We start from the raw sequence: 230,686 nt of genomic DNA, 5'->3' as shown, positions 1-230,686 counted from the left end.
ATGCCAAATGTTGTAATTGAGGACAATGTATATATAGAAAGAGCAATAATAGGCGAAGGTGCAGTAATAAAATCTGGAACAAAGGTTTATGACGAATCGGGTGAAATTTCACTTATTGAGCAAGGAACTGTAATTAGTCCTGCTAGAGAAGACAAGCAAAAACCAAAGGACGACCTATCACTTAGCTTTGAGGAAGAAGGTGCTATAAATGCTTAAGAATTGCCAAGGAATTATCAATCTTAGTGAAAATGAGTACAATATAAAAAAACTGGTAAATGACAGACCCATAGCATCTATTCCTATAGCAGGAAGATATAGAGTTATAGATTTCGTACTTTCTAACATGGTAAATGCGGGTATTCAAAATGTTGGGATATTCACTGATTATAATCATAGATCCTTGTTGGATCACACAAATAACGGAAAAGCTTGGGATTTAGATAGAAAAATCGATGGACTTTTTATTTTTTCACCGAATTTTAATCCTTTGACATCTAGTGTGCCAAGAGGAGACATTCATAACTTCTATTCGAATTTAGATTATATTAGACTGAGCAAACAAGAGTATGTTTTGATTTCATGTAGCTATATGATTGCAAATATCGATTTTAGGGCTATGTATCAAAATCATATTAAGGATGGAGCAGATATAAGCATAGCCTATACTAGTGTCCATAATGCTGATACAGATTTCGAAAGATGTTATTTATTAAACCTTGGAAAGACAGGTAGGGTAGTGTCTGTAGGAGTAAATATGGGTCACAGAAAATCTGCTGATGTTTCTATGGAAGTTTACCTTATGAAAAAAGAATTACTTTTAGATATTATTATGGATTCCATAGCAAAGGGGGAGAATTTTTATCTTAATGATGCAATAAATCAATGTATAAATACGCTTAAAATTACTGCATATAATCATAAGGGCTATGTAAAATGTATAAACAGCATAGAAAAATATTTTGAAGCAAATATGGATTTTTTAAATACAGAAATATCTGAGGAAATATTTTACTCTGAAAGAAAAATCTACACTAAAGTGAAAGATGAGTCGCCAACCTTCTATTCTAAAGATGCTAAAATTGATAATTCTCTTATTGCAAATGGATGCATAATTGAAGGAGAAATAAAAAATTCTGTAATTTTTAGAAGAGTTCATGTGGAGAAAGGTGCAAAAATTGAAAACTCAATTATAATGCAAAATGGACTGATAAAATCAAATGCAAATCTACAAAATGTGATTTTAGACAAAGGTGTTGTAATATCAGAAAATAAAGAACTAAAAGGGGATAAAAAAGTACCACTGGTGATTGATAAAAATAGAACTATTTAATATAGAGGAGGACGATTATGAAAGTTTTGTTTGTAAGTGCAGAGAGCTATCCCTTTATAAAAACTGGGGGGCTGGGAGATGTGGCTTTTGCACTTCCAAAGGCTTTGAAAAGCCTAGGAGTAGATGTGAGAATTATGCTTCCTAAATATTTACAAATACCAGAATTTTATAAAGATAAGATGGAGCAAGTAGATGTTTTTTCAGTTCCAGTTGGCTGGAGAAATCAGTACTGTGGAGTACAGCATTTAGAATTTGAAGGCTTAGATTTTTATTTTGTAGACAATGAGTATTACTTTAAAAGAGAAAATGCTTATGGATATTTTGATGATGCTGAAAGATTTTCTTTCTTTTCAAGAGCGACAGTTGAATTTGTAAAGCGCATGAATTTTATTCCTGATATCATCCATCTTAATGATTGGCATACTGCACTTATTCCTGCTTATTTAAAAATGGAAAATTACCAGCATCTAGGGAAAACTAATATCAAAACTGTATTTACAATACACAATCTTCAATATCAGGGGGTGTTCTCCAAAGAAGTTTTACATGATGTGGCTGGACTTCCAGAACATATGATGGTTGAAGATGGCTTAGAATTCTACGGTGATGTAAATTTTATGAAATCCGCAATTAATTTTTCTGATTATATAACAACAGTTAGTCCTAGCTATGCTGATGAGATAAGGACACCATATTTTGGAGAAAAACTAGATGGGCTGTTAAATAAAAAATCAAACAAACTTGAGGGAATATTAAACGGTATAGATTACCATATATATTCTCCAACTACTGATACTCACATATTTGAAAATTACGACATCAACACTACTGAGAAAAAACTTGAAAATAAGCTCAAGCTCCAAAAAATATTAGGACTTCCTCAGGATAAAGACGTTATGATGATAGGTATGGTTACTAGGCTTGTTTCTCAAAAAGGTCTAGATTTAGTTACTCATGTTATGAGAGAGATACTAGACAAAGATATTCAATTTGTACTGCTTGGTACAGGAGATGAAAAATACCATAGTGTTTTTCATTATTATTCAATGACTTACCCTCAAAAATGTAGCGCTAAATTGGTATTTGACAATACACTTGCTCAGAGGATTTATGCAGGAGCGGATATGCTGCTCATGCCTTCTCAGTTTGAGCCTTGTGGAATAGGTCAGCTTATAGCCCTTAGATATGGCACTTTGCCACTGGTTAGAGAAACTGGAGGACTAAAGGATACGGTAATACCATATGATAAAACTACAGTAAAAGGAAATGGGTTTTCCTTTAGAAACTACAATGCTCATGAGATGCTACATGTATTAGAGTATGCCTTGGATGTTTATAAAGATAAGAAAGTATGGAGTCAATTAATTAAAAATGCTATGAACTCTGATTTTAGCTGGGAGCACTCAGCTAAGGAATATCTTAGGGTATATGATAGTGTTTTAGAGGAGAAGTAGAATATGTATTTGACAAAAGAACAGGTAAAGAAAGATATCGAAGCTAAAATACTGAGCTTATTTGCAGTGGACATAACGGATGCTACTGGACAGCAGGTATTTGTAGCACTAGGTAATCTTATAAGAGATTACTGTGCAAGAGGCTGGGTTGATACAAACAAAACTTATGAAAAATATAAAGAAAAACAGGTATATTATTTTTCTATAGAGTTTTTACTGGGGAAAATGCTAAAAGCAAATCTATTGAATTTAGGGATATTAGATGTCTGTGATGATGCGATTTCTGAGATGGGCTTTGATTTAGATGAAATTCAAAGCTACGAACCAGAACCTGGGCTTGGGAATGGTGGACTTGGAAGATTAGCAGCTTGCTTTTTAGACTCAATGGCTGCTCTAGCAATCCCAGGACATGGCTGTGGAATTAGATATAAGTATGGACTTTTTGAGCAAAAATTTATAGATGGCTATCAAGTAGAAGTTCCTGAAAATTGGCTTAGAGAAGGTAATGTATGGGAAGTGAGAAAACCAGACAAAGCGGTTCTTGTTAAATTTAAGGGTGAGCTTGATATAAAAGAAGAAGAAGGAAAATTCAAAGTAACTCATAAAAATTATGAACCTGTTCTTGCAGTTCCATACGATACTCCAGTTATTGGATTTGATAATAACACGGTAAATAATCTTAGATTATTTAGTGCTGAAATGCCATCAGACGATTTTGATCTTGCTCAGATTAGTCACGGTGATTATAAAAAAGCGCTTGACTATAAGTACTCTGTTGAGTCCATATCACAGGTCCTATATCCAGATGATTCTAGCGAAGAAGGTAAGACGTTAAGGCTAAAACAGGAATACTTTATGGTATCAGCTGGAGTGCAGAGCATAATAAGAAGATATAAGAAGTTAAATTTACCGATAGAAGAGTTTAATGAAAAGGTGTCTATTCATATAAATGATACTCATCCTGCTCTTTGTATACCAGAGCTTATGCGCATACTTTTAGACGAATATTATTTGTCTTGGGATAAAGCATGGGAAATCACTACTTTAACTATGTCATACACTAATCACACAATACTTAGCGAGGCTTTAGAAACATGGTCATCTGATTTAATGAGGAATTTACTTCCAAGAATCTATATGATAATAGAAGAAATTAACAGAAGATTTTGCGAGCAGCTCATAAAACTAAACCCAGATAACCAAGATAAAATTAACGCTATGGCAATTATAGCTCATTCTAGTGTTAGAATGGCAAATCTTGCTATAGTTGGAAGCCATAGTACAAATGGAGTAGCAAAGCTTCATACTGAAATCTTGAAAAATAGAGAGCTAAATAATTTCTATCAGATGTATCCTGCTAGATTTAATAATAAAACTAATGGGATAACTCATAGAAGATGGCTTATGCTTGCAAATCCAAATCTTAGCAATCTAGTGACGGAAACTATAGGTGATATATGGAAGAGAGTTCCTACCGATTTGATTAAGCTTAAAGAATATAATGAGAACTCAGCTTTTTTATCAAAAATAGAGCAGATAAAATATGATAATAAAGTTAAGCTAGCGGATGTGATTCTTAAAAATAACGATATAATTGTAGATCCAAGCTCGATATTTGATGTCCAAGTTAAACGGCTTCATGCATATAAAAGGCAGCTGATGAATGCTCTTCATATACTTCATCTGTACCATAGAATAATTGAAGATTCTAGCTTTGACATGCATCCTAGAACATTTATATTTGGGGCTAAAGCAGCACCGGGATATTATCTAGCAAAAAAAATTATTAAGTTTATAAACTCTATAGCAAACATGATTAATAATGATCCTAGAGTCAAGGGAAGATTAAAGGTAGTATTTATGGAGAATTACTCTGTTACTCTAGCTCAAAGCATAATTCCTGCTGCAGATGTAAGTGAGCAGATTTCTACTGCTTCAAAAGAAGCTTCTGGAACAGGAAATATGAAATTCATGATGAATGGAGCAGTTACTTTAGCAACTATGGATGGAGCTAATGTAGAAATATTTAATGAAGTAGGAAATGATAATATAGTTATTTTTGGACTTACTGCCAAAGAGGTTTTATCTCATGAGATGAACAATGATTATAAATCTGTAGATATATATCATAGAGATTACGCCCTAAGAAGGGTTATTGATGATTTAATCAATGGATTTATACCAGGCTTTAGTGTGGATGATGGCTTAGATATATATCACCATCTTATAACACACAATGATTCCTTTTTTGTATTAAGAGATTTTAAGGAATACTCTCTAGCTCACCAGAAAATAGATTCTCTTTATAAGAAAAAAGATACCTGGAATAAAATGTGTGTAGATAACATAGCTTCATCAGGTCAATTTACAAGTGATAGAACAATAACCTCATATGCTAATGGTATTTGGAGCACTAGAATAGGTGAACATTTCTAGGAGGGAGTGATTAATATGAAGCCCGCCTCTGACATAGGACTTTATTTTGATTCATGGGACGAAACTTTTAAAAAACCTTTTGGTGCAATTGAAAGAAATTCAAAAGTAGATTTTAAAATATCCTTTGAACCTACAATTTCGAGCAAAATAAATAGAATAGACATGGAGCTTTTTTATGAAGATAAGAAAATGTTCATAGAAATGAACCATGACAGTGAGTTTTATTATATAAGCTGGAAGTTTGAACATATTGGCCTTTATTTTTATAGATTTGTAATTTATATAGACCACCATAGATACTTTCTTGCACCAGAATATTTGGCCACTGGTGGGCTTGCTTTACTATATGAAGATGAAAAGGCTCCATCATACCAGCTTACTGTTCATGGGAAAATAGAAAAGGTTCCAGAATTTTATAGCGAAGGGACAGTTTATCAGATTTTTGTAGATAGATTTGCAAATGGAAATGAAAACGGTCAGCTATTAGATATAAAGCCGAATAGCTATATATATTCATCTTGGGAGGATACTCCTTCCTACATAAAAGGGCCAAATGGAGAGATACTAAGATGGGATTTTTATGGAGGCAATCTAAAAGGAGTAATAGATAAGCTAGATTATCTGAAGCAGCTTGGTGTAACTTGTATTTATCTTAATCCAATTTTTTTAGCAAGAAGCTGCCACAAATACGATACAGCAGATTATTCAAAAATTGATTCAATGTTTGGTGATGAAGAGATTTTTAAAGAGCTAATAGAAAAAGCTAAAAATAAGAATATGTATATTATTTTAGATGGAGTATTTAGCCATACTGGTAGTGATAGCATTTATTTTAATAAATATGGTAATTATTCTAGTATAGGAGCCTATCAATCAAAAGAATCAAAATACTTCAGCTGGTTTAAATTTAAAAATCATCCAGAAAGCTATGATTCGTGGTGGGGGATAGGTGATTTGCCAAATGTAAATGAAATGGAGCCTTCATATCTTGAGTTTATAACAGGTGAAGAAGGAATAGTAGCCAAGTGGATGAAAATGGGCATTAAGGGTTTCAGACTAGATGTAGCAGATGAACTTCCAGAGGAATTTATTAAGATTCTTAGAAAAAGAATGAAATCAATAGATAAGGATAGTGTCCTTTTAGGAGAAGTTTGGGAAGATGCCACTAATAAAATATCATATGGAGAAAGAAGGCAGTATATGTTAGGAGAGTCACTAGATTCTGTAACTGCTTATCCATATAGAAGAACTTTGTTTAATTTTATAAATAGAGAAATAAGTGCTCAGACATTTTATAATATTTGTACTATGTTCAAAGAAAACTATCCTAAGGAATACTACAAATCTTCCTTAAAAATGATAGGAAGCCATGATGTCCAAAGGGCAATGACTGAACTTGGAAGTGAAAGGAAATTTTTACTTGCAGTTACAATGCAGCTACTTTTTTTAGGCCCTGTGCTTATTTATTACGGAGATGAAGTTGGGCTCACTGGAGGAAAAGACCCTGAAAACAGAGCTACCTATCCATGGGATTCATATGAACACCTAGGATTTAAATATGAAGCTAAGACCAATCCTAGAAAAAATCTTAATGTTTTTAACCATTATAAAAAAATTCTTGAAATTAGAACAAATGAGCCTGTTATAAAAAAAGGCAATGTTAGCTATTTGGTTCTTTCAAAAAGATCTATAGCGTATAGAAGATTTGATGATAAAAACGAAATCTATGTAATTGCAAACAGCTCGGAGCTTTCAGAGGAAGTTATTATCGAGACAAATTCTAAAAAATTTATTGATTTATTAACAGGTGAAGAGCTTTTTGTAACTGGGGATAGGTTAGAACTTATTATCGATGGAGAATCTTCAAGAATCATAAAAAGAATGTAATAAAAATTAGGCATATAATAACCATTAGGGTAACTTAACTTTGCTTTATTAACAATAAAAAGGCACAAATAGGAAACTATTAGTGCCTTTAAGTCTTATTTATGTTATAATATAAAGTCATGATAATAGAAGGAGAAAAATATAATATGAGAACATTTTACGATTTAGGTATTAATACAGATAATATAGATAAACTGAGAAATATGTATATTACGAAACCAACAAAAATTCAAGAGCAGGCTATTCCTCTAATTCTTAAAGGAAAAGATATTATTGGAAAAGCTCAAACAGGAACAGGAAAAACCTTGGCATTTGTGTTACCTTTAATTCAGATGCTGGATGAAAATATATCTACACCTCAAGTACTTATATTAACACCGACAAGAGAATTAGCACTTCAGATTACTACTGTTGTTGAAGAATTGCTTAAGGACTCAGCTTTTGACGTGGTATCAGTTTACGGAGGCCATGATGTTGAAAAGCAAAAGAACCAATTAAAAAATAATGCACAATTTGTAGTAGGTACGCCAGGTAGAATTTTGGATCACATAAGAGAAGGCAGCATAAACTTCAAAAATCTAAAGCATGTAGTAATAGATGAAGCTGACCAGATGATGGCATTTGGATTTATGGAGGATCTTGATTTACTTTTTGATAAGACTCCAGAAAAAATGCAAAAGATGATTTTCTCTGCTACTATTCCTGATATGATAAGAAAGCTAGCAAGAAAAATAATGAATAATGCTATTAATATAGATATAGACCCAGAGAGCGTAGTAATTGACAATATCAGACAAGTTGTAGTCAGAACAACGGAAGAAAGAAGACTTCAATCATTAGAAATGGCATTAAAAGAATTTAAACCGTTTATGGCTATGATATTTTGTAAATCAAAAGAAAGAGCCAATGAGCTTTATGACAATATGGTAAATCTTAGATACGATGTAGAAATCTTACATGGAGATTTTTCACAAAACAAGCGTGAAAATATAATGAAACGATTTAGAGAACTGAAATTTCCTTTTCTTGTAACTACAGATATTTCAGCTAGAGGAATGGATATAGATGGAATAACTCATGTTTTCAATTACGATATTCCAAGACAAATAGAATACTATATTCATAGAGTAGGAAGAACAGGTAGAGCAGGAGAAAAAGGGATTGCCGTTTCATTTGTATCTGATAAAGAAGTAGAGCAAATGAAAAAAATTCAAAAAACAGTTGGAATTTCTATTCCTGAAGTATATGATAGAAGTTCTGATGAAAGAAAGAGAATGAATATAGAAACCTTATTAGAAGGAAAAGTTAAAACTAAAGAAGTAAGATATAGAAAAACTACTAAATCTAAGCCTTCACTTGTAAATGCAAGAAAAAGCGGGAAAAAAAGAACAAACCCAAGAAAAGGCTCATCTAAATAAAAAGTATTAGGTTACAAATAAGAATTTAGCCTAATTAAGCAATATAGATTGCTAGTTGGTTCTAGAAGCCTTATTATATAAAACAATAAAAATCTCGATAACCAAATAAGGGCTATCGAGATTTTTTAGTTATTACGAATCTAACAAGATTTCTTGGATTCATTAGAAATATTTAATTGCAAAATTTTGAAGCTTCTATTGCTTTTGAACTTCTGCATACTCATTTATTATGAGTGCTAAATTATCAGCCAATCCTACAAACTCACATCCGTAGTTATAGCCATCTTCTAAATCTGTTTTTCTAACTATTCGAAGAACTGTCAAAAAATGTCTGTTTTCATCAAAAGAAATTTCAGCATCGAAATAAAAATCGATAGGCAAATCTGCTTTTGAGTAAAAACCAACACCTCTAGGAGATATATCGTAAACAGTTATTTCAGCATCCAAATTCTCAATTTTAGTATTGTTTTGTTTGAAAAGGGAATCTACTACTAAACTTACTTTAAATGGTATACGATTATGTTTTCTTCTATCTTCCATCTTTTTCACCCCTTACTAAAGACAATTGAATTGATATTAATTATAACCAAAATTGAATTTATATCAAGTATTAATTTTTATAGTATATTTTTACCCTTTTTTTACCTAAATAAAAACCCAAGGTGATATAATATAAGTCATAATTTAACATTAAATTAGCGATTAATTGTTAAAGCATAGAATTTAAGGAGTTTTTGTATGAAAAATAAATTAGATAAAAACCTCAGAGGAATGCTTTTCTTAGGACTTACGCTTGTTATGGCATCTTCGTTTACTCAAAAAATTTATTCCTTAGGAGTGAAGGAAAAAACAAGAGAATCAGTTGCACAGGCATTGTCTATTGCTGGAGAGAAGATTGGATATAGAAGAATAAATTTAGATCCTAGATTAGTAGCACTTACTGGAGAAGAATTGAAATATGTAAATCTCAATATAGATATTGCTCTAAAAACTATAATAAAACCAGAACATACAGATAGAGAAAAATTAAAAGTAATTTATGATTATGTAGTAGAAAACTTAACTTATGATTATTCTACGGTTAACAATTCTGCATATCAGGCATTAAAGCAAAGAAGAACCATGTGCGCAGGCTATTCTCAGTTGTTTTATTTGATGAGTAAAAAAGCTGGATTTGATGTAAGCTATGTAATTGGAGAAGCGGGGAACGATTTACACATTTGGAATAAAATTAAGCTAGGTGAGGACAATTACTATATAGATACAACATGGGCGAGTAAGGACAAAGCTAAAAGATACGAGTATTTTTTAATAGATGCAAATAGCCTTTCAAAAACTCACACATGGAAGTAAAGCATATAGACAATGAGGTAGTAGGTGGATAAATACAAATTTTAAAGAAAATAAAAAATAAATAGTATATATTAATTAAATATAGTATATATTATATATTCAAAAATATCTGAGCTTAGTGTATACTATATTATAAAATTATAGATGAAAGTAGGAATGACTATGGTGTTGGAATGTAAACTAAAAAACAACAATCATATCACAGTGTTATTAGAAAGAGTTAACATATATAAGTCATTAGAGAGCTTGCTTTTAGAAGAGCTTGATATAAAAAAAGGGATGCTTATTTTTAACTCGGATTCTGCGGATAATCTTGGATATAATGAGATAGGCTTCAAAAATCCACCTATAGAAATAAGATTCATAGACAAAAAAATTGAAATAGTTGCACTTAATTATAAGGGCATGCATATAATGGAGTTTCTATTTAACCAAATCAGCTCAAAATTTTCTTTTTTTACATTAGAAAGAAAAAAGCATAAAATTAGTTTTATTTTTCCAATAGAAATTCAAGATGATTACAAGGAAAAAAATAAAATAGCAAGAGAGATTTTAGCTTATATCAATAGCTTAATAACGCTAGATGAATGTCCTTTTTTCAGCCTATATGGGGTAGTTGAAAACCAAATACCTATTTACAGAGGAAAGATTGAATCTAAATTTGAATTAAATGATCATATGTACAATATGATTGCCTATATCCCAGATGAAATATATATATGCAACTCGCTTACAAAAGAAGTTGTTAGAATCAGCTATGAAATTAAACTAAAAGAAGTTTGTCATATAGATGTTCCTATGTATATAGAGGACTATAGCTTACCAGAGGTTATAAGCAAGCAGGATTTAGTAACAAAAGCAGTTTATAAGAGCTCAAATATTTTTAATACTTTGCTAAATAATGAAAAAATAGATGGATGCTTTATAATAAACACGGGTAGAGGAGTAATAACTGGAACATCTGACTACACTTATTTAAATACATTTTCTTTAAAAAGAACATAATTATAATCAAAACAGGAGGACATAATGAAAAATCAAGGCTTAATTCACGTTTATACTGGAGATGGAAAAGGTAAGACTACTGCATCTGTTGGACTAGGTATGAGGGCGGCAGGCAGAGATTTCAAAGTTGTTATGGTTCAGTTCTTAAAATCTTCTGATACAGGGGAGCTTAAAGTTATAGAAAAGCTTGATAATTTTGAGGTTCATAGATTTGAAAGGCCAAGAGGATTTTTTTGGACTCTAAATGATAAAGAAAAGCTTGAGCTTCAAGAAGATATTGATAAAGCAATGCAGTTTGTAAAGGATAGATTGGAATCAGGTGATTGCGATTTATTGATTTTAGATGAAGTTATGGGAAGCATAAAAAACAAGCTGATAGATGTTGATAAGCTAGTAAATATGCTAAAAAATAGAAAGCCTCATATGGAAGTTGTACTTACAGGAAGAAATGTTCCAGCTGAAATTGTTGAGATTGCAGATTACGTTTCAGAAATAAATCCAATCAAGCATCCTTTTGAAAAAGGAATTCCAGCGAGAAGAGGAATAGAGGATTAATAAAAAATTTCAAATTTAGATTTAAATTACAAAACAAGGACTATAGGGAAACGAATTTTATTTCCTTATAGTCCTTAATTATATTTTGAAAATAGCAAAGCTTAAGTTATATTTATTTACACATACCGTCAAGTAATATATCAAGATGTTTTTTCAAAGAAACTGCATTTTCTATATTTAAATTTGTTGAGCATATGATTTTATCAGGTATATCAATAACTTCTTTTTTTAAATCCAGCCCTTTTTTTGTCAAAGAAACGATTATTAGTCTTTCATCATCACTTGAGCGTACTCTCTCAATTAAATTCATGGCTTCTAGCTTCTTTAGCAAAGGAGTCAAGGTACCAGAATCTAAAAATAATCTTTGTCCTAATTCCTTAACAGAAATATCACTTTTTTCCCAAAGAGCAAGCAAGGTTATATATTGAGTGTAAGTCAATCCTAGTGGGTCCAGAAAAGGTTTGTATTGCTTTATTATTTCTTTGGATGCCACATATACTGCGAAGCATAGTTGATTATCTAGCTTTAATTTATCTTCAGGTTTCATAGTAATTTTCCTTTTTTATTATAATAAATTTTCTATAGTGGAAACCATATCCATAGGCTCTGTAGCAGGTTCAAATCTATTAACTACATTACCTTCTTTATCGATGATAAACTTTGTAAAGTTCCATTTTACAGCATCGCCTACAGCAAATTCAGGGAATTTATCCTTTAGCATAGCATCTAGCATTTTGTTTGTAGGATTTGACATATCAAAACCTTTAAATGGAGCTTCAGACACTAAATATTTAAATAATGGATGAGCAAATTTCCCATTTACATCTGTTTTTTCGAATAGTGGAAAGTTAACACCGTAGTTAAGAGAACAAAAAGATTTTGTTTCTTGGTTTGTTCCAGGTTCTTGATCCATAAATTGATTACATGGGAAACCTAAAATCTCTACCCCTTTGTCCTTGTAATTATCATATAGCTTTTGTAAATCCTCGTATTGGGGAGTAAAGCCACATTTGCTAGCCGTGTTTACAACTATAAGTACTTTACCTTTATAATCTTGAAGAGAAACTAAATTACCATCGATATCCTTAGCAGTAAAATCATAAATGTTCATAATAAATAACCTCCTAAATTAAATATAAATTGTTTACAATTGAATTGTACACAATTTATATTTAATAGTCAAGTAGAAATTATAATAAAGTGGTAATTTGGTCAGGAGTGAAAGAATAGATTACATCCTTTCTTTCAATTATAATTTCAGCTCTTTTTCTTAAGCCTTCATCATTTTTTATATCGTTTAGCAGCTCTTTAGCTGGATTTATAGCAATAGGATAGCCTACGCGCTTTAGCATTGAAAAATCTCCATGAGTATCACCATAAGCATAGGACTTAGAAAGGTCTAAATCATGTTTTTCAACAAAATAATCAATAGCTTTGTCTTTGCTTTTTGAGTCCCACATAGGAACTATTCTGCCAGTGAAAATATCATCCTTAAATATATACTCAGTAGCTTTGTATTCAGTTACATTGTATTTTTTTGCCATTCGTTTAACCAAGTAATCAGGGCTTCCGGAAATAAATATTACGGTATGACCACTTTCTTTATGCCACTTTATTCTTGAACGAGTGTATCTATATACTCGTTCTGATTTCTGGTCTATTACATTTTGACTTGTAAACTCAATACTTTCTCTAGGCACTCCAGTAAGAGTATCTATATAAACTCCAGCTAGCTCAAGAAGATAATCATCATAATTACCCTGACGCTTATCCCAGTCATTGAAAGCTTCCTTTGCGTGAGCATGCCACATTAGAGGATCTATGATATCGTATTTAATCAATTTCTTAAAATGCTCCGTCATTAGAGAATCCCTGTAAAAAGTACCATCTATATCAAAAAAAGCTGCAATTTTTTTCATGCAAGCACCTCCAGAATTATAATCACTTGGCTGTTTTTAATAGTATAATAGATATATGGGTATAAAACAAAAAGTATATAAAACTACTAAAAACTATTATACTAAGTATACCTTTAAAATGGAGGACTAAACCAATGAAATTTGAATTTGCAAAGATAACCAAGTCACGCCTAATGGGGAGTCTTGGGTTACATATAAAATGGCAGGATGAAAAAGAAACACTAAATCAATTCTTCTTATTGGATGCTGAAGAAGATGGAATAGCTGATTATGTAGGACTTCGTAATGCTAGTCTAAAGGATATATTTATTGAAGAAAATAGACTTATGGGTGGTCTGGGCTCTAGTATAATAAGAATAACAAAAAAAGAAGCGCTTAACTTACTGTATGAATATGCAAGAATTAATATTAAAAGCTCGCTGTCTTTTCCAGGAGATTTTTTAGAATATGAATATTTATTAAAAAGAGATACTACTGTGGACGAAGAAAAACTTTTTTTCAAAACCTGCGTAGCTATATCGGAGCCTATAGAGTTTATTAATTATATGACTATGAGACTAGTAGCTAAAGATAGCAAAGCTCTAAGATATTTTTCGTCTGAAAAAAAACCTCTTTATCCTGAGGTATCCTCAAAGGGAGCCGTGCTTTTAAAAAATACTGTTAGCAAAATGAATGATAATAGATACTACTCAAATGCGATAATTGAAGATGCTACAGGCTACTATAAGCTTAAGCTCGGATTTACTATAATAGATGAAAATCCATTTAAGCTTAGGTCCATATTAGCAGGAGAAAAACAGCCAGTTGACAGTGAAAGTGTTAGAAAAGAGATAAGTAGACCTGAGTATATAGCTCACTATAAAATTCAAGATGAAGAGCTAGTGCATAATTTAAAAAAGGCATATCCTACTTTATACAAAGTGCCTTTTGACAAAGGGGATATGTACACAAAGTTTAAGCCTCATAATGACCATGTTAAGGAAGAAGAATATAATATAAGCGACGATTTAGAGGCTGTTTTTTTTACGACAGAAAGCGAGCTTGTCTTTGCAGCACTTGATTCTAAAACGTATAAAGTTGGATTTAAGGTTTTAGAAACTATAGGTGGTTTAAGCTTAGTAAACGAATTTGTGTTTCCTTATCCAGTAATATATGATTATGCTGAATCAAAAGAGAACAGGTTTTCAGAATTTTTGGCATCGATTTAGCAGAAGTTTAATGCAAATCCATTGCAATAACTTGTATCTAAGCTTATAAAAATTCATTATATGATTGATTCTAGTTTTTCTTTATGGTATTATAAATGAGTAAATAAAATAATACGATGTTCAGGTGCTAGATAGCTTAATAGGGAAATGAGGTATTCCTCTGCAGCCCCCGCTACTGTAAAAGATGACGATTTCGTTGATGCCACTGCTTTTTTTAAAAGTGGGAAGGTACGAAAGAGGTTGATTCTTAGCCAGGAGACCTGCCTGTACATGCATGATACTTTCGGGGAGGAAGGATTCACACATATCTAGTTTTAAATTTAATTTACTTAGATATAGCATTAATTAGTAAATGAAAATTAAGTAAAGATATAATGTTGAACCAGGCCTTAGGTCTGGTTTTTTTATTGTAAATATAGCAGAACATACATGAGATATGAGCGATTTATATTGCTCTAATAGATTGAAATTTTGTGAAATTGGGAGGAAATTATGGATAGGATTATGATAGCTGCAACTCATAGTGGAGCAGGAAAAACTACAATCACAAGTGGATTGATGCGTGCGCTTAAGGATAAAGGTCTAAAAGTTCAGCCATATAAAGTAGGACCAGATTATATTGATACAAGCTACCATAAACAGGCCTCTGGATTAGATTCACATAATATAGACGAATTCATACTTCCAAAAGATGAAATAAGAAATATTTTTGCAGCCTATGCAAAGACATCGGATATATCAATAATAGAAGGAGTAATGGGCGTATATGATGGCTATCAATCAGACAGTGATTACTGTTCTAGTGCGTCTATGGCAAAAATTTTAAATTGCCCTGTTATTTTAGTAATAGATGCAAGGGCTATGGCAGGTTCAGCGGCTGCTTTAGTAAAAGGCTTCGTTGAGTTCGATAAAGACCTCGATATAGTGGGAGTAATTTTAAACAATGTTTCTAGCGAGAATCACTATGACATATTAAAGCAGGCAATAGAGAAAAATGTAAATGTGAAAGTATTAGGTAGGATACCTAAAAATTCAGATATATCATTACCATCTAGACATCTTGGACTAGTGATGCAATCAGAGCTGGATGATTCAGAGCAAAAATTGCAGACAATGGCAGACTTGGTTACTACATATTTGGATTTAGATGAAATTATAAAAATAAGCAAAGCAAAATCAACTTGGGAGTCTAAGCGAGCAATAAAAAGAAGTGATAAGAATCTAACGCTAGCTGTTGCTTTCGATAAAGCTTTCAACTTTTATTATCCAGATACGCTTAATATACTTAAGCTTGCAGGTATAAAGCTAGAATATTTTAGTCCGATAAGTGACAGTGAGCTTCCAGAATGTGATGGAATATATTTTGGAGGAGGATATCCTGAGATTTTTGCTAGAGAGCTATCTAATAACACTAAAATGAGAGCTAGTATTAAAGAGGCTTCTAATAATAACATGCCTATTTATGGAGAATGCGGCGGACTTATGTATTTAGGAGGTTATCTGATAGATAGTGATGGCAACAAATTTGATATGACTGGAATTCTATCTGGATACAGTAAGATGAGCGCAAAGCTCCAAAGATTCGGATATTGCCAAGGAAAACTTAATGAGTCAACCATAATAGGAGAAAAAGGGCAAATAGTAAGAGGGCATGAATTTCACCATTCAGAATTTATAACAGATTTAGAGCCTGTATATAGCATGGAAAAAGAAATGTCAGATTATAGTATAAAAACCTGGGCAGGAGGATATAAGTACAAAAATACATTTGGAACCTATCTTCATACTCATTTTGCTTCAGACTACAATCTTATATATAAATTTTGCTCAGCTTTGGAGGAATACAGTGAATCTAATTTATAGCATCCTAATAGCATTTATACTGGATTTGATATTTGGAGATCCCTATAGCTTTCCGCATCCGACTAGATTTATAGGAAAATACATAAATTTTATGGAAGCCAGCCTAAGAAAGAGCTTTAAATCTCAATCTCAGCTCAAATTTGCTGGATTTATCCTAATGCTAACTACAGTTGCTTTAACTTATGCAATTACATTCTCACTTGTAAAGCTATCTTTTGGAATAAATGAGTCTGTAGGTGTATTGATAGAAGGTTTTATACTTTACACTACTTTTTCAGTTAAGTGCCTTAAAGATGAAGCCGTAAAGATATATAAAGCCTTGGAAACTGGCGATATAGAAAAATCTAGGCTAGCACTTTCTTATATAGTAGGCAGAGATACTACAAGCCTAGAATTCAAGGAAATAATTAGAGCGGTAGTAGAAACTGTGGCGGAAAATACAGTTGATGGGTTTCTTTCACCACTGTTTTACGCAGCAATTGGTGGAGCACCTCTTGCTATGGCGTACAAAGCTATAAATACCCTTGATTCTATGGTTGGATATAAAAATGACAAGTATATAAATCTAGGTTATTTTTCTGCTAAAACAGACGATATTGCAAACCTTATTCCAGCTAGACTCAGCACTTTATTTATGAGTATAGGAAGCTTACTAGCCGGAGGAAATGCAAAAAAAGCTTTTATTATAAGCATCAGAGATAGAAAAAATCATAAAAGTCCTAATTGTGCTTTTGCTGAAGGAGCAGTAGCTGGAGCTTTAGGAATACAGCTTGGAGGAACAAACGTATATTTCGGCCAAGAAGTATATAAGCCAACAATAGGAGATAAGTTAAGAGAGATTAATAACGACGATATTTTGTCCACATGTAAGATTATGTATATGACAGCTACGTCTGCTGTAATTACAACTACAGCTTTATTAGCAATAAAGGAGTTTATGTAAATGAAAATACCAAAGCTAAGCTTAAAATACCTTGCGTTTTTAATAGTTTCTTACTTACTTTCGTTTTTATATATAGGAAATAGTACATTTTCATTCACAAGCTTGCCGTCTATTCTATATACATTAACAGGGTCCAATATTTCTGGTGCCAGTCTATCTTTTCTTGTATTTTTGATGACTGGAGTTTACAAAGGCTCTCCCCAAAATTTATTAGCTAGAGCAATAATTGCCGCTGGAGTAGGACTAGGAGTGTACCTATTTGGAGTAGCTAATAAGAAATATGAAAACTCCAATTTAGCTGCTGTAGCGATAACTGTAGTACCTAGTATAATAACCTTTTTTTCAATCAGAGCGTTTTATACTTATGAAGCAGCAATGGATATGTCAAAAACTGTTTTAATCATGCTTGCGATAAACACCTTCCTAGCTTTAATTATAGACAAGGTATCAAATATGCCAAATCAGAAGGGAGTAATAGCAAAATGGCTAAAGAGGTAAAGCTATCAGATAGAGTACATGGAGCTGATACAAAGGCTTCTTCAAAGATGCTCAATATAGATGAATCTGAAATAATAGATTTTAGTTCAAATGTTAATATTTTTACCTCACAAATAGATTTTCAGGCTATTTTTTCAAATATTACAACCACCCTAAATAAATATCCTGATATTAATTATGAAGAGCTTAGAAACACTTTATCAAATATTTACAATGTGAAATCATCTAATATAATACCTGGAAATGGAGCAACAGAATTAATTTATTTGATAATGAAGCTACCTCAAATTGAAAAAATAGGAATATTTCATCCAACCTTTTGTGAATATGAAAGAGCGGCAAAAATATCAGGCAAGAATCCAGTGGATTTAAGTTTTGACTTGTTAAAGCAAGAAAATGAAGCTTTACTTCAAAATGCTATTGAGGATTTGGATATGGTAGTAATATGCAATCCTAACAACCCAACTGGTGAGATAAAAAATCTTTCAAAGCTTATAGATATTGCAAATAAGAATAGTACACTCGTATTTGTAGATGAAACCTTTATCGATTTTACTGACAACAAAGAGTATTCGATGCTAGGTCAAATAAATAATTATAATAATGTAATTATCTTAAAAGCAATAACAAAGTTTTATGCTATGCCAGGAGCAAGATTAGGCTACATATTCACATCAAATGAAAAGCTTATTGATATGCTTTGGCAGTATAAAGAGCCTTGGACAATAAATGTGTTTGCAGAGCAGTTAGTAAAGCATTTACAAACAGAGATTATAACAAGTAAAACACATTATTATTATAAAGACGAAATTAAACGCTTGATTTCAATTTACGAAGATATGAATGTAAAGACAAAGCAATCAGTAACAAATTATTTGCTTTTAAGACTACCGACAGGCTTTAGTGGGACTGCTATAAAAGCAGTACTTCTCAAAAATTACAAATTGTTAATAAGAACATGTACGGACTTTAGAGGCTTAGACGATACCTATATAAGAATCGCAATTAAGGATTCAAAGTCCAATACACTTCTTGCTAATGCTATAAGACAAATACTTTGCATGGAGGTGATTTGATGCAATATTATGGAATTTGTCCAGCCTCCTGTGGAGAGCTGATTCAAGGGCAAATAGAGTCAGGAGAATATTTATCTTCTTACTGTGTTTCATTATATTCAAAAGCTATAATAACAGAGCAAACCTCTTCAAATACTAAATTAACTACATATCCAAAGTCGATTATGGCTATGAAAAAAACCTTTGAGTTTTTTAATGAGGAAAAAGCTTTAAAAAATCTTAGCCTAGAGATGGTTAGCAATATACCTAGAAGTAAAGGAATGGCTAGTTCTACTGCTGATATAGGAGCGGTTATTGGAGCTTCGTGCGCTTATCTTGGAATAGATATTTCGCCAGATGATGCTTCTAAGATAGCAGCAAAAATAGAACCGACAGATTCAATTTACTACAAAAGCTTGGTTGCCATGAATCCCCTAAATGGGAATCTAATAAAAAATATAGGTAATATTAGAGGCCTAAAAACTCTTATATTAGAGCCTAGAGCTAAGATAAAAACTAAAGATGTAAGAAATAAATTAGGTTATTCAGAGTTTAAAAAGTCAAATATTTTAAAATATAACGAAATCTTAGGAGATTTTGAATCAGCAATAAAATCAAATAATCTAAAGGAGCTTGGAAAAGCTGTAAATAAAAGCTCGTTATTAAATGAACACCTTCTTCCTAAGCCATATCTTAAGGAAGTGATGGATATAGCAATGAGTCTAGGGGCTTATGGTGTTAATATAGCTCATAGTGGAAGCGTTGTGGGAATATTACTCGATATAAATGATAGCTCTGCAAATTACAAAAGTGAGCTTATTAACAACAACTTGGCAAAATATTTTGGACGTATGTACTGCCTTCCAGTAATAGATGGCGGTATAAATTATGGGAGGATGAGCTAAATGGAATATATAAAGAATCCAATGAAAATTGAAGATGAGAGCTTTAAAATAATTCAAAGCATTATTGATGAACAAAGAGAAAACTATCAATTTAAAAATGAATTTGAAGAAGCAATAATTAAAAGATGCATTCATACATCAGCAGATTTTGATTATTTAGACAATCTTAAGATAAGTGAAGATTTTCAAGCTACAATAACAAAAGCACTTAAAAATAAAGCTGATATTTACACTGATACTAACATGGCATTATCTGGAATTAACAAATCAGCTCTTTCTAAGCTAGGGATTTCAGTTAAATGCTATGTAGCTGAGCCAAAAACAGCTGAAATAGCTAAAGAAAAAGGTATAACAAGATCAATGGCTTCAGTTCTTAGAATGATAGAAGAAAAAAAAGATAAGATTTTAGTTGTTGGAAATGCTCCTACTTATTTGTTTCAAGCTATTGAGGAAATCCAAAAGGGAGATACCTCTATTAAAGCAATAATTGGTGTTCCCGTTGGTTTTGTTGGTGCAGCTGAGTCCAAGGACTATCTAGCTAAATTTGATATTCCACATATAGCAGCACTAGGAAGAAAAGGTGGAAGTAATATAGCAGCAGCTATAGTAAATGCTGTTTTATATCAGATGGTTGAAAGGGATTAAAATGGAGTTTTATGAAAAACAGCTCGGTAGCGTAAGTGTTGATGGCAAGCTATTAAGAAGAGGGTTTACTACTGGAACAGCAGCAGCTGCTGCTGCAAAGGGAGCTTATTTACTACTTTCTACTGGAGAAGTCCCAGATATTGTAGATGTAAAGCTACCATCAGGTCTTATACTTAAAATAATTACAGATTTCTGTAGTTATGATTCTAATACTAATACAGCATTTTGCTCAGTAAAAAAATATGCTGGAGACGATATAGATGTAACTAACCAGCTTGAAATAGTAGCCAAGGTGAGCTATTCGAATGAAGCGAAAATAAAGCTGACTGCTGGCGAGGGCATAGGAATAATAACTAGAAATGGATTGCAGCTAGATATAAACGAGCCAGCAATAAATCCTAAACCAAGAGAGCTCATCTTCAGTCAATTTGAAAATGAGAGCGAAAATTTAGGTCTTAATATTGAAATTAGCGTGCCAAATGGAAAGGAAGTCGCCAAAAAAACCTTTAATCCAAGGCTTGGAATCGTAGGAGGAATATCTATACTAGGAACTACTGGTATAGTAGAGCCTATGAGTGAGGATGCTTTCAAAAGGTCTTTACTAGAAGAGTTAAAGCAAAAAAAATCAGAGGCTTTGTGCTTTACCTTTGGAAATATGGGAGAAAAAAATCTCATAGCAAGAGGGGTAGCTGAGGATAAAATTTGCATCTGCAGTAACTTTATAGGCTATATGCTAAGAGAAGCGAGTTCGCTTGGAGTAAAAAAAGTACTTTTATCTGGGCATCTAGGTAAGATGGTGAAGCTTTCTGGAGGTATATTCAATACCCATAGCCACATTGCTGATGCAAAAAACGAAATTATTTCAGCCAATTTAGCTTTACTAGGTGCACCTAAAGCGCTTATTGAAAAAGTTATGCAGTGTCTAACTGCAGAAGAGAGTATATCATCAATTAGAGAGTATGGATATAATGAAGTCTTTGATATATTGGCTCAAAAAGCTGCACAAAAATCTCATGTTCACACCTATAACGAAATTTTGGTTGAGACAATGATGTTTGACTTAAAAGGAAATCTCATATGCGAAAGCAATGGGGCAAATACTTTACTTGAGGAGCTGATAAGATGATAACAATCGTTGGACTAGGTCCTGGGCAGTCAAAATATTTAACAAATGAAGCAATAGCTATAATTGAGTCAGCTTCTGTAATTTACGGAGCTAAAAGACATATAGATATAATTAGTGATATAAAAACCAAGGCATCAAAATCCAGCTATGTGAAGCTTGGAGAACTATCAGCTATGATTAGCGAAAGTATCACCAAAGGATATGAAAATATTGCTGTTCTGGCATCGGGAGACCCATCACTTTATGGAATTGCAAAGTATCTTATGGATAAATTTGCAGGTGAAGATAAGAAGGAGGTTGAAATAATACCAGGAATAAGCTCAGTGGCTTATCTATTCTCAAAAATAAAGCAATCCATGAATGATATTTACATAACATCAACTCATGGCAAAGACTTAAGCTTTGATACAGTTATAAATATGGATAAGGTAGCATATGTTACAGACAGTAATAGAGGTCCAGTGTATATTGCAAATAGGTACCTTGATGCTGGGTTAGATCCCTATATTATAGTAGGAGAAAATTTGGCTTATGAGAATGAACGCATTACTCTTTCAAAGGCGTCAAAGCTAGATAAAGAGAAATATTATGATATGAATGTCGTAATAGTTATCAAGGAGGATGCTTATGAGAGATAGTGCATTCAAAAGAGAAGATAAGATTCCTATGACAAAAGAAGAAATAAGATATATATCGCTTGGATATTTAGAAATAAATAATGCAAAAAAAATGCTAGATATAGGAGCTGGAACTGGAAGTGTGAGTTTTGAAGCTTTGTTTTCAAATAAACATCTTCTACTTACCGCTATAGAGCAAAATAAAGCGGCTTATGATTTGTTTTTAGCCAATATGGACTTATTTAATCAGCAAGAAAAAAATATTTCAAATAGAATAAGACTCATAAACGATAAAGCTCCTACAGCTGAGATTGAAGGAAAGTTTGATAGGATTTTTATTGGAGGAACTGGAAGCAATGTAAAAGAAATAATCAACTGGTCTTACGATTTACTAGAAGAAAATGGAATCCTAGTGATGAACTTCATAACGATTGAAAATTTTTATGAATCACTATCATATATAAATGAGCATAGAGGATTTGCAAAAGCAGAAGGAGGGCTAGTCAGCATCAATAAATTTGCTGATATAGGACCTTATCAATATATGAAACCAAATAATCCAACATTTATTTTAAAAACAATAAAATTATAAGAGGTGTAAAATGGCAGTATTTTATGGAATCGGAGTAGGCGTAGGCGACTCAAAGGCAGTTACAGTAAAAGCAAAAGAAACACTTGGAATGTTAGATATACTTTATGTTCCTACAGCAAAAAAAGAATCAGCAAGCGTGGCACATAATATTGTAAAGCCATATATTTCTCAGTATCTGGAAATAAGAGAAAGACATTTTCCTATGAATTACAATCAAGATGATTTAAATAGTGCTTGGAACTCTATAGCAAGCGAGATAGAAGAGGAAGTAAAAAAAGGGAAGAATGTAGGCTTCGTAACTATAGGAGACCCTATGGTATACAGCACCTACATATATCTGCTTAAAATTCTAAAATCAAAAATAGATATAGTGACTTTACCTGGAATCACATCGTTTTTAGATATAGCTTCAAGTGAAAATTTCCCACTTGTAGAAGGAGAAAATCCTCTAGTAATCATACCTGCTACAATAGGAATAGAGAAATTAGAAACCTATATAAAAAATGAGACCTCTCTAGTGATAATGAAAGTCTACAAGAATTTTATTGAGGTTGTTGAGCTTATAAAGAAATACAATTTAGAAAAATGCTCTATAGTAGTTAGTAATTCATCGAAAGATAACAAAACAGTATATAGAAGCTTTGAAAATATTAATCCTGAAGACATATCATATTTTACAACTATACTTATAAACAAAGGATGGGAAAACTAATGAAAATTTGTTTTGTAGGAGCAGGGCCTGGGGATCCAGAACTTATAACCTTAAAAGGATACAATCGTTTATCAAATGCAGATATAGTAATATATGCTGGCTCGCTGGTAAATCCAAAGCTACTAGATTATTGCAAGCCAAGTTGTGAGATTCACAACAGTGCATATATGGATTTAGATGAGATTATAGCAGTAATGCACAGAGGAGTTAAAGAACAAAAAAACGTAGTAAGACTTCAAACTGGTGATTTCTCTATATACGGTTCGGTTAGAGAGCAAATTGAAGAGCTACATAAACTAAATCTTGAGTACGAGCTAGTTCCTGGAGTAAGCTCATTTTTAGGAGCAGCCTCAGCTTTAGAAGTAGAATACACAGTTCCTGAAATATCTCAAAGTGTTATTATAACAAGGATGGAAGGAAGAACTCCAGTGCCAGCAAAAGAAAGCATTAGATCTTTTGCTTCTCACAACACATCGATGGCAATATTTCTGTCAGTTCAGGCTATATCAGATGTAGTATCAGAGCTAACAGAAGGTGGCTATCCTCTTGATACACCTTGCTGTGTGATATACAAAGCTACATGGCCAGACCAGCAAGTAGTAAGAGGAATGTTAAGTGATATAGCTCAAAAGGTAGAAGAAGCTGGAATAAAGAAAACAGCATTGATACTGGTTGGAAAATTCTTAGGAGATACCTATTACAATTCTAAGCTGTATGACAAGGAGTTTGCTCATGAGTACAGGGATTCTAGTACTGACAAATAAAGCTCTAGCAAACGCTATTAAAATCGAGAGTTTGCTTGAGGATGCTATAATATACGCACCATCAAAGCTAAAAGCTGATAGTGAGTTTAAAGTGGATTTTTATGATGAAAAATTTTCATCTATAGTTGATAAAGCCTATAAACTTCATAGTAAGCTTATTTTTATAATGGCTACAGGCATAGTAGTAAGAAGCGTAGCTCATATGATTAAGGACAAAACTTTAGATCCGGCTATAGTAGTAATGGATGAGGAGGTAAAGTTTTGTATCAGCTTACTTGGGGGGCATATAGCAGGTGCAAATCAGCTTGCAAATCAGCTAGCTGACCTTATAGGCTGCATTCCTGTAATTACTACTGCTACTGATGTAAATAATAAAGGCGCCTTAGATATCATAGCTCATGAGCTAGGAGCTTATGATAATTCTCAAAGAGATATCTATAAAGCTATAAACTACAACCTAGCAACTGGCAAGAAAGTCTACTTGCTTTCTGATATTGATTTAAATCTTTTAAACTTAGATATTAGAGGCTTTGAAATTGTAACCCTTCAGGATGCACTTGACCTAGACAAAGACGAGTATGTAATTCATATTAGAGGGGCTTTTCATGGAGATAAAGCTATACTAAAAATAGTTAAAGAAAACACTAGCTACTATGAGATAAAACCTCAAAATCTTGTTTTAGGAATTGGCTGTAGAAGAAATACAAGCTATGAAAAAATCCAAGAGGGACTAAATGCTCTTTGTGATAAATATTTACTAGAAGAAAGCCAAATTAAAACAATAGCAAGTATAGAGCTTAAAAAAAATGAGTCTGGGATAATTGAATTAGCTAGTAAGCTCTCAGCTCCGTTTATAACCTATGATACGGCAACACTTGATAAGGCTATAAGTAGTACAGATACTATTGAAGCATCTGACTTTGTAAAGAGCATAGCTGGAGTTTCATCAGTAGCCGAAGCAAGTGCCTATAAGCTATCAATTGGAAAGATAATTCTTCCAAAACAAATTATTAATGGAGTTACTTTTTCACTGGGAATAATAACAAAATATAGAAAAGAGGAAGCATAGTGATAAATGTAGTTGGCATAGGACCTGGAGATTTAAAAATGATGACCTTCCAAGCAAAGGAAGCAATCGACAATTCTCAGGTTATCGTTGGATATAAAACCTATATTAATCTTATAAAACCTATTTTATCGGACAAAGAAATAGTTTCAAATGGAATGAAGCAGGAAATAGAGCGTTGCAAGGAAGCTATAGAAATTGCTAAAACTGGTAAGATAGTTGCAGTTATTAGCAGTGGAGATGCAGGCGTATATGGAATGGCAGGACTTATATTAGAGCTATTAGAAGCTGAAAAGCTAGATTTAAAAGTGAATATTATTCCAGGAGTAACTGCGAGCACTGCAGCAGCGGCGCTTCTTGGCTCACCTCTTATGCATGATTATTGCCATATCAGTCTAAGTGATTTGCTAACTCCTATGGACTTAATAGAAAAAAGAGTTGAATTAGCATCCCAAGGCGATTTTGTAATCTGTTTTTATAATCCTAGAAGCAAAGGCAGAGAGCATCATTTAGAAAGAGCATTTGAACTTATAAAAAAATATAAATCTGCTGATACTGTAGTTGGCATAGTAAAAAATGCAGCTAGAGAAGATGAAGAAAAGATAATTACTACCTTAGAAGCGATAGATTATACCTTAGTAGATATGACCTCTATAGTTATAGTAGGAAATAATTCTACCTATAAAGCTGATGATTTAATGATTACACCTAGGGGCTACAAAATATGATATTGGTGCTAGGTGGTACTAAAGAAGCGCATGAACTATGTGACTACCTAATTGCTGAAAAAATTGAGTTTTATCTTTCTGTTGCTACAGATTATGCCATTGATATATTTAAAGCTTATGATAAATATATGATAGTTGGCAAACTGGACAAAAATGGTATAATTAATTTCTGTGAAAAAAATAATGTTGATTTAATAGTAGATATAACTCATCCATATGCATTTATGGTGTCGCAAAATGCTATTGAGGCAGCAAGTGAGATGGGAATAAGTTACTTAAGATATGAAAGACAAAGCTCATCAGCATATTCTGATGAAAATATATATTACGTTGAAACTCATGAGGAAGCGATAAAGCTAGCCATGACTCTATCAGATAAAATATTTCTTACTGTGGGCAGCAACAATGCAGATATTTATGCTCCTTATAATCAAAGCGTAGATATATTTATAAGAATACTACCAAAAAGTGATCTTGTGAAAAAATGTGAGGATTTAGGATTTAAAAATAGCAATATTATTGCTATGCAAGGTCCTTTTTCTAAAGCTTTAAATAAAGCCATGCTTACATCTACAAACGCAGGGGTACTCATCACTAAGGAAAGTGGAAACCTTGGAGGCTTCATGGATAAGCTTGAAGCATGTATTGAACTAGATGTAAAATTAATAGTAGTACAAAGACCAATTGTAAATTATCCATTAATGTTTAACGATATAGAAGTGTTAAAAAGGGTTATTAGAGAAAAATAGAGGTGAAATCAGTGAATGTTGCTGTTATAGGTTTGTCTCACCAAGAGGCACCAATAGAAATAAGAGAAATGGCTTCCTTTTCAGAAGCAAAAAAAATTGAAGCTACATCGATGCTTCTTGACCTTGGGATAGAAGAAGTTATCATTTTGTCAACATGTAATAGAAGTGAGATTTATATAGCTTCTAGTACTTTAGATGAAGATATAAAGCTTGTTAAGGATTTTTATTCTAGGTATTTTAAAAGCGATAAAATATCAGATTATATTTTTATTAAGAAAAAAGATGAAGCAATCAATTATTTGTACAGGGTTTGCAGTGGGCTAGATTCTATAGTTATTGGAGAAGACCAAATTTTAGGTCAGGTTAAAGATGCACTTATGACAGCGATGGAATTAGATGCGAGTAAGAAGTTCATGAACAAGCTTTTTAGAGAAGCGATAACTACGGCTAAAAATATAAAATCCACATATAAAATTTCGGAAAATCCACTTTCTATTAGCTATATAGGTGTAAAATTTCTAAAAGAAAAAATAGGAGATTTATCTGATAAAAAAGCTTTTATAATCGGAGTAGGTAAAATGGGAAAACTTGCTCTTAATCATTTGCTTGATGAAGGAGTTACAAAGATTTACTGCTGTAATAGAAATCCTCAGAAAATCAAAGAGCTGAAAGAGGTATATCCATCTATAATTCAAGTTGAGTACGAAAATAGATATGACTATATTCCTCAAATGGATATTCTAGTAAGTGCTACAGCATCTACTCATACAGTAGTAAAAAAACTAGATCTTCCGCCTATAACCAAAAAACTCTATGCTCTTGATTTGGCACTTCCTAGAGATATAGACCCAGATATCGCACTAGATTCAAATATAGTGTTATTTGATATTGACAGCTTAAAAAAGACCTCAGAAGAAAATGAAAAGCTAAGAAACGAACTTTCTGAAAAAGCTCAAGGCTTAATAAGTGAAAGCATAACAGAGTTTCACAAATGGAAAAAGACAATAAAGGTAGACAATACTATTAAATCTCTAAATGAGAGATGCGAAGAAATACACAGAGATACAATTTCTTACATTTATAGAAAAATGGATTTGCCTTGCAGGGAGAAGAGAATAGTAGAAAAAATGCTGGACTCTGCACTTAAACGACTAATTAGAGAGCCGATAATAGCATTAAAACAAATAGATGAAGATAAAAAGCAGTCAGAATATATGAAAGTAATTGAGGAGCTTTTTGATCTTGGATAAAAAAAACTATTATCCTGTTATGCTGAATTTAACCACGAAATCTGCTCTTATAATCGGCTTAGGAGCAGTAGGCTTAAGGAAGCTAAAAGGTTTAGTAGATAAATCAGCAAATATTTACGTTATTTCAAAGGAAATTAAGCTTGAAACCAAGGAGCAGGTAAATAGATTAAAGACTCAGTCTAATACAAGTATCATGCTAATAGAAGAGGCTTTAGATTTAAACAAGCACTACGAATATCTTGAAAATTCTGACATTATATTTATTTGTACTGATAATATTTTATTAAATCAAGAAATTGAAACCTATGCAAAATCAAATAAGATATGGCATTTACGCTGTGACGATGCTACGCATTCAGATTTTATAAATCCTATTACTATACAAAAACAAGAGCTATTGCTTGCAATATCAACATCTGGAGCAAGTCCTATTTATTGCCAGTATTTAAAAAGTGAGATAGAAAAGGTATTAGAAACCCTTGATATAGACAAGCTTAAGCTGTTAGATTTAGCACGAAAAAAAATAAAATCCCAAAATGATTATGAAACCAAGGCGAAGCTTTTAGAAAAGCTAGTCCATATGAGCAAAGAAGAGTTAGAAGATATAATCGGCGAGGAGATATTATGAAAATAATAGTTGGAAGTAGAGGAAGTCAGCTAGCTTTGACTCAGACAAAGCTTATCGTCAATGAGCTAAGCAAACTAAACCCAAATGTTAATTTTGAGATTAAAGTAATAAAGACAAAAGGGGATAAAATTCAAGACATACCACTTGATAAAATGAATGATAAAGGTATTTTTGTAAAAGAGATAGAGGAGCAGCTTATATCTTACGAAATAGACATGGCAGTTCACTCTATGAAGGACATGCCTACTAAAATGGATGAGAGATTAGTATTTCCAGTCATTCCTAAAAGAGAAGACCCAAGAGATGCACTTATTTTAAAAAATAACCTTAAGCTAGAAGACCTCAGCATGCTCGAAACTATGATTATTGGAACAGGAAGTAAAAGAAGAAGCTATCAATTTAAAGCAGCCTATCCAAAAGCAGAATTTGAGCCTATACGTGGAAATATAGATACTAGAATAAATAAGCTTCATACACAAAATTTAGATGGGATTATTTTAGCAGCATCAGGGCTAAAGAGAATAAGTAGAGAAAACGAGATTTCTCATTATTTTGATGAGAAGACTATGATTCCAGCACCCTGTCAAGGAATCCTAGCACTTCAAACCAGAACGAATGACTACCAAGTAATTGCAGTACTTAGCAAAGTGGAGGATAGATGCTCTAGAATTCAGTACATAGCAGAAAGAGCGTACCTAGAAGAAATCGAAGGCGGATGCCATGCTCCAGTAGGAGCATACTGCGAAATAAACGAAGATAAAATTACTATCTATGCTGTTTATGGAGATGAGCAAGGTAGTAAATTAATCAGAGATAACATAACTGGAACAACAGATAATGCAGATGAACTAGGAAGAACCTTAGCTAAGAAAATGAAACGTGCATTGGAGGAAAGCTATGAAAAAAGGTAAAGTATATCTAGTAGGTGCAGGACCTGGTGATGCAGGACTTATAACAGTAAATGGTATGAATGCGATAAAGAAAGCTGATGTAATAGTTTACGATAGACTAGCTAATCCAAAGCTTCTTAAATACAATCAGAAATCTGCAAAACTAGTGTATGTTGGAAAAGCGTCTAAAGAGCATACAATGAAGCAGGAGGATATATCACAACTTCTTGTAGATGAAGCACTAGCAGGAAAAACAGTTGTTAGATTAAAAGGTGGAGATCCTTATGTTTTTGGAAGAGGGGGAGAGGAAGGCCAGCTTCTCTACCAAAACAATGTTGACTTTGAAATAATACCAGGAATTACTTCAGGAATAGGAGGACTAGCTTATGCGGGGATTCCTATAACGCATAGAGACCATGCATCATCACTTCATCTTATTACCGGGCATTTAAAATCTGAAGAAGATGAGCTAAATTATGATGCTTTAGCAAAGCTAGATGGAACTTTGGTGTTTTATATGGGAGTTGCAAATCTTAAAAATATTGCTAAAGGTCTATGTGATTCTGGTAAGGATTCTAAAACTCCTGTTGCACTTATTTCATGGGCGACTCACCCTAGCCAAAAAACTATTACTACTACTCTAGATGAAATAATAAATGACAGATTTACTGATGAAGTTAGGCCGCCTAGCTTGATTGCAGTAGGAACAGTAATAAATCTAAAAAATGAGCTTGATTTTTTTGAATCTAAACCACTTCATTCTAAAAGAGTTATAGTTACTAGAGCTAGAAATCAAGCAAGCTCTCTAGTAGAAACTCTTGAGGATTTAGGAGCTATGGTCATTGAATGTCCTTCAATTAAAATAGTTGAGAAAAATAATAACGAGCTAAAAGAAGCTATTGCTAAATTAGATTCCTATACTCACCTTGTATTTACAAGTCAAAATGGAGTAAGGATATTTATGGATGAGCTTTTAGAAAGCTTTGACGCAAGAAAATTAAGTCACTTAAAGATTGCTTCTATAGGAGAAGCAACCTCTAAAGAGCTGCTTAGCTATGGTATAAAGTATGATTTGATGCCGAAAAGATTTGTTGCAGAAGAGCTAGGAGCTCTATTACTGGAAGAAGTGACAAAAGATAGTAAAATTTTACTTCCAAGAGCAGAAGGGGCAAGAGATATATTAATAAAAATACTAGAAGATAAATGCACCATAGATGAAGTTAAAATATATAAATCTGAGATAGAAGAGCTTGATGAAGAAACTAGAAATGAGCTTCTTGATGGAGCAGATTATATTACATTTACAAGCTCGTCTACAGTTAGTAATTTTTATGAAATGATAGATGAAAATATATTAAAGAAACTTGAGGAAACTAAAATAATCTCTATTGGACCGATAACAAGTGAAACAATAAAGGAGCATGGGAAAAAAGTTCATGCTCAGGCTGAGTCCTACAGTATTGACGGAGTACTTGAGACAATTTTGATGGAGGCGCAAAAATAAAATGATTAAAAGACCTAGAAGACTTCGTAGTACAGCAAATGTAAGAGCTTTAGTAAGAGAAACTCATCTTAATAAGTCTGGACTTGTATATCCTATATTTGTAGTAGAAGGAGAGGGAATAAAACGTGAAATCTCCTCTCTTAAGGATTGCTATCATTACTCTGTGGATATGCTTGATGACGAAATAAAAGAGCTAAAGAGTCTTGGTATAAATTCAGTTATGCTCTTTGGTATACCTGAATTAAAAGATGAAGAAGCTACTAGTGCCTATGATGAAAATGGAATAGTTCAAAAGGCAATAAGAAGAATAAAGAGCTATGCTCCTGATTTTTATGTAATAACAGATGTATGCATGTGTCAATATACCACGCATGGACATTGTGGAATTATTTCTGAAGCTGGAGAAGTGCTAAATGATGTAACAATAAACTATATTGCTAAGATTGCTCTAAGTCATGTTAAAGCTGGAGCAGATATGGTTGCTCCCTCTGATATGATGGATGGAAGAATAGGGGCAATTAGAAGCCTACTGGATGAGAGCGGCTTTTATAACACTCCGATAATGGCATATAGTGCAAAATACGCTTCTGCATACTATGGACCATTTAGAGTAGCAGCTTCATCTGCACCTGGATTTGGAGACAGAAAAACCTACCAGATGGACTTTCATAACACTGATGAAGCCCTAAGAGAAGTTGAGCTGGATATAGAAGAAGGTGCAGACATAGTAATGGTAAAGCCTGCTATGTCTTATATGGATGTGATTAGTAGAGTAAAGAGCTCATACAACATACCAGTAGCTGCATACAATGTAAGCGGAGAATACGCTATGTTAAAGATGGCAGTAGAGCAAGGTATTATGAATGAATCTGTGATTTATGAAACAATGGTTAGTATAAAAAGAGCGGGAGCAGATATAATAATAACTTATTTTGCTAAAGATATTGCAAAAATGCTATAAAACAAGCTAAAGGAGACTTATTATGAATAGAGATAAATCAAATGCTTTGTATGATAAAGCTAAAAACTATATTCCAGGAGGAGTAAATAGTCCAGTAAGAGCCTTTGGCTCAGTAGACAAAGCTCCTATTTTTGTAGATAGAGCTGATGGAGCATATATTTACGATATAGATGGCAATAAATACTTAGACTATATTTCATCATGGGGACCACTTATTTTTGGGCATAATGATCCTGAAATGATAGAGACCTTTAAATCATCTCTTGAAAAAGGCATTACATACGGTGTTCCTTCATACATTGAAGTAGATATGGCTCAGGAAATAGTTAAAGCATATCCTGCTTGTGAGATGGTTAGAATGGTCAACTCAGGAACAGAGGCAACTATGAGTGCAATTCGTACAGCTAGGGGATACACTAGAAAAGACAAGCTGATTAAGTTTGAGGGGTGCTATCATGGTCATTCAGATTGCCTACTTGTAAAATCAGGCTCTGGAACGCTTACCTTTAATGCTCCTACAAGCCTTGGAGTGCCAGAGGATGTAATAAAAGACACAATAGTATGTACATTTAACGATATAGAATCAGTAAAATCCGCAATAAATCAAAACAAGGACCAAATAGCAGCAATAATAATAGAAGGAGTTCCAGGAAACATGGGAGTTGTGCCACCTTGTCCAGACTTCTTAAAACAACTTAGAAAGCTTACGAAGGATGAAGGGATACTTCTTATCCTAGATGAAGTAATAACAGGGTTTAGGATAGCTTATGGTGGTGTGAGCGAAGTGTATGGTATCGAGCCAGACATGGTATGCTTTGGAAAGATAATTGGTGGAGGACTTCCAGTAGGTGCTTATGGTGGGAAAAGAGAAATCATGCAGGTAGTTTCGCCTCTAGGTGGAGTATATCAGGCAGGAACCTTATCGGGAAATCCACTTGCTATGCATATGGGACTCAAAACTCTTCAAAGATTAAGAGAAAATCCAAGCATATATAGTGAACTCGAAGCAAAAGCTATAAAACTAGAGCAAGGCTTTAAGAAAAATTTATCTGACCTTGGACTTAATTACACAATAACTAGAGTGAAATCCATGATATCATTCTTCTTTGCAGAGGGAGAAATTGCAAATTATCAGGATGTCCAAAAATCTGATACTGATAAATATGGAGAGTTTTTCAGATTTATGCTAAACAAAGGAATCTTGCTTCCACCAGCACAATTTGAAGGCTTATTTGTAAACACTGCAATTACTGATGAAGAGCTTGAATATACTATTATTTGCCATAAAGAAGCACTTAAGGCTATTCATAACATATAATGCTAGATATAGATAGCAATTTAAAATAATCATCATTAATTATAAAATAATAAAAAATGCTACTTAGAAAAATTATTCTAGTAGCTTTTTTTATTATGGATAAAATAATCTTCCAGAAAACTTTAGCAATTTGTATTGTACTAATGAGTTGAGTTTTATTATTTAAATTTCTTTTTCATCCATTTAACATAGATTTTATCAAGAACAAAGCCATACTTAAGATATAAATTATAAGAAGGAGCGTTATTGTTAGCAACAATTAATTTAATGCTCTTATAGCCTTGAGTCTTTAGATTGCCACTTAAATACTTAAGGATTAATTTCCCATAGCCTTTTGAATGAAACTCAGGATTTACAGCTAGAGCATCGAGAAATATTTCTGAATCATCCTTAGCAAAAATCGATATGCCAATAGGAAGATTATTGTAGTAATAAATCAAATTAGAAGTAGTATCATCAACTGTAGTCATATATTCCTCGTATGAATCTGAATCCAATCTACCACCGTTTGGAATTGGGACAAAAGCTTTATCGTGAATATCTCTGAATATTTCCCAGGTTTCAACAGATAGGTTCTTATGACAAACTAAATTTTGAGCATCTTCAAAAGTAGAAGCTTTTGATAAATCATATTTTAGTTTTAGCATATCAAAATCATCTATAAAATTTTCATCTATGCTCCAGCTATAAATAAGACTACTTTTACCTCTTAGTCCTAGCTTGATATAAACCTCATCTAATATTGCTTGATCAAGTCGCTTACTCATAGAACTTAAAAGATTAGAATAAAGTAGCTCCCAGTACTTTTTATTATCTTCTGCAGAAAAAGCTTGAGTAATATAGATTTCATTTTTTTCTTTAGCCATCAAATCCACATATCCGCCGCATGCTTTAATATCATCATTTACCCATAGACTAAAGTGGTTTTCTCCTTTATTCAATACATTTGAGGAATAGTATTTTTTCATTTCATTTAAATCAGAATAAAAATCTTCTATTTGCTGAGAATTACAAAATTCATATAAGGCTGAGACTTCTTTCTCAGTTAAAGCTGAAAATGTTTTTATTCTATATTCTGCGCTCATATAATCCTCCTGAAAAATAATTCTATATAAAATTATTATACAATTTTATTTGAGAAAATAGCTATAATTAAAACACTATTTAAAAGGAATGTTTAAACTAAAAGTTTTAAGCAAATATTGGTTGGATGTAAAAACCCCGTATACAATTTGAATACGGGGTTTTATCTGATTATATTACTTCTTGTTTTTCTTGTCGAAAAGCTGCTTCCAAGCATGTAGTCCAAGGGATACCCCTATAACTCCATAAGCTACGAAAACCCTGAAATACTCACCGATTTGTGCATTTCCAAATAAGTTTTTACCAGCTTGAGGAGAAACTATAAATAGGGTATGAAATAGTGCTGTTCCTATGATAGCTTGTCCTATAGTTGCCTTTGTAACAGAAGCTCCACCTATTAGAAGAGCAGCAATTGCAAATGTACCAACCTGCTCATGACTTCCATAAGTATTAAGAGTTCCTATATTTTGCAGGAAGATAAGCTGACCCCAACCAGCAAGTACAGTAGAGATAAGGATAGCTCTTATACGAATCTTATCAACTGGAATACCAGATATTTTAGCAATATTCATATCCTGGCCAACACTTCTAAAATCTTGGCCTGCTTTTGTTTTTAGAATAAATACATTAAATACACATAAAAGCCCAACAACTACCACAGTAGCAAGAGGTACTGATATGTTGTTAATAAGAGATTTAATAGTACTTACATAGAATGAAATAATTAAAAGTGCTGCAAAGAGAACAGCTCTTATTATGAAACTATTTCTTTCCATCTTAAGTCTTTCATCTTTATTACTTTGAATTATTCTAAATACATAGTAGCCAGTACCTGCTAATGCAAAAACAATAGTTGATTTAATAAAAGGGATTTTGGCGAATGCATCAAGAGCATATTTTGTTCCTTGTGGACCAGATAAATCTATTGTGTTTTTAAGCCCTATCCCTGCACTTAAAACTAGAGTAGGGTTATCCATAGGAATTATAGTTCCAACTAAGAATAAGAATAAAAGCTGATATAAACCATTAGCAAAGAAACCTAGAATCATACCAGAAATCATTTCTTGACCTTTAGTTTTATTAAGTAATTTAGCAGTAAAATAACCAAATAATAAAGCAATTGGTATAGTAAGTAGAGCTGCTAATCCAAAACCAGCTATTCCACCTATTTTAAAGTGGGTTACGGCAATTATTGCTATTTGTCCAGCCATAGCGCCTAGTACTATACCGAAATTTAGACCCATACCAGCAAGTACAGGGATTATCAGTGAAAGTACTAGAAAAGAGTTTCTAGTGATACGCTGAATCAATTCATTCGCAATAAATGGGATAGGCTGTTTAGAAAGATAAACTCCAGCTAAACATAGAACGATAAAAATAAAAGTTACACTATTATCAAATAGTATTTTTTTAATGTTTGAACCCATACTTTCAGGTTTATTCTCTTCAAAAACTAATTTTTCTGCTTCCATATTCTAGTCACCCCCTGAAGATACTTTTGTAAGTGCATATAGAATTATACCATTTTGTACTATTATTCTTAGTACCTCTGACAGGTTACCTTCAGTTATTATTTTATTAGCAACTGGAAGGGAAATAGTAAGAAGTCCTTGGAATAAAAATGTACCAAGTATAACATGTAGCATGTTAGCACGTCTAGCAGATGCGCCACCTATAAGGATAGCAGCTACTGCAGCAAAGCCCATCATCAAAGGAGCAGTATATAGCTGGAAGAAACCAAAACTTTGTGCATAAACTACTATACCTACAGCACCAAGTATTGTTGATATCATAGTTCCCACAATTCTTTGCTTATCAACATTTATACCAGAAGCAACTGCGAACCTTGGATTATCACCAGCAGCTTTCATTGCCATTCCAGTTTTAGTTTTTAAGAAAAGAGCCATTAGAAAACAAGATAAGAAAAAGAACAACAATAATCCAGTAGGGATAGTAACGCCAAAAACATCAAAAGCAAGCGTGTGATCGAGTATCTTATCATATCTACCTGTAAGTGCTATAGTTGTTCTAAGACCTTCACCTATAGGCCATTTTACTTCTTCAGCTGTAAATGGCATGATAAGCCATGCAATACACATAAGAGATACAGCTGAAAATCCTACATAAGTGGCAACCATCATCTCAGAGCCCTTTACTCTATTAAGTAGATATCCATAAAGAGCGCCTACAACAGCTGACATTGGGATAGAGACTAGGATAGCTACGAAAAATGCCATGTATCCAGTTAAATCCATTTCTATACTGATAAGCCCTCCAACGAGACCACAAACTATACCTAAAGGAAGACCAAAATTAAGCCCAATTCCAGATAATATACCTGGCACCATAGCTAGAACCAATACTCCATTCATACCAGTTCTTATAAGAGTGTCAGACAGTAGGTCATTAAGTGGAAGTTTAAGGAAAACTGCCATAACGCATAATACAATCATAAAAGTAATTATTATAAGTCTAGGTATTCCGAGGGTAGATATAATTTTTTTAGTTGATATTTCCATATTAACCTACCTCCTTTCCATGAATTTTATGATAGTCACCAGACATCATTAATCCAAAATCTGCATCATTATCACTAGGAGATAGGATACCTTCAATTTTTCCTTCAGTTACAATAGCTATTCTATCACAAACTGATCTAAGCTCAGCTAGCTCACTTGATATTACAACTACGGTCATTCCAAGTCTTTTATTAAGCTCAACTAGTGTATCAAGAACCAGTTTTTTAGCTCCGATATCAATACCTCTTGTTGGTTCTGAAACAAATATAATTTCAGGATCAAGAGTAAGAGCCCTAGCTATACAAACCTTTTGCTGATTACCACCACTTAGCCTTCTTGTGAGCTGTTCTGGACCAGTACATCTTATATCTAGATTAGTTATCATTTCTAAAGCGTGAGCTCTAATTGCTTTTTTATCAATTTGAGTCATTATTCCATAATTTTTTATGAATTTATTTTGAATCTGCATAGAGGTAAGAACGATATTTTCTTCTATTGAGCAATCAAGCAGTAGACCAACGCCACGTCTATCTTCAGAAACAAAGGCAATTTTACTTTTCAAAGATTGAGCAGGGTTATTAAGAGGAATATTTTGACCATTAAATGTCACTGAACCTTTAGAAGGATAGATTCCCATAATTCCATTTGGTATACCTATTTTTCCTTGGCCAGCAAGTCCTCCAATACCTAAAATCTCACCTTTTTTAATTTCTAAATTAACGCCCTTTACTTCCTCGCCAGGCATATCTACAACTAAATTATCAATTTTCATAATTACTTCTTTAGAAGATTCATGTTCTTCCCTTTGAGCCATATTTTCGATTTTTCTTCCAACCATTATTTCAGCAAGCTCTATAACATTTGTATCCTTTGTGTTAAGACTTGCAACTTGTTCTCCATCTCTAAGTACAGTGATAGAATCTGAAACCTGCATAACTTCATCTAATCTGTGAGTTATAAATAGAATTGATATACCACTGTCTGCAATTCTTCTCATTGCCTTAAGTAAAGTATCTGCTTCACTTTCAGTAAGTACGGCTGTAGGCTCATCAAATACCATAAGCCTCATATTTTTTTTATCAATTTCCCTAGCAATCTCGATAAACTGCATGAATCCAACAGGAAGTCCTTCAACCTTGCTTTGGACTTTTAGATTAAGACCCAAAGTATCTAATGAAACCTGAGACTCTTGGTCCATTTTTTTAAAATCTAATGTTTTTGCTTGATCTCCAAGCATAGGACTAAAAATATTTGGCTTTAGAATTTCACGATTAAGCTTTATATTTTCAGTGATACTAAATCCAGGAATAAGCATAAACTCCTGATGGACCATTCCTATACCTAAATTCATAGCTGTATTTGGAGAATCGATAGTAGTAAGCTGACCATCAAAGGTAACTTCGCCTTGATATCCACCAGTTGAATGAATTACTGGCATTCCAAATAGGATATTCATAAGTGTAGATTTTCCTGCTCCATTTTCACCTAATAGAGCATGAATCTCACCTTTTTTTACATTTAGATTTACACCTTTTAAAACAGGATTGCCAAAGTATTCTTTGCGTATATCCTTCATCTGTATTATATATTCTTGATTTTGCATATTTTCCCCCTAAGCTGTAAATTGTCATTTTGGACTAAAATTAGGCTGCCACATAATGTGGCAGCACAGACAAAAATCGTTAGGTTTTTAGTTTAGAAAGTGATGTAATCAGAAAGGAACATAAAGAAGTTTTTAAATTCATTTCCAGTACTTTCATTTGTAAATGTAGTTAAGTCGATTGGGTTTCCAGCTAATTCTGTGAAGATTTCTTCTAATTTAGCTTCGTCAACTTTTTCAGTGATTTCGCCTTCTACATATGCTCTAGCATACTCAACTCCACCTTCAACAAATAGCATGTTTACTGGAACTGGCCATGTAGAGAATTTTCCTGTTCCACCTTTTTCAGCTATCTTAGCGCTGATTTGCTCTACAACATAATCAACATCACCTTTTTTGTCATCAGGAATCTCTATTCCAAGAGCTCCTGGATATCCGTGGTAAGGAGATGGACAACATTGCTGTGGATAAAGAGCACCTTGCTCTAATACAGATTTGATAAGTGGCTCTTGCATTGAGCAGTTAGTACTAAAGAACGCTGTTTCTGGTCCAAGCTCTTTAACTTTTCTAGGAACATCTTCTAAAATGAACTGCTGAGCACCTGGAACACCAGCGTCTCCTGTTGGGTCTGGAGCAGTTGCATCAATAAAGTTGATTCCTTTAGCTTCGCAAGTTTCTCTGAAGATATCTCTTCTCATTGCAAGAAGCTGATAAGACATATGTCTTGGGAATGAATAGTGAACAAAGTTTTTAGCGCCCATTTTTTCAGCTTGTTCGATAATTGATGTACCCATTCCAAGTTCATCTGCTTGGAATACAACATCGGCTTTACTAGCAATCATATCAGGGTCTTCACCAGGAACACCAGCGATAAATAAGATATCATCTCTCATCTCGCGAACTTTGTCGATTGCAGCAGAAGTACCAGGTATAGCTTGTACTACTATTATAGCTTTTACATCTGGGTCAGATGCCATACTCATAACGTTTGCTATAGTAGTTTCTTGCTCTTTCATGAAGTTATCAGGATAAGTTTGAAGAATAATTTGATCTCCATATTTTTCCTTCATCTTCTCAGCAGCACGGTACTCCTCTTCACCTTGAGATACTGTACCAGTCATGATACCGATTTTGTAGCTAGCAGCAGCATCTGCAGCTGGCTCAGCAGCAGGTTCTTCTGTAGCAGCTGGAGTATTACAACCAGCCATTGGAATTGCCATTAACATTGCTAAAGCTAATCCGATTAAACGTTTTTTCACAACATTTCCCCCTTTATTATGTAACTAAGTGTAAATACACTTATTAGCATTATAAGGGGTTTTGGTTAAAAATTCTATATATTTTGAAAATTTCATATAATCAAAAAATAATTTTGTCATAAAAATTTATTTGTAAATGTGTAAAATCAATATTTTAAATATTTATTTATGAATAAAAAAATAAACGCATGATAGCGTTTATAATTTTTATATGGAAATATATGGTTAAAGACTAGCTTTGCTGGACTTCAATATCTTTGAACTTAAAGCTTTTAACATCAAAATATCCTTTATCAGTTATCTTAAGCTCTGGAATAACAGGTAGAGCCATAAAACTAAGGGTCATAAACGGTTCTAGGGTGTGAGGAATATTAAGAATGCTCATAGCGACTTCTCTTAATTTTCTTAAATCCAAGCAAACCTCTTCCATTGATTTTTCGGACATTAACCCAGCAATAGGTAAGGCAAGAGATGCTTTTATTTCATTATTAGAGGTTATGACAATTCCACCTTGTAGGTCAATTAAAGTATTTACAGCAAGCGCCATATCTTCATCGTTGTCACCTATAACTATTATATTATGTGAATCATGAGAAATAGTAGTTGCAATCGCACCATTTTGAAGATGAGAGTTTTCTACTAAACCAATTCCAATATTTTTTGTATTTTTATGTCTTTCAACTACAGCAATTTTTACAACATCAAGAAGCTTATTAGATTTAAAATTGTTATCTTGGTCTAGATATACTCTTCTTGTTACAGATTCAGTGACTATACTGTTTGGTATAATTCTAATTACATTAACAATATCTGAATTCAAGAAGAGCTTGAACTTATCAGAAGTTATTTTATCAAGCTTAACAGTTTTAGTAACATTACTTGTATCTATACCTTGAGTTTCAAATAACGCAGTTTTATTTTCAGCTACTTTTATGCCTTTTTTATAAACGGTTTTTATTTCAAAAGTATTTAAATCATCAAACACTATTAAATCTGCATCGTATCCAGGCGCAATCGCACCTATATCCCTTAAATTATAGCATCTTGCGGGATTTATAGTAGCCATTTGAATAGCAGTAATAGGAGATACTCCTAGCTCTATAGCTCTTCTTACGTTATAGTCTATATGACCTTCCTTTAAGATGTCTTCTGGATTTTTATCATCTGTGCAGAACATACACATATGTTTATTATATTCGTCTACTCCTCTTATGAGAGTATCCAAATTTTTAGCAGCTGAACCTTCTCTTATTGCTATATACATTCCAAGACCAATACGTTCCTGCATTTCTTCTATTGTGCTGCATTCATGCTCTGTTCTAACTCCGTTAATCATATAGGCATTTAAATCTTTACCAGTTAGCTCTGGACCATGGCCATCTATAATTTTACTTTGAGCCATATTCATTTTTTCTAGCATATCAGTATCTCCAGCTATAACCCCTGGATAATTCATTAATTCACCAAGGCCTAAAACCTTTGGGTGATTAAATAGTTCAGAAAGCTTATCTGCATTTAGTTTTGCACCGGATGTTTCGAAGTCAGTAGAAGGAACACATGAAGGGAGCATAAAAAAACCATTTAAAGTAGTTTTTTCAGTGGCATCAAGCATAAATTCAACGCCTTCAATTCCTAAAACATTAGCAATTTCGTGGGGGTCAGCCACTACTGTAGTAGTTCCTCTTGGAACAATTATTCTAGCCATTTGACCAGGAGTGACTAAAGTAGATTCCATATGCATGTGCGCATCTATAAGACCTGGAGCTACGTATGCACCACCTAAATCAATTTTTTCTTTAGCTTCATATGGACCTATTCCTATTATTTTTCCACCATCTATAGCAATATTACCATGGATTATTTTTCCATTAAAAACATTTATAACCTTGCAATTTGTTAGAACCATATCTGGAAGAAGCTTTCCACTAGCAAGCTCAGCTCTTCTTTTTAATCTATCCATTCTATCATCGAAAATCACTACAAAATCCTCCTTAAAAGTTTTCAATTTATGCTATTTTACCACTTTAATAGGATTATAACTAGGGAAATCTGTATTAATTAATTATTAATAATAAAATGACAAATTTTGTATAAGTATATTTTCGAATGGGTATAAATAAAATAAGCTGATATAGCTTCAAATTTATTAGAGGGGGTAAGATTAATGCAAAAAATTTTATTACCAGTTGACATCGAAAAGCTCAGTGACAAAACCTTTAAAATCACTTGCGACTTAGTACAAAAGCTTGATGCATCCTTAGTTATCCTATCAGTAGTTCCTTTTTCTGATAAACATTCACACCCTCAATTATCTAATTTACTGGACATGAAAGATGAGCATTTTGTAGAATATGCCGAGAAGATTGTAAAGGACATTGCTGAAAGATTTAAACTTAAAGACATTGACGCTCAGACCGTTCTTTTGAAAGGAAATCCAGCTGATGAAATAATTAGATACTCTGAAGAAGAGCAGTTTGATTTAGTTATTATGAATACTCAAAACATCAATTCTACAAAAAGATTTTTCGTAGGAAGCGTAACTAATAAAGTTGTTCACAACTCAAATGTACCTGTTCTAATCATTAGCTAAAATAAATTGAAAATAAAGCTTTACAGCGCTTTAAGTGAAACACTTAAGGCGCTTTCTCTTGAAAAAAATAATTTTACATTATTTAAAATAATTTAATTCTGATACTTATATTTATTAAATTGTATAATTATTAACAAAAATATATTATTATATAAAGTAAGAAAATTAAAATAATTTATAAACAGGGGTGTAAGCTCATATAAATAAAATTTATATAAAAAGGGGAGATACTGATATTTAATCAGGAAAATTATGAATAGAGATTATATTATTAAACCAATGAGCAATCTGATTTCTAATGCAAATCAAGTTGATAGAATTCCTCTTTTATCTTTTAACAAAATGATTGGAAATCCAGAAAAAGTAGAAGACTTTCTTGAAATATTTTTTACAGCTGTAAATCAAAATACTTCTAAACAAACAATATGCTTTAAAATGATTGAGAAGTTTGCTTCACCTGAATTTTATTCAGAAGTAATTAAAATACTATCTGGCAAGTGTAACAACATACAGACTCAAACAATTTTTAAATCTACAGTTGCAATTCCAAATGATATAGAATTAGTTAAAGAATCTATACCTATTATTACTTCAAAGATAAGAGAAGTATTTGATGCAGAAGTTATGTATCATGGGGTGTGCTTATTATATAGAATTATTTCAAAATATCCTGAGCTAGAATTAGATTTAGAATCAAATTATATAATTTTAGGAAAAGAAGATTTAGATATATGCATAAAAAGATTTGAAGTTTTGTATATGTGGCAGACAAAAGAACATAGAGGGAAAACCAAGCCAGGATATATAGATAGCATAGAGGAATTTATGGATTTTACATTAAAGTTTATTAAATTTAAATAATATATATGAAAAATAATAGAAAAACAGAGATAATCAAAGAAAAAAAGAGCTTGGATTAGAACCAATGGGAGGAAATCGATATCCTTTAACATTTTCAGTATATATTAGTCTAATCCAAGCTTTAATCGATTTTGCTATTTAACTTGCATGAGAGTATACTTTCATTTGTTCATAAAGCAATTATAAATGGAGGTATCTTAAATGCAGACTCAAGCAATGATTATGACTAGTGAAATTTTAGTTATGTTTGTAATCTTAGTAATTACTGCTATGCTATTTGCCAGAATAAGTGAAGTAATAAAAGTACCAGATGTGGTGCTTTATTTATTGGCTGGAATTATCATAGGACCATCAGTATTAAATCTTGTAAGTATAGACCATTATCCACTTGGAAATCAGTTGATTTTAACCTTTGGTTCAGCTTTCATTTTGTATGAAGGGGGAAGAGAGGTTAAGCTAAGAGTATTAAATGATATAAAAACTTCAGTTTCCCTGCTGTCTACACTAGGAGTGGTTATTTCAGCGGCAGTAGTAGGTTTTGCAGCAATATATATTTTTAAAATTCCAATGATATATGGACTTTTACTTGGTGCTGTAGTAGCTTCAACTGATCCGGCAACCTTAGTTCCTGTATTTAAGAAGATAAAAATAAAAGAAAGAGTAAAGCAAACAGTTATAAGTGAGTCAGCATTTAATGATGCAGTAGGTGCAATCTTAGTTGTAGCTATACTTGCAGTAATAAACTCAGGAACATTTAGCCTAACAGCTAACCTAAAGACACTAGGAGTTATGATTTTTGGAGGAATAGCTGTAGGAGTAGCTGTAGGAGTTTTATTCTCAATTTTAATTTCAGACACAAAATATGGATACTTCCATGATTTTGCACCTATACTTTCACTAGTTACAGTAGCGACATCATTTGTACTAGCTGAAGAGCTAGGAGGAAGTGGCTACATGGCTACATTTGTTACGGGGCTTATTTGCGGAAATAAAAAAGTATTTAAGCTTTGGGTTCCAGAAACTGATTTCGTTTCCCAAATGCATTTTAGAGAAACAGTGGCACTTTTAATGAGAATGTCAATATTTGTACTTCTTGGAACACATGTTGATTTTGTAAGCCTTGCGAAATACTGGCAGCAGTCACTTGTATTTGTATTACTTCTTATGCTTGTAGCTAGACCTATATCAGTATTAATATGTACTTTACCTGATAGAAAAGTAAAATGGTCATCAAAAGAGCTTATGTTTATAATGTGGGTGAGAGAGACAGGCGTTATACCAGCTGCTTTATCATCAATAATCGTAGCTATGAAAATGCCATATAGTGATATCATTTCATCTGCAGTATTTATGACAATACTTGTAACGCTTCTAATACAAGCGAGCACTACAAAAATGTTTGCAGACAAACTAGGCTTATTGGAGCCAAATGAAGATTTTGAAAGAGAAAAGAAACTAAAGCCATTATTAGGCTAATATTATAAAATAAATAAAGCAGTTTTATTGTATAAAGCTCCTGTATTACTAAAAAATAGATTAACTCTATTTTAGTAACACAGGAGCTAACAATAGGCTGCTTTAATTTTTACACATAATAATGTGTCGAGCATATAACAATTTACTTTAGAGTCTCTGGCTCTTTTTTTGTGTAAACTCGTTTACTGTTTGCTTTTGTTTCCATTATAGTATCGTTCATTTCATCAACCTCTTTTAATAAAAGGCTAATTTGTTCTGCTGGTACATTATAATATAGAAACAAATCTTCAAATTTCTTAATAGTTTCATGTAGTTTGTTGCTTATTGTAATGAACTCACTTACATGAGATGAGTTAGCGGCATTTCTAAACTGCTCTACATCTATTTCTATTATATCAATTACGTCATCCTCATTATCATAAGCTTTGATAGGAAGTGGGTAGGGTTTTATTCTTTCTAAGAAATACTTGCCTTTAGCATTTATGTTATATACATATTCTAGTGTCATATAACCTAAATCAAACGATACGTAGCATAATTTGCCACTTACCTGTTTTACATTCGCACCCATTTGAGTTAACTTCATTGCATGCTGAGCAGCTTCTGTGCTAATTATGTATTTTTTCATATTAAGTCTCCCTTCTAGATACTATTTACAATATATATAAGAGCATAAGTTTTATCTTACAAAAAATTTTGTGTAAAAATTCATTTATATATATTTTATACATAAAAAAGTATTAGGTAAATAGTAGAAATTATAATCGAAACAATCATCATAGGGAAACCAATTCTCATAAAACTCATAAAACTTACAGGACGTCCTTCTCTTGCCATTATACCCGTAACAATAACATTTGCAGAGGCTCCGATTATAGTACCATTTCCACCCAAACACGCTCCTAGTGCAAGTGCCCACCATAAAGGATTTGCATCTAATTGTCCAGAAGCTGTCATTGCTTTAATAAGAGGTATCATAGTTGCTACGAAAGGAATATTGTCTAAAAATGCGGAGGCAATTGCTGATACCCACAAAATAGTAAGAGTAGTTACAAACAAATTACCTTTTGTAAGCTCTAGCATTTTTTTTGCAAGATTATCTATAACTCCGACCTCGACTAGACTGCCAACTAGAATAAATAATCCCATGAAGAAGAAAATTGTTGTCCATTCTACTTCGAACAATATTTCCTCGGGATCTATTTTACTTATAACCAGTAGCAGTGCAGCCCCTCCAAGAGCAATAGTTGCTGATTCTAAATGAAACTGAGAATGAACCATAAATCCTAGAATGGTGATAAATAATACTATTAAGCTCTTTTTTAAAAGTAGTGTATCCTTTATAGTTATTGTTTCGTCCATTTTCATTATTTTTTGCTTGTTTTCATCCTTTGCCTTTAAAAAATCCTTATAAATTAGCTTAAGTAAAAATAAAGTTGCTACTGAAATAACGATAACCACTGGGGCTAGATTGACGATAAAGTCCACAAAGCCAAGACCAGTTGCACTCCCTATCATTATATTTGGAGGGTCACCTATAAGAGTAGCAGTTCCTCCAATATTAGCTATTAGTATCTCAGTAAACATAAATGGAATAGGGTTCGTGTCAAGTGTATCAGTGATAACTAAGGTCACTGGTACAATTAATAAAATTGTAGTAACATTATCCAGAAATGCTGAAGAAAAAGCAGTTATAATTGCAAATAAAACAAGTATTTTCCATGGGTCGCCTTTAGCTTTTTTTGCGGCTCTTATTGCTAAGTACTCAAATACACCTGTTCGTTTTAAAATATTAACAATAATCATCATACCTACTAAAAGACCTATGGTATTAAAATCAATGTGCTCTATTGCCTGTTCCTGATTTAAGATACCTAGGATAATCATAACAATAGCCCCAAAGAGTGAGATAGCCGTACGATTGATTTTTTCCGAGATAATAATACCGTAAATAACTAAAAAAATAGTAATTGGTATTGCAGTTGCACTTGCAAACAACACATCACATCCTTATCTGTCAAATTTCAAATATGATGATACCTTCAAAAATGTGAAGTGTCAAATTAGATAAAAAAATAACATCTCTCAAAGTATGAAGTAGCCTATACTTCTTATACCTTATTAAATTTAATTAATGATTTTATATCTAAAGTAGAGAATATAAGTCCAAGCAGGATAATGAAGCCTCCAGTCCACTGAGAGGTTGATAGCTGTTCCTTTAAAATAATCTGGGAGCTAAGAAGTCCAGTTACAGGAACCATAAGTGAAAGAGGAGCTATTTTTGAAGCTGGATATTTTCCAAGAAGTACGCTCCAAGTTCCATAACCAAAAATAGTAGCTCCAAATGCCAAATAGAAAATAGAGAAAATAGAAATTGCGCTAAGAGAAGTTACTGTTTTTAGCATAACATCTGGGCCATCTAGTATAAATGAAAAAATATAAAGAGGGATAGGAGGGACTAAGCTAGTCCATACTACAACACCAAGCATATCGATTTTCTCACCTAATGCTTCAGCTTTGTTTGAAGCGAATTTAAGCACAATATTTGATAGAGCCCAGAAAAATGCAGCCGATAATGTAAGTAAAAGTGCAGGAAGAGGAACAGTAGTGATACTGCCAACATTGCTTGCAATAAAAGCTAGTCCAATAGCAGCTATAAAAAGCCCTATTATTTGTTTTGGCTTTATGGATTCATGTAGAAATAAAAAAGCAAGTAGTGGAGTCATAAATGCTGCTGATTGTAGAGTTATTGAAGATAATCCTGCAGGCATACCTATTTGCATTGCATAAAAAAGACATGAAAATTGACCAACACCTACAGATAATCCGTAGGCGATGGCGTATTTCATGTCTATCTTAGGACGCTTAACAAAAAAGAGAGCAGGTAGTACAAAGGTATATCTAAGTGCTGCCAATAGCATAGAAGGCACACCGTTTAACCCCAATCTAATAACAGTAAAGTTGACTCCCCATATGATGACAACCATTAAAGCCATTACTAAATCCTTCTTTTTCATAAAAACCTCCCAATATTCATTTTTTAATCTTTACTCATCTGTTGAATCAAATTCATCTAAAAAGGAAAAGCTTTCACCGTGTTGTTGCCAGCCTAGAACGCAGTCTAAATTCACATTTTCGGCAGCTTTAAAAATAGATTTATCTACATTATTAAAATTCTTTTTTAGATTAGCAATAAGCTCTTTCATTTCTTTACGTTTACTGCCAGTCTTCTTAGCAGCTACCATACAGGCACAGTTAAGGGGCCAGATTCCATTTGTTTGAGTGAATCTCTCAATAAATACCTCTTCCACATAGTAAAGAGGTCTAATGAGCTCTAAACCTTCAAAATTTGTAGACTTGAGTCTAGGTAGCATGGTTTTAAATGCTCCTGTATAGAGCATATTTAGCATAGTTGTTTCTATGACATCGTTAAAGTGATGTCCTAGAGCAAGCTTATTACAGCCTAGCTCCTTAGTTTTGTTATATAGAGCGCCTCTCCTCATTTTTGCGCACATATAGCAAGGATAGTCTTGGGCTATTTTATCGGCAATTTTAAATATATCAGTTTCAAATACCTTAATTGGTATATTAAGATAGTTAAAATTATCCATCATAAGCTCTCTTATGCTTGGATGATAACCTGGATCCATAGCTATATATTCAACCTCAAAAGGAATCTTGCTGAATTTTTGAAGCTCTTGAAATAATTTAGCCATAAGCATGCTGTCCTTGCCGCCTGATATAGCTACAGCAATTCTATCGCCTGGCTGAATCATTTCGTAGTCATTTAATGCCTTTAAAAATTTTGACCATATACCTTTTCTATAGGTTTTTATTATACTTCTTTCAATTACATCTAAGGGCCTTCTTTCATTAAAAGGCACCAAAACTTCACAACCATTTCCTGCTAGTTCTGACATTTTTACACCTCATCTTTCAACGAAATATTATATCATTATGTCGTATTTTTGTCCCTAAGAAAAATCAAAATTGAATATTCTAAAAACTTTTATAATGGTATAATATAATTCGTACAAAAATAACATTTTATATAAGCAAAACTATACATAGAAAAAGGGGAGCATAATATGGAGTACGAATTTAGGCTATTAACCCATGACGATTACGAGGAAGTAAAAGAAATGTGCAAAGACATATGGGATGGAACTGATTATATGCCATTGGTTTTTCATAACTGGGTTGATGATGAAAAAGGAGAATTTTTCTGTATAATAGACAAAGCTAAAAATAAAATAGCTGGAATTTCAAAGTTTTCTATACTTCCAGAGCATATGGGATGGCTTGAGGGACTTAGGGTACATGAGGAATATAGAGGTCAAAAATTAGCAAGAAGAATTCAAGAATATATGAGTGAATTGGCAAATAAATATCTTGAAGAAGGGAAAGTAAATAAATTAGGAGCCTGTACTCATCTTAATAATGCAGCTAGTCGAAAGATGCTTGAATCCTCAGGCTTTGAATTAGAGCAGCAGCATATGATAGTTATGAAGCCGTATGAAGAGAATAATGCAGTGATAACGACTAAGTCTTTTGTAGTTACTAGGTGGAAGCCTACACTAGAGGAGTTTATGAACTTAGATTATTTTAAATCAAGAGATATGGTATTTCACTGTGACTTCACTTTTATGGATGTAACAGAAGAATTGTACGATATACTTATAAAAAAAGATGCTTTTTGGGAAATAAACGGAAAGAAAGGCATTATCTACTATAAAGTGGAAACCTGCTTTGTGGCTATAGATGAAGATATAGATACTATAGAGATATTTAGCGATTATCTATATCAAAAAAATAAAACTGGATTTACACCATATACTACTGTAAATCTAAAAAAACCTCAGCTATTAGAAAATTTAAAGGCAAATGGATATATTACTTGGTCAGATTGGAAAATGGACTATTTCTATTATCTAAAAAAATAAACAAGTAGTTAATTTTAAACCAACCTAAATTTTGGATGAATTTATGATTTTAGGGTAAATTATCTAAAAAGGAGGTTGGTTTTTTATGTATAAAAACAATATTATTTTAGCTTTAGGCTTAATATTCATGCTGATATTTAGTGCTTGTACTCCCCAAAATACAGAGGATTTGTCTAAAGAGCTCGATTCACTAAAAGATGAGAATAAAATTTTGCAAGAAAAGATTAGTAGCTTAGAAGAGCAATTAAATGAGGACGCAAATAATGAGGCTGGTGCAATGACATCTTTATCTCTAGCTACTAAGGTAGTAAACATATTAAAAGCAAGAGATATGAATGAACTTAAAAACTATGCACATCCTCAAAAAGGAATAAGATTTTCACCATATGCATATATAGATGAAACAAATGATATAATAGTAACTGCCAATGACCTAGAGCCCTACATGAATTCTTCTGACATTTATACTTGGGGAAGCTATGACGGCTCAGGAGAACCAATAGACCTTATTTTTTCAGATTACTATGATAGATTCGTATATAATCAGGATTTTGCAAACCCTCATATTGTAGGAAATAATCAAATAGTTCAAACAGGAAACACTATAAATAATATTGAAGAGGTATATCCAAATGCTCAGTTTGTGGAGTTTCATTTTACAGGATTTGATCCACAGTATACGGGTATGGACTGGACTAGCTTAAGAATAGTGATGGAGGAATATAACTCTCAGCTTTATATCATAGGAATCATACACGATGAATGGACTATATAGTAAATATATGATTTTGACAGGAGAAAAATTACAATGCCATTTAAAATATTAATAATAGAAGATGAGAAAAATATCAGTGAAATAGTAGCAAAATATTTGGAAAAAGAAGGCTATACTACCCTAATTGCAAACGATGGGATAGAAGGTCTTGCCTTATTTAGAGATTCAAATCCTGATTTAGTCATATCCGATGTTATGATGCCTACAATCGATGGATTTGAAGTACTAAGAGAAATAAGACTTATATCAGACGTACCAGTTATTATGCTCACGGCAAAGCAAGAGGAAGTAGATAGACTAAAAGGCTTTGAAAATGGAGCAGATGATTATGTTACAAAGCCTTTTAGTCCCAAAGAATTAGTTAGAAGAGTAATGGTTATGCTAAAACGAACCTATAAAGCAATAGAAGATAAACAAGTGTTAATAGAGGGCGAATTAAAGCTCGACTTGAATAAACAAAAGCTATATAAAAATGAAGATGAAATTGATATAACATCAAAGGAATTTCAAATAATATATGCTTTTTTTAAAAATCCTAGGCAGATATTATCTAGAGAGCAGCTTATAGAGCTTGCATTTAGCAATGATTTTGATGGTTTTGATAGAACTATAGATGCTCATATTAAAAAAATACGTCACAAGATTGAAGAGGATACTAAAAACCCTAAATATTTAAAAACAAAATATGGAGCTGGATATATATTTGGAGGCTCAGATGAAGATTAAAAATCAACTCATTATTATTATAATAGCAATACTTTCCGTAGGGGTTTTAATACAGTCTTTTATTGCGAGTAAATATATAGATAACTACTTTAATAGCTATATAATGCAGGAGTATAATCAAAATATAGCTAGGATATCACTAATAGCTCAAGAGATAATAGCGGATAAAGAAAGCTCAAGTAGTTCAAGACCGATGATGTCACAGATGGCATATAGAAGGACTTTATCGTCGTATATGAGTGACCCTATAGTAGAGATAAATATATATTCGAATCAAGGCAGACTACTTTTCACCTCGAGTGGAGCGATGGGTCAGGGACATATGAACTCTGGAAATAACCAAGAGGATAGTTTGGAGCTTGAGGCAGATATATTTGATGTTTCAAATGATGAAAATCAAAAAATAGGAAATCTTGAAATAATTAGAAATAAAGATGTAAAAAACTGGCAAACCTCAGTGCTTTTTAATAAAGCACTATATAGTGGAGCAGCTATTGCTTTTATATCAGTTGCTATTATTGCGGGATTAATTATTTGGATAGTAAGTGCTAAGTTTTCAAAGCAGCTCATAGACACTGCCTATTATGCAAGTAAAATAGAGCAAGATGATCAGGTCGATATAGCACTTTCAGAAACAGTAGAAATCAAACAAATTCAGTTAACCTTACTAAACCTTGCATCTAGATTAAAACTTAAGACCAAAATAAGAAAAGAAAAAGCTGACAAGCTTTCTCACGAAACTAGAACACCTCTAACTATTTTAAAATCAAATATAGAAGCAGCTATAGATGAAGTGATAGTATTAGATGAGCAAAATCTAAATCTATGCCTAGAACAGATAGATACTTTGTCTGAAATGATGACAAATATTTCAGATATAATAACGGATGATAGTGATGATACATCTGTAGAATTATCTGAACTTGACTTAACAAAAGAAATAAAAAACATTATAAAAAGCCTTAGCTTACAATACTCTAAGAAAAATATTGCGCTTACATCGAGTCTTTCAAACGAACTAGTAATACATTCAGATAAAAATAAAATAAATCAATCAGTGTATAATTTACTCACAAATGCCTATAAATTTACTCCATATGGTGGTAAAGTAGATATTTCAGTAAAAAAACTAGATAATTCTGTTACAATTGAGGTAGCTGATAGTGGAATGGGAGTAAAGCAAGAAGAGTTAGATAAAATATTTACTGCCTACTATAGAAGCAATGAGCATAAAGAAACTCAAGGAGATGGGTTAGGACTTTATATCGTAAGCACAAACATGGTACTTTTAGGTGGGAGTGCTTCTGCTTATATAAATGAAAGCAAAGGGCTTACAGTAAAGCTAGAGATTCCATTAAAACATTGTTGAGAGAAGTAATACCAAGTGGTAAAATAAACTAAATTCAAATTGCAGGAGGAATGAATATGAGGCTTGTTACTCGTTCGGATTTTGATGGATTAATTTGTGGAATGCTATTGAAGGAAGCTGATATTATAGATAGCTGGACATTCGTACACCCAAAAGATTTACAAGATGGCTTATTTCAGCCTACGGAAAATGATGTACTTGCCAATGTTCCTTATGTTAAAGGGTGTGGAATGTGGTTTGACCATCATACATCTGAAAATGATCGTTTAGGATGGAATCAAGATGTCAAAGGAGAAAGTAGACTCGCACCTTCTGCAGCAAGAATCATATATGAATACTATGGCGGGGAATCAAAATTTCCGAACTATAAAGAAATGATTGAAGCAGTTGATAAAGTTGATTCTGGTCAAATTTCAAGAGAAGAAATTTTAAATCCAAATGGGTGGATACTGCTTGGTTTTATATCTGACCCAAGAACAGGCTTAGGAAGATTCAGAGATTTTAGAATTAGCAATTACCAGCTTATGGAAGAGCTGATTAATCTTTTTAGAAATATGAAAATAGAAGAAATTCTTGAGTTACCTGATGTAAAAGAACGAGTTGATATGTATTTTGATCAAACAGAAAAATTTAAAAGTATGGTAGAAAAACATACAGCAATTAAAAATAATGTAATAATAACAGACCTTAGAGATGTTGATACTATATACACAGGAAATAGATTTATGATATATAGCTTATATCCTGAGCAAAATGTTTCTATGTGGATAGTAGATGGAAAGCAAAAACAAAATGTTAGCATTGCTGTTGGTTATAGCATATTAAATAGAACATGCACTGCAGATATAGGAAAGCTAATGCTAAAACATGGCGGTGGAGGTCATAAGATGGTTGGTACTTGTCAGGTTCCATATGACTCAGCCAATGACGTTATAAATGAAATAACTGATTATCTTATGGACAAGTAAGCTCTTATAATATAATAAATCAAATATTAATAGAAATGGAAGGTAAGATTTAATGAATAAAATTACACTTGGCAAAAAAGACTGGACAGTAAAAATAGCAGAGGTATTACTAGATGGAATAGAGCTAGATGAAGTTCTGGGTTATTTAAAAAGTATAGAAGACGTAATAATAGGAATGAATAGTAATCAAGACTATATGTTAGTTGAAGAGAATAAATCAAGAACCTATATAATTAGGAAAAATGAAAAAGACTTAGAGCTAGCGATACTAAGTATAATGGATGCTAAGGATATACTAAAAAAATAATCTAAAGAATTTGAAATTTTTTAAAGCAGGGACTGGAGGGAATTTTATGGATGAGACAGCTATCTATGAACTATCAAAAATCATCCAAGCTAGTGAAAACATAGTGTTTTTTGGTGGAGCAGGAGTGTCAACTGAGAGCAATATCCCAGATTTTCGCTCAGAGGAAGGCATATACAACATAAAATCAAAATACAATTTCCCTCCAGAAACCATGCTCAGTCATAGCTTTTTTATGAATCAAACTTCGCTTTTTTATGACTTTTATAAGACCTCGATGATATTTCCAAATGCAAAACCAAATCTAGCACATCATACACTTGCAAAGCTTGAGCAAATGGGAAAGCTAAAGGCAGTAATAACTCAAAATATAGATGGACTTCATCAAGCAGCTGGCTCAAATAATGTACTAGAGCTTCATGGAAGTGTTCATAGAAATTACTGTATGGGCTGTCATAAGTTTTTTGACCTTGACTATGTATTAATCTCAGAGGATGTTCCTCTATGTGATGTATGCTCTGATATAATAAAACCAGATGTAGTTTTATATGAAGAGGGTCTTGATTACGAAGTGATAGAAAAATCAGTATCGGCAATTCAAAATGCAGATACCTTAATAATAGGGGGAACTTCCTTAAGTGTGTACCCTGCGGCAGGCCTTATTGATTACTATAGAGGAGATAATCTGATACTTATAAATAAGGGCGAAGTTTATAAAAAAAGCAAAGCAAGACTAGTATTTAGAGATAGCATAGGCGAAGTACTTGAACTGGCTATCAAATAAGGAGACAAAATGAAGGATCCATCACAAAATATAGGATTAGTTCTTAAAGAGATAAGATTTAAAAGGGGATTAACTCTTGATGAAGCTTCAAAGTTAACGGGTGTGAGCAAGGCAATGCTAGGACAAATTGAAAGAGGAGAATCCGTTCCTACGATATCAACTTTATGGAAAATATCTACTGGGCTAAAATTATCATTTTCTGAATTTCTAAGTAGTAAAAAACAAGACTCAGAAGTAATTGATATAAATGCTTTAGAAGCTATGTTTGAATCGGATGGTAAAATGATATTATATAATGTTTTTCCATTTAACCCATTTCTGGGATTTGAATATTTTTATATAAAGCTTCTTCCTGGAGCGTATCATCAAGCTTCACCTCACAATAGTTCTTGTGAAGAGTATATTACTGTTACAAAAGGAGTTTTAAAGCTTATTGTTGACGAAAATCAATATATACTAAAAGCACCTTCAGCAATTTCCTTTAGAGGTGATAAAGTCCACATATATTCTAACCCTTATGAAGAAGAGGTCATATTTCAAAATATAATAAAATACTAAGAACGAAGATAATTTCTTCGTTTATTTTTTTGTACTTGAATATGTTATAACGCACAATGTATAATATAGCATAATAATATAAATTTTGGGTTAAGTAGGAGGTATACAATGACTACTGCTAGAAATGAAAGCGCTAGGCTAAATTATATCAATTCAAAACCAGCTATATCATACCAAAGAGCCAAGCTGTGGACTCAGTCTCATAAAGAAACTGAGGGACAAAGCATAAGCCAACGAAGAGCAAAAGCTTTTAAATTCACCTGTGAGAATCTAGATGTTAAAATTTTTGATAATGAGCTTATAGTAGGAGCAATAGGAGAATTTAGAAAGTGCGGGATTCTTACACCTGAATTTTCGTGGACATGGGTAGACAAAGAAATGGATAATTTTAGCAATAGAGTTCAAGACCCTTATGAAATAACAGATGAACAAAAGAGCTACGTTAGAGAGGCTATATTCCCGTACTGGGAAGGAAAGTCTTTAGAAGAGGCATTCTTATCACGTCTACCTGAAAAAACTGCTAAAATAGCCGTAGATACTGGAATAATTGACAATGATTCGAAATGGAGACAAGCAGTAGGAGAAATCACTCCAGATTATCAGGATGTATTATTTAAAAAAGGGTTTAGCGGAATAATAAAAGATGCTAAAGCTAAGCTAGAAACTTTATCCCTTTATATTCCAGAGGATATCGGGAAAATAGATTTTTATGAATCAGTTATCCACACTTCAGAAGGGATAATAACTCTTGCGAAAAGATATTCAAAAGAAGCTGAAAACCTAGCATCAATAGAAATAAATTCAAATAGAAAAAATGAGCTTATAAAAATTGCCCAAATATGTAAAACAGTTCCAGAAAATCCACCAACTACATTTCATGAAGCAATTCAGTTCGTTTGGTTTACTCAACTAGGGGGAATATTATCTGAAAATCCACTGGCATTAAACATAGGTAGATTCGATCAGTTCATGTACCCTTATTATAAATCGGATATAGAAAGTGAAGAATCAAGCAAGGATGATATTCAAGAACTAATCGAAGCTTTTTGGATTAAAATATCGGAGTGGGTATGGACTATTTCTGCCAACACAGCAGAATTCTTTGCGGGCTATAATCAATTTCAAAATCTAACTGTAGGTGGTAAAACAAGAGATGGGAAAGATGCAACAAATGAGCTTTCATATATGTGTCTTAAAGCTACTAAAAATATTAAAACCCATCAGCCAGGCTTAAGCGTTAGAATTCATCAAGACTGCCCTACAGAATTTCTTGAGGCAGTAACTGATTTAGTAAGCATTGGAACAGGATTCCCAGCTATACATAATGATAGTGCAGGATATCAAATGCTCATAAACGCTGGATATGAGCCTGAGGATGCTAGAGATTGGAATAATTGCGGATGTGTTGTACCTCATTTTAGAAAAACAGGCGAGTGGACCTCTGCTGTAAATATAAACTTTGCTGCAGCGCTAGAATTTGCACTTAATAATGGTATAAGTAGAATATATAACGAGAAGCTTGGAATCACAGATAAATCAGCAGTTCATTTTAAATCATTTGATGAAGTAGAAAAAGCTTTCTATGATGAATTTGATAAATTAATAGAGCATTCAGTTATATCTACACTTGTAGCACAAAAGCTTCACAAAGAAATGGTTCCGAGACCTTTTTTGAGTTCATGTATAGAATCATGCTTAGATAAAGGTGTAGATTTGGTTGATGCAGGAGCTAAATATAATTTAGGTCCAGTTCTTACAGGAATTGGATTAGCAGTAGTTGCAAATTCATTAGCTGTTATAAAAAAATTAGTATTCGAAGATAAGCTAATTGAAATGAAAGATATTATTGAAGCTATGAATGCAAATTGGGAGGGCTTTGAAGAGCTAAGAAATATGGCAATAGAAGTGCCGAAATATGGCAATGATGATGACTATGTTGATAATATAGCCCGTGATATAGCAAATCATTACTATAAAGTAGGACATTCATACAAGGACATAAATGGAAAACCTTTTAATACAGCGTTTATGGGAATTTCAAATTATTTGCCTACTGGAAAGGTTATAGGAGCTACCCCTTGTGGAAGAAAATCAAAAGAACCACTATCGGAAGGAGTATCACCTTTTGTGGGCAGTGATAAAACTACACCTCTGGCAGCTATGAAATCAGCCGCAAAATTAAATCAAGATGTACATTCAGGAGGAACATTGCTAAATTTAAGACTAAATGAAAACCTCGTAAATACTAAAAGAGGGCAAAGTAATTTAGGAGCAATGATTCAATCCTTCTTTGCACTTGGAGCTTTTCATGTTCAGTTTAATACTATATCAAGTGAAATATTAAAAAAAGCTCAACAAACGCCAGAAGAATATAAGGATTTATTAGTACGTGTAGCAGGTTATAGCACTCAGTTTGTCAATCTTTCGAAATCAATGCAGGATGCCATAATTGCAAGGACTTCTCATGATGAATTTTAATATATCGAAAAAGGCTCTTAAAGGTTATTTTATGAAGCCTCAACATTTTTCAGTAAATGATGGTGAAGGAATTAGAACGCTTATATTTCTTGCAGGCTGTCCGCTTCGATGCATCTGGTGCTCAAATCCAGAAAGTCAGATTGAGCTATGTAATAATAGTCAAGTTTATAGCGAGTTTATTAAGGAATACAACATAAATGAAATTGTAGATGAGGTTATAAAATACAAAACCTTCTATAGATATTCTGGAGGTGGAGTTACATTTTCTGGAGGAGAGCCTACTCTTCAATTAGAAATGTTAAAATCACTTTCTGAAATTTTCTATGATAAAGCAATCGATATGGCAATTGAAACATGTGGCTATTTTGATTTTATAAAAGTAGAAGCAGTTTTAGATAAAATGTCAACTATTTTTGTGGATATTAAACATATGGATTCATCAAAGCATATTAAGCTGACAAGTAAAGATAATAAGCTTATTTTAGATAATATAAAGAAAATGGGAGAAAAGGATTTACCACTAATAATCAGAATACCTTTGATTGAAAGTATAAATTCAGATAAAGAAAACATAATTAATACAGTTGAATTTATGAAATCCTATATAAATAATCCTAAATTAGAATTCTTACCACATCATTTTTATGCTGAAAAAAAATATGAACAGCTTGGAATAAAAGCTGCATCTAAAAATCTCAAAGCACCATCATCTATTTATATTAGTGAGCTAAAAAAGCTTGCAATGTCTTATGGAATTGATGTTGTAAAATATTAAAAAAGTACAAGCTCAAAATCTGGGCTTGTACTTTTTTAGCCTATGAATTATCTCTATTTTAACCTACAATTTTAGACTCCAGAATTTTCGCCTCGGCATATTTTGTCATCAGGCTGTTTATTTTTTCTATATACTCATTGAGCTTTGAATCACCTTCAAAACATATCACCATCATCATAATATGCTTACTTTCTTCAGTTACCTGAGTTCGAACAGAATCAGAAGTTGTAGAAGCAAAGTAACCCTCATCATCCTTAAAAACAGGCATATTTTCAAGGTTGATTTGACCTCTTCCTATACCCTCATAATAGTCTCCCGCATTTCCCTTTGTGAATACTACATCGCCTTTAACTTTAGCTAAATCTACACACCCAAGACTATGGCCAGTCTCTAGCGAAATAAGATTGTTTATATCAACTATATTATTTACCTTATATAAATCCATTCCTTTAGGAATACGGCGAATAAGTGAATCTGAAGAAACTCTATATCTGCTAGGGTCTTTGCCCAATTTTTTATATGATCTTCTAGCAGCTTGAATACTTTCTATTTTAAGTACATCCTCTAAAGTAAGAGTTTCCTGAAGATGCTTATAAACAGAGTCAATCATGCCCCATAGTTCATCATCGCTAGGCGAAACCACAACATTTGCTTCAATTATACCTAGCTGTAGATTAGGTAGTATTTCTTTTACTTGTTCATCAATTCTAACATTCATAGTGTAACCTCCAAAATAATATATTATGAAAAAATTAAATAATTGTATCAAGACTGTAGTCTATAAGCTCATCGTCTTTATAAGTGAACCTAGCAGTAAAAAAATTGTACTTATTCATCCACTCCATAAAAATCTTGTCACCTTCAAGCATATCAAGCTGATTGATATCTGATTTTGGAATCCATTTTAGTTTTCCTTCTTCATTCTCAATTACATCTCCAGAAAAATCATCACAAGAAAACAAAAACATATACCAGTCGTTATCTCCCATAAAGTCAGGAAAGGTTATAAAACCACGAAGCTTTACACTATTAGCTTTTAGATTACTCTCCTCATATATTTCTCTTATGATGCACTGTTCAGGGGTTTCGCCAGGATTCATCTTACCCCCTAGTCCTACCCATCTATTCATATGAATGTCGTTTTTCTTTTTTATCCTATGCATCATCAATATCTGATCGTCACGCTCTATATAGCAGTGAGTAGATAAAATCATAGCCATCACCTGCACTTATCAAAATTAATAAACATACAAAAATATTGTAACACACAAATAAGTATACAATAAACAAAATAAAATAACTTTATTTTTATAATATAATCCAATGAGGCTAAAAAATAATAAATATGATAAAATATAATTAGAAAGCTATAAAATAGCCATTCATTTAAAAATATTTCAAAGAAGAATAATATAAAGATGGAGGTATTACTTATGTCAAAAGTCTATTTTAAAAAAGTTACTGATAAATCTGAAGAAAAACTAAGCAAAGCGGCTAGAGAGTTACTTGAAGTTTTAGTAAAAAATGAAAATCATATCTGGGAAAAAACAGTTCCCATGAAAGTGCATTTCGGTGAAAAAGGCAACACTACATATATAAAACCAGCCTGTTACAAGGATGTAATAGAATATATGGGAGAAAATCAAATAGAAAGCGCCTACATAGAGACAAATGTACTCTACAGAGGCTCAAGAACTACTAGAGATAGTCATATAGAGCTTGCAAAAGAGCACGGTTTCACTCAGCTTCCAATAATCATAGCAGATGGGGACCATGGGGAAGCTTATGACGAAATAAAGATAGATAAAGAATACTTCTCAACTTGTAAAATAGGGACAGAGTTTTCAAAATACAATCAATTTCTAGTTATGGCACATTTCAAGGGTCATGGGTCAGCTGGATTTGGCGGAGCTATGAAACAGCTTGCTATGGGTTTTGCAGCTAGAGGAGGAAAACTAGCACAGCACTCTGGAATAAGCCCAAAGGTAATAGAGAAAAAATGTATATCCTGTGGCCTTTGTGTAAAAAAATGCGATGTAGAAGCAATAGAAATGAAAGAAAAAGCATTTATTCACTCTGAAAAATGCGTAGGATGTGCAGGCTGTATAGCAGTATGTCCAGTAGGAGCTATAGTAAATGATTGGTCAGAAGTAAACTTTAAAGAAAAGCTCGCAGAATATGCGTATGCAGCTCAAAAAGACAAGGATAATGTATACATCACTTATTTGATTAATATAACTAAAGAATGTGACTGCATGGGTCAGCATATGGACGAAGTTGCATCAGATATTGGAGTATTTATTTCAAAGGATCCTGTAGCAATAGACGCTGCCTGTATAGATATGCTTCAAAATCAAAGTGAAGATAAGCTATTTGACGATGGAAGAGAATCTATAGAGCACGCTGTGAAAATTGGTTTTGGCTCTAAAGACTATGAACTAATTGAACTACAATAGGATGATTAAAAAATGAACATAGATATGGGAATAGGAAATGGCTTATCAGATTGCCATATACATCTTTCACTTAAATCAGGATTTACAATAAAGCAGTGGAACATGGCAGATGATAACCAAAAAACAGCTTGGATTTCTTCTATTTTAGAAAAATATAAGAAAAATAATATAATCTATCTAAAAGATGGGGGAGATGCATATGGCGTCTCCCTTTATGCAAAAAAACTAGCAGACAAGAATGGAATAAAGTATAAAACGCCTGGATTTGCCATATATAAAGAAGGTAGCTATGGAGACTTCCTAGGAAAAAGCATAAAAACTATGGGGGATTTTGATAGATTATTTGAGCAGCTTCTTAGCCTAGATATAGACCACGTAAAGCTTATAGTAACTGGTATTATGGATTTTGATAACTTTGGATATTACGAAAAAACTCAGTTTACACCACTAGAGCTAAATCATATGATATCAAGGGCGAAGAAAGAAAACCTTAAGGTCATGGTTCATGCAAATGGAAATGAAGCAGTAAAGATGGCTATTGATGCAGATGCTGATACTATAGAGCATGGCTATCTACTAGATAAACAAACCCTAAAAGAGTTCATAGGCTCAAGTACAACATGGGTACCTACACTTGCACCTCTTGGAAATATACTGAAATATAAGCCAAAAGCTATAATAAATCAGCTGGATACAGTTAATAAAATATATCAGCTTCAGATAGAAAATTTAAAATTTGCTCTTGAAAACAACATAGAGGTTGGACTTGGAAGCGATGCTGGAGCCTATATGGTAGAGCACCCAAATGGAATAATTGATGAAATAAATCTCATGAAAGAAGCTGGAATATCTCATAAAACTATAAAAGAGCTAATGATAAAACAAATCCAAAAAATAAAATAGAGCCAAAAGGACTGTGCTTATCCCAAAAATCTATATTTTGGGGATAATATAACACAAATATCCTCTTGACTCTTTTTTTATTTTTCACTAGTAGCAAATCTTTTCTTTAAAAAAATAATATCTTCATCTATATATCTATGATGGATTTTTGTAACATCAAACCTCAGAAGTTTAAAGGCAAATTGCACAAAATATCCTATACATAACGACATAATAACAGTACCAATACCTAAGGTTCCACCTAAAAGATAACCTATTGATAAAGCACAAATTTCGATAGTATTTCTAATAAATCTCACGGATTTATTAGTTCTTTTAGTAAGAGCAATCATAAGACCATCTCTAGGGCCTGAGCCTAGCTCAGCGCCTATATAAGCTACAGTGGCACATCCTATCACAAACATTCCACCTAGCATCATAATTAGACTAGGAATAAAGGAATCAAAAATAGGAATTAAATTGTTAAGCATTAGGATATCGATAAAATAACCTATGAAGTACATATTAAACACGGTACCCCAGCCTATGCGCTCTCCTAAAAAAAAGGCAATAATAACAATCATAAAACCTACCGCAATACTAGCTTGTCCCATAGTGATTCCAAAAGTAGTACTTAGACCTTTATGAAATACATCCCATGGTGCAAGCCCAAGATTTGCATTTATTGTCATAACTATGCCAACAGAATATAAAAATAGACCAAAAAATAATCTTATAAATTTATAAATAGGTGAAGCACTACTCAAAACACCATCTCCTTAAAGCTTTTCTAGGACTATGCAAGTTCGGCTAGGACTGTAAATTGTAATACAGTTTTCATTGAACTTAAGATTATTTATACTATGATACACTATGTCTCGGCTGACTCTGTTATAGCCTCCAAAGATATCCAAATCAGAATCGAAAACAGCCTTGTATGAATTAGAATCTTTAGTAGGGAAGCATAAATCAGAATATGAATCTGTAGGATGGAAGTTAAAAATGAAAATTAAATCCTGTTCTTTAAATACGATTAGCTTCCTTGTATCATCGATAAATAAGTCCTGAATAAACTCGCTTTTCTTTAGAATATCATGATTTTGAGCAAAATACACCATAAATCTATCAAAAGTACTCAAATAAGTATACTTAAGCTCCGAATTCTCTTCTAAGCTCCATTTTCTTAGAGCGTACTTGTAGCTCCAGCCATTTCCTTCTCTTGGAAAGTCTATCCACTCAGGATGTCCAAACTCATTGCCCATAAAATTCAGATAAGCTTCACTGGCAGCCGTCAAGGTAAAAAATCTAATTAGCTTATGAAGAGCTATAGCTCTATCTATTACGTAGTGGTTGTCAGATTTATGCATATGCCAATACATAACCTCATCGCATAGTCTAAACATAATCGTTTTGTCTCCAACCATAGCTTGGTCATGAGATTCACAGTAGCCTATACGTTTTTCATGGGGCCTTTTTGAACCGGCTTCATACCAGAGAGTATACATATTCCAAGTTTCATCTCTTTGCTCTAGCATCCTTATCCAAAAATCAGGAAGTCCCATAGCAAGCCTATAATCAAATCCCAATCCACCATATGAAATAGGAAGACACATTCCAGGCATACCACTCATATCCTCAGCTATAGTTATTGCAGTGGGTTTAATTTTTTTAATAAGAGCATTTGCAAACTGAAGATAAGTTACAGCATCCAAATCAGTATTGTCAGAGAAATACTGGTCATAACTAGTGAAACTCTTGCCCAATCCATGGTCTAGATAAAGCATAGAAGTAATACCATCAAATCTAAATCCGTCAAAATGATATTCATCCATCCAGTATTTGATATTTGAAAGTAAAAAATGAATCACTTCAGGCTTTGAGTAATCAAAAAGCTTAGAATCCCAAGCAGGGTGATTTCCTCTAGCTCCTTCATGAAAAAATTGATAGCTAGTTCCATCAAACTCATTTATTCCGTCAGCTGTATTTTTTACAGCATGAGAGTGAACGATATCCATAAGCACAGCTATATCCATACTGTGAGCGGTATCGATTAGAATTTTAAGTTCATCTGGAGTACCAAACCACGACGAAACAGCAAAAAAATTAGAAACATGATAGCCAAAGGATGCATAGTATGGATGCTGCATCACAGCCATAAGCTGAACTGCATTATAGCCTTTTTCCTTTATCTTAGGTAAAACAATATTTGTAAATTCAGAAAAGCTCCCTATAGCTTCCTTTTCCTGAGCCATACCTACATGGGCTTCATAAATAAGTAAATCTTGCTTTTTAGGGATTTTAAAAGAAGGAGTCATCCATTTATAATCCTTTTCGGGACAGTAGATTTGCCCTGAAAAACTATGCGTATTTAGGTCTTGGATTACACGTTTAATATATAGTGGAATCTTATCATGACTTACATTATCTTTAGTAACCCTTACCTTTACTAGGCACTCGTGCCATAGAGACTTTTTTCCATCAATGAAAATCTCCCAGTAACCATTACCTAAATGGGTAAGAGGATGAGAACTTGGATTCCAGTTATTAAACTCACCTATAAGATGTAGAGAATCGGCTCCAGGAGCCCATTCTCTATAGTACCATCCTTTATTTGACCTATGAAATCCAAAATAAAGATGACCATTTGCAAAATCAGTAAAATCATCGGCATCCGATAGTAGCTTTTTTCTATCTTTTTTGTATTTAGAAATCCTAGTTTTTATATGGTCTTCATAAGGCTCTAGCCATGAATCAAATTCTACTAACTTGATTTTAGACTTCTCCTTTTCCTTAGTTTTCATAGCAATACTCCATTCTAAACTTTAATCTCTTCCAAATAAATCTCCTATACCTATATTTCCAAGTAAACTGCCTTCGTCTTTAGATTTTCCGCCACCCATGCCACCACTAGCAGCATAAATTCTATTAGCAAGTCTACTAAATGGTAGAGATTGGAGCCATACATGACCTGGGCCTCTTAGTGTAGCCAAGAATAATCCCTCGCCACCAAATAAAGCACTCTTAACATTTCCAGCCATCTCAACATCGTAGTTTATAGTATTAGTCATAGCTACTAGGCAACCTGTATCAAGCTTCAATACTTCTCCAGGTGCCAATTCTTTTTGTATGATAGTTCCACCTGCATGCAGGAAGCTAAGACCATCGCCAAGAAGTCTTTGCATTATAAAGCCTTCACCACCAAATAATCCTGCGCCAACTTTTTTCTGAAAAGCTATCTCAACTCTTATACCTTTTGCAGCGCACAAAAATGCATCTCTTTGGCATATAATCTCTCCAGAGTATTCAGTTAAATCTAAAGGAACGATTCTACCTGGATACGGAGCAGCAAATGCAACAGACTTTCTATCTGGAGCAGTATTTGTAAAGCTAGTCATAAATAAACTCTCACCAGTAAGAACCCTTTTCCCAGCTCCTAGAACTTTACCCATGAGACCTTTGCCTTCATCACTGCCAGAACCATCGCCAAAAATAGTTTCCATACGGATATTTTGGTCCATATACATCATAGCTCCTGCTTCAGCTATGATAGTTTCGTTTTGATCTAGCTGGATTTCTACAAACTGCATATCATCTCCATGAACCTTAAAATCTACCTCATGTGCTCTTTTCATAAAATCATACCTCCTCATATGTGATATATGTATATTAACTCTAATAATATACCCAAGATAATCAAACCTCAACATACATACTGTAAAAAACTAGTAAAAATATATAGAAGGGAATATAAAATTTGATATAAGTAAATAATATGAATAAATATGTTTATCTTATACATTAAGAGATGTATAATCTAGGTATATATACTTATTAAAAAATTAACAAAACTGTGAAAAAATATAAAAAAATATTTCTTAAGGACTAATACTGTCCATCCCTATGTGTAAAATGAGAATATACACTAATAAACTGGGGTGAGACTATGGGAAAAAATACAAGAAAAAATAAAGCAAAAAATAAAATTACTAAAACAAGAACTATAGTAAAAAGGAATATACTTCAGAGAAAAAATAAGAAAATAGCAGATCTAAAAAAGGAAATATCTAAACTTAAGAAATACTACTCAAAAGATAACTTAACAAATACTTTTAATAAATCTAATGGAATAAGAAGGTTACAGCTTGAATTAAATAGAACAATTACTCAAAATGCTCCAACAACTATAGCTTTTATAGATGTAGATAACATGAAAGCAATAAATGACACATTTGGACACTGCTCAGGAGACAAACTTTTAGTTAGCCTAGGAAGTGTAATAACATCAAGCATTAGAAAGGATGATTTTGTATTTAGATTCGGGGGAGACGAGTTTGTAATTGTATTTCCTAATGCAGACAAAGAGCAGGCAACCAAAATTATAAAAAGAATACAAGAAAGTATTTCAGCTATAAATCAAAAAGAAAAACTTCCATTTTATATCAGTATCAGCTATGGAATCTCAGAATATAATGGAAAAACTAAAATAAAAATAAATGAATTTATAAAAAATGCAGATATAGCCATGTATCAAAATAAAAATTTGAACAAAGCAAATATGAATCAAGAAAAAAATCTAGTTCTAAATTAATAAAAAATATATGAGGTAGGTGATGACATGGGAAAAATACATGACAGTTCTAAAACTTTTAGAATGCTAAATATATTCGAAAGGCTAAATAAAGGAGAGATTTTATCCAAAGACCGACTTTCATTAGAATATGATGTTAATCAAAAAACCATACAAAGAGACATAGAAGACCTAAGGTGCTACATCCAAGAAAAACACTACGAAGAAAAAGACAGCACGATAAAGTACGATAGAGAATTAAAAGGCTACAAACTCATAAAATTCCAAAGAGAATGGCTGACAAACGAAGAAATAATGGCTGTATGTAAGATAATCTTAGAAAGTAGAGCATTTTGTAAAGATGAGCTAGACCTAATAATAAAAAAACTTCTAGAACAAAGCCTACCAGAACATACAACTCATATAAATAAAATTATAAAAAACGAACAATTTAATTATATTCCATTGCAACACAATAAAAAACTAATATCTGTAATATGGGAGCTTTCAGAAGCTATAAACAAAAATGAAAAAATAAGTATAGACTACACAAGACAAGACAACAACAGAAGAGAAAGGATAGTAAAACCAGTATCCATAATGTTCTCAGAATTTTATTTCTACCTTATAGCATATAACGAAGATACTGATAAAGAAATTCCTATAGTCTATAGAATAGATAGAATAAATAGCTACAAAAACCTTCATGAAAAATTCGAAGTCCCACATGGTAAAAAATTTCAAGAAGGAGAATTTAGAAAAAGAGTACAATTCATGTACTCAGGAGAACTAACTAGAGTAGAATTTGAATTCACTGGCTCATCAGTAGAAGCCATACTAGATAGACTCCCTACAGCAGAAATCATCAGCCAAGAAGGAAATAAATACACAATAAAAGCCGAGTCATATGGTGATGGGATATACATGTGGCTAGGGGCTCAGGGGGATAAGGTCAAAATATTACCAAAGGAATAAAAATTAAAATATTCATTATCAAATATCATTTTAATGATATTTGATAAATTTAAATTTGAGGGTTGAAAGGAAATGCGACCAAATGTACGAAAATAAAGTAAATTATGATTTAGAAATAAACACAGAAGATAATAAAAAATTAATATTATCTAAAGATAAATGTGATAAATATGACTATTTGATAGCAGTAGCTTGTGGAGCTATTGGTGGAATGGTAGACATTTTTTTAGTAGGTTCACCAAAAGATAGTGTTTTAACAAAGTGGACTGATGAACAAGTCGATAATAGCGTAAAAGGGTTTGCAAAAATGGTTGGATGGTCTCCTAGAGAAGGTAACGAGAGCAATGTTGCAAGTGCTATTGGATTTTTAGAGAAAAAATTTAACGTTAATTATGATCAGAGGCATAGTGGTGATGTTAATAATCTATTTAATATGTCAACAAAAAATCATCATATGATGTCATTAAGCCACTCACCAGATATAGTTGGCTTATTTTTCTCAATACTAAATCAATTTACATCAACATCATCATTCATAGCAGATGGAAAGCTTATAACCATATCTACAGATAATCAATTTGAGTTGAGAGGGAATAACTTTATTTCAAAATTGTTTTGTGGAATAGCAAACTGGTTTGGACACTTGATGTCAGATATATCTGGTTCATCAGGAAGTAGAGGTAACAACGGTAGAGGTTCTGGTATAGTGATACCTTTTTATGAATTATTTGGATTTTGTAAATTTGGAAAATTTAATGTAGGTAAAGATAAACAAGATTTAGCTACCATAGCAACAAGAGCATTTCAAGAAGGATATGATTTTAGGTTTGGTATCTCATTAGCAATTCCAGTAGTTATTACAGATTTATCTATTAGATTAATTTGGTCTCTAAGAAGATATTTTCAATATGGAAAGCCTTTAAATGAATGTATTCCAAGTAAAAAACATGCTGATTTAAGAGTAATGCTCTTATTTGGAAATGGAACATTATGTGTAATGGATGGCATAGATGCTGGAGTTAGATCTGGAGGAAATTTCTTATTATTTTTTATGAGATTAAACTTGATAGCATGGTTTCGATTCATAACATTAGTTCTAAAAGAAATGTGTATAAGATTAGGAATAAATGACTCATTACTTATCAATATTGAATCTTACAAAAAAATCAATGAAGTTTTGTTAATTTATTTAAGTGATATTGAAAAAATAGATATTGATTTATTTAAAAAGGAAACACAAGAATACAATAAATTAGTAAAAACATATTTAAATGCAAAATCTGATGAAGAATTAAATATATTATTATTAGACACATTCGAAAAATTAGGAATTAAAAAAGCTTGGGAAGGAGATTTTGATGAACATATGTCCAATAAGGAAGGAACATTGGTGTTTGAATGATGTATAAATGTGATATGTGTGGTTGTTGTTGTAGGCATATAGGAAATTCAGAAATATATAAAGATTTAGATAATGGACATGGAGTATGTAAGTATTTAGTTGGAAACTTGTGTTCAATTTATAATAATCGACCTTTATTATGTAGGATAGATGAAACATATAATCAAATATTCTACAAATTAATGGATATAGAAATGTATTACAATTTAAACAAAATTGAATGTGAAAAATTAAAAAAAATGGAGGAATGATATTATGCCAATACCACTGATTTTAGGAGTTGGAGCTGCAATAGCTGGAGTTGCTGGAGTAGGGACAGCTGCACATGGAGCAAAAAAAATGAAAGATGCAAATGATACAATGAAAGCAACTGAAAGTCAGCATAGAAGAAATATTGAAAAATTTGAAAACCAAAATAAACTTACTAATGAAAAAATGGATGAATTAGGTAAATTAGAGTTAAAAGTTTTAAAAGGCTTTGAAGATTTTTCGAACGTTATAGAAAAAATTCAAAATAGACCTAAATTTGAACAATATAATAAAGATGGAGTGAGTCTTCCGACATATGATAAGGAAGAATTAAAGACAGTTTCCGTAGGAGCAGGGGTGCTTTTAGGAGGGGTAGGAGGAGCAGCAGCTGGTACATTTGGTGGTTTTGCGGCTGCTGGAGCAACTACATCTGCAGTAATGGCATTAGGAACAGCGTCAACAGGGACTGCCATAGCGTCTTTAAGTGGCGTTGCAGCTACAAATGCTACTCTAGCAGCTTTAGGAGGAGGAGCCATTGCAGCTGGAGGTGGTGGAATAGCACTAGGAACAACAATATTAGGAGCTACTACTTTAGGAGTCGGGCTATTAGTAGGAGGAATTATTTTTAATGTAACTGGAGGAAAACTATCTGATAAAGCTGACGAAGCATATTCACAAATGAAAAAAGCAGAAAGTAGTATAAATAAAATTTGTAGCTATTTATATGAACTTGAAAAAACTGCTGAAGATTATACTCACTCTATTAATATAGTAAGAAATAAATATTTAGAAAGTTATAACTATATTTCATACGTTGTAAATAAATTGCACAAAGTAGATTGGAACGAATTTTCAGAACAAGATAAATTGGTAGTGAAAAATACTGTTATGTTGGTAGGATTGCTTTATAAAATGTGTAAATTAAATTTAGTAAATAAGGCTGCAAACGAAAATGAAATGAACACAATAAATAAATCTGGAATCAATATTATAAAAAATGACTCAATACAAGTCATGAATAGTGTAATTTAATAATAGCTATTAGTCGGGATGTGCGATAATGTGCATCCCTATTAAATTTATTGTAAATGTTGGTTTTATGAAATTGTTATTTGAATTTAAAAATTAACTTAATCAAATTATAAACCTTGGTTTATTCAACTTCTAGCAGTACTGGGAGATATCAGCATCAGTGTAAGTATATTTAAGGAATAAGAACTAGCAAACATATTGCAAGTCTGCCTAGATAGTACGGCAAAAAAATCCTCCTTCCCACACCTCAGCAGTATATATGGCAACAGTCCCATCAGAGCTGATTGGAACATTTAACATCATATTTTATAACACACCTCAAGAGGCAGTAGTTAAGCCACTATGGGTAGAGTGATAAATTTAAAAAAATAATTTTATGTAAATATGGGTATAAATACAGTGTTATTAATTTTGTTATATGGGGAGGGCTTATTAATGAAAAGTTTCAAATGCATTTCATTTGTACTTGCTTTAAGTGTCATATTATTTTTAGGTACAGATTCAGCATTATCAATGACATCTCAGCCTATGACATCTATTACTCCAGTAATATCTATAACACCTGTGATACCCATAACCCCAGTGACGCCGCCAATAGTTACAAATCCACCTATTGTAGCAAAACCTCTTGACCCAGGATTAATTGACAAAATAGTAAATCCTGACTTTCAATATACAACAGCAAATGGATTAGCTACTATAACTAAGTATGTCGGAAATGACCAAGATGTTGTTATTCCGTCACAAATGGGTGCATATCCAGTAGTTGCAATCGGACCAAATGCTTTTTACTATTCAAACTTGACTAGCGTAGTTATACCTGAAGGAGTTATAGAACTACAAACTGGATCGTTTAGCTTTAACGAAAATCTTAAAAGTGTAACTCTACCAAGTACTTTAAAAGTTATTGGAGAGGATTCATTTGTTAATTCAAAAAGTCTAACAGAAATAACGCTTCCAGATAGTCTTGAAGAAATCGGGGAATTTGCATTTTTAAATAGTGGATTAAACCAAATAATAATACCTTCTAAAGTTAAAACGATAAGTAGTATAGCATTTGACGGTTGCAAAAATCTTCAAAACTTTATTGTTAACCCTGGAAATCAAGTATTTTCAAGTAGAGAAGGAATATTATATAAAGATAATGATATATTATTTGCTTGCCCTACTACTAAAAAAATTACAGAAATTCCAGCAGGAACTAGAGAGATAGGAAGTAGTGCATTCCGTTCAAATAAAAATTTAACTGAGATTTCAATTCCTAGTTCAGTAAAATTTATTAATGGTTCTGCTTTTTTATATTGTAGTAATTTAAAAAAAGTAGTGATACCAGCTTCTGTAGAAAAAATAGGAATAGGGGCATTTAGTGCTTGTACATCTATCACAGACATAGAATTTAAAGGAGAATATACAAAAATTGATAAATGGGCATTTAAAGATTGTATTAGTTTAGCTAATGTTAAGCTACCATCAAAACTTGATAAAATAGAAAATAACGCTTTTAGCAATTGTAATGCTTTAAAGACTATTGCTTTACCTTCTACTATTACGGCTATTGATGACTCTGCATTTTCACTTTGTTATAATTTGAACCAAATAAATTTGCCATCAAGTGTTGATACGATAGGAGCTTATGCATTTAAGTCTTGCACTAATCTCACTGATATTACAATCCCTGAGGGAGTTGTTTCCATAGGTAATTCAGCATTTGAAAAATGTACTAGTCTTACAAGCATAAGCCTACCATCTACTATTACTCAAATGGGGAAATACGCATTTAAATTTTGTACTAATCTTAAACAAGCAAGATTTTATGGTGATGCGCCACAAATAGGGAAAGAATTATTTGCAAATGTCTCACCTGAATTTAAAATATATTATTTAAATAGTAAGCTTAATTGGTCATCGCCTACATGGAATGCATATTTATCTGTAGGGGTTGATAGTTTTGTTGATTTACCAATTATACCTATTATGAAAGTAAATTCTATTCCTATTTCAAAAGATAGTATACCTGGTGTCAATGAAAAAGTAGACTGGAATGAATTATTGGAACAGGTAAAGCCTGAACCTATAGATTTATTGCCAAAGCAAATACTACCTACAGTTAAGCCTGAAATACCTGGAGCAATCAGTCCGTCTATCCCAAATGTAATTACACCAAATCTTGGTGGAAATGTTGACATTTTGATTAATGTAGGAAAGACAGATTATTTAGTAAATCAAACTTCAATTAAGATTGATGCTAGTCCAATTAATATGAATGGCAGAATTATGCTGCCAGTGAAATATATAGCTGAGCCTCTTGGAGCTACAGTAAGTTGGAATAAGGATGAACAGAAAGTTACTATTACAAATGATAAAGTAGTATTAGAGCTATGGATAGGGAAAAATATAGCTATGGTAAATGGAAAGTCACAAATGATAGATGAAAAAAATCCTGATGTAAAACCAGTAGTTATTCCTCCAGGAAGAACTATGTTACCGCTTAGGTTTATAGCTGAGCAGCTAGGCTGTGATGTAGAGTGGATAGCAGAGAGCAATCAAGTTAAATTAAAATATCCAAGAGCAGTTGACAAACTAGATCCACAACCAGAGCCGCCAATGGATTATCTAGATCCTCAACTAGAACCACCTATAGGAGATAGATTATAAAAATTTATGCTAAAATTATATTGAGATAAATAAACATCATCAAGTACAAGTAATATTTGTTGATGTTTATTTTTTATTCAATATTATATAGAATATAACTACCAAGGAAAGAAATTACATTATGATTAAATAAATCATTAGCTAAAGGAGTATTCAGCTATGAAAAGAAAAAGCGAATATTTTCAAGGATGCTTAATAGGTGGAGCTATAGGAGATGCTCTAGGATGGCCAGTTGAATTTATGAGATATAGTCAGATTAAAGGTAAATATGGTAAAGAAGGGATTCATGATTTAGTAATATCTTCATCAGGAAAAGCTGAAATTACAGATGATACTCAGATGACTATATTTACAGCAGAGGGGATATTAAGAGCTGATAGTGTTCTTAATAATCAACAAATCTGTGATGAAGCTTTATCAGTTTATTACTCATATCAGAGATGGCTTATCACACAGGGATATACCAAGGTTAAAGAGTATGAGCATATATATGATGGGTGGTTATTGAATAAAGTAGAGCTAAATGCTAGAAGAGCTCCAGGAAACACATGTCTATCAGCACTCTCTAGTAAAAAACAAGGCTCTATTAATAATCCAATTAATAACAGCAAAGGCTGCGGAGGGATTATGAGGGTTGCTCCAGTTGGGCTTTATTATGAAAAAGAAAAGGCTTTTGTTATGGGAGCTGAGTTTGCAGCGATTACACATGGTCATCCATCTGGATATCTTTCAGCAGGAGCTTTTGCTTTTTTAATAGCTTCATTAATTGAAGGAAATGAAATTGAACTAGCAATAAATGAGACTATAGCTGAGCTAATAAATTACGATAACCATAAGGAATGCTCGGATATATTAGTAAAAGCACTTGAATTAGCAAAATCTAATGTAAGTGATGAAGAAGCCATTTCAGAGCTAGGTGAAGGATGGGTAGGAGAAGAAGCTTTAGGAATTTCAGTATATTTTTCACTTAAATATAGCAATGATTTTGAAAAAGGTCTTATAGCTTCAGTGAACCACGATGGTGATAGTGATAGTACAGGGTCTATTACAAGAAACATCTTGGGAGCTTATTTAGGGCTTGGCAAAATCCCTATGAAGTGGATGGAAAGTGTAGAGTTAAAGGATGTATTACTTAGATTAGCAAATGAACTGCTTAATAAGAGTAGTAATTAATGATTTGTCTTTTTATTTATAAAAACTAATAGCAGTTGTAATGAGCATTCTTATATATAAAAAAAATTATATATATAAATTTGAAACCTTTTTGTGTTGGTGTTAAACTAGTATTCAAACAGTTTAATGGAGGTTTTCAGATGAGTTACGAGTTAAGGAAGTATAAGGAAGTAGATTTTAATGATGATTTATTCAAAAATGCGCAAAATGCTAAGTATGAACTAGTAGAAAAGGACAGAGTAGCGCCCGATAACTATCATGCGATGTCGATATATCCCGAATATTTTAAAATAGATGGTAAGTGGATTTTGGCAGAAGAAAGCAGAATGGACTGTGTACCAGTACTAAGAGAAGATAACTCAATTGATATCGTTGAGTTCAGAAGATTAAAAACTGAGGACAAGGTGATTGTTGGAAGAACTGAAGATGCTAGTGAGGGAATTTATGTACATTTTGAATGTTTTGAAGACAATAACCCATGTACTAATGATGCATTTTGTTTTAGGGCAGGTAGATCTAGAGAAACATCTTATACTAAAGATTATGAAGAACTGTATGAGCTATTGAAATATGAGAAAGAAAATGGATATATTGTTTGGGTTTTAGGACCGGCTGCTGTTTTTTCTAAGGGAGCTAGAGAAGCTATGTCCAGCTTGATTGACAACGGCTATGCTAATGTTCTCATAGGAGGAAATGCTATAGCAACTCATGATTTAGAAGGTGCATTATTTCAGACAGCTCTAGGACAGCATATATATACTCAGGAGTCTGTAAAAGATGGTCACTATAATCATCTGGATGTACTAAACAAAGCAAGTAAAGCTGGTTCTATTGAGGAATTGATAAAGCAAGAGAATATTAATGAAGGAATAATATATTCATGTGTAAAAAACGATGTTCCTCTTGTTTTAGGGGGATCTATAAGAGATGATGGACCTCTTCCAATTGTTATAGCTGATGTATATGAATTTCAAGATGAGATGAGAAAGCATGTAAATAAAGCTACTACTGTGATATGCTTAGCTACTCAACTTCATACTATAGCGATAGGGAATATGACACCATCATATAGAGTTGAGAAAGATAAAATAAGACCAGTTAATTTTTACACTATTGATATTTCTGAGTTTGCAGTAAATAAATTAAAGGATAGAGGTAGCCTAGAGGTTGTTACGATGGTTACAAATGTCCAAGATTTCTTGGAAAAATTAAATACCAATCTGACTAAATAAGTTAAGCGACTATCCTGGTTTTATATAGTTAGTTTACAATATAGTGCATTTAGCGAATTACTAATTTTAGATAGTTTAAAATTGTAGATTCTCTAAATGCACTTTTTTAGTTTTTTTGAATTAGGTTAAAATTAAAAAAATTAATAAGGAATTTTGAATGTTATTAATGTAGACTTTTTATAAGTCATCAATTTTTATTATTTTTTCTTCTCCAGATACCATATCTTTAATTTTCACTATTTTATTTTTTACTTCTTCCTCGCCTACTATAATTACATTTTGGATTTTTAAGTTGTTTGCGTATTTAAGTTTTTTCTTAAGTGAAGCATCATCAAAATATATCGAAGCTCTAGAACCGTTAGCTAGTAGCTTATCAAGTATGATAGAGCAGTAATCCATAGTATCGCCTAGAGGAAGTATAATGAAGTCATCGCTTCTATTTAGATTATAGATTTCTATGAAGCCTATTTCTTGAAGTACGAAAAATAATCTAGTTAATCCAATTGATATTCCAACCCCAGGAAGAACAGTATCAGTATAGTTTTCAGCTAGGTTGTCATATCTTCCTCCAGAACATATAGAGCCATAGCTTTCATTTCCTATGAGCTTTGTTTCAAATACTGTACCAGTGTAATAATCTAAGCCTCTAATGATTTTTAGGTTTATATCATATTCTTTTTCCTCAACTTTTAAAATTTCTAGCATTTTTACTACTCTAGCGATTTCATTTACACCCTCAGCATAGGTTTCATTTATATCAAAACCTTTAAGCTGATTTATAATTTGAGCTGAACTACCATTTATGCTCATAATTTTATTTATAAAATTGCTTTTTTCTTCTCCTATTAGCTTTTCTAATTCGGCTTGAAATTCATTTGTTGGCATCTTATCGTATTTATCAATTAAGTTCATAGTTTCAAATGTATTTTCTATTTGTAGATATTCAAATATTCCACTGAGTATTTTTCTATTGCTGATTTGGAATTTGTAGTTAGGAAGCTTTATTTCTTTGAAAGCTTGAGATGCTAAGCTAATCACCCAAGCATCATTGTCTACACTTAGCTTATCTTTATTGATTACATCTATATCTAGCTGATAAAATTCTCTATATCTTCCTCTTTGATTTCTTTCGCCACGATAGACTTTCCCTAGCTGATATCTTTTGAATGGAAATTCTAATTCGTTTATGTGCTGTGCTACATATCTGGCAAATGGAACAGTTAAATCAAATCTAAGAGCAAGGTCGTTTTTTCCTTTTTGAAATGCATAAACTTGCTTTTCTGTCTCGCCTCCAGATTTTACTAATAGTACATCAGCTTTTTCTATTACTGGTGTATCAATAGGATAGCAGCCATTTTTTTCATATACCTTCAATATTTTTGTAGCGATATCATCAAATATTCTCTGCTCGTTTGGAAGCAGTTCCATAAATCCTGGTAGTATAGACGGCTTAATAAAGTTTTTACTCATGTAAATTTCCCCCTTTTTTATATTAAAAAAAGCTATGTGAGTGTATATCTCACATAGCTTATAATAAACTAACTTAATTTATTATCATCACTGGAGATATAGGTCCAAACAGATATAGACCTGTATCTACAGAAGTAGACCAAGCCTCTAGCGATGATGATGCAATTTATTTAATTGTGATAGGATTTGCTTTGTCATTTGAATTCTCCATTCAATGTTTTATGAATTTATCACACTATTTGAATAATTTCTACTAAATTTATTATATAATATAACAATAGGAACCAAAAATCAATAAAAATTATTTAAAGGAGTTAGTCAATTAGAGGCAAAGTCAATAAAGCTTATTAGGATTGAAGATAAATTTTTAAAATAAATTTAAGGGAGCAGGATAGAAAATGCAAAGAGAAAAAGCTATAGAGCTATTAGAAAAACATGTTACCACCCCTCATATCATCAGACATTGCTATGCAGTGGAGGCTGTAATGAGAAAGTTAGCTGAGAAACTAGAGCCAGAGAAAATTGATGACTGGGGGATAGCTGGACTATTACATGATTTAGACAATGATTTGGTGGACTGGGAAAGTGATATGTCAGTTCATGGCCCGAAAACTGTGGAAGTAATGAAGGTAGAGGGTATAGGAAATGAACAGATGTATAGAGCTATTTTGGCACATAATCCAGCAAATGGAAGTAAGATAGAAAGTACATTTGAAAGAGCAATGTACGCAGCTGATCCCATAACTGGATTTATCAATGCTATCGCACTAGTATACCCAGATAAAAAGATAAAAAGTGTAAAGGTTAAATCTATAATAAAGCGCATGAAAGAAACTAGATTTGCAGCTGGAGCAAATAGAGAGGCAATGAAATCAATAGAGCTTCTCGATATTTCATTTGAAGAATTTGCTGAGCTTGCTTTAAATGCAATGTGTGAAATTGATACTGTACTTGAATTATAATCCGCTATTTTACTTACTTGCAACTACCAGTTGACAAATTACAAAGTCTAATTGGTAGAGTGCAACTGCCCAAAATATTATTATTAAACTAAGAAAACATTATTTTGATATGTAACAATATAGGAGGTAAGGATAATGATATTGGCGGACAAAATTATTTTATTAAGAAAGAAAAGTGGATGGTCACAAGAAGACCTAGCAGAAAAATTGAATGTATCTAGACAATCTATATCAAAATGGGAAGGCGCTCAATCAGTTCCTGGTATGGATAAAATACTTCAGCTAAGCGAAATTTTTGGTGTAAGTACAGATTATTTATTAAAGGATAGTATAGAGCTAGAAGAATATGTAGAGCAAGAATCCAAAAGCGAAGAGTCGAGTGTGAGATATGTATCAATGGAAGAGGCTAATTCATATTTGGATTTGACTCAAAATATAGCTCATAAAATGGCTCTTGGAGTTGCTATGTGTATAATGTCACCAGCTATAATTATAACTCTATCAAATTTATACTTGTTTGAACAATTTTCGTTTTCTGAAAATCAATCACAAGCAATTGCATTGACATTATTTTTTATAACAATAGCAAGTGCAGTTGTTATATTTATAAGTATTGGAATGAAATTCAAGGATTTTGAATACCTAAAAACGGAACCTATAGAAACTGAATATGGTGTATCAGGTATGGTTAAATCCAAAATGAAAGCATATAAAGAAACATATAGTAAGTACAATATTATAGGAGTAACTTTATGTATACTTTCAGTGCTTCCAGTAATATTATCATCATTTGCAGATAAAGATTTAACAGATGGAATAGGGGTCATAGGAACACTATTTATGGTAGCTGTTGGAGTTTTCATGCTAGTTACAGTAGGAACTATATGGTCCAGCTTTAATGTGCTTCTTCAAGAAGGAGAGTATTCTGTAGAGGGAAAGGCAAAATCAAAAGTAGTTGGAAGCATTGCAGGAATATACTGGCTCCTTACTACAGCTTTATATTTATTTATTAGCTTCTACTATGGAGCATGGGATAAGAGCTGGATGATATGGCCAGTAGCTGGGGTATTATTTGGAGCTGTTGCAGCTATTGCGAATTTAGTTATAAAAAGTAAGAAATGATAATCTATATTCATTAATTTATAATATTAAATTATATTGGGAGTGAGAAAATGACTGTAAAAGAAATGTGGGATAATTATATCAGTATATCAGGAAAATCAATTAATACACCCTACGAATCATGGCATTTTTGCAACAATGAAGCTGATGCCAATGAACTAGCAAAACTTACGCTATCAGGGATAAAAAGAGCAACAGCATCACTTTATAAATCATTTGAAGCTGAAAATGAGCCTATTCCTAAAATTGGAGATTTGATAGTAATAACAAATTGGGATTCTGAAGCGGTATGTATTATCGAGATTAAGAAAGTTGAGATATTGCCATTTAAAGATATTACAAAGGAACATGCTCAGATAGAAGGAGAGGGAGATAAATCTCTAGAATACTGGAGAAGAGGTCATATTAACTTCTTCACAGAAGAAACAAAAGAGCTAGGAATAGAATTTAATGAAGAGTTAGAGGTTATTTTTGAAACTTTCCAAATAGTATATCCAGTAGACTAATATTTTATCATAAGTTTAAATTGACCGAGGAGGATTAAATGCAAATACAAAAGCTAGTAATAGGAATGCATGAATCAAATTGCTATATTGTAAGTGAGGATAATAAGGCTCTAATAATTGACCCAGGTGGTGAAAGCAGTAGAATTATTAAGCAAGTTCAAAGAAATAATTTATCGATTGTAGCAATCGCACTTACGCATTATCACTGTGATCATATAGAAGCAGCTTTAGAGTTAAAGAAGGCTTTTGACTGTCCTATTTATGCTCATAAAAAAGAGCTAAAAGGTCTACAGGACCCAAAGATAAATCATACTGAAACTTTAGGAAGAAAAGCTATATCTATAACTCCTGATGTTTTACTAAGTGAAGGTTCGAAAATAAATATAACAGATGATATATATCTAGAGACTATTCATACTCCAGGACATACACCAGGAGGGATTTGCCTTTATTCAAAGCTACAAAAGCTAGCATTCACTGGGGATACTTTATTTGAAGATGGATTAGGAAGAACTGATTTAGAAGGTGGAAATGAAGACCTTATGAAAAAATCAGTCTCAAATAAAATTTCTCTATGGGAGGATGATATTACTATTTATCCTGGGCATGGGAATTCAGTTAGCATGAAAGAATTGAGAAGAAGAGGCATAATGTATCTTAAGTAGATTTTGGAAATTCTGCATATTAGGAGAGTGAGAATTGTGGACCAAAATAAATCAAATAAGACTATTATCGTAGCGCTGATTATATTAATTATCAGTATGACCTTTATATTTATTATGGATAAAACTAAACAAACTGATACAAGTGAAGAAACTAATGCAGATAAGCTATATGCTCATAAATCTGAGTATATAGGAGACAGCAGTAATATATCAGGATTACTAAATCTACTTCCATATTCTGAGTATAAGACTAGCATAGAGCTGTCAACATCTGATAAACCATACGGACTAAAGGCTATATATAATATTGATGATTCAGCTGTAAATATTTCAGATTTAAAAAATCAATTTTACAATAATGCTCTAATTATTTTTTCCTTGATAGAAAACGTAGATTATATTGATTTTGTATTGACCAAAGATGGTAACGCAGAGCCTGAAGTCCATCATTACGATAGAAAAGAGATACAAGACAGCCATATAGATAACTTGTATGGATACTCAGTAAATCTGCAAACTTTTGAAAACTTTTTAATGGAAAAAGTTTATATGCCTGGAGGTTCTTGACCTAATTAAATAGTGCTAGGTTAGTACTAACATATAATAATAATCACTAACTTTATATAAAGGGGCATAATTATGGGGAAAAATATAGAGGTTTATGAGTCTTTGATTAATAAAATTCTATCAAACGAGCTAAATCAAAAGGCTAACTCAAATTCAATTTATAAAGAAAAATTAGAGCCTGGTACATCAGGCTCTATTATTGCGTCATATATCAAGATGATTGTAGAGAAGGGACTGAGGCATTATAAGTCCGATAATGATGATTTATCTAAGCAAATTGAGATTACAAATAAAATAATTGAAAATTTAAGTGTATTAGTCGAAGAATCTGAGCTAGAAAAATATTCATTAACAGAAGAGTATATGCTAAAGGCTATAGGGGATAAACTTGCAGCTAAAGACAACATAAAGCAGTGGTTACCACAGACATCTGTAGCAAGTAGTAGTTTATTTACTGGAGCAATACATGAGCCACCAGTATATGCTGAATTAAAGAGAGAAATAGCTTCGGCTGACCGTATTGACTTGTTAGTATCGTTTATAAAGTTCAGTGGTCTTAGACTGATTTATGATGACTTGAAAGAGCATACCAAATCAAAGAAATTAAGAGTGATCACTACTAGCTATATGGGAGCATCAGATTTAAAAGCTATCCAAGAACTCGCAAAGCTTCAAAATACTGAAGTTAAGGTATCTTATGATACTAATAGGACTAGATTACATGCAAAAGCATATTATTTCCATAGAAATACTGGATTTAGTACTGCATACATAGGCTCATCTAATTTATCTCAAGCTGCTCTAAGTGAGGGTACAGAGTGGAATATGAAAGTCTCTGAATATACTTCTGCAGAAATTATTAATAAGTATAGGGTTACATTTGAAACTTATTGGAATTTAAATGAATTTCAAGTTTTCAATCCAGATAATTTACTTGATGTACAGAAATTAAAACATGCATTATCTAATGAAAAACACGAAGAGAAATCGAATGAATATTTCTTTGATTTAGTTCCTTATGCATATCAGCAGGAAATTTTAGATAGATTGGAAATTGAAAGAGAGGTTTACAATTCTTATTATAATCTTATAGTAGCAGCTACAGGAACAGGGAAAACCATGGTTTCTGCTTTTGATTTTAAGAATTTTTATAAAGATAATCCATCAGCAAAGCTTCTATTTCTAGCTCATAGAGAAGAGATTTTATCACAGAGTTTAATGGCATTTAGAGGGGTGTTAAAGGATGCAAATTTTGGTGAGCTATGGGTAGGTAACCACAGACCATCTATTTTTAATCATGTTTTTGCTTCTATACAGACATTAAATAGTAATGAGCAGTACAGGGTCTTTGCTTGTGATTATTTTGATTATATAGTTCTAGATGAAAGTCATCACACTACTGCAAGTTCATATAGGAAAATACTAAGTCATTTTGAACCTAAGATTATGCTAGGGCTGACAGCTACACCTGAAAGACTTGATGGAGAGGATATTTTAGAATTTTTCAATCATAGAATCGCATATGAAATAAGACTAAGAGAAGCGATAGAGCGAAATTTGCTTTGCCCTTTTCATTATTTTGGAGTGTCTGAGACTGTAGATTTGAGTAGTGTTAAGTGGCAAAATGGGAGATATGATACTCTAGAATTGAGTGATAAGTACATAGGAAATCTAGCTAGAGATATAGGCATTGTTTCTGCTATTGATAGATATGTTACATCTAGAGATTCTATTAAAGGTCTTGGTTTTTGTGTGAGCAAAGAACATGCTAGGTATATGGCTAAAAGTTTTAATGAAAAAGGTATTTCTTCTATTTCGTTAGATTCTGATTCTAGTGATGAAGTGAGAAGAGGAGCAAAGGATAAGCTTATATCTGGTGATATAAAGTTTATTTTTGTTGTGGATTTATATAATGAAGGCGTAGATATACCACAGATTAATACAGTTTTATTTCTTAGACCTACAGAGTCAGCAACAGTATTTATACAGCAGTTAGGGAGAGGGCTTAGGTTACATGAGAGCAAAGATGTACTTACAGTACTTGATTTTATAGGACAAGGCAGAAAGGAATATAATTATCAAGTTAAGTTTCAATCTATGATTGGGAGATTACATCATTCAATTGACAAAGAGATAAATCAGGATTTCCCAACTTTGCCTAAAACTTGCTTTATTCAGCTTGAAAAGGTTGCAAGAGATATAATACTTGATAATATATCTAGCTCATATTGTAACAAAAATAAATTAAAACAAATGGTAAATGCTTTTCCTTTGGTTTGCAGTTTGCCATTTAATCTTATTAATTTTCTAGAGCATTATAATTTAACTCCTCAGATGCTTTATAAAGCATCGACTCTATCAGAGTTATCATCTTCATATGAAGCTAGTTCATCTATTTTTGATATTATTAAGGTTTTGAAATCTTCCTTTATGAAAGTAAGTAAGATTAATGATTATGGATGGTTGAGTTTTTTAGATGAATTTTTAGCTAGTCCAGATAAAATTCTACTTGAAAAAGACAAGAGAAGACTGTTGATGCTTTATTATACTATATTTCAAGATGAACCAGAGCTAGATATTGTAGAAGTATTTCAAAGTATGAAGCAAAACAAGGTTTTGTATGAGGAATTAAAGGATTTAGTAAAATACAATTTAAGTAAAATTGACCATCTACCAAAGATAATTAATATATCAGATGATGTTCCACTTGAGTTACATGCTTCTTATTCTACAGACCAAGTTTTATCAGCCCTAGGCGTTCATACATCTGACAAAAAAGCTCCTTTTAGAGAGGGAGTTAAATATGTAGAGGAGCTAAATCTCGATGTATTTTTTATAACTTTAAATAAATCTGATAAATTGTTCAAAGAATCTACTATGTATGAAGATTATGCTATTAATGAAGAGCTTTTTCACTGGCAATCACAAAGTAGAACTACTGTAAACAGTGCAACTGGAAGAAGATACATAAATATGAATGAGAATAAAAGTAGAGTATTATTATTAGTTAGAGAAGAAAAATCTGATTCATATGGAGTGACAGAGACTTTTAAATGTCTAGGTCTTGCGTCTTATGTTTCACATGAAGGTTCAGCTCCAATTAGTATCATATATAAGCTTGAAAACAAAATGCCTATGAATATTTTAAGGTCATCTAACAAAGTGGTAAATATTTAATTTTTTAAGTAGCTTTTTGTGACTATAAAAGTTTTTCATTCATCTTATAGAATAGAGCTTTATTTGTTTTGATTAGGAGTAAAGTCAGATATCATTGATTTGTAGGCAGATTCTAAAATATCAAAATTTATTTTATGGCTATACTTTGAGTTATCTCTTTCTAAAATAAGTAGTTTTGAAGAAATAAGGTTGTTTAAATGGTAAGAAATAGTAGCTTGAGAGACATTGAGCGTAGTTGCTATTTCTTTTGCGGATGTAGCTCCTTGAGCTATGAGCTTTATAACTTCATATCTAGTTTTATCACCTAGGTTTTTGAATAAAAGCACACGATCCTTTAGTTCGTTTTCTTTTGCGTTTTGTATCAGCTCCAGAAAATCTTCAACATCAATTCCCCACCTTAGATAAGGCGTTTTATCACTAGTATTAATTTCCAAAGCATATGAATTTATAAAGGATATGAGAATGTTACCACTAGGAAGAAGCTTTTTATTGAGTAAATTATCTGTCATAGTAGGTAAAGCATCTCCATTTGAATCATTGAGCTTTTTTTCTACAAATTTTCCAAATTCAATTATCTTAGATTCTTTAAGTCTATATTCGTTTTCAAATAATGGAATAAGAGTTTCAATTAATGAAATCCACTCATTGGTCATGGTTTTTGGCTGCCTAAGAAGTGAAGAAATTTTCCATTTTTCTTCATCGTTGGCATCAAGCTGTTCTAGTAAATCAATTTGTTTATTTTTATCATTCATATACTTAGTAACTTCATCGTATATATCCTCTGCATGAAGAATCTTATCATTTTCAGTAATGCTAGCGTATATCTTTGACAGAAAGCTTCTTAATAGCTCGTCTTCAGTAAGACTTTTTAGTTTGTTAAGATAAGAATCAACAGAATCATAGCCAAAAAAGGAATGTAGCTTTGTGAGCATAACAGGCATAGATAAATTCGAAAAATAAAATCTGTTAATTTCTTTTTCAAAAGGCTTCAGCTTAGTTGCAAGGGCTTCATAGTACTCAAATGTATCCTCTAAAATATAGTCATTGTAATAATCAATATCTAAATCTCTAGATTTTTTTTCTGAAAATCTTAAGCATTCTGGAAAAGTAATTAAGTCTATGATTTTGCTTTCAGTGGCGAAAAATTTATATTGCATGACTCCTCCTCTTGTTCATTAGTTATAAATGGCTTCTTAAAATATATAGTGGCAAGCAGGACTATAATCCCAACAAAAATAATTGTTAATGAAATAGATACTTTTTCTACTAATAATCCAAATAAAATCTGCCCCAAAGGGATTGAAGCAAGTAGACCTAAATTCATTACTGATCCGACTCTGCTTATAAAATCTCTAGGAACTATAGTCTGCAAAAGAGTTCCTAAAGAAATATTTACGATTGTCGAAAGCAAGGTTACTATACATACCATGATGCCTATAGCTAACATTGGGACTAGCGTTGTATCAAAGTAATTAATAAAAATATTACTAGAAAAGAATGCAATTAGTAAAATAATAATACTTATGGCGAAAAAAGTTTGAATTGCTAGTTTGCCAATATCCATAGACTTTGCTTTTTTTCCAACTATTACAGGAGCTAGTAGCATGGATATTCCGATACAGGTAGTGAGTACTCCATATTGAATCTCAGTGCTATGCAAGACTTTAAAGAACAGAAATATCAATCCTACACTTAGAAGAGGACCGATTGAAAAATTTAAAAACACACCAAAGGCTATTATATTTACTAAAATTTTATGTTTTTTTAAAACCGTAATTCCTGAAATAAAATCCTTTTTAAAATTATTAAAATCTACTTTTTCAGGCTCCTTATTATATTTTGGAATTTCTATAGTCATTTCTAAAATTGCAGATAGTATAAAGCTTATAGAATTAATTATCAATAGAAGCTGCATCCCGAAGAAAGCATAAAGTGAAGATGCTATTAGTGGAGATGCTATATTTGAAATACTATCAATCATCGATTTAATACTATTGGCTTCAAGTAATCTTTCTTTTGGCATAATACTAGGGATAACTGCTCCCATGGCACTGTCAAAAAATATTTCAACTATCTCTAATAAAAAAACTAAAATATAGATACTTATCAAACTCATGCCACCGTTTATATAAAAGTATAAAGCAAATCCTCCGATTAGAAAACCGTTAATTAAATCTAATCTTATTATAGTTTTTTTCCGATCAAACCAATCTCCAAAAACTCCACCTACAGGTGATAATAATATTCTAGGAATTATTGAAATTGCAAGCATACTTGAAAATATAAGAGCAGAGCCTGTGATGGATAATACATACAGGGATAAAGCAAACTGTTGCATATTACTTCCTAATAGAGAACTGAATTTTCCAATCATTAAATTTCTAAAGTTTTTTTCTTTTAAAATATTCATCTCAAAACCTCTATAAGATATTTACCTATAAAATAATTATTATTTAGATATTTATATATTAAATTAGATAAATATCTAAGTCAAGTAAATTGATTATAAAAAAATCTTATTTTTATTAATATCTTAGATAATTAAAATAAAATTCTATCTATTACAACTTTTTGATTAATAATATAGAACTATGGAATCATATATGATATAATTTACTTATTATAGGGTAAATAATATTTACTAAACTTGAGTTTTTTCTAGGAGGATTATATGGAAAATACAACACTATCTCAATTTTTTGATTTTGAAGTTCATTTTAAAGAGTTTATAAAAAGAAATTCATATTTTACTAATGTTGCTAGTGCTTATTTTGCAATTTTTAATGACAATACAACTAGGATAAACTATAAATATAAATATAACTTCAGTGATGTTTTGACTGCTTCTTTAATAAAGAGTATGATATCTGATTCAGAGATAGTCGAAAAAAACCATATAAGTGAAATTAGAAAGTGTAATAATCCTCCTTTTGAATGCGGGAAAAATGTTTATATGATTAATGCCATTAATCCTGCAAGTAATCGTACAGATATACTAGGTTCTTTAATTGTATGCTCAGATATACCACCTTCATATTCCTGTGAAAATAGTGTATTTAATTTACCGTATTTTTTGCAAATTGTTTATCACATTGAGACTGTCCTATCAAACTATGAGAAAATTTACTATATTGTTGATACTTTTACTGAGGTTATGGCATCTAAAGATACTATTATGCCTTACCATATGACAGGAGTTGCAAACAATTGTATAGAGCTCTCCATATTTTTAGGGCTAGAACCTATAGACCAAACCTTACTTTACTTTTCAGCGCTACTGCATGATATAGGTAAGCTTTTTATTCCTGAGGCAATAATAAATAAAGAAGAGGAATTGACAGATGATGAGCTAAATATATTTAAAATACATGCACGAAAAAGTGAAGAAATGTTAAAAACTATACTTCATGGTATGACTTTGTTTGAGGATATACCAAAAATAGTGAGACACCATCATGAAAATTACGATGGTTCAGGATATCCAGATGGACTAAGTGGAGAAGGTATACCATATTTGAGTAGGGTTCTAAAAGTTGCAGACGCAGTAGATAAAATTTCTTCAAAAAATGCATACAAAACAAGAGGAGTAGTAGATAGCATAATAAAGGAGCTTAAAATAAATAGTGGAAAAGTTTACGACCCAGCTTTAGCAAAAGCTATGATTAAGATATTAGTAACTGAAAATGAGAATCTTATAGAAGAAAATACAGGAAATACCATTTATATTCCTCAGTGCTCATTTAGCTTTTCCTATATGGAAAAAACTAATATAAAATCTTTAACAGGCAACTTGATTTTAAGAGGTAATTCAGGAACCTTTGTTATCCATGATTACGATAATAAGATTTATTCAATTAATGCGATGCTAAACAGTACAATTAGTTTTTTTAAAAATGGTGAAATATTTGAATACAAGGTACTAGTTAAGAAAATTGAAGATGGCAGACTTTATCTAGATAATATTAGATTTTTGCCAACAGATACAACCTTTTCTATGGTATGGAATAATAGTGCCATTTTATATAATAAAGAACTGAATAAAAAGAATAGAGTTGATATTATAAAGCTTGGCGGAGATGCAGTGATATTTACTGTTGATAAAAATAGTGACTTAGCTCGGGAATTGTTGGATAATATTAAAGGAGAGTTTCAAATTCATATCAAGGAAAGTATTGATGAAATAGAATTAGATACTACCTTAAATATTAAAATAGTAAAATATTATTTAGGATATGGGTATACTTTTATATGCAGATATTTAAATATCCAGTCAGGTCAGAAGGATTTGATATTAAGATTACTATTTAGAAAGCAAATGGAAAATAGGAAGTGGAAAACAAAACTTTTAGTTGATTAGCTTATATTTTCCATACATGAGCTAGGGGGATTATAATGCCGTTTGAAATTATAAGAGACGATATAACGAAGGTTGACGTAGATGCCATTGTAAATGCTGCGAACTCTTCTCTGTTTGGAGGTGGAGGGGTTGATGGTGCAATCCATAGAGCTGCAGGATATAAACTTTTAGAAGAATGCAGAGGACTTGGTGGATGCAAGGTAGGCGAAGCAAAGATAACAAAAGGGTATGACCTGCCGTCAAGATATGTCATTCATACTGTTGGACCTGTATGGCAAGGTGGAGGACTTCATGAGGATGAGTTTTTATATGATTGCTACAAAAATTCTTTAACTCTAGCTTTGAACTTTAGCCTTGAAAGCATTGCTTTTCCACTTATTTCATCTGGAGCATTTGGTTATCCCAAGGGAAGAGCTTTGAAAATTGCTATATCAGCAATTAGTGATTTTCTTTTGGAAAATGATATGAAAATTATATTGGTTGTTTATGATAAGGCAGCATTTTCCATATCTGAAAAGCTTTTTTCATCTATAGAAGAATATATAGATGATAGGTATCTTGAAGATAGACCTTATGAAAGCAGAGACATAAATAGAGAAGCTGGAATATTTTATTTAAATAAAGTATATGAAGAAACTGTAAAGAAGTCATATCAAGAATCAGTAGAAAAAGAACATAAAAGAAATTTAGCTGGGGTTGTAAATCAGTTAGATGATACTTTTTCACAAAGATTGCTCGGTCTTATTGATGAGAAAAAACTGACTGATGTGATGACCTATAAAAGAGCTAACATAGACAGAAAGCTTTTTTCTAAAATTAGAAATGATATTTATTACAGACCTAGTAAACCTACAGCTATTGCTTTTGCTATTGCCCTAGAGCTTAATTTAGATGAAACTAAAGATTTACTTCTTAGAGCAGGGTATGCATTATCTCATAGCAATAAGTTTGATTTGATTATAGAATATTTTATTCAAAATAAAAATTATGATATATTTGAAATAAATGAAGCGCTATTTGCATTTGATCAAAATCTCCTCGGAGGATGATGATTTGTCGCTTACTATGCGACCATTCATTATATAAAAAATGATATCCTCTAATCATACCAAATGATTGGAGGTTTTTTTATGAAAGATAATTTAACTGAACTTGTGTTTATTCTAGATAGAAGTGGCTCTATGGGAGGACTTGAAAGTGACACAATAGGCGGTTACAATGCTATGCTTTCAAAACAGAAAAATCAAAGTGGAAGTGCTAAAGTCACTACAGTTTTATTCGATGATGAATATGAACTAATTCATGAGAGATTAGATATTGAAAAGGTAGAGCCAATCACTGAAAAGCAATATTTTGTGAGAGGAACTACGGCACTGCTAGATGCAATAGGGAAAACTTTAAGCCTTATGATATCTATTTCAAAAACTGTCAATAAGGAAGCAAAGTCTAAAAAAGTAATTTTTGTGATAACAACTGATGGAATGGAAAATGCGAGCGTAGAGTATAGCTATAAAAAAATAAAGAAAATGATAGAATATCAAAAAGAAAAGTATGGGTGGGAATTTATATTCTTAGGTGCAAATATAGATGCTATTAATACTGCGGAGAGGTTTGGAATAAATAAGGATATGGCTACTAATTTTAAGGCTGATAGCCAAGGAGTCTCATTAAATTATGAAGTTGTAAGCGAAGCGCTAACTTGTTTTAGATCAAATAAGAAAATGACTAAAGAGTGGAAGAAACGTATAGAAGAGGACTATATTTCAAGAGCTAAATAATAATTTCATAACTATTAAAATAAGGTATAATATTCTCATATAATAACTATACCTTATTTTTGTGTATAAATTTATATTTAATCAAAATCAATGTTCAATTTCATTTATGAATGTAATTCTTAGGAGGGATTAAGGATGATAAACATAAGCGAAATAAAATCAGATTTACCAAAAGGAAAAAGAACTAATATTGAATTAAAAAGCCATGAAATTTTAAATGAACTTTGTGTGGAATATGAATGGGTGGACAATGACGAAGTTTCATCTATGGAAGAGTGTGCTGAAATATCAGAAAAGCTAGGAGTAGAGATAAGAAAAAGTATTTTTTTGTGTAATAGACAAAAAACTATGTTCTTTTTGCTTGTTATGCCAGCAAAAAAAACTTTTGATACAAAAGTATTTTCTGCAGCCTTAAATGTGCCAAGGCTATCATTCGCATCTGGAGAGCTTATGGAAGAATATTTAAGTGTTCTCCCTGGGAATGCAAGTGTAATGAGTCTTATTAACGATAAGGATAATAGGGTTCAACTTGTAATTGACGATGAAGTAGCAAAAAATGACTGGTTTGGATGTAATCCAGGAGTTAATACTAGCCACCTAAAGATTAAAACTAATGATTTAATTGATAAATTTCTTCCCTATATTAATCATAAGCCCACAATAATATCATTATAAATTTAAATAAGAACCAGACCCATTAAACAAATATAAATAGTCCATATTTAATGAAAACTTAGTTGATTTTACAATATAAACGTATACAGGTTTTTAATTTTAAAAACTGTATACGTTTTTTATTGTGAATACAACGCTAATCATTTATTTTATATGCTTCAATGGACTTGGAAATATAAAATATTGTTCTTTCCGTGGCTTCTTCTAAAGTACCTTTCCACATTTTAGATATTATTCTGTCTAACATTCCTTCGTAAATAAGAAGTGAAAGCTCACTTACTTTATCTATGTCATTTTGATTTAGATAACCATCTTTTACACATTTTTCAAGAGATTGAGCGGTTCTATCGTAAATATTGTATTGAAGTAGCATATTTTTTAAATCTATATCGTCATCTGGAGTAAGTTCGTCAGGAAAAATAGCATAGTATTCTCTAAGGGCAACATTCAAATTATTGCCAAACTCTTCAAAGAAAATCTTATGATATAAAACGGGATTTTGAAAAGAATAATAACAAAAACATTCCCATATTCTCAAATATTTATCATATGAGTTTTTTGATTTTTTCGTATAGTTTATTAAATTATCAGCATAGGATTTTAAATATTTTAGTGATGCAAAAGCAATCAGATGGTCTAAATTTTCAAAATAATTATATAGGGTGGCACTATTATATCCTGCGATATCGGATATCTTTCTAATAGTTACCATATCAATTCCCTCTTCTTCCATTATTTTATATGTAGCTTCGATATAGTACTTCATTATTCTTCTTCGTTGTATTAATTTTTTATCTATTATTTCTGTCATAATAAACCTCTCAATTTTAATATTTAGTCAATATAAGCAGGAGACATACTTTTATTATAATCCATATAAAGATTATGTTAAAAGAAAATAAATTATTTATCATTATTTAATCATGATTATTTTATAATTATGTTGACAGAATAATCTAAATAATAGTATTATTTTAACAACGTTATATTTATAACGAAATGTTATTAGCCTTATAAAGTTTTTCTATCAAAGGAGGAAAATGCATGAAACTGAAAATAGGCAATTTTTATGTTAAAGACATTATTTTTGGTGAAACAACAAAGTTTGAGCAAGGTATATTACAAATAAATAAGGAAGAGGCTCTGAGAGTAGTATATGAAGATGAAAATATCACTGATGCTGATTTGATAATAGCTAAACCAGGAGATAAGGTGAGAATAGTACCTGTTAAGGAAGCGATTGAGCCTAGATATAGAGTTGAAGGAGGACCGGTTTTTCCAGGAGTAACAGGCGAGCTTATGCAAACTGGTAACGGCACTACATATGCACTTAAGAATTCAAGCGTGCTTGTAGTAGGAAAAAAGTGGGGTGGATTCCAAGATGGTCTAATTGATATGAGCGGAGAAGGAGCAAAATATACATTATTTTCAGAGCTGCTAAATATTTGTCTTGTTGCAGACACGAATGAGGATTTTGAAAAAAATGAGCAACAAAAGAAAAACAAAGCATTAAGATGGGCTGGGATGAGACTTTCTGAATACTTAGGGAAAACGGTTGCTAATTTAGAGCCAGAAGATATAGAAGTTTATGAGCTAAACCCACTTACAAAAAGAACTGAAAAAGAAAATATGCTTCCAAATGTAGCCTTTGTGATGCAACCACAGTCCCAAATGGAAGAAATGGGATATAATGACTTGGTTTATGGCTGGGATGCAAACCATATGCTTCCTACATTTATGCATCCAAATGAAATATTAGATGGAGCAGTTATTTCAGGCTCATTTATGCCTTGTTCATCAAAATGGTCGACTTATGATTTTCAAAATTATCCAATGATAAAAAGACTTTATGAAGAACATGGAAAAACTATTAATTTTGTAGGCGTAATAATGTCTAACTTAAATGTTGCCTTAGAGCAAAAAGAAAGAGCGGCTTTATTCGTAGCACAAATAGCAAAATCATTAGGGGTTGATGCAGCTGTAGTTGCAGAAGAAGGCTATGGAAATCCAGATGCAGATTTTATAGCTTGCATAGTTGCATTAGAAAATGCAGGAATAAAAACTGTAGGAGTAACAAATGAGTGTACAGGAAGAGATGGAGCGTCACAGCCATTAGTTACACTTGATCAAAAAGCTGATGCGATAGTTTCGTGTGGAAATGTTTCCGAGTTAATAATTCTTCCACCTATGGAAACAGTTATAGGAGATCTTGAGTCTTTAGCAAGAGATGGATTATCAGGTGGCTGGGGAAATGATGAAATTCTTGGATCATCTGTAAGAGAAGACGGATCGATTATTATGGAAAACAATGCTATGTTCTGTGGAGATAGGGTATCTGGATGGTCTACTAAAACAATGGTTGAATTCTAGAGGAGGAGATAAAATGAAAAAAGGAATTCTTTATATAAATCAATTTTTTGGTCAAATTGGTGGAGAAGAGATGGCTGGATATGAACCTGAAATCAGAGAAGGACTCGTAGGACCAGCTTTAGAACTAAATAAGCAGCTAGGAGATGAAGTTGAAATTACACATACTATAATATGTGGAGACAACTTTATGGGTTCTAATCAAGATGAAGCTATTAAAAGAATATTAGAATTCATTAAAGATAAAGAAGTAGATATATTCTTTGCAGGACCAGCTTTTAGGGCAGGTAGATATGGCTCGGCATGTGGTAATATTTGTAAAGCTGTAAATAAATCATTTAATATTCCTGTATTAACATCAATGAATGATGAAAATCCAGGTGTTGAAATGTTTAAAAAGGAGCTAATCATTTTTAAAGGAGGAGCTAGTGCTGCTTCTATGAGAGCTGATATCAAAGCTATGGCTAGCTATGCTCTTAAATTACTCCGTAATGAAGAGGTTTTTTCAGCAGAGGAAGAAGGATATTTTGGTAGAGGCATAAGAAGACAAGTATGGACGAATCCTCCAATCAAGGCAACAGATAGAGTAATTGATATGCTTCTAAAGAAAATTAATAATGAGGAGTTTAAAACAGAGCTTCCAATACCACCTTCAGAATTCGTACCTATAGCACCAGCTATATCTATTGATGAACTGAAAAATATGGAAGTTGCTATAGTTACCTCAGGCGGTATAGTTCCAGTTGGCAATCCTGATAGAATACAATCAGCATCAGCAACAAAATGGGGAAAATATGATGTATCTGAGCTAAATGATCTGTTACCAGGTGAGTATATGACAATTCATGCAGGCTTTGACCCTGCAGCAGCAAATGCTGACCCAGATGTAATCGTTCCGTTAGATGCGTTAAGAGAATATCAAAATGAAGGTAGAATTAAGGGTGTATACAAATACATTTATTCTACAGTTGGAACAGGAACAACTCAAGCTGAAGCATCTAGAATGGGAAGAGAAATTGCTGATGAATTGCTTGCAGCAGGAGTAAAAGCTGTAATTCTCACATCTACATGAGGTACTTGTACTCGTTGCGGAGCAACGATGACAAAAGAAATAGAAAAAGCTGGAATAACAATAGTTCAAATGGCAAATTTAGTTCCAGTTGCACTTACAGTAGGTTCAAATAGGATTGTACCAACAATATCTATACCATACCCTCTTGGAGATCCTGCAACAACTTCAAAAGAGCAGTTCAAACTGAGATATCACAGAGTTGGTGTAGCTCTTGACGCTTTATCGACAGATATAAAGGAGCAAACGGTATTTAAAGTTAAAATATAAGACAAATCCAAGGGGAGTGAAAGAATATGAAGGGAAAAGATAATTCTGTATTTTTAATTTCGCTTATAGTAGTTTTTTCGATATCATTATGGGGAATACTAGCACCTGAAGGATTTGGTCAAGTAGCAAATGGATTATTTGCTTTTTTAACAGATAAATTTGGTTGGTTTTATCTATTGGCAATGTTTTTCTTTGTTATATTCATGTTTGGTATTGCAGTAAGTAAATTCGGGCAAATTAGACTCGGAGATGATGATTCAAAACCAGAATATAGCTATATATCATGGTTTGCAATGCTTTTTTCAGCAGGAATGGGAATTGGATTAGTATTTTGGGGCGTAGCAGAGCCACTTAATCATTTCATGGCACCTATGAATATGGAGGCAGGGACATCGGAGGCAGCAAATTTTGCTATATATACTTCGTTTTTCCACTGGGGGATTCATCCATGGGCAAATTATTCTGTTATAGCTTTAGCTCTAGCTTATATGCAATTTAGAAAAGGAAAGCCAGGCTTAATAAGTAGTATTTTCATACCTTTACTAGGAGAAGAAAAGGTTAAAGGGCCTATTGGAAAAACTATAGATATTCTTGCAATCTTTGCAACAGTTGCAGGAGTAGCTACTTCACTTGGACTTGGAGTTCTTCAGATAAATGGTGGGTTAAATTATTTATTTGGAATACCTATTAATACAACCGTCAGTATAATTATAATAGTAACAGTAACTGTTTTATTTATGATTTCAGCAGTTAGTGGTTTGGATAAAGGAATTAAGTTTCTCTCAAATGCAAATATTGGTCTTGCGACAATATTGATGATTTTAGCTTTAATTGTCGGACCGACAGTTATGATTTTAAACTCTCTTACCAATGGATTAGGAATGTATTTAGGCAATATTATTCAAGAAAGTATGAATCTTGAACCATTTGGTGACAATAGCTGGTTTGGAGGGTGGAGAATATTCTACTGGGCATGGTGGATTGCTTGGGCTCCATTTGTTGGAGTATTTATTGCTAGGATATCTAAAGGAAGAACTATAAGAGAATTTATTATCGGAGTTACTTTGGTACCGGCTCTTGGATCTTTTGTTTGGTTTGCAATATTTGGCACAATAGGAATTAATCTTGGACCGGAAATTGCATCAGAAGCAATACAAGTAACTGAAACAGCATTCTTTGTTGTAATGAAGCATATGCCATATGGCAATTTGATATCCATGATAGCAGTGTTACTTTTATGTACATTCTTCGTTACATCAGCGGATTCAGCTACCTTCGTACTTGGAATGTTATCTTCAAACGGAGACTTAAATCCTAGTACTCAAAAAAAGATAATTTGGGGAACTATTCAGTCTCTCATGGCTTTTTCATTAATGATGGCTGGCGGATTAAGTGTACTTCAGATAGCTTCTATAGCTGCAGCTTTTCCATTTGCAATTGTAATGGTATTTGCATGCTTCTCTCTACTAAAGGCTTTAAAAGAAGACTCAGTGAGCGCTGAGGAATCAAGTAAGAGAATAGCATCATAATTAAGCAAAAAACAAAGAAATTGTACTGAACCCATAAATACGAACTAAAAATATTATCAAGTGGACTGTTTCCTGTAATCAGCAGGTGACAGTCCTTTTAATTTTGTCTTAATTCTTTTTTATGAATTTTTATTAACAAATAAATTAAATCAATTGAAATATAGAATCATTTATGTTATTTTATTAGTAATGATAATTGTTATTGAATAAAAAACCAATGCAAATAGTATGGTTTATTAAGCGCGATTGCTGATTTTCTAAGGAGGGGTAGTGTGGAGAATTTATTAAGAAACATTTCAATTCCAAGTTTTTTTAATAGAGTAGATAGATTGGAAGGAAAAGCAATGAATTTATCTCAGGCAAAATTAAATACAAGCTACATAGTAAAAGATATAAAAACAAATGATGAGGAAATTAAGAACTTTTTATTCACTTTAGGGTGCTATGAAGGTGAATCAGTTACTATTGTTTCAGTGTTAGCTGAGATTTATGTAATTTCAGTAAAGGATGCAAGATACAGTATTGATAAGGATTTAGCAGAAGCAATTTTAATTTAGCTTATTTCTATAAATATAATTAATAATTTATAACAGGAGGGATGCATTAATGAGTAGGCAAGACATAGTTAAAATAGCATTGACAGGAAATCCAAATAGCGGAAAAACAACATTGTTTAATGCTATTACAGGAAAGATTGAGAAAGTAGGTAACTGGGCAGGAGTTACTATAGAAAAAAAAGAGGGCGATATTAAGCCTAATTTAAATAAGTCTAATTTACATATTACAGCAGTAGATTTACCAGGAGCATATTCGATGTCTCCTTTTACTTCAGAAGAAAGTGTTACTAGTACCTTTGTTAAAAATGAAAATCCAGATGCCATTATTAATATAGTAGATGCAACTAACTTAAGCAGGAGCTTGTTTTTTACTACTCAGCTTCTTGAGTTAAATATACCAGTTGTAGTTGCTCTTAACAAAAGTGATTTAACAAAAAAGAAAAAAACTAAAATTGATATAAGTAAATTATCTTCTTTACTAGGCTGCCCCGTAATCGAAACTATATCTACCCAAGGCAGTGATAATGGGTTAGAAAAGCTTATAGCTAAGGCTGTAGAAATTAAAGGAACTGGTCAAAAGGCTCCGTTTGACAGCAAGGGTGTAAATTTGGCAGATGAGTCTTCTGTTAGAGAATCAGATAAAAAACGCTATGAGTTTGTAAAGGATATAGTTGGTAAAGTAGAAATTAAGTCTATAGCTAGTGATAAGAAAACTAATCAAGACTCCTTAGATAGAATAATAGCTCATAAATGGCTAGGCATACCTATATTTGCACTTATAATGTGGGTAGTGTTTTCAATATCCCAGACATATGTAGGACCATTTTTTGCTGATACTCTTGTTGGGTGGATTGATTCGGTTTACGCTATTGCTGAGAGCATGTTAGGAGATGAGGTATCACCTCTTTTAGCGGCAATTCTACTCGATGGAATAATAGGAGGAGTAGGTGCTGTTGTAGGCTTCTTACCGCTTATCATGGTACTGTTTTTCCTTTTAGCCTTGCTTGAGGATTGTGGGTATATGGCTAGAGTAGCTGTGGTAATGGATAGATTTTTTAAAAAAGTTGGACTATCTGGAAAGTCTATTATTCCTATGGTTATAGGTACTGGCTGTGCTATTCCAGGAGTTATGGCAACTAGAACGATAAAAAATGAAAGACAAAGAAGAACTACTGCAATGCTAACTAGCTTCATGCCTTGTGGAGCAAAGCTACCAGTTATTGCATTGTTCGCAGGAGCATTTTTTAACGATGCAGCTTGGGTTGGGACATTAATGTATTTTGTAGGTATAGCTATTATATTTGTAGGTGCTCTTGTTATTGTGAGAATAACAGGAGAGAAGAATGCAAGAGCTTTCTTTATTATGGAGCTGCCTGAATATAGAATGCCAAGTATTAAAAGAGCTACAATATCTATGTTATCAAGTGGTAAAGCATTTATTGTTAAGGCTGGAACTATTATACTGCTTTCAAATGCAACTGTACAAATAATGCAAAGCTTTAACTGGAAGTTTCAAATGGTGGCAGAAGGAGCTGAAAGTACAAGTATATTAGCAACTGTTGCTTCCCCATTTGCATTTTTATTAATACCACTTGGCTTTGGCGCTTGGCAATTAGCAGCAGCGGCAATTACTGGTTTTATTGCAAAGGAAAATGTCGTAGGAACTCTAGCTGTAGTTTATGGAATTACAAACTTTATTGACACAGAGGAATTGGCATTAGTTACAGGAGCATCTGATGTGGCTCAAGTAATGGGGCTTACTTCAGTAGCAGCCTTATCATATCTGATGTTCAATTTATTTACTCCACCATGCTTTGCAGCTATAGGGGCTATGAACTCTGAGCTTGGTAGCAAGAAGTGGCTTGGTGCTGCACTTGCTTTTCAGTTTGGTATGGGCTATGTTGTATCATTTATAACATATCAAGCAGGAACGTTAATAACTACTGGCAGTCTCGGCACTGGATTTGTTGACGGCTTAATAGTTGTAGCTTTATTGATTTCTTATATAGGATATTTGATGAAAAAAGGAAACAAACTGGCAGAAGAAAAATTAGCTATGGTTGCATAGGAGGTCAATAATGGCAAATCTAATTGTATTTATCATAATTGCATTAATTGTAACTGCGTCTATACGAAAAATAGTTATCGAGAAAAAAAACGGTGCTAAATGTATTGGATGCCCATCAAGTGGAAAAAGCAATTGTAATTGTAACTTTAAATAAATTTTAAGCATAAAGTAACTAAATATCTATTTATATTATATTAATTATGTTTTATATATAATACTAAGATTAGCAAGTAGTTTAATTTACTACTTGCTTTTTTAGTTTTAAGATGGCTAGAAAATTTTACTTTATAAGGCTTAAATTAGCTTTCAAAGAAAGCAATTTGATTAATAACTTAGAAATTCTCTGTTTATATTGTGAAAATTTGAGAATAATTATTAATACAAGTGAAAGGAGGTTTTGTTTATGAGTAGAAATAAATTAGTTATGGTGATTGCCTTCATGGCAGTAGCAATTTTTTTAATCTCAGGGTGTGCGCAAAACGAGCCTCAAGATTTAACTACTCCTGAAGTAACTGAACCAAGTGAGCAAAATGAAAGCACTGCTTCAGATGAAAAGATATTTACTCTTGATGAGCTAAAACAATATAACGGAAAAGATGGTAAACCTGCATATGTTGCTGTTGATGGAATTGTGTATGATGTTTCTGCTTCTGATAAATGGAAAAATGGTGATCATAATGGATTTGAAGCAGGGAATGATTTAACTGATGAAATTAAGAATGTTTCTCCTCATGGCGTAAAGATGCTCGATAGAGTTCCAGTGGTAGGGAAACTTGTAGAGTAGGAGGTTTATATGTTTTGGGTTATCTGGTTAAATGTACTGCTATTAACACTATTATTACTTTTTCCTATTTTTCTAGAGATAAACAAAAAATATTTAAAAGGAAAAAATAAGAATTATAATAAAATGCTAAAGTATGCCAGAAAGGCTCATCCATATATAGGAATTACTGTAATTGCAATAGGAGCATTTCATGGATATATTATGCTTGGAGGAAAATTAATCCTTCATACAGGAAGTATATTGCTACTAATGCTTGTGATTAATGGAGCAATTGGTTTTTATTACAAGAAAAGCAGGAATAAAGCGGCTAGAAAAGCTCATATTATTATAGGGCTCTTAATAGTTTTAGCCTTTGCACTTCACTATTTAAATCCTTGGCTACTTTCATGATTTTAATAAAGGGACCGTCAAATAAAAGAATAGTAAGATATACAGATTTTCAGCATTTCAGTATATTTTCTAAACTTCTTTGACGGTCCCTTTTGAATTAAATATTTATAATTTGATTTGAAATTGAAGTCCAAGAATATTTCGATTCTAATATTTCATATATTTCAAGCCTGTCTCTTTCGGCTTTAGATGAAAACTTTAAATCTGATATGGTTTTTTCTAATTGTATATCTATAGTATCCTTAAGCTCTTCTATATAGTTTTCTAGACAAGATGGGCAGGGCTTATCTACTTCAATTAATTTTGGGAGATTGACAAACAGTACACGACCTGATTCTATAGCCTTTTGAGGAATCCAAGGCCTAATGGTTGGGATATCATTAACTACAATTCTGTTGCCTGCAGCTAAGGCTTCAAGTGTCACAGTTGAGGCTCCCTCATAATATGATGGAAGAACAAAAACCTTTGAATTTCTCAAGTATGGAGCCATAATATGTTGCTTCAAAGCACCTAAAAAGTGGATATGAGATTCATGTGTTTTACTTAAGCTTTTATAGTAATCTAGATTTGTAGAATCAGCAGATCCGATTAGTGATAATCTCATATTATATTTATTTTTTGCTTGAAGATGCTTAAATGCTGAGATTAATTCACCAACTCCTTTTTGGGGAGTTATTTTACCTACATAAGATATTTCAAATTCATTATTTATAGTGTTAGGAAGTTTTTCAGGAAAAAAAAAGTTTGGATTAAAGCCTAAGCCTATTGTACGTATTTTATGTGAATCTACTTTATAATTATTTATGATTGCTTGCTTTTGAATATCGTTTAAAGCTATTATATCGCTTAGCTTTTGAATTGAACTAAGTATATTTTCTATGAAATCAACATTTGCATTGTTTAAATGCTTAAATAACTTTAATTGTCTCATATCAGTACCATGGCAAATAGCAGTTACTAAATTAGAGTCAAAGTTATCTAACACAATCGGAACAAGTCCCCATAAATGATGAACTATTATTTTATCTGGCTCATATGCTTTTGCTTTTTTTAAACTGTTATAAAATGCATTTTGCCAAAGAGCAAGCTCCTCTTCGGACAGTTTACTGTAAATCGAACTTTTATAGGGCATATCATCACTCATTCCAGGTACAGGAAAAGGCAAGTCTTTAGTATCGAATTTTATCACATCAATATGGTCCAGAGCTTGTAAAAAATCTTTGTCAATATCATCGAATACCGAAGTAGCACAAATCAAATAATTACTTATTCCTTGACAATGTAGAGTTTTTATTAGATTTTGGATATATACTCCACTTCCAGTGTGGTCAGGTTTTTGAGCATATACATGGAGAATTTTCACTTATATCACTCTTCCTTTGCTTAATTCTAAAAATTAAAAATTTTTTTAATTAATAATCGATTATCTTTTATTAATAGAAATAGATTGTATAATAGCGAATACAGATGAATCATGATTTTATAGGAATATTGACAAATATAATTTATAATAGATAAGTAAGCATATATTAACATTAATAGTGTAATAATAGTCACTGAAATATAAAAATGTAAATCCTAGGAGGAAAAACTATGACTATAAGTAAATTTTTAAATGATAAATTTAATCTAGATGTTATCTGTGATGAAGAGGGAGTATATAGCTATATTATACATACTATTGATAATAAAGTTAAGCTTGATAAAGTTTCTTCAAACATAAGCTTCTCAAAGTCAGTTTTACTTGAGTGTGACGATGATAATTTTATATCATTAAAATATTTTGATGATGAAGAATACCAAATTTTCTCACTAGATGGAACCAAGATAAGCGAGATGGAGTATTTAGATGATGAGTATGAAGATGTAAATGGAGATGTAAATATTGAAAAATCTTTGATATTTTATTCTAAAACATGGGATAGAAGATATCTGAGAATTGATTTGCAGGAAAAGCTTAGCATATCCTTTGAGGTTGATTATGATAAGTACGATACGGATGAGGATGGGGTAATAGTATGGGAGTAATCTCCCATACTATTTTTTATATTTTTCTCTTTCGATTATATATAAATCATTGCCACTGGAATCTAATACTACTATAGCTGGAAAATTTTCAACAGTCAGTTTATGAACTGCTTCAGGTCCTAGCTCTTCATATGCTATTACTTCACTTGATTTGATGGTGCTAGAAATAAGTGCACCAGCGCCTCCGATTGCAGCGAAATAAACTGCATGATTTTTTTTGATTGATTCAACTACACTTTTATTTCTGCTTCCTTTTCCTATCATGCCTTTTAAGCCCAAATCAAGCAGAGTAGGAGTGTAAGCATCCATGCGATATGAGGTAGTTGGACCAGCTGAACCAATTACATCTCCTGGTTTTTTAGGAGAGGGACCGACATAATATATTATGGCATTTTTTATATCAAAGGGAAGACTTTCACCAGAGTTAATGGAGTCAACTAGTTTTTTATGGGCTGCATCTCTTGCAGTATATATAGTTCCTGAAATTAAGACTTCATCTCCTGATTTTAAATTTGATATAATTTCGTCAGTTAGTGGTGTAGTAATATGTATTTTATTAGTCATTTTCTTCTCCTATAATTCAATTTCAATATGTCTTGCTGCATGACAGTTAATATTTACAGCAACAGGAAGGCCAGCAATATGAGTTGGGTATGTGAGGATTTTTACAGCAAGTGCAGTAGTATTTCCACCTAGCCCTTGAGGCCCTATTCCTAAGTTGTTTATCTTCTTAAGCAATCTAGTTTCCATCTCTCTATAATATTCATTTGGATTAGTTTTATCTATATCTAAGGTTAAAGCTTTTTTTGCTAAAATTGCTGCTTTTTCTAAAGTTCCACCAATTCCAACACCTACGATTATAGGAGGACATGGATTAGAGCCTGCTAATGATACTGTTTCAACTATAAAATCTTCTACTCCATTTATACCATCAGAAGGAACCAGCATCTTGGTTTTAGACATATTCTCGCTCCCAAAGCCTTTAGGCGCAAGAGTTATTTTTACTTTATCACCTGGAGCTATATCGTAGTGGATTATAGCTGGAGTATTATCATTGGTATTAACTCTATTTAATGGATCTTTTACAACTGATTTTCTAAGATATCCCTTTGAATATCCCATTCTTACTCCATTATTTATTGCTTCTGTTAAATTTCCTCCAACAAAATGTACCTCTTGTCCTATGGTAATGAAAATAACTGCCATTCCAGTATCTTGGCACATAGGAACACTTTTTTCCTCTGCTAGCTTTGCATTTTCTAGTATGTCATTTATGATGCTTTTTCCTAGTGGAGAAGCTTCTACAAGTGATGATTTTACTAGAGCATCCTTTATATCTTTATTCAGATAATAGTTAGCATCTATACACATTTTCTCTATAGTAGTTTCGATAAGACTAACATTAATTTCTCTCACATTCATTACCTCGCATATGAATATTTTTTTATTGTGAATATAATAATATTTCTTAAAACCATTAGCAATCAAAATTACTCAAATGGTTGGAATTCTATTTGTTTTTAATAGAATTAAATGGTCCTAAAAAGAACATCTTAGAAATCATTTCAGCCATATTTTCAGCAGATTCATTCATTCCACTATCTATCCACTGCCTTATAACTCCAATATGAGCAGAAACAAGATAGGAAATAAAATAATTTTTTGAAACAAACGTATTTTGAGAGTCGAAATAATTATCCCAACCTTTTTCAGTCAATAAAATATTTAAAGCTTTCTTTATTTTATTCTGAAATCTCATATCAGATTTCGGGCCTAAAATTACTTTCATTATTATGTAATTTTCCTTTATATATGTAAAAACTTTATTGATAAAAGGCTTTATTTCATTAGAAAAATCTTCTCCTAAAAAATCAATGTCTTTTATGGATTTTATAAAATTTTCAGCATTGGTATTGATATCATCTAAAACTTCGTTTTCAAATTTTTCCAATAAATCATATTTATCCTGATAATGTAGATAAAATGTTCCTCTATTTATATTAGCTCTTTGTGTCAAATCTGTTATTGATACATGATCAAAGCCTTTTTCTTGTATCAATTCAGATAAAGCAGTTTTGATTAATTTCTTGGTTTTAATCACTCGTTCATCGTTATAAAAGCTACGCATATGAGACTCCTTGGCTGTAAAGAAAAAAATAATTGCAGCCTATTGTTATTTTATAAAAATATAGGGTATTTTTTCTTAATAGATTGATATAAACATTATAATGAAATTAAGCAATATAAAGCAACTAAAATGTTTTTAATTAATCAACACTTTGATGAGTTTTGTTTATTGATTTTAATTTTTTTTGGACTATAATCTTATCAGGATAAAGTTTAGATTTTATTATGATTACACCAAGGCTCCCAGTCATATGAGCAATCCTAGATTGTATTATTGAATGTGGAATCTTATCAAGGAGGCGAACGTAGCTTATTGCTGCGAACATTATGAATAAATTACTGCGTGTTGGCGTAGATATAGGATCCACTACCATTAAGGTAGTTGTTTTAAATTACAAAGAAGAAATTCTGTTCAGCAGATATGAAAGACATTATGCTGATATAAAAAATAAATTAATCAGCGTACTAAACGATGCCTACGTTATATTACAGGATACTGATTTATCAGTAGTAGTATCTGGTTCAGGGGGAATTAGCTTTGCTAATTACCTAGGTGTTGATTTTGTGCAGGAAGTAATAGCATCTACAAAAGCTATTAAGAGGTATCATCCTCATACAGATGTAGCTATTGAACTAGGTGGAGAAGATGCTAAAATTACATATTTATCAGGTGGATTAGAACAAAAAATGAACGGAACTTGTGCTGGCGGGACAGGGTCATTTATAGATCAGATGGCATCACTACTTAAAGTAGATGCTTGTGGTCTTAATGAGCTTGCTTGTAATCACAATAGAATATATCCTATAGCAGCACGTTGTGGAGTTTTTGCCAAAACAGATGTACAGCCATTACTTAATGAAGGGGCGAAAAAAGAAGATATCGCTGCTTCAATTTTTCAAGCTGTTGTAATTCAAACGATAGGTGGACTTTCATGTGGAAGACCAATTAGAGGAAATGTAGCATTTTTAGGAGGACCTCTTTACTTTTTGTCACATTTAAGAAATAGATTTATAAATACTCTTAACCTTGAGCCACATCAGGTTATTTTTCCTGAGAATTCTCAGCTCTATGTAGCACTAGGCGCTGCACTATGTGCCGATGAAAGCAGAGCCTATAAATTAAATACCTTACTAGAAAATATTAAAAACATGCAAGATTGTACTTTGGATGAATCTAGTAGGTTGCCAAGGTTATTCAAGTCCGATAGTGAATTTAATGATTTTAAATTAAGACATGATAAAAATAGAATAAAAACTAGAGAACTTAAATCATATGAAGGAAACTGTTATTTAGGAATTGATGCTGGTTCTACTACTACAAAAGTTGCGCTCATCAGTGATAAAGGAGAACTTTTATATTCTAGATATGGAAGCAACAAAGGGAACCCACTTATGTCTACAGTAGAGTTTTTAGAAGATTTATACTCTGAGCTTCCAGATTCAGCTACTATAGCTTCAACTGCAGTAACAGGATATGGTGAAGGGCTCATAAAAACAGCATTAGGAATTGACATAGGAGAAATAGAAACTATAGCACATTACAAGGCAGCAGAATTTTTTTGCCCAGGCGTTAACTTTATTTTAGATATCGGTGGGCAAGACATGAAATGTCTGAAGATAAAGGATTCTAGCATTGATTCTATTTTATTGAATGAAGCCTGCTCCTCTGGATGTGGTTCATTTTTAGACACTTTTGCCCAGTCACTTGGGATGAGTATTACAGATTTTGTGGATGTTTCTATAAAATCAACAAACCCTGTTGATTTAGGTTCAAGATGTACAGTTTTTATGAATTCAAGAGTAAAGCAAGCTCAAAAAGAAGGGGCTACAGTTGGAGATATTGCTTCAGGGCTGTGTTACTCTGTTATAAAAAATGCACTATATAAAGTAATAAAATTAAAGACTCCTGAGGAACTAGGAGCTAAGGTAGTAGTTCAGGGTGGAACTTTTTATAATGATGCTGTGCTTAGAAGCTTTGAGCTTTTATCAGAAAGAGAAGTAATAAGACCAGACATATCTGGGATTATGGGCGCTTTTGGCTGCGCAATTATAGCTAAAGAAAAATATACTTTTGGACAAAGCAAAATCCTAAAAAAAGAAGAGCTTAGAAACTTCAGTGTTGATAATAAAAGCACAAGGTGCAGAAGCTGTTCGAATAGCTGTTTATTAACAATAAGTCAGTTCAATAATGATAAATATTTTGTATCCGGTAATAGATGTGAAAAGGGAAATAGATTTTCCGAGAACCAAAAAGTATTGCCTAACCTATATGATTATAAATACAAGAAGATATTCTCATATAAACCACTTACATCAGCTCCTAGAGGAATGGTAGGACTACCAAGAGTTCTAAATATGTATGAGCACTATCCATTCTGGTTTACTTTTTTTACTGAGCTAGGATATAAAGTTGAATTATCAGATCCTTCTTCAAATGAAATATTTGAAAAAGGAATGGAAACTATACCTTCAGAATCTGTGTGCTATCCAGCAAAGCTAGTGCATGGGCATATAAAGAATCTGATTGAAAAAGGGGTCAAGTTTATATTTTACCCTAGTATACCTCATGAAAAAAAGGAATATGAAAATGCAAATAATAGCTTTAACTGTCCTATAGTTGTTTCATATCCTGAGGTAATAAGCAAAAACTTAGATGATTTAAAAGAAAATGATGTAAGATTTATGAATCCATTTATTCCTTTTGACTCTGATAGAAAGCTAGAAAAAAGACTTATAGTTGAATTATCATCTATAGGGCTATCGGCTGATGAAGTCTCTAGAGCTGCAAAGCTAGGGATGGTCGAGCTTAATAATTTTAAAGCTGAAATTAGAAAAGTAGCTGAAGACACGCTTGACTTTATTGAAGCGCAGAATATTAAAGCTGTAGTTTTAGCTGGAAGACCATATCATATTGATCCTCAAATTAATCATGGAATACCTGAGATGATTAATTCACTTGGAATGGCTGTATTGACAGAAGATAGCATAGCCCATCTTGCAGATACTAGTAGACCTCTTAGGGTTGTTGATCAGTGGGCTTATCATTCGAGACTATATGCTGCAGCAGAGTATGTATCTAGAAAAGAAAATTTGGAATTAGTTCAGCTCAATTCCTTTGGATGTGGAATAGATGCTGTTACTACTGACCAAGTACAGGAAATATTAACTGCTCGAGGTAAGCTTTACACCTGTTTAAAAATAGATGAGGGAAATAATCTTGGAGCAGCAAGAATAAGGATGCGTTCTCTTAAGGCATCCATCGAAGAAAGAGAGAATAAAGGAATAAAAATAAGTGATGCGAAATTATCTTATCCACGAATTGAATTTACAAAGGATATGAAGAAAAAACATACTATTTTGGTGCCGCAGATGTCGCCTATGCATTTTGAACTGTTAGAAGAAGCTTTTAAGTATTCAGGATATAATTTAGTTATACTTCCTTATGAGTCGAAAAATATTGTGGAAGTTGGTCTAAAATATGTTAATAACGATGCTTGCTATCCTGCAATAATTGCGATTGGACAATTAATTGAAGCGCTTATATCAGGGAAATATGATTTAGATAATACATCTGTAATGATATCTCAGACTGGTGGAGGATGCAGGGCAACAAATTATATTGGATTTTTAAGAAAAGCTCTGAAAGATGCTGGATTTGAAAAAATTCCTGTAATTTCATTAAATGCAAGTGGTTTAGAAACAAATTCTGGTTTTAAGTTGACGTATTCGCTTTTAAATAGAGCACTTATGGCTATTGTATATGGAGATTTATTTATGAATGTGCTCTATAGAACAAGACCATATGAGCTTAATGAGGGCTCGGCAAATGCTCTTCACAAAAAATGGTCAGATATATGTAAACGTAAGCTAAAGCGTGCTAGTAAAACAGATTTTAGAAGAACGGTCTATGCTATAGTAAGAGATTTTGATAAACTTCCTCTAACGGATATTAAAAAACCTAAGGTTGGTTTAGTGGGAGAAATATTAGTAAAATATCATCCATTAGCGAATAACAATGTTGTGGATTTAGTTGAAAGAGAAGGAGCAGAGGCGGTTATGCCTGCACTCATGGACTTTGTATCCTACTGTGCCTTCAATAGAGATTTCAATTATAACTACTTATGCGGGAGCCTTAAATCTAAGCTACTTGGAGATGCTTTAATATTGTTTATTGAAACCTATACTGATGTTTACACGCAAGCATTAAAATCGAGTAAAAGATTTTATCATCCAAAAACAATAAAGGAAATAGCCTCAGGAGCTAGGCAAGTTATGTCACTAGGGCATCAGACAGGCGAGGGCTGGTTCTTAACTGGAGAGATGATAGAGCTGATTGAAGAAGGTGTAGAAAATATAATTTGTATGCAACCATTTGCGTGCCTTCCTAATCATGTTACTGGCAAAGGAATGATGAAGGAGCTTAAAAGAATTTATCCTGAGGCAAACATTGTTGCTGTCGACTATGACCCAGGAGCAAGCGAGGTTAATCAGTTAAATAGAATTAAGCTTATGCTTTCATCAGCATTTGATAATATGTTAAATCCAAAGCACACAAATATAAATGAAGGTCAAATCAATACAAGAAGACCAGCTAAAAAATTTGTGAGATTTAAAATTTAGTGGATATAAATCAATTTGAGGGATATATATAAAATAAATTGATTTATCAAAGGAGATGGTGTTTATGAAACCACTTATTGGACTTACCACAAATTTTATCATTTCCAATGAAGGCCCTACAAAGGGTCAAGAAAGATACTTCCTAGTCAGTGAAAATGTTAAAAGCATTGAAAAGTCAGGAGGAAGTACTATTTTGTTTCCTCACACTCACGACACGGAAACATTTGAAAGATATCTAGATTTAGTTGATGGGATTATTTTAACTGGAGGCATAGACATAAATCCTATGTTTTATGGAGAAGAGCCTCTTGAAAAGCTTGGATACTTTAATACAAAAAAAGATTTCTTTGATGTTGAGCTTACCAAAAAAGCAATTCAAAGAGGAATTCCAGTTCTTGGCATCGATAGAGGATTGCAAGTATTGAATGTTGCTCTTGGTGGTTCCTTGCATCAGGACATAAGCTATATAGAAGGTAATCATATAAAACATTTTCAAAGCTCAATCATGAGTGAGAAATCTCACTCAGTTGAGATACAGCAAGGCACTTATTTGTATGAAATATTTGCTCAGGATAGGATTTTTGTAAACAGCTTTCACCATCAAGCAATTAAGGAGTTAGGTAAAGATTTGATTGTTTCAGCTCGAGCATCTGATGGAGTAATTGAAGCAATAGAATATGCAGGAACTTCTTTTGCTATGGGAATTCAATGGCAGCCAGAGTTTATGTATATTGAGTATGAGGAGCAAAAAAAGGTTTTTGAATTCTTTATCGAGAAATGTAAATAAAGGTCTATAAAAACTATTTAACTTCACAAATCAGTTTATTTATTATACTGGCTTGTGAAGTTTTTTAATTTCTTAAGAAATTTGTAAGAATTATAGTAAAAGAATATTAATAACTCTATGTTATTATTTACTTAAGATATCTTGTTATGGAGGCATATATGTATACATATAATATATTAATAGTTGAAGATGATAAACAAATAGCAGACGCCATTGAAATTTATATGAAAAATCAAAACTACGGTGTTTTTAAAGCCTATAATGGTCAGCTAGCTATTGAAATTTTTGAAAAAGAAGTAATTCATCTAATTATAATGGACGTTATGATGCCTGTAATGGATGGATTTACTGCGATAATGAAAATAAGGCAAAATAGCACAGTTCCTATAATTGTACTTTCAGCAAAATCTGAAGATATGGATAAGATAGCAGGTCTAAATATAGGGGCAGATGATTATGTAACAAAGCCATTTAATCCAATGGAGCTTATAGCAAGGGTAAATTCTAATTTAAGAAGATATGTAAATTTTTCTATAAAGAAAGAAAGCGACAAAAACTCCAAATTGATTTCGATAGGAGATATTGCTCTTGATGATGAGAGAAAAGAAATATCTGTTTTAGGAGCTCCAGTTAAAACAACTCCAATAGAATATAAGATTTTATACTTACTCATGTCTAATGCAGGAAAGGTATTTTCTATAGATGAAATATATGAAAAAGTATGGAATGAGCCAGCCTACAATCCTGATACTGTAGCTGTTCACATTCGAAGGATTAGAGAAAAGCTGGAGATTAATCCTAAAGAACCAAAATATTTAAAGGTGGTGTGGGGAATTGGATACAAGTTTGAATCAGAGTGAAGAATTAATAAAACAAAAGGCATCAGATTCTGGGATAAAACTAATATCAGTTATTATTTTGTTGGCGTTGATTTCTGTTGGTTTATACAATCCATTAAAGTCTATAATTTTTCCAGATAATCAATATATTAATACCTATCAATCAAGCGAAAGCTTTGTAAATTATATAGAAAATATGACATGGGATTTATTAGAAAAAAATTCTTCAAAAGATGAATTTGATTTTTATCAAAAGAATCAATATAAAGATGTTACCTATTATCTTCAAGTTAAAGATGAGCTAGCTACTCTTGTTACAAATACAAATTTATTACCAAATCAGATTCTAAGTAAGTCAAAGCAATCCTCTAGCTTTTATATCCATATTAAGCTAGATGAAAATCTGCAAGCTATATCTAAGGATTCATCAATGGACGAGACTTGGGAGGATAACATAGTTACAACCTTTGAGAGACTACTGGCTTCCAGAGAAGACATAAAAGGAAAAGAACTTGAGCTTTTATTAATGATTCCTAAAAATGTTTATTTGAAAAATGGCGCTTTAGAGGATAATATAAAGAACTTTTATTTGGAACGTTATATGATTTTAATTTTAGCAATAGGCTCAATAATTATGTTTTTAATCTTAGTTTGGGCTGGATTTACAAACACTTTAAGGCAACAAAATAATAGCTTTATTAAGGCTATGAACAAAATTCCAATGGAAGTTAAATGTTTGATATATATACTTTTTGGGGTTGGCTTTGCACTTACAATGGAGCTTTTATTCAACGATAATTTATCGAGGTACTATTCACCTAAACTCAAATTTGAAACCATAATTTCAGATGCAAATATTTTTTTCTACTTAATTGGAATACCAGTGACCATATTTTTATATACGGCTTTATATGTTTTAGTTTCTGATATAAAAAACGTATTTAATTCTGGAATATATGAGTCATGTATAAAAAAGAGCTTAATAGGAAAGTTTTTCTTAAAACTATTTAAAAAACTTAATAGTACTTTTAGTAAACTTATGAGTTTTGATATATCAAATACTAAAAATAGGAAGCTGATGCTTGTGCTTGGAATTAATCTTATAATAGTATGGATAATTGTTTTTTTTACATCGTTTGTTTTTCTCTATATTGTATTTGGAATGGGTGGGAGCTATTCATTGTTTGGCTCGGTTGTACTTGGTATGTGCATTGCAATAATTTATTCTTTATTTATTTTTAGTTATCTAAAAGACAGAATGTGCGAGCTAGAACAATTATATATGGTGACAGATGAGATTTCTCTTGGAAACTTTAATCAGCATATGGAGTTGAATCTTGGGATTTTTAATCCCATATTAGAAAAGCTAAATAGTATTAGTGAAGGATTTAAAATTGCAGTAGATGAAGAAATTAAAAGTCAAAATCTTAAAACAGAGCTTATTTCAAATGTTTCTCATGATTTAAAAACACCTCTTACATCTATAATTTCATATATTGATTTATTGAAAAAAGAGAATGATATGTCTGAAACCCAAAAGGAATATATAGAAATTTTAGAGCAGAAATCACAAAGGCTGACTTTGCTGATAGAAGATCTTTTTGAAGCAAGTAAAGCGGCAAGTGGAAATATAAGCTTTAATAAATCATCATTGGACTTAGTATCGCTATTAAGACAGACAATCGCTGAAAATGAAAATGAAATAAGTGCCAGTGGTTTATTATTTAAAATTCAGCTTCCTGATTCAGAACAAAAAATCATATGTAATTTAGATGGGAAAAGAACCTATAGAATCTTTGATAATTTAATAAGCAATATTCTCAAATATTCTTTGCCAAGCTCTAGAGTGTATATTGATGTGAGCTTAAATATGAATAAGGCTTTAATTGTATTTAAAAATATATCTGCCTATGAGATGAATTTTAATCCAAATGATATTGCTGAAAGATTTGTTAGGGGAGATAAATCTAGAAATACAGATGGCTCAGGATTAGGATTATCAATTGCAAAGAGCTTTACAGAATTGCAAGGAGGAGATTTTAACATTTATATAGATGGGGATTTGTTCAAGGTAGTTATAAGCTTTGAAGTAATAAGTGAATACAAGCAATAAGACTAATAGCTATATAGTAATGCAATATAAAATTTAGAGTTATTGATTTATAAAAAGGTGGTTAGAATTTAATTAAAATTCAACCACCTTTTATTTTGATTAGATTAAGAAGTTTTCTGGTTGCTTTGCCTTCCTTAGAATCTTATAATACCTCATTAGCAATTTTTGATTGTATTAAAATGGAGATTCTACAATTAATTTAAGCACTAGCTTTATGAGTGTTTTTATCTTTCTTACCAAAGAATAATTTGAAAGTTGTTACAATCAATACAATTGCTAATATGAATAAAACAGCTGCTATAGCAGCGATTACTAAATTTCCTCCAAGAAGGTTATTTTTAGCAACTAATGCTAAAGCTGATAAGGTTACTGCAAACATGAATATCATAGGTAGAACAGTCATTTTATTATCCTTACCTGATTTTGCTAGCCATGCTGAGACAGCAAGTAGCGATAGCCCTGCTAATAACTGATTTGCTGATCCAAATATAGGCCAAATTTTTTGGTATCCAAAAGATAAAAGCAAAGCAGATAATCCAACTGTTACAGCAGTAGAAACATACATGTTACTTAAAACAGTTGTGCTTCCATCTTCCTTTGTAGTCATTTCTTGGAACATGTATCTACCTATTCTAGTTGCAGTATCAAGACTGGTAAGAGCAAATGCTGAGAAAGCTAATATGACAAACACTGAACCTAATGAAGTAGGAATTCCAAATTTGCTCATAAATTCAGCTACTCCACTTGCAAAAATTTGAGCAGGAGTTCCAGTAGCATCTTTAACATAGCCTACAGCGATAAGTGCTATTATAGCGACGATTCCTTCGATTAGCATAGCACCATATCCAATTAGCTTCGTATCTGATTCACTGTTAAGCTGTTTTGAGCTTGTGCCTGATGCAACCAAAGAGTGAAAGCCTGAAACAGCTCCGCAAGCAACTATAACAAACAGCATAGGGAAAAGGTATTGAGTTTGAGCACCCTGCCCAACAGAAAAACTTGTAACAGCTGGTATTACCATAGTAGGTCTAACTATAAGTATACCTATCACTGATCCAGCTAGCATAGCATATAGTAGGAATGAACAAAGGTAATCTCTTGGCTGAAGGAGTAGCCAAACAGGCATAGTAGATGCTAGGAATATGTAAACTAGAAGTATGATATCCCAAGTTAATTTTGAAAGTTTTAGAACTGGGAATTGATAACCTAGATAAATACATCCAAATAATAATACGACTCCAATTACTGTAGATAAAAGTAAGCTTGCACCTTTTCTATACACAAAGTATCCAAAGCTCATTGCTAAAATTATGAATAAAATAGAAGCTGTACCAGCTCTAGCACCAGTTAGATTCTCTGGAGCAGCAGGATCGAAAGCAAAGGTGCCAGCACAAATATCAGTAAATGCAGCAACTACAAGAATAAGAGTCAAGTAGGCAAAGAAGTTAAAAAGTTTTTTTCCTGTTTCGCCTATATTTACTCTAATTATTTCTCCAATCGATTTTCCTTCATGTCTTACTGAAGCGAACAGTGCTCCCCAATCATGAACTCCTCCGACAAAGATACTACCAAGTAATATCCAAAGATATACAGGAAGCCATCCGAAAACTGCTGCCTGTATTGGTCCTGTTATTGGTCCAGCACCAGCAATTGAAGAAAAATGATGGCCAAGAAGCACTTTAGCACTAGCTGGACAATAGTCAATATCATCACGCAAGGTGTGGGCTGGAGTTTTTATTTTTGAATCTACTCCCCATTTTTTTGCTAAAAAGCCTCCATAAATGCTGTATGCTCCTAAAAAAAGAATAATTCCTATGAATAAAAGTATTAATGAATTCATTTTATACCTCCCCGAGCTATATTTTATAATTTAGTTTTGTTAAATATATCTTCTATTAGTTTGTTAATAAGTATGAAGGTATATTTTTATGAAGTTAATTTGTAGGCTTCTTTAACCTTTTTGCCGTGCTTATTTGAAATGACTTCTTGAGTTTCGAGATTTACACAAATTAAGCGAATATCACACCAGCCTTTAAGATAAAAAGAGTATACCTTGCTAAACTTAAAATTATTAATGAAGTATATAGTTTCTGGGTCTACATTATTTGTAAGAATTACACCTGTAATATATGTACTCATATGATCCTGGCTTGGATTGACAGTTTCATTAACAATATTCTTTAAGAATTCTGTATACATAGTAGCCTTAGCTAAATCCAATTCAGGAATATATTTTATATAACAATTTTCGTAGTTTTCATACCTATCGATGATATCATTTTGAGTTACGAATGTTCTTCCACTTACTTGGGAAAATTTTGCCTGAAAATCTACTTTTTCTCCTAGTATTTCAACGTCTGTATTAATGTGGAAATGTTTAGAAAATCTACTTTTTAGTATCTTTATATACTCTTCATATATCATGGATTCACCTCCTCGTATAATAATTTTCTAGTTAGGCCACTACTTCGAATTATAAACAAAATATTCTAAAAATTAATAATGCAAGCATGAAATGACAAAAAAAACACCTGAGTTACACTCAGATGCGCATTAAAGTTTTGAATTGGGATATATTTTGACGACTAACTGGTATTTCTTCATTAAGTCCTTTTAGCTTTAATACATAGGTGTTATTAAACCAAGGAATTATTTCAGATATTTTATCTAAATTCACAATATATGATCGATGCGTTTTAAAAAACTTATCATGAGGAAGTTTTAAATAAAAATCAGTTAAGCAGGTATGGAGTATATATTCGTCTGTTTTTGTATACACGTGGACTTCATGTTTGTTAGCCTTACAGAAATAAATTTGATTATAGTCAAGAACAATAAATTTTTCATTTTGCCATAGGGTTATAGTATTCTGTAAACAGCTAGAGGTTGAAGTTTGCTCTAGCTTTGAGAGGGTTTCTACTATTCTGTTTTGAGAATAAGGTTTAAGAATATAATCAAATGCGCAGACTTCAAAGGCTTCAACGGCATAGTCACTGTATGCACTGATAAATACTATTAGAGGTTTTATTTTGAGAGTTTTTATCACCCTAGAAAAACTCATTCCATCTAGTTTTGGCATATGTATATCTAAAAATATAACATCAACAGACTTCTCTTGTATGTATTCTAAGGCTTCAATACTGCTCTCAAATGTATTTTCTATTTTAATTGTACTAAAGTTTTTAATGAAATACTCTAATTCTTTGATAGCTGGAAACTCATCGTCTACAATGATGCAATTCACAATACAGCCTCCTTTTGCTTTAAAACAAAGCTAATTTTTGTACCAATTTTTAAATTTTCAATTTTAAGTCCATTACCATAAAGATGCTTAAGTCTATTATGTACATTGGCCATACCAATTTTATTTTGACTATGAGTTTCAGAGTACAAACTATCTATCACTTCGTCTGGAACTCCAAAACCGTCATCTTCAATAGTTACTAAAACTGAATCCTCATTTTGTTTTTTAATACTTATAACAACCTTACCTTTTCCATTTGATTCTAAAACACCATGCTTTATAGCATTTTCTACTATGGGCTGAATTATCAATGAAGGAATAGTAAGTTTAATATCATTGTCAATATCATATTCAATTTTTAGTTTATCTCCAAATCTTGCTTGCTCTATAGCGATATATGCTTTTACTTGGTCTATTTCTTTAGTAATATCGACGAAACCATTTGATTCCTCAATATTGTATCTTAAGAACACGGATAAGTTAACTATTAAGTCTCTAGCTTTATCAGGATTGATTCTTACAAAAGAAACTATTGTATTTAAGGAGTTAAATAAAAAGTGAGGATTAATCTGAGCTTGTAGAGCTTTAATTTCTGCTTTTGTAGCCAAGGCTTTAAGGTTTGTAACTTTGCTTAATTCCATTTGGGTTGACATGAGCTGAGATAATCCTAAAGCCAATTTTTCATGAGTATAGGATATACCTTTTTCTTTTGTTGAATATAGCTTTAAAGTTTTTGTTACCTCGTTGCCTTCGTATAGAGGAACTATGATACATGATTTTAAATTGCAGTCCAAATTCTTACACTTTATTTCTTCAGAAGTGTTCAAAATTAAATGCTTGCCTGTATCAAAAACGGTTCCTGTTGTTAGAGGGTTAATAGGATGTTTTTTGCTATGATAGTCACAATCTAAACCGCTATATGCAAGTACTCTATGCTTATCTGTTATAGATACAGCCGCTAAATCAGTTGAATCCTTAATAATAGAACAAATTTTTTGAAGAGATTCATCATTTATATCTCTAAAATAGGGCAGTGTTTTATTAGCTATTTCTAAAGAAAGCTGAGCCTGAATTGCTGAAGTCTGGTCTTTTTCATCAAAGATTTTCTGTATTAAGAGGATAACAATACATATCCCAATTGCATTAGCGAAACTAAGAGGAAGATAGATACTTTTCACTATATTAAAAGCCATGTATGTAGGCCTTGATATAAATAGAACTAGTAACATTTCTATACTTACAACAAATATTCCTCCAATTAGACCATAAACCCATTTTGAATATTTTTTATCTCGAGTATATATAAAAGCGGATACAAAACCAGCTATTACAGTGGTAAGTCCACAAGCAATAGAGGTTATACCTTGTATATCGTATAGTATCCTATGTATGCCTGTAATTATTCCAGAAACAATGCCAACAAATGGCCCACATAAAATCCCACCTGCCATGACACCAATTATTCTAGTGCTCGCTACAGCACCATTTACATTGGTACCAAGGTAGGTACCAGCTATACCAAAAAAAGAAAAAATTATCCCCAAAATAACTAAGTCAAATCGTGAGTACTCATCTTTTTGAATAAATCTTTTAAATGCAGGAAGATTAGAAATTATGAAAGTTATTATAAGTACAAAATTTAAGCTATGTATTAAATTTTTTGCAATTTCGAACATAGGTACCACCTTGATTTTTTATTTTCTAGTTCTATCAAACAATTATATATTTTAAGTATTTTGTATGCAACTTAATTCGTAGTTGTCTAGTCATTTAGTATATTTTTTGTTATAATGCTATAATAAATTAAATATTAAAATAACTAAGGGGTGAAATTATGAACAGTAATGATAAAAATATGAGTGCAGAATCTGCTATTATTCAATCTAATTTTATTCATAACATCATAGATGAAGATTTGAAAAAAGGTACTTATGGTCAGAAAGTATACACTAGATTTCCTCCAGAGCCGAATGGTTATTTACATATAGGTCATGCAAAATCCATTTGCCTTAACTTTGGAACTGCAATAAAATACAATGGAAAATGCAATTTGAGATTTGATGATACAAATCCAGTTAAAGAAGAAGTTGAGTATGTAGAATCTATAAAAGAAGACGTAAAATGGCTTGGTTTTGAATGGGACGAGCTTCTTTTTGCATCTGATTATTTTGAAGAAATGTATCAGCTCGCTGTAAAGCTAATAAAAAAGGACAAAGCATATGTTTGTGAGCTTACTCCTGAGCAGATGAGAGAATATAGAGGTAACTTTGATACTCCTGGAAAAGACAGCCCTTATAGAAATAGGCCAATAGAAGAAAGCTTAAGTCTTTTTGAAAAAATGAGAGCTGGAGAATTTGCAGAAGGACAAATGACTCTAAGAGCTAAGATAGACATGGCTTCTCCAAATATGAATATGAGAGACCCTGCACTTTATCGTATAGTTCACGCTAGTCACCATAGAACAGGTGATGCATGGTGCATCTACCCTATGTATGATTACGCTCATCCACTTGAAGATGCAATTGAAGGGATTACTCATTCTATATGTACACTTGAATTTGAAGCGCATAGACCTTTTTATGATTGGGTACTAATTGAAACTGAGTGGAATAATCCACCAAAGCAAATAGAGTTTGCAAGGTTAGAGATGACTAATATGGTTATGAGTAAGAGATATCTCAAAAAATTAGTTGATGAAAAACTAGTGCAAGGTTGGGATGACCCAAGAATGTCTACTATTTCAGGACTTAGAAGAAGAGGATATACTCCGTCATCGATAAGAACCTTTGCTGAGAAGATAGGTGTATCAAAAGCAAATAGTGAAGTTGATATTTCACTTTTAGAGCATTGCATAAGAGAAGATTTAAAACTTACTGCCCATAGAAAAATGGCTGTACTAGACCCTCTCAAGCTTGTTATTACTAATTATCCTGAAGGCGAAGTAGAGTATCTGGATGCAGAAAATAATTCAGAAAATCCTGAACTAGGTAATAGAAAGATTCCATTTACTAAGGAGCTATATATTGAGAGAGATGATTTTATGGAAAATCCTCCATCAAAATATTATAGATTATTCCCAGGAAATGAAGTTAGACTTAGAAATGCATATTTTGTTAAATGTGAAGAGGTTATTAAGGATGACGCAGGCAATATAGTAGAAGTGCGTTGCACCTATGATCCTGAGACTAAATCAGGAACTGGCTTTACAGGTAGAAAAGTGAAAGGTACTATCCACTGGGTGAGCGCTACTCATAATGTTAAAGCAAGTGTTAGACTTTATGACTATCTTTTTGTAAAAAGCGAGAATGACGAGGAAGGCTATGTTTACAATGCTAATTCACTAAAAGTTCTAGATGAATGTTATTTAGAAAAAAGCTTTGAGGATGCAAAAAAAGATGATAAATATCAGTTTAACAGACATGGATACTTTGTTGTTGATACGAAAGATACAACACAAAATCATCTTGTTTTTAATAGAATAGTGTCTTTAAAAGATTCATTTAATAAAAAATAAATCACAAATAAAGACCTTTACTGTAATACTGCACTGTTTTGACAGCTGCAGTATTATTTTTAATATAATACTGGAGATGATGGGTTGCAGAATTTGGATGTTATATTTAAAAGATTGCCAAAACTTATGATGGGATTTATACTCATTGCAATTGGTACAAATATAATGAAAGCTTCAAAACTAGGTTTAAATTCTTGGGGAGCGTTTAATGAAGGACTAACTGTAATTACAGGCATATCATTTGGCAGAATTAACCAAATGATAGGTATAGCAGTTCTTATTATAGCTATTTTTATTAAAATTTATCCAGGAATAGGTACTATTTTAAACATGTACTTTATTGGCCTTTTTATTGATATTGTCGATTCATTAGCTTTTATTGGGATTCCTGTAGATATGCCTACTAGACTTATTTACTTATTTGTAGGGCTCTTTATTTTTCACCTCGGAGGCTATATGTACATGAGCTGTGAGCTTGGCTGTGGACCGAGAGACAGCTTAATGATAGGTCTCATAAAAATAACGGGAAAACCAGTTTCATACATAAGAACAATAATTGAAGCTACTGTTCTAGTTTTAGGAATATTACTAGGAGGTACTTTTGGAATAGGAACAATTGTAAATACATTTTTAGGAGGACCTTTACTAGGAGCGATATACAAATTTTTTAAATTTGACCCAAAGAAAATCAATCAAATCAACTTATTTTCTTTAAATAAGCAATCTGCTTAAAATTATAATTATGGGATTTAGAAGGGATAATACTTTTATGGATAATGAAAACAACATATTCTTAAAAGAAAACAAAGATAATTTAGATTATAAAGAAATATTAAATGTTATTCTTAATAATGCTTATGAATGGCTAGTAATAATAGATGATAAAGGCTATATCATGATGATGAGCAAAGGCTATAAGGAATTTATAGGAGATATGGTTCCTGAAGGCAAGCATGTTACTGAAGTTATCGAAAATACAAAACTTCATGATATTGTTAAAACTGGAAAAACTCAAATTGGGGAAATACAGATAATTAAAGGTCAGCAGGTTATAGCCTCAAGACTTCCTATTATTAAAGACAATAAAATTATAGGAGCCATAGGGAAAGTTATATTCAAGGACATAACTGATTTTTATGATATGTCAAAAAAAATCATAACTATGGAAAAAGAAATTAAATATTATAAGGATCAGCTTAAAAAACAAAAAAGTGCCAAATACTCATTTTCAAATATAATTGGTGAGAGCAAATCTCTTATGGAAGTAAAAAATATCTGCCAAAGAGCAGCAATGTCAGATTCGAATGTACTTATTATGGGAGAAAGTGGAACTGGAAAAGAGCTTTTTGCTCATGCAATTCACAATGCAAGTGACAGAGCTTCTGGACCTTTTGTTAAGATAAACTGTGCAGCTATCCCTTCTGAGCTTTTAGAATCTGAGTTATTTGGCTATGAAGGTGGAGCTTTTACTGGAGCAAAGAAAGAAGGCAAGGTTGGTAAATTTGAGCTTGCAAATGGAGGAAGTATATTCTTAGATGAAATCGGAGATATGCCTCTTCAGATGCAAGTTAAACTTCTTAGAGTTCTTCAAGAAAGAGAAATTGAAAGGATTGGCTCAACTAAAACTAGACCTATTAATGTAAGAATAATATCTGCAACCAATAAAAACCTCGAAGAAGAAGTTAAGTCTGCTAATTTTAGAGAAGATTTGTATTATAGACTTAATGTAATGAGCGTTAATATAGAGCCTCTAAGAAAAAGAAAAGATGATATAAGACCACTTGCAAAAGCTCTAGTAAAGAAACTTTCAAGTCAAATGGGAGTACATGTAGATAGCATAAGTGAAAAGGCTATGGCAGCTTTAGAAGCATATGACTGGCCGGGGAATATAAGAGAACTAGAAAATGTCATCGAGCGGTCTATAAACCTACTCGATTCAGATAGAATAATAAAGGTTTCTACATTACCTGTTCATATTACTCAGTCTCATAAAACCCATGTATATATTGCTGGAAGCACTCTTAAAGAGCAGCTATACGATGTAGAAAAAAGTATAATTCTTGAATGCTTGAATGAGAATCAAGGAAATAAGCAAAAGACAGCAAATGATTTAGATATGAGTAGGACTAGCCTATATCAGAAGTTAAAGTCCTATGGAATAGATTAAAGCATCATGTGTTTCAGTAATTTTTTTGTATTCAAAATAAATTATGCCAAGTTTCTTGAAAGTATAGAAACTTGGCATATATTTTTTAGTAATTTACTTGCATTAACATAAGACCTTTACCCTCAACCATTGGGCCAGAAAGGCTTCTATCCTTTGATGCTAAAATATTAGCAAGTTCTTCGGGAGATATTTCTCCAGTTCCAACTCTAATCAAGGTTCCAGTTATTATTCTAATCATATTATGCAAAAAACCTTCTCCTTCAAATTCTAGATAAACATAATTATTTTTCTTTGTAATAGCTATGCTTTTTATTGATTTTCGACAGCTTTTTTTCTTAGATTTCATTGTGGTAAAAGCATCATAGTCATGAGTTCCAATTAGGTAATTAGCAGCTTTTTCCATTGCCTTGATATCTAATTGCTTAGGTTGATGAATAGCTGTTTTTCTTGTAAACACATCAGCAAACGAGTTATTATCAATAGTAAATCTATATACTTTTGTTTTAGCATTGTGTCGAGCGTGAAATTTATCATCAGCCTCTTCTATATATGTTACTCTAATATCCTCAGGTAGATAGTAGTTCATGTATGTTTGAATTTCATGTAGAGTCATTTTTGAATTAGTGTGGAAATTTGCTATTAGTGATTTAGCATGAACACCCTTATCTGTTCTTGAACATCCAATCACTTGAACTTCCTCATCAGTCATTTTATTTAGTAAATCCTCAAGCTTACCTTGAATAGTGTTGTCTTGGTCCTTTAAACGTTGCCATCCCAAATATCTTGTACCTTCGTATTGTAACGCAATTTTAATATTTCTCATTCAGCTCTCCTATAACATATTATTATGAATAATTTTCATTTAGACTTACTATACCATAATTATAGTAAATGCTAATAGTTAATTTTGATTTTTTATGATAAGAAGCAATTAAAATTATAAATATATGAATTGATTGTAGGCATTATTATTGTAATTTACTTAGTATTTCATTAAGTTTATTTATGTTATTCTGTGTCCAAATTTTCTCTAGAAATGGGGCTCTTCCAGAACCACGTCGGTATGCTTTATAATGGAGCTTATTTTTTTTATAGTACTCTTGATGATATTCTTCTGCTTCATAAAAATCAGCTTGTGGAAGGAGCTTTATAGCCACTTGGCTTTCGAAAATATTTGATTTATCAAGTTCTGATAATAATTTGTTGACTAACTGTTTTTCTTCATCACTAGCATAAAAAATAGCTCCAAGATACTGTGAGCCTCTGTCTGCAAACTGTCCATAAGGGTCGGTAGGATTCATACTTTGAATGAATACTCCAAGAAGATTCTTATATGAAACCTCAGTTTCATCATACCAAATTTTTACAGCTTCATAATGGCCAGTTGAACCAGTACAAACCTCTTCATAGGTAGGAAACTTTTTATCACCGCCTGTATAACCTGATTTTACTTTTAAAACTCCAGGAGTTAAAACAAAAGGTGCCTCCATACACCAAAAACAACCACCAGCAAAAACAGCTTCTTTTATATTTGATTCATTCATGGTTTACCTCCAAGCATATATTTTTAGCAATTTATTTTTATTATACCTATGGATAATTAGATACCCAGTTTAAATAAAAATATACAGTTTAAGTGTATTATTTTAAACAAGGCATAAAATTATATTATAAGCTTAGAGCTTTATTTGAAATGGTATAATATAATAGACAAAATCAATTACAAAAAGGAGATATTATATATGATTTCATTTAATAATAATTGGGATGATATTTTAAAAGATGAATTTGATAAACAATACTATTTGGAGTTAAGAGAATTTTTAATTAAGGAATACAAGAGCCATTTGATATATCCTGATAAATATAAAATATTTGAAGCACTTAAATTGACTGATTATGAAGATGTAAAAATTGTAATTTTAGGACAAGATCCATATCATGGACCGAATCAAGCACATGGACTGGCATTTTCTGTTTCACTCGGAGTGCCTATTCCACCATCACTTCTTAATATATACAAGGAATTAGAGCGTGATATAAATTTTAGAATTCCAAATCATGGATACCTAGTAGACTGGTCAAAGCAAGGAGTACTTTTACTTAACACAGCATTAACTGTGAGAGCTGGGATGGCAAACTCCCATAGAGGAAAAGGATGGGAAGTATTTACGGACCAAGTAATTAGACTCCTTAGCTTAAGAGAAAAGCCTATGGTATTTTTATTGTGGGGAAAAAATGCTGCAGAAAAAGAAGCTCTTATAGATACTAGTAAACATCTAGTACTAAAAGCACCACATCCTAGTCCGTTATCAGCACATAGAGGATTTCTTGGGTGTGGACATTTTTCGAAAGCAAATGAGTTTTTAATAAAAAATTCTATAGCTCCAATTAACTGGCAGCTATAGAATTCAGGTTTTTAATATAAATATGCTATTTTTGATTATTCATTTGTGAGGTCATATATAGATGCTCTTCATACACTTCATTAACTAAGTCAGCAAATATCCAGTCTTTATTAGAAGGGGTGAGAGCGGAAGTAACTGGTCTTTCAATTTGATTTGTTTTAAATGCACTTACTAGCTGGTTTATTCTTTCACCATCAAAGCCACTAATCATCATAAATTCAATTTCTGGTGCTTTTACTCCATCTTTTCTATCAGGAGTATAACCATCTAGGTCGTGCAAAAAGCCAGTTATGCAGTTTGACATTTCATTAGAAATAAATTTTATATTTTCAAAACCATGGTTATTGAGTAATTCATGTATTTGCTTAGTTCTTTCATCATTTAGACCATAAAGTATGATTTTTTCCATTTTGATTCTCCTTTAAAAATATTTTATGAAACTTTAAGTTATATTATATCCGAATTAAGCAATAATAAAACTAAAAACTAGGAGGAATTATGGATTTTAAATTAGTAATTTTAGCTGTAGCACCTGCAATAACATTGGTTTTATTTATATATTTCTTTGATAAACACGATAAAGAACCAATTTCATTGCTTTTAAAAGTTTTTCTCTTTGGAGCCCTAGCTGTGGTACCAATTGTTTATGTAGAAGATTTATTAATGACATTTAATATTTTTCCAGGACTCGCTTCAGCTTTTTATGTTTCATTTATAGTTGCAGGCTTTACAGAGGAATTTTTTAAAAGATTAGTAGTTATGAAAATTGCATTTAAGAATCAGCATTACTCAGAAAAGTTAGATGGCATAGTGTACAGTGTTATGGCTTCGCTGGGATTTGCTACTGTAGAAAACATTATGTATGTGGCAATTTCTTTTAAAGATGATATATATGTAGGAATAACAAGGGCTTTTTTATCTGTGCCTGCTCATATGTTATTTGGAATAAGTATGGGTTACTATCTTTCACGTAGCAAATATGCCAGTAGCACCTATGATGCAAACAAATATTATAAAAAATCTTTAATAGTGCCTATGATTCTGCACGGGACATTTAATTTTATATTGCTTTCAAATCATCCTCTGCTAATTATTGTATTTATACCATATTTGATATACCTATGGTCTGTGAGTATTAAAAGACTAAAGATATATCAGCTAGAATCAAAAAATGAATCTGAGTATGAAAACATGATTGATAACTAGATTAAATTGTAAAGTTGAAATTGTATTTAATTTTTTTATTAGGAAAGGAAGTATTGTAATGGTAAATTCATATGAAAATAAGGCTATGTTAAACGATGCAATTGAAATTGCAAAAAAAGCAGGAGAATACTTAAAGGAAATGTTTCATTCTCAATTTAATATAGAGTATAAGGGAGATAGCGATTTAGTTACTGATGCTGATTATGCCGCTGAAAGGATTATCATTAATGAAATTAAAAGACTTTATCCAAATTGCAGCATTCTATCTGAGGAAGCTGGAGAGCTAAATAAAGAGTCCAAGTATAAATGGGTAGTGGATCCATTAGATGGAACTGTAAATTTTTCAAAAGGGATACCAATATTTGGTGTTATTCTTGCTGTACTAGAAGATGAGGTACCAATCGTAGGAGTTCATTATATTCCTATGTTTAATGAAATTTATTATGCAGTTAAAGGTGGAGGAAGTTTTTTAAACGGTAAGCAAATAACAGTTTCCAGTCGTAGCAAGCTATCAGATTTTATTATTGGCCTTGGAGATTTTAATATTGGAAGAGATGAAAAAATGAAACAAAGAGACAACGAGCTGTTAAATCAAATAACAGCTCAGCTTTCACCACTCACCATGAGAACAAAAATATTTGGAGCTGCATGCTATGACCTCGCTTGTATAGCATCGGGGAAAACAGATGCTCTATTATATGCTTTTTCTAATCCTTGGGATGTTTTGGCTGGAAGCTTAATTATTAAAGAAGCAGGCGGTGAAATTTTGATAATCGATGATTTAACTATCTATTCCAGTGGAAAATGTTTAGATGAATTAAAAAAAGTTTTCTAAATGTTATTTTTTTAATAAATAGGGTAAATACAAAAATGTGTAAAAAATAATTGAGGAGGCTTAATATGAGTAATTATCATGAACCTGTAGAATTACTAAACGAAAAAACAAGAAATATTACAAGAGCCATCAACAGTTTGAAAGAAGAGTTAGAAGCCGTTGATTGGTATAACCAGAGAGTTGAGGCATCTAGTGATGAGGAATTAAAAGCAATAATGGCACATAATAGAGATGAAGAAATAGAACATGCTTGTATGACTTTAGAATGGCTTAGAAGAAATATGGATGGATGGGATGAGGAGTTAAAAACTTACTTATTTACAAGTGGCCCTATTACTTCAATTGAAGGTCAAGAACAAGCAAGTGATGCTCCATCAAATTCAGGAAATGGTTTAAACATTGGAAAAATGAAATAAAAGGAGGATTTATTATGAGCATGTTAAAAAGAAATATAGCACCTATGCCATCTAAGGTTTGGGACGAAATAGATGAAAGAGCTAAAACTGTGCTTATGAACATACTTTCAGCAAGAAAAGTTGTTCATGTTGAAGGCCCTATGGGATGGGATTATGCTGTAGTGCCAGAGGGAAGGCTCGATATCATAGATAAAAATGAAGACTCTGATGTCAGTGTGGGAACATATAGAGTTAAGCCACTACTTGAAGCAAGAATTTCTTTTGAGCTTGATAGATGGGAACTCGACAATATAACAAGAGGAGCGAAGGATATAGATTTAGAAGCTCTTGAAGAAGCTACAAAAAAGCTAGCGCTTTTTGAAGAAAATCTAATATACAACGGCTATGAGAAAGCAGCTATAAAAGGATTAAAAGAAGTTGCTGAACACAATTTAGATTTTGGTAAAGATGCAGTTTCAATTTTATCGGCAATTTCTGAAGCTAGATTTCTCCTTATGGAATCCTATGTAGAGAGACCTTATTCTCTAGTGGTAGGTAGAGAGGCCTATAAACTTTTAAATACTGTTCATGAAGGCTATCCGCTTATAAAAACAGTTTCTTCAATAATTGATGGCAAAGTAATACTTAGTGAAGCTGTAGAAGGTGCGTTTTTAATGCCTTATGATCATGAAGATATAGAGTTAACCATAGGTCAAGATTTTTCTATAGGGTATGAAAATCATGATGATAAAAAAATAAAGCTATTTATAACTGAGTCATTGACTTTTAGAGTGCTAGATGAAAAGCTGATTGTGAAGTTTAATATTTAATATCTTAAGCACCAAAAATGGAGGGATATGTCATGAAGATGCCAGTGATATTCGTAGGTCATGGTTCTCCTATGAATGCTATTGAGGACAATGAATTTACTAAAACCTGGGAAGAATTAGGCAGAAGTCTTGTCAAACCAGCTGGAATAGTTGTTATATCTGCACACTGGTATACAAAAGGAAGCTATACTTCAAATGAGCTTGAACCAAAAATGATTTATGACATGTATGGATTCCCTAAAGAGCTTTACGATTTAAAATACCCTGTAAAAGGGTCTGATGAATTAGCTAGTAAAATCATTGAGAAAACTAGCAATTTAATATCAATAGATAACGACTGGGGAATAGACCATGGTACATGGTCAGTATTATGTAGAATGTTTCCAGATGCAGATATTCCTGTTGTTCAAATAAGCATAGACCATAATAAATCATTTAGAGAGCACTATGAAATTGGAAAGATGTTAAAATCATTTAGGGATGAGTCTATACTGCTAATTTCTAGCGGTAATGTTGTTCATAATCTTTCACTTATAAACTGGGGGATGGATAATGGATATTCTTGGGCTCAGGAATTTGATGATTATATTAAATCAAATATTCTTTCTAAAAATTTTGATGCCGTAATAAATTATAAGAATGCAGGAAGCTGTGCAGAAAAAGCATTTTATACTCCAGATCATTTTATTCCATTGCTGTATATGCTAGGCTCATGCGACTTAGCTGATAACATAAAAACCTTCAATGATAAATGTCTCATGGGTGCGATGTCTATGACTGGATATATAACTCAGTAAAAGTTACAAGAATTAATTAATCAAAAATAAAGCCCTTTAAATATGAACTCACTTGCTAAAAGTTAAATTTTGAATTAACTTTACCAAATGAGCTCAATTAAAAGGGCTTTTTCTTTATTGAGTTACTATTTTTATTACTTCATCAAGTGAAGCATTACTAGGTATTCTAAATGTGCCAGCTTTAATTTTAGTTTCAGAATTTAGTTCTATAAGCCTTGAAATAAAGCTTTCTTTAGATGAAATAATATTGTTTTCATAAAGAGCATTTGCAACTTTGTCAGATGAGCTCCCAGGAGCAATCGAAATATTTCTGATTGTCACTTCAGCTTGGGCTGATTTATTTTCAGTTTGTGTATCTGAGGAAGTGTTATTAGTGTTATCTTCTTTAGGTGCTTCGTTTTCATTTGTAGCATCATTTGATGCTTCAGGGACTTTGTTTGTATCCTCTGAGCTAGAGTTATTTTGAGCTATCTCTGTATTTGTTTCAGTAGAATTTAAATCGTTGCCAGTAGAAATAGGAATAATTTTTTCAATATTTTCAGGTAGAGATATATTAAACCATCCATGGAGCTGGTATGTCGAAACTAATATAATAATCAATAAAACTGCTCCTCCAAAAATTAAATCACTAATCTCATATATAAAATCTTTTAGTCTATCCATTTTCTTTACACCTCGTGTTCAAATTAAAAATAGTCAATTGTATTTTTCTATTATATAATAAAATGTAGCAATTATGAAGTAACAAAGGAGATAAATATGCACAAGGACATTAATAATCAGTTATCAAAACTCCAAATCAGAGAAATTCTTGAAGAAGATGCTGTGATAACCTTAAAATTAGTTTTAGAGATGGCTGATGAATCAGACAATTATCCATTTACATCTGAAGATTATGCTATGTCGATTGAGAACCAGCGCTCATTCATAAACTATATGAATAGTTTAGATAATTGTATATTTTTAGGTGCTTTTATAGAAAATGAGCTTTGTGGAATACTTTACTTAGAAGGTGGGAGAAGACAAAGGACTCACCATATTTGTAATTTAGGAATGGGAGTAAAAAAAGAGTACTGGAATAATAAAATTGGCTCGGCTTTGATGTCGAAGGCCATGGAGTTTGTATATGATAGTGAGCATATTGCAAAGGTTGATTTACAGGTTAGAATAGATAATAAGTATGCGATTGCTCTCTATAAAAAATTTGGTTTTGAAATTGAGGGTAAGAATAAAAGAGCTTTGTTTATTGATGGAGATTTTGTCGACTATTTAAATATGGGCAAAGTAATAGATTAGACTATGAGGTGAGTTTATTGAGCGATAATGTAAAAAAAGAAATTTTTGAATGGCTTAAAACTATAGCGATAGCAGGAGCGATGGCTCTGCTTATAACAAGCTTTGTAAGACCTACACTGGTTAGAGGAGTGTCTATGTTTCCAACTTTGGAAGAAAATGATTATTTACTTATTTATAGACAGGCATATAGAAGTGACCTGCCAGAGCATGGAGATATCATAGTTTTTAAATCGCATTTACTACAAACAAATGGGAAAGAAAAAGATTTAGTTAAAAGAGTTATAGGAGTTCCTGGCGACCATGTTGTTGTAATGGATGGAAAAGTATTTGTCAATGATGAGGAGCTAAGTGAAGCCTATATTAATGGAAATTATACAGATGGAAATGTAGATGAAATAGTACCTGATGGATATATTTTTGCTATGGGAGATAATAGACCCAATAGCTTAGATAGTAGAGAAGAGTCCGTGGGGATGATTCCTTTAGATGATATTATAGGAAAAGTATTTATTAGACTTTATCCATTTAATAAGATTACTACATTATAGTTAGGTGATATGGCAATGATAGGAATTAGTGCTTTGAGTTACGATTTAGAACAAAAGATTAGTTTGTTTCATGAATACAAGGATATAGAATTTATTGAATATGGGATAGATGAATCTAAAGATATTGAAGCTTTGAACCATCATATGAGCAAAAAAGAAAATAAAGATATAAAAATCAGCATCCATTTGCCATTGAAAACTAACCTTGTAGAAGATATAGGGTTTCTTAGAGATGCCAATTTTAACTATGTTAGGAATATTATTAGAGAGGTTAGCTATTTGAAACCTCTCTATTTTAATACTCATTTAGGAAATGTATTTTATGGTAAATATACTTCAAATTATAAAAAATATATCCAAAAAGCAAATGAGTTTATTCAAAGACTATTAGTAGAATTTCCTAATATAAATATCTACACAGAAAATGTTTATAGTTTTTTAAATCAAGCTAGCAGTGATTTATGTGCTGTTGGTACTAAGCCTATAGAATTCATGGATTTGTTTGAAATAGCGAATAATAAATCGTTAGGGTTCTGTTTTGACCTAGGGCACGCATTGATTCAAGATGAAGATTTTAGCAATGTGATTAAAAACTATAATTCCATGCTTCATTTTAACTTAAATGATAAAACCTCAGATCAGCATTTAGGGCTTTCAAAAACGGGTAAATATACAAAAAAAATTTTTTATGAGCTTATAGATAAGTATGGTTTTAGTTATATAGTTTTAGAACTAGATAGTTCAAAAGCGAAGGAAACTATAGAAATTTTAGAATTAAATAAACTCTAAAGGAGATGATAGTCTTGATTACTATAACTACTCAGTCGGGTGAATTTAAAGTTGAAAAAAACACTACCTTAGAGCAAATTTTAAGCATGGAGAGAATGGATTTTTTATATCCAGTTACTTTGGGGCTAGTAAATAATAATCTTAGAGAGCTTAGCTATGAACTAGAAGAAGACTCATTTGTAAATTGGATTGATATTACAGACCCAGATGGAAGACGAACATATATGAGGAGTCTAACTTTTTTATTTATCAGGGCATTGGAAGAGCTACTCCCAGGAGCTGTGACGAAAATTCAGCATTCTCTTAGCAATGGATTTTTTTGCGAAGTTGAGTATGAAGAAAAGTTAAATGTAGATGATGTTCAAAAGATTGAGCTCAGAATGAGAGAATTCGTAGATTCAAATGAGAAAATAATTAGATTCAGAGTTCCAAAAGAAGAAGCAATTAATATATATAAAAAACAAAATCGCGAAGGAAAATTGAATTTATTAAAGTATAAAAACACGTCGACAGTTCATTTGTATAGATGTGGGTGGCTTGAAGATTATTTTTATGGCTACATGGTTCCATCGACAGCTATGCTTCACACATTTTCATTAAGATTATACAATGATGGAATAGTGTTACTAGGACCTGATATAAAAGAACCTCATAAAGTTAGTAGGTTTATACATCAGCCTAAATTATTTAAAATATATAAAGAAGCTAAACGTTGGGCCAAAATAATTAATCTACCAAATGCAGCATCACTAAACATTTTAGTAGAAAATAATAACCACCCAGAGATTATAAGACTTGCTGAAGCATATCATGAAAAGAAAATTTGCGATATTGCTGATATGATAAAAAAAGATTCAGAAAAAGGAAAGATAATTTTAATTGCAGGGCCATCTTCTTCAGGAAAAACAAGCTTTGCACAAAGACTCAAGCTTCAACTTATGGTAAATGGTTTATCTCCAGTGTCTTTATCTGTCGATGATTATTTTGTAAATAGGGATAAAACTCCACTAGACGAGTATGGAGAAAAGGATTATGAGTCTATTTATGCTATAGATTTAAAAACATTTAATGAAGATATTGAAAAGCTTATCCTAGGCTATGAAGTTAATTTGCCAAGCTTTAATTTTAAAACTGGCACTAGAGAATACTTTGAAGAAAAAAAGATTTCTATTGAGGAAAATCAGCCACTAATAATAGAAGGAATACATGCTCTTAACCCTATTCTCACACAATCAATACCTGATGGAAATAAATTTAAAATCTATATAAGTGCTCTAACTCAGCTAAACCTAGATGAACATAACAAAATTCCGACTACTGACTTAAGACTTATAAGAAGGATAGTTAGGGATTATCATCACAGATCATATTCTGCATCTTCCACTTTATCAATGTGGCAAAGTGTAAATAGAGGAGAGCGAAAAAATATTTTCCCTTATCAAGAAAATGCTGATATAATGTTTAACTCCGCTCTTATTTATGAGCTGGCTGTTTTAAAAAAGCATGTGGTGCCTCTTTTAGAGGATATAAAGGAAGACGACCCTGTTTTTAGAGAAGCAAAAAGGCTACTTAAATTTCTCCAGTATTTTGTTGATATTACTGACGAGTCAGATATCATCAACACATCACTTCTTAGAGAATTTATAGGTGGAAGTAAATTGGTGCATTAATCCAAAATTTCAAATAGTATAGAATTCTTTGACAATTATATATTTAATCATTATAATATATATAAGTAATTTACGGTTCTCCTATATGTACAGTTTTATTTTTAACATAGTATATTATGGAGAAAATCTTTATTGAGGGGAAGGGCATTAATGAAAGATATAATGGTATTAAGAGAATTAGAAGAGATTAAAGCTGTCTCACATCCTTATAGAGTTGAGATTTTAGAAGCATTTGCTGAAGAACCACTTTCTGCTAAGCAATTATCAGAAATTTTAGGAGAACCTCATGCAAAAATCAATTATCACATTAAAATTTTACTTGGAGCTGGGATATTAGAACTAGTGGAAGAAAGAGTGAAATCTGGGATAATTGAAAAATATTATTTACCAAAAGCTAAAATGGTAGTAATAGATAAAAGTATCTTAAACTTTCCAATTAGCGATTCAGTGGCCCAAACAATAAATCAAGCATCTCTTTCTTTGTTTGAGAAAGTAAGTGAAGATTATTATAGAGCAGCTGAGACAAATGAAGTTGGAACAAAGCACCTTAGACATTACAATGAGTATTATGTTACTGAGGATGAAGCAAAAGAAATTATGAATGAACTGGAAAAGAGACTTATAGAACTGCTAGATGGGAAGCAAAAGAAGCCAGAAAAAGAAGGTACAAGACCGTATAACTTTGCTACACTAGCAATCCCAGATGTTAGAAAAGAAAAAAAGAAAAAATCAAAGGGCTAATAATTTTAAATAGTGCAGGGGAATCCTTGCACTATTTTGTTTGAATTTGATAAATAAGATTATATTCAGAGCTCTTATATAATTCGATTTCAACTCTAGGATTATCCTTATCTATATAATCTAAAATCAAAAATGGTTTCAGTTGTTTATCATTGAGAATTATTCCACTTTTTTCAATCCCATCGCAAATACTTTTGGGATAATTATGAATATCGCCCATGCGCTTATTTGGAAAATACAACTTTAATATAGTAATTAGATTTTCTTCTAGAGGAGGACCAAAATATTCTTGATTTATGATTCCCGCTATGTAGTTTTCGTAGGCCGCATATTTTGAATATTTTCCCTTGTGAGGTAGCCAAGCTTGCCCGCTTTTATTAGATAATTTGAAGTTAGATTTACTTATGGGTCTGCCAGGTATTATGAACTTTAGCATTTTAAATCCTTTCGACTAAAAATAACACAAATATATAATTATTTTTTTTAACATATGGTATATTATACTAGTGAATAGTTGGAGGAACAATAATAATGATTGATATAATAAACCAGGAAAATATAGATCAATATACTATTATAAACGTAAATTCAATAAAAGATAGTCTTGATAAATTCAGCTTTTATCTTGAAGAAAGAAAATTATTAGGAGTTCAATTGGACCTTGAAGAGCAAAATTTAGGCTCAAGGCTAAAATTAGATATAAATAATAAACCTGCAAGTAGTATAATATGTATATTTTTCCCTTATCTTACAGAAAGTCATAGCTTCGATTCTAATATTTCCGTATCCGCTCAAGGTATAGATTATCATATTTGGGCAAAAGACAAGCTAAAAAGAATTGTGCAAAAACTTCAAATAAAATATCCAAATAGCACTTTTTCTATTCAAGTTGACAATGGACCACTAAATGAGAGATTTTTTGCTTTGGAATCAGGCTTAGGCTATAAAGGGATTAATAATATGGTAATAAATGAAGTGTATGGAAGCTATGGCTTCATAGGTCTAATCGTCACGGACTTAGTGTTAAAGGAGAAGAGGCTTCCTAAAAAAAATTGTATTAATTGTGGAAAATGCATAGAATATTGTCCCGGAAAGGCTTTAAATTATAAAAATGGTTTTATTGGTCAAAGATGTGCTTCTTATCTTACTCAAAAGAAAACAGAGCTAAGTGATAGTGAAATTGCTATTTTAAAAAAAAGTAATAAAGTATATGGATGTGATATTTGCCAAATAGTATGCCCTCACAATAGAGATATAAAAAAATCTCAAGAAATTGATGATGTTATGAAACGACTTAATCTAAATGATATTGCCAGCTTAAGTAATAAAGAGTTTAAAAAAAATTATGGAAATAGAGCTTTTGCATGGAGAGGCAAAAATATATTAGTGAGGAATTTTAATATTATTGGAGATTGACTTACTATCTATGATAAAATGGTATTGATTATAAAAAGGGGAAAATATATTAAATGAGTAAGTATAATATTATTGTAAAGACATTACTTGATACTTATCCTGATGCAAAATGTGAGCTTGAATATAAAACACCTTACGAGCTATTGGTGGCTACTGTTTTAAGTGCTCAATCGACGGATGTAAGAGTCAATATTGTTACAAAAGAGCTTTTTAAAAACTTTAATACTCCTGAAAAAATTCTTAAGCTAGGAGAAGAAAAATTGATGGAGTACATAAAAAGTATAGGCTTTTATAATGTCAAATCAAAAAATATAATTGCATTATCACATTTGCTGATACAAAATTATGACAGTCAAGTGCCAGATGAAATGGATGAACTTTTAAAACTACCTGGTGTGGGAAGGAAAACTGCAAATGTAGTACTTAGCAATTGCTTTGGAGTTCCTGCTATAGCAGTGGATACTCATGTTTTTAGAGTGTCTACAAGACTGGGCTTCTCTGATAAAAAGGACCCTCTTCAAGTTGAACAAGATTTAATGAAGAAAATATCGAAAAAATACTGGACCGATGCTCATCATGCATTTATTTTTCATGGAAGAAGGATTTGTAAGGCAAGGAATCCAATGTGTGAGCTATGTTCAGTACAAAGCTATTGTAAATTTTATAAAAAGAAAAAGGGGTAGAAAGGAAGGTTTTTAGTGAAAAAAGTTGGCATTATATTAGTAATAAGCTTTATACTGATTGCTACATCTGCTGCTATGTACCTTAATAGTTTGACACAAGATAATTTCATTTATCCTGGGATTTCAATTAATGGCGTAGATGTCAGTGGGCTTACCGTAACACAAGCAAAAGAGGTTCTGCAAGACAGAATTAAAGTAGGGAAAGTTAGCTTTACCCATAATGAAAAAAAATGGAATTATGATTTGAAAGAGCTGGGATTTGAGTATGATTATGATAGCTCAATTGATGAAGCATTTAAAATTGGTCGTAGTGATAATATACTAGAAAATTGGATAACTGTTTTAAAGCTAAATAATAATAAACAAATTAATTTGGAATTATCGAGAACTGATAAATATGAGAATTTTGATGAAATATTTTCTAAAATTAAATCAGAGGTAGATCGTCAAGCAGTTGATGCAGACATCTCTATAAATACTGCTATATCTATTACTCCAGAACAAGACGGCTACGAAGTGGACATAGATAAGCTAAAAAATTTATTAATAACAGAATTAAAAGATAAAAACGAAGATATTATAATTGAAGTGCCTGTTAAGGTAACTCAAGCCAGTGTAAAAAGAGAGCAATTATCATCAATTAATGGAATAATAGGAGAATTTACTACAACCTTCAATGCTAAGGTAGCAGGAAGAAGCACAAATATAAGATTGGCATCTAGCAAAGTGGATTCCGTCCTTCTAATGCCAGGTCAAGAATTTAGCTTTAACAATGCCACCGGAAAAATAACATTGGCAGCAGGATATAAAAATGCTCCTGTAATTGTAAAGGGAGAGTTACAAGAGGGAGTAGGTGGAGGAGTATGTCAGGTTTCAACTACTTTATACAACTCTGTTTTATATGCAGGACTTGATGTAGTTCAAAGAAGAGCTCATTCTATACCTTCTAGCTACGTATCTATAGGACGAGATGCAGCTGTAGCCTATGGCTCGCTTGATTTTGTATTTAGAAATTCTCATGATTACCCAGTGTATATAAAAGCTTTCGTTTCTGGCAATAAAGTTACAGCTAGGATATATGGAGATACAACCAAGCATAAAAATAAGACTTTGTCATCACAAGTTGTAGAGCAGATTCCTAGACAAGTAAAATATGTCAATGATCCAACCTTGCCGCTAGGTAAAGAAGTAATTGATGACCCAGGTAGAGATGGGATAAAATCAGTGACATATGAAAATGTTGATGGTCAAACAAAAGTTGTGTCTAGAGATCATTATCCAGCCAAAACCAAGGTTATTAAAGTCGGTACTGGACCAGCAGAGGCTCCAGCAGTAAATTTAAACCCAGAGGCAATAAATGAATCTGTAAATACACAAAATCAAGAAAATACAATAATAGATTCTATTTTTGGAGGAAGATAATGCATAAAGTTATTTTAGTCACAGGAGGAGCTAGGTCTGGGAAAAGCTATTTTGCAGAGCAGCTATGTAAAAATATTGGTGAAAAGGTTTCTTATCTTGCTACAAGTGAAGCCTTCGATGATGAGATGAAGGCAAGAGTAGCGAAGCATAAGGAGCAAAGACCATCATCTTGGAAAACCTATGAAGCCTTCGAAAATCTTAAAGATCTGGTTCCAGATATGTCAAGTAGTTCAGATACAGTTATTTTAGATTGCCTTACTGTTATGGCAAATAACTTAATATTTCATTCTGATGTAGATGTTGAAAATGCAACACAAGCAGAAATAGATTCATTAGAAAAAAGAATTCAGGAAGAGTTAGTATCATTTATTTTAGCTCTAAAATACAACAAGCTTAATTTAGTTATGGTTACGAATGAGCTAGGGATGGGGATAGTTCCAGAAAATAAATTATCTAGAATATATAGAGATATTATTGGAAGGATAAATCAGGTGGCTGCTAGATATAGCGATGAAGTATATTTTGTTGTTTCTGGAATAAGTCAGAAAATAAAGGGGTAATTTAGTTGGAGAGATTTATAACACTACTTTCGTTTCTAACTAGAATTCCAGTTAAGACCTCTGGAAAGCTTGATGAAGAATTTCATAAATCAGCAAAATATTTCTCGTTAGTTGGAATTGTTTTAGGAATTTTCTATTTAATATTCGGTTTAGCTACCTCAAAAATATTTGGTGCGCACATCGGGGCCCTTGTATTTATTTCTACAAATATTATTTTAACTGGAGGATTACATTTAGATGGGCTAGGAGATACCTTTGACGGGCTTTACAGCTATAGAGACAAGGATAGAATCCTAGAAATTATGAAAGACTCTAGATTGGGGACAAATGCACTTTTAGCAATTCTGATTCTCATACTTTTTAAAATAGCCCTGGCAGATAAATTTATATCACAGGGTTATTACTATGGCTTATTTTTTATGCCTATAATGGGAAAAATGGCTTCAGTTCTTGCTTGCTATAAAGGCAAAACAGCAAAAAAAAATGGAATGGGAAATGCATTTATAGGTAAGGTTTCGGCTATAGATTTTTATATAGCACTTGGAATTGGTATTCTTGCTATGGTTTTGCCTTCTATAATAATTAAAGATTATAGTATTGCAATTATAAATGTTACTGTAGTTATAATTGTGATTATACTTACATTAGGCTATATGAATCATGTGTATAAAATAATAGATGGATTGACTGGAGATATTCTTGGAGCTATTTGCGAATTATCAGAAGTAGTTTATTTATTTATGTATTATTTGGGGGTAACCTTATGGCAGTTATTTATTTAATAAGACATGCTCAAACAGTAGACAACTTAAGTAAAAAATTTTCTGGGTATACTGATTGCAAAATTAGTGACTTTGGATTTTTACAGTTAGAAAAGCTATCTGACAAGATGAAAAATATAAAAGTCGATTATGTTTATTCTTCTCCTCTTGAAAGAGCTACTTTAACAGGAAACTCATTTTCAAATAACCTTATAACTTGTGATAATCTAATTGAAATGAATTTTGGAGATTTTGAGGGCTTAACTTTAGAAGAAATAAAAGATAAAAATCCTGAGGAGGTTTCAAAGCTATTTAAGCATGGTTTTGAATACAAGTTTCCAAATGGAGAGAGTTTGATAGATTTTCACGATAGAGTTAAAGCTTGTTTTTATGATATTGTGTCACAAAATCATGACAACAGAATAGCAATAGTTTCTCATTCTGGTACGATTAGATGTATTTTATCTGAAATTATTGGTGAGTCATATAAATATCACTGGAATTTCCAAATAGATAATTGCAGCATTTCTAAAATAACTTATGATGAAGGTTTTGGAGTAATTAATTATATGAATGATACAAATCACTTGAGGTGCTTAAATGATTAAATTAATAGTAAGTGATATGGATGGAACTTTACTAAATTCATCAAAAAAAATATCTCAAAAAACGAGTCAAGCTATAAAGTTTGCTAAAACAATGGGAGTTGACTTTACATTAGCCACTGGAAGAATGTATTCTTCAGCAGCAATATTTGCAAGGCAACTTAATATAGATAAACCTATAATTGCATGTAACGGAGCTTTGATAAAAAGACATACAAGCAATGAAGTTCTTTATGAGAAGAGCATAAACTATAAAACCGCTGATTTACTTTATAAAGTATTAGAAGAATGTGGATTGTATTATCATATGTACACTCAGGATAGATTCTTTACGAAGGAACTTAAATATACCTCATTAAGCTACTGGAATAATAATAAGACTGCTTCAGATGAGGATAAAATTGACATAGAAGTAATTGAAGATTTTTCTAATGTATGCACAGAAGATTACGGGATATTAAAGTTTGTTGCCATAGAAGATGAGCATCCAGAAAAATTGCTAAAAGCTAGAGCAATGTTAGCAGATATAGAGGGCTTAGAATTAAGTCAATCTTGGCATAATAATTTAGAGATAATGTCAGAAAATATTTCTAAAGGAAATGCACTTAAGATTTTAGCAAAAGAATGTAATATTAGTCTTAGCGAAATTATGGCGATTGGAGATCAACATAACGACATAAGCATGATAGTCGAAGCAGGAATTGGTGTGGCTATGGATAATGCTGAGCAGAATGTAAAAAAATATGCGAATCTTGTAACTTCATCAAATGATGAGGATGGGGTTGCTAAAGCAATTATGAATTTATTTAAGTGATGAGGGATGAAAATTGGCTTTAAATATTGTGTTAGTAGAACCGGAAATACCACAAAATACTGGAAATATTATAAGAACCTGTGCTTGCATAAATGCGAGATTACATTTAATTAAACCCATGGGCTTCTCTATGGATGAAAAGCAGCTTAAAAGAGCAGGGCTTGATTATATGGACTTAGTTTCAATTAATTATTATGATTCTTTCGAAGAGCTAATAGAAGATAAGGATATTAATAAATTCTATTTTTTTACAACAAAAGCTAAAAAGAATCATACAGAGGCTACATATGAAGATGAAAGCTATATTGTTTTTGGGAAAGAAACCAAGGGGTTATCTCAAGAAATATTATCGCTTAATCCAAATAACAATGTTAGAATCCCAATGCTTAATATGGACAGAGTGAGGTCTTTAAACTTATCTAACTCAGTAGCAATAGCAGCATATGAAGCAATAAGACAAATTGATTATAAAGAATTAAGATAGGGGCAATTTTATGGTTAAAATAATTACTGACAGCGTTTCAGATATCCCAAAAGAGTATATTGATAGGTACGATATAAAGGTATTACCATTGAAGGTTATTTTTGGGGATGAAGTTTATAGAGATGGAATAGATATAGATACAAAGACCATGTTTGATAGACTAAAAAGCACAAATGAATATCCAACAACTTCTCAAGTTACTCCAGCAGAGTTTGAGCAAGAATTCAGCGAAGTTGTAAATTCAGGCAATGAAGTAATATGTATCACTATGTCATCAGCTCTTAGTGGAACCTATAATAGTGCATTAATTGCGAGCCGTGAATTTGACGCAGCTAAAATAAGAGTTATAGATTCAAAAGCAATAACTCTTGGCTATGGGATGATAGTTATTGAGGCAGCAAAGATGGCAAGTAATGGTGTAGGGATTAATGATATAGAATCAAGAGTTAGAGACTTAGTTAATAACATGGAGTATCTAATTATTTTTGATACTCTTGAATATATATATAAGGGTGGAAGAATCAGCAAATCGCAGTATATGATGAGCAACCTTTTGAACATCAAGGTCATAATGACTATGAAAGATGGCCAAGTTGTAGCAAGGGAAAAAGTTAGAGGAAGAAAAAAAGCAATAAAATATATTATTGATTACATCGAAAAAAATGAATCTACTCTAGATGGAAGAGTAATAGGCATGAATCATGCTAATGATGAAAGCTATTTGGAAGAGCTAAAAGAAGCTGTTTTATCAAAGTACCTGCCATCAGAAACTATTTATTCCGAGGTAGGATGTACAGTAGCAGCCTATTCTGGGCTTAGTGCAGTAGCTCTATATTACGAAAAAATAAAAAAATAATTTTATATAGTTGAATATAAGAATTTATAAGAGGTTAAGGCAGAAAGATTATTTTTTAACAAAAATGTAAAAAACAATAAAAAAATGATTGATTAAATTTTTAATCTATTATAGAATAAGCTTATAAAGAGTATTTAACAAATAAATAATTCTGAATGAAGAGCAAAAGAGAGAATCGTTTGATCGCCGAAGGGACAAGTTTATATTTGCCAAATATAAATGAAATTCTCAGGCAAAAGGATTTTGCTTGGACAGAACTCTGATAAAACAGGGAAACAAGGCTCTATTGTTTCCCTGTTTTTTTTATTGTAAATATAAAAATATTTGATGGGAATAAGATTAACCTTTGGCTAGTTCTTTTGAATATTATTTTTAAATAAGGGTAAAATGTTTATGATGGGCTATTTTATAGCTGCTATGAGGTGACTAATGATTATTATCACAAACAATAAATTGGTAGACGAGTATTATGGTGGAAAAAACGTGCAGTTACTTGAAGGTAGTTATCAAGATGTGCTTTACAGCGTTAGAGATTACGTCCACAAGAATTATAAATTATTAACTCACCCACTTTCAGGAAGTGTAAAGCCTAATGAAACACCATTTAAAAGTGTTGCATTAGAAATAGGTGATAAGCTAGATTTTAATTCAGTTGAGATGATTGAAAATGCTATCTACACATACTCAAAGCTACAAAATGACTCAATTACACCAAACTGGACAGAAACTGTGTTGGAAGATTTCAGGGTCATAGATCTTGATTTAATAAAAAATGCTTTAAAAATATAATTAAGGAGTGAAATTATGTCAAAAATTTACGATCTAGTAATTATTGGCGCTGGACCAGCTGGGCTTTCAGCGGGACTTTATGGGGCCAGAGGTAAAATGAGTACTTTAATAATAGAAAAGGATAAAACTGGAGGACAAATAGTAACAACTGAAGAAGTTGCAAATTATCCTGGTTCTATTCACGATGCTTCTGGACCATCTCTTATTGCAAGAATGGCTGAGCAAGCAGACGAATTTGGTACAGAGAGAATTAAAGATAGCATAGTTGACTTTGACTTCACTGGAAAAATCAAAATCTTAAAAGGAACAAAAGCTGAATATCAAGCTAAAGCTGTAATAGTAGCTACAGGAGCTAGCCCAAAGAAATTAGATTGCCCTGGAGAAAAAGAGTTAACAGGAAAAGGCGTATCATACTGTGCAACTTGCGACGCAGACTTCTTCCAAGATATGGAAGTGTTTGTAGTTGGTGGTGGGGATTCAGCAGTAGAAGAAGCTATGTATTTAACGAAATTCGCTTCTAAAGTAACTATAGTTCACAGAAGAGACAGCTTAAGAGCAGCTAAATCAATTCAAGATAAGGCATTTGCAAATCCTAAGATTGATTTTAAATGGGATTCAGTTATAAAAGAAATTAAAGGTGATGGAATAGTTGAATCTGTTGTATTTGAAAATACTAAAACAGGTGAGCTTTCAGAGCATTTTGCAGATGAAGAATTTGGAACTTTTGGAATATTCGTATTTACTGGGTATATACCACAAACTGATATATTTAAAGGTAAATTAGACATGAACCAATCAGGCTATTTTGTAACAAATCAAAATATGGAAACAAATATTCCTGGAGTATTTGCCGCTGGAGATTGTAGAGAAAAAGTATTAAGACAAGTAGTAACTGCAACTGCAGATGGAGCAATCGCTGCAATCATGGCAGAAAAGTATATTGAGCACGAAGGTCTGTAGGAGTTAACAGATAGAAAAGTCATTATAATACAACATAATTAAGAAAGCACTATTAATACGGCAATTTAAAAAAACTATTTTAATACATCAATATAGTTTTTAATTTAAATAAATTGAGATAATAAATCAGAGGAGGAAAACGTTATGTTCGAACTTGATAAAGATACTTTTGAAACTGAAGTACTTCAAGGAACTGGATATGTTCTTGTTGATTTCTGGAGTGAAGGTTGTGAGCCTTGTAAAGCTTTAATGCCTGATATTCAGGAAATGGAAAAAACTTATGGTGAGCAAGTTAGATTTACTAAACTTGACACAACTAAAGCAAGAAGATTAGCAATAAAGGAAAAAGTTCTAGGTCTTCCTACTATAGCAATCTACAAAGATGGTCAAAAAATTGACGAACTTACAAAGGAAGATGCAACAGCTGCAAATGTAGAAGCTATGGTAAAAAAATACATTTAATTTATTTGAATTAGGAGGTGACTCTATGCGTCTTGAAGTTGGTAATATTTTTATAAAGGATATCCAATTTGGTGACAGCACTAAAGTTGAAAACGGTGTTCTTTATGTAAACAAGCAAGAACTAATCAGTGAATTATCAAATGATGAGCATATCAAGTCAATTGATATGGAAATCGTTAGACCAGGAGAAAGTGTAAGAATAGCTCCGGTTAAAGATGTTATAGAACCAAGAGTCAAAGTTGAAGGTAACGGAGGAATTTTCCCAGGTTTCCTTAGCAAAGTTGATACTGTTGGAGAAGGAAAAACGAATGTACTTAAGGGTGCAGCAGTAGTTACAACTGGAAAAGTTGTTGGATTCCAAGAAGGAATTATCGATATGACTGGTCCAGGAGCTGACTATACTCCATTTTCTAAAACTTGCAACGTAGTTATTATAGCTGAGCCAGTTGATGGACTTAAGCAACATGACCACGAAGCAGCTCTTAGAATGGTTGGATTAAAAGCTGGAAAATACCTAGGCGAAGCTGGAAGAAACATTACTCCAGATGAAGTAAAAGTATATGAGACTAAGCCAATATTCGAATCAGTAAAAGAGTTTCCTAATCTTCCTAAGGTTGCATATGTATATATGCTTCAAACTCAAGGACTATTACATGATACTTATGTATATGGCGTTGATGCGAAGAAAATTATTCCTACATTAATCTATCCAACAGAAGTAATGGATGGAGCAATATTATCAGGAAACTGCGTATCTGCTTGTGACAAAAACCCAACATACGTTCATATGAACAACCCAGTTATTCATGACTTATACGAACTTCACGGAAAAGAGTACAACTTTGTTGGTGTAATTATAACTAACGAAAACGTATATCTAGCTGATAAAGAAAGATCATCTAACTGGACTGCAAAGATGGCTGAATACCTTGGATTAGATGGTGTTATAATTTCTGAAGAAGGATTTGGAAACCCAGATACTGACCTAATCATGAACTGCAAAAAGATAACTAAAAAAGGTATTAAAACAGTTATTCTTACTGATGAGTATGCAGGTAGAGATGGAGCATCTCAATCACTAGCTGATGCTGATGTTGCTGCAGATGCTTGTGTAACTGGTGGTAATGCCAACATGACAATAGTTTTACCAAAGCTTGATAAAATTATTGGACATGTATCTAAGGATGTTATAGATGTTATTGCTGGAGGATTTGATGGTTCTCTACGCGCTGATGGATCAATTGAAGTTGAAATCCAGGCTATCACTGGAGCTACTAGTGAAGTTGGATTCAATAAGATGACTGCAAGAACTTACTAATTATAAAAATTTAACCATACTATTATAAATAGAATATGAAAATTTAAGGAGGAAAATATGAGCCGTTTTACTGGAAAAAAAATAGTTATTATCGGCGATAGAGACGGAATTCCTGGCCCAGCTATTGAAGAATGTCTTAAGCCTATCGATTGTGAAGTTATATTTTCATCAACAGAATGCTTTGTCTGAACTGCTGCTGGGGCTATGGACCTAGAAAACCAAAAGAGAATTAAAGATGCTTCTGAGAAATTCGGAGCTGAAAATCTTGTGGTTGTAATAGGTGCTGCAGAAGCCGAAGCTGCTGGTCTAGCAGCTGAAACAGTTACAGCGGGTGACCCTACTTTTGCTGGTCCTCTTGCTGGTGTTGAGCTTGGATTAAGAGTTTATCACGCAGTTGAGCCTGAATTCAAAGATGAAGTAGATGCTCAAATCTTTGATGATCAAGTTGGAATGATGGAAATGGTTCTTAACGTTGATGAAATCATAGAAGAAATGCAAAGCATTAGAAGTCAGTTTTGTAAATTTAACGACTAATAAGGAAGGAGGCGTTTATTGATGGGAAAAGTTAAGGTTGTACACTATCTAAATCAATTCTTTGCTGGTATAGGCGGAGAAGAAAAGGCAGATACTCTTCCACATATTGCTGAAAGTCAACCTCCAATATCTCAACAACTTCAAAAGTTAATTGAAGAAGATGCTGAGATAGTAGGAGTAGTAGTTTGTGGAGATTCATATTTCAATGAAAATCTTGAAGAAGCTAAAGCTAAAGTTTTAGAGATGATTAAATCTTTTAATCCAGATATACTAATCGCTGGTCCTGCATTCAATGCTGGTAGATACGGAATGGCTTGTGGAACTGTTGTTAAAATGGTTCAAGATGAGCTTGGAATCAAAGCTTTCAGCGCAATGTACGAAGAAAATCCAGGAGTAGATGTATTCAAGAAAGAGGTTTACATTATCCCTACAGCTGATTCAGCTGCTGGTATGAGAAAAGCTCTTCCAGCTGTAGCGAAATTTGCAACTAAATTAGCTAAAGGTGAAGAAATTCTTTCTCCACAAGAAGATGGATACTTTGCAAGAGGAGTTCGTGTTAATGCATTCGTAGATGAAAGAGGATCTATGCGTGCTGTTAAAATGCTAGTTAAAAAGCTTAAAGGTGAAGAGTTTGAAACTGAGTATCCAATGCCAGTATTTGATAGAGTAGCTCCAAACCCAGCAGTTAAAGATATTACAAAAGCAAAAATTGCTTTAGTAACTTCTGGTGGTATTGTACCTAAGCACAATCCTGATCATATAGAGTCATCTTCAGCTTCTAAATACGGAAGATATGATATCTCTAGCTTTGATAAACTATCAGAAGCTGATCATGAAACTGCACATGGTGGATATGACCCAACATATGCTAATAACGAGCCAGACAGAGTTCTTCCAGTTGATGTACTTCGTGATTTAGAAAAAGAAGGCAAAATTGGAGAATTATTTAAATATTTCTATACTACAGTAGGTAATGGTACTTCTGTTGCAAATTCTAAGCAATTTGCTCAAGAATTCTCTAAAGAACTTCTTGAAAACAAAGTAGATGCGGTTATCTTAACATCTACCTGAGGTACTTGTACTCGTTGCGGCGCAACGATGGTTAAAGAAATCGAGAGAGCTGGTATTCCTGTAGTTCATATGTGTACAGTAGTTCCAATATCTCTAACAGTTGGTGCAAATAGAATAATTCCTACAATTGCTATTCCTCACCCACTTGGAAATCCTGCACTAGATGCAGCTGAAGAAAAACAGCTTCGTAGAAAGCTTGTTGAAAAAGCTCTTAAAGCTTTAGAAACTGAAGTTGAAGACCAAACAGTTTTTGAAGACTAAGATAAATAAATTTGCTATTAAAATATTTTGTTCATAAATTAGATGGGGAGAAAAACCCCATCTAATTTTAATATTAAAGTAAAATTGGAGGCTTCTTATGACAAAACCTGTTTTGAAAAATGCAAGTTATATTTTAGTTCATACTCCTGATATGATTATCCACAATGGAACAACTTACCAAATGGAAAAACTAGGTAATCCAGACTCAGAATTCCTAAAAAATGTGGGAAATTTTATCAGAAATTATGAAGAAGTTGTGAATTACGCTCCTAACCAAGTATATATTGGAAACAAAAAGCCTGAAGAACTAAATGATGTAGCTACTCCTTGGTTTGAAAATCCAGTTCAAGGAACTAGAGAAGGTAGATTTGGCGAAATCATGCCTCAGGATGAATTTATAGGTATGTTAAAAATAGCTGACTCTTTTGACCTTGTTAAGCTTACTGCTGATTTTTCTAAAGCTGTTGTTGAGAAACTAAAAGCTCATGAATTATTCAGTGATGCTGAACTTGAGAAATTTAAAGATTCTGAAGAAATTGATTCAATTAAAACCTTTGTAAACGAGCATCATGCAGAAGGACTATATCACATGGGTGAGCTAGTTGGATGCGTAAAGAGAGCTCATGAAGTAGATAGTAGCTTAACAGCTCATATTATGTTTGAAAACTTGGTTGTTAAGGCATCAGGAGTTTTAGCAGTAAAACATCTAATGAAAAATTCTTCTGTAAAAGCTGATGAAGTTGAATATGTTATAGAATGTTCTGAAGAAGCTTGCGGTGATATGAACCAAAGAGGTGGAGGAAACTTTGCAAAATCAATTGCTGAAGCATGCAGCTTTACTAATGCAACTGGATCAGATACTAGAGGATTCTGCGCTGGACCTACTCATGCATTAATAAATGCAGCTGCACTTGTTAAATCAGGTGTATATAAGCATGTTGTTGTAGTTGGTGGTGGAGCAACAGCTAAACTTGGTATGAATGCAAAAGACCATATTAAGAAAAACATTCCAGTTCTAGAGGATGTACTTGGTGGATTCGCAGTTCTAGTTTCAGAAGATGATGGAATTTCACCAGTATTCAACACTGATTTAGTAGGAAGACATACAGTAGGAACTGGCTCATCTCCTCAAGCAGTAATTACATCATTAATCACAATGCCATTAGATAAAGGTGGTTTAAAAATTACAGATATCAGTAAATACTCTGTAGAAATGCAAAATCCAGATATTACAAAACCTGCTGGAGCTGGAGATGTTCCAGAAGCTAACTATAAGATGATAGCTGCTCTTGGAGTAAAAAGAGGAGATTTAGAAAAATCTTCACTTCCAACTTTTGGTAAGGAACACGGAATGCCAGGATTTGCTCCTACTCAAGGACATATTCCATCAGGAGTTCCATTTATAGGCTTTGCAATTGATGAGATGAAAGAAAACAAGCTAGACAAAGTTATGATAGTTGGAAAAGGAAGTCTTTTCTTAGGAAGAATGACAAACCAGTTCGATGGAGTATCATTTGTAATGGAGAAAAATGATGGTAAAGGTGAAGATAAAGCACCTCAAGTTGATGAGCAGCAAATCAAATCTATGATAGCAGATGCGATGAGAAAGCTTGCTGAAAATTTGGGACAATAAGAAGGAGGCAACGATAATGAACTTGAATAAAGTAATAGCTGATGCCTTTCTTGAAATTGCCGATGGAATTCAAACTGGAAGCTTTGGAAAAACTAAAAAGGTAGCACTTACTACTCTTGGTAGTGAGCATGGAGAAGCTACTCTTGTAGAAGGAGCAAAGCTTGCTAAAAAACTTTATCCTCAGCTTAACATAGTTTTAATTGGTTCAGCAAATGATTCTGGATTAGAAACTATTGAAGTAAGCTCTGAAGATGAAATGTATAAAGTAATGGAAGAAAAACTTGATAGCAAAGAAATAGGTGCTTGCGTTACTATGCACTATAACTTTCCAATAGGGGTTTCTACAGTAGGTAGAGTTGTAACACCTGCACATGGTAAAGAAATGTTCATTGCTACCACTACTGGAACATCGTCAGCTCAAAGAGTAGAGGCTATGGTTAAAAATGCTGTTTATGGCGTAATTGCTGCAAAAGCATCAGGTATAGAAAAACCAACAGTTGGTATCTTGAATGTTGATGGAGCTAGAAGTGTGGAAAAGGTTTTAGTTGAGCTTCAAGCTAAAGGTTATGATATTGCTTTTGGCGAGTCTCAAAGAAGTGATGGCGGAAGAGTTTTAAGAGGAAATGATTTGCTTCTTGGAACTGTTGATGTTGTGGTTACAGATACTCTTACAGGAAATATTTTAATGAAAATGTTCTCATCTTTTACAAGCGGAGGACAATACGAGGTTTCTGGATATGGTTATGGTCCTGGAGTAGGCGAAGGCTATGAGCGTAATGTTCTTATATTATCAAGAGCATCAGGTGCTCCAGTAATTGCAAACGCTTTAAAATATGCTCATGAAATCGCTAACAACGATATAACAGAAATTGCTAAAGCTGAGTTTAAAAAGCTTAATGCTCTTAAATGGATGGATTTAATTCCTAAGCCTGTTGAGAAAAAAGCTGCTCAGGAAGAGGTTGTTGCACAACCTGATAAAGTTGTAGTAACTGGATCTATTTCAGGAATAGATATAATGGAATTAGAAGATGCAGTTCAGCTATTATGGAAAAATGGTATTTATGCTGAAAGTGGCATGGGTTGTACAGGCCCAATAGTTCTTGTCCCAGAAGACAGAGTAAGCGAATGTCAACAAATTTTAGTTAAAGCTGGATTTGCAGCTGGAGAAGGCGACATCTGCTAGACAAATAACACTTGTAAAAAGTAAAAATTTTGTTAAAATAAAATAGAGCCTTAATTATTTTATTTGTAAGATTTTTATTTTAATTTTAGGAGGGATAGGAAAATGAAGAAAAGAATCACAGCTTTATTCTTAGCTTCTATCATGGGTATTATGACTCTTGCTGGATGCTCTAGTGCTCCTGCAGAAACACCTGCTGAAGAGCCAGCTGCAGAAGAAACAGCAGCAGAATCACTTAAAATTAGCATGGTTACAGACGTTGGTGGAGTTAAAGACCAATCTTTTAACCAAAGTGCTTGGGAAGGTCTTGAAAAAGCAAAAGCGGATCTTGGTATTGAAATTGGATATATCGAGTCTAAGCAAGATGCTGATTACGAGCCAAACCTAGAGACACTTGTAGATGGAGAAAACGATCTTATTTGGGGTGTTGGATTTAAAATGGCTGATGCTATTTTAGCAGCAGCAGGAAATTATCCAGAGCAAAAATATGCTATAATCGATAACGATTATGGTGATGCTACTCCTGATAACGTACTTGGCGTTTTATTCAAAGAAGAAGAGCCTTCTTACCTAGTTGGTCTAATCGCTGGTAAAATGACTCAATCAAATAAAATAGGCTTTATTGGTGGTATGGATGTACCTGTAATCAATAGATTTAGATTTGGATTCTTAGCAGGAGTTAAAGCTGCTAATCCAGATGCAGTTGTTGATGTACAGTTCGTAAATGCATTTAATGATCCTGCAAAAGGAAAAGCTGTTGCTAATCAAATGTATGCTTCTGGAGTAGACATAATATTCCACGCAGCTGGAGATAGTGGTAACGGTGCAATTGAAGCTGCTAAAGAGCAGAACAAATGGGTAATCGGTGTTGATAGAGACCAAAACGATCTAGCTCCAGATAACGTTATTACATCTGCAGTTAAGAGAGTTGATAACGCTATGTTCAACGTTGCTAAAGAATTAAAAGATGGCAACTTTGCTGGCGGAACAACAATCGTATTTGGTTTAGCTGAAGGTGGAGTTGATATTGCTCCTACAACAAGCAAAAATGTACCTGCTGATATCTTAGAGTTTGTTGAAGCTGAAAAGCAAAAGATTATCAACAAAGAGATTACAGTTCCAGGAACAGAAGAAGCTTTCAACTCTATGAACTAATTTTGACGTAATTAATTTATCCCGGTAGTGATACCGGGATTTTTTATCTAGTAAATTAATACATATTTCTGATATAATAGAAAAAGATTTTTATATATGAAATATTTACTATCAGGTTTACTATATACTTAGAATTGGTATCTGATAGAATAGTATTATGGTTTGATTGAATATGATTCAAGGAGGTTAAATTGTGACAACAACTAAGGCCAATGTTGATTTTTCTCACAAAGTTGTGGAAATGAAAAGCATTACCAAAAAATTTGGAGATTTTATAGCCAATGATAATATAGATTTGACAGTTCATAGAGGAGAAGTTCATGCACTTTTAGGAGAAAACGGTGCAGGTAAATCTACTCTTATGAATATTTTATATGGTCTATATACTCCAACTGACGGAAAAATATTTATTGAAGGAAAAGAAGCTGTTATTGACAATCCAAACAAGGCAATAGCACTAGGGATAGGGATGGTGCATCAGCACTTTATGTTAGTTCCACCATTTACTGTAGCAGAAAACATTATACTTGGAATGGAGCCTATGAAAACGTTTAAACAAGTAGATATGGACAAAGCTATAGCTGATGTTAAAGCTATTTCAGAAAAATATGGCCTATATGTAGACCCTAAAGCAAGGGTTATGGATATTACAGTTGGTATGCAGCAAAGAGTAGAAATATTAAAAGCCTTATATAGAGGGGCGGAAATATTAATTCTTGATGAGCCAACTGCAGTTCTTACGCCTCAAGAAATTAAAGAACTTATTGAGATAATAAGAAATCTTACAAAAGAAGGCAAGACAATTATTTTAATAACTCATAAGCTAAAAGAGATAAAAGAAGCAGCCGATTACTGCACTATTATTAGAAGAGGAAAAAGAATTGATACGGTTGATGTGTCTCAGACAGATGAAAATCAACTAGCTTCAATGATGGTTGGAAGAGAAGTAACATTTAAAGTAGACAAAAATGACGCCATTTATGGAGATACCGTTTTAAAAATAGAAGATTTAAAAGCTAAGGATAATAGAGGCTTGTTTGCACTTAATGGACTTGATCTAGAAGTAAGACGTGGAGAAATCTTAGGTATTGCTGGGGTTGATGGCAATGGACAGTCTGAGCTTGTAGAAGTAATAACAGGGCTTAAAAAAGCTGAAAGTGGCTCTGTTATGATAAATGGAAAAGAAATAGTAAATACCAATCCTAGAAATATAATGGATTCAGGTATTTCTAATATCCCCGAGGATAGACAAAAGCACGGGCTTGTTTTAGATTTTACTGTATCAGAAAATATGATATTGCAAAACTATAAAAAAGAAAGATTTTCAAAAAATGGAAAGCTATTAGATTCAAACATTAGACAGTTTGCAGATGAGCTCATTAATAAGTTTGATGTTAGACCACAAAATAATGCCTTAAAAGCGAGAGCCTTGTCAGGAGGGAACCAGCAAAAAGTTATCATAGCAAGAGAGGTAACTAATGACCCTGATTTATTGATAGCCACTCAGCCTACAAGAGGTCTTGATGTTGGAGCAATTGAGTTCGTTCATAAATCTCTTATCGAGCAAAGAGATAAAGGAAAGGGCGTTTTACTAGTTTCATTTGAGTTAGATGAAATCATGAGTGTTTCAGATAGAATTGCAGTAATTTATGAAGGAAAAATAGTAGGAATAGTTGATGCAAAAGATGCAAATGAAAATCAACTTGGACTAATGATGGCAGGAGGAGGAAAATAATGAAAAAGTTTAGAATAAATGAACAGCTTCTTTACACCCTGCTATCTATTATTCTAGGTTTTTTAGTAGGAGCAGTAATTCTTTCCATTGCTGGATTTAATCCAATAGAAGCTTATAGTGTTATGATACAAGGAGTAATAGGTAAGCCTAGATTTATAGCATGGACTATTGTATACGCAACTCCTCTGATACTTACTGGACTTTCAGTTGCATTTGCTTTTAGAACAGGATTATTTAATATAGGTGCAGAGGGTCAGTATATAATTGGATCAATGGCTGCTGTACTAGTAGGTTATTTCTTTGATGGACCAGCAATTATTCATATTCCACTTGCAATTATTGCTGGGTGTCTAGCAGGAGCACTTTGGGCTGCAGTTGCTGGACTTCTTAAAGCAAAATTTGGCATTAATGAAGTAATTTCAACTATTATGCTAAACTGGACAGCACTTTATTTATCAAATTTTGTCACTACTATCGATGGATTTAGACTTCCAAATAGCGAAGCATCTTATAGCATAAAAGAGACAGCATCTATTGGGATTTCATTTTTAAAGCCTCTAGTTGGGACAGCAAAAGTCAATTGGGGTATTGTTATAGCAATTATTGCTGCAATTTTAGTTTATTATATAATTTTTAAAACTACTTTAGGATATGAACTTAGAGCAGTTGGGTACAATAAGCATGCTGCTGAGTATGGCGGAATAAATGTAAACAAATCAATAGTTATATCAATGGCTATTGCAGGAGGATTAGCAGGTCTTGCTGGAGTAACTCAGGTTCTTGGAGTTTCACACAAGATTACAATATTAGCTGCAGCTGAGGGTTATGGATTTGATGGTATGGCTGTATCGCTTATCGGAGCAAATTCTCCATTTGGTGTATTACTGGCAGGACTTCTGTTTGGAGGTCTAAAGTATGGTGGTTCAAAGCTTCAAACCATAGGAGCACCTCCAGAAGTGGTTTCAATAGTTATAGGTTCTATTATTTATTTTATTGCTGCAAGCTCTATAGTTAAGATATTGATAAATAAGTTTAAAGTTAAAGGAGGTAGAAAAAATGGATAGTGTAATGACAAGTTTAGCGATATTGCTTAGTACAACATTGATGTATTCCACTCCTTTAATATTTACCTCATTAGGTGGCGTATTTTCAGAAAACTCTGGGGTAGTTAATATAGGACTCGAGGGTATGATGACAATAGGAGCTTTTGTAGGAGCAACAGTAGCTGTATTTACAGGAAATCCGTGGATGGCCTTTATTGGAGCTGGAGTAGCTGGAGGTTTATTTGCCCTTCTTCATGCTATTGCATCTATAAGCTTTAATGCAAATCAAGTTATTTCTGGTATAGCAATTAACTTCTTAGCTCCAGGAATAGCAATATTTATGTCTAAAATGCTGTTTGATGGATCTACTATGACACCAAGTATTCCACTTGATCAAAAAATGCCAAGATATTTAAATGGATTACTTCCAAGTGGATTTTTAGATACTGTCTTCAATACCTATGCGACAACCTACTTAGCATTTATTTTTGTTGCTATTGCTTGGTTTGTTCTTTATAAAACTAGATTTGGATTAAGAATTCGTGCAGTTGGTGAACATCCTAGAGCGGCGGATACTTTAGGTATTAATGTTCATAAGGTGAGATATATCTGTGTAATCTTATCAGGAGTATTAGCCGGCTTTGGTGGAGCCTCTATGAGCTTGGCAATTGTATCGACATTCAGACCAACTCTTGTTTCAGGTCAAGGCTTTATTGCGCTTGCTGCCATGATATTTGGTAAATGGAAGCCTCAGGGTGCTATGCTAGCTTCTTTATTATTTGGATTTGCAAATGGATTAGTTGTATTTTTAGGAAGTCCAGCTATTGGTATAAACATATCTGAACACCTATTGTCGATGATTCCATATCTTATAACTTTATTTGTTTTAATTTTCTTTGTAGGTCAAGCTAATGGACCAGCAGCTAACGGAGAAATTTATGAAAAGGGCGAAAGATAGTATTTATGTACAGTATCGAAAAGAAACCAGATGCACTATTGGTAGATTATAGACTTCCGGCTGGAATGAAAAATAAAATAGAATCATTTGGTATAGAAATAGTAGAAACTGTAGCTCACCCTAACTTATATGAAGCTGTTAAAGGACACCCTGATTTGATGGGGTGTCCTTTAAAGAATATTACTATTATAGAGCCATATCTTTATAGCAAAAAATATAAAGATTTTGAAAGATTTTCTACACAGATTGGAGCTACATTAATAGAAAAAAAGTATCCCAATCACATTAAATACAATGTTGCTACTTTTGGAAGGCATGCTCTAGGTTATTTTAAATACGTGGACAAAGCGATTGTAAGCGTTTTAGAAAGCTTAAACATATCACTTATTAATACTAAGCAAGGATATAGCAAATGTTCAACTCTGATACTAGATTCTAATAATTTAGTTACATCGGATATTTCAATATTTAAGGCAATAAATGAAATATATGGCATGAATATTGCTATGATTAATAGTGGAGATATAATATTAGAAGGCTTTGAGTATGGGTTTATTGGAGGAGCTAGTTCATTAATTGATAATAAAAAAGTTGCTTTCATGGGAAGCTTAGAACATTATAATAATGGAAAAGCTATTATAAACGTCTTAAATTCCTTAGAAATCGATGCAGTTTTTTTAGCGAATTCAAAACTGCAGGATTACGGAAGTATGGTTCCTCTTTATTTAAAATAAACCTAAGTGAATTCTGAGGCTCTCTTTAATTTAAATTTAAAAAAATTTGAGGAGGTTTGACATGAATAAAATTGTATCACTTGATTTTGCCATGGATCATGTAAAAGACGGGATGACTCTTATGATTGGCGGATTTCTTGGTGTAGGCACACCAGAGATATTTATAGATGAGCTGATTAAAAGAGAGATAAAGGATTTAACTATTATTGCAAATGATACTTCATTCGTGGATAAAGGTCTAGGAAGGCTTATAGAAAGCAAACAGGTTAAAAAAGTAATTGCATCACATATAGGCACAAATCCAGAGACTGGAAGACAAATGAATGAAAAAGAAATGGAAGTTGAGCTAGTTCCTCAGGGAACTCTTGCTGAGAGAGTGAGAAGTGGAGGAACTGGACTCGGTGGAGTTCTTACTCCTACAGGTCTTGGAACAATGGTAGAAGAAGGTAAGCAAAAAATAGAAGTTGATGGAGTTACTTATTTGTTAGAAACAGCACTTAGGGCAGATGTTGCTTTATTGCTTGGACATAAAGTTGATAAAAAAGGAAATACTCTTTACGACAAATCTGCAAGAAACTTTAATCCGCTTATGGCTATGGCAGCAGATACAGTTATTATGCTGGCAGAAAACCTTGTTGAGGTTGGAGATATTGATGCAGAACATATTATAACACCAGGAATACTTGTTGATTATATCGTTAAGGGGGAATAAGAGATGTCAAGAGAGATAATTGCAAAAAGAGTAGCTAAGGAATTACACGATGGAGATGTAGTTAACCTAGGTATTGGAATGCCTACATTAGTTGCAAATTATGTAAGTGATGATATAGATGTTGTTTTTCAATCAGAAAATGGATTTGTTGGTCTTGGACCTGCACCAGCACAGGGAGAAGAAATACCTAATCTAGTAAATGCGGGAGCTCAGCCAGTTAGTATTAAAAAAGGCGGAGTATTTTTCGATTCAGCGATGTCTTTTGGAATAATTAGAGGTGGTCATGTAGATGTAACTGTTCTTGGAGCACTTCAAGTTGATGAAAAAGGAAATCTTGCAAATTGGATGATCCCAGGGAAAATGGTTCCAGGTATGGGTGGAGCCATGGATTTAGTAGTAGGAGCAAAAAAAGTAATTGTTGCTATGGAGCATACAGCAAAAGGCAAGCACAAAATTCTAAAAAACTGTAATCTTCCTCTTACAGCCAAAGCTCAGGTTAACTTAATTGTAACTGAGATGGGCGTAATGGAAGTTACTGAAAATGGATTATTACTAAAAGAAATAGCTAAGGACATTACAGTAGAGCAGATTCAAGAAGCAACTGAAGCAACTCTAATTATTGATAAAAATTTAAAGGTTATGGAAGCATAAACCTATATATACTTAGCTCTATTACCATTATGGTATATAGAGCTTTTTACGTTTATTGTGTATAATGTAATATAGGTAAATTTTAATTTTGATAATATAAAAGCTTTTAAAGTTAAAAATAAAATTGGGGCGTAGTGATGAAAAATAAATTATTTTTTGATATAGGGTATGTTAAATTAAATAAATATGGTGAAGAGCTTTGTGGAGATAAAATGGAGATACTTCCAAGAGAGCATGGGGTTATCTCTATTTTATCTGATGGTTTAGGTTCAGGAGTAAAGGCTAATATTTTAGCTACATTGACCTCTAAAATTGCAATTACAATGCTTAAGCAAGGAGCTACAATTGAAGAGGTTGTAAACACCATTATAAATACTCTACCAGTATGTAAGGTTAGAGGACTTGCATATTCGACATTTACAATTATATACGGCATTAATTCAGGCAAGGTTTATATTGCTAGATTTGATAATCCGCCTGTATTTTTAAAAAGGGATGGAGCTGTAACGTTAATCGAAGGCGATGATGTTCAAATTGCTGATAAAAATGTAAAAGAGGCTGAATTTAATATCAAGGATGGGGATACTATAATTGCAATTAGCGATGGTATTTTGCACGCAGGCATCGGAAGAATAATGAATCTAGGGTGGCAAGAGCCAGAATTAGCTGCATATATTTCAAAGCTACCAGACGAGCTTAGCGCTATGAGTATTGCAAAAAAAATAATTACAACCTGCAACGATCTTTATGGAGATTTGCCTCAAGATGATGCTAGCTGCATGGTACTAAAATATCAAAAACCAGAAAAAGTAACTTTATTTACTGGACCGCCAGTAGAAAAAAATGACGATACTAAAATTGTTTCCGAGCTTATGTATGGAAAAGGAAAAAAGATTGTATGTGGAGGCACAGCCGCATCTATTGTTTCGAGGATACTAGAAAAGCCTGTTAATATAGACATGAGCAACAGCAATCCCGATATACCTCCAATTGCATATATAAAAGGCATAGATTTAGTTACAGAAGGGGTATTGACATTAGCCAAAGCGCTCGAGATTCTCGAGGATTATAAAAGCTCAATTTCTCATATAGATGACATGTTTACAAATGATAAAAATACAAATGCTGTGTATATGCTACTTAAAATTTTACTAGATGAAGCTACTCATATTAGAATTTTATTTGGAAGAAGAGTAAATCCCGCGCATACAGAAATAGGATTTCCTGAGGACATAAGTTCAAAACATGATATAATAAAAAAGCTTGCAGAAATTCTAAAAGAATTTGGAAAAATTGTAACAATTGAATACTATTAATGATGGAGTGGTGAATAAATGCAATTTGTAACAATAATGTTCATGGTAATTATAGGTGCCGTTATAGGATGGATTACAAACATCCTAGCTATTAAGCTTTTATTTAGACCTTTAAGACCTTATAAAATACCTTTACTTAATTATGAAATTCAAGGACTTCTTCCTAAAAGGAAAGCTGAAATTGCGAGTAATATAGGCAAAACAGTGGATGAAGAATTGCTTTCTATAGAGGATATTTTAAATAAAATGATTGAAGATGAAGATAAGAGTAATATAGTTAAAGCAATAAAAATAAGAGTTAATATGATAATTGACGATAAGATGCCTCCTATTATGCCCTCTACTTTTAAAAATATGATTAAGGAATACGTGGATACTGTAGTGGAGGAAGAAATTGCTTCTCTTATAAATGATTTAAGTGAGGATTTGATTCATAAAGCAACAGCTAGAATCAATATCAAGGAAATGGTAGAAGACAGAATTAATGCTTTCGAAATGGAAAAAATAGAGGATATAATATTATCTATTGCAAAAAAAGAATTAAAGCATATAGAACGTTTGGGTGGAATACTTGGTGGTTTAATTGGACTGATTCAGGGTATAATTGTCATAATGATAAGATAGTTATTGACAAGTTATTTATAATTACGTATAATCCAAATAAATGATACAGCTATGATTAGGACAAGTAGTGGATTTGCTTTCTTTCAGAGAGAGAGGTAGTAGGTGTGAGCCTCTTAGAATGTACCCATGAATACCACCTATGAGCTTTTTCCGAAATAAGGAAAACGTGAAGGCACGTTATAGCCTACAAGAGTTACTTGAGAAATCAAGTTAATTTGGGTGGAACCGCGATAATTAATCGCCCCATTATTTGGGGTGATTTTTTTGTACCCCAAATTAATAAAAACTTATATCGTATAAAATTTATATTAACTAATAAAAGGAGGAAAAGTTATGATAAAGATTGAATTAAAAGATGGTTCATTAAAAGAATTTGAAAGTGGCATCAGAGCCATAGATGTAGCAAATAGCATAAGTGAAGGCTTAGCAAGAGCTATAGTGGGAGCTAAAATCAACGGTGAAGTAAAGGACTTGAAAACTCCTATAAATGATGATGCTAAATTAGAATTTGTAAAGTTTGAAGATAAGGATGGAAAAGAAGTATTTTGGCATACTTCTACTCATGTTATGGCTCAAGCAATTAAAAGATTATATCCTGAAGCTAAGCTTGCTATTGGGCCAGCTATTGAAAATGGATTTTACTATGACATAGATTTAGAGCATAGATTATCTCCAGAGGATTTAGAAAAAATTGAAGCTGAAATGAAAAAAATAGTTAAAGAAGAATTTGAAGTTGAACGCTATGAGCTTCCTAAAGACGAAGCTATTGACTTCATGAAGAAGCTAGGTGAAGACTATAAGGTAGAGCTGATTGAGGGATTGGAAGAGGGAAGTACAATATCTTTTTATAAACAAGGAGAATTTACAGACCTTTGTGCAGGACCTCATCTTCCAAATGTAAAGAAAGTAAAAGCCTTTAAGCTTTTATCTGTAGCGGGGGCATATTGGAGAGCTGATCAAAGCAATAAAATGCTTCAAAGAGTTTACGGTATTGCTTTTGAGAAAAAGAAAGATTTGGATGATTATATCCAGATGATGGAGGAAGCAAAACTTCGTGACCATAGAAAGCTAGGTAAAGAGCTGGAGCTGTTTACACTTCTTGATGAGGGTCCAGGCTTTCCGTTCTTCTTGCCAAAAGGAACTGTTTTAAAGAATAAATTATTAGAATATTGGAGAGAAGTTCATAGAGAAGATGGCTATGTAGAAATAGAAACTCCTATAATCTTAAATAGACAATTATGGGAAACTTCTGGCCACTGGTTTAATTATAAGGAAAATATGTATACTGTAGAAATCGATGAAGAGGATTTTGCAATAAAACCTATGAACTGCCCTGGAGGGATGCTGGTTTATCAAACAAAAATGCGTTCTTACAAGGATTTCCCTATAAGAATGGGAGAAATAGGTAGAGTTCATAGACACGAATTATCAGGGGCTCTGCATGGACTTATGAGAGTAAGAGCCTTTACTCAAGACGATGCCCATATATTTATGCTACCTGAGCAGATTAAAGATGAAATAAAAGGGGTAGTAAGCTTAATAGACAAAATTTATAAGACATTTGGTTTTTCATATCATCTTGAGCTATCAACTAGACCTGAGAAATTTTTAGGCGAAATTTCTATGTGGGATGAAGCAGAATCAAATCTTAAAGCAGCTCTTGAGGAGCTAGGACTTCCTTATATCATAAACGAAGGAGATGGCGCTTTTTATGGCCCTAAGATTGATTTCCATCTTAGAGATTGTATAGGTAGAACTTGGCAGTGCGGAACTATTCAGCTAGACTATCAGTTACCTGAAAGATTTGAGCTTTCTTATATTGGTAAGGATGGAGAAAAGCATAGACCTGTAATGATTCATAGAGTTGCCTTTGGAAGCATAGAGAGATTTATAGGTATTTTAATTGAGCACTATGCAGGAAAATTCCCGCTTTGGATAGCTCCAGTTCAAGTAAAGATCCTTCCTATATCAGATAAGTTTATGGATTATGCTAAGCAGATAGAAAAGGCTATGTATGATGCTAAGATAAGAGTTGAGCTAGACGATAGAGCAGAAAAAATAGGCTACAAAATTAGAGAAGCTCAGCTTGAAAAAGTGCCTTACATGATAATTGTAGGAGAAAAAGAGCTTAATGAAGGAAATATTTCTGTTCGCTCAAGAGATTTAGGAGATTTAGGTTTTAAAAATACTGATGATTTCTTAAAAGAGCTGAGTGAAGAAATTATTTCAAGAAAAACTAACCAGTAATAAAAAGGGGATTAATGCTATGTTTATAAAATATGAAGAGCTGCTCCTTAATTCAAAGCCAGCAGCATTTACAACATTATATGAAGGCTTAATTATAAACTATGCAGGGATAAACCAGTTTACTAAGAGTATTCACCCTTTATATGATAGGAAGAATAATATTCATGAGAGAATTGCTAGTGTTGAGGCTATTCTAGCAAACTACAATCAAATACCTGAATATAGAATTGTATTTCAAAAAGACTATCAGGAATTTGATGAGGAGCTTTTTCGAAATGGTTATGAAAGAAGTGGTCATGGAACTGTAAAAATGATAGATATAAAGCCACTTCAAAATGAGCTATTTACGTTTGCGAATTTCATTCAAAACGGTGTATTTATAGAAGAAGAAATTAAAGATTTTTGGATAGATGATTTTTCTTATCTCATGAATTATTCACAAGTAGAAGATAAAATTTTCAGAGATTCAATAAAAAGACTTATAGTACCTTGCAGTACCTTTACTCTTATAGAGGAAAATACACTTATAGGTCAAGCTTATGCTACATTTCAAGAAAACTATATGATAATAAATAGTATAGTTATAAATAAGAAGACTAGAAATCTTTCATATGGAAAGAGGCTTCTTATGAGCATGCTTAGCTATGCCTTAAAAAGAGGAGCAGAAATTGCAATAGCTGATGTTGATTATTTAGACACAGCAGGGAATAAGCTCTTTGATAAAGTTAAATTTGAGGATATTTATGGATATTGCTACAGGATTAAAAGAATAACTAAATAAAATATTTGACAACCCAGAATTATATTGATATAATTACTAAGGTTGATTAATGAAGTAGAAGTATCCGCTTCTCACCTTATTGCAAATGAGCGTATAAGGTTATGATAAAGGATGTTATTATGTCTTTATTTGCGGATAGCTTATGCTATCCGCATTTTTTATATGATACTATATTTTATTTATTGGCCAATTTGGAGGTGTATGATTATTAAGGAACAACAAATCAATGAGCAAATTCGCGACAAAGAATTACGTGTTATCGATGAAGATGGTACTCAGCTTGGTATACTGTCAGCTAAAGAAGCTCAGAATTTGGCTACACAGAAAAACTTGGATTTAGTAAAAATTTCACCAAATGCAAATCCACCAGTTTGTAAAATTATGGATTTTGGCAAATTTAAGTACGAAATGGCCAAAAAAGAAAAAGAATCAAAGAAAAAACAAAAGGTAGTTGTAATCAAAGAGGTAAGACTTAGACCCTCTATTGAAGAGCATGATTTATCTACTAAAGCTAAAATGGCTTATAAATTCTTAGAAAACGGAGACAAAGTTAAAGTGTCTGTACGTTTTAGAGGTAGAGAATTAGGACATAAAGAAATAGGGGTTGAAGTAATAAATAAGTTTATTGATCTAGTTAAAGAAGTAGGAACACCTGATAAGGCTCCACGCCTTGAAGGAAATACTATGATTGTTATGCTAGACCCTAAAAAAAATTAGCATTTAAAGTACTAGAAGGAGGAAAAACACATGCCTAAAATGAAAACTCATAGAGGAGCCGCAAAAAGATTCAAGGTTACTGGCTCTGGGAAATTAAAAAGAAGCAAAGCTTTTACTAGCCACATCTTAACAAAAAAATCTGCTAAAACAAAAAGAAAACTTAGACAAAGTGGTATTGTAACTAAAGGTGACCAAAGCAGAATGGCACAATTACTACCATACCTATAAAAACTACGATAAGAAGGAGGTTAACATAAAATGGCAAGAGTTAAAAAGGCACTTAATGCAAGAAAAAAACATAAAAAAATACTTAAGCTAGCAAAAGGATTCAGAGGTGGAAGAAGTAAACTTTTCAGACCTGCTAATGCTTTTGTAATGAAGGCTCTTAAGCATGCATATTCTGGAAGAAAGTTAAAGAAAAGAGATTTCAGACAGATGTGGATAGCTAGAATAAATGCAGGAACAAGAATGCATGGATTAAGCTACTCAAGATTTATGAATGGTCTTAAAATTTCAGGAATCAACTTAAATAGAAAAATGTTATCTGAAATGGCTATAAATGATCCTCAAGGTTTTGAGAACCTTGTTAATACAGCAAAAAAAGCTTTAAATGCATAATTTATAAGCTTAAAAAGCATCTAGATATAAGTTAAATTACTTATAATCTTGGTGCTTTTTTTATGTTAAAAAATTTATTATTGTGGTAAATATAAAAAATGGCATGGAACTTGCTTTGTATAATTAATACTTGAAATTAGTTGTTTACTAGGAGGTGTAGATTTGCATTTACAAAATATTGTAATTGAAAAAAAATCAGATGTAGCATGGATAAAAATTAACAAACCAGAATCACTAAATGCTCTGGATGAAAATTTGATTTCAGAGCTTAAATATGCATTTGAGACTACGGGCAAGGATGATGAGGTTTCGGTGATAATTCTAATAGGCGAAGGTAAAGCATTTGTAGCTGGAGCAGATATAGAGCAAATGAGCAGCATAAATCCAAATAGAGCTAGAGAATTTGCAAATCATGGAATGGAATTAATGACTTATATAGAGAATTTAGAAAAGCCTGTAATAGCTGCCGTAAATGGTTTTGCTTTAGGAGGAGGATGCGAGCTTGCCTTAGCTTGCGATTTGAGAATCGCAAGTAGTAAAGCTAAATTTGGACAACCAGAAGTAGGCTTAGGAATAACACCAGGCTTTGGAGGAACTCAAAGACTATCTAGGTTAATAGGTAGCTCGAATGCCAAGTTATTAATTTATACAGGGAATATTATAGATGCTAATGAGGCTTATAGAATGGGACTTGTAAACTCTGTAGTAGAACCAGATTTGCTTATAAGCACTGCAGAAGAGCTTGCATCCAATATAGCATCAAAATCTCAAATGGCTGTAAAATATTCAAAAACAGCAATTAATAAAGGTATTCAGACAGACATTGATACTGGTCTTGAAATAGAAAAAAACCTTTTTGCGCTCTGTTTTGCTTCTCAAGATCAAAAGGAAGGTATGACAGCATTTTTAGAAAAAAGAAAACCTAATTTCAAATAATAAGGAGGTAGTAACGTGAAAATATGTGTAATTGGCTCAGGAACAATGGGTAATGGCATAGTACAAACCTTTGCTACAAAAGGTCATAAAGTAGTAATTAAAGGACATAGACAAGAATCACTAGATAAAGCTATAGCAAGCTTGGATAAGGGTTTATCTAAGCTTGTAGAAAAGGGAAAAATCACAAGTGAAGATAAAGATATAACCATGTCTAATATATCTACTACTTTATCTTATGAAGATATAAAGGATGCAGATTTAGTTATAGAGGCAATAGTAGAAGATATCAAAGTGAAAGAGACTGTATTTAAAGAACTAGATGAAATTTGTGAAGCTAAAACTATTTTAGCAACAAATACCTCATCGCTTTCTATAACAGAAATTGCTTCTTTTACTAAAAGACCAGAAAAAGTTATAGGAATGCATTTCTTTAATCCAGTTCCGGTTATGAAACTTACAGAAATAATCACAGGACAAAAAACATCAGTTGAAACTTTTGATACAGTTTTTAAGATAGCTTCAGATATAGGAAAAGTTCCTGTAAGAGTAGAAGAGTCTCCTGGCTTTGTTGTAAATAGGATTTTAGTTCCTATGATTAATGAAGCAGTTGGAATTTTATCAGAAAATGTTGCTTCCAAAGAAGATATTGACGAATCAATGAAATTAGGGGCTAACCATCCGATAGGACCATTAGCTTTAGCAGATCTTATAGGTTTAGATGTATGCCTAGCTATAATGGAAGTTCTTTATAATGAATTTTCAGATTCAAAATACAGACCTCATCCATTACTTAAGAAAATGGTAAGAGCAAACAATCTTGGAAGAAAAACTGGAAAAGGATTTTATGAATATTAATATATAATTGGAGGTTAAATTATGAGAGAAGTTGTAATCGTAAGTGCTGCTAGAACACCTATAGGTTCTTTTGGCGGAAGCTTGGCTGGAGTTTCTGCTGCTGAGCTTGGAATAACAGCAGCAAAAGGGGCTATTGAAAAAGCAAAAATTGACCCAAAATTGATTGATACTGCGATAATTGGTAATGTGCTTTCAGCTGGACTAGGACAAAATATAGCAAGACAAGTATCATTAGGTGCTGGCATGAGCTATGAATCATCATCATTAACTATTAATAAAGTTTGTGGCTCGGGCCTTAGAGCGGTTTCTATGGCAGCTCAATTTATAATGCTTGGAGATGCTGAAGTGGTTTTAGCTGGAGGAACTGAAAGTATGACAAATGCTCCTTACTGCAGTAGTTCAATGCGCAGCGGGGCTAGAATGGGAAATGCTCAGATGGTTGATACTATGATTAATGATGCTCTTACAGATGCATTTAATGGATATCATATGGGTATTACTGCAGAGAATATAGCTGAAAAATGGAATCTTACTAGAGAAATGCAAGATGAATTTGCTCTGGCGAGTCAGTTAAAAGCACAAAAAGCGATAGAGGAAGATAAGTTTAAGGATGAAATAGTTCCAGTAGTAATCAAGTCTAGAAAAGGCGAAGTTATAGTTGATAAAGATGAATATCCAAAATTTGATATGACCATTGACAAGTTACAAAAATTAAAGCCTGCATTTAAAAAAGATGGTACAGTGACAGCAGGAAATGCTTCTGGAATCAATGATGGCGCAGCTATGATGATAGTAATGTCGAGAGAAAAAGCTGATGAGCTAGGTTTAGAAGTAATGGCAACAATTGCTTCTTACTCATCTGCTGGAGTAGATCCAGCTATAATGGGATACGAACCAGTTCCAAGCACAATAAAAACATTAGAAAAAGCAAATATGAAGATTGAAGATCTAGATTTAGTAGAAGCAAATGAAGCATTTGCAGCTCAATCACTTTCAGTAGTTCAAGATTTAAAATTAAATCCAGAAATAGTAAATGTAAATGGTGGAGCTATTGCTTTAGGACATCCAGTAGGAGCTTCTGGAGCTAGAATACTTACTACATTATTACACGAAATGAAAAGAAGAGATGCAAAAAATGGACTTGCTACTCTTTGTATTGGTGGAGGAATGGGAACGGCTATAGTTGTAAAAAGATAACAGATAGTTCAAACTTATAATAACATCATGAAAGCAAAGTAAATAGATTTTAATTTTAACCTATAAAAAGGAACTGATATGATAAAGAGCTTATGCAATAGATTGATTAAAGCTAATATAAAATCAATTATTGTAGTATGGCAATTATCCTCAGTTCCTTTGTTCATATACTTCAAATTTATAATAAAAGTGGTTAGTGTAAATAAAATGAACATTGATTTATAAGTTTTAAATTTTAAAATTAAATGTGTAATATTAATAAACATATAAACAGCTTTATGTTCAAATAATGAACATAAAGCTGTTTGAAAAAATTAAACTAAAGTTCTAAACTATTATATAACTCTTTAATCTATATTTTTATAATAAAAGTCATACTCCAGTAATAGCAATATGGTTTTTTGAACTATATAGTATAATGAGTAGGATTTAAAATAAAATAATAGTTTACAAATTAACCATTTAAATAAGTAGATAAAGCATTGATTTCAAAGCAACTGAATAAATTATAAAATTTTTTATAATTTATGTTAAAAAATTGGCATTAAATTTGCTTTTATAATTTATTGCAAAACTAAAATATAAATAAAATGATTAATAATCAAGAAGACAAAGACTATTAATTGTTAAATTAATAATTAACAAAGGAGGAATAAAAATGGAATTTGGTTTTTCAAAAGAGCATGCATTACTAAAACAAATGTATAGAGAGTTCGCAGAGAATGAAGTTAAACCTCTAGCTGCTGAAGTTGATGAAATGGAAAGATTTCCAGTTGAGACAGTAGAAAAAATGGTAAAAGCGGGGTTTATGGGCATTCCTTTTCCTAAGAAATATGGTGGAGAAGGTGGAGATAATTTAGGTTATGCTATGGCTGTAGAAGAGCTTTCTAGAGTTTGTGGAACTACTGGGGTTATTGTTTCAGCTCATACTTCACTTGGTGCTCATCCAATATTTGAGTTTGGAACTGAAGAGCAAAAAGAAAAATTCTTAGTTCCATTAGCTAAAGGAGAAAAATTAGGAGCTTTTGGACTTACAGAGCCTAACGCTGGTACTGATGCTGCAGGGCAACAGACAACAGCTGTATTAGATGGTGATGAATATGTACTAAACGGTTCTAAAATATTTATAACAAATGCTGGATATGCTCATACATATATAATTATGGCTATGACAGATAAAAAAGCTGGAACAAGAGGAATTTCTGCTTTTATAGTAGACGCAGATACACCTGGATTCTCTGTTGGACCTAAAGAAAAGAAATTAGGAATCAGAGGCTCAGCTACTTGTGAGTTGATTTTTGAAAATTGCAGAATTCCTAAAGAAAATATATTAGGTAAAGAAGGCATTGGATTTAAAGTTGCCATGAAAACATTAGACGGTGGAAGAATAGGTATTGCGGCTCAAGCACTTGGAATTGCTCAAGGAGCTCTAGATGAAACAATTCATTATGTAAAAGAAAGAAAGCAGTTTGGAAGATCAATTGCTAATTTCCAAAACACACAATTCCAGTTAGCTGATATGGCAGCAAAGATTGAATCTGCTAGACTATTAGTTTATAAAGCAGCATACAATAAAGATAAAGGACTTTCTTATTCATATGAAGCGGCTATGGCAAAATTAGTTGCTGCGGAAACAGCTATGGAAGTTACAACTAAAGCAGTTCAGCTTCATGGAGGGTATGGTTATACTAGAGAATATCCAGTTGAGAGAATGATGAGAGATGCAAAAATTACTGAAATTTATGAAGGAACTTCTGAGGTTCAAAGAATGGTAATTTCTGCGGCATTATTAAAATAAAAAGGAGGTTATTTCTAATGAATATAGTTGTTTGTATAAAGCAAGTACCAGATACTACTGAAGTTAAATTAGATCCAAAAACTGGAACACTTATTCGTGAAGGAGTTCCATCAATTATAAACCCTGATGACAAGAGCGGACTTGAAGCAGCTCTACAATTAAAAGATAAGCACGGTGCTCATGTTACAGTAATAACTATGGGACCTCTTCAAGCTGATGCAGCTCTTAGAGAAGCTCTTGCTATGGGAGCTGACAGAGCTATACTTCTTACAGATAGAGCATTTGCTGGAGCAGATACCTGGGCAACATCATCAGCTATAGCTGGTGCACTTAAAAAAATAGATTTTGATTTAGTAATAGCAGGAAGACAAGCAATAGATGGAGATACAGCTCAAGTTGGACCACAAATAGCTGAGCATTTACAATTACCTTCAGTAACTTACGTTGAAGACGTGCAGCTTGATACTGATTCAGTAATAGTAAAAAGAGCGTTTGAAGACGGTTATCATAAAATTAAAGTAAAAACTCCTTGCCTTATAACTACTCTTAAAGAAATGAATGAATCAAGATATATGAGAGTTTCAGGAATCTATGATGCTTTTGCTGATGACAAGGTTGAAATTTGGACTGTAAATGATATTGAAGTCAATCCAGAAAACTTAGGTCTTAAGGGTTCTCCTACAAAGGTTAAGAAATCATTTACAAAAGGTGCTAAGACAGCAGGAAAAGTATTTGAAGTTGATTCAAAAGAAGCAGCTAAAATAATCATGGACAAATTAAAGGAAAAATATATTATTTAATAATAATTTATGTGAGGAGGTTGAAACAATGAATTTAGCAGATTATAAAGGCGTTTTAGTTTATATAGAGCAAAGAGACGGAGAAATTCAAAAGGTATCATTAGAATTGCTTGGAAAAGGAAAAGAGTTAGCTGAAAAATTAGGTGAAAAGCTAAGTGCTGTGGTTTTAGGCCATAACATTAAGGCTCTTGCTAATGAATTAATTTATCATGGAGCAGAAAAGGTTATAACAGTTGATCATGAAGTTCTAAAGAATTTTACAAATGAGCCATATACAAAAGCACTTACTGCTGTAATTAATAATGAAAAACCAGCTATTGTTTTAGTTGGAGCTACATCAATAGGTAGAGATATTGCACCTAGAGTATCTGCAAGAATACATACAGGACTTACTGCTGACTGTACTTCTTTAGATATCGATGATGAGACAAGAAATTTAATGATGACAAGACCAGCATTTGGTGGAAATATTATGGCAACGATTATTTGTCCTGACCATAGACCGCAGATGTCAACTGTTAGACCTGGAGTTATGCTTAAGCTTGAAAGAAATACTTCAAATACAGGTGATGTAATTGATTTTGATGCGGATTTAAATGCACAGGATTTAAATGTTGAAGTGCTTGAAATAGTTAAGGAAGATCATAAAAAAGTAAATATTGAAGATGCTAAAGTTTTAGTATCTGCAGGAAGAGGTATTGGTTCAAAAGAAAATATGAGTCCTTTATATGATTTGGCTGATGAACTTAAAGGAGAGGTTTCGGGCTCTCGTGCTGTTATTGATAACGCATGGCTAGATAAAGATAGACAGGTAGGTCAAACAGGTAAAACTGTAAGACCAGATTTATATTTTGCTTGTGGAATATCAGGCGCTATTCAGCACATTGCTGGTATGGAAGAGTCTGAGCTAATTATAGCAATTAATAAAAACCCAGATGCTCCAATTTTTGAAGTTGCAGACTTAGGTATAGTAGGAGATGTAGCTAAAGTTCTACCTCTTCTTACTGAAGAGCTTAAGAAATCAAAAAAAGAGCAGTAAATATAAAATATAATAATTTAAATTAAAAAGCCTTATTTCTGAGAATAAATTACATTCTTAGAGATAAGGCTTTTTTGATTGTTAGCTTTTAATTAAATGTATATAATAATTTTTATTCTTTAGTATTATATTGTAAATTTAGAGGCTTCTGATTCTAATGATTTAGCTATTTCTTCAACTTGTGATATTTGATTAGATATATTATCAAAGTTTTTAACTTGAGATACTATATCATTACTTGCTTCTTCAACAGAAATAGCATTATTTTGTGTAGTTTCCGATAGCTCATTCATAGCTTGCTGCATTTGCTCAGTTACTTCGAATTGCTTTCTTGATGATTCTGTTATTATAGCTATTTTTTCAGCCATATTTTTTATCTCGCTAAATATCTTTCCAAATTCTTGGTTAGTATCATGAACTTTTGCTACACTATCTTCAACTAAAGTATTTTCTTGAGACATAATTTTATCTGCTTGGCTTATGTCAACTTGGATTTCATCAATTAGAGAACTGATTTTTTGAGCTGACTGATTACTATTTTCGGCCAATTTACCAACCTCGTTTGCTACTACTGCAAAACCTCTTCCATGCTCCCCGGCTCTGGCAGCTTCTATAGATGCATTAAGGGCTAATAAATTTGTCTGCTCTGAAATTGATGTAATTATATTTACTATTTCACTTATTTCTAAAGATGAAGCCTTTAATTTTTCGATAACTTTATAAACTTCGTTTGAAGATTCTTTAACCTTACCTATAGAAGAAACAATTTCGACCATTTCTTTTTTCCCATAATCAACAGAATTTAACGCTGATTCAGTGGATTGTGAAGCCTGCTTAACTTGTTCAAATACAATCTGAGAAGTATCAGTAATTTCATTAATTGATGCAGTTGCCTCTTCAACTATACTAGCATTATTTTGAAATCTTCCAGACATATCGTTAAGCTGAGTAGAGATATTGTCTATACTTGCATTTGACAAATCCATCGCAACAGCTAAAGATTCTGTTGCACTCATAAGTGATTTTGAATCATTTACGACTTCTTTAATTATACTTTGCTGATTATCTAGCATTTGATTTAATGTAGTTGCAATTTCTCCGATTTCATCATTAGATGTAACCTTTACTCTTGAAGTTAAATCACCAGAGGAAATAAGATGCATTGTTTCTACAAGTTTAGGGATTGGTTTTAAAGAGTTTTTAATTACACTATATAGTACCACTCCAATTACTAGTATACCTAAGATAACCATAATTATACTTTGGTTTGTAGATTTGTTAACTTGTTTCATTGCAATGTTTTCATCGACAGTAACTCCAAGCGACCAACCATTGGCATTCAAAGGAGAATATGATATTATATGACTTTTTCCATCGTAATCATATGTTCCTATACCAGTATTACCAGATATCATTTGCTTGCCAATTTCACCTAGATTACCGCTTATTTCAGTTATATTTTCAGTTAGTATTTTTTCTTCATTAGGGTGATATAATACTAAGCCCTGGGTATCGACTAAAAATGCATAGCCTTCGTTTTTAATTGTGTGCTGACTAATTATGGAAGGTAATTGATCGATAGCGAGGTCTATTCCAAAAGCACCAAGGAGCTCGCCGTTGTCATACACTGGAGTTGCAATAGTAACAACCATTTTGTCAGTAATTGCATCCACATAAGCATCAGTATATATGAGTTTGTTTGCTTCCTTCATTTGCTTAAACCATCCACGATCCTTAAGTGAAAAATCACCCATACCTACCCAGCCATCTTGAACCAAAATAGTATTTGCCTTTATAGGACCAACATAAATAGATAGTATGTTTTCATCTAAACTTTTTATTATGTTCAGCTCGTTTAGAACATCAGCGTATCCAGGATATGTAGATAACAGCTCCCTGTCTTCAGCTACTTTCATAAATTCCTTAAAGGTACTATTAGTTGCTCCTTGGATAACTAAAGCACCACTTTTTTCAAAAAATTGGTTTATTGAAGAAGAAATTAATGAAGACTCCGAAATTAAGTTTTGCTCAACTGTTTTTTTAGAAAAATTGATATTTGAGCTAATATTTAAATAAAAAGTTACAGAAAAAACTAATATTACTAAAGATAGACTGCTTATTAATACCTTGTTGACCAGACTTCGATTTTTTGCCACAACGAAAAACCCCCTCAAATGTAAAAAAAATTAAACTGCAAGTTCATTTTAACATATTGCTAATTTTCAGACTATAAAGTATTTCTATAAAAATATTATTATATAGATAAAAATAATAATACAAATTAATAATTCTAGAATTATTATAAAAAATAGCATATTCATAATGATTATTTAGATTAATAACTAAGCTTTTTAAAATATAAAAATACTTTCAAAGCATGATTGAAATATATATTGTTTGAGTTATAATATAATGTGTTAACAAAAAAAGGAGAACGATATGATAAGATTACCAAAAGATAAGCATAAATATGAATTTTCTGCATCGCAGATTATTGTTATAGGTTTTGCAATTGTAATCCTTATTGGGGGAATTCTGCTTAATCTACCTATTGCCTCAATTAATAACGAGAACGTTGGTTTTTTAAATTCTATATTTACTGCTACTTCAGCAGTCTGTGTGACAGGTCTTGTTGTGGTTGATACAGGGACGTATTGGACTACCTTTGGGAAAATTGTGATAATGCTACTTATTCAAATTGGTGGATTAGGATTCATGTCCGTTGCGACTCTTGGAGCTATGCTACTTGGAAAAAAAATATCTTTAAGAGAAAGACTTATAATAAAAGAATCATTGAATCAAAGTACATTATCAGGGGTAGTTAAACTCACAAGACAAATGCTATATGGAACTTTTTTTATAGAGTTTATAGGAGCCCTTATGCTATCCTTTAAATTTGTTCCTGTATATGGATTAAAAAAGGGTATATTTTATTCTGTATTTCACTCTGTATCTGCTTTTTGTAATGCAGGCTTTGATTTAATTGGTGGAGGAAGGTCTCTTATTCCTTTTGTAGATAGCGGTATAGTTAACATTACAATAATGCTACTAATTATTCTAGGTGGACTTGGGTTTACAGTAATATTTGATGTTGTAGCTAAAAGAAGCTTTAGAAAGCTTAATTTACATTCAAAAATAGTTGTTACATTAAGTTTTATTTTAATTGCTATATCATTTGTTTTATTTTTTATAATGGAGAGTTCAAATCCAGATACTATGGAAAATCTATCCATCAAGGGAAAAGTATTAGCATCATTGTTTCAGTCAGTAACACCAAGAACAGCTGGTTTTAATACCATAGATTTAGCAGGTATGGAAAATAGTTCGAAATTATTAACAATTATCCTTATGTTTATCGGAGGCTCCCCAGCTTCAACAGCAGGTGGAATAAAAACATCTACACTTGCAATTTTAATTCTTGCAGTAAGAACGCTAATTGTGGGTAAAGAAAATGTTGAAATATTTGGTAGGAGAATTTCTTATAGAGCTGTAAATAAATCATTGGCTGTAGTTTTTATAGGGCTATTTGTAGTTATAAGTGGCACTATGATATTATCACTTACTGAGCCAGCACAAGATTTTTTAACTATACTATTTGAAACTGTTTCAGCCTTTGGAACGGTTGGTTTGTCGTTAGGGATGACTTCGTCAATGAGCAATATTGGCAAAATATTAATTATTTTTACTATGTTCATTGGAAGAGTAGGGTCATTGACAATACTTTTAGCACTTGCAAGCAATGAGAAAAAATCCTTATATAATTATCCAGAAGAAAAAGTTATTGTAGGTTAGGAGATAAAATTAGATGAAAAATTATGTTGTTATTGGGTGTGGAAGATTTGGATCATCAGTTGCTAAAACCTTATATAGTTTAGGACATGAGGTCTTAGCAATAGATAAGAATGAAGAAAAAATTCAAAATATAGCTGAACAAGTAACACATGCTGTAGAAGCTGATTGTACAGATGAAAATGTGCTTAGGTCTTTAGGCATTAGAAATTTTGATGTTGCAGTAATAAGTATAGGCTCTGATATTCAGTCATCTATAATGGCTACATTGATTGCTAAAGAGCTAGGCGTTCATTATGTGCTTTGTAAAGCTCAAAACGAGCTTCAAGCAAAAGTACTCTATAAAATAGGTGCTGATAGGGTTGTTTTTCCAGAAAGAGATATGGGGATAAGAGTTGCCCACAATTTAGTATCTCAAAATGTTTTAGAGTACATTGAACTAGATCCACACTATTCAATTGCAGAAATTGTTGCACCTTCGAAATGGATAGGAAAAACGATAGGAGCTCTAGATTTAAGAGCTAATTATGGAATTAATGTTATGGCTGTAAAGCATGGAATGCAGATTAATATTTCTCCAGAAGCTGAGGATGTTTTAAAACCAGGTGATATATTAGTTGTAATAGGAAAGAACGAGCAAATAAATAAGGTTGAAGAAAGAGGCTAATATGAAGAGTATTGAATCTTTTGATAATCCTAAATATAAGCTAGCTATATCTCTTATGCAAAGCAAATATAGAAAAAAAAATCAGATGTTTTTAGCTGAAGGCTTAAGAAATGTTGAGCTTGCTGTTGATAATCCTAAGACGATTAATCTCATCTTTATCCAAGAAGATAGAATAAATGAACCTAGATATTCTAATATAATAAAAAATATGGTAGATAAATCATTTGTTGTTCCAAGCAAATTAATGGAGACAATAAGCGATACCGTTACCTCGCAAGGAATAGTTGCTATATGCAATTTTGAAAGCTTTATGATTGACGATATTGATTTTAATAACGATGTACTTATATTAGATAAAATTCAAGATCCCGGTAATCTTGGAACTATTTTAAGAACAGCAGATGCCGCAGGGATTAGTACTGTAATATGCACAAAAGGTACAACTGATATATATTCTCCAAAGGTAGTTAGATCTGCTATGGGTTCACTTATGCATTTAAAAATTCTATTCATTGATGACTATGAAAGTTTAAATATTCTTAAAAAAAATGGTTATAAAATAATTTCATCATCATTAGAGAATGCCTTAGATTATAATGTACTTAGCACAATACAGTCTAAAATCGCTATAGTGCTTGGAAATGAAGCTAATGGCATAGATAATAAACTACTAAACCTCTCTGACTTAAAGGTTAAAATTCCTTTATATGGAGCAGCTGAATCTCTCAATGTAGGAATAGCTGGAGGAATTTTAATGTACAAACTTAAAGAAAGAACGTTGTTTTAGATTAATAATTATGATAATATATTTAAATATCTAAATAAAATATAGCTATGACGAAGAAAAGTATTTATTAATAGCATTTCAGAGAGAGAACGGTTGCTGAAAGTTCTTATGACTGTTAATGAAGAAGTTCACTTCTGAGCTAAAAGCTGAAAATATTATGTAGGCTTTTCGCAAGAAAAAGCGATAAAATATCAACGAGAGTCCTTTGATTCAGGGTGGTACCGCAATTTAATTGCCCCTGACTGTTAAAGGTCTTTTTTTATACATTAAATTATCAAAGGAAGGTGTAAAAATGAAAACCAAATTAAGTCAGCTTAGAGAAGAAGCTTTAAAGTCTTTAAGTGCAGTTGAGGAAATGGATATTTTAGAAAATTTAAGAGTTCAATATATGGGGAAAAAAGGTGAGCTAACAAATATATTAAAAGAAATGGGAAAGCTATCGGCAGAGGAAAGACCTGTAATTGGTAAAATTGCAAATGAAGTTAGAGAAGAAATTGAAAGCATTATAGAAGAAAAAAAATCGTCTCTAAAGCTTGCTGTAATTAACCAAAAGCTTAAAACAGAATCGATAGATGTTACAATCCCAGTAAAAACAAAATTTGTAGGCAAAATCCATCCTATTACAAAGGTTGTAAGAGAAATGGAACAGATTTTTATGTCCATGGGTTTCTCTGTAGTGGAAGGACCTGAAATTGAAACTATTGAGAACAATTTTGATGCGCTTAATGCTCCGAAAAATCATCCATCAAGAGATATGTCAGACACATTTTATATAAGTGAAAACCTGCTTCTTAGAACTCAAACTTCACCTGTTCAAGTTAGAACAATGAGAGAGAATAATCCTCCAATTAGAGTAATATCTCCAGGAAGATGTTTCAGATGTGATACTCCAGATGCAACTCACTCTCCAATGTTTCATCAGTTAGAGGGCTTAGTTGTAGATAAACATATAACATTTGCGAACTTAAAATCTACTTTAGAAGAATTTGCTTATAAATTTTTTGGCCCAGACACAAAGACTAAGTTCAGACCACATAACTTTCCATTTACTGAACCGAGTGCTGAAATGGATATAAGCTGTTTCAAATGCTCTGGAAGTGGTTGTCCTACATGTAAAGGCGAAGGCTGGATGGAAATTTTAGGCGCTGGTATGGTTCATCCAAATGTGCTTAGAAACTGTGGAATTGACCCTGAAATATACAGCGGATTTGCTTTTGGTATGGGTGTTGATAGGATTGCAATGACTAAGTACGAAATAGATGATATTAGATATTTATATGAAAATGATATGAGATTTTTAAGTCAATTTTAAGGAGGAATGAACAATGAAAGCACCTTTAAAATGGTTGAAAAAATATGTTGATATAGATGTTGATGTGAAATCTTTTTCTGACGCTATGACCATGTCAGGAACAAAGGTTGAGGGTTATGAAGAAGTAGGAGAAGATATAAGCAATGTTGTTATTGGTAAAATAACAAGCATAACTCCACACCCAGATGCCGATAAGCTAATTATTACTAAAATAGATACAGGAAGCTCAGAAGTTCAGATAGTAACAGGAGCAAAAAATGTTAGCATAGGAGATATAATACCTGTAGCACTTCACGGATCGACTTTACCTGGAGGAATCAAAATTAAGAAGGGCAAATTAAGAGGAGAGGTATCTGAAGGTATGCTTTGCTCGGCAAAAGAGCTTGGTATAGACGAAAAGTATGTAGATATTGAATCTAGAGATGGAATATTACTTTTAAGAGGAGAATATACCCTTGGAGATGATGTTAGAAAAGCATTATTGTTAAATGACTACATAGTTGAATTTGAGCTTACATCAAATAGACCAGACTGCCAATCTATCATTGGTCTAGCACATGAAGTTTCTGCAACATTAAACAAGGATGTAAAACTACCAGAGAGTGATTTTAGGGAAATTGATAAGGCTATAGAGTATGAAGTAAAGGTTTTAGATAAGGATTTATGTCCTAGATTTATTATTAGAGAAATTAAAGATATTGAAATAAAGCCTTCACCTTATTTTATGCAAAGATGCTTGATTGAGTCTGGAATCAGACCAATAAACAATATAGTTGATATTACGAATTTTGTAATGCTTGAGTATGGACAGCCTCTGCATGCTTATGATGCATCGAAGCTTTCGACAAAGGAATTTGTAATTAAAAGAGCAAGTGACAATGATTCTTTCTACACGCTTGACGATTTAGAAAGAAAACTAGATTCTGAAATGCTCATGATTACTGATGGACAAAAGAACATCGGTATAGCTGGAGTTATGGGTGGTCAAAATTCAGATGTAAGTGATACAACAACTCACATTGTTCTTGAAAGTGCAAATTTTAATGCAGATAACATAAGACATACTTCAAAAAAGCTTAATTTAAGAACGGAAGCATCAGCAAGATTTGAAAAAGGAATAGATTTATCTAGGGCTGAAGAAGCAATTAATAGAGCATGTCATCTTATAGATTACTACGGATATGGTAAGGTTTTATCAGGAAAAAAAGATACTTTAGAAAATGAGATTGAAGTTAAAACTGTAGTTGTTAGTATTGATAGAATTAATAAACTGCTTGGAGAGAAGCTTAGCCCTGAAAAAATGTCTGAAATTCTAAGTAAACTCAAATTCAAAACTGAGATTCAAGGCAATAATCTAAGTATTGAAGTTCCAGAGTTTAGATTAGATATAGATATGGAAGCAGATATTGTAGAGGAAATTGCTAGATTATATGGATATAATAATATATTGTCACAAAATATAGTTGGAGAGCTTACTTCAGGTGTTAAAACTGAGGATAGAATATTTGAAGATCATATTAAGGATGCAATGATGTCAAACGGCTTAACAGAGGTTTTAACATATTCATTTGTTAGCCCGACATCTTTAGAAAAAATTGGAGAAAATCTTTCTAATGCAGTTAAGCTTATTAATCCTCTCGGTGAAGAAACCTCGGTTATGAGAACTAGTTTAGTTCCAGCTATGCTAGAGATTTTATCTAGAAATTTATCTAGAAAAGTAGATTTCTTCAGTGGTTTTGAGGTAGGAAATATTTTTTCTAACCCTGATGCTCCTGTTCAAAAGAGAGCTATAGTGGCTGGGGTTTATGGAAAAGAAGAAGATTTCTTTACTATGAAATCAAGATTAGAAGGAGTATTAGATTATATTGGTATAGAATCTAGAAGTTATCAGCCATTTTCAGAAAATGAGTTATATCATCCTATGAGATGTGCTCAAATCTCATCCGGAGATGAACAAATAGGTTTTATAGGAGAAGTTCACCCTCTTATTGCTGAAAAATTTGACATTAAAAAAAGAGTTTATTTATTTACCTTAGATTTTGATATAATATCAGGGATAAGAACTAAGCTGAAGCTGTACAAGCAGGTTCCTAAGTTTCCTGCTATAAAAAGAGATATTGCTCTTGTTGTATCTGAAGAAATAGCAGTAGGAAGTATCGAAAACTTAATTATTTCTAAAGGAAATAGCTTAATTGAAAAAGTTGAATTATTTGACATATATATGGGAGATCAAGTTCCAAAAGGGAAGAAGTCAGTTGCATATGGAATAACCTATAGAGCACTAGATAGAACTCTTACAGATGAGGAAATAAACTTAGTACAATCAAAGATTTTAACTCATTTGGCAGATGAACTTGGAGCGCATCTTAGAGAAATTTAGTTTTTATGCAGTTTTTATTTGTATTCTTCTTCAAATATAGTAAAATAAACTCATAAGATACAATAACAGTGGAGGGTTTTTCATGAACAAAGTAACTGTAAAAATAGCGAATCACGAATATACTATAGTTGGAGAAGAAAAGAGAGAATATTTATTACAGCTAGCAGCTCATGTGGATGAACAGATTGAAGCTACTGCCAAAGCTAATCCAAAGCTTAGTCAGGTTATGACAGCAGTACTTACTTCGATTAATATAGCGGATGAATATTATTCTGAAGTAAGAAAAAATCTGGAATTCAAAAAAACTCTTAGCGAGCCTATTAAGGAGCTTGAGGATTGTCAAAATCAAATTAAAAGCCTTGAAAGAGTAATTGCACTTAAAGATGATGAGCTTGGAAAAAAAGACATAAAAATAGAGGAATGGAAAGTTTTAGCTACTGAAAAAGACAATGAAATTGCGAGCTTAAAATCTAATATTATCGAAACCGAGCATAGACTGATAGAGGCAGAAGAAATAGTTAATGACTTTCAAAATAGACTGTATGAGCTACAATTAAAGATAGTAGACTTAGAGGAAAAAAAATAAAACAATAGAATATTTTAATTCAAATTAGCCTTCATAATTATTAATGAAGGCTCTTTTGCAGTTTTAACAAACTGTTATTATTAGTATAGTAAGGTTTTTTATAACCATTAGTAATTTTCAGGATTGCTCTTATGGTTTAGTTTATTTATCGGAGGTTTAAATGAAAAAAATTGAGCTTTTAGCTCCAGCAGGAGATGAAGAAGCACTAAAAGCCGCAATAATGGCAGGAGCAAATGCCGTATATATGGGCGGAAGCAGATTTGGAGCAAGGGCTTTTGCAGGAAATTTTGAGGACGATAAGCTAATAGATGCAGTCGATTACGCACACCAAATGGGGGTCAAAATATATATTACTGCCAATACTATTATTAAGGATGAAGAAATAGGTGATTTTCTAAATTATATTGATTTTTTGTATGAGATTGGTGTAGATGCAGTTATATTACAAGATTTAGGAATGATAGATATAATAAGTAAAAGAATTCCTGATTTGGAATTACATGCATCTACTCAAATGACAGCAAGTACAGCTCAAGATGTATTGTTTTTAAAGGAACTAGGTGTATCTCGAGTTGTTTTATCAAGAGAGCTCAGCTACGATGAAATATCGGCTATAAAAGCTGAAACTAAAGTTGAAGTTGAGGCTTTTGTGCATGGAGCCTTATGCGTTTCTTATAGTGGGAAATGTCTGTTCAGCAGTATGAATGGCATGAGATCGGGCAATAGAGGAATGTGCGCTCAGCCCTGCAGAGAGCCATATAAAGCAACAGTTGAAAATAAACCCCTACTTGATAAAGAGTATGTTTTTAGTACAAAAGATTTAAATACCTTAGATATATTGGAAGATTTAATTGATGCAGGCATAGATTCATTAAAAATCGAAGGTCGTATGAAAAGAAGTGAATATGTTTTTGCTGTCACTAGTGCTTATAGACAAGCGATTGATAATGTTATAATGAAACATGAGCCTAGTATATCTTCATTAGATATGAATTATAGCGCAGTCGAGCTTGATAAAGTATTTAATAGAGATTTTACAAAAGGCTATATCGGCCAAGATAAGGGTAGTAAAATAATGAACCATAAGTTTCAAAAATATGTTGGAAAGCCTGTTGCAAAGGTAATTGAGTATGATAGAAAATCAAAACGATTGATGCTAGAGCTACTTGATACTCTTACGAAAGGAGATGGCCTTAATACAGGTGAATTTGTAGGTAGAATTCTAAAAAAAGATACTATTGTAAAAAGTGCAGATAAAGGTGAAATAGTAGCAATTGATTCTATCAAGAAATTTGAACCAGGTTTTATTGTATATAAAACATTTGATAAAATCTTTATGGACGATATTAGTAGCAGGATGTCTAGAGTAAAAAAAATACCTATAAAAGCATTTGTAGAAATTAGGAATAATAAATACCCAACATTAATATTGAACGATTATAAAGGGAACACTGGCGAGTATAAATTGGAAGAGTATACTACTACTGCTTTAAATAAACCAACAACAAGAGAATCAATAATTGACCAGATTCAAAAAATGGGAGATACTCCTTTCTTTGTTGATAGCATAGAAGTTTCAGTTGATGAGAATATATTTATACCAATAAAAACATTGAATTTACTTAGGAGAGAGGCTGTTTCACTTTTAATTGAATCCCAGTCTAATTCAAGTAAAAGAGTTGTTGAATCTAAAAGTGAATTTAATCCAGCTAAAATAAATCATTCTAAAAAATCAAAAAAAGAGCTAAAATGGTCAGTTCTAATTCATAAACAAGAACAGTTTGAGGCTGCAATTAAATTTAATGTAGATAGAGTCTATGTTCATGGATATAAGCTTTATAGGTTGCTATCAAAAAAATATCCAAATAAAAACATTTATTACGCCCTTCCACCTGTTATAAAACAAAGTGATATAAGCATAATTGATAAAATGCTAAAAAGTAATTCCAACATCAAAGTTCTTCATTCTTCACTAGGATATATTGAATTGCAGATTTTTGAGAACGTGGTATTAGACTATCCTCTAAACCTACTCAATTCATTTTCTCACAATCTTATGCATAAGAAGTCATGTGAAACTACAATTACACCCGAGATGATTTTTTCAATCGGTGGTAGCTTAGATTATATTGACGATATGCAAATGGTGGAAATGCCTGTTTATTTATATCCAAAGCTTATGATAACTGAATATTGTCCGCATAAAAATGATGCTGGAGTTTGTAAATATAAAAAGTGTATGCTTGAGCATACACAAATAACAAGTAAACAAAGCGAAGAATATGTACTAAAAAAATCAATAAATTGTAAAACTATACTATATCCTTCTAAACCAAAGCACATAAATATTAACGCTGTAAATAATTTTATAGATAAAGGATTTAGTAAATTTAGAGTTGAATTATTAAATGAATCATATGATGAAACAATTAATATATTAGAATCTTATCTTTAAATATATGAAAGGAAACATTATGGATAAGCGAAGCTTAAAAGTACTAGAGTTTGATAGTATAAAAAGCATGCTACTGGATTTTACAGTTACAACCTTAGGGAAAAAGCATGTAGAAAATTTATATCCATCTGTGGATAGAGAGAATATAATTTTTAGTCAAAAACAAACTAGTGAAGCACAAAAAATAATATTAACAAGAGGAAATGTGCCAATATCTGCACTTGGTCAAGTCTCAGAATATGCAAAGAGAGCATCTATAGATGCTATACTTGAGCCTTATCAGCTATTAAAAATTTCTGACACTCTAAGAATTTGTAGAAAAGTTAAAAATTTCTTAAGAGATTCAGAAAATACCCCTATTCTTCAGCAATTAAGTGAAAACATAACAATATTAAAAGATTTAGAAGACGAAATAGATAACGCAATAATATCAGAAGAAGAAATTTCAGATAATGCAAGTCCTGAACTGAGCAAAATAAGAAGAAGCATAACAAATACTAAAGAACAAATAAGACAAAAGCTTGCATCTATAGTTGCTTCATCTCAGTATTCAAAATATCTGCAAGAAGCAATCGTAACGATGAGGCAAGACCGATTTGTGGTTCCAGTGAAAGCTGAAAATCGTTCAAATGTTCCAGGGATTGTTCATGATTCATCTGCATCTGGAGCTACTCTTTTTATAGAGCCGATGGCTGTTGTGGAAATGAATAATAAACTTAGAGAATATAAAGTTAAAGAGCAAGAAGAAATAGAAAGAATTCTCACTGTTCTTTCAGCTATGGCAGGTCAAAGCTACCATGAAATACTAACTAATGAACAAATGATAGCAGAAATAGATTTCGTAATGGCTAAAGGAAAGCTATCAGTTAAGATGAAAGCACAAGAGCCATTTATTAACTCTGATCTTGTAATGAATTTAAAAAATGCAAGACACCCTCTTATCGATCCTAAAAATGTAGTTCCATCAAATATAAATATCGGAAAAGAGTTTGATACCTTAGTTATAACAGGCCCAAATACAGGTGGTAAAACAGTTACTTTAAAAACTATTGGTTTATTTGCAATTATGGCTCAAAGTGGGCTCCACCTTCCAACAGACTATGGCACATCAATTTGTATTTTCGATAATATTTTTGCCGATATCGGAGATGAGCAAAGTATAGAGCAGAGCCTCTCTACATTTTCATCTCATATGACTCATATTGTAAATATATTGGACGAAGTTAATGACAATTGCTTAGTCTTATTTGACGAATTAGGGGCGGGCACAGACCCACTAGAGGGAGCAGCACTTGCAGTATCGATTTTAGATAGGCTAAGAGAGTACAAATTAATAACAGTAGCTACAACTCATTACAGCGAGCTTAAGCACTATGCTCTTACAACAGATAGAGTAGAAAATGCATCGGTTGAATTTGATGTGCAGACTCTAAGCCCTACCTATAGACTTTTGATAGGGATACCTGGCAAATCAAATGCATTTGAAATATCTAGAAAACTCGGTCTTAAGGAAGAAATAATATTAGCTGCAAAGCATCACTTAGATTCAGACTCTATCTCAATGGAGGATGTTCTAAAAGAGATTGATGATAATAGAAAACAGATTGAGACTGAAAGAGAGCAATCCAAAATCATATATGAAGATGCTAAAAAGCTTCAGACTCGTCTTAAAGAAAAAGAAAGTAAATTAGATACACAAAAGGATAAAATTATACAAGAAGCAAAAAATGAAGCGAGAAAATTACTTCAGCAAGCAAAAGAAGAAGCTGATGAAGCTATAAAAGAGCTAAGAGAGCTAAGCAAAAGAGCAGAAAAGCTAAATATAAATAAAGAAATTGAAGCTTCTAGAAGAAAGATTAAAACATCTCTGGATAAATACGGATATAAAAATCAGGATTTAATAACAGAAAAAGATGTCATTAATCCAGTAGATATAATAGGTGCTGGAGACGAAGTATATGTTCCGAGTTTTTCAAAAAATGCCACAGTTGTCTCAGTCGACAATGAGAAAAAAGAAGCTTTAGTTCAAATTGGAATAATGAAACTCAATCTTCCTTTTTCATCTCTTGAAAGGCTAAAGCAAAATGAGGATATAGTAAAATCTAGTGGTGCTGGTAAGATAATGAAAAATAAAACAGCTACTGCAGAGCTAGAAATTGATTTAAGAGGTATGGATTTAGAAACAGCAAGAATAGAAGTGGATAAGTATCTAGATAACTCATATGTTGCTGGACTACCTAGAGTTACAATTATTCATGGCGTTGGAACCTTAGTTCTAAAAAATGGTATAAAAGCTATGCTTAAGAGTCATAAGCATGTAAAAAGCTATAGAGATGGCGGCTATGGTGAAGGTGGAATGGGCGTTACTATAGTTGAGTTAAAATAAATACTAATAGGAGGCTGTAATGGATATCAAAGAGATAAGAAGCTTAGCAAAGGACAGAATGAAAGGTGTTTGCAATTTATGCAGTGAATGCAATGGTATTTATTGTAGTGGACAGGTTCCAGGTATGGGTGGAACTGGAAGTGGAAGAGCTATGAAACGTAGCTACGAAAAAATTTCTCAAGTAAAGCTTAATCTAAAAACTATTCATGAGGCAAAAAAGCCCGAGACTAATATCATGATATTTAATCAAAATCTATCTCTTCCGCTTATTAGTGCACCTGTTACAGGTAGTGAAATAAATATGGGTGGTTATTTATCAGAAGCTGATTATTGTAAAGCTGTAGTGTCGGGGTCAAAAATGGCCGGTACTTTTGCTATGATTGGAGATAGTGGAAATCCACAGTTTTATATTGATGGTTTAAATGCAATTACAGAGGAAAACGGATGTGGTATTGCAATAATCAAGCCAAGAGAAAACAATAAAATAATTGAAAATATAAAAAAAGCAGAAATAGCTGATGCTTTAGCTGTAGGAGTTGACATAGATGGAGCAGGATTAGTAACTATGGCTTTACTTGGGCAACCTGTAGGACCAAAATCTAAGGCTGAGCTAAAAGAAATTATTAGCTCTACAGATCTACCTGTAATTTTAAAGGGAATTATGACCGTACAGGAAGCTCTTTTAGCTGTAGAAATAGGAGCCAAAGCGATAGTTGTATCTAATCATGGTGGAAGAATATTAGACGATACTTTTGCTCCGATAGAAGTGCTTCCTGAGATTGCTAAGGCAGTAAAAGAAAAGATAACTATTATGGCTGATGGAAGTGTGAGATCGGGAAGGGATATATTTAAATATATAGCAGCTGGGGCTGACGTCGTGCTTTGTGCAAGACCTATTATTTGGGGAGCAATAGGAGGAGGCAGTGAAGGTGTCGCTAGTTATATTAACCATTTAAAAAATGAATTGATTCAAGCGATGATATTAACTGGAGCAAATAATATAGCCGAAATAAATTCAGATATGATTTCATATAATTTTGATATTTAATTTAATTAATTCTTTAAAAAACTATACTTATATGATATAATTTTGTAAACAATTCAAATTTGGTATGAAAGGAGAATGACAATGAAAATTGAGAATAGTGTTAAAGAAATAAGTCATTTCCTTTCTGAAAAAGGAATCAAACCCTCTTATCAGAGAGTGAAAATACTTGAAAGACTTTTAGCTGACAAAAATCATCCTACAGTAAATGATATATACACAGATCTTATTGATGAGATACCTTCACTATCTAAAACTACAGTATATAATACCCTTAATATCTTTGTGGAAAATGATATTGTAAAAAGCTTTAGCGTAGATGGAAATGAAGCAAGATATGATGTAAATGCACATTCCCATGGACATTTTATCTGCCTTTCATGCAAATCGATTTTTGATTTCGAAGTAGATAACTCTGATATTAAGCTAGATAATCTTGACGGGTTCGAAATTATCCAAAGTGAACTAACTGTAAGAGGTATCTGTAAACATTGTGCATCAACCAAATCCTAAGGTTCTTGTTCTCAAACTATGTAAGTTATGCTATTATATATATAAAACGAGATTACTCTCGTCTTTTTTACAAGGACGAGAGTTTTTTGTATTCTACATAATATTAGGAGGCAGTTATGGATTTTAAAGTTGAAGTAAGTAAAATATTATCAGAAAAAATATCCGATTTTTCTTATGAAGAAATCCTATCTATGATAGAGATTCCACCAAATGCAGCAATGGGAGATTTTGCATTTCCTTGCTTTAAGTTGGCTAAGACATACAGGAAATCGCCTAATATTATCGCACAGGAATTAGCGCAAGAATTAAATAGACCTTCATATTTAAAATCAATTGAAAATGCTGGAGGATACGTTAATTTTTATGTTGATACTATACTTTTATCTTCTCAAGTAATAAAAGAAGTACTTGAAAAAAAAGAAGATTTTGGAAAGATGGATATCGGAAGTGGGAAGAATGTAATTGTTGAGTTTTCCTCTCCAAATATAGCTAAACCTTTTCATATCGGTCATATACGTACTACAGTTATTGGAAATTCACTGTATAAATTATATAAATTTTTAGGATATAACACAATTGGAATCAACCATTTAGGTGATTACGGAACTCAGTTTGGTAAACTCATTGTTGCTTACAAAGGATGGGGAAATGAAGAAGAAGTTAAAAATGCTCCAATTAAGACCTTATTAAAGCTATATATAGAATATCATGAAAAAGCTGAAGAAAATCCACAAATGGAGGATGAAGCAAGAGAATGGTTTAAAAAATTAGAGGATGGCGATGAAGAAGCTACTCGCCTATGGAAATTTTTTAGAGAGGTTTCTCTAGAAGAATTCTCAAGGGTTTATGATATGCTTGGAATTTCATTTGATTCTTATGCTGGCGAAAGTTTTTATTCAGATAAAATGCCAGCAGTTATTGATCTAATGGAAGAAAAAGGTGTTCTTATAGAATCTCAAGGCGCTCATATAGTTGATTTAGAGCCTTATGGAATGCCTCCTGCACTTATTAAAAAAAGAGACGGTTCTACTCTTTATATAACTAGAGATTTAGCGGCAGCTATATATAGAAAGAAAACTTATGATTTTTATAAAAACATTTATGTTGTAGGCTCTCAGCAAGCTCTTCATTTTAAGCAGTGGATGAAGATACTTGATTTAATGGGATTTGAATGGGCAAATGATTGTGAGCACGTTCAGTTTGGAATGGTTGGTCTTGAGGAAGGTACCTTATCAACTAGAAAAGGAAGAGTTGTTTTTCTTGAAGATGTATTAAATCAAGCTATACAAAAAACTAAGGAAGTAATAATTGAAAAAAATCCTAACTTAGAAGATATTGATAAGGTAGCAAAGCAAATTGGAGTTGGAGCAGTTGTGTTTCAAGAGCTATCAAACAGCAGAATAAAAGATTATACATTCTCGTGGGAAAGAACACTTAGTTTTGAAGGAGAAACTGGACCATATGTTCAGTATACTCATGCTAGAGCTTGCTCTGTTCTTAGAAAAGCAAATTTGAAACCTAGTTCAGACATAGATTTTTCAATGCTAGGCAACAATAATGATGCTATGGAAGTAATTAGAGTACTAGGCAGCTTTAAATCAGTTCTGTTAAGAGCAGCAGATAAAAATGAGCCTCATCATATAACAAGATATATTTTGGATTTAGCTCAGGCCTTTAATAAATTTTACCATGATAATCCAATTTTAGTTGATGATGAAAAAGTAAAAGCAGCTAGATTGACTATAGTTGAAGCAGTGAGAATAGGACTTGAGAATTCGCTTAAACTCATAGGAATGGAAGCGCCGGAGAGAATGTAATGCTAATAGTTGACAAAGCTTTTTCAAATATAGTTATTTCTATTTTAATTGAATATGAATACAATTATTTGCTAAAGTCTCTGGTTCGTAGTCTTTCATCAGACACATCCACTGTCAGTGTCAAAGTTGATAAGGCGAGATGGAAAGATGAACTGAATTTAATGAAGTATTACTATGGTATAAAGAATAATAGGAGCTTAGCTGTATGCTTAGCTCCTATTATCATAGCAAACAGAGACATCAATGAAATTTTAAATGAGGCGGTAACTGCATATAATATAATGTACAAGAACTCAAGCTCTACTGCATTATCAATATATGTAATTATATTATATATTCTCAATGAGCAGATAAAACCAAATTTGATTGCTTATCAAAATGATTTGGAGGATTCATCAGAAATTATAGAATTCCAAAGATACAAGATAAATCTGCTAATGTTAGACGATGACGATAAAATTCTTACTTTTGCTCTTAATAACCTCTATAATTTGGAAGATAAAAGTTTTTATATTAAAGAAAAAGAACTTATTATTAGGCTTAGGGATATAGTAAAAGAGAAGATTACAAATGCTTTAGAGACAATAGAATTTAATTCTAATATAGAGGTATTAAGTGATTATCTCTTGAATCTAAGGAATATGAAAATTAAAAGAAAAGCTTATGAGGGTAAGATAAATCCACTTGATATAATCCAAATGGAAATTAATAAGGAATATACAATACCACTGATTGGAAATATAAAAATTATAAAAAAATATTTCAATGAAAATATCTTATTAATTGAAGCTGTTTCAAAATCTGAAAGCTACACTTTTAGATTTAAAAAAGCATAGAAAAAAGCCTCTCAAGTGAGAGGCTATATTTTATGCACTTAGAATTTTAATCAATTCATCTTGTGTAGGAACTTCTGCTAGTAATCTTAATTCCTCTAATAGAGAATCTTTCAATTTAGAAAAATCTTCTATTTTAGTATTCTCGTAAGTATAATCAAGAGCCTGTATTATTATCAGAAGATCTCTTTTGGAAATCTGATCTATAGAGATTTTATCAAAATTAATCATTTTAAACCCACTCCTTAGCCCATTTTCTTAATACAATATATTATACCATAATAAAGAAGGACTAGGGTAATAAAAAGAGTTATTAAACTGCAATAAGTTGTGGCTCGTATAAAATAGAGTTTTCTACAATTAGAAGACCAATTGCAGAGGACACATTTATAGAACTAACTATATCATTTTCGTAGCCTTTAGGTCTATTAACATAATCATGATGAAGTTCTTCTATAAGAGCTTTAATTCCATCTTTATCTAAAGTTTTTAAGCTTGGCAATGTTATTTTGTCTAATCCCGAAAATTCCTTGAATTTATAGTGAAGATTTTTTTCATAAATCATGTGCTCTTTTAACTTGTCAGAAAAATAGGTTCTATCGTGATGTGGCAAGCAGAAGAAATCAGATAAAAAATGTGTGATTACACCTAATCTCACAGAAAAAGCATTTATAGATATTAAATCTTCGTGTAGTCCATCATCGATAAGCTTAACAATTTCATCTAAGACAAAATCAAAAGTTGGGTTCATATAATGTTTTTTTGATTTTAAACTTGGAGCTACGTCGGGTTTCATATTTCCGTACTGAAGCATAGGCTTGCTAAGTTTAAAATCTAAGCTGTCTTTTAAATTCTCGTAAATATGATTAGCAATAATTCTATGGGTTGGTATGAACAAAAGATACACCCTTTCAAAATATATAAAAAATATAATTAACAGTTAAATAAAACTCACATATTCCATTTTACAAGATTATTATATAAATTACAATAATTAGTAATAAATTAACATAAAATGGATTTTTAAAATAATATTTAGAGTTGAATAAACTTAATAAAATAGGTAAAATATGAGTCTAAATCAAAAGAAGATGGTGAGAAATTATGAAATTATTATTAACAACCTTAAACTCCAAATATATTCATACATGTCTATCTATAAGGTATTTATACTCTAGTGTAAAAGATACCTGTGATTCATATATAAAAGAATATACTATAAATGAAAGCTTGGATAAGATATACGCTGATATTTACGAAAAAAATTACGATATTGTAGGTTTTTCTTGCTATATTTGGAATGTTGAGCAGACTCTTAAGCTATGCTCTACACTAAAGGAAGCTAATCCTGATTTAATTATAATACTTGGAGGACCTGAGGTTAGCTTTGATTCACTTAACTTTATTAATAAGCATTCATATATTGATTATATAATTAAAGGAGAAGGGGAGTTAGTTCTTCCAAAACTTATTGACTCTATTTCTAAATTTAAGAAACATATAGAAATAGATGGAGTCGTTTATAAATCAAACGAACTACCACCATATTCAAATTATAGATACAATACACATGAAGATATATATTTTATAGAGAACAAGGATACACCTCCTATAGCTGATCTATCTCAGATAAAAAGCCCATATCTTTATGTGACTGAAGAGGAAATAGAAAATAAAATAGTTTATTTTGAAACTTCAAGAGGGTGCACATTTAATTGCTCTTATTGCTTATCGTCAACTCTAAAAGGAGTCAGATTTTTTCCTTTAGAAAGTGTAAAGCAGGATTTGAAAAAACTTGTAGTCTTAAATGCAAAACAGATTAAATTTGTAGATAGAACCTTTAATTCCCATAAAGAAATTACTTTAGCTTTAATAAAATTTTTAAAGGAAATCGATAATGGCAAAATTAATTTTCATTTTGAGATTACAGCTCATATGCTTGATGACGAGTTTATGAAAGAGATTAAAGAAGCACGGTATGGTTTATTTCAATTTGAAATTGGAGTTCAGTCTACAAATAGTAAAACTATTAAAACTGTAAATAGAATTGATAATTTTGAAAAATTGTCTGTAAGAGTGAATCAAATAAAAAAATATGGTAATATCCATCAGCATTTAGATTTAATCGCAGGACTTCCATATGAAAATTTAGAGAGCTTTAAAAAATCCTTTAATGATGTATTTGGGTTACTTCCTGAGGCACTTCAACTAGGATTTTTGAAAATGCTCAAGGGTAGTCCTATAAGGAGTCAAGTAGAGTTATTTGATTATAGATATCGCAATTATCCACCTTATGAAGTGATTTCAAATAAATTCATTTCAGCAAGCGAAATTTTATTTCTTAAAGAAATCGAAGAGATTGTGGACTTGTTTTATAACAGCGGGATGTTTATGCTTAGTATAGAATATATTTATATCAATAACTACAATAATAATGGATTTAAATTATTTTCTGATTTACTTGCATATAAAAACGATTATTACCAAAATAAAACCTTATCTAGAGATGATCTATATAAACTTTTACATGAATTTTATAGTAGGATTTGCCCAGATGAGACAAATAAAATAAAAGAGCTAATTAGATTTGATTATTTAAGAATGGGAAGAAATAGAGTTATTCCTTTGTTTTTAAGAAATGATTTAAGTAGTATTACAAGAGAAGAAGCGGTAGCTTGGATTTCAAATGATTATATTAAATCTGAACTTGGTTATCCTAATTCGCATCCTATGGAAATAATAAAAAAAATTCATGTAGAGCTATTTGAATTTGATATTATCGACTATATAAAAACCAAAGGGAATTTGAAAAACCATAAAGCTATAATAGCGTTTAATTATAGTGGAGAGAAAGATTTTATGAATAAAGTAACGTTTACTGGAGGTTTGTATGAACAAATCAAGAATTGAGAAATATTTACTGGAAAAAACAAATAAATTGGTTTTTATAACCTTAGATGATATTATTCTAAAAAAAATTGAAGGAATAAACATTAATAAAAATATTGAGGTTCCAGTATTTTCATCTGTACTTATAGACATGGCTAATTCAAAAAAAGAAGGAATTTCTACAATAGATATATTAAGTGCCATGCTTTTCATACAAGGGATAGACCCTTATTTTAAGTACAGTAAAGAATACAAAGCGATAATAACAAAATTATCTTCAAATCCACTTGCTCTAGCTAGTAGCTTAGCTGGAGATGCATATGAAAAAAGCAATCTAATTGAGAGCTTGATATTTGCAAGAGGGTATCTATCTATGTTTGAACCAGAAATGAACTTATACTTCAACTATGCGCTGCTATGTAAAGAAATTTCTGAGCAAGCTTTAGAAGATAGCAAAAAGGTGGATTTCAAACTTGAAAGTGAGGATTGCTTTAATGCACTAGTCAAATTATATCCGGAATTTTCTAAGCCATATTATTATTTAGCATATTTTGCATTACAGCATGGAGATTTAGGTACCTCAAAAAATTGTTTTGAAAAAGCTATAGAACTTGGACTCGATGATTCTCTTGAAAACGACTCTAAGGATAATCTAGTCAAAATTAACACTACAGAAAAAATAAGTCTATCTAGTGAGCTCATTGAAAGTGAAAAATACGATGAGGCCCTAGCTATTTTAGAAGAAATAGTTGATGAAGATACTTCTTCATATGAAGCATATTTCTATCTAGGCTATATAAATAGATTAAAAGGAGAGTATGAATCAGCAATAGATTATTTTGAATTTGCATATAAACTTGATACTTCTCAGCCTCAGCTTATTAATGAAATGGCTCTGTGTTTTGCATTTTTGGGCGATTTAGAGCAGGCCTTGGAGCTTCTTGAGTATGCATTTGAACTAGATTCTGAGAGTATAGAGATATTATGTAATATTTCAATGGTTTATTATAATTTAGAAAATATTGAAAAAGCTAAATACTATATTAATCTAGCTGAAAATATAGATCCCCATGACGATATTGTTCAGGAATGCATTAAATTGATATATAAGGCTTAAAAACAATAAAAATCTTACTAAGTAGATACTGGATAGTACTACTTAGTAAGATTTTTTTATATTTTCAGAAATGTTTGTATACATTACTTAAACATATTGTATATAATTATTACATATTGTATAATTTAAAAATAAGGTAAATACATATTGAATTTAAATCAAGGAGGCATGTTATGATAAAACGCTTATCAGAATTGTTGGAAAACGTTGCCAATAACCCTAAACTAAAACTAGCAGTAGCAGCAGCTGAGGATGAAGATGTACTTGGAGCCTTAAAACAAGCATCTATGGATAATATAGTAGAGCCTATACTAATAGGAGATAAAAAAGCAATAATAGAAATTTGCGAAAAACTAGACTATAAAATAAATCATGATGAAATCATAGAAACTACTTCTTTAGAGGAAAGCGCAAAAAAAGCTGTTGAGCTAGTTGTTGAAAAAAAAGCTCATTTTCTTATGAAAGGTCTTCTTGATACATCAATTTTATTAAAGGCTGTTTTAAATAAAGAAACCGGTCTTAGGACAGAAAATTTAATCAGTCACGTTATGCTTTATGATGTTCCTTCATACCATAAATTATTAATTCTTACAGATGGAGGAATGAATATAGCTCCTTCAGTAAAAGAAAAAGCCATGATAATTAAAAATGCTCACGAAGTGGCAAAATCCCTAGGTATAGAAACTACAAAAGTGGCTGTTATTGCGGCTAAAGAAAAACCTAACGAAAAAATGCCAGCAACAATGGATGCCAGAGAACTTCAAGATATGTGTAATAATAATGAATTTGGAGATGGAATAATTGTAGAAGGACCTCTTGCAGTGGATTTAGCACTTTCAAGTGAAGCTGCAAAAGTGAAGAATTTTAAAAGTGAAATTTCTGGTGATGTAGATATAATAGCAGTACCATTTATCGAAGTGGGAAATGCTCTTGGAAAATCACTTACTTATTTAGCCGGAGCAACCTCAGCTGGAATTATTATGGGAGCAAAAGTACCTATAGTGCTAGTTTCTAGAGCTGACGATTATGAAACTAAATTGTATTCAATAGCTTTAGGTTCACATATTGCAAGCAAATGTAAATAGAAAAGGAGAGATTCCCTTGCCAAGAATTAATGTAATTGAGAAATTTTGTAAGAGCTGCGGACTATGTATAGAAGTATGTCCTAAAAAGATAATAGCTATAGGTGACACAGCAAATGACAAAGGTTATTTTACTGCAGTATGTATTAACCAGGATGAATGTATAGGTTGCGGGCTTTGCGCAACTATTTGCCCTGATGTAGCTATAGAAGTTTACAAATAGAGCCAAAGGAGAGATAAAATATGGAAAGAGTATTGATGAAAGGAAATGAAATCATCGGTGAAGCTGCCATAAGATCAGGATGTAGGTTGTTTTTCGGTTATCCTATTACACCTTCAACCGAGGTAATAGAGTATTTATCAGCTAAGTTTCCAGATGTAGGTGGAACTATTGTTCAAGCAGAAGATGAAATAGGAGCTATAAACATGTGCTATGGAGCAGCATGTACTGGAAATAGAGTAATGACTGCATCATCAAGCCCAGGGGTAAGCTTAAAGCAAGAAGGACTTTCATATAGTGCTGCTGCTGAGCTTCCAATGGTTGTAGTAAATGTAAACAGATGTGGACCAGGACTAGGTGGACTAGGGCCAGCGCAATCAGATTACTTCCAAGCTACCAAAGGTGGCGGTCATGGAGACTATAGATTAATAGTGCTTGCACCTTCTAAGGCTCAGGAGCTTTACGACTACACTATGATGGCATTTGATCTAGCAGAAAAATACAGAAACCCTGTAATGATTTTAAGTGATGGATTTCTAGGACAGACTATGGAACCAGTAATCTTAAAAGAAAAACCTGCAAGTGAAGAATATGACAGAAGCTGGATTGTAAATGGAGCAAAGGGAAGAGAAAAGAGAATCATAGCAAGCTATTCACTTACAAATGAAATCGGTGAAGAAAACAATTTAAGATGGGAAGCTAAATATAAAGCTATAGAAGAGCAAGAACAACAATGGGAAGAATTCCAAACTGATGATGCAGAATATCTTCTAGTAAGCTACGGAACTACAGGCAGAATTTGTAAGAGTACTGTAATTGAGGCTAGAAAAAAAGGCATTAAGCTAGGACTTATTAGACCTATAACTCTATGGCCATTCCCAAAGAAAGCCTTTGCACCATTTATGGACAAAGTTAAAGGAATTGTTACTGTAGAGCTTAATACAGGGCAAATGATTGAAGATGTAGAGCTTGCAGTTAGATGCAAACCAGAAACTCATCTGTTTAGAAGACAAGGTGGTATGCTTCCAACAGAATTTGAAATTTTAGAATTTGTGGAATCAAAATTTAACTTAAACTCAGATAAGGAGGTATAGTTTATGGAAAAGCAGATATTTAAAAGATCAAAAGGGCTTACAGACGTTTCTTTTTCATTTTGTCCAGGCTGTACCCACGGAATAATAATGAGACTGATTGCTGAGTCATTAGAAGAACTCGATATAATTGAAGAAACTATAGGAGTATCACCAGTTGGATGTGCAGGCTTTTGTCAGAATTTCTTTACCTGTGATTTTGTAGGGGCGGCTCATGGTAGAGCTCAGGCAGTTGGTACAGGAATAAAAAGATCTCTTCCTGATAAAATGGTATTTACATATCAAGGAGATGGAGATATAGCATCAATTGGAACTCAGCATGCAATCCATACGGCTGCTAGAGGAGAAAATATAACTTCGATAATGGTTAACAATGCAATCTATGGTATGACTGGAGGACAAATGGCTCCTACAACCTTAGAAGGGATGAAAACATCTACAAGTCCATTTGGAAGAGATAAAGCTCTAACAGGTTCACCTATAGATCTTCCTAAAATAATTGCAAATCTTGAAGGAGCTGTTTATGTTGCATCCGTTTCTGTAGATTCGCCTAAAAACATAAACATAGCAAAGAAAGCAATTAAAAAAGCCTTCATGGTGCAAAAAGCTGGTCTTGGCTTTGCTTTTGTAAGTGTGTTATCAACTTGCCCTACAAACTGGGGACTTTCTCCAGCGCAGAGTATGCAGTGGCTAAGAGACAATATGATGCCTATTTATGAGCTTGGAGAATTAAAGGTAACTGAGGAGGTAAAAAGCTTATGATGGATAAAGTGATACTTGCTGGATTTGGCGGACAAGGAGTAATGTTCTTAGGAAAACTTCTTGCTTATGCTGGAATGGGATCAGATCTTGAGCTTTGCTGGATTCCTTCTTATGGTCCTGAGATGAGAGGCGGAACAGCAAACTGCTCTGTTATTTTATCTGATGAGGAAATACATTCGCCCGTAATTGATAAAGCAGACGGTGCTATAGTTCTCAATAAGCCTGCTTATGAAAAGTTTTCATCTAGAATAAAGCCAGGTGGAGTTCTTATAGTTAACTCATCGCTTGCGAAAATTGAGAATCCTAGAACTGATATAAAGATTGTAGAAATTCCAGCTACAGAAATTGCAAATGAGCTTGGAAATTCAAGTATAGCAAACATGGTATGCCTTGGAGCCTTAATTCCGAGTCTAAATCTTGTAGATTTGCCTAAAATTGAAAAAGCTATAAAAAAACTTACTAGTAAAAGACCAGAAACTTTTGATTCAAATCTAAATGCAATAAATAAGGGTATTGAGTTTGTAAAATAAATCATAAAAATTGTTTGTTAAATAATATATTAGCAGAATTAATTTTTAACAAAAAACAGCTATATTACAGTGAATTTTCTGACAATAGCAACATAAACACCATGATATATTAATATATTATGGTGTTTTTTTATTTCTCTAAATAAATATTGAATTTACATGCATAAAAAAATCTAATATTTTTTTTAGAATTAATTTAATATTATGTTACTATATTCATTATCTTTATGTTATAATTGGAATTAAGAAAAACCTATCAACTTTGCATATTTATGCAAAATTATTTTTTTAGCAAATTTGTTTAAAAATTAACAAGTGGGGAAAATGGAGGAATGGCTATGGAAAAAACAATTTTATCCATTGAGCAAATGGAAGAGATTAATTCGCTGCTAAAACAAAAAGCTGTTGAGGCAGGAGCAGAAACTTGGCAAGACAGAAAAGAAGCACAAAAAGTTTCATGTAAATTCGGCGAAGAAGGGGTATGCTGCCGTATTTGTTCTATGGGACCATGTAGAATTACACCAAAAGCACCAAGAGGAATCTGTGGAGCAACTGCTGATACTATAGCAGCAAGAAACTTTGCTCGTATGGTTGCTGCTGGAGCTGCTGCTCACTCTGACCATGCAAGAGATATTGCACACGTTTTACATATGTCAAGCGAAAATGGAAGCTATAAAGTAAAAGATAAAGATAAGCTTTATAGACTTGCTGGCGAGTGGGGAGTATCAACAGAAGGAAAAGATTTATATGATGTAGCTCATGAAGTTGCAGAAGTAGCTCTTATGGAATTTGGTAAGCCATTTGGAACATTAAGATTTTTAGACAGAGCTGTTGAACAAAGACAAGAAGTATGGAAAAAAGAAAATGTGGCTCCAAGAGCTATCGATAGAGAGATTGCAACAATAATGCACTCTACTCATATCGGATGTACTGCAGAAGCAGAATCACTAGTAAGAATGGGACTTAGAACTGGAATGTCTGATGGTTGGGGAGGTTCTATGATAGGAACTGAGCTTACTGACATCCTTTTTGGAACACCTACTCCTATCCAAACAGAAAGTAACCTTGGAGTTTTAGAAGAGGATATGGTAAACATAGTTCTTCACGGCCATGACCCATCATTATCAGAAATGATAGTGCTTGCATCTGAAGATGCTGAGCTAGTTGCATATGCTAAAGAAAAAGGCGCTAAAGGAATAAACTTAGCTGGTCTATGCTGTACAGCAAACGAAGTTACAATGAGACATGGAGTTAAAATGGCAGGAAACTTCCTACAACAGGAAAACGCTGTACTTACTGGAGCTGTTGAGGCAGTTATAGTTGACGTACAATGTATCTTCCCAGCTATGGCAGCTCTTGCTGATTGTTTCCATACTAAATTTATAACTACATCACCAAAAGCGAAAATTCCAGGAGCAACTCATATTGAGTTTGATGAGCATCATGCTTTTGATTCAGCAAAAGGTATTGTAAAAGAAGCTATAGATAACTATGCAAATAGAGATAGAGCTAAGGTTTACATTCCAGATTCAAAGCAAACAGCAATGGCTGGATATTCTATTGAAGCAATAATTAAACAGTTAGATTTAGTTACTAACTCTCACGTAGATAAAACAGGTACAGTTAAGCCACTTGCTGATTGTATAGTATCTGGTGTTCTTAGAGGAGCTGTTGGTATTGTCGGATGTAACAATCCTAAGGTTAGACCTGACTATTCACATATAGAAATTATCAAAAACATGATAGCAAATGACGTAATAGTTGTTGCTACAGGATGTGCGGCTCAAGCTGCAGCAAAAGCTGGTCTTCTTGACAAAGAAGCTAGAAATCTTGCAGGACAAGGACTTAGAACTGTTTGCGAGCTTGTTGATATACCACCAGTTCTTCACATGGGTTCATGCGTAGATATAAGTAGAATTATATTACTTGTAAATGCTGTAGCTAAACATCTAAATATGGATATTCCTAAACTTCCAGTTGTAGGTATTGCTCCTGAATGGATGAGTGAAAAAGCTGTTGCTATCGGTAACTATGTTATTACAAGTGGTATTGATACTTTCCTTGGAGTATATCCACAAGTAACTGGCTCAGCTGAAATGGTTGATTTATTAACAAATAGAGTTGAAGATATCGTTGGAGCTAAATTTACAGTTGAAATGGACCCAGCTAAATTATCAGAGCAGGTTCTTGAAAGAATAGAAGCAAAACGTACAGCACTAGGAATATAGAGTTAGGAGAATGACTATGAAAATTGCTATTACTGGAAAAGGCGGAGTTGGAAAAACTACTGTATCATCAATATTAAGTAGATTGTATGCTGATGAAGGGTATAGAGTCTTGGCAGTAGATGCTGATCCCGATGCAAACTTAGCTTTAGCCTTAGGGTTTACCAAAAAAGAAATAGATGAGATAGTGCCTATATCAGAGATAAAGGATTTGATAGCAGAAAGAACTGGAGCTCAAAGCGGGAGCATCGGAAGCTTTTTCAAAATGAATCCTAAAGTTGATGATATACCTGAAAGATATTGTAGGACATTAAATGGAGTATCATTACTTACCATGGGAACAGTTGATACAGGGGGTAGCGGATGTGTTTGTCCTGAGCATGTTCTTTTAAAAAGATTAACATCACATCTAGTGCTGCAAAACAAAGATGTGGTAATCATGGACATGGAAGCAGGAATTGAACATTTAGGCAGAGGTACAGCTTCGGGTGTAGATGCTTTTATTGTAGTTATTGAACCTGGGGTTAGGAGTCTTCAAACTTTTGAAAAAGTAAAAAAACTAGCTAATGATATTGGGGTATCGGAGATAAAGGTAGTAGCAAATAAGATTAGAAATAAAGAAGATGAAGATTTTATCAGAGACAATGTCGGGGACAGCTTACTAGGATTTATCCATTATAGTAAAGATGTTATTGATTCTGATAGAAATAATCAATCTGCGTATGATGCAGACCTAAATCTAAAGGAAGAAATAAAAATTATTAAAAATGCAATTGAGTCCTCAGTTAGAAAAGATTCATAGTATAATAAAATAAAAATCATTTAAGGAGGAGTTCAAATGGGTTTTAAAAGTGATATAGAAATTGCACAGGAAGCAGTGGTGCAAGATATAAGGGAAATAGCTAAGAAATTAAATCTTACAGAAGAAGATTTAGATCTTTATGGAAAATATAAAGCTAAGGTTGATTATAACCTTATGAAAAGAGAAACAGGAAAACAAGCAAAGCTAATTCTTACTACAGCGATTAATCCTACTCCAGCTGGAGAAGGTAAAACTACAACTACTATAGGTGTAGCTGATGGATTGGCAAAGCTTGGAAAAAATACTTTAGTTGCACTTCGTGAGCCATCACTTGGTCCAGTATTTGGAGTTAAGGGAGGAGCTGCTGGAGGAGGATATGCTCAGGTAGTTCCTATGGAAGATATCAACCTTCACTTTACTGGAGACTTCCATGCTATAGGAGCGGCAAACAACCTTCTAGCAACTATGATTGACAACCATATCTATCAAGGAAATGCACTTGATATAGACCCAAGAAGAATAACTTGGAGAAGAGCTATGGACATGAACGATCGTCAGCTAAGATTTATTACTGATGGTCTTGGTGGAAAAGCTAATGGATTCCCTAGAGAAGATGGATTTGATATTACTGTTGCATCTGAAGTTATGGCTGCATTTTGTTTAGCATCAGATATTATGGACCTTAAGGAAAGATTAGGAAGAATTATAATTGGTTACTCTAGAAAAGGTGAGCCAATTACTGCAGCTCAGCTTAATGCTAACGGAGCAATGGCAGCGCTTCTTAAAGACGCTCTTAAGCCTAACCTAGTTCAAACATTAGAAGGTACTCCAGCATTTGTTCATGGTGGACCATTTGCAAATATAGCTCATGGTTGTAACTCAGTAATAGCAACTAAAATGGCTATGCATTTCGCTGATTATGTTGTTACTGAAGCAGGCTTTGGAGCTGACCTTGGAGCTGAAAAATTCCTTGATATCAAATGCAGAATGTCAGGTCTAAAACCAGATGCAGTTATTATAGTAGCTACTGTTAGAGCGCTTAAGTACAATGGCGGAGTTAAAAAAGATCAACTTAACAATGAAAACCTTGAAGCTCTTGAAAATGGACTTCCAAACCTACTAAAACATGTTGAGAACATAACTAAGGTATTTAAATTACCAGCAGTTGTTGCTATTAACAAGTTCCCACTAGACACTGAAGCAGAACTTCAGCTTGTAAAAGATAAGTGTAAAGAATTAGGCGTTAATGTTGCACTTTCTGAAGTTTGGGCTAAAGGTGGAGAAGGTGGAGAAGAATTAGCTAAAGAAGTACTTAGATTAATTGATGAAAATGAAGGCAAATTTGAATTTGCTTACGATGAAAATCAATCAATCAAAGAAAAAATAAATGCAATTGCTACAAAAATTTATGGAGCTGATGGAGTTGATTACACTCCAAATGCTGAAAAACAAATATTAGAAATCGAAAAAATCGGTTATGATAAGCTTCCAATTTGTATGGCTAAAACTCAGTATTCTCTTACTGATGATCAAACAAAATTAGGAAGACCTACAGGATTTAAGATAACTGTTAGAAACATTAAAGTTTCTGCAGGAGCAGGATTCCTTGTAGCCTTAACTGGAGAAATAATGACTATGCCTGGACTTCCTAAAGCACCAGCAGCTGAAAAAATAGATGTTGATAGCACAGGAAAAATAGCAGGATTATTCTAAGGTGGTATGTATGGATATTACTCAAGAAGTACAAATAGAAACTAATCTTTCGAAGTTGTCACTTACAGATTTTGTAGAGATTCTATCATCTAAAGCTCCTGCTCCTGGTGGTGGTGGAGCTGCAGCTCTTACAGCAGCTCAAGGATGTGCATTATCTGCTATGGTTTGTAATCTGACAATTGGAAAGAAAAAATATGCTGAGTTTGAAGAAGACTTAAAAAGAATTTTAGATTCTTCAGTTTCTCTTCAGAGAAGATTCTTAGATATGATTGAAGAAGACAAAATCAACTTCACTCCTCTAGCAAAAGCATATGGCCTTCCAGCTAATACTGATGAAGAAAAAATACAAAAAGCTAAGGTAATGGAAGATGCACTTAAGGAAGCGTGCAAAGTACCAGTTGAAATTGTTGAACGTTCATATGAAGGAATAAAACTTCATTTAGAGCTTATGGATAAAGGCTCAAAGCTTGCAATAAGTGATGTTGGTGTAGGGGTAGAATTTTTAAGAGCCGCTCTTATTAGCGGAAAAATGAATGTTCTAATTAATACCGGCATGATGAAGGATGAAAACTATTCTTTAGAACTTGAAAACAGGGTAAGCGAACTTGTCAAAGAGGGTATTTCTATAGCTGATTCAATTAGCGAAAAAGTAATGAATATGCTATAGAAAAATTACATCTAAGAAGGCAAAGCCTTCTTAGATGTAAAAATAGATAAATAGAGTTTTGAGCTTAGAATTCTGGAGGAGGATAAAAATGATTATTTCTCAGGCAAAACCAAAAGAAGAATTGATGGACTTTATAAGCGATGCACAAAATGTTTTAATTGCAGGATGTAGTTTATGTGCTTCTACATGTAAAGTTGGGGGCGAGGAAGAAATTGCAGCTCTTAAAACTGAGCTAGAGGCAGCAGGGAAAAATGTTCTAGGTACTTTAGTTTTAGATCCAGCTTGTAATCTTTTAAAAACCAGAAAAGATATGAAGGTTTTTAAAGAGCAAATGCCTGAAGTTGATGCAATAGTATCTCTAGCATGTGGAGATGGTACTCAAACATTAGCAAAAGTCGTTTCAAAACCTGTTTACCCAGGAAATAACACAATGTTTATTGGTGAAATAGAAAGAGTTGGACAATATGAGGAAAGCTGCTTGGCATGTGGAGATTGCGAGCTTGGATGGACAGCTGGAATTTGTCCGATAACAAGATGTGCAAAAAGCCTTATGAATGGCCCATGTGGTGGAGCTAAAAACGGAAAATGTGAAGTTAATGCTGAAAATGACTGTGCTTGGATTTTAATTTACAACAAGCTAAAGGATGAAGGCAGATTAAGTAACATCACTGAAAACAGACCACCAAAAGATTTCCAAAAAAATGTTCATCCAAAGAGAATAGAATTAACTAGATAAAATTGGGGGAGGTTATGTAAATGGGTTTACTTAAACAAGCATTTGAAAATGGAGAGTTTGCTGTAACATCTGAAATGGCTCCTCCAAAGGGAATAGATTTTGCTCATCTTAGACATTGTGCTCAGCTAATAAAAGGAAGAGTTCATGCCGCAAACGTAACAGATTTTCAATCAGCTGTTATGAGAGCAACTTCACTTGCAACATGTAAAGTTCTTCAAGAAGAAGGAATTGAGCCTGTAATCCAAATCACTGGAAGAGATAGAAATAGAATAGCAATTCAAGGAGAAATGCTATCAGCTGGATTATTTGGAATCCCAAATATGCTAGCATTGACTGGTGATCATACTGTAGTTGGAGATCATCCAAATGCTAAAGCAGTTTATGATTTAGATGTAATTGGAATTCTTCAAGCTGCTGAGATACTTAAATCTGGAAAAGATATGGCAGGAAATGAACTACAAGGAACACCAGATTTTTTCCTTGGAGCAAGCGTTACTCCTAGATTTGATCCAGTAGATGCTCAGATATTCAAAATGGAAAAGAAAATTGCTGCAGGTGCAAAATTCTTCCAAACTCAAGCAGTTTTTGATATTGAAACAATGAGAGATTTTAGAGAAAAAACTAAGCACATGGATTGCAAAATTATGGCTGGTATTATACCTCTAAAATCACCAGGAATGGCTAAATTCATGAACAGCAATGTACCAGGAATTTTTGTTCCAGATGAGCTTATCGATAGACTTAAAGCAAGTGCTGAAGGAATAGAAGATAAGAAAGAAAAGAACAAAGCTATGGTTATGGAAGGTATTAAAATCTCTGGAGAGTTCATTAAACAACTAAGAGAAGAAGGACTATGTGACGGTGTACATATTATGGCGATTGGCGCTGAAGAAAATGTTCCTCTTATATTAGATGCAGCTGGACTGTAAGGAGGAAATAAAATGAAAATAGTAGTAGTCGGAGCAGGTCCTGGAGGATATGTCGCAGCAATTAAGGCAGCTTTACTTGGAGCAGAAGTAACAGTAATTGAAAAATATAAGCCAGGTGGAACCTGTCTAAATTGGGGATGTATCCCTACTAAGTCACTTCTTGCTGCATCTGAGCGTATAGATATGGTTAAAGAAGCTGAAGATTTTGGTGTAGAAATAGGCTCAGATATCAAGGTTGATTTTAATAAAATAATTGACAGAAAAAACAAGATAGTAACAAATCTTGTAAAAGGTATAGAGCATTTATTTGCACAAAAGAAAATAACTGTAGTAAAAGGTCATGGAAAAATATTATCTTCAACTGAAGTGCTTGTAACTGATGAAGATAATAATACTCAAACAATACCAGCTGATAAAATAATTATAGCAACTGGTTCTGCACCAATAGTTCCACCTATGTTTCCTTATGATAAAACTAAGGTTATAACAAGTGATGAAGCGATGAACCTAACTGAAATTCCAAAATCAATGATTATCGTTGGGGGCGGAGTTATAGGATGTGAGTTTGGTCAATTCTACAGAAAACTTGGTACAGAAATTACTATTGTTGAAATGGCAGATCATTTACTACCATTTGAAGATGATGATGTTGCAAAGCAACTTGCACGTTCATTTAAAAAAGATAAGATAAAAGTCATGACAAGCGATAGTATAACAAAGGTTGAGGTTAATGATAATGGTGTTACTGCTGAACTTGGTAGTGGAAAATCTCTAACTGCAGAGCTTATGATAGTTTCTGTAGGTAGAAGACCATATCTTGACAACCTAGGAGTAGAGGAGCTTGGATTAGCTTCTGAAAGAGGCAAACTGATTGTAGATGAAAATATGATGACAAACGTTGATGGAATATATGCAATCGGAGACGTGATTAATTCACCAATGCTAGCTCATGTAGCTTCAAAAGAAGGATTAGTTGCAGTAGACCATGCAGTTGGCAAAAAATCATCTGTAAATTATGATGCAGTTCCAAGATGCGTATATACAGATCCTGAAGTAGCAGCAGTTGGAAAGACAGAAAGAGAACTTACAGAAAAAGGCATTGCTTATCATGTGGGAAGTTTTGAATTCAGAGGATTAGGGAAAGCTCAAGCAATTGGAAAACTTCAAGGTTCAGTTAAAGTGCTTACAGATGACAACGACGTCATAGTAGGTGCTTCAGTTGTAGGACCACATGCCACAGATTTATTAACAGAGCTAACCTTGGCAGTTCATCTTAAACTTACAGCAGCTCAGGTTGGAGATGTCATCCATCCTCATCCTACACTATCAGAAGCACTTATGGAAGCTCTACATGATGTTCATGGTCAATGTGTTCATAAAGTGTAATAGATAATAGGAGGACAAAACAACATGGGAAAGACTATTGCAGTAGCAGGTAAAGGTGGAACAGGAAAAACATCCTTAACAGGATTGTTAATCAACTATTTAGCAACAGAGAAAAGCGGCAAGGTAATTGCTGTTGATGCTGATGCTAATGCAAATTTAAATGAAGTTCTGGGTGAAAAAATAGATATAACACTTGGAGCTATCAAGGAAGATGTAAATAGAAGAGAACGTGATGGGAATAGTTTTCCAGGGGGAATGACAAAAGCACAGTATATGAAGTACAGGTTAAGCACTGCTATCTCAGAAGGTGATGGATATGACCTACTAGTTATGGGACGTTCTGAAGGTACAGGTTGTTACTGTTATGTCAATGGAATACTAAGAGAACAGCTAGATACGATTTCAAACAGTTATGATTATCTAGTAATAGACAACGAGGCTGGAATGGAACATCTTTCTAGAGGAACATCTAAATCAGTAGATGTACTTCTGCTAGTAAGTGATTGTTCTAGAAGAAGTATACAAGCTGTTGCCAGAATAAGAGATCTTGCATTAGAACTTAAACTCAAAATAGGTGATTTGTATTTAATCGTAAACAAAGCTCCTAATGGTCAGTTAAATGATGGGATAATGGAAGAGATCAACAAATACAACCTTAACCTGCTAGGCGTAGTTCCGATGGATGATAATATTTACGAATATGATTCTAATGGAAAACCATTAGTTGATTTACCAATTGATTCTCCATCAAAGAAGACTTTCCATGAAATTTTATCAAATTTAAATATATGATAACAATAAACCGCAATTTTTAGGGGGCGATTTTAGTGGCATTTAAAACATCAGTACAGAAATATCAAGGTAGAATCGGAGAAGTAACACTTGGAGTGGGAGAAAAAGCAGTAAAAATCGGTGGAGAAAATACACTACCATTTTATAGCTTCGACGGGGAAATAGGAAACAAAACTGCAGTAGGAATGGAAATTATTGACGTTGCTCCAGAAGGATGGCTAGATGAGCTTCAGACAGCTTATAAAGACGTTTATTCTGATACTGCAGCTTGGGCGAAATTTGTTCAAGATACTTATGCACCTGACTTTATTTGCTTAAGATTTGAAGGAGCAGATCCAAATGGAATGGATAGACCAGCTGAGGATTGTGCTGAAATAGCAAAAAAAGTAGCTGATGCTATTGAAATTCCACTTGTTGTAGCAGGAACAAACAACCATGAAAAAGATGCAAAAATATTTGAAAAGGTTGCAGCTGCTACAGATGGAAAAAATGTATTATTAATGGCAGCAACAGAAGATAACTATAAAGCTGTTGGAGCAGCAGGCGGAATGGCTTATAGCCATAAAGTTGGAGCTGAGTCTTCAGTTGATATCAACCTTGCAAAGCAATTAAACATCCTACTTACACAACTAGGTGTTAAACCTGAAAATATAGTGATGCATGTTGGTTGCGCAGCTGTTGGATATGGATTTGAATATGTATCATCAACATTTGATAGAATTAGACTTGCTGCATTTGGACAAAATGATAAAACTCTTCAAATGCCTATAATTACACCTGTTTCTTTTGAAACTTGGAATGTTAAAGAGTCACTAGCTTCTGAGGAAGATGAGCCTCTATGGGGTAGCAGAGAGGATCGTGGAATAGCTCTTGAGGTATCTACGGCATCTGCAGTACTAGTATCTGGAGCTAACGCTATAGTACTTAGACATCCAGAGAGTGTTAAAACTATTAGAACATTAGTTGATCAATTAATATAGAACAATTCAGAGGTTAGGGGGAAATTAAAATGGCATTAACAGGCTTAGATATTTTTAAGTTAACACCAAAGAAAAACTGTAAAGATTGTGGATTCCCAACTTGTTTAGCTTTTTCAATGAAAGTTGCAGCAGGTGGAATAGAAATAGAAAAATGTCCACATATGAGTGAAGAAAATCTTTCAAAACTTTCAGAATCTACTGCGCCTCCAATGAAAGCGCTAACTGTAGGAGCTGGAGCTAATGAGTACAAGCTAGGTGGAGAAACAGTTCTATTTAGACATGAAAAAACTCTTGTTAACAGAAACCGTTTTGCAGTTGCAATAAAAGACACTGATTCTGCTGATGTAGTAAACAGCAAAATAGAAAACATTAAAAAAGTTGATTTTGAAAGAATCGGAGAAAGAATGAAAGCTGAGTTTGCTGCTTTTATCTATACTGGAAATAAAGAGGCTTACATAGCTAATATTAAAGCAGTTTTAGCTTCAGGAGCTGAACTAGCATACATGGTAGTTTGCGAAGATGTAGAAGTTGCTAAAGAAGCATTAGAGCTATTAAAAGACACTAATCCTATTCTTCACGGAGCTACAGCTGCAAACTATGAGCAAATGCTTGATGTAGCTGCTGCTGGAAAATATGCACTTGGCCTTAGAGCTGACTCTTTAGAAGATTTATATGAATTAACTTCAAAAGTTCAATCAAAAGATTATAAAGAGTTACTTCTAGATGCTGGAAGCAAAACAATTAAGGAAGCATATACAAACGCAATTCAAATCAGAAGAACTGCTCTTAAAGATGGAGATAGAACTTTTGGATACCCAAGTATTATATTTGTAAATGATTTAGCTAAAGACAACAAATTCATGGAAATAGCTCTTAGCTCAATATTTACAATTAAATACGGTTCAATTTTAGTTATTGAGGATATGGATTTTGCTAGAGGACATTCTGTATGGGCTCTTAGACAAAATATTTACACTGATCCACAAAGACCAATGCGTGTTGAGCCTAAGGCATACTCTGTAAACAACGCTAATGACGAATCTCCAGTACTTTGTACAGTTGACTTTGCTCTTACTTATTTCATTATTAACGGGGAAATTGAAAAATCTAAGGTTCCTACTTGGTTACTAATTCCAGATGCTGGAGGATATTCAGTTCTTACAGCATGGGCTGCTGGTAAATTCAGTGGATCTATAATCGCTAACTTTGTAAAAGAAAGCGGAGTAGAGCAAAAGACAAAATCAAGAAAACTAATCATTCCAGGAAAAGTTGCTGTACTTAAGGGAGATATAGAGGATTCTCTACCTGGTTGGGAAGTAGTTGTAGGACCAAACGAATCAATGCAACTTCCTAAATTCCTAAAAGATCTTTATCAAAACGCATAAATATAGTGAGGGAGTTATCTCCCTCTTTAAAATAATATGATGGGGGTTATTGTAAATGGATAAATTTATGATTATTGGAGAAAGAATTCACTGTATATCACCTGTAATAAGAAAAGCTATTGAAGAAAAAGATCTTGAGCCAATATTCCACAGAGCTAAAGAGCAAATAGATGCTGGGGCACATTACGTAGATGTTAATATCGGACCTGCTGAAAGAAACGGCGAGGAAGTAATGACTTGGATGGTTCAATCAATTCAGCAAAAATTCAATAATATTCCACTAGCATTAGATACAGTAAACCGTAAAGCTATCGAAGCTGGCTTAAAAGTATATAACAGCGAAAATGGAAAAGCAATAATCAACTCTGCTGATGCAGGACCAAGAATCGAAATGATTGATCTTGCTGGTGAGTATGGATGTATGGTTATCGGTCTTTGTGCTAAAGAAGGTATTCCAAGAGATAACGATGAGCGTATGGCTTATTGTACAGAAATGCTTGAAAGAGCACTAGGAGCAGGTATGGAGCCTACAGATGTACTTTTCGATCCACTAATGCTTGTTATCAAAGGAATGCAAGAAAAACAACAAGAGGTTCTTGAGGCTATCAAAATGATGAGCGATATGGGACTTAAAACTACTGGAGGATTATCAAATATTTCTAATGGAGCTCCAAAGCACATAAGACCTATCCTTGACGCAGTATGGTGCGCTATGGCAATGCAAAACGGATTATCTTCAGCTATTATCAATCCATGTGATGTTAAATTAATGGAAACTATTAAATCAGCTGATATTATCAAAAACAATACTCTTTATGCAGATTCATATTTAGAGTTATAATTTAAAATCATTGAGCATATTTATGGGGTTTTATTTCTAATTAAAGTAGGGGGTAATATAATGACTTTATTTGATATTATTTTTCAAGGAACTTCAGATGCTCTTTCAGCTGCAAAATCCGTAGTTGAGAAAGCAGTTGCTGATAAAGGCAAAGAACATAAAGTTGCATTTCCTGACACAGCTTATTCGCTACCAGTTATCTACGCTGCAACAGGTAAAAAGATATCTAATCTAGGAGAACTTCAAGAAGCAATAGCTATAGTTGAAAGTCTTTTAGTAAAAGAGCAAAGATTAGAAAATGGTTTAAATGCTGGACTTGGAACAGCTTTAGCTGCTGAAATTATAGAAGCAGCAAAATATTCTGTAGAAGAAGCTCCTTACGTTGCGCCTCTTGCAGGACATATAAGTGACCCAATAATCCGTTCTCTAGGAGTACCTCTTGTAACTGGTGATATTCCAGGTGTTGCAGTTGTACTTGGAGAGTGCCCAGATGCTGAAACTGCTGCTAAGGTTATTAAAGATTACCAATCAAAAGGCTTACTTACTTTCCTAGTTGGAAAAGTAATTGATCAAGCTACTGAAGCTAATGTAAAAATGGGCCTTGACCTTAGAGTTATTCCACTAGGCTATGATGTAACTTCAGTTATTCACGTTGTTTCTGTAGCTGTTAGAGCAGCACTTATATTTGGAGGCTTAGAGCCAGGAAATCTTGACGGACTTCTTAAGTACACACTTGAGAGAGTGCCAGCGTTTGTAAATGCTTTTGGACCTCTTTCTGAGTTAGTAGTTTCTGCTGGAGCTGGAGCGATTGCTCTTGGTTTCCCTGTAATTACTGACCAAGATGTAATGGAAGTACCTACTAGATTAATAACTCAAAAAGATTACGATAAATTTGTTGCTACTTCATTAGAGGCTAGAAACATTAAGATTAAAATAACTGAAATTCCAATACCAGTTGCATTCGCAGCAGCTTTCGAAGGTGAAAGAATCAGAAAAGGTGACATGTTCGTTGAATTTGGTGGAGGAAAATCTGAGTCATTTGAGATTGTTCTTATGAAAGATGCTTCTGAGGTTGAAGATCATAAGATAGAAATCATTGGTCCAGATATTGATACAGTTACTGATGTTCCTGGAAGAATGCCACTTGCAGTTATTGTTAAAATAGCTGGAAAAGCAATGCAAACAGACTTTGAACCAGTTCTTGAAAGAAGAATTCACTACTTCATGAACTATATCGAAGGCGTAATGCACGTAGGACAAAGAGATATTACATGGATAAGAATAGGTAAAGAAGCATATGAAAAAGGCTTCAGACTAAACCATATCGGAGAAGTATTATACGCTAAGATGATGGATGAGTTTGATACAGTTGTTGACAAGTGTGAAATCACTATAATAACTGATGAAGAAAAAATCAAAGCATTAAAGGGTGAGATTGCAACTCCTAAATATGAGTCAAGAGACGAAAGACTTGCTTCTCTTACTGATGAATCAGTAGATACTTTCTATAGCTGTAACCTTTGTCAGTCATTTGCACCTGCTCACGTTTGTGTAGTTACTCCTGAAAGACTTGGACTTTGTGGAGCAGTAAGCTGGTTAGATGCTAAGGCTACTAAAGAGCTTGATGCAACAGGACCTTGTCAACCAATACTTAAAGAAGGCGTAATTGATGAGAATAAAGGAATTTGGGAAAAAGTAAATGAAACAGTTTCAGAAATTTCTCAAGGAGCTGTAAATAGCGTAACTTTATATTCAATCATGGAAGATCCTATGACTTCATGCGGATGCTTTGAGTGTATCTGTGGTATAGAGCCTGCATCTAATGGTGTTGTAATAGTAAATAGAGAGTATGGTGGAGTAACTCCAATAGGTATGACATTTGGAGAGCTTGCATCTATGACAGGCGGGGGAGTTCAAACACCAGGCTTCATGGGTCACGGAAGACATTTTATTTCTTCTAAGAAGTTCATGAGAGCTGAAGGCGGAATCCAAAGAATAGTATGGATGCCAAAAGAATTAAAAGAGTATGTTCAAGATAAGCTTAATGCAACTGCAAAAGAGCTTTATGATATTGATAATTTCACAGATATGATCGCAGATGAGACTATTGCTGCTGATGGCGAGGCGTTAATAGATTTCCTTTCTCAAAAAGGACATCCAGCACTTGGCTTAGATCCATTAATGTAAGGAGGAATAAGCATGAATTTTCCAGATAACTTAAAATACTCAGATAAACATCTTTGGGTAGCAGTAGACGGTAATGTTGCAACTATAGGCATTACTGATCATGCTCAATCTCAATTAGGCGAGCTACTATATGTAGAAATGCCTGAAATCGGAGATGAAATTTCTAAGGATGAAGATTTTGGTGTAGCTGAGTCTTCAAAAATTGCATCAGATTTAATAGCACCTATCGATGGAGAAGTACTTGAAATCAATGAAGCATTAGAAGATGAGCCAGAAGCTATAAACGAAGATCCATATGCAAACTGGATTATTAAAGTTAAGATAAGCGATGATAGTCAAGTTGAAGGCTTAATGGATGTTGCTGCTTATAAAGCTGCATTATAATTTAGCTTTCTAAATGAAAAATAATCCCCAAGGATATCCTTGGGGATTTCCTTTAAGGAGGGACGTAAATTGCCAAAAGTCACTTTTTTGCCTTTAAATAAAACGGTAATAGCGACCGAAGGAGACTTATTAATTGAAGTAGCAAGAAAACATGATATTTTCATAGATGCTCCGTGCAATGGAAGTAAGACTTGCGGAAAATGTAAAGTAAGAATATCTTCAGGTGAAGTCGATACACAAAAAAACTTACATATAACTCAAGAAGAAATAGATAATGGTTATGTTTTGTCATGTGATACTAGAATTAAATCTTCAGACATAACTGTAGAGCTAATAAATATTGAGTCTTCAGCTTTAAATAATATGCAAATTCAATCTATTTCAACAGAGCGAGACCAATTGATATTTGAGAATTCAAGAAAACAACTCATAGACAACGATATGGAGTTTGGAACATATGTAAAAAAAGATTATATAGAAATTGGATTGCCAAATCTAGATGATAATATATCTGATTTTGATAGACTAAAAAGAGAAATGAGAACTAAGCTTGGATATTCTCAAGTTTTTATGCGTCTACCAATGCTCAGAAAAATGCCATTTATTTTAAGAAATGGTGATTTTAAAGTTACTGTTACTCATATACCACGGGGAAAAAGAACAACAGTTGTAAATATTGAATTAGGCAACACTTTAGATAGGCTTTTTGGAATAGCCTTAGATATAGGAACTACTTCAGTAGCAGCTTCGTTGGTAGATTTATATTCTGGAAAGTTAATAGGACGTGCATCAGCAGGAAATGCTCAGATGAAATACGGAGCTGATGTAATAAACAGAATAATATATTCAACTAAAAAAGAAGGATTAGATAAATTAAATGAAGCGATAATCAAGGACACTATAAATCCACTTCTTCAAAAAATGTATAAAGAAGCAGATGTTGATATGGAGGAGGTAATAGCTTTTGTTGCCTCGGGAAACACAACTATGACACATTTATTTTTAGGAGTATATCCAGACTTCTTAAGAATGGAGCCATATATTCCAGCTTTCTTAAGAGCACCATTTATTCAGGCAGGACAACTAGGTCTTGAGGTAAATCCCGAGACATTTATATATATAGCACCGAACGTTGCATCTTATGTTGGAGGAGATATTACAGCTGGAGTACTAGCATCTTACATTTGGACAGATTCACAAAATACACTTTTTATAGATTTAGGAACCAACGGAGAAATTGTTTTTGGAAATCAAGATTTTCTTATGACATGTGCATGCTCAGCTGGACCAGCTTTTGAAGGCGGCGAAATATCTTCTGGAATGAGAGCAGCTCCAGGTGCAATTGAAGAAGTTAAAATTAATGATTTATTTTCAGCTCCTATCATAAAAATAATTGGAGAAAAATCACCTAAGGGAATCTGTGGATCAGGTATAATTGATTTAATTGCAGAGATGTTTAAAAATAAAATTATTGATAGAAGAGGAAAGTTGATAAAAGATAACGGAAATCCTAGAATAAAAGTAGACGAGCATGGAATTGGAAGCTACATTGTTGCTTCAAAAGAAGAGTGGCCAGATATCAATGAGGATGTATGTATAACAGAAGTGGATTTAGATAACTTTATAAGAGCTAAAGGGGCTGTATATAGTGGTGCTGCGACACTTATTTCAAGCTTAGGCATGAGCTTTAGTGAACTAGATAGAGTTATGATTGCCGGGGGAATTGGAAACAGCTTGGATATTGAAAATTCTATTATAATAGGATTGCTCCCAGATATACCTAGAGATAAATTTTCATATATTGGAAACAGCTCTTTAATCGGGTCTTATTTAACTTTGATGAGTGAAGATGCTAGAAAAAAAATGGAGTGCATTGCATCACAAATGACCTATATAGAACTTTCGGTGTATCCTTCATATATGGATGAGTTTGTATCAGCTTGCTTCTTGCCTCATACAAATACAGATGATTTTCCAAGTCTTTCAAGTCTTCTTGGCTAAAAAGAAAATCATTGAAATGTGCTTATTCAACGGTTCATATATGTTATAATTAGGTTTGAAATATAAAGCATTGTATGACACTGATGTAAAACTAAGGAGGATAAAGTTATGTGTGAATCACAAGCATATTTATTAACTGCAGAAGGTGAAAAAAAAATAATGGATAATGTAGTTTTTGTTAAACCCGAAAACGGTAAGGTATATCTAGAGGATTTACTTGGAGAGCAAAAAATTGTTGAAGGCACTATAAAAGAGATGAAGCTTATTGCTCATAAAATAATCATAGAAAGCAATTAGGTGACATTATGATAATAGCTGTTATTGACGGGATGGGTGGAGGCATTGGCTCTCAAGTAGTTCACGCTCTTAGAGATGAACTGCCATCGAGTATAGATATATATGCACTAGGCACAAATGCAATCGCAACCTCTGCAATGATGAAGCAAAAGGCAAATAAGGGTGCTACTGGAGAAAATGCTATTAGAGTTTCTAGTAAAAACGCTAATATTATTATTTGTCCATTTTCTTTACTTATTCCTGATAGCATGATGGGAGAAGTAACTTTATCAATATCAGAATCAATTACTCAAAGTGATGCTTATAAGATTATATTGCCAATACTTCCTGAAAATTACTCTGTAATTGGACTTGAGGCAAAACCACTACTTTTAATGATTAAAGACGCCATCGATATTATAAAAAAAGAGTTTTCAATAAAATAAATCGAATCCTTTAGGAGGTCACAGCCATGAAAGCAAAATATTCAAGTCAAAAACCACATAATCACCATGATTCATCAAATCATATCCATGAGCATGACCATGGAGATGGACATATTCATACTCATGAGCACCATCATGATCATCCTCACAACCATGAGCATGATTTAGAAGGAATAAGTAAAGAAGAGAAAACTCTCAGAATTCTTCTTGCTCACTGGGTAGATCATAATAATAGCCATCAAGATGGATTCAAGGAATGGGTAGATAAAGCAAATGAAATGCAAAAGCATGAAACAGCAACCTATATTCAAAAAGCAATAGAATTTATGGATAAGGCAAACGAAATGCTATTAGAAGCAAAAAAATCTTTATAGATATTTTATAAAACTTAATGCTGATATTTAACATAATTTAGTAATATATTCTCATTTTAGAATAATAATTTATTTTTACGCTAATTAATGCCGACTAAGTTATTATGTGATTATTAATAAACTTAGTCGGCTTTTTAAACTTTCTCAAGCTTAATCTTGCTTTCTTAATTTATTTGAAATCTGCTCAAGTGAATCAGCTATTTCTGATAAAGTGTGCTTAGTTTTTTCGAGGGTATTATCTTTAAAGGATTTTGTTTTAGCAGTTGTATTATCAACATGGTCATAAGCTTTTTCGTAAACATCTTCCGCGGTATTTTCTAAATTTTTCAGTATTTTATCAGCTTTTTTTGAAAATTTCTTTTTTGATTTTTTATAGGACTTAGAAAGATCCTTTTTATATTTGTCTATAGGTTTTTCATTTCTTTTTTTAAAAAATAATGTGAGCAAAGTAGCACTTGCAATTACATCCACAATTACCCAACCAAAAAAGATTTTTTTCCAATCTATTTCATATTTTTCCTCGGTATCATTTCTGAATAAATCATAGTCTGGTCTGGATTTCATCATTCTTTTGTTATATTTCATTATAGTACACCTCCATTAAATTATAAGTAACTCACATATTTTATCTACCCGATAATAGAGGGTTTAAGCATTAAAAAAGCTATTTAGTGCATAAAAAATACCGTCCTCAAATAAGCTTTTATCGATAAAAATAGGAATATTTTTTCCAAATAAATTTAAATATACCACTTCTTGATTGTTTTCGTTTTGTCCTGTCATTACCAGTAATGTCATTCTAAGCATTTTACCATAGGATATTACACTATCTCCATTATCACTAAAAATGTTCATACTAGGAATAGGCTCCTCTGATGAGAAAATAAATTCTATTTTGTTTTTATTTATTTTATAATCGTACAAATGAAGATAAAAATCTCCGTAATTTGAACTTATTTTTCGACTTCTTTTCTTTGACTCATTATTAATCTTATTTTCAAGCAAAATTAAATGCTTAACATCTTCATAATTATGAATCAGTATTTTTTCTTTTAAACTATCATTCTTTGTTTTTTGATATAATTTATACATATCAACTGATTCTTTGCCTGAAATTGTATCTTGCCTTTCTATTGAAAAAAATTTTTCTACAGTTTTGAGTTTTAAGTTTTCAAAATTCCATAATTTTTTTAAAGGTCTGAGGTAGGATAATATATCAATAGATTCCATATTATCAAGTATGGGTTCATTAATAGATAAGTTACTTATTCTTTTTTTTAAAAATGGCAAATCAAAGGTATTTCCATTAAAGTTGATGCATCTTTTCATAGAAGCAATATCCTCAAGGAAATATAAAATAATACTCTTTTCATCTTTAATGTCTTCAGAAAAGTATTGTCTTATTAATATTTCATTATCGGAATAATAAAAAGCTGCACAAATCAATATAATGCTATCATACTTAGAATTCAATCCGGTAGTTTCAATGTCAAAATAAAAAGATTTCTTTGAAATCTTGTATTCATCATTTTTTAATAAAAAATAATCTTTTATTAGCATAAGTCCTCCTAACAAATTACGTTCAAACAACTGAACAAAACCTATACTTTTGATTCAAAGGATGTGATTGATATGGATTTTGAACAAAAAGAAGCTATATATCATAGTAGTGGACCAGCTCTTGTAATAGCAGGTCCGGGATGTGGAAAAACTAGTGTAATTACAGAAAGAATCTATAATATGGTTAATGTTTTGAATATAGACCCTAAGAGCATTGTAGCACTTAGCTTTACTAGATATTCCTCGAGTGAACTAAAGCAAAGAACAATAATAAAAGATTCTTGCTTAGGCAGTGTATTTTTTGGAACAATTCATAGCTTTTTCTTAAGTATTTTAAAAGATTACTTTTCATACCCTAAAGATTCAGTTATAGGCAATGAAGAAAAAAATAACCTCATAATAAATATCATATCTAACATTATATCCTCTAATTATATACCAAATGAAGCTCTAGATATTATATCTTCAAAAATATCAGAAATTAAGAATTCAAATTATGATTTTGATAATAGGAATGCTAAAATAAATTTTGAAAATGACTTTATTAAAACAATATATATTAAGTATAATAGCTGGCTAGAGGATAATAATAAACTAGATTTTGATGATATTCTAAGCAAAACTCACCATCTGGTAAAATCTAATCCTCATATATTAAATTTAATTAGAAAAAGATACATGTATTTTATAATTGATGAGTTTCAAGATATTAACAAAGTTCAGTTTGATACAATAAGATTATTCTTATCCTCAGATGAAAATTTATTTGTTGTAGGAGATGAAGACCAATCTATTTATGGTTTTAGGGGTGCTAGTCCTGTATTTATGGTAAATTTTACAAATTATTTTAAAAATGCAAAGATATATCCAATAATAAAAAGCTATAGGTGTCCTCCTGAAATTCTAAATGTTGCTAATGAACTAATATCAAAAAATAAATCTAGAACTAGCAAAATAATAGAATCAGGAAAAAATAATCAGGGATTTGTTAGGATTATAAAATATACCGATGTAATCGAGCAAGCTAAGAATATTGCAAATGAAATTAAGCAGTCTAAAAGTACTAGCAACATGATTATTTCTCGTACTAATTTTGAAATATTGCCTTTCATAAAATCAATGAGAGATTATAATATAAAGTTTAAGATAAAGGATAAAGAGTTCAATTTCTTTTCTAATTTTATATTTAAAGATATAATGTCATATTTAAAATTATCTCAAAACTATTCATTAGATCAAATAAATAGAATTAGAAATAAACCTGACAGAGGTCTAAACTATATTCATAACGAGGATGACTTTAGATGCATATCTGTATCAAAAATTAAAAAAACAATAAAACTAAATGTACTTAAGAATCAAATCTCAAATTTAAAAAACCTTAGCTTCATCGATGCAGTAGATTGTATAAGAACTACTTTAGGCTACGATAACTACTTAATAAGCTACTCAAAAAAGTACGGTATAGATATTGAATATCTTTATGAGTTCTTTGAAGTTTTTTATACTTTAGTTGATAATAAAACTAGCATCAAAGATGGGATTAATATGCTTGAAAAAGAATATAAAAGTCAAATTATATCCTCTTTGAACAATTCTATTTCATCTTGTGACGTTTTATTAGTCACAGCACATGCTAGCAAAGGACTGGAAGCAGATAATATATTTTGGGTATCTGTAAATGAAGGCCAGTTCCCCCATATTCGTGCCAATGATATTGAAGAAGAAAGACGACTAGCTTACGTTGCTATATCAAGAACTAAAAAAAATTTATATATAAGCTATTTATCCATGAACAAAAGAAAAATAGCTTTTCCTAGCGAATTTTTGCTTGATGTCCAAAAGTGCATCAACAAAAATATTATGCTATAATTATAAGTCTAGATTGATTAACAACGGGTTTAATATATTTTGACTTAATATTATATGATATTTTATAGGAGTGAGCTTGATGTTAGATGAAAATAAATTTACTAAATTGCTTGGAATTTCTGTTATAGTAATAGCCATTGTTTTAGGTGGAGCATATCTACTTTATTACAATAGCTTTGGAGAATTAAAAAAAGAAACAAATCAATCCTCTATGAAATCAGATTTCTCGCCTATTGAGCCTTTTATAGCCTATTCAACCTTAAAGCCAAATCTAATCGATTTATTTGGTGAAGGAAGCCAAGGAGAAGGGGTGAGCGATGATACAAAGTATATTGACTATAAACAAAAATGGTTTTCTATCGAAGCTGATACAAGATATTACTATGGTAAGCAAAAAAGGGTATATAAAACAGTATTGACATATAATCAAAATGATAAGGATAAACTTTATGCTGAGATGAATAAGTGGCTTGGAAAGCCTCTTTCTGATAGTTTTACAGACTCTGACGAGAAAAAGCCTAGAGCATTTTGGATTAAAGATTCAGTAAGCTATGAGCTTACAACTAGTGGTGATAAATTAATGGTTGAAGCTAGGCTTGCTTACTATGATAACCCAAATAATTATGAAATGGGTGATAGACCAACAGTGATTCAAAGAATTAGCTCAGATGTAACAGGTGATGGTGAGAGCGATTCTATTTTACTTATAGGAAGCAAATCAAATTATACGGATACTACATATAACAAACTATTCATATTAATAGGAAATAGCCAAGGAGCATACTACACTGGATTTCCGAAAGATATGGATGGAGGAAGTAATCCACAGCTAAAAATTTCAGATGTAGATGCTGATGGTGATAATGATATATTAGTGGAGTCAGATTTATTCTATATAAAAAGCTTTAATGGATTCGCATATAAGGATAATAAGATTGTAAATATATACTCTTCAGAGAACGAACCAGAAAAAAATAACTAGAATTAAAATAAAGCGAAATCCTAAATAATAGATTTCGCTTTATTTTTAATCAAATAATAGTATAGGTTATAATAAAATAAATGATTACCAACAAATTTGCATTTTTTAAATTTAATCAAAAATGGGGTGAGGTATGAAAAATAAAGTATATAGATTTTTTCGTTGGCTAAAAATTATTATAAAATATATTGTATTACTATTTCCTGCTATATATAAAGATGCATATCTGCATATAAAAAGAATCATAAAAAAACAGTCGAATCCTCATATACTTGAGATTACTCTTCCTACAACTAATCCTGTAATTTTAACTATGATGGCAAACTTCATAACATTAACACCTGGCACTATCACTGTTGATATAAAAGAAAGCACTCTTTTTGTTTTGGATATTGATTCTGATAGTAACCCAGAGCATAGCAAAAGAGCTATTTTGAATGATTATAATAAGATATTTGGATAAGGAGAGGGCTATGCTAGTATTTTTCATGATTTTTTTATGCATATCAATAGCTGCAATATTAGTTAAATTTATAATAGGAGAAACTGTATGGGAAAAACTCTTATCTCTTAATCTAATCTCTGTAAAAACAATTCTACTTATATGCAGCTACGCAATCTATAAACAAAACTCCATGTCTCTTGATATAGGATTAATCTATGGAATGATAGGTTTTTTAACAGTAATTATCATAGCTAGATTTGTTCTTAAAGGAGGACTTCAAAAATGATATTAATTCTTTTATCTGATTTTCTTCTTGCTTTATCGGTAATATATATAAGCTTTGGAATTATAGGTATTTTTAGATATCCTGATGCCTATTCAAAGCTCCTTACAAGCAGCCAAATAGATACTGTCGCAGCTATTACTACACTTATAGCCTTAATGTTAAGAGCTAATAATTCAGAATCCCTAATTAAGCTTATTTTCATACTTATATTTGTGCTTTTAACTGGTCCTGTTAGCAATCATATAATAGCAAACTCAGCTTATGTTCAGGGCTATAATCCAAACAAAGGAGCTGATTAAATGACATATTTTTTTCATGCTTTACTTATAATCATACTAATAGTTATTATTTTTTCTAAAGAAAATTTGAAAATAGTCATATATAGCTCAGTATTTTCTCTTATATGTGCTATTTTATATTTTTTATACAATGCGCCTGACGTTGCTTTAGCAGAAGCAGCCATAGGAAGCGCTATTGTTCCCTTGATTTATATTATTTCGATATCAAAGCACTCAAAATCAGCCTCCCATATTGATGAAAATGAAAGTAGTAAAAAGAATTATACTAGCTTAAAAGAGGTGGAGTATGATTAAAAGAGTAAGTTTCATAGCCATGGTAATTATTATTATTTTAGTTTTTTTTAAGATATCAGATCAAATGCCTCATCACAACGGCAATTCATCTGGAGAATATTATATTGCAAATGCCTTAGATGAGGTGGGAGCAAAAAACATTGTAACAGGAATATATTTAGATTATAGATATTTTGATACAATTTTTGAAGCTAGTATATTACTAGTAACCGTAAGTGGAATTTTATTCCTATCAAAATTTGAACAATTTTAGCAGGTGATTATTATGAAAACCTCAATTATCTTAGAAACTATAAGTAAGCTTTTACTACCGTTTATGATGTTATTTGGCATCTATATTATTTCCTTTGGCGATGTATCACCAGGAGGAGGTTTTCAAGGTGGAGCTATACTAACCACTGCTTATTTAGCGTTTTATTTTATTTCAGAAGATAAAAATATAGATTTGACTAAATGGGTAAAGTTTGAAAAGGTATTATTTTTTCTACTAATAATAGCAGGATTTTTAAGCGTACTATCAAAAGGTGTTTACTTTACTAATCCAATATTAAACGATAGCATGATTTCAAAAAGAGTTTTTTTTATTTTATTAAATCTTATAATAGCTGCAAAGGTATGTGTAGGTCTAATATGCATAGTAGAAAGCTTCATTGAGGAGGAAGACGATGGATTTTAGAATTATTATGTCTTTATTAACTGTTGCTTTGGGTTTATATGGCTTAGCCATGAGTAAAAATATAATTAAATCTATAATTTGCCTTCAAATAATGGAAAGTGCAATCGTTCTTTTATATCTTTCCTTTGCAGATAAAAAGAATGGTATTTCTCCTATACATCCTGGAAATCTTACAAATATGGTAGATCCACTTCCTCAGGCCCTTATGATTACAACTATTATAATTGGAAGTGCTATTTCAGCTCTTGCTCTTATGATTAGCATAAAAATTTATCATCATTATGAAACTCTTAACTGGCAAGAAATCATGGAAAAGGATGGTTAATCTATGACTCAAACGCTATTTCTAATTTTTTTACCAATTATCACAGCTGTAACAATTTATTCGTTTAAAATTAAGCATATCGAAAAATTAGTTTTAATAATGCAATCATCGATTACATTTATAATTCTTGATACATATACTAAAATTGGGCATAGCCAAGGATTTGCATTTGTACTTGGAGGCTATTCTAAAGTTTCAGGAATAGAATTAAAAATGGATAGAATTGCACTTGCATTTAGTATCCTTGCTATTATCATATGGTGGGCACTTATTTTTTATAATTACGATAAAATTAAAAATGATTTAAGATTTGGATTCTTTCTTATTTTTTTAGAGGGAGTTTTTCTTGGATTCTTGCAAGCCAATGACTTTTTTACGATATTTGTATTTATAGAATTAATGACAATAATTTCAACTATTTTAATAGTATATAAACGTGATAGTTATTCTTTTAGAGCGGGGTTCTATTACCTTTTATTTAATAGCATAGGTATGATGTTTTACCTTATAGGAGTAGCAGTGATTTATCAATCTATAGGTACACTCAATATGACTCTCGCTAAAGAAATTCTACCCTCCATGTTTTCAAATCCCTTCATTCAAATGTCATATATTTTTATAATAGTATCCATGGGTGTAAAATCAGCGTTTTTTCCTGTATACAATTGGCTTCCTAAAGCGCATGGAGCAGCTCCTGCTGCAGTGTCAGCACTATTATCAGGATTATTAGTAAAATCTGGTCTTTATGTGTTTATAAAAATTGGTTTAGTATTTCAACCATGGTTGCTAAAAGAATACTTATTATATATTGGCTTAATAACCTCTCTATCAGGAACAATATTTGCCATAGCTCAAAAAGATATAAAGCAGCTTCTTGCTTTTAGCAGTATTTCTCAAATAGGAATAATGCTTATGGCAATCAGTAGATTATCTGGATATGGACTAGTCGGTGGAGTTTACCATATATTTTCACATGCATTTGCAAAAAGCTTACTTTTCTTAACTGTTGGTCTTATAATCAATAAAACGAACAAAAGAAGATTAAATGAAATTAGAGGAGTTTATGAATCTTCGCCATTTATGAGTATTCTTATGATATTAAGTCTGTTCTCTCTTATAGGCCTACCCATGTTTAGTGGTTACATAAGCAAAGATATTGTCAAATACTCTGTTAAGGATTTTGGTATAGCTTATCTGCTTTTTTCATTTATAAATATTGGAACCTTAATTTACACTTTAAAGTTTTTCCAGATATTTAAAGGAAAAGGAACAAAATATAACATAAATATTAAAACTAAAATCTCCTTCTTAATTTTACTGATACCAGCACTGATTTTAGGACTTAATCCTACATTTATTGAAAATATTTTTATGATAAAAATTGATTATTTTTTTGGAAATCCAAATATAATTATGATTTTTGAATACTTTATCTTCGTAGTACTTGCGATTTTTATTAATAAAAATTATGTAGAAAAAGAACATAAGATATTATATAAGCTAAGACATTTTAATCTCAGCTTTGAAAACTCCGTTTTCTTATTAGTAATATTTTTATTCTCACTAATAAGTTTTAATTTTATAATATAATCTACTCATATATACTGTTGTATCAAATATTGCTATCTGATATAATAAAAAGACTTTGAGTTTTGGAGTGTGAAAAATATTGAAAAAGCAAGCTTTAGATAAAATGAAATTATTTTTTATGGGAATGAACTCTAGATATTTAGAGCAAAAAGATTTTTTTATTAAAGCTGAATTTACCTTTACATCTGGAACAAAGCAGTTTAAAGGCGAGTATGTAAATATAAATGATGAGCTTAGATATATCTTTAAGGGTGAAAGCCAAAGTATGAGTTTTCAGGATATGTTAAATAAATTAATGTCCGAAGCAGCTCTATATGATTCTTTGAACTTTAGATATATTCAAAGAGGGACAATAGTAGTTATAGAAGCAAATGACAAGCAAGTTACTACAAGAAATGAAGACACCTCTGAGGAGTTTGATGCAGATAGTCAGATAAGTAACTCAAGAGAATATTATATAAAGTCATCTAAATCAGGACCTCTTTTAAAAGAGATAGGTATCATGACCAAGGATGGAAAAATAAAAAATGATATGATTAGAAAATATAATCAAATAGATCATTTTGTAGAGGTAGTTGACCCAATTTTAAATTGCTTTAGCGATAGAGAAACAATCACCATAATGGATTCTGGATGCGGAAAATCATATCTTACATTTGTTCTCAACTACTATATAAAAGAAGTTCTTAAGAAAAACTGTTACTTTATAGGAGTGGACTATAAAGAAAATGTAATTAAGTCATCAAAAGAAAGAGCAAACAGGCTCGGATATAAAAATATGGAGTTCATCCAAGAGGACCTAAGAACCTATATGCCAAATAGACATATTGATATGGTAATAAGTCTTCACGCTTGTGATATAGCTACAGACTATGCAATAGCTTTAGCTATGAGAAGTAAAGCCGAATCACTTGTGATAGTTCCTTGCTGTCATAAAGAACTCAAAGATCAAATTAATAGTTCTCCTATAGATTCACTTATTAAACATGGAATATTCAAATCTAGATTCAACGATTTTTTAACTGATTCGCTTAGAGCATTGTTCATTGAAGCTCATGGCTATGAAGTTACACCTTTAGAATATGTATCTCCAATAGACACGCCTAAAAATCTTATGATTAGAGCTATAAAAAAATCTAATTCAAATGAAAAAGCTAGAGAAGAATATAATAATATTAAAAAGTTATTTAATGTTAGCCCAACTATGGAAAAATACGTTTATTGATATAGATAGCCTGAAAGATGGAGGAATAAATGAAAAGACTAAATATTTGTATAGACATTGATGGAACAATGACAGATCCATATTATTTTATGCCTTATTTTAATAAATATTTTAATAAAGATTTATCTCAAGACGATTGCACTACTCATAGAATCGATGAGCTATATGAGCTTCATAGAGAAGAAATAGATATATTTTATGAAAAAGAAGGGGAACATATGCACAGAAATGCTACTATCCTTCCTAAAGTTAAAGAGGTATTTGATGAGTTAATAAACTATCATAACCTGTATATAGTAACTGCTAGAAGTGAGAGAATGGCAGAAATAACTAAGGAATGGCTTGAAAAGTATGATATCCCTGAAGTTCAGCTTCATTCACTTGGAAGCTATTATAAAGTAGATAAAGCAAAAGAGCTAAATTGCGATGTTTTTATAGAGGATAATCCACAAAACTCATTAGAAATTGCAGAATCAGGAATAAAAGTCCTATTAATGGATACTAATTATAATAAGACCTTGTCACATAAAAATATCATTAGGGTTCAGAATTGGAATGACATTAAGCTTCATATTGATAAATTGGGTAAGCAGTAAGGAGGGAATAAAATGGTAGAAATCACTTTCACAAATAAAACTGGGAAAAAAAGCATTTCTAGTGATAATGTACAGCAACTTTTAAAAAACATGGCTGATATAGTGTCTATCAGTGATATATCTGATTCCCTTAAAGAAAAAGATGTAATGATATTTGATTGCAAGCTCGATAATTTCATTTTTAAGTTTGAACCTCTTGATGAAGAGCTTTATGAAGAATTTGAAATTGATGAGGAGTATTACCAAGTACTTTTTGAAGATATTAATGAGTATCTTCATGAACTAACAGATGATATAGAGCAAGATTTGAGAGAAGTATATAAATTTGAAAAAATAAAGCTGACTCACGAAATATATGATTTAAATGAAAGCTTTACAGATATAAAATTTGTAATGTCAATTTCATTTAAGGATATTAGTAGTCAAGAGCTAGCTGATTTGACTAGAATAACTGCAAAAAGACAGCTACTTGGCTCCTCAAAATATTTTAACTAAGAAATTAAAAAATCCTAGATTATTTCAAACATCACCTTTTAGATAATGTTGAATAATCTAGGATTTCTATTTTATAAATCAAAGAGTTAAAAGCATAGAATCTCATAACTCCAATGAATTTAATTGCACTTGGGAAATTAAATTATTTTAAAGCTGAACCAGAGCATCCAAATACATTTTTAATCTTATTTTGAACTATTTCTTCAATAGCATCTCTGCCTGGACCTAGGTATTTTCTAGGATCAAACTCAGCTGGTTGCTCAACTAAAACCTTACGAATAGCTGCAGTCATAGCCATTCTAAGGTCAGTATCAACGTTAATCTTGCATACTCCCCATTTTGCAGCTTCTCTTAGCATATCTTCTGGAACACCTTTTGCACCTGGAATAGCAGCGCCATACTGGTTGCACATTTCTAGATACTTAGGTATAACTGAAGAGGCTCCATGAAGCACTAGAGGATAATTAGGAAGTAAAGCTGATATTTTTTCTAATCTAGCAAAATCAAGTCTAGGCTCTCCTGCAAACTTGTAAGCTCCATGACTTGTTCCAATAGCAATTGCAAGTGAATCAACGCCACTTCTCTCTACGAACTCTACAGCTTGATCTGGATCAGTAAATTTTGCATCCTCAGCAGATACATTTACATCATCTTCTATTCCAGCTAGCTTCCCTAGCTCAGCCTCTACAGTAACATTTCTCTCATGAGCGTACTCGGCAACTTTTTTTGCTAAAGCTATATTTTCTTCAAATGGAAGAGCTGAACCGTCTATCATAACAGAAGAAAAACCATCATCTATACATTGCTTGCAAATTTCAAAGCTATCACCATGATCTAGATGAAGAGCTATTGGAAGGTCAGTTTCCTCAATTGCAGCTTCTACTAGCTTTCTTAAATATATAGGACTAGCGTATTTTCTAGCACCTGCAGAAACTTGAAGAATAAGAGCAGACTTTTCTTTTTGAGCTGCAGCTACTATGCCTTGAATAATTTCCATATTGTTGACATTAAATGCCCCAATAGCATATTTTCCTTCATAGGCATGTTTAAACATTTCTTTAGTATTAACTAATGGCATTACACTACCTCCTTGCTTAAATTGTGCTAAGTATATTAATAATTCATATACATGCATAAACTATTTTAGCATTATTATACTAAATTTACCCTATTTTTAATAATAATATCTTAAACTTTTTTAAGTTTGTATATTCTAAGCAAAAAAAGTATAATAGTATTTATTAATATAAGGAGTAAACTAATGAAAAACTTGCCTCAAAAATTTCTAGACGAAATGAAGGTACTATTTAAACAAGACTACGATAAATTCATAAATACATATAACAATCCAAGTTATTATGGACTAAGAGCAAATACCTTAAAAATATCCAAGCTAGAACTTAAAGCTATAGCTGATTTTATTGGTGAAGAAATACCATGGAGTCAGGATGGCTTTTATTATGACATAAATCAAAGACCTGCTAAATCCCCTTTATATCATGCAGGACTATACTATATTCAAGAACCGTCAGCTATGGCAGTTGTTAATAATATCGATATACAGCCTGGAATGAAGGTGTTAGATATATGTGCAGCTCCAGGAGGAAAAACTATTAACATTGCTTCAAAGCTAAAAGGAGAAGGACTCCTTGTAAGCAATGATATAAATAACCAAAGAACTAAGGCTATACTAAAGAACATAGAGCTTTATGGAGTTTCAAACGCTTTAATTACAAATGAAAACCATCATGTGCTAGAAAAAGTATTCCCTGAGTTTTTTGATAGGATTATACTAGATGCTCCATGCTCTGGAGAAGGAATGTTTCGAAAAGATGAAGACCTGATAAAAAGCTGGGAAAGATCAGTGATAGAAACTATACCAGTTCAAAAAGAGCTTCTTGATTCCTGCGCTTTGATGCTAAGACCCGGTGGAATCATGATTTATTCAACTTGTACTTTTAATGAAGATGAAAACGAAAAACAGATACTTGATTTTTTAGCTAGAAATAATAATTTCGAATGTATTGAAATCCCAAAATGCAATGGCTTGATTTCAAGAGATATACTACCTCAGTCAGCTAGACTACTTCCTCATAAACTTAACGGAGAAGGGCATTTCCTGTGCCTACTAAGAAAGGCATATAAGGATAATTCTTCCCTTGAGTCAAACTCAGTTCAAAATGCTGAGCCAATAACCAACTTTCATTTTCATAGGGATAAGCTTCCATATCAGTATCTTAATTTTGAGAAAGAAAATTTGAATATTAAGCTAGATGGTAGCTTTATAATATCTGACAATAAGTTATATAAAGAAGTTTATACTCAAAAATTAATAAAAGGCTTTAAAGTAATTCGAAATGGATTATTTGTAGGAGAAATAAAGAAAGAACAATTCATTCCATCTCAAGCCTTTATTATGACTTTATCTAAATCCGATTTTAAAAAATATCTAGATTTTGATAAAAGCGATTCTCAGATTATAAAATATCTAAAAGGTGAAACTATATTTGTAGATAATAAAGATGACGGATTCTATGGAGTAGGAGTAAATGGCTATACACTGGGATATGGAAAGCTGCAAAATGGTAAGCTTAAAAATGGCTACAATAAAAACTGGAGGATGACCTAATGAAAGCTCAAGTTGAAAAAATGAGAATTGATAAATATCTTGCTAATATGGGTGTTGGGAGCCGTAGTGAAATAAAAAGATATATAAAAAATAAGCGTGTAATGGTAAATGGAGTATATATTACTGACAATGGGCTTATTATAAACTTAGATGATGACATAAGATTTGATGAAGAGAAAATATCATATAGAAAATTTGTCTATATCATGATGAATAAACCTCAAGGAGTAATATCTGCAACTGAAGATAAATATCAAAACACTGTGCTAGATTTGCTTGACCCTTCATATCTTCATTTTGATTTATTCCCTGCTGGCAGATTAGATAAAGACACTGAAGGCTTTTTACTACTGACAAATGACGGCAAGCTAGCTCATAACATGCTTTCCCCTAAAAAACATGTTGAGAAAAAATATTATGTCGAAGTTATCGGACATCTAGTAAACGAAGATAAAGATGCTTTTTCAGGAAATATAATTATAGATGACGGGTATGAATGTATGCCTGCCAAATTAGAAATTTTAGATTCAAATGATATATCTAAAGCATATGTGACAATAAAAGAAGGTAAATTTCATCAAATAAAAAGAATGTTTGAAGCAATAGGAAAAGAAGTTACCTATTTAAAAAGACTAACCATGGGTCCGCTGAAATTGGATGAAAATTTGGAGCTAGGCGAGTATAGAGAGTTAACTGAGCAAGAAATGCAGATGCTTAATGATTATATGTAAATAAACTTACGAAGAGGTGCTAAATTGAAAAAAAGAGATATATTAGAGATTAGAGTTGAAAATATGGAGTTTGGTGGAACTGGAACTACTGTAGTTGATGGAATAAAACTAAGCTACAAAGGCGGAATTGCTGGTCAAAAAGTAAAGATGCTAGTAAAAAAAGTAAGAAAAACTAAAGCAGAAGGAAAGATTCTTTCAGTTCTAGAACCAGCGGAAATAGAAACGTCTCCTACATGTCCCCATTATGGCATATGTGGTGGATGTAGTATGCTTTCTGTACCATATGATGAGCAAATCAGCATCAAGAAAAATCAGATAATTGAGCTTTTTAATGAAGCTGGACATACTGAAGTAGCGGATTTAGAGGTTTTAAAAAGCCCAAGTCCATATGAATATAAAAATAAAATGGAATTTACATTTGGAGATAAAGAAAAAGGCGGAGAACTAATGCTGGGAATGCACGCAAAAAATTCTCCAATGTCAATAGAATATGTTCATTCTTGCATGATTGTAGATGAAGACTATAGGAAAATATTAGTTGCTACAACTGAATTTTTTAGAAATGCAAATCTTCCTCACTATAGAGTACTCGCTCATGAAGGCTATTTAAGACATTTAGTTTTAAGAAAAGGTAAGAATACTGGAGATATTCAAGTAAATATTGTAACTACTACTCAGCTTGAATTCGATATGGATACATATGCGAATATGCTTACAAAATTAACTCTTAACGGAGAAATTAAAGGCATACTTCATACTTTTAATGATTCGCTTTCTGATGCTGTTATTCCAGAAAAAATCAATCTGCTATACGGCGTTACTGACTTTGAGGACATATTACTAGATAAGAGATTTAATATCTCACCGTTTTCTTTCTTTCAAACAAATACTCATGGTGCAGAAGTACTTTATTCTGCTGTGAAAGACATGATAGGAGATAAAAAAGATATAATATTTGATTTATATAGCGGAACTGGAACAATAGGAATAACAGTATCAGATAAAGCAAATAAAATAGTGGGTATAGAAATAATCGAAGAGGCAGTAGAAGCAGCTAAAGAAAATATTAAGAAAAATAATATAAAAAACTGTGAATTCATAGCTGGTGATGTAGCTACTGAGGTATCAAAAATATCAGAAAATCCTGAACTAATATTACTTGATCCTCCAAGAGCAGGGATACATCCAAAAGCGATGGGAGATATCATATCATTTAACTCTAAAGAAATACTATATATATCATGTAATCCAAAAGCTCTAATGAACGATTTAAAAGTTCTCAAGAGCGCAGGTTATGAGATACAGGAAGTAATTGGAGTTGACATGTTTCCTAATTCTCCGCACGTTGAGACGGTAGTATTGATGTCAAGGGTAGATAAGTAAGAGTGTAGAAAAGCTTTGAAATAAAGGCTTTCCGGGCTTTTGTCGTGAAAATCGGATGAGGAATAATCGTGAAAATATCTGTTCATGGAAACAAGTCCAAAGGCATGATTTTGAACGTGACAGAGCGATTTAGATAACATGGGTTTGCGTGTGGTCGATCTAGATAACATCGGCTTGCAGTGGTCGATTTAGATGTTTTTCAAATTTGTTGAGGATTTATAGTCGGGTTGTAGTCAGTTAAAATACAGAGTATGTATTGAGAAATAAGAATTTAAGGAGGATTAGATATGGCACGTTCTCTCAGAGATTCCTTTTCAGGATTTGGTAGTGAGCTATTAGAGCGCATAAGAGAAGACCATAATGCGCGGCTAGATGATGCTGCTTTTGAAGAAAGAGTAATTGGAATTAACAAGACAATTGCAGCTCTTCGTGAAGCAGAGGTTGAAGATGAAAAAATCATTTACCTTATGCAAAAATATTGGGATTTACGCCTAAGCGAGGTTAAGGAGATTATGCGGCAAAATAGATACACCGAAGAGGAGTGATTGATTCATTCAGCGTAGTATTGCAATGGACTGATAACTTACAAGGGGGCGGTAGAGATGGATTTGAAAGGAGTTCTTGTTAGACATAAAGTATTTGGAGAAGGGGTTATCAAGCAAAATGATGATCAGTATCTAACCGTCACCTTCTCAGAAGAAGATAAAAAGTTTGTGTTCCCTGATGCTCTTGAAAATTTCCTAACTATAATTGATTTTAATATTGCTTCAGCAATTGATGTAGAAATTCAAAAAATGAAGCAACTTGAGTCTGAAAAAATGAGAGCCCAAAATGAAATGATGAAGAAAGTGCAGCCAAGCCAAAGCAGTACTCATCACGTGGGCCAACCAACCCAAAGGGAAGAACAAGTATTTTCATGGAGCAGTACTTTTGATTTAAGCTCACTAATGGAAGAATTTTTCCCCAAAAGAGAAACTTTGTTGAATATAAAAAGGGACCAAGAATCACAAGTAAAGCAGATAATTGAAAAAAGAAATATAGAATATTTGGTTCACTTTACAAGATTAGACAACCTGCACAGTATCCTTCAAAATGGTTTGGTTCCAGTTAGTATTCAACAAAAAATGAAAATACCATCAATTCACAATGACGAGCAGCGAATTGACATGAAGCTTGATTGTACAAGTTGTTCTGTTGGATTTCCTAATTACAAACTGTTCTATACATTCAGAGAGTATAAATATCCAGGGACGCGTTGGGTAATTATTGTCCTTGATAAGGATGTATTATTCTCACCTACGAATATTGCTTATTATTGCCATACAAATGCTGCTGGGATTTTTCCAAGAATCTCGAGCGCAAAAGAGTTATGTACAGCGAATGCCTTTGAAAATATGTTTTGTGACTCCATAACGACTAAAGAAAATAAATTGATTCAGAGGGAGTCATTAAAAATTAATGATAGCATAACCACTGATCCTCAGGCGGAAATTTTAATTAGTGATATTATTGATACGAATTACATCGGCTGTATTTGTTTTCAAAACCAACAAGACATCGATGACTACATACAACAAAATGGATCTGAAGTCATAAACAATTACGAGCATAAGATTGTACCTGGCTTCTTTGATGCAAGAAAAGATTATATGTTTTGGAAAAAGGAGTAATTACATGGCAAAGAGAATTTGCTTTATTTCAAAGCCCTACGAATACCCAATTTACGACGAGGTACTAATTGAGTTTGAATACTTCACTGGATTTGCAATATCACAAAAGCAAAAGTCAATAAATTCGATGCATGCTAGCATTTTAAGAGCAGATTCGTCTTTAAAGGTCCTTGAGGTTTCTACTAAATCTACCAATCCTCTTGGTGTTGCCTTGAGTGCGTTTAATTTAAAATTTCTAGATGAAATATCTGGGAGAGAATATCCCCTTGAGAATATTTTTCAATCTTCAAAGGTATTTGCAAATGGTGGACCATATAGGGATTTGCTAAATGTTCATCCTAAAGACGCCAAGAGAGATGAAAGGCTTAAATCATCAGGTAATCTAGTAGGTTTTAATTATAATGATACGATCTGGGAAAAAGATCCTAAAACAATGTTTTATGATTGGATTTATATAAGATCACTATATAGAAATGGCACATTGGCAAAAGAAATCCTCGATTTTAATGCATTCACGGATATTGAATTTAATCAAGAGAAGTCAATTAACTGTCAAGCCAGATCGGCTGCAATATTTGTGAGTTTAGCAAAGCTTGGGAAATTAGATGACGTACTAAATTCCAAAGAAGAGTTTAAAAAGATATATTCAAGTAGCCAGAATGCTACCTCACAAATATCGATATTCGACATTTAATTCATAGAATTTATTTGAAATGTGTGAATGACTGGACAAGGCACCCTACAATCAATCTGTAGAGTGCCTTGATTACTTTTTGTCTTATTCATTTACATCCACCGTCAAGCCGGAATTAAATTCCACAGTGAATTTGTCTTCGTAGACAGTGACCTTTGTAATGGTATAATAAAGTTGTAACATCTAGTACGAAAATATATAATAAAATCGGACTAGGAGGATTGCAAATGAAAACATATTACGATATAGATTTTAAGAAAGAATTAGTTAAAGAATATTTAGATGGTAAATCATTAAATAATCTTTACCAGACCTATGGAGTAGCAAAATCTACAATAGCAGGATGGATTAAAAAATACAGTGAAGAATGCCAATATATTAAACCACATAATAAAGAAAAAAATGCTTCAAGTGAAGAAATACGAGCTTTAAATAAGAAAATCAAGGAACTTGAAAAGGAAAATGATTTCTTAAAAAAAGCCGCGGC

At 32.4% G+C, this 230,686-nt stretch carries 224 protein-coding genes, 1 pseudogene, 2 riboswitches and 3 other annotated features (1 of these 230 cut by a window edge); of the genes and pseudogenes, 182 read left to right on the top strand and 43 right to left on the bottom strand.

Annotated elements, in window-relative coordinates; genetic code table 11:
* The 6 genes from B5X47_RS09605 to B5X47_RS09580 all read left to right on the top strand — a co-directional run.
* Positions 1–216 carry the 3' portion of a glucose-1-phosphate adenylyltransferase gene (locus B5X47_RS09605; protein ID WP_079589936.1) on the top strand. 987 nt of this gene lie to the left of the window's left edge, so only the last 216 of its 1,203 coding nucleotides appear in the window; its start codon lies off the left edge, out of view; the stop codon is at positions 214–216.
* Positions 209–1,330: a glucose-1-phosphate adenylyltransferase subunit GlgD gene (gene glgD / locus B5X47_RS09600; RefSeq protein WP_079589935.1), complete on the top strand. Its 1,122-nt coding sequence runs from the start codon at positions 209–211 to the stop codon at positions 1,328–1,330. Before B5X47_RS09605 ends, glgD begins: the two co-directional genes overlap by 8 nt.
* Positions 1,331–1,347: 17 nt before the next feature.
* Entirely contained in the window at positions 1,348–2,784 is a 1,437-nt protein-coding gene (glgA, locus tag B5X47_RS09595; RefSeq protein ID WP_143215802.1) for a glycogen synthase GlgA, read from the top strand.
* 3 nt (positions 2,785–2,787) lie between these two features.
* Complete coding sequence (locus B5X47_RS09590; RefSeq protein WP_079589932.1) at positions 2,788–5,220, top strand: glycogen/starch/alpha-glucan phosphorylase; 2,433 nt, start codon at positions 2,788–2,790, stop codon at positions 5,218–5,220.
* A gap of 15 nt (positions 5,221–5,235) precedes the next feature.
* Positions 5,236–7,107: a glycoside hydrolase family 13 protein gene (locus B5X47_RS09585; RefSeq protein WP_079589930.1), complete on the top strand. Its 1,872-nt coding sequence runs from the start codon at positions 5,236–5,238 to the stop codon at positions 7,105–7,107.
* Between the two features lie 146 nt (positions 7,108–7,253).
* Complete coding sequence (locus B5X47_RS09580; RefSeq protein ID WP_079589929.1) at positions 7,254–8,525, top strand: DEAD/DEAH box helicase; 1,272 nt, start codon at positions 7,254–7,256, stop codon at positions 8,523–8,525.
* Between the two features lie 195 nt (positions 8,526–8,720).
* Here the strand turns inward: B5X47_RS09580 and B5X47_RS09575 are convergent, their stop codons facing one another.
* Complete coding sequence (locus tag B5X47_RS09575) at positions 8,721–9,065, bottom strand: PilZ domain-containing protein (RefSeq protein WP_079589927.1); 345 nt, start codon at positions 9,063–9,065, stop codon at positions 8,721–8,723.
* 198 nt (positions 9,066–9,263) lie between these two features.
* Between B5X47_RS09575 and B5X47_RS09570 the strand changes: the two genes are divergently transcribed.
* From B5X47_RS09570 to B5X47_RS09560, 3 genes are all read left to right on the top strand, one after another.
* Entirely contained in the window at positions 9,264–9,878 is a 615-nt protein-coding gene (locus B5X47_RS09570; protein ID WP_079589926.1) for a transglutaminase domain-containing protein, read from the top strand.
* A 144-nt stretch (positions 9,879–10,022) separates the two neighbouring features.
* Positions 10,023–10,883, top strand: a complete 861-nt coding sequence (locus B5X47_RS09565; protein WP_143215801.1) for a hypothetical protein — start codon at positions 10,023–10,025, stop codon at positions 10,881–10,883.
* A gap of 24 nt (positions 10,884–10,907) precedes the next feature.
* Positions 10,908–11,438, top strand: a complete 531-nt coding sequence (locus B5X47_RS09560; protein ID WP_079589923.1) for a cob(I)yrinic acid a,c-diamide adenosyltransferase — start codon at positions 10,908–10,910, stop codon at positions 11,436–11,438.
* A gap of 112 nt (positions 11,439–11,550) precedes the next feature.
* On the opposite strand, the gene B5X47_RS09555 is transcribed toward B5X47_RS09560, so the two are convergent.
* From B5X47_RS09555 to B5X47_RS09545, 3 genes are all read right to left on the bottom strand, one after another.
* Positions 11,551–11,985, bottom strand: a complete 435-nt coding sequence (locus tag B5X47_RS09555; protein WP_013361193.1) for a MarR family winged helix-turn-helix transcriptional regulator — start codon at positions 11,983–11,985, stop codon at positions 11,551–11,553.
* Between the two features lie 18 nt (positions 11,986–12,003).
* Positions 12,004–12,549, bottom strand: coding sequence for a glutathione peroxidase (locus tag B5X47_RS09550; RefSeq protein ID WP_013361194.1), 546 nt, complete (start codon positions 12,547–12,549; stop codon positions 12,004–12,006).
* A gap of 79 nt (positions 12,550–12,628) precedes the next feature.
* Positions 12,629–13,357: an HAD family hydrolase gene (locus B5X47_RS09545; protein ID WP_013361195.1), complete on the bottom strand. Its 729-nt coding sequence runs from the start codon at positions 13,355–13,357 to the stop codon at positions 12,629–12,631.
* A gap of 134 nt (positions 13,358–13,491) precedes the next feature.
* Here B5X47_RS09545 and B5X47_RS09540 point away from each other — a divergent pair, with 134 nt between their 5' ends.
* From B5X47_RS09540 to hemL, 21 genes are all read left to right on the top strand, one after another.
* Complete coding sequence (locus tag B5X47_RS09540) at positions 13,492–14,565, top strand: hypothetical protein (protein ID WP_079589921.1); 1,074 nt, start codon at positions 13,492–13,494, stop codon at positions 14,563–14,565.
* A gap of 105 nt (positions 14,566–14,670) precedes the next feature.
* Positions 14,671–14,847, top strand: a riboswitch (cobalamin riboswitch).
* Positions 14,848–15,057: 210 nt separating this feature from the next.
* Positions 15,058–16,428 carry a cobyrinate a,c-diamide synthase gene (locus B5X47_RS09535; RefSeq protein ID WP_079589919.1) on the top strand — a complete coding sequence of 457 codons (1,371 nt, stop codon included), beginning with the start codon at positions 15,058–15,060 and terminating at the stop codon, positions 16,426–16,428.
* Positions 16,412–17,371 carry an adenosylcobinamide-phosphate synthase CbiB gene (gene cbiB, locus B5X47_RS09530; protein ID WP_079589918.1) on the top strand — a complete coding sequence of 320 codons (960 nt, stop codon included), beginning with the start codon at positions 16,412–16,414 and terminating at the stop codon, positions 17,369–17,371. Before B5X47_RS09535 ends, cbiB begins: the two co-directional genes overlap by 17 nt.
* Complete coding sequence (locus B5X47_RS09525; protein ID WP_079589916.1) at positions 17,372–17,869, top strand: hypothetical protein; 498 nt, start codon at positions 17,372–17,374, stop codon at positions 17,867–17,869. It abuts the gene before it with no gap.
* Positions 17,854–18,945: a pyridoxal phosphate-dependent aminotransferase gene (locus B5X47_RS09520; RefSeq protein WP_013361201.1), complete on the top strand. Its 1,092-nt coding sequence runs from the start codon at positions 17,854–17,856 to the stop codon at positions 18,943–18,945. The genes B5X47_RS09525 and B5X47_RS09520 overlap by 16 nt, the downstream gene beginning before the upstream one ends.
* Entirely contained in the window at positions 18,945–19,829 is an 885-nt protein-coding gene (locus B5X47_RS09515; protein ID WP_079589915.1) for a GHMP family kinase ATP-binding protein, read from the top strand. Before B5X47_RS09520 ends, B5X47_RS09515 begins: the two co-directional genes overlap by 1 nt.
* Positions 19,830–20,474, top strand: a complete 645-nt coding sequence (locus B5X47_RS09510; protein ID WP_079589913.1) for a cobalt-precorrin-8 methylmutase — start codon at positions 19,830–19,832, stop codon at positions 20,472–20,474.
* Positions 20,440–21,600, top strand: coding sequence for a cobalt-precorrin-5B (C(1))-methyltransferase CbiD (cbiD, locus tag B5X47_RS09505; RefSeq protein WP_079589912.1), 1,161 nt, complete (start codon positions 20,440–20,442; stop codon positions 21,598–21,600). The genes B5X47_RS09510 and cbiD overlap by 35 nt, the downstream gene beginning before the upstream one ends.
* Positions 21,597–22,238 (top strand): precorrin-6y C5,15-methyltransferase (decarboxylating) subunit CbiE, encoded by a 642-nt coding sequence (cbiE, locus tag B5X47_RS09500; protein ID WP_079589910.1) that lies wholly within the window; start codon positions 21,597–21,599, stop codon positions 22,236–22,238. The genes cbiD and cbiE overlap by 4 nt, the downstream gene beginning before the upstream one ends.
* A complete protein-coding gene (gene cbiT, locus B5X47_RS09495) occupies positions 22,228–22,809 on the top strand; it encodes a precorrin-6Y C5,15-methyltransferase (decarboxylating) subunit CbiT (protein ID WP_079589909.1) in 582 nt (193 codons plus the stop codon). The genes cbiE and cbiT overlap by 11 nt, the downstream gene beginning before the upstream one ends.
* A 10-nt stretch (positions 22,810–22,819) precedes the next feature.
* Entirely contained in the window at positions 22,820–23,521 is a 702-nt protein-coding gene (locus B5X47_RS09490) for a cobalt-factor II C(20)-methyltransferase (protein WP_079589907.1), read from the top strand.
* Positions 23,521–24,285 (top strand): cobalt-precorrin-4 methyltransferase, encoded by a 765-nt coding sequence (locus B5X47_RS09485; protein ID WP_079589906.1) that lies wholly within the window; start codon positions 23,521–23,523, stop codon positions 24,283–24,285. Before B5X47_RS09490 ends, B5X47_RS09485 begins: the two co-directional genes overlap by 1 nt.
* Complete coding sequence (locus B5X47_RS09480) at positions 24,254–25,354, top strand: cobalt-precorrin 5A hydrolase (protein WP_159446448.1); 1,101 nt, start codon at positions 24,254–24,256, stop codon at positions 25,352–25,354. Before B5X47_RS09485 ends, B5X47_RS09480 begins: the two co-directional genes overlap by 32 nt.
* On the top strand, positions 25,354–26,079 hold the full coding sequence (cobJ, locus tag B5X47_RS09475; protein WP_079589903.1) for a precorrin-3B C(17)-methyltransferase: 726 nt from the start codon (positions 25,354–25,356) through the stop codon (positions 26,077–26,079). The genes B5X47_RS09480 and cobJ overlap by 1 nt, the downstream gene beginning before the upstream one ends.
* The gene (gene cobK, locus B5X47_RS09470) at positions 26,076–26,828 is read left to right on the top strand and encodes a precorrin-6A reductase (protein ID WP_079589901.1); all 753 of its coding nucleotides are present in this window, start codon (positions 26,076–26,078) and stop codon (positions 26,826–26,828) included. Before cobJ ends, cobK begins: the two co-directional genes overlap by 4 nt.
* An 11-nt stretch (positions 26,829–26,839) precedes the next feature.
* Entirely contained in the window at positions 26,840–28,078 is a 1,239-nt protein-coding gene (hemA, locus tag B5X47_RS09465; protein ID WP_079589900.1) for a glutamyl-tRNA reductase, read from the top strand.
* The gene (locus B5X47_RS09460; RefSeq protein ID WP_079589898.1) at positions 28,071–28,706 is read left to right on the top strand and encodes a precorrin-2 dehydrogenase/sirohydrochlorin ferrochelatase family protein; all 636 of its coding nucleotides are present in this window, start codon (positions 28,071–28,073) and stop codon (positions 28,704–28,706) included. Before hemA ends, B5X47_RS09460 begins: the two co-directional genes overlap by 8 nt.
* A complete protein-coding gene (gene hemC / locus B5X47_RS09455; protein ID WP_079589897.1) occupies positions 28,703–29,617 on the top strand; it encodes a hydroxymethylbilane synthase in 915 nt (304 codons plus the stop codon). The genes B5X47_RS09460 and hemC overlap by 4 nt, the downstream gene beginning before the upstream one ends.
* The gene (gene cobA, locus B5X47_RS09450) at positions 29,604–31,100 is read left to right on the top strand and encodes a uroporphyrinogen-III C-methyltransferase (RefSeq protein ID WP_079589895.1); all 1,497 of its coding nucleotides are present in this window, start codon (positions 29,604–29,606) and stop codon (positions 31,098–31,100) included. The genes hemC and cobA overlap by 14 nt, the downstream gene beginning before the upstream one ends.
* 1 nt (position 31,101) lies before the next feature.
* Positions 31,102–32,061, top strand: coding sequence for a porphobilinogen synthase (gene hemB, locus B5X47_RS09445; protein WP_079589894.1), 960 nt, complete (start codon positions 31,102–31,104; stop codon positions 32,059–32,061).
* Between the two features lie 22 nt (positions 32,062–32,083).
* Positions 32,084–33,379 carry a glutamate-1-semialdehyde 2,1-aminomutase gene (gene hemL, locus B5X47_RS09440; RefSeq protein ID WP_079589892.1) on the top strand — a complete coding sequence of 432 codons (1,296 nt, stop codon included), beginning with the start codon at positions 32,084–32,086 and terminating at the stop codon, positions 33,377–33,379.
* Between the two features lie 158 nt (positions 33,380–33,537).
* On the opposite strand, the gene B5X47_RS09435 is transcribed toward hemL, so the two are convergent.
* From B5X47_RS09435 to ade, 6 genes are all read right to left on the bottom strand, one after another.
* The gene (locus B5X47_RS09435) at positions 33,538–34,464 is read right to left on the bottom strand and encodes a GNAT family N-acetyltransferase (protein ID WP_079589890.1); all 927 of its coding nucleotides are present in this window, start codon (positions 34,462–34,464) and stop codon (positions 33,538–33,540) included.
* Positions 34,465–34,638: 174 nt separating this feature from the next.
* Positions 34,639–35,934 (bottom strand): ABC transporter permease subunit, encoded by a 1,296-nt coding sequence (locus B5X47_RS09430; protein WP_079589888.1) that lies wholly within the window; start codon positions 35,932–35,934, stop codon positions 34,639–34,641.
* A gap of 3 nt (positions 35,935–35,937) precedes the next feature.
* Complete coding sequence (locus B5X47_RS09425; protein WP_079589887.1) at positions 35,938–36,981, bottom strand: ABC transporter permease subunit; 1,044 nt, start codon at positions 36,979–36,981, stop codon at positions 35,938–35,940.
* A gap of 1 nt (position 36,982) precedes the next feature.
* The gene (locus tag B5X47_RS09420) at positions 36,983–38,584 is read right to left on the bottom strand and encodes a sugar ABC transporter ATP-binding protein (RefSeq protein WP_079589885.1); all 1,602 of its coding nucleotides are present in this window, start codon (positions 38,582–38,584) and stop codon (positions 36,983–36,985) included.
* Between the two features lie 92 nt (positions 38,585–38,676).
* Positions 38,677–39,840, bottom strand: coding sequence for a DUF3798 domain-containing protein (locus B5X47_RS09415; RefSeq protein ID WP_079589884.1), 1,164 nt, complete (start codon positions 39,838–39,840; stop codon positions 38,677–38,679).
* A 232-nt stretch (positions 39,841–40,072) separates the two neighbouring features.
* Positions 40,073–41,818, bottom strand: a complete 1,746-nt coding sequence (gene ade, locus B5X47_RS09410; RefSeq protein ID WP_143215800.1) for an adenine deaminase — start codon at positions 41,816–41,818, stop codon at positions 40,073–40,075.
* Between the two features lie 186 nt (positions 41,819–42,004).
* Between ade and B5X47_RS09405 the strand changes: the two genes are divergently transcribed.
* From B5X47_RS09405 to B5X47_RS09395, 3 genes are all read left to right on the top strand, one after another.
* Positions 42,005–42,430 carry a universal stress protein gene (locus B5X47_RS09405; RefSeq protein ID WP_079589882.1) on the top strand — a complete coding sequence of 142 codons (426 nt, stop codon included), beginning with the start codon at positions 42,005–42,007 and terminating at the stop codon, positions 42,428–42,430.
* Positions 42,431–42,682: 252 nt separating this feature from the next.
* The gene (locus B5X47_RS09400; RefSeq protein ID WP_079589881.1) at positions 42,683–43,291 is read left to right on the top strand and encodes a hypothetical protein; all 609 of its coding nucleotides are present in this window, start codon (positions 42,683–42,685) and stop codon (positions 43,289–43,291) included.
* Positions 43,292–43,492: 201 nt separating this feature from the next.
* On the top strand, positions 43,493–44,767 hold the full coding sequence (locus B5X47_RS09395) for a cation:proton antiporter (protein ID WP_079589879.1): 1,275 nt from the start codon (positions 43,493–43,495) through the stop codon (positions 44,765–44,767).
* A 142-nt stretch (positions 44,768–44,909) separates the two neighbouring features.
* Here the strand turns inward: B5X47_RS09395 and B5X47_RS09390 are convergent, their stop codons facing one another.
* From B5X47_RS09390 to B5X47_RS09375, 4 genes are all read right to left on the bottom strand, one after another.
* Positions 44,910–45,395, bottom strand: coding sequence for a hypothetical protein (locus tag B5X47_RS09390; RefSeq protein ID WP_079589878.1), 486 nt, complete (start codon positions 45,393–45,395; stop codon positions 44,910–44,912).
* A 95-nt stretch (positions 45,396–45,490) separates the two neighbouring features.
* Positions 45,491–46,768 carry an ArsB/NhaD family transporter gene (locus tag B5X47_RS09385; protein WP_330395760.1) on the bottom strand — a complete coding sequence of 426 codons (1,278 nt, stop codon included), beginning with the start codon at positions 46,766–46,768 and terminating at the stop codon, positions 45,491–45,493.
* Between the two features lie 110 nt (positions 46,769–46,878).
* The gene (locus B5X47_RS09380; RefSeq protein WP_079589876.1) at positions 46,879–47,784 is read right to left on the bottom strand and encodes an EamA family transporter; all 906 of its coding nucleotides are present in this window, start codon (positions 47,782–47,784) and stop codon (positions 46,879–46,881) included.
* A gap of 30 nt (positions 47,785–47,814) precedes the next feature.
* On the bottom strand, positions 47,815–48,687 hold the full coding sequence (locus B5X47_RS09375; protein WP_079589875.1) for a tRNA 2-thiocytidine biosynthesis TtcA family protein: 873 nt from the start codon (positions 48,685–48,687) through the stop codon (positions 47,815–47,817).
* Between the two features lie 168 nt (positions 48,688–48,855).
* Here B5X47_RS09375 and B5X47_RS09370 point away from each other — a divergent pair, with 168 nt between their 5' ends.
* The 10 genes from B5X47_RS09370 (at position 48,856) to B5X47_RS09325 (ending at position 58,447) form a co-directional block, all read left to right on the top strand.
* The gene (locus B5X47_RS09370) at positions 48,856–49,710 is read left to right on the top strand and encodes a GNAT family N-acetyltransferase (protein WP_079589874.1); all 855 of its coding nucleotides are present in this window, start codon (positions 48,856–48,858) and stop codon (positions 49,708–49,710) included.
* An 85-nt stretch (positions 49,711–49,795) separates the two neighbouring features.
* Complete coding sequence (locus B5X47_RS09365) at positions 49,796–50,485, top strand: hypothetical protein (protein ID WP_079589873.1); 690 nt, start codon at positions 49,796–49,798, stop codon at positions 50,483–50,485.
* Between the two features lie 33 nt (positions 50,486–50,518).
* Positions 50,519–51,211: a response regulator transcription factor gene (locus B5X47_RS09360; RefSeq protein ID WP_079589872.1), complete on the top strand. Its 693-nt coding sequence runs from the start codon at positions 50,519–50,521 to the stop codon at positions 51,209–51,211.
* Positions 51,201–52,580, top strand: coding sequence for a sensor histidine kinase (locus tag B5X47_RS09355; RefSeq protein WP_159446447.1), 1,380 nt, complete (start codon positions 51,201–51,203; stop codon positions 52,578–52,580). Before B5X47_RS09360 ends, B5X47_RS09355 begins: the two co-directional genes overlap by 11 nt.
* A 56-nt stretch (positions 52,581–52,636) precedes the next feature.
* Entirely contained in the window at positions 52,637–53,548 is a 912-nt protein-coding gene (locus B5X47_RS09350; protein ID WP_079589870.1) for an exopolyphosphatase, read from the top strand.
* Between the two features lie 52 nt (positions 53,549–53,600).
* Positions 53,601–53,855 carry a hypothetical protein gene (locus B5X47_RS09345; RefSeq protein ID WP_079589869.1) on the top strand — a complete coding sequence of 85 codons (255 nt, stop codon included), beginning with the start codon at positions 53,601–53,603 and terminating at the stop codon, positions 53,853–53,855.
* A gap of 46 nt (positions 53,856–53,901) precedes the next feature.
* Positions 53,902–54,636 (top strand): NAD-dependent protein deacylase, encoded by a 735-nt coding sequence (locus tag B5X47_RS09340; protein WP_079589868.1) that lies wholly within the window; start codon positions 53,902–53,904, stop codon positions 54,634–54,636.
* 9 nt (positions 54,637–54,645) lie between these two features.
* A complete protein-coding gene (locus tag B5X47_RS09335; RefSeq protein ID WP_079589867.1) occupies positions 54,646–55,194 on the top strand; it encodes a helix-turn-helix domain-containing protein in 549 nt (182 codons plus the stop codon).
* Positions 55,195–55,302: 108 nt separating this feature from the next.
* Positions 55,303–57,672, top strand: a complete 2,370-nt coding sequence (locus B5X47_RS09330) for a glycyl radical protein (protein WP_079589866.1) — start codon at positions 55,303–55,305, stop codon at positions 57,670–57,672.
* Positions 57,662–58,447, top strand: a complete 786-nt coding sequence (locus B5X47_RS09325; RefSeq protein ID WP_143215803.1) for a radical SAM protein — start codon at positions 57,662–57,664, stop codon at positions 58,445–58,447. The genes B5X47_RS09330 and B5X47_RS09325 overlap by 11 nt, the downstream gene beginning before the upstream one ends.
* A 58-nt stretch (positions 58,448–58,505) precedes the next feature.
* Here the strand turns inward: B5X47_RS09325 and B5X47_RS09320 are convergent, their stop codons facing one another.
* Together B5X47_RS09320 and B5X47_RS09315 are read right to left on the bottom strand one after the other, a co-directional pair.
* Entirely contained in the window at positions 58,506–59,165 is a 660-nt protein-coding gene (locus B5X47_RS09320; RefSeq protein ID WP_079589865.1) for a B3/B4 domain-containing protein, read from the bottom strand.
* A gap of 34 nt (positions 59,166–59,199) precedes the next feature.
* Positions 59,200–59,661, bottom strand: coding sequence for an NUDIX hydrolase (locus B5X47_RS09315; protein WP_079589864.1), 462 nt, complete (start codon positions 59,659–59,661; stop codon positions 59,200–59,202).
* A gap of 219 nt (positions 59,662–59,880) precedes the next feature.
* On the opposite strand from B5X47_RS09315, the gene B5X47_RS09310 reads away from it, so the two are divergent.
* Both B5X47_RS09310 and B5X47_RS09305 read left to right on the top strand, forming a co-directional pair.
* On the top strand, positions 59,881–60,903 hold the full coding sequence (locus B5X47_RS09310) for a DUF362 domain-containing protein (RefSeq protein ID WP_079589863.1): 1,023 nt from the start codon (positions 59,881–59,883) through the stop codon (positions 60,901–60,903).
* 12 nt (positions 60,904–60,915) lie between these two features.
* Complete coding sequence (locus B5X47_RS09305; RefSeq protein WP_079589862.1) at positions 60,916–61,806, top strand: amidohydrolase family protein; 891 nt, start codon at positions 60,916–60,918, stop codon at positions 61,804–61,806.
* A 77-nt stretch (positions 61,807–61,883) separates the two neighbouring features.
* Here the strand turns inward: B5X47_RS09305 and B5X47_RS09300 are convergent, their stop codons facing one another.
* Genes B5X47_RS09300 through B5X47_RS09290 form a run of 3 tightly spaced genes read right to left on the bottom strand, consistent with a single transcriptional unit; the run spans position 61,884 to position 65,417 of the window.
* Positions 61,884–62,552 (bottom strand): YczE/YyaS/YitT family protein, encoded by a 669-nt coding sequence (locus B5X47_RS09300; protein WP_079589861.1) that lies wholly within the window; start codon positions 62,550–62,552, stop codon positions 61,884–61,886.
* A gap of 12 nt (positions 62,553–62,564) precedes the next feature.
* Positions 62,565–64,586, bottom strand: coding sequence for an alpha-amylase family glycosyl hydrolase (locus tag B5X47_RS09295; RefSeq protein WP_079589860.1), 2,022 nt, complete (start codon positions 64,584–64,586; stop codon positions 62,565–62,567).
* A gap of 21 nt (positions 64,587–64,607) precedes the next feature.
* Entirely contained in the window at positions 64,608–65,417 is an 810-nt protein-coding gene (locus B5X47_RS09290; protein WP_079589858.1) for a TIGR00266 family protein, read from the bottom strand.
* A 311-nt stretch (positions 65,418–65,728) separates the two neighbouring features.
* On the opposite strand from B5X47_RS09290, the gene B5X47_RS09285 reads away from it, so the two are divergent.
* The 7 genes from B5X47_RS09285 to B5X47_RS09245 all read left to right on the top strand — a co-directional run bounded on the left by B5X47_RS09285 (position 65,729) and on the right by B5X47_RS09245 (position 75,070).
* Complete coding sequence (locus tag B5X47_RS09285) at positions 65,729–66,373, top strand: GGDEF domain-containing protein (protein ID WP_079589857.1); 645 nt, start codon at positions 65,729–65,731, stop codon at positions 66,371–66,373.
* Positions 66,374–66,400: 27 nt separating this feature from the next.
* The gene (locus B5X47_RS09280; protein ID WP_079589856.1) at positions 66,401–67,327 is read left to right on the top strand and encodes a helix-turn-helix transcriptional regulator; all 927 of its coding nucleotides are present in this window, start codon (positions 66,401–66,403) and stop codon (positions 67,325–67,327) included.
* An 82-nt stretch (positions 67,328–67,409) separates the two neighbouring features.
* Positions 67,410–68,729, top strand: a complete 1,320-nt coding sequence (locus B5X47_RS09275; protein ID WP_079589855.1) for a hypothetical protein — start codon at positions 67,410–67,412, stop codon at positions 68,727–68,729.
* A gap of 255 nt (positions 68,730–68,984) precedes the next feature.
* Entirely contained in the window at positions 68,985–70,010 is a 1,026-nt protein-coding gene (locus tag B5X47_RS09265) for a hypothetical protein (RefSeq protein ID WP_079589852.1), read from the top strand.
* Between the two features lie 435 nt (positions 70,011–70,445).
* Positions 70,446–72,665, top strand: coding sequence for a leucine-rich repeat protein (locus tag B5X47_RS09255; RefSeq protein WP_159446446.1), 2,220 nt, complete (start codon positions 70,446–70,448; stop codon positions 72,663–72,665).
* A 159-nt stretch (positions 72,666–72,824) separates the two neighbouring features.
* Positions 72,825–73,838, top strand: coding sequence for an ADP-ribosylglycohydrolase family protein (locus tag B5X47_RS09250; protein ID WP_079589850.1), 1,014 nt, complete (start codon positions 72,825–72,827; stop codon positions 73,836–73,838).
* Between the two features lie 140 nt (positions 73,839–73,978).
* Entirely contained in the window at positions 73,979–75,070 is a 1,092-nt protein-coding gene (locus B5X47_RS09245; RefSeq protein ID WP_079589848.1) for a putative NPN-dependent ornithine cyclodeaminase, read from the top strand.
* 177 nt (positions 75,071–75,247) lie between these two features.
* Here the strand turns inward: B5X47_RS09245 and hisS are convergent, their stop codons facing one another.
* On the bottom strand, positions 75,248–76,540 hold the full coding sequence (hisS, locus tag B5X47_RS09240; protein ID WP_079589847.1) for a histidine--tRNA ligase: 1,293 nt from the start codon (positions 76,538–76,540) through the stop codon (positions 75,248–75,250).
* 398 nt (positions 76,541–76,938) lie between these two features.
* On the opposite strand from hisS, the gene B5X47_RS09235 reads away from it, so the two are divergent.
* The 6 genes from B5X47_RS09235 (at position 76,939) to B5X47_RS09210 (ending at position 83,539) form a co-directional block, all read left to right on the top strand.
* Positions 76,939–77,502, top strand: a complete 564-nt coding sequence (locus B5X47_RS09235) for an HD domain-containing protein (protein WP_079589846.1) — start codon at positions 76,939–76,941, stop codon at positions 77,500–77,502.
* A 135-nt stretch (positions 77,503–77,637) separates the two neighbouring features.
* Complete coding sequence (locus B5X47_RS09230) at positions 77,638–78,624, top strand: helix-turn-helix domain-containing protein (protein WP_079589845.1); 987 nt, start codon at positions 77,638–77,640, stop codon at positions 78,622–78,624.
* A gap of 50 nt (positions 78,625–78,674) precedes the next feature.
* Positions 78,675–79,130, top strand: coding sequence for an ASCH domain-containing protein (locus tag B5X47_RS09225; protein ID WP_079589844.1), 456 nt, complete (start codon positions 78,675–78,677; stop codon positions 79,128–79,130).
* A 38-nt stretch (positions 79,131–79,168) separates the two neighbouring features.
* Entirely contained in the window at positions 79,169–79,795 is a 627-nt protein-coding gene (locus tag B5X47_RS09220; protein WP_079589842.1) for an MBL fold metallo-hydrolase, read from the top strand.
* Between the two features lie 36 nt (positions 79,796–79,831).
* Positions 79,832–80,362: a DUF4825 domain-containing protein gene (locus tag B5X47_RS09215; protein WP_079589841.1), complete on the top strand. Its 531-nt coding sequence runs from the start codon at positions 79,832–79,834 to the stop codon at positions 80,360–80,362.
* Positions 80,363–80,434: 72 nt separating this feature from the next.
* Positions 80,435–83,539: a DUF3427 domain-containing protein gene (locus B5X47_RS09210; RefSeq protein WP_079589840.1), complete on the top strand. Its 3,105-nt coding sequence runs from the start codon at positions 80,435–80,437 to the stop codon at positions 83,537–83,539.
* Between the two features lie 59 nt (positions 83,540–83,598).
* Here B5X47_RS09210 and B5X47_RS09205 read toward each other — a convergent pair whose 3' ends face one another.
* Positions 83,599–84,696 carry an ArsR/SmtB family transcription factor gene (locus B5X47_RS09205; RefSeq protein ID WP_079589839.1) on the bottom strand — a complete coding sequence of 366 codons (1,098 nt, stop codon included), beginning with the start codon at positions 84,694–84,696 and terminating at the stop codon, positions 83,599–83,601.
* A complete protein-coding gene (locus tag B5X47_RS09200) occupies positions 84,657–85,949 on the bottom strand; it encodes an MFS transporter (RefSeq protein ID WP_079589838.1) in 1,293 nt (430 codons plus the stop codon). Before B5X47_RS09200 ends, B5X47_RS09205 begins: the two co-directional genes overlap by 40 nt.
* Positions 85,950–86,210: 261 nt before the next feature.
* Here B5X47_RS09200 and B5X47_RS09195 point away from each other — a divergent pair, with 261 nt between their 5' ends.
* The 4 genes from B5X47_RS09195 to B5X47_RS09180 all read left to right on the top strand — a co-directional run bounded on the left by B5X47_RS09195 (position 86,211) and on the right by B5X47_RS09180 (position 90,349).
* Positions 86,211–87,896, top strand: coding sequence for an HD-GYP domain-containing protein (locus B5X47_RS09195; protein WP_079589837.1), 1,686 nt, complete (start codon positions 86,211–86,213; stop codon positions 87,894–87,896).
* Between the two features lie 35 nt (positions 87,897–87,931).
* A complete protein-coding gene (locus B5X47_RS09190) occupies positions 87,932–88,945 on the top strand; it encodes a macro domain-containing protein (protein WP_079589836.1) in 1,014 nt (337 codons plus the stop codon).
* An 81-nt stretch (positions 88,946–89,026) separates the two neighbouring features.
* The gene (locus B5X47_RS09185; RefSeq protein WP_079589835.1) at positions 89,027–89,674 is read left to right on the top strand and encodes a vWA domain-containing protein; all 648 of its coding nucleotides are present in this window, start codon (positions 89,027–89,029) and stop codon (positions 89,672–89,674) included.
* A gap of 135 nt (positions 89,675–89,809) precedes the next feature.
* Complete coding sequence (locus B5X47_RS09180) at positions 89,810–90,349, top strand: prolyl-tRNA synthetase associated domain-containing protein (protein ID WP_079589834.1); 540 nt, start codon at positions 89,810–89,812, stop codon at positions 90,347–90,349.
* Between the two features lie 136 nt (positions 90,350–90,485).
* Here B5X47_RS09180 and B5X47_RS09175 read toward each other — a convergent pair whose 3' ends face one another.
* Positions 90,486–91,160 carry a TetR family transcriptional regulator gene (locus B5X47_RS09175; RefSeq protein ID WP_079589833.1) on the bottom strand — a complete coding sequence of 225 codons (675 nt, stop codon included), beginning with the start codon at positions 91,158–91,160 and terminating at the stop codon, positions 90,486–90,488.
* A gap of 233 nt (positions 91,161–91,393) precedes the next feature.
* Here B5X47_RS09175 and B5X47_RS09170 point away from each other — a divergent pair, with 233 nt between their 5' ends.
* Genes B5X47_RS09170 through B5X47_RS09160 form a run of 3 tightly spaced genes read left to right on the top strand, consistent with a single transcriptional unit; the run spans position 91,394 to position 95,584 of the window.
* Positions 91,394–92,719 carry a glycine/sarcosine/betaine reductase component B subunit gene (locus tag B5X47_RS09170; RefSeq protein WP_079589832.1) on the top strand — a complete coding sequence of 442 codons (1,326 nt, stop codon included), beginning with the start codon at positions 91,394–91,396 and terminating at the stop codon, positions 92,717–92,719.
* Positions 92,720–92,732: 13 nt separating this feature from the next.
* On the top strand, positions 92,733–94,055 hold the full coding sequence (gene grdH / locus B5X47_RS09165; RefSeq protein WP_013361273.1) for a betaine reductase selenoprotein B: 1,323 nt from the start codon (positions 92,733–92,735) through the stop codon (positions 94,053–94,055).
* A 26-nt stretch (positions 94,056–94,081) separates the two neighbouring features.
* Positions 94,082–95,584, top strand: a complete 1,503-nt coding sequence (locus B5X47_RS09160) for a glycine betaine uptake BCCT transporter (protein WP_079589831.1) — start codon at positions 94,082–94,084, stop codon at positions 95,582–95,584.
* Positions 95,585–95,640: 56 nt separating this feature from the next.
* Here the strand turns inward: B5X47_RS09160 and B5X47_RS14100 are convergent.
* A pseudogene (locus B5X47_RS14100) lies at positions 95,641–95,703 on the bottom strand (IS3 family transposase); the annotation flags it as partial.
* A gap of 153 nt (positions 95,704–95,856) precedes the next feature.
* On the opposite strand from B5X47_RS14100, the gene B5X47_RS09155 reads away from it, so the two are divergent.
* The 5 genes from B5X47_RS09155 to B5X47_RS09135 all read left to right on the top strand — a co-directional run bounded on the left by B5X47_RS09155 (position 95,857) and on the right by B5X47_RS09135 (position 99,383).
* Positions 95,857–96,141, top strand: coding sequence for a FeoA family protein (locus B5X47_RS09155; RefSeq protein WP_330395759.1), 285 nt, complete (start codon positions 95,857–95,859; stop codon positions 96,139–96,141).
* A 49-nt stretch (positions 96,142–96,190) separates the two neighbouring features.
* Positions 96,191–98,209 carry a ferrous iron transport protein B gene (gene feoB, locus B5X47_RS09150; protein WP_079589830.1) on the top strand — a complete coding sequence of 673 codons (2,019 nt, stop codon included), beginning with the start codon at positions 96,191–96,193 and terminating at the stop codon, positions 98,207–98,209.
* 10 nt (positions 98,210–98,219) lie between these two features.
* On the top strand, positions 98,220–98,363 hold the full coding sequence (locus tag B5X47_RS09145; protein ID WP_013361277.1) for a FeoB-associated Cys-rich membrane protein: 144 nt from the start codon (positions 98,220–98,222) through the stop codon (positions 98,361–98,363).
* A 249-nt stretch (positions 98,364–98,612) separates the two neighbouring features.
* Entirely contained in the window at positions 98,613–98,993 is a 381-nt protein-coding gene (locus B5X47_RS09140; RefSeq protein ID WP_242951035.1) for a cytochrome b5 domain-containing protein, read from the top strand.
* Between the two features lie 9 nt (positions 98,994–99,002).
* Positions 99,003–99,383, top strand: coding sequence for a hypothetical protein (locus tag B5X47_RS09135; RefSeq protein WP_079589829.1), 381 nt, complete (start codon positions 99,003–99,005; stop codon positions 99,381–99,383).
* Between the two features lie 97 nt (positions 99,384–99,480).
* Here the strand turns inward: B5X47_RS09135 and B5X47_RS09130 are convergent, their stop codons facing one another.
* Positions 99,481–100,746: a glycosyltransferase family 4 protein gene (locus tag B5X47_RS09130; protein ID WP_079589828.1), complete on the bottom strand. Its 1,266-nt coding sequence runs from the start codon at positions 100,744–100,746 to the stop codon at positions 99,481–99,483.
* Between the two features lie 230 nt (positions 100,747–100,976).
* Here B5X47_RS09130 and B5X47_RS09125 point away from each other — a divergent pair, with 230 nt between their 5' ends.
* Positions 100,977–101,411 (top strand): hypothetical protein, encoded by a 435-nt coding sequence (locus B5X47_RS09125; RefSeq protein ID WP_079589827.1) that lies wholly within the window; start codon positions 100,977–100,979, stop codon positions 101,409–101,411.
* Between the two features lie 9 nt (positions 101,412–101,420).
* Here B5X47_RS09125 and B5X47_RS09120 read toward each other — a convergent pair whose 3' ends face one another.
* From B5X47_RS09120 to B5X47_RS09110, 3 genes are all read right to left on the bottom strand, one after another.
* The gene (locus B5X47_RS09120; protein ID WP_079589826.1) at positions 101,421–101,975 is read right to left on the bottom strand and encodes a Fe-S-containing hydro-lyase; all 555 of its coding nucleotides are present in this window, start codon (positions 101,973–101,975) and stop codon (positions 101,421–101,423) included.
* 9 nt (positions 101,976–101,984) lie between these two features.
* Complete coding sequence (locus tag B5X47_RS09115; RefSeq protein ID WP_079589825.1) at positions 101,985–102,827, bottom strand: fumarate hydratase; 843 nt, start codon at positions 102,825–102,827, stop codon at positions 101,985–101,987.
* A 94-nt stretch (positions 102,828–102,921) separates the two neighbouring features.
* Complete coding sequence (locus B5X47_RS09110) at positions 102,922–103,539, bottom strand: TetR/AcrR family transcriptional regulator (RefSeq protein ID WP_013361284.1); 618 nt, start codon at positions 103,537–103,539, stop codon at positions 102,922–102,924.
* 326 nt (positions 103,540–103,865) lie between these two features.
* Here B5X47_RS09110 and B5X47_RS09105 point away from each other — a divergent pair, with 326 nt between their 5' ends.
* The 4 genes from B5X47_RS09105 to B5X47_RS09090 all read left to right on the top strand — a co-directional run bounded on the left by B5X47_RS09105 (position 103,866) and on the right by B5X47_RS09090 (position 111,897).
* Entirely contained in the window at positions 103,866–108,158 is a 4,293-nt protein-coding gene (locus B5X47_RS09105; protein ID WP_079589824.1) for a 2-hydroxyacyl-CoA dehydratase, read from the top strand.
* Positions 108,159–108,222: 64 nt separating this feature from the next.
* Positions 108,223–108,945: a gamma-glutamyl-gamma-aminobutyrate hydrolase family protein gene (locus B5X47_RS09100; protein WP_013361287.1), complete on the top strand. Its 723-nt coding sequence runs from the start codon at positions 108,223–108,225 to the stop codon at positions 108,943–108,945.
* 158 nt (positions 108,946–109,103) lie between these two features.
* Positions 109,104–109,805 (top strand): response regulator transcription factor, encoded by a 702-nt coding sequence (locus B5X47_RS09095; protein WP_079589823.1) that lies wholly within the window; start codon positions 109,104–109,106, stop codon positions 109,803–109,805.
* Positions 109,780–111,897, top strand: a complete 2,118-nt coding sequence (locus tag B5X47_RS09090; RefSeq protein ID WP_079589822.1) for a sensor histidine kinase — start codon at positions 109,780–109,782, stop codon at positions 111,895–111,897. The genes B5X47_RS09095 and B5X47_RS09090 overlap by 26 nt, the downstream gene beginning before the upstream one ends.
* 199 nt (positions 111,898–112,096) lie before the next feature.
* Here the strand turns inward: B5X47_RS09090 and B5X47_RS09085 are convergent, their stop codons facing one another.
* The 4 genes from B5X47_RS09085 to B5X47_RS09070 form a co-directional block, all read right to left on the bottom strand.
* Entirely contained in the window at positions 112,097–113,737 is a 1,641-nt protein-coding gene (locus B5X47_RS09085; RefSeq protein ID WP_079589821.1) for a carbon starvation CstA family protein, read from the bottom strand.
* 86 nt (positions 113,738–113,823) lie between these two features.
* Positions 113,824–114,321, bottom strand: coding sequence for a DUF8052 family protein (locus tag B5X47_RS09080; protein WP_079589820.1), 498 nt, complete (start codon positions 114,319–114,321; stop codon positions 113,824–113,826).
* 118 nt (positions 114,322–114,439) lie between these two features.
* Positions 114,440–115,141, bottom strand: a complete 702-nt coding sequence (locus B5X47_RS09075) for a LytR/AlgR family response regulator transcription factor (RefSeq protein ID WP_079589819.1) — start codon at positions 115,139–115,141, stop codon at positions 114,440–114,442.
* On the bottom strand, positions 115,138–116,817 hold the full coding sequence (locus tag B5X47_RS09070; RefSeq protein ID WP_079589818.1) for a LytS/YhcK type 5TM receptor domain-containing protein: 1,680 nt from the start codon (positions 116,815–116,817) through the stop codon (positions 115,138–115,140). Before B5X47_RS09070 ends, B5X47_RS09075 begins: the two co-directional genes overlap by 4 nt.
* 158 nt (positions 116,818–116,975) lie before the next feature.
* Here B5X47_RS09070 and B5X47_RS09065 point away from each other — a divergent pair, with 158 nt between their 5' ends.
* From B5X47_RS09065 to B5X47_RS09055, 3 genes are all read left to right on the top strand, one after another.
* Complete coding sequence (locus B5X47_RS09065; RefSeq protein ID WP_200805105.1) at positions 116,976–118,655, top strand: glutamine--tRNA ligase/YqeY domain fusion protein; 1,680 nt, start codon at positions 116,976–116,978, stop codon at positions 118,653–118,655.
* An 84-nt stretch (positions 118,656–118,739) separates the two neighbouring features.
* Complete coding sequence (locus tag B5X47_RS09060; RefSeq protein WP_079589817.1) at positions 118,740–119,387, top strand: YczE/YyaS/YitT family protein; 648 nt, start codon at positions 118,740–118,742, stop codon at positions 119,385–119,387.
* Between the two features lie 37 nt (positions 119,388–119,424).
* Positions 119,425–120,822 carry a sigma-54 interaction domain-containing protein gene (locus B5X47_RS09055; RefSeq protein ID WP_079589816.1) on the top strand — a complete coding sequence of 466 codons (1,398 nt, stop codon included), beginning with the start codon at positions 119,425–119,427 and terminating at the stop codon, positions 120,820–120,822.
* 85 nt (positions 120,823–120,907) lie between these two features.
* On the opposite strand, the gene truA is transcribed toward B5X47_RS09055, so the two are convergent.
* Positions 120,908–121,645, bottom strand: coding sequence for a tRNA pseudouridine(38-40) synthase TruA (gene truA, locus B5X47_RS09050; RefSeq protein ID WP_013361297.1), 738 nt, complete (start codon positions 121,643–121,645; stop codon positions 120,908–120,910).
* Positions 121,646–121,790: 145 nt separating this feature from the next.
* Positions 121,791–122,366, bottom strand: a complete 576-nt coding sequence (msrA, locus tag B5X47_RS09045) for a peptide-methionine (S)-S-oxide reductase MsrA (protein WP_079589815.1) — start codon at positions 122,364–122,366, stop codon at positions 121,791–121,793.
* 198 nt (positions 122,367–122,564) lie between these two features.
* Between msrA and ung the strand changes: the two genes are divergently transcribed.
* Positions 122,565–123,230 (top strand): uracil-DNA glycosylase, encoded by a 666-nt coding sequence (gene ung, locus B5X47_RS09040; protein WP_079589814.1) that lies wholly within the window; start codon positions 122,565–122,567, stop codon positions 123,228–123,230.
* Between the two features lie 25 nt (positions 123,231–123,255).
* Here ung and B5X47_RS09035 read toward each other — a convergent pair whose 3' ends face one another.
* Positions 123,256–123,639, bottom strand: a complete 384-nt coding sequence (locus B5X47_RS09035) for a DUF3783 domain-containing protein (protein ID WP_013361300.1) — start codon at positions 123,637–123,639, stop codon at positions 123,256–123,258.
* Between the two features lie 89 nt (positions 123,640–123,728).
* Here B5X47_RS09035 and B5X47_RS09030 point away from each other — a divergent pair, with 89 nt between their 5' ends.
* The 5 genes from B5X47_RS09030 (at position 123,729) to ygiD (ending at position 127,293) form a co-directional block, all read left to right on the top strand.
* Positions 123,729–124,436, top strand: a complete 708-nt coding sequence (locus B5X47_RS09030; RefSeq protein WP_013361301.1) for a PrsW family intramembrane metalloprotease — start codon at positions 123,729–123,731, stop codon at positions 124,434–124,436.
* A 58-nt stretch (positions 124,437–124,494) separates the two neighbouring features.
* Positions 124,495–125,271 (top strand): inositol monophosphatase family protein, encoded by a 777-nt coding sequence (locus tag B5X47_RS09025; protein WP_079589813.1) that lies wholly within the window; start codon positions 124,495–124,497, stop codon positions 125,269–125,271.
* 65 nt (positions 125,272–125,336) lie between these two features.
* Complete coding sequence (locus tag B5X47_RS09020; RefSeq protein WP_013361303.1) at positions 125,337–125,687, top strand: encapsulin-associated ferritin-like protein; 351 nt, start codon at positions 125,337–125,339, stop codon at positions 125,685–125,687.
* A 14-nt stretch (positions 125,688–125,701) separates the two neighbouring features.
* A complete protein-coding gene (locus tag B5X47_RS09015) occupies positions 125,702–126,496 on the top strand; it encodes a family 1 encapsulin nanocompartment shell protein (RefSeq protein ID WP_079589812.1) in 795 nt (264 codons plus the stop codon).
* A gap of 32 nt (positions 126,497–126,528) precedes the next feature.
* Positions 126,529–127,293 carry a 4,5-DOPA-extradiol-dioxygenase gene (gene ygiD, locus B5X47_RS09010; protein WP_079589811.1) on the top strand — a complete coding sequence of 255 codons (765 nt, stop codon included), beginning with the start codon at positions 126,529–126,531 and terminating at the stop codon, positions 127,291–127,293.
* Between the two features lie 114 nt (positions 127,294–127,407).
* On the opposite strand, the gene B5X47_RS09005 is transcribed toward ygiD, so the two are convergent.
* Positions 127,408–127,956 (bottom strand): MltG/YceG/YrrL family protein, encoded by a 549-nt coding sequence (locus tag B5X47_RS09005; RefSeq protein WP_079589810.1) that lies wholly within the window; start codon positions 127,954–127,956, stop codon positions 127,408–127,410.
* Between the two features lie 96 nt (positions 127,957–128,052).
* Between B5X47_RS09005 and B5X47_RS09000 the strand changes: the two genes are divergently transcribed.
* The 5 genes from B5X47_RS09000 to B5X47_RS08980 all read left to right on the top strand — a co-directional run bounded on the left by B5X47_RS09000 (position 128,053) and on the right by B5X47_RS08980 (position 132,337).
* The gene (locus B5X47_RS09000) at positions 128,053–128,589 is read left to right on the top strand and encodes a GNAT family N-acetyltransferase (RefSeq protein WP_079589809.1); all 537 of its coding nucleotides are present in this window, start codon (positions 128,053–128,055) and stop codon (positions 128,587–128,589) included.
* A 17-nt stretch (positions 128,590–128,606) separates the two neighbouring features.
* A complete protein-coding gene (gene lepB, locus B5X47_RS08995) occupies positions 128,607–129,137 on the top strand; it encodes a signal peptidase I (RefSeq protein WP_013361308.1) in 531 nt (176 codons plus the stop codon).
* Between the two features lie 15 nt (positions 129,138–129,152).
* Positions 129,153–129,926 (top strand): sugar phosphate isomerase/epimerase family protein, encoded by a 774-nt coding sequence (locus B5X47_RS08990; protein WP_079589808.1) that lies wholly within the window; start codon positions 129,153–129,155, stop codon positions 129,924–129,926.
* 5 nt (positions 129,927–129,931) lie between these two features.
* Positions 129,932–131,596, top strand: a complete 1,665-nt coding sequence (locus B5X47_RS08985; RefSeq protein WP_079589807.1) for a nucleoside kinase — start codon at positions 129,932–129,934, stop codon at positions 131,594–131,596.
* A gap of 150 nt (positions 131,597–131,746) precedes the next feature.
* A complete protein-coding gene (locus B5X47_RS08980) occupies positions 131,747–132,337 on the top strand; it encodes a winged helix-turn-helix domain-containing protein (RefSeq protein WP_079589806.1) in 591 nt (196 codons plus the stop codon).
* 31 nt (positions 132,338–132,368) lie between these two features.
* Here the strand turns inward: B5X47_RS08980 and B5X47_RS08975 are convergent, their stop codons facing one another.
* Positions 132,369–132,773: a RusA family crossover junction endodeoxyribonuclease gene (locus B5X47_RS08975; RefSeq protein ID WP_013361312.1), complete on the bottom strand. Its 405-nt coding sequence runs from the start codon at positions 132,771–132,773 to the stop codon at positions 132,369–132,371.
* Between the two features lie 95 nt (positions 132,774–132,868).
* On the opposite strand from B5X47_RS08975, the gene B5X47_RS08970 reads away from it, so the two are divergent.
* The 37 genes from B5X47_RS08970 to B5X47_RS08790 all read left to right on the top strand — a co-directional run bounded on the left by B5X47_RS08970 (position 132,869) and on the right by B5X47_RS08790 (position 168,062).
* Positions 132,869–133,753: an epoxyqueuosine reductase gene (locus B5X47_RS08970; protein WP_079589805.1), complete on the top strand. Its 885-nt coding sequence runs from the start codon at positions 132,869–132,871 to the stop codon at positions 133,751–133,753.
* Between the two features lie 53 nt (positions 133,754–133,806).
* Positions 133,807–134,436 (top strand): endonuclease III, encoded by a 630-nt coding sequence (gene nth / locus B5X47_RS08965; protein ID WP_079589804.1) that lies wholly within the window; start codon positions 133,807–133,809, stop codon positions 134,434–134,436.
* A gap of 15 nt (positions 134,437–134,451) precedes the next feature.
* The gene (locus B5X47_RS08960; protein WP_079589803.1) at positions 134,452–135,858 is read left to right on the top strand and encodes a VanW family protein; all 1,407 of its coding nucleotides are present in this window, start codon (positions 134,452–134,454) and stop codon (positions 135,856–135,858) included.
* The gene (cobU, locus tag B5X47_RS08955; protein WP_013361316.1) at positions 135,858–136,418 is read left to right on the top strand and encodes a bifunctional adenosylcobinamide kinase/adenosylcobinamide-phosphate guanylyltransferase; all 561 of its coding nucleotides are present in this window, start codon (positions 135,858–135,860) and stop codon (positions 136,416–136,418) included. The genes B5X47_RS08960 and cobU overlap by 1 nt, the downstream gene beginning before the upstream one ends.
* 5 nt (positions 136,419–136,423) lie before the next feature.
* Positions 136,424–137,200, top strand: a complete 777-nt coding sequence (gene cobS / locus B5X47_RS08950; RefSeq protein WP_079589802.1) for an adenosylcobinamide-GDP ribazoletransferase — start codon at positions 136,424–136,426, stop codon at positions 137,198–137,200.
* Complete coding sequence (locus tag B5X47_RS08945; protein ID WP_013361318.1) at positions 137,182–137,787, top strand: histidine phosphatase family protein; 606 nt, start codon at positions 137,182–137,184, stop codon at positions 137,785–137,787. The genes cobS and B5X47_RS08945 overlap by 19 nt, the downstream gene beginning before the upstream one ends.
* Positions 137,780–138,598 carry a Cof-type HAD-IIB family hydrolase gene (locus B5X47_RS08940; RefSeq protein ID WP_079589801.1) on the top strand — a complete coding sequence of 273 codons (819 nt, stop codon included), beginning with the start codon at positions 137,780–137,782 and terminating at the stop codon, positions 138,596–138,598. The genes B5X47_RS08945 and B5X47_RS08940 overlap by 8 nt, the downstream gene beginning before the upstream one ends.
* A gap of 13 nt (positions 138,599–138,611) precedes the next feature.
* Positions 138,612–139,082 carry a tRNA (uridine(34)/cytosine(34)/5-carboxymethylaminomethyluridine(34)-2'-O)-methyltransferase TrmL gene (gene trmL / locus B5X47_RS08935; RefSeq protein ID WP_041487121.1) on the top strand — a complete coding sequence of 157 codons (471 nt, stop codon included), beginning with the start codon at positions 138,612–138,614 and terminating at the stop codon, positions 139,080–139,082.
* 10 nt (positions 139,083–139,092) lie between these two features.
* Positions 139,093–139,938, top strand: coding sequence for a DegV family protein (locus tag B5X47_RS08930; protein ID WP_079589800.1), 846 nt, complete (start codon positions 139,093–139,095; stop codon positions 139,936–139,938).
* Between the two features lie 155 nt (positions 139,939–140,093).
* Positions 140,094–140,192, top strand: a riboswitch (glycine riboswitch).
* A gap of 175 nt (positions 140,193–140,367) precedes the next feature.
* Complete coding sequence (locus B5X47_RS08925) at positions 140,368–140,727, top strand: GrdX family protein (RefSeq protein ID WP_079589799.1); 360 nt, start codon at positions 140,368–140,370, stop codon at positions 140,725–140,727.
* A 15-nt stretch (positions 140,728–140,742) separates the two neighbouring features.
* Positions 140,743–141,687: a thioredoxin-disulfide reductase gene (gene trxB, locus B5X47_RS08920; protein WP_079589798.1), complete on the top strand. Its 945-nt coding sequence runs from the start codon at positions 140,743–140,745 to the stop codon at positions 141,685–141,687.
* Positions 141,688–141,831: 144 nt separating this feature from the next.
* Positions 141,832–142,149: a thioredoxin TrxA gene (gene trxA / locus B5X47_RS08915; protein ID WP_013361324.1), complete on the top strand. Its 318-nt coding sequence runs from the start codon at positions 141,832–141,834 to the stop codon at positions 142,147–142,149.
* A gap of 25 nt (positions 142,150–142,174) precedes the next feature.
* Positions 142,175–143,467: a glycine/sarcosine/betaine reductase component B subunit gene (locus B5X47_RS08910; RefSeq protein WP_079589797.1), complete on the top strand. Its 1,293-nt coding sequence runs from the start codon at positions 142,175–142,177 to the stop codon at positions 143,465–143,467.
* Positions 143,468–143,524: 57 nt separating this feature from the next.
* Positions 143,525–144,001 (top strand): glycine/sarcosine/betaine reductase complex selenoprotein A, encoded by a 477-nt coding sequence (grdA, locus tag B5X47_RS08905; RefSeq protein WP_079589796.1) that lies wholly within the window; start codon positions 143,525–143,527, stop codon positions 143,999–144,001.
* A gap of 21 nt (positions 144,002–144,022) precedes the next feature.
* Entirely contained in the window at positions 144,023–145,333 is a 1,311-nt protein-coding gene (gene grdB, locus B5X47_RS08900; protein WP_079589795.1) for a glycine reductase complex selenoprotein B, read from the top strand.
* A gap of 97 nt (positions 145,334–145,430) precedes the next feature.
* A complete protein-coding gene (grdC, locus tag B5X47_RS08895) occupies positions 145,431–146,966 on the top strand; it encodes a glycine/sarcosine/betaine reductase complex component C subunit beta (RefSeq protein WP_079589794.1) in 1,536 nt (511 codons plus the stop codon).
* 16 nt (positions 146,967–146,982) lie between these two features.
* Positions 146,983–148,149: a glycine/sarcosine/betaine reductase complex component C subunit alpha gene (gene grdD, locus B5X47_RS08890; RefSeq protein ID WP_079589793.1), complete on the top strand. Its 1,167-nt coding sequence runs from the start codon at positions 146,983–146,985 to the stop codon at positions 148,147–148,149.
* A gap of 102 nt (positions 148,150–148,251) precedes the next feature.
* Complete coding sequence (locus tag B5X47_RS08885) at positions 148,252–149,301, top strand: BMP family lipoprotein (RefSeq protein WP_079589792.1); 1,050 nt, start codon at positions 148,252–148,254, stop codon at positions 149,299–149,301.
* Positions 149,302–149,542: 241 nt separating this feature from the next.
* The gene (locus tag B5X47_RS08880) at positions 149,543–151,036 is read left to right on the top strand and encodes an ABC transporter ATP-binding protein (protein WP_079589948.1); all 1,494 of its coding nucleotides are present in this window, start codon (positions 149,543–149,545) and stop codon (positions 151,034–151,036) included.
* The gene (locus tag B5X47_RS08875) at positions 151,036–152,100 is read left to right on the top strand and encodes an ABC transporter permease (RefSeq protein ID WP_079589791.1); all 1,065 of its coding nucleotides are present in this window, start codon (positions 151,036–151,038) and stop codon (positions 152,098–152,100) included. Before B5X47_RS08880 ends, B5X47_RS08875 begins: the two co-directional genes overlap by 1 nt.
* Positions 152,093–153,037: an ABC transporter permease gene (locus B5X47_RS08870; RefSeq protein ID WP_041487125.1), complete on the top strand. Its 945-nt coding sequence runs from the start codon at positions 152,093–152,095 to the stop codon at positions 153,035–153,037. The genes B5X47_RS08875 and B5X47_RS08870 overlap by 8 nt, the downstream gene beginning before the upstream one ends.
* A 5-nt stretch (positions 153,038–153,042) precedes the next feature.
* The gene (locus B5X47_RS08865; protein ID WP_079589790.1) at positions 153,043–153,771 is read left to right on the top strand and encodes a DUF6873 family GME fold protein; all 729 of its coding nucleotides are present in this window, start codon (positions 153,043–153,045) and stop codon (positions 153,769–153,771) included.
* Between the two features lie 61 nt (positions 153,772–153,832).
* Positions 153,833–154,483, top strand: coding sequence for an acetate CoA-transferase subunit alpha (atoD, locus tag B5X47_RS08860; RefSeq protein ID WP_013361336.1), 651 nt, complete (start codon positions 153,833–153,835; stop codon positions 154,481–154,483).
* A 3-nt stretch (positions 154,484–154,486) separates the two neighbouring features.
* A complete protein-coding gene (locus B5X47_RS08855) occupies positions 154,487–155,134 on the top strand; it encodes a 3-oxoacid CoA-transferase subunit B (RefSeq protein ID WP_013361337.1) in 648 nt (215 codons plus the stop codon).
* A gap of 137 nt (positions 155,135–155,271) precedes the next feature.
* On the top strand, positions 155,272–156,450 hold the full coding sequence (locus B5X47_RS08850) for a SpoIIE family protein phosphatase (RefSeq protein WP_013361338.1): 1,179 nt from the start codon (positions 155,272–155,274) through the stop codon (positions 156,448–156,450).
* Positions 156,451–156,468: 18 nt separating this feature from the next.
* Entirely contained in the window at positions 156,469–157,074 is a 606-nt protein-coding gene (locus tag B5X47_RS08845; protein WP_079589789.1) for a DUF445 domain-containing protein, read from the top strand.
* Between the two features lie 42 nt (positions 157,075–157,116).
* Positions 157,117–157,323 (top strand) — a binding site (T-box leader).
* A gap of 84 nt (positions 157,324–157,407) precedes the next feature.
* Entirely contained in the window at positions 157,408–159,321 is a 1,914-nt protein-coding gene (gene thrS / locus B5X47_RS08840) for a threonine--tRNA ligase (RefSeq protein ID WP_079589788.1), read from the top strand.
* Positions 159,322–159,340: 19 nt separating this feature from the next.
* Positions 159,341–160,102 carry a GNAT family N-acetyltransferase gene (locus B5X47_RS08835; protein WP_079589787.1) on the top strand — a complete coding sequence of 254 codons (762 nt, stop codon included), beginning with the start codon at positions 159,341–159,343 and terminating at the stop codon, positions 160,100–160,102.
* A 46-nt stretch (positions 160,103–160,148) separates the two neighbouring features.
* Positions 160,149–160,269, top strand: a sequence feature (ribosomal protein L20 leader region).
* 34 nt (positions 160,270–160,303) lie between these two features.
* Complete coding sequence (infC, locus tag B5X47_RS08830; RefSeq protein ID WP_079589786.1) at positions 160,304–160,819, top strand: translation initiation factor IF-3; 516 nt, start codon at positions 160,304–160,306, stop codon at positions 160,817–160,819.
* A gap of 30 nt (positions 160,820–160,849) precedes the next feature.
* On the top strand, positions 160,850–161,047 hold the full coding sequence (gene rpmI / locus B5X47_RS08825; protein WP_013361343.1) for a 50S ribosomal protein L35: 198 nt from the start codon (positions 160,850–160,852) through the stop codon (positions 161,045–161,047).
* A gap of 30 nt (positions 161,048–161,077) precedes the next feature.
* Positions 161,078–161,437, top strand: a complete 360-nt coding sequence (rplT, locus tag B5X47_RS08820) for a 50S ribosomal protein L20 (protein ID WP_013361344.1) — start codon at positions 161,078–161,080, stop codon at positions 161,435–161,437.
* Between the two features lie 162 nt (positions 161,438–161,599).
* Complete coding sequence (locus B5X47_RS08815) at positions 161,600–162,373, top strand: enoyl-CoA hydratase-related protein (protein WP_079589785.1); 774 nt, start codon at positions 161,600–161,602, stop codon at positions 162,371–162,373.
* Positions 162,374–162,388: 15 nt separating this feature from the next.
* Positions 162,389–163,228, top strand: a complete 840-nt coding sequence (locus B5X47_RS08810; RefSeq protein WP_079589784.1) for a 3-hydroxybutyryl-CoA dehydrogenase — start codon at positions 162,389–162,391, stop codon at positions 163,226–163,228.
* Positions 163,229–163,249: 21 nt separating this feature from the next.
* Positions 163,250–164,425 carry an acetyl-CoA C-acetyltransferase gene (locus tag B5X47_RS08805; protein ID WP_079589783.1) on the top strand — a complete coding sequence of 392 codons (1,176 nt, stop codon included), beginning with the start codon at positions 163,250–163,252 and terminating at the stop codon, positions 164,423–164,425.
* Positions 164,426–165,083: 658 nt separating this feature from the next.
* Positions 165,084–166,223 carry an acyl-CoA dehydrogenase gene (locus B5X47_RS08800; RefSeq protein ID WP_013361348.1) on the top strand — a complete coding sequence of 380 codons (1,140 nt, stop codon included), beginning with the start codon at positions 165,084–165,086 and terminating at the stop codon, positions 166,221–166,223.
* Positions 166,224–166,240: 17 nt separating this feature from the next.
* A complete protein-coding gene (locus tag B5X47_RS08795; RefSeq protein ID WP_013361349.1) occupies positions 166,241–167,023 on the top strand; it encodes an electron transfer flavoprotein subunit beta/FixA family protein in 783 nt (260 codons plus the stop codon).
* A 28-nt stretch (positions 167,024–167,051) separates the two neighbouring features.
* Positions 167,052–168,062, top strand: coding sequence for an electron transfer flavoprotein subunit alpha/FixB family protein (locus tag B5X47_RS08790; RefSeq protein ID WP_079589782.1), 1,011 nt, complete (start codon positions 167,052–167,054; stop codon positions 168,060–168,062).
* A 125-nt stretch (positions 168,063–168,187) separates the two neighbouring features.
* Here B5X47_RS08790 and B5X47_RS08785 read toward each other — a convergent pair whose 3' ends face one another.
* Entirely contained in the window at positions 168,188–170,218 is a 2,031-nt protein-coding gene (locus tag B5X47_RS08785; protein ID WP_159446445.1) for a methyl-accepting chemotaxis protein, read from the bottom strand.
* Positions 170,219–170,501: 283 nt separating this feature from the next.
* Here B5X47_RS08785 and B5X47_RS08780 point away from each other — a divergent pair, with 283 nt between their 5' ends.
* From B5X47_RS08780 to B5X47_RS08725, 12 genes are all read left to right on the top strand, one after another.
* On the top strand, positions 170,502–171,854 hold the full coding sequence (locus B5X47_RS08780) for a TrkH family potassium uptake protein (protein ID WP_079589780.1): 1,353 nt from the start codon (positions 170,502–170,504) through the stop codon (positions 171,852–171,854).
* A gap of 13 nt (positions 171,855–171,867) precedes the next feature.
* On the top strand, positions 171,868–172,518 hold the full coding sequence (locus B5X47_RS08775) for a potassium channel family protein (protein WP_079589779.1): 651 nt from the start codon (positions 171,868–171,870) through the stop codon (positions 172,516–172,518).
* Between the two features lies 1 nt (position 172,519).
* The gene (locus B5X47_RS08770) at positions 172,520–173,305 is read left to right on the top strand and encodes a TrmH family RNA methyltransferase (RefSeq protein WP_079589778.1); all 786 of its coding nucleotides are present in this window, start codon (positions 172,520–172,522) and stop codon (positions 173,303–173,305) included.
* Between the two features lie 38 nt (positions 173,306–173,343).
* Positions 173,344–173,548: a binding site (T-box leader), on the top strand.
* Positions 173,549–173,597: 49 nt separating this feature from the next.
* Positions 173,598–174,617, top strand: coding sequence for a phenylalanine--tRNA ligase subunit alpha (pheS, locus tag B5X47_RS08765; RefSeq protein WP_079589777.1), 1,020 nt, complete (start codon positions 173,598–173,600; stop codon positions 174,615–174,617).
* 13 nt (positions 174,618–174,630) lie between these two features.
* Positions 174,631–176,997 (top strand): phenylalanine--tRNA ligase subunit beta, encoded by a 2,367-nt coding sequence (pheT, locus tag B5X47_RS08760; RefSeq protein WP_079589776.1) that lies wholly within the window; start codon positions 174,631–174,633, stop codon positions 176,995–176,997.
* Positions 176,998–177,079: 82 nt separating this feature from the next.
* Positions 177,080–177,583: a cell division protein ZapA gene (locus B5X47_RS08755; protein ID WP_013361357.1), complete on the top strand. Its 504-nt coding sequence runs from the start codon at positions 177,080–177,082 to the stop codon at positions 177,581–177,583.
* A gap of 160 nt (positions 177,584–177,743) precedes the next feature.
* Complete coding sequence (locus B5X47_RS08750; protein WP_079589775.1) at positions 177,744–180,038, top strand: peptidase U32 family protein; 2,295 nt, start codon at positions 177,744–177,746, stop codon at positions 180,036–180,038.
* A 19-nt stretch (positions 180,039–180,057) separates the two neighbouring features.
* Positions 180,058–182,424 carry an endonuclease MutS2 gene (locus B5X47_RS08745; RefSeq protein ID WP_079589774.1) on the top strand — a complete coding sequence of 789 codons (2,367 nt, stop codon included), beginning with the start codon at positions 180,058–180,060 and terminating at the stop codon, positions 182,422–182,424.
* Positions 182,425–182,443: 19 nt separating this feature from the next.
* Positions 182,444–183,472: an alpha-hydroxy-acid oxidizing protein gene (locus B5X47_RS08740; protein ID WP_079589773.1), complete on the top strand. Its 1,029-nt coding sequence runs from the start codon at positions 182,444–182,446 to the stop codon at positions 183,470–183,472.
* Positions 183,473–183,553: 81 nt separating this feature from the next.
* The gene (locus B5X47_RS08735) at positions 183,554–183,982 is read left to right on the top strand and encodes a Fur family transcriptional regulator (protein ID WP_079589772.1); all 429 of its coding nucleotides are present in this window, start codon (positions 183,554–183,556) and stop codon (positions 183,980–183,982) included.
* 116 nt (positions 183,983–184,098) lie between these two features.
* Positions 184,099–185,799 carry an arginine--tRNA ligase gene (argS, locus tag B5X47_RS08730; RefSeq protein WP_079589771.1) on the top strand — a complete coding sequence of 567 codons (1,701 nt, stop codon included), beginning with the start codon at positions 184,099–184,101 and terminating at the stop codon, positions 185,797–185,799.
* Complete coding sequence (locus B5X47_RS08725; protein WP_079589770.1) at positions 185,799–186,635, top strand: hypothetical protein; 837 nt, start codon at positions 185,799–185,801, stop codon at positions 186,633–186,635. Before argS ends, B5X47_RS08725 begins: the two co-directional genes overlap by 1 nt.
* Before the next feature lie 30 nt (positions 186,636–186,665).
* Here the strand turns inward: B5X47_RS08725 and B5X47_RS08720 are convergent, their stop codons facing one another.
* Together B5X47_RS08720 and B5X47_RS08715 are read right to left on the bottom strand one after the other, a co-directional pair.
* Entirely contained in the window at positions 186,666–186,863 is a 198-nt protein-coding gene (locus B5X47_RS08720; RefSeq protein WP_013361364.1) for a hypothetical protein, read from the bottom strand.
* An 82-nt stretch (positions 186,864–186,945) separates the two neighbouring features.
* Positions 186,946–187,530 carry a zinc dependent phospholipase C family protein gene (locus tag B5X47_RS08715; RefSeq protein ID WP_013361365.1) on the bottom strand — a complete coding sequence of 195 codons (585 nt, stop codon included), beginning with the start codon at positions 187,528–187,530 and terminating at the stop codon, positions 186,946–186,948.
* 206 nt (positions 187,531–187,736) lie between these two features.
* On the opposite strand from B5X47_RS08715, the gene B5X47_RS08710 reads away from it, so the two are divergent.
* The 24 genes from B5X47_RS08710 (at position 187,737) to B5X47_RS08595 (ending at position 212,447) form a co-directional block, all read left to right on the top strand.
* Complete coding sequence (locus tag B5X47_RS08710; protein ID WP_079589768.1) at positions 187,737–189,542, top strand: B12-binding domain-containing radical SAM protein; 1,806 nt, start codon at positions 187,737–187,739, stop codon at positions 189,540–189,542.
* The gene (locus B5X47_RS08705) at positions 189,523–190,638 is read left to right on the top strand and encodes a tetratricopeptide repeat protein (RefSeq protein ID WP_079589767.1); all 1,116 of its coding nucleotides are present in this window, start codon (positions 189,523–189,525) and stop codon (positions 190,636–190,638) included. The genes B5X47_RS08710 and B5X47_RS08705 overlap by 20 nt, the downstream gene beginning before the upstream one ends.
* Before the next feature lie 173 nt (positions 190,639–190,811).
* Positions 190,812–191,723 (top strand): bifunctional enoyl-CoA hydratase/phosphate acetyltransferase, encoded by a 912-nt coding sequence (locus B5X47_RS08700; RefSeq protein ID WP_013361368.1) that lies wholly within the window; start codon positions 190,812–190,814, stop codon positions 191,721–191,723.
* 16 nt (positions 191,724–191,739) lie between these two features.
* Positions 191,740–191,943, top strand: coding sequence for an indolepyruvate ferredoxin oxidoreductase subunit alpha (locus B5X47_RS08695; RefSeq protein ID WP_041487127.1), 204 nt, complete (start codon positions 191,740–191,742; stop codon positions 191,941–191,943).
* A 20-nt stretch (positions 191,944–191,963) separates the two neighbouring features.
* Positions 191,964–193,034: a 3-methyl-2-oxobutanoate dehydrogenase subunit VorB gene (vorB, locus tag B5X47_RS08690; protein ID WP_013361370.1), complete on the top strand. Its 1,071-nt coding sequence runs from the start codon at positions 191,964–191,966 to the stop codon at positions 193,032–193,034.
* Between the two features lie 3 nt (positions 193,035–193,037).
* On the top strand, positions 193,038–193,793 hold the full coding sequence (locus B5X47_RS08685; protein ID WP_079589766.1) for a thiamine pyrophosphate-dependent enzyme: 756 nt from the start codon (positions 193,038–193,040) through the stop codon (positions 193,791–193,793).
* A complete protein-coding gene (locus B5X47_RS08680; protein WP_242951034.1) occupies positions 193,790–194,323 on the top strand; it encodes a 2-oxoacid:acceptor oxidoreductase family protein in 534 nt (177 codons plus the stop codon). The genes B5X47_RS08685 and B5X47_RS08680 overlap by 4 nt, the downstream gene beginning before the upstream one ends.
* A 338-nt stretch (positions 194,324–194,661) precedes the next feature.
* Positions 194,662–196,551: an anaerobic carbon-monoxide dehydrogenase catalytic subunit gene (gene cooS / locus B5X47_RS08675; protein ID WP_079589765.1), complete on the top strand. Its 1,890-nt coding sequence runs from the start codon at positions 194,662–194,664 to the stop codon at positions 196,549–196,551.
* A gap of 16 nt (positions 196,552–196,567) precedes the next feature.
* Positions 196,568–197,350 carry an ATP-binding protein gene (locus B5X47_RS08670; protein WP_143215798.1) on the top strand — a complete coding sequence of 261 codons (783 nt, stop codon included), beginning with the start codon at positions 196,568–196,570 and terminating at the stop codon, positions 197,348–197,350.
* A 36-nt stretch (positions 197,351–197,386) separates the two neighbouring features.
* Positions 197,387–199,063: a formate--tetrahydrofolate ligase gene (locus tag B5X47_RS08665; RefSeq protein WP_079589763.1), complete on the top strand. Its 1,677-nt coding sequence runs from the start codon at positions 197,387–197,389 to the stop codon at positions 199,061–199,063.
* Between the two features lie 10 nt (positions 199,064–199,073).
* Positions 199,074–199,730, top strand: a complete 657-nt coding sequence (locus B5X47_RS08660) for a cyclodeaminase/cyclohydrolase family protein (protein ID WP_079589762.1) — start codon at positions 199,074–199,076, stop codon at positions 199,728–199,730.
* Between the two features lie 88 nt (positions 199,731–199,818).
* Positions 199,819–200,466, top strand: coding sequence for a methylenetetrahydrofolate reductase C-terminal domain-containing protein (locus B5X47_RS08655; protein ID WP_079589761.1), 648 nt, complete (start codon positions 199,819–199,821; stop codon positions 200,464–200,466).
* Between the two features lie 20 nt (positions 200,467–200,486).
* Positions 200,487–201,395 carry a methylenetetrahydrofolate reductase gene (locus B5X47_RS08650; protein ID WP_013361378.1) on the top strand — a complete coding sequence of 303 codons (909 nt, stop codon included), beginning with the start codon at positions 200,487–200,489 and terminating at the stop codon, positions 201,393–201,395.
* 12 nt (positions 201,396–201,407) lie between these two features.
* Positions 201,408–202,781 (top strand): dihydrolipoyl dehydrogenase, encoded by a 1,374-nt coding sequence (gene lpdA, locus B5X47_RS08645; protein WP_079589760.1) that lies wholly within the window; start codon positions 201,408–201,410, stop codon positions 202,779–202,781.
* A gap of 24 nt (positions 202,782–202,805) precedes the next feature.
* Positions 202,806–203,573, top strand: coding sequence for an ATP-binding protein (locus tag B5X47_RS08640; protein WP_013361380.1), 768 nt, complete (start codon positions 202,806–202,808; stop codon positions 203,571–203,573).
* Positions 203,574–203,608: 35 nt separating this feature from the next.
* Positions 203,609–204,553 (top strand): acetyl-CoA decarbonylase/synthase complex subunit delta, encoded by a 945-nt coding sequence (gene acsD / locus B5X47_RS08635; protein ID WP_013361381.1) that lies wholly within the window; start codon positions 203,609–203,611, stop codon positions 204,551–204,553.
* A gap of 29 nt (positions 204,554–204,582) precedes the next feature.
* Complete coding sequence (gene acsC, locus B5X47_RS08630; RefSeq protein WP_079589759.1) at positions 204,583–205,938, top strand: acetyl-CoA decarbonylase/synthase complex subunit gamma; 1,356 nt, start codon at positions 204,583–204,585, stop codon at positions 205,936–205,938.
* Between the two features lie 55 nt (positions 205,939–205,993).
* Positions 205,994–206,779, top strand: a complete 786-nt coding sequence (acsE, locus tag B5X47_RS08625; RefSeq protein WP_079589758.1) for a carbon monoxide dehydrogenase/acetyl-CoA synthase methytransferase subunit — start codon at positions 205,994–205,996, stop codon at positions 206,777–206,779.
* A gap of 60 nt (positions 206,780–206,839) precedes the next feature.
* Positions 206,840–208,966 (top strand): acetyl-CoA decarbonylase/synthase complex subunit alpha/beta, encoded by a 2,127-nt coding sequence (gene acsB / locus B5X47_RS08620; RefSeq protein WP_079589757.1) that lies wholly within the window; start codon positions 206,840–206,842, stop codon positions 208,964–208,966.
* A 12-nt stretch (positions 208,967–208,978) separates the two neighbouring features.
* Positions 208,979–209,350, top strand: a complete 372-nt coding sequence (gene gcvH, locus B5X47_RS08615) for a glycine cleavage system protein GcvH (RefSeq protein WP_079589756.1) — start codon at positions 208,979–208,981, stop codon at positions 209,348–209,350.
* Positions 209,351–209,419: 69 nt separating this feature from the next.
* Positions 209,420–211,351, top strand: coding sequence for a corrinoid activation/regeneration protein AcsV (gene acsV, locus B5X47_RS08610; RefSeq protein WP_079589755.1), 1,932 nt, complete (start codon positions 209,420–209,422; stop codon positions 211,349–211,351).
* 108 nt (positions 211,352–211,459) lie between these two features.
* On the top strand, positions 211,460–211,648 hold the full coding sequence (locus tag B5X47_RS08605; RefSeq protein WP_013361387.1) for a CooT family nickel-binding protein: 189 nt from the start codon (positions 211,460–211,462) through the stop codon (positions 211,646–211,648).
* An 8-nt stretch (positions 211,649–211,656) separates the two neighbouring features.
* Positions 211,657–212,073 (top strand): DUF3842 family protein, encoded by a 417-nt coding sequence (locus tag B5X47_RS08600; protein ID WP_013361388.1) that lies wholly within the window; start codon positions 211,657–211,659, stop codon positions 212,071–212,073.
* Positions 212,074–212,099: 26 nt separating this feature from the next.
* Entirely contained in the window at positions 212,100–212,447 is a 348-nt protein-coding gene (locus B5X47_RS08595; RefSeq protein ID WP_013361389.1) for a DUF8180 domain-containing protein, read from the top strand.
* A gap of 150 nt (positions 212,448–212,597) precedes the next feature.
* Here B5X47_RS08595 and B5X47_RS08590 read toward each other — a convergent pair whose 3' ends face one another.
* Both B5X47_RS08590 and B5X47_RS08585 read right to left on the bottom strand, forming a co-directional pair.
* Positions 212,598–213,032: a hypothetical protein gene (locus B5X47_RS08590; protein ID WP_013361390.1), complete on the bottom strand. Its 435-nt coding sequence runs from the start codon at positions 213,030–213,032 to the stop codon at positions 212,598–212,600.
* Positions 213,033–213,095: 63 nt separating this feature from the next.
* A complete protein-coding gene (locus B5X47_RS08585; RefSeq protein ID WP_079589754.1) occupies positions 213,096–214,007 on the bottom strand; it encodes a ribonuclease H-like domain-containing protein in 912 nt (303 codons plus the stop codon).
* A 72-nt stretch (positions 214,008–214,079) separates the two neighbouring features.
* Between B5X47_RS08585 and B5X47_RS08580 the strand changes: the two genes are divergently transcribed.
* From B5X47_RS08580 to B5X47_RS08520, 13 genes are all read left to right on the top strand, one after another.
* The gene (locus B5X47_RS08580) at positions 214,080–215,879 is read left to right on the top strand and encodes an ATP-dependent helicase (RefSeq protein WP_079589753.1); all 1,800 of its coding nucleotides are present in this window, start codon (positions 214,080–214,082) and stop codon (positions 215,877–215,879) included.
* 79 nt (positions 215,880–215,958) lie between these two features.
* Positions 215,959–216,861: a hypothetical protein gene (locus tag B5X47_RS08575; protein ID WP_079589752.1), complete on the top strand. Its 903-nt coding sequence runs from the start codon at positions 215,959–215,961 to the stop codon at positions 216,859–216,861.
* Positions 216,862–216,994: 133 nt separating this feature from the next.
* Entirely contained in the window at positions 216,995–217,324 is a 330-nt protein-coding gene (locus B5X47_RS08570; RefSeq protein ID WP_079589751.1) for a Na+/H+ antiporter subunit E, read from the top strand.
* Between the two features lie 10 nt (positions 217,325–217,334).
* Complete coding sequence (locus tag B5X47_RS08565; RefSeq protein WP_159446444.1) at positions 217,335–217,592, top strand: MrpF/PhaF family protein; 258 nt, start codon at positions 217,335–217,337, stop codon at positions 217,590–217,592.
* Positions 217,589–217,891: a monovalent cation/H(+) antiporter subunit G gene (gene mnhG, locus B5X47_RS08560; protein WP_079589749.1), complete on the top strand. Its 303-nt coding sequence runs from the start codon at positions 217,589–217,591 to the stop codon at positions 217,889–217,891. The genes B5X47_RS08565 and mnhG overlap by 4 nt, the downstream gene beginning before the upstream one ends.
* Complete coding sequence (locus B5X47_RS08555) at positions 217,892–218,185, top strand: Na(+)/H(+) antiporter subunit B (protein WP_079589748.1); 294 nt, start codon at positions 217,892–217,894, stop codon at positions 218,183–218,185.
* Positions 218,178–218,438, top strand: coding sequence for a hydrogen gas-evolving membrane-bound hydrogenase subunit E (gene mbhE, locus B5X47_RS08550; protein WP_079589747.1), 261 nt, complete (start codon positions 218,178–218,180; stop codon positions 218,436–218,438). The genes B5X47_RS08555 and mbhE overlap by 8 nt, the downstream gene beginning before the upstream one ends.
* 12 nt (positions 218,439–218,450) lie before the next feature.
* The gene (locus tag B5X47_RS08545; RefSeq protein ID WP_079589746.1) at positions 218,451–218,861 is read left to right on the top strand and encodes an MnhB domain-containing protein; all 411 of its coding nucleotides are present in this window, start codon (positions 218,451–218,453) and stop codon (positions 218,859–218,861) included.
* Positions 218,851–219,186, top strand: coding sequence for a sodium:proton antiporter (locus tag B5X47_RS08540; RefSeq protein WP_041487132.1), 336 nt, complete (start codon positions 218,851–218,853; stop codon positions 219,184–219,186). The genes B5X47_RS08545 and B5X47_RS08540 overlap by 11 nt, the downstream gene beginning before the upstream one ends.
* A 3-nt stretch (positions 219,187–219,189) precedes the next feature.
* Entirely contained in the window at positions 219,190–220,776 is a 1,587-nt protein-coding gene (locus B5X47_RS08535; RefSeq protein WP_079589745.1) for a complex I subunit 5 family protein, read from the top strand.
* 79 nt (positions 220,777–220,855) lie between these two features.
* The gene (locus B5X47_RS08530) at positions 220,856–222,001 is read left to right on the top strand and encodes a class I SAM-dependent methyltransferase (protein WP_079589744.1); all 1,146 of its coding nucleotides are present in this window, start codon (positions 220,856–220,858) and stop codon (positions 221,999–222,001) included.
* A gap of 29 nt (positions 222,002–222,030) precedes the next feature.
* On the top strand, positions 222,031–222,597 hold the full coding sequence (locus B5X47_RS08525; protein ID WP_079589743.1) for a 5' nucleotidase, NT5C type: 567 nt from the start codon (positions 222,031–222,033) through the stop codon (positions 222,595–222,597).
* Positions 222,598–222,609: 12 nt separating this feature from the next.
* On the top strand, positions 222,610–223,092 hold the full coding sequence (locus B5X47_RS08520) for a hypothetical protein (RefSeq protein ID WP_013361404.1): 483 nt from the start codon (positions 222,610–222,612) through the stop codon (positions 223,090–223,092).
* A gap of 142 nt (positions 223,093–223,234) precedes the next feature.
* On the opposite strand, the gene fba is transcribed toward B5X47_RS08520, so the two are convergent.
* Positions 223,235–224,170, bottom strand: coding sequence for a class II fructose-1,6-bisphosphate aldolase (fba, locus tag B5X47_RS08515; RefSeq protein ID WP_013361405.1), 936 nt, complete (start codon positions 224,168–224,170; stop codon positions 223,235–223,237).
* Between the two features lie 183 nt (positions 224,171–224,353).
* Here fba and B5X47_RS08510 point away from each other — a divergent pair, with 183 nt between their 5' ends.
* The 7 genes from B5X47_RS08510 to B5X47_RS08480 all read left to right on the top strand — a co-directional run.
* A complete protein-coding gene (locus tag B5X47_RS08510; RefSeq protein ID WP_079589742.1) occupies positions 224,354–225,721 on the top strand; it encodes an RsmF rRNA methyltransferase first C-terminal domain-containing protein in 1,368 nt (455 codons plus the stop codon).
* Entirely contained in the window at positions 225,721–226,452 is a 732-nt protein-coding gene (locus B5X47_RS08505; protein WP_079589741.1) for a pseudouridine synthase, read from the top strand. The genes B5X47_RS08510 and B5X47_RS08505 overlap by 1 nt, the downstream gene beginning before the upstream one ends.
* Before the next feature lie 24 nt (positions 226,453–226,476).
* On the top strand, positions 226,477–227,835 hold the full coding sequence (gene rlmD, locus B5X47_RS08500; protein ID WP_079589740.1) for a 23S rRNA (uracil(1939)-C(5))-methyltransferase RlmD: 1,359 nt from the start codon (positions 226,477–226,479) through the stop codon (positions 227,833–227,835).
* A gap of 287 nt (positions 227,836–228,122) precedes the next feature.
* Positions 228,123–228,380 carry a hypothetical protein gene (locus B5X47_RS08495; protein ID WP_079589739.1) on the top strand — a complete coding sequence of 86 codons (258 nt, stop codon included), beginning with the start codon at positions 228,123–228,125 and terminating at the stop codon, positions 228,378–228,380.
* 57 nt (positions 228,381–228,437) lie between these two features.
* The gene (locus B5X47_RS08490) at positions 228,438–229,505 is read left to right on the top strand and encodes a DarT ssDNA thymidine ADP-ribosyltransferase family protein (protein WP_079589738.1); all 1,068 of its coding nucleotides are present in this window, start codon (positions 228,438–228,440) and stop codon (positions 229,503–229,505) included.
* Between the two features lie 4 nt (positions 229,506–229,509).
* Entirely contained in the window at positions 229,510–230,199 is a 690-nt protein-coding gene (locus B5X47_RS08485; RefSeq protein WP_079589737.1) for a DarT1-associated NADAR antitoxin family protein, read from the top strand.
* Between the two features lie 227 nt (positions 230,200–230,426).
* On the top strand, positions 230,427–230,686 hold a 260-nt coding region (locus B5X47_RS08480), incomplete at its 3' end, for a transposase (protein WP_143215797.1).

The sequence above is a fragment of the Acetoanaerobium noterae genome (assembly GCF_900168025.1).
GTDB lineage: Bacteria > Bacillota > Clostridia > Peptostreptococcales > Filifactoraceae > Acetoanaerobium > Acetoanaerobium noterae.
Note: the sequence above shows the minus strand (reverse complement) of the source record. Positions and strands in the feature narration are given on the sequence as shown.

Coding starts and splice junctions, on each gene's coding strand:
- glgD (WP_079589935.1), top strand. CDS start 209: ATGCTTAAGAATTGCCAAGGAATTATCAATCTTAGTGAAAATGAGTAC.
- glgA (WP_143215802.1), top strand. CDS start 1,348: ATGAAAGTTTTGTTTGTAAGTGCAGAGAGCTATCCCTTTATAAAAACT.
- B5X47_RS09590 (WP_079589932.1), top strand. CDS start 2,788: ATGTATTTGACAAAAGAACAGGTAAAGAAAGATATCGAAGCTAAAATA.
- B5X47_RS09585 (WP_079589930.1), top strand. CDS start 5,236: ATGAAGCCCGCCTCTGACATAGGACTTTATTTTGATTCATGGGACGAA.
- B5X47_RS09580 (WP_079589929.1), top strand. CDS start 7,254: ATGAGAACATTTTACGATTTAGGTATTAATACAGATAATATAGATAAA.
- B5X47_RS09575 (WP_079589927.1), bottom strand. CDS start 9,065: ATGGAAGATAGAAGAAAACATAATCGTATACCATTTAAAGTAAGTTTA.
- B5X47_RS09570 (WP_079589926.1), top strand. CDS start 9,264: ATGAAAAATAAATTAGATAAAAACCTCAGAGGAATGCTTTTCTTAGGA.
- B5X47_RS09565 (WP_143215801.1), top strand. CDS start 10,023: ATGAAAGTAGGAATGACTATGGTGTTGGAATGTAAACTAAAAAACAAC.
- B5X47_RS09560 (WP_079589923.1), top strand. CDS start 10,908: ATGAAAAATCAAGGCTTAATTCACGTTTATACTGGAGATGGAAAAGGT.
- B5X47_RS09555 (WP_013361193.1), bottom strand. CDS start 11,985: ATGAAACCTGAAGATAAATTAAAGCTAGATAATCAACTATGCTTCGCA.
- B5X47_RS09550 (WP_013361194.1), bottom strand. CDS start 12,549: ATGAACATTTATGATTTTACTGCTAAGGATATCGATGGTAATTTAGTT.
- B5X47_RS09545 (WP_013361195.1), bottom strand. CDS start 13,357: ATGAAAAAAATTGCAGCTTTTTTTGATATAGATGGTACTTTTTACAGG.
- B5X47_RS09540 (WP_079589921.1), top strand. CDS start 13,492: ATGAAATTTGAATTTGCAAAGATAACCAAGTCACGCCTAATGGGGAGT.
- B5X47_RS09535 (WP_079589919.1), top strand. CDS start 15,058: ATGGATAGGATTATGATAGCTGCAACTCATAGTGGAGCAGGAAAAACT.
- B5X47_RS09525 (WP_079589916.1), top strand. CDS start 17,372: ATGAAAATACCAAAGCTAAGCTTAAAATACCTTGCGTTTTTAATAGTT.
- B5X47_RS09520 (WP_013361201.1), top strand. CDS start 17,854: ATGGCTAAAGAGGTAAAGCTATCAGATAGAGTACATGGAGCTGATACA.
- B5X47_RS09515 (WP_079589915.1), top strand. CDS start 18,945: ATGCAATATTATGGAATTTGTCCAGCCTCCTGTGGAGAGCTGATTCAA.
- B5X47_RS09510 (WP_079589913.1), top strand. CDS start 19,830: ATGGAATATATAAAGAATCCAATGAAAATTGAAGATGAGAGCTTTAAA.
- cbiD (WP_079589912.1), top strand. CDS start 20,440: ATGCTGTTTTATATCAGATGGTTGAAAGGGATTAAAATGGAGTTTTAT.
- cbiE (WP_079589910.1), top strand. CDS start 21,597: ATGATAACAATCGTTGGACTAGGTCCTGGGCAGTCAAAATATTTAACA.
- cbiT (WP_079589909.1), top strand. CDS start 22,228: ATGAGAGATAGTGCATTCAAAAGAGAAGATAAGATTCCTATGACAAAA.
- B5X47_RS09490 (WP_079589907.1), top strand. CDS start 22,820: ATGGCAGTATTTTATGGAATCGGAGTAGGCGTAGGCGACTCAAAGGCA.
- B5X47_RS09485 (WP_079589906.1), top strand. CDS start 23,521: ATGAAAATTTGTTTTGTAGGAGCAGGGCCTGGGGATCCAGAACTTATA.
- B5X47_RS09480 (WP_159446448.1), top strand. CDS start 24,254: ATGAGTACAGGGATTCTAGTACTGACAAATAAAGCTCTAGCAAACGCT.
- cobK (WP_079589901.1), top strand. CDS start 26,076: ATGATATTGGTGCTAGGTGGTACTAAAGAAGCGCATGAACTATGTGAC.
- hemC (WP_079589897.1), top strand. CDS start 28,703: ATGAAAATAATAGTTGGAAGTAGAGGAAGTCAGCTAGCTTTGACTCAG.
- cobA (WP_079589895.1), top strand. CDS start 29,604: ATGAAAAAAGGTAAAGTATATCTAGTAGGTGCAGGACCTGGTGATGCA.
- hemB (WP_079589894.1), top strand. CDS start 31,102: ATGATTAAAAGACCTAGAAGACTTCGTAGTACAGCAAATGTAAGAGCT.
- hemL (WP_079589892.1), top strand. CDS start 32,084: ATGAATAGAGATAAATCAAATGCTTTGTATGATAAAGCTAAAAACTAT.
- B5X47_RS09435 (WP_079589890.1), bottom strand. CDS start 34,464: ATGAGCGCAGAATATAGAATAAAAACATTTTCAGCTTTAACTGAGAAA.
- B5X47_RS09430 (WP_079589888.1), bottom strand. CDS start 35,934: ATGGAAGCAGAAAAATTAGTTTTTGAAGAGAATAAACCTGAAAGTATG.
- B5X47_RS09425 (WP_079589887.1), bottom strand. CDS start 36,981: ATGGAAATATCAACTAAAAAAATTATATCTACCCTCGGAATACCTAGA.
- B5X47_RS09420 (WP_079589885.1), bottom strand. CDS start 38,584: ATGCAAAATCAAGAATATATAATACAGATGAAGGATATACGCAAAGAA.
- B5X47_RS09405 (WP_079589882.1), top strand. CDS start 42,005: ATGCAAAAAATTTTATTACCAGTTGACATCGAAAAGCTCAGTGACAAA.
- B5X47_RS09400 (WP_079589881.1), top strand. CDS start 42,683: ATGAATAGAGATTATATTATTAAACCAATGAGCAATCTGATTTCTAAT.
- B5X47_RS09395 (WP_079589879.1), top strand. CDS start 43,493: ATGCAGACTCAAGCAATGATTATGACTAGTGAAATTTTAGTTATGTTT.
- B5X47_RS09390 (WP_079589878.1), bottom strand. CDS start 45,395: ATGAAAAAATACATAATTAGCACAGAAGCTGCTCAGCATGCAATGAAG.
- B5X47_RS09380 (WP_079589876.1), bottom strand. CDS start 47,784: ATGAAAAAGAAGGATTTAGTAATGGCTTTAATGGTTGTCATCATATGG.
- B5X47_RS09375 (WP_079589875.1), bottom strand. CDS start 48,687: ATGTCAGAACTAGCAGGAAATGGTTGTGAAGTTTTGGTGCCTTTTAAT.
- B5X47_RS09370 (WP_079589874.1), top strand. CDS start 48,856: ATGGAGTACGAATTTAGGCTATTAACCCATGACGATTACGAGGAAGTA.
- B5X47_RS09365 (WP_079589873.1), top strand. CDS start 49,796: ATGTATAAAAACAATATTATTTTAGCTTTAGGCTTAATATTCATGCTG.
- B5X47_RS09360 (WP_079589872.1), top strand. CDS start 50,519: ATGCCATTTAAAATATTAATAATAGAAGATGAGAAAAATATCAGTGAA.
- B5X47_RS09355 (WP_159446447.1), top strand. CDS start 51,201: ATGAAGATTAAAAATCAACTCATTATTATTATAATAGCAATACTTTCC.
- B5X47_RS09350 (WP_079589870.1), top strand. CDS start 52,637: ATGAGGCTTGTTACTCGTTCGGATTTTGATGGATTAATTTGTGGAATG.
- B5X47_RS09345 (WP_079589869.1), top strand. CDS start 53,601: ATGAATAAAATTACACTTGGCAAAAAAGACTGGACAGTAAAAATAGCA.
- B5X47_RS09340 (WP_079589868.1), top strand. CDS start 53,902: ATGGATGAGACAGCTATCTATGAACTATCAAAAATCATCCAAGCTAGT.
- B5X47_RS09335 (WP_079589867.1), top strand. CDS start 54,646: ATGAAGGATCCATCACAAAATATAGGATTAGTTCTTAAAGAGATAAGA.
- B5X47_RS09330 (WP_079589866.1), top strand. CDS start 55,303: ATGACTACTGCTAGAAATGAAAGCGCTAGGCTAAATTATATCAATTCA.
- B5X47_RS09325 (WP_143215803.1), top strand. CDS start 57,662: ATGAATTTTAATATATCGAAAAAGGCTCTTAAAGGTTATTTTATGAAG.
- B5X47_RS09320 (WP_079589865.1), bottom strand. CDS start 59,165: ATGAATGTTAGAATTGATGAACAAGTAAAAGAAATACTACCTAATCTA.
- B5X47_RS09315 (WP_079589864.1), bottom strand. CDS start 59,661: ATGATTTTATCTACTCACTGCTATATAGAGCGTGACGATCAGATATTG.
- B5X47_RS09310 (WP_079589863.1), top strand. CDS start 59,881: ATGTCAAAAGTCTATTTTAAAAAAGTTACTGATAAATCTGAAGAAAAA.
- B5X47_RS09305 (WP_079589862.1), top strand. CDS start 60,916: ATGAACATAGATATGGGAATAGGAAATGGCTTATCAGATTGCCATATA.
- B5X47_RS09295 (WP_079589860.1), bottom strand. CDS start 64,586: ATGAAAACTAAGGAAAAGGAGAAGTCTAAAATCAAGTTAGTAGAATTT.
- B5X47_RS09290 (WP_079589858.1), bottom strand. CDS start 65,417: ATGAAAAGAGCACATGAGGTAGATTTTAAGGTTCATGGAGATGATATG.
- B5X47_RS09285 (WP_079589857.1), top strand. CDS start 65,729: ATGGGAAAAAATACAAGAAAAAATAAAGCAAAAAATAAAATTACTAAA.
- B5X47_RS09280 (WP_079589856.1), top strand. CDS start 66,401: ATGGGAAAAATACATGACAGTTCTAAAACTTTTAGAATGCTAAATATA.
- B5X47_RS09275 (WP_079589855.1), top strand. CDS start 67,410: ATGTACGAAAATAAAGTAAATTATGATTTAGAAATAAACACAGAAGAT.
- B5X47_RS09265 (WP_079589852.1), top strand. CDS start 68,985: ATGCCAATACCACTGATTTTAGGAGTTGGAGCTGCAATAGCTGGAGTT.
- B5X47_RS09255 (WP_159446446.1), top strand. CDS start 70,446: ATGAAAAGTTTCAAATGCATTTCATTTGTACTTGCTTTAAGTGTCATA.
- B5X47_RS09250 (WP_079589850.1), top strand. CDS start 72,825: ATGAAAAGAAAAAGCGAATATTTTCAAGGATGCTTAATAGGTGGAGCT.
- B5X47_RS09245 (WP_079589848.1), top strand. CDS start 73,979: ATGAGTTACGAGTTAAGGAAGTATAAGGAAGTAGATTTTAATGATGAT.
- hisS (WP_079589847.1), bottom strand. CDS start 76,540: ATGAGTAAAAACTTTATTAAGCCGTCTATACTACCAGGATTTATGGAA.
- B5X47_RS09235 (WP_079589846.1), top strand. CDS start 76,939: ATGCAAAGAGAAAAAGCTATAGAGCTATTAGAAAAACATGTTACCACC.
- B5X47_RS09230 (WP_079589845.1), top strand. CDS start 77,638: ATGATATTGGCGGACAAAATTATTTTATTAAGAAAGAAAAGTGGATGG.
- B5X47_RS09225 (WP_079589844.1), top strand. CDS start 78,675: ATGACTGTAAAAGAAATGTGGGATAATTATATCAGTATATCAGGAAAA.
- B5X47_RS09220 (WP_079589842.1), top strand. CDS start 79,169: ATGCAAATACAAAAGCTAGTAATAGGAATGCATGAATCAAATTGCTAT.
- B5X47_RS09210 (WP_079589840.1), top strand. CDS start 80,435: ATGGGGAAAAATATAGAGGTTTATGAGTCTTTGATTAATAAAATTCTA.
- B5X47_RS09205 (WP_079589839.1), bottom strand. CDS start 84,696: ATGCAATATAAATTTTTCGCCACTGAAAGCAAAATCATAGACTTAATT.
- B5X47_RS09200 (WP_079589838.1), bottom strand. CDS start 85,949: ATGAATATTTTAAAAGAAAAAAACTTTAGAAATTTAATGATTGGAAAA.
- B5X47_RS09195 (WP_079589837.1), top strand. CDS start 86,211: ATGGAAAATACAACACTATCTCAATTTTTTGATTTTGAAGTTCATTTT.
- B5X47_RS09190 (WP_079589836.1), top strand. CDS start 87,932: ATGCCGTTTGAAATTATAAGAGACGATATAACGAAGGTTGACGTAGAT.
- B5X47_RS09185 (WP_079589835.1), top strand. CDS start 89,027: ATGAAAGATAATTTAACTGAACTTGTGTTTATTCTAGATAGAAGTGGC.
- B5X47_RS09180 (WP_079589834.1), top strand. CDS start 89,810: ATGATAAACATAAGCGAAATAAAATCAGATTTACCAAAAGGAAAAAGA.
- B5X47_RS09175 (WP_079589833.1), bottom strand. CDS start 91,160: ATGACAGAAATAATAGATAAAAAATTAATACAACGAAGAAGAATAATG.
- B5X47_RS09170 (WP_079589832.1), top strand. CDS start 91,394: ATGAAACTGAAAATAGGCAATTTTTATGTTAAAGACATTATTTTTGGT.
- B5X47_RS09160 (WP_079589831.1), top strand. CDS start 94,082: ATGAAGGGAAAAGATAATTCTGTATTTTTAATTTCGCTTATAGTAGTT.
- feoB (WP_079589830.1), top strand. CDS start 96,191: ATGAGTAGGCAAGACATAGTTAAAATAGCATTGACAGGAAATCCAAAT.
- B5X47_RS09145 (WP_013361277.1), top strand. CDS start 98,220: ATGGCAAATCTAATTGTATTTATCATAATTGCATTAATTGTAACTGCG.
- B5X47_RS09140 (WP_242951035.1), top strand. CDS start 98,613: ATGAGTAGAAATAAATTAGTTATGGTGATTGCCTTCATGGCAGTAGCA.
- B5X47_RS09135 (WP_079589829.1), top strand. CDS start 99,003: ATGTTTTGGGTTATCTGGTTAAATGTACTGCTATTAACACTATTATTA.
- B5X47_RS09125 (WP_079589827.1), top strand. CDS start 100,977: ATGACTATAAGTAAATTTTTAAATGATAAATTTAATCTAGATGTTATC.
- B5X47_RS09120 (WP_079589826.1), bottom strand. CDS start 101,975: ATGACTAATAAAATACATATTACTACACCACTAACTGACGAAATTATA.
- B5X47_RS09110 (WP_013361284.1), bottom strand. CDS start 103,539: ATGCGTAGCTTTTATAACGATGAACGAGTGATTAAAACCAAGAAATTA.
- B5X47_RS09105 (WP_079589824.1), top strand. CDS start 103,866: ATGAATAAATTACTGCGTGTTGGCGTAGATATAGGATCCACTACCATT.
- B5X47_RS09100 (WP_013361287.1), top strand. CDS start 108,223: ATGAAACCACTTATTGGACTTACCACAAATTTTATCATTTCCAATGAA.
- B5X47_RS09095 (WP_079589823.1), top strand. CDS start 109,104: ATGTATACATATAATATATTAATAGTTGAAGATGATAAACAAATAGCA.
- B5X47_RS09085 (WP_079589821.1), bottom strand. CDS start 113,737: ATGAATTCATTAATACTTTTATTCATAGGAATTATTCTTTTTTTAGGA.
- B5X47_RS09080 (WP_079589820.1), bottom strand. CDS start 114,321: ATGATATATGAAGAGTATATAAAGATACTAAAAAGTAGATTTTCTAAA.
- B5X47_RS09070 (WP_079589818.1), bottom strand. CDS start 116,817: ATGTTCGAAATTGCAAAAAATTTAATACATAGCTTAAATTTTGTACTT.
- B5X47_RS09065 (WP_200805105.1), top strand. CDS start 116,976: ATGAACAGTAATGATAAAAATATGAGTGCAGAATCTGCTATTATTCAA.
- B5X47_RS09055 (WP_079589816.1), top strand. CDS start 119,425: ATGGATAATGAAAACAACATATTCTTAAAAGAAAACAAAGATAATTTA.
- truA (WP_013361297.1), bottom strand. CDS start 121,645: ATGAGAAATATTAAAATTGCGTTACAATACGAAGGTACAAGATATTTG.
- msrA (WP_079589815.1), bottom strand. CDS start 122,366: ATGAATGAATCAAATATAAAAGAAGCTGTTTTTGCTGGTGGTTGTTTT.
- ung (WP_079589814.1), top strand. CDS start 122,565: ATGATTTCATTTAATAATAATTGGGATGATATTTTAAAAGATGAATTT.
- B5X47_RS09035 (WP_013361300.1), bottom strand. CDS start 123,639: ATGGAAAAAATCATACTTTATGGTCTAAATGATGAAAGAACTAAGCAA.
- B5X47_RS09030 (WP_013361301.1), top strand. CDS start 123,729: ATGGATTTTAAATTAGTAATTTTAGCTGTAGCACCTGCAATAACATTG.
- B5X47_RS09025 (WP_079589813.1), top strand. CDS start 124,495: ATGGTAAATTCATATGAAAATAAGGCTATGTTAAACGATGCAATTGAA.
- B5X47_RS09020 (WP_013361303.1), top strand. CDS start 125,337: ATGAGTAATTATCATGAACCTGTAGAATTACTAAACGAAAAAACAAGA.
- B5X47_RS09015 (WP_079589812.1), top strand. CDS start 125,702: ATGAGCATGTTAAAAAGAAATATAGCACCTATGCCATCTAAGGTTTGG.
- ygiD (WP_079589811.1), top strand. CDS start 126,529: ATGAAGATGCCAGTGATATTCGTAGGTCATGGTTCTCCTATGAATGCT.
- B5X47_RS09005 (WP_079589810.1), bottom strand. CDS start 127,956: ATGGATAGACTAAAAGATTTTATATATGAGATTAGTGATTTAATTTTT.
- B5X47_RS09000 (WP_079589809.1), top strand. CDS start 128,053: ATGCACAAGGACATTAATAATCAGTTATCAAAACTCCAAATCAGAGAA.
- B5X47_RS08990 (WP_079589808.1), top strand. CDS start 129,153: ATGATAGGAATTAGTGCTTTGAGTTACGATTTAGAACAAAAGATTAGT.
- B5X47_RS08985 (WP_079589807.1), top strand. CDS start 129,932: ATGATAGTCTTGATTACTATAACTACTCAGTCGGGTGAATTTAAAGTT.
- B5X47_RS08980 (WP_079589806.1), top strand. CDS start 131,747: ATGAAAGATATAATGGTATTAAGAGAATTAGAAGAGATTAAAGCTGTC.
- B5X47_RS08975 (WP_013361312.1), bottom strand. CDS start 132,773: ATGCTAAAGTTCATAATACCTGGCAGACCCATAAGTAAATCTAACTTC.
- B5X47_RS08970 (WP_079589805.1), top strand. CDS start 132,869: ATGATTGATATAATAAACCAGGAAAATATAGATCAATATACTATTATA.
- nth (WP_079589804.1), top strand. CDS start 133,807: ATGAGTAAGTATAATATTATTGTAAAGACATTACTTGATACTTATCCT.
- cobU (WP_013361316.1), top strand. CDS start 135,858: ATGCATAAAGTTATTTTAGTCACAGGAGGAGCTAGGTCTGGGAAAAGC.
- B5X47_RS08945 (WP_013361318.1), top strand. CDS start 137,182: ATGGCAGTTATTTATTTAATAAGACATGCTCAAACAGTAGACAACTTA.
- B5X47_RS08940 (WP_079589801.1), top strand. CDS start 137,780: ATGATTAAATTAATAGTAAGTGATATGGATGGAACTTTACTAAATTCA.
- B5X47_RS08930 (WP_079589800.1), top strand. CDS start 139,093: ATGGTTAAAATAATTACTGACAGCGTTTCAGATATCCCAAAAGAGTAT.
- B5X47_RS08925 (WP_079589799.1), top strand. CDS start 140,368: ATGATTATTATCACAAACAATAAATTGGTAGACGAGTATTATGGTGGA.
- trxB (WP_079589798.1), top strand. CDS start 140,743: ATGTCAAAAATTTACGATCTAGTAATTATTGGCGCTGGACCAGCTGGG.
- trxA (WP_013361324.1), top strand. CDS start 141,832: ATGTTCGAACTTGATAAAGATACTTTTGAAACTGAAGTACTTCAAGGA.
- B5X47_RS08910 (WP_079589797.1), top strand. CDS start 142,175: ATGCGTCTTGAAGTTGGTAATATTTTTATAAAGGATATCCAATTTGGT.
- grdC (WP_079589794.1), top strand. CDS start 145,431: ATGACAAAACCTGTTTTGAAAAATGCAAGTTATATTTTAGTTCATACT.
- grdD (WP_079589793.1), top strand. CDS start 146,983: ATGAACTTGAATAAAGTAATAGCTGATGCCTTTCTTGAAATTGCCGAT.
- B5X47_RS08885 (WP_079589792.1), top strand. CDS start 148,252: ATGAAGAAAAGAATCACAGCTTTATTCTTAGCTTCTATCATGGGTATT.
- B5X47_RS08880 (WP_079589948.1), top strand. CDS start 149,543: ATGAAAAGCATTACCAAAAAATTTGGAGATTTTATAGCCAATGATAAT.
- B5X47_RS08875 (WP_079589791.1), top strand. CDS start 151,036: ATGAAAAAGTTTAGAATAAATGAACAGCTTCTTTACACCCTGCTATCT.
- B5X47_RS08870 (WP_041487125.1), top strand. CDS start 152,093: ATGGATAGTGTAATGACAAGTTTAGCGATATTGCTTAGTACAACATTG.
- B5X47_RS08865 (WP_079589790.1), top strand. CDS start 153,043: ATGTACAGTATCGAAAAGAAACCAGATGCACTATTGGTAGATTATAGA.
- atoD (WP_013361336.1), top strand. CDS start 153,833: ATGAATAAAATTGTATCACTTGATTTTGCCATGGATCATGTAAAAGAC.
- B5X47_RS08855 (WP_013361337.1), top strand. CDS start 154,487: ATGTCAAGAGAGATAATTGCAAAAAGAGTAGCTAAGGAATTACACGAT.
- B5X47_RS08850 (WP_013361338.1), top strand. CDS start 155,272: ATGAAAAATAAATTATTTTTTGATATAGGGTATGTTAAATTAAATAAA.
- B5X47_RS08845 (WP_079589789.1), top strand. CDS start 156,469: ATGCAATTTGTAACAATAATGTTCATGGTAATTATAGGTGCCGTTATA.
- thrS (WP_079589788.1), top strand. CDS start 157,408: ATGATAAAGATTGAATTAAAAGATGGTTCATTAAAAGAATTTGAAAGT.
- B5X47_RS08835 (WP_079589787.1), top strand. CDS start 159,341: ATGTTTATAAAATATGAAGAGCTGCTCCTTAATTCAAAGCCAGCAGCA.
- infC (WP_079589786.1), top strand. CDS start 160,304: ATGATTATTAAGGAACAACAAATCAATGAGCAAATTCGCGACAAAGAA.
- rpmI (WP_013361343.1), top strand. CDS start 160,850: ATGCCTAAAATGAAAACTCATAGAGGAGCCGCAAAAAGATTCAAGGTT.
- rplT (WP_013361344.1), top strand. CDS start 161,078: ATGGCAAGAGTTAAAAAGGCACTTAATGCAAGAAAAAAACATAAAAAA.
- B5X47_RS08805 (WP_079589783.1), top strand. CDS start 163,250: ATGAGAGAAGTTGTAATCGTAAGTGCTGCTAGAACACCTATAGGTTCT.
- B5X47_RS08800 (WP_013361348.1), top strand. CDS start 165,084: ATGGAATTTGGTTTTTCAAAAGAGCATGCATTACTAAAACAAATGTAT.
- B5X47_RS08795 (WP_013361349.1), top strand. CDS start 166,241: ATGAATATAGTTGTTTGTATAAAGCAAGTACCAGATACTACTGAAGTT.
- B5X47_RS08790 (WP_079589782.1), top strand. CDS start 167,052: ATGAATTTAGCAGATTATAAAGGCGTTTTAGTTTATATAGAGCAAAGA.
- B5X47_RS08780 (WP_079589780.1), top strand. CDS start 170,502: ATGATAAGATTACCAAAAGATAAGCATAAATATGAATTTTCTGCATCG.
- B5X47_RS08775 (WP_079589779.1), top strand. CDS start 171,868: ATGAAAAATTATGTTGTTATTGGGTGTGGAAGATTTGGATCATCAGTT.
- B5X47_RS08770 (WP_079589778.1), top strand. CDS start 172,520: ATGAAGAGTATTGAATCTTTTGATAATCCTAAATATAAGCTAGCTATA.
- pheS (WP_079589777.1), top strand. CDS start 173,598: ATGAAAACCAAATTAAGTCAGCTTAGAGAAGAAGCTTTAAAGTCTTTA.
- pheT (WP_079589776.1), top strand. CDS start 174,631: ATGAAAGCACCTTTAAAATGGTTGAAAAAATATGTTGATATAGATGTT.
- B5X47_RS08755 (WP_013361357.1), top strand. CDS start 177,080: ATGAACAAAGTAACTGTAAAAATAGCGAATCACGAATATACTATAGTT.
- B5X47_RS08750 (WP_079589775.1), top strand. CDS start 177,744: ATGAAAAAAATTGAGCTTTTAGCTCCAGCAGGAGATGAAGAAGCACTA.
- B5X47_RS08745 (WP_079589774.1), top strand. CDS start 180,058: ATGGATAAGCGAAGCTTAAAAGTACTAGAGTTTGATAGTATAAAAAGC.
- B5X47_RS08740 (WP_079589773.1), top strand. CDS start 182,444: ATGGATATCAAAGAGATAAGAAGCTTAGCAAAGGACAGAATGAAAGGT.
- B5X47_RS08735 (WP_079589772.1), top strand. CDS start 183,554: ATGAAAATTGAGAATAGTGTTAAAGAAATAAGTCATTTCCTTTCTGAA.
- argS (WP_079589771.1), top strand. CDS start 184,099: ATGGATTTTAAAGTTGAAGTAAGTAAAATATTATCAGAAAAAATATCC.
- B5X47_RS08725 (WP_079589770.1), top strand. CDS start 185,799: ATGCTAATAGTTGACAAAGCTTTTTCAAATATAGTTATTTCTATTTTA.
- B5X47_RS08720 (WP_013361364.1), bottom strand. CDS start 186,863: ATGATTAATTTTGATAAAATCTCTATAGATCAGATTTCCAAAAGAGAT.
- B5X47_RS08710 (WP_079589768.1), top strand. CDS start 187,737: ATGAAATTATTATTAACAACCTTAAACTCCAAATATATTCATACATGT.
- B5X47_RS08705 (WP_079589767.1), top strand. CDS start 189,523: ATGAACAAATCAAGAATTGAGAAATATTTACTGGAAAAAACAAATAAA.
- B5X47_RS08700 (WP_013361368.1), top strand. CDS start 190,812: ATGATAAAACGCTTATCAGAATTGTTGGAAAACGTTGCCAATAACCCT.
- vorB (WP_013361370.1), top strand. CDS start 191,964: ATGGAAAGAGTATTGATGAAAGGAAATGAAATCATCGGTGAAGCTGCC.
- B5X47_RS08685 (WP_079589766.1), top strand. CDS start 193,038: ATGGAAAAGCAGATATTTAAAAGATCAAAAGGGCTTACAGACGTTTCT.
- B5X47_RS08680 (WP_242951034.1), top strand. CDS start 193,790: ATGATGGATAAAGTGATACTTGCTGGATTTGGCGGACAAGGAGTAATG.
- cooS (WP_079589765.1), top strand. CDS start 194,662: ATGGAAAAAACAATTTTATCCATTGAGCAAATGGAAGAGATTAATTCG.
- B5X47_RS08670 (WP_143215798.1), top strand. CDS start 196,568: ATGAAAATTGCTATTACTGGAAAAGGCGGAGTTGGAAAAACTACTGTA.
- B5X47_RS08665 (WP_079589763.1), top strand. CDS start 197,387: ATGGGTTTTAAAAGTGATATAGAAATTGCACAGGAAGCAGTGGTGCAA.
- B5X47_RS08660 (WP_079589762.1), top strand. CDS start 199,074: ATGGATATTACTCAAGAAGTACAAATAGAAACTAATCTTTCGAAGTTG.
- B5X47_RS08655 (WP_079589761.1), top strand. CDS start 199,819: ATGATTATTTCTCAGGCAAAACCAAAAGAAGAATTGATGGACTTTATA.
- B5X47_RS08650 (WP_013361378.1), top strand. CDS start 200,487: ATGGGTTTACTTAAACAAGCATTTGAAAATGGAGAGTTTGCTGTAACA.
- lpdA (WP_079589760.1), top strand. CDS start 201,408: ATGAAAATAGTAGTAGTCGGAGCAGGTCCTGGAGGATATGTCGCAGCA.
- B5X47_RS08640 (WP_013361380.1), top strand. CDS start 202,806: ATGGGAAAGACTATTGCAGTAGCAGGTAAAGGTGGAACAGGAAAAACA.
- acsC (WP_079589759.1), top strand. CDS start 204,583: ATGGCATTAACAGGCTTAGATATTTTTAAGTTAACACCAAAGAAAAAC.
- acsE (WP_079589758.1), top strand. CDS start 205,994: ATGGATAAATTTATGATTATTGGAGAAAGAATTCACTGTATATCACCT.
- acsB (WP_079589757.1), top strand. CDS start 206,840: ATGACTTTATTTGATATTATTTTTCAAGGAACTTCAGATGCTCTTTCA.
- gcvH (WP_079589756.1), top strand. CDS start 208,979: ATGAATTTTCCAGATAACTTAAAATACTCAGATAAACATCTTTGGGTA.
- B5X47_RS08605 (WP_013361387.1), top strand. CDS start 211,460: ATGTGTGAATCACAAGCATATTTATTAACTGCAGAAGGTGAAAAAAAA.
- B5X47_RS08600 (WP_013361388.1), top strand. CDS start 211,657: ATGATAATAGCTGTTATTGACGGGATGGGTGGAGGCATTGGCTCTCAA.
- B5X47_RS08595 (WP_013361389.1), top strand. CDS start 212,100: ATGAAAGCAAAATATTCAAGTCAAAAACCACATAATCACCATGATTCA.
- B5X47_RS08590 (WP_013361390.1), bottom strand. CDS start 213,032: ATGAAATATAACAAAAGAATGATGAAATCCAGACCAGACTATGATTTA.
- B5X47_RS08585 (WP_079589754.1), bottom strand. CDS start 214,007: ATGCTAATAAAAGATTATTTTTTATTAAAAAATGATGAATACAAGATT.
- B5X47_RS08580 (WP_079589753.1), top strand. CDS start 214,080: ATGGATTTTGAACAAAAAGAAGCTATATATCATAGTAGTGGACCAGCT.
- B5X47_RS08575 (WP_079589752.1), top strand. CDS start 215,959: ATGTTAGATGAAAATAAATTTACTAAATTGCTTGGAATTTCTGTTATA.
- B5X47_RS08570 (WP_079589751.1), top strand. CDS start 216,995: ATGAAAAATAAAGTATATAGATTTTTTCGTTGGCTAAAAATTATTATA.
- B5X47_RS08565 (WP_159446444.1), top strand. CDS start 217,335: ATGCTAGTATTTTTCATGATTTTTTTATGCATATCAATAGCTGCAATA.
- mnhG (WP_079589749.1), top strand. CDS start 217,589: ATGATATTAATTCTTTTATCTGATTTTCTTCTTGCTTTATCGGTAATA.
- B5X47_RS08555 (WP_079589748.1), top strand. CDS start 217,892: ATGACATATTTTTTTCATGCTTTACTTATAATCATACTAATAGTTATT.
- mbhE (WP_079589747.1), top strand. CDS start 218,178: ATGATTAAAAGAGTAAGTTTCATAGCCATGGTAATTATTATTATTTTA.
- B5X47_RS08545 (WP_079589746.1), top strand. CDS start 218,451: ATGAAAACCTCAATTATCTTAGAAACTATAAGTAAGCTTTTACTACCG.
- B5X47_RS08540 (WP_041487132.1), top strand. CDS start 218,851: ATGGATTTTAGAATTATTATGTCTTTATTAACTGTTGCTTTGGGTTTA.
- B5X47_RS08535 (WP_079589745.1), top strand. CDS start 219,190: ATGACTCAAACGCTATTTCTAATTTTTTTACCAATTATCACAGCTGTA.
- B5X47_RS08525 (WP_079589743.1), top strand. CDS start 222,031: ATGAAAAGACTAAATATTTGTATAGACATTGATGGAACAATGACAGAT.
- B5X47_RS08520 (WP_013361404.1), top strand. CDS start 222,610: ATGGTAGAAATCACTTTCACAAATAAAACTGGGAAAAAAAGCATTTCT.
- fba (WP_013361405.1), bottom strand. CDS start 224,170: ATGCCATTAGTTAATACTAAAGAAATGTTTAAACATGCCTATGAAGGA.
- B5X47_RS08510 (WP_079589742.1), top strand. CDS start 224,354: ATGAAAAACTTGCCTCAAAAATTTCTAGACGAAATGAAGGTACTATTT.
- B5X47_RS08505 (WP_079589741.1), top strand. CDS start 225,721: ATGAAAGCTCAAGTTGAAAAAATGAGAATTGATAAATATCTTGCTAAT.
- B5X47_RS08495 (WP_079589739.1), top strand. CDS start 228,123: ATGGCACGTTCTCTCAGAGATTCCTTTTCAGGATTTGGTAGTGAGCTA.
- B5X47_RS08490 (WP_079589738.1), top strand. CDS start 228,438: ATGGATTTGAAAGGAGTTCTTGTTAGACATAAAGTATTTGGAGAAGGG.
- B5X47_RS08485 (WP_079589737.1), top strand. CDS start 229,510: ATGGCAAAGAGAATTTGCTTTATTTCAAAGCCCTACGAATACCCAATT.